189 protein-coding genes, 3 other RNA genes and 1 riboswitch (1 of these 193 running past the window's edge) are annotated in these 230,686 nt (G+C 66.0%); of the genes, 117 read left to right on the top strand and 75 right to left on the bottom strand.

Going from position 1 to position 230,686, the window contains the following annotated elements; all coding sequences use genetic code 11:
- The 4 genes from H7A87_RS16970 to H7A87_RS16955 all read right to left on the bottom strand — a co-directional run.
- Positions 1-523 carry the 5' portion of an alpha/beta fold hydrolase gene (locus tag H7A87_RS16970; protein WP_119128283.1) on the bottom strand. It extends 299 nt beyond the left edge of the window, so 523 of the gene's 822 nt are visible here — the first part of the coding sequence; its start codon is at positions 521-523; the stop codon falls past the left edge of the window.
- Positions 510-2,249 carry an ATP-binding protein gene (locus H7A87_RS16965; protein ID WP_119128284.1) on the bottom strand — a complete coding sequence of 580 codons (1,740 nt, stop codon included), beginning with the start codon at positions 2,247-2,249 and terminating at the stop codon, positions 510-512. Before H7A87_RS16965 ends, H7A87_RS16970 begins: the two co-directional genes overlap by 14 nt.
- Complete coding sequence (locus H7A87_RS16960; RefSeq protein WP_119128285.1) at positions 2,242-2,706, bottom strand: hypothetical protein; 465 nt, start codon at positions 2,704-2,706, stop codon at positions 2,242-2,244. Before H7A87_RS16960 ends, H7A87_RS16965 begins: the two co-directional genes overlap by 8 nt.
- Before the next feature lie 133 nt (positions 2,707-2,839).
- Positions 2,840-3,325 (bottom strand): YajQ family cyclic di-GMP-binding protein, encoded by a 486-nt coding sequence (locus H7A87_RS16955; protein WP_016903460.1) that lies wholly within the window; start codon positions 3,323-3,325, stop codon positions 2,840-2,842.
- Positions 3,326-3,431: 106 nt separating this feature from the next.
- On the opposite strand from H7A87_RS16955, the gene H7A87_RS16950 reads away from it, so the two are divergent.
- From H7A87_RS16950 to H7A87_RS16925, 6 genes are all read left to right on the top strand, one after another.
- Positions 3,432-4,328: a DMT family transporter gene (locus tag H7A87_RS16950; protein ID WP_104583234.1), complete on the top strand. Its 897-nt coding sequence runs from the start codon at positions 3,432-3,434 to the stop codon at positions 4,326-4,328.
- 176 nt (positions 4,329-4,504) lie between these two features.
- Positions 4,505-5,512 (top strand): methionine ABC transporter ATP-binding protein, encoded by a 1,008-nt coding sequence (locus H7A87_RS16945; protein WP_119128286.1) that lies wholly within the window; start codon positions 4,505-4,507, stop codon positions 5,510-5,512.
- Positions 5,509-6,204, top strand: a complete 696-nt coding sequence (locus H7A87_RS16940) for a methionine ABC transporter permease (protein ID WP_104583236.1) — start codon at positions 5,509-5,511, stop codon at positions 6,202-6,204. Before H7A87_RS16945 ends, H7A87_RS16940 begins: the two co-directional genes overlap by 4 nt.
- A 136-nt stretch (positions 6,205-6,340) precedes the next feature.
- Complete coding sequence (locus H7A87_RS16935; protein ID WP_024940265.1) at positions 6,341-7,144, top strand: MetQ/NlpA family ABC transporter substrate-binding protein; 804 nt, start codon at positions 6,341-6,343, stop codon at positions 7,142-7,144.
- Between the two features lie 62 nt (positions 7,145-7,206).
- Positions 7,207-7,283: non-coding RNA, sX9 sRNA (locus H7A87_RS16930), on the top strand.
- Between the two features lie 25 nt (positions 7,284-7,308).
- Entirely contained in the window at positions 7,309-7,866 is a 558-nt protein-coding gene (locus H7A87_RS16925) for a DUF1453 family protein (RefSeq protein ID WP_119128287.1), read from the top strand.
- A 261-nt stretch (positions 7,867-8,127) separates the two neighbouring features.
- Here the strand turns inward: H7A87_RS16925 and H7A87_RS16920 are convergent, their stop codons facing one another.
- Positions 8,128-8,799 carry an OmpW family outer membrane protein gene (locus H7A87_RS16920; protein WP_016901022.1) on the bottom strand — a complete coding sequence of 224 codons (672 nt, stop codon included), beginning with the start codon at positions 8,797-8,799 and terminating at the stop codon, positions 8,128-8,130.
- A gap of 184 nt (positions 8,800-8,983) precedes the next feature.
- Between H7A87_RS16920 and H7A87_RS16915 the strand changes: the two genes are divergently transcribed.
- The 6 genes from H7A87_RS16915 to H7A87_RS16890 all read left to right on the top strand — a co-directional run bounded on the left by H7A87_RS16915 (position 8,984) and on the right by H7A87_RS16890 (position 15,277).
- Complete coding sequence (locus tag H7A87_RS16915; RefSeq protein ID WP_104649349.1) at positions 8,984-9,502, top strand: DNA-deoxyinosine glycosylase; 519 nt, start codon at positions 8,984-8,986, stop codon at positions 9,500-9,502.
- Between the two features lie 233 nt (positions 9,503-9,735).
- Positions 9,736-10,530, top strand: coding sequence for a DUF2884 family protein (locus H7A87_RS16910; RefSeq protein WP_119128288.1), 795 nt, complete (start codon positions 9,736-9,738; stop codon positions 10,528-10,530).
- Positions 10,531-10,658: 128 nt separating this feature from the next.
- A complete protein-coding gene (locus tag H7A87_RS16905) occupies positions 10,659-12,431 on the top strand; it encodes a dihydrolipoyllysine-residue acetyltransferase (RefSeq protein ID WP_119128289.1) in 1,773 nt (590 codons plus the stop codon).
- A complete protein-coding gene (locus H7A87_RS16900; RefSeq protein WP_119128290.1) occupies positions 12,428-13,075 on the top strand; it encodes a hypothetical protein in 648 nt (215 codons plus the stop codon). The genes H7A87_RS16905 and H7A87_RS16900 overlap by 4 nt, the downstream gene beginning before the upstream one ends.
- Positions 13,076-13,091: 16 nt before the next feature.
- Positions 13,092-14,927 carry a dihydrolipoyl dehydrogenase gene (gene lpdA, locus H7A87_RS16895; protein WP_119128291.1) on the top strand — a complete coding sequence of 612 codons (1,836 nt, stop codon included), beginning with the start codon at positions 13,092-13,094 and terminating at the stop codon, positions 14,925-14,927.
- A 62-nt stretch (positions 14,928-14,989) separates the two neighbouring features.
- Positions 14,990-15,277 (top strand): hypothetical protein, encoded by a 288-nt coding sequence (locus tag H7A87_RS16890; RefSeq protein ID WP_104649435.1) that lies wholly within the window; start codon positions 14,990-14,992, stop codon positions 15,275-15,277.
- Positions 15,278-15,414: 137 nt separating this feature from the next.
- On the opposite strand, the gene H7A87_RS16885 is transcribed toward H7A87_RS16890, so the two are convergent.
- Positions 15,415-16,227 (bottom strand): hypothetical protein, encoded by an 813-nt coding sequence (locus tag H7A87_RS16885; protein ID WP_042594608.1) that lies wholly within the window; start codon positions 16,225-16,227, stop codon positions 15,415-15,417.
- 530 nt (positions 16,228-16,757) lie between these two features.
- Between H7A87_RS16885 and H7A87_RS16880 the strand changes: the two genes are divergently transcribed.
- From H7A87_RS16880 to H7A87_RS16835, 10 genes are all read left to right on the top strand, one after another.
- On the top strand, positions 16,758-17,123 hold the full coding sequence (locus H7A87_RS16880; RefSeq protein WP_016901016.1) for a hypothetical protein: 366 nt from the start codon (positions 16,758-16,760) through the stop codon (positions 17,121-17,123).
- 25 nt (positions 17,124-17,148) lie between these two features.
- Entirely contained in the window at positions 17,149-17,949 is an 801-nt protein-coding gene (gene atpB, locus H7A87_RS16875; RefSeq protein ID WP_039421795.1) for a F0F1 ATP synthase subunit A, read from the top strand.
- A 72-nt stretch (positions 17,950-18,021) separates the two neighbouring features.
- Positions 18,022-18,324 (top strand): F0F1 ATP synthase subunit C, encoded by a 303-nt coding sequence (gene atpE, locus H7A87_RS16870; RefSeq protein WP_002814105.1) that lies wholly within the window; start codon positions 18,022-18,024, stop codon positions 18,322-18,324.
- 113 nt (positions 18,325-18,437) lie between these two features.
- Positions 18,438-18,908 carry a F0F1 ATP synthase subunit B gene (locus tag H7A87_RS16865; RefSeq protein ID WP_016901014.1) on the top strand — a complete coding sequence of 157 codons (471 nt, stop codon included), beginning with the start codon at positions 18,438-18,440 and terminating at the stop codon, positions 18,906-18,908.
- A 3-nt stretch (positions 18,909-18,911) separates the two neighbouring features.
- Positions 18,912-19,439: a F0F1 ATP synthase subunit delta gene (locus H7A87_RS16860; RefSeq protein WP_119128292.1), complete on the top strand. Its 528-nt coding sequence runs from the start codon at positions 18,912-18,914 to the stop codon at positions 19,437-19,439.
- Positions 19,440-19,486: 47 nt separating this feature from the next.
- Positions 19,487-21,034, top strand: a complete 1,548-nt coding sequence (gene atpA / locus H7A87_RS16855; protein ID WP_104535126.1) for a F0F1 ATP synthase subunit alpha — start codon at positions 19,487-19,489, stop codon at positions 21,032-21,034.
- 112 nt (positions 21,035-21,146) lie between these two features.
- The gene (gene atpG / locus H7A87_RS16850; RefSeq protein WP_065032896.1) at positions 21,147-22,010 is read left to right on the top strand and encodes a F0F1 ATP synthase subunit gamma; all 864 of its coding nucleotides are present in this window, start codon (positions 21,147-21,149) and stop codon (positions 22,008-22,010) included.
- A gap of 125 nt (positions 22,011-22,135) precedes the next feature.
- Complete coding sequence (gene atpD, locus H7A87_RS16845; RefSeq protein ID WP_104649355.1) at positions 22,136-23,542, top strand: F0F1 ATP synthase subunit beta; 1,407 nt, start codon at positions 22,136-22,138, stop codon at positions 23,540-23,542.
- A 167-nt stretch (positions 23,543-23,709) separates the two neighbouring features.
- Complete coding sequence (locus tag H7A87_RS16840; protein ID WP_104583248.1) at positions 23,710-24,132, top strand: F0F1 ATP synthase subunit epsilon; 423 nt, start codon at positions 23,710-23,712, stop codon at positions 24,130-24,132.
- Between the two features lie 222 nt (positions 24,133-24,354).
- Positions 24,355-24,924 (top strand): chorismate mutase, encoded by a 570-nt coding sequence (locus H7A87_RS16835; protein ID WP_119128293.1) that lies wholly within the window; start codon positions 24,355-24,357, stop codon positions 24,922-24,924.
- A gap of 132 nt (positions 24,925-25,056) precedes the next feature.
- Here H7A87_RS16835 and H7A87_RS16830 read toward each other — a convergent pair whose 3' ends face one another.
- Positions 25,057-25,440, bottom strand: a complete 384-nt coding sequence (locus H7A87_RS16830; RefSeq protein WP_104583250.1) for a GtrA family protein — start codon at positions 25,438-25,440, stop codon at positions 25,057-25,059.
- Between the two features lie 145 nt (positions 25,441-25,585).
- On the opposite strand from H7A87_RS16830, the gene glmU reads away from it, so the two are divergent.
- Positions 25,586-26,950: a bifunctional UDP-N-acetylglucosamine diphosphorylase/glucosamine-1-phosphate N-acetyltransferase GlmU gene (glmU, locus tag H7A87_RS16825; protein ID WP_104583251.1), complete on the top strand. Its 1,365-nt coding sequence runs from the start codon at positions 25,586-25,588 to the stop codon at positions 26,948-26,950.
- A gap of 112 nt (positions 26,951-27,062) precedes the next feature.
- On the top strand, positions 27,063-28,034 hold the full coding sequence (locus H7A87_RS16820) for a NosD domain-containing protein (RefSeq protein WP_119128294.1): 972 nt from the start codon (positions 27,063-27,065) through the stop codon (positions 28,032-28,034).
- A 23-nt stretch (positions 28,035-28,057) separates the two neighbouring features.
- Here the strand turns inward: H7A87_RS16820 and H7A87_RS16815 are convergent, their stop codons facing one another.
- From H7A87_RS16815 to H7A87_RS16780, 8 genes are all read right to left on the bottom strand, one after another.
- Positions 28,058-29,413 (bottom strand): HAMP domain-containing sensor histidine kinase, encoded by a 1,356-nt coding sequence (locus H7A87_RS16815; protein ID WP_104649359.1) that lies wholly within the window; start codon positions 29,411-29,413, stop codon positions 28,058-28,060.
- A gap of 8 nt (positions 29,414-29,421) precedes the next feature.
- Complete coding sequence (locus H7A87_RS16810) at positions 29,422-30,765, bottom strand: sigma-54 dependent transcriptional regulator (RefSeq protein ID WP_119128295.1); 1,344 nt, start codon at positions 30,763-30,765, stop codon at positions 29,422-29,424.
- Positions 30,766-30,873: 108 nt separating this feature from the next.
- Complete coding sequence (locus H7A87_RS16805; protein ID WP_119128296.1) at positions 30,874-32,109, bottom strand: FtsX-like permease family protein; 1,236 nt, start codon at positions 32,107-32,109, stop codon at positions 30,874-30,876.
- 1 nt (position 32,110) lies between these two features.
- Positions 32,111-33,439, bottom strand: a complete 1,329-nt coding sequence (locus tag H7A87_RS16800; protein WP_119128297.1) for an ABC transporter permease — start codon at positions 33,437-33,439, stop codon at positions 32,111-32,113.
- Positions 33,440-33,481: 42 nt separating this feature from the next.
- Positions 33,482-34,714: an FtsX-like permease family protein gene (locus tag H7A87_RS16795; RefSeq protein WP_119128298.1), complete on the bottom strand. Its 1,233-nt coding sequence runs from the start codon at positions 34,712-34,714 to the stop codon at positions 33,482-33,484.
- Positions 34,715-34,769: 55 nt separating this feature from the next.
- Positions 34,770-36,071, bottom strand: coding sequence for an ABC transporter permease (locus tag H7A87_RS16790; protein WP_119128299.1), 1,302 nt, complete (start codon positions 36,069-36,071; stop codon positions 34,770-34,772).
- Between the two features lie 12 nt (positions 36,072-36,083).
- Positions 36,084-36,803, bottom strand: coding sequence for an ABC transporter ATP-binding protein (locus H7A87_RS16785; protein ID WP_104583259.1), 720 nt, complete (start codon positions 36,801-36,803; stop codon positions 36,084-36,086).
- Positions 36,804-36,909: 106 nt separating this feature from the next.
- Entirely contained in the window at positions 36,910-38,181 is a 1,272-nt protein-coding gene (locus H7A87_RS16780; protein ID WP_119128300.1) for an efflux RND transporter periplasmic adaptor subunit, read from the bottom strand.
- A 204-nt stretch (positions 38,182-38,385) separates the two neighbouring features.
- Here H7A87_RS16780 and glmS point away from each other — a divergent pair, with 204 nt between their 5' ends.
- The 3 genes from glmS to H7A87_RS20875 all read left to right on the top strand — a co-directional run bounded on the left by glmS (position 38,386) and on the right by H7A87_RS20875 (position 41,458).
- The gene (glmS, locus tag H7A87_RS16775) at positions 38,386-40,215 is read left to right on the top strand and encodes a glutamine--fructose-6-phosphate transaminase (isomerizing) (RefSeq protein WP_104583261.1); all 1,830 of its coding nucleotides are present in this window, start codon (positions 38,386-38,388) and stop codon (positions 40,213-40,215) included.
- Between the two features lie 344 nt (positions 40,216-40,559).
- Positions 40,560-41,033: a hypothetical protein gene (locus tag H7A87_RS16770; RefSeq protein WP_104583262.1), complete on the top strand. Its 474-nt coding sequence runs from the start codon at positions 40,560-40,562 to the stop codon at positions 41,031-41,033.
- Positions 41,034-41,263: 230 nt separating this feature from the next.
- Positions 41,264-41,458, top strand: a complete 195-nt coding sequence (locus tag H7A87_RS20875; RefSeq protein WP_119128301.1) for a hypothetical protein — start codon at positions 41,264-41,266, stop codon at positions 41,456-41,458.
- A 57-nt stretch (positions 41,459-41,515) separates the two neighbouring features.
- Here the strand turns inward: H7A87_RS20875 and gloA are convergent, their stop codons facing one another.
- The 4 genes from gloA to H7A87_RS16750 form a co-directional block, all read right to left on the bottom strand.
- Positions 41,516-42,040, bottom strand: coding sequence for a lactoylglutathione lyase (gloA, locus tag H7A87_RS16765; RefSeq protein ID WP_119128302.1), 525 nt, complete (start codon positions 42,038-42,040; stop codon positions 41,516-41,518).
- A 217-nt stretch (positions 42,041-42,257) separates the two neighbouring features.
- The gene (locus H7A87_RS16760; RefSeq protein ID WP_232087870.1) at positions 42,258-43,589 is read right to left on the bottom strand and encodes a copper resistance protein B; all 1,332 of its coding nucleotides are present in this window, start codon (positions 43,587-43,589) and stop codon (positions 42,258-42,260) included.
- Complete coding sequence (locus tag H7A87_RS16755; protein WP_180497043.1) at positions 43,586-45,418, bottom strand: copper resistance system multicopper oxidase; 1,833 nt, start codon at positions 45,416-45,418, stop codon at positions 43,586-43,588. Before H7A87_RS16755 ends, H7A87_RS16760 begins: the two co-directional genes overlap by 4 nt.
- Positions 45,419-45,498: 80 nt before the next feature.
- A complete protein-coding gene (locus tag H7A87_RS16750; RefSeq protein ID WP_104649370.1) occupies positions 45,499-45,900 on the bottom strand; it encodes a CopL family metal-binding regulatory protein in 402 nt (133 codons plus the stop codon).
- Positions 45,901-46,032: 132 nt separating this feature from the next.
- On the opposite strand from H7A87_RS16750, the gene H7A87_RS16745 reads away from it, so the two are divergent.
- Complete coding sequence (locus tag H7A87_RS16745) at positions 46,033-47,136, top strand: PLP-dependent cysteine synthase family protein (RefSeq protein WP_119128304.1); 1,104 nt, start codon at positions 46,033-46,035, stop codon at positions 47,134-47,136.
- Between the two features lie 99 nt (positions 47,137-47,235).
- Complete coding sequence (locus H7A87_RS16740) at positions 47,236-49,260, top strand: M3 family metallopeptidase (RefSeq protein ID WP_119128305.1); 2,025 nt, start codon at positions 47,236-47,238, stop codon at positions 49,258-49,260.
- A 96-nt stretch (positions 49,261-49,356) separates the two neighbouring features.
- Here H7A87_RS16740 and fabB read toward each other — a convergent pair whose 3' ends face one another.
- Entirely contained in the window at positions 49,357-50,565 is a 1,209-nt protein-coding gene (gene fabB / locus H7A87_RS16735; protein WP_119128306.1) for a beta-ketoacyl-ACP synthase I, read from the bottom strand.
- Positions 50,565-51,080 carry a 3-hydroxyacyl-[acyl-carrier-protein] dehydratase FabA gene (fabA, locus tag H7A87_RS16730; protein WP_119128358.1) on the bottom strand — a complete coding sequence of 172 codons (516 nt, stop codon included), beginning with the start codon at positions 51,078-51,080 and terminating at the stop codon, positions 50,565-50,567. Before fabA ends, fabB begins: the two co-directional genes overlap by 1 nt.
- A gap of 337 nt (positions 51,081-51,417) precedes the next feature.
- On the opposite strand from fabA, the gene dinB reads away from it, so the two are divergent.
- The 4 genes from dinB to H7A87_RS16710 all read left to right on the top strand — a co-directional run bounded on the left by dinB (position 51,418) and on the right by H7A87_RS16710 (position 56,979).
- Positions 51,418-52,497 carry a DNA polymerase IV gene (gene dinB / locus H7A87_RS16725; RefSeq protein ID WP_104583272.1) on the top strand — a complete coding sequence of 360 codons (1,080 nt, stop codon included), beginning with the start codon at positions 51,418-51,420 and terminating at the stop codon, positions 52,495-52,497.
- Positions 52,498-52,679: 182 nt separating this feature from the next.
- Positions 52,680-53,360, top strand: a complete 681-nt coding sequence (locus H7A87_RS16720; RefSeq protein WP_119128359.1) for a phosphoglycolate phosphatase — start codon at positions 52,680-52,682, stop codon at positions 53,358-53,360.
- A 369-nt stretch (positions 53,361-53,729) separates the two neighbouring features.
- Entirely contained in the window at positions 53,730-55,973 is a 2,244-nt protein-coding gene (locus tag H7A87_RS16715; protein ID WP_119128308.1) for a TonB-dependent siderophore receptor, read from the top strand.
- Between the two features lie 97 nt (positions 55,974-56,070).
- Positions 56,071-56,979 (top strand): alpha/beta hydrolase-fold protein, encoded by a 909-nt coding sequence (locus H7A87_RS16710; RefSeq protein WP_119128360.1) that lies wholly within the window; start codon positions 56,071-56,073, stop codon positions 56,977-56,979.
- A gap of 118 nt (positions 56,980-57,097) precedes the next feature.
- Here the strand turns inward: H7A87_RS16710 and H7A87_RS16705 are convergent, their stop codons facing one another.
- Positions 57,098-57,490, bottom strand: a complete 393-nt coding sequence (locus H7A87_RS16705; RefSeq protein ID WP_119128309.1) for a TfoX/Sxy family protein — start codon at positions 57,488-57,490, stop codon at positions 57,098-57,100.
- Positions 57,487-57,969 (bottom strand): GAF domain-containing protein, encoded by a 483-nt coding sequence (locus H7A87_RS16700; RefSeq protein ID WP_055824820.1) that lies wholly within the window; start codon positions 57,967-57,969, stop codon positions 57,487-57,489. Before H7A87_RS16700 ends, H7A87_RS16705 begins: the two co-directional genes overlap by 4 nt.
- A 117-nt stretch (positions 57,970-58,086) precedes the next feature.
- Between H7A87_RS16700 and bioD the strand changes: the two genes are divergently transcribed.
- Positions 58,087-58,761, top strand: coding sequence for a dethiobiotin synthase (gene bioD / locus H7A87_RS16695; RefSeq protein ID WP_119128310.1), 675 nt, complete (start codon positions 58,087-58,089; stop codon positions 58,759-58,761).
- A 312-nt stretch (positions 58,762-59,073) separates the two neighbouring features.
- Here bioD and H7A87_RS16690 read toward each other — a convergent pair whose 3' ends face one another.
- Together H7A87_RS16690 and queD are read right to left on the bottom strand one after the other, a co-directional pair.
- Positions 59,074-59,409: a phasin family protein gene (locus H7A87_RS16690; RefSeq protein ID WP_119128311.1), complete on the bottom strand. Its 336-nt coding sequence runs from the start codon at positions 59,407-59,409 to the stop codon at positions 59,074-59,076.
- A gap of 192 nt (positions 59,410-59,601) precedes the next feature.
- Complete coding sequence (queD, locus tag H7A87_RS16685; RefSeq protein ID WP_039529685.1) at positions 59,602-59,955, bottom strand: 6-carboxytetrahydropterin synthase QueD; 354 nt, start codon at positions 59,953-59,955, stop codon at positions 59,602-59,604.
- A 282-nt stretch (positions 59,956-60,237) separates the two neighbouring features.
- Here queD and H7A87_RS16680 point away from each other — a divergent pair, with 282 nt between their 5' ends.
- Together H7A87_RS16680 and H7A87_RS16675 are read left to right on the top strand one after the other, a co-directional pair.
- On the top strand, positions 60,238-62,859 hold the full coding sequence (locus H7A87_RS16680; protein ID WP_119128312.1) for a TonB-dependent receptor: 2,622 nt from the start codon (positions 60,238-60,240) through the stop codon (positions 62,857-62,859).
- A gap of 108 nt (positions 62,860-62,967) precedes the next feature.
- A complete protein-coding gene (locus tag H7A87_RS16675) occupies positions 62,968-65,253 on the top strand; it encodes a transferrin receptor-like dimerization domain-containing protein (protein ID WP_119128313.1) in 2,286 nt (761 codons plus the stop codon).
- A gap of 147 nt (positions 65,254-65,400) precedes the next feature.
- Here H7A87_RS16675 and H7A87_RS16670 read toward each other — a convergent pair whose 3' ends face one another.
- Positions 65,401-66,789 (bottom strand): DEAD/DEAH box helicase, encoded by a 1,389-nt coding sequence (locus H7A87_RS16670; protein ID WP_104649381.1) that lies wholly within the window; start codon positions 66,787-66,789, stop codon positions 65,401-65,403.
- A 308-nt stretch (positions 66,790-67,097) separates the two neighbouring features.
- Between H7A87_RS16670 and H7A87_RS16665 the strand changes: the two genes are divergently transcribed.
- Positions 67,098-68,156 carry a fumarylacetoacetate hydrolase family protein gene (locus H7A87_RS16665; RefSeq protein ID WP_180497042.1) on the top strand — a complete coding sequence of 353 codons (1,059 nt, stop codon included), beginning with the start codon at positions 67,098-67,100 and terminating at the stop codon, positions 68,154-68,156.
- Positions 68,157-68,199: 43 nt separating this feature from the next.
- Positions 68,200-68,862: a maleylacetoacetate isomerase gene (gene maiA, locus H7A87_RS16660; protein WP_119128314.1), complete on the top strand. Its 663-nt coding sequence runs from the start codon at positions 68,200-68,202 to the stop codon at positions 68,860-68,862.
- A 961-nt stretch (positions 68,863-69,823) separates the two neighbouring features.
- On the opposite strand, the gene H7A87_RS16655 is transcribed toward maiA, so the two are convergent.
- Complete coding sequence (locus H7A87_RS16655; protein ID WP_119128315.1) at positions 69,824-70,957, bottom strand: PilT/PilU family type 4a pilus ATPase; 1,134 nt, start codon at positions 70,955-70,957, stop codon at positions 69,824-69,826.
- A 98-nt stretch (positions 70,958-71,055) separates the two neighbouring features.
- Here H7A87_RS16655 and H7A87_RS16650 point away from each other — a divergent pair, with 98 nt between their 5' ends.
- From H7A87_RS16650 to H7A87_RS16585, 14 genes are all read left to right on the top strand, one after another.
- The gene (locus tag H7A87_RS16650; protein ID WP_039525328.1) at positions 71,056-71,439 is read left to right on the top strand and encodes a DUF4398 domain-containing protein; all 384 of its coding nucleotides are present in this window, start codon (positions 71,056-71,058) and stop codon (positions 71,437-71,439) included.
- Complete coding sequence (locus tag H7A87_RS16645; RefSeq protein WP_115677892.1) at positions 71,436-72,326, top strand: hypothetical protein; 891 nt, start codon at positions 71,436-71,438, stop codon at positions 72,324-72,326. The genes H7A87_RS16650 and H7A87_RS16645 overlap by 4 nt, the downstream gene beginning before the upstream one ends.
- Before the next feature lie 345 nt (positions 72,327-72,671).
- Positions 72,672-72,890, top strand: a complete 219-nt coding sequence (locus tag H7A87_RS16640) for a YdcH family protein (RefSeq protein WP_002814034.1) — start codon at positions 72,672-72,674, stop codon at positions 72,888-72,890.
- Between the two features lie 280 nt (positions 72,891-73,170).
- Positions 73,171-74,541: a pyridoxal-phosphate dependent enzyme gene (locus H7A87_RS16635; protein WP_104583283.1), complete on the top strand. Its 1,371-nt coding sequence runs from the start codon at positions 73,171-73,173 to the stop codon at positions 74,539-74,541.
- 101 nt (positions 74,542-74,642) lie between these two features.
- Positions 74,643-75,842, top strand: a complete 1,200-nt coding sequence (locus H7A87_RS16630) for a cystathionine gamma-synthase (protein WP_119128316.1) — start codon at positions 74,643-74,645, stop codon at positions 75,840-75,842.
- A complete protein-coding gene (locus H7A87_RS16625; RefSeq protein WP_119128317.1) occupies positions 75,839-77,218 on the top strand; it encodes a glycosyltransferase family 4 protein in 1,380 nt (459 codons plus the stop codon). The genes H7A87_RS16630 and H7A87_RS16625 overlap by 4 nt, the downstream gene beginning before the upstream one ends.
- Before the next feature lie 92 nt (positions 77,219-77,310).
- The gene (locus tag H7A87_RS16620; protein ID WP_180496778.1) at positions 77,311-78,096 is read left to right on the top strand and encodes an ABC transporter permease; all 786 of its coding nucleotides are present in this window, start codon (positions 77,311-77,313) and stop codon (positions 78,094-78,096) included.
- Positions 78,093-79,379, top strand: coding sequence for an ABC transporter ATP-binding protein (locus H7A87_RS16615; RefSeq protein WP_102580569.1), 1,287 nt, complete (start codon positions 78,093-78,095; stop codon positions 79,377-79,379). Before H7A87_RS16620 ends, H7A87_RS16615 begins: the two co-directional genes overlap by 4 nt.
- A 39-nt stretch (positions 79,380-79,418) precedes the next feature.
- The gene (locus tag H7A87_RS16610; protein WP_232087869.1) at positions 79,419-81,707 is read left to right on the top strand and encodes a methyltransferase domain-containing protein; all 2,289 of its coding nucleotides are present in this window, start codon (positions 79,419-79,421) and stop codon (positions 81,705-81,707) included.
- A gap of 49 nt (positions 81,708-81,756) precedes the next feature.
- Positions 81,757-82,818 (top strand): glycosyltransferase family 4 protein, encoded by a 1,062-nt coding sequence (locus tag H7A87_RS16605; protein ID WP_102580568.1) that lies wholly within the window; start codon positions 81,757-81,759, stop codon positions 82,816-82,818.
- A gap of 20 nt (positions 82,819-82,838) precedes the next feature.
- Positions 82,839-84,587, top strand: a complete 1,749-nt coding sequence (locus H7A87_RS16600) for a glycosyltransferase (RefSeq protein ID WP_119128319.1) — start codon at positions 82,839-82,841, stop codon at positions 84,585-84,587.
- A 35-nt stretch (positions 84,588-84,622) separates the two neighbouring features.
- Positions 84,623-85,222, top strand: coding sequence for a glycosyltransferase (locus tag H7A87_RS16595; RefSeq protein WP_180496777.1), 600 nt, complete (start codon positions 84,623-84,625; stop codon positions 85,220-85,222).
- Between the two features lie 77 nt (positions 85,223-85,299).
- Positions 85,300-86,334 carry a GDP-mannose 4,6-dehydratase gene (gmd, locus tag H7A87_RS16590; protein WP_012439287.1) on the top strand — a complete coding sequence of 345 codons (1,035 nt, stop codon included), beginning with the start codon at positions 85,300-85,302 and terminating at the stop codon, positions 86,332-86,334.
- Positions 86,318-87,259 (top strand): NAD-dependent epimerase/dehydratase family protein, encoded by a 942-nt coding sequence (locus H7A87_RS16585; protein WP_119128320.1) that lies wholly within the window; start codon positions 86,318-86,320, stop codon positions 87,257-87,259. Before gmd ends, H7A87_RS16585 begins: the two co-directional genes overlap by 17 nt.
- 898 nt (positions 87,260-88,157) lie before the next feature.
- Here H7A87_RS16585 and H7A87_RS16580 read toward each other — a convergent pair.
- The 6 genes from H7A87_RS16580 to H7A87_RS16555 form a co-directional block, all read right to left on the bottom strand.
- Positions 88,158-90,338 (bottom strand): hypothetical protein, encoded by a 2,181-nt coding sequence (locus H7A87_RS16580; protein WP_147421081.1) that lies wholly within the window; start codon positions 90,336-90,338, stop codon positions 88,158-88,160.
- Positions 90,339-90,378: 40 nt separating this feature from the next.
- Positions 90,379-90,699 carry a GtrA family protein gene (locus H7A87_RS16575; protein ID WP_232087983.1) on the bottom strand — a complete coding sequence of 107 codons (321 nt, stop codon included), beginning with the start codon at positions 90,697-90,699 and terminating at the stop codon, positions 90,379-90,381.
- 92 nt (positions 90,700-90,791) lie between these two features.
- On the bottom strand, positions 90,792-91,742 hold the full coding sequence (locus H7A87_RS16570) for a glycosyltransferase family 2 protein (RefSeq protein ID WP_102580563.1): 951 nt from the start codon (positions 91,740-91,742) through the stop codon (positions 90,792-90,794).
- Positions 91,732-92,430 carry an NAD-dependent epimerase/dehydratase family protein gene (locus H7A87_RS16565; protein ID WP_104561987.1) on the bottom strand — a complete coding sequence of 233 codons (699 nt, stop codon included), beginning with the start codon at positions 92,428-92,430 and terminating at the stop codon, positions 91,732-91,734. The genes H7A87_RS16570 and H7A87_RS16565 overlap by 11 nt, the downstream gene beginning before the upstream one ends.
- 210 nt (positions 92,431-92,640) lie before the next feature.
- Positions 92,641-93,585 (bottom strand): electron transfer flavoprotein subunit alpha/FixB family protein, encoded by a 945-nt coding sequence (locus H7A87_RS16560; protein ID WP_119128322.1) that lies wholly within the window; start codon positions 93,583-93,585, stop codon positions 92,641-92,643.
- The gene (locus H7A87_RS16555) at positions 93,585-94,331 is read right to left on the bottom strand and encodes an electron transfer flavoprotein subunit beta/FixA family protein (RefSeq protein ID WP_119128323.1); all 747 of its coding nucleotides are present in this window, start codon (positions 94,329-94,331) and stop codon (positions 93,585-93,587) included. The genes H7A87_RS16560 and H7A87_RS16555 overlap by 1 nt, the downstream gene beginning before the upstream one ends.
- A 230-nt stretch (positions 94,332-94,561) precedes the next feature.
- Between H7A87_RS16555 and rfbB the strand changes: the two genes are divergently transcribed.
- The 4 genes from rfbB (at position 94,562) to rfbD (ending at position 98,025) form a co-directional block, all read left to right on the top strand.
- The gene (gene rfbB / locus H7A87_RS16550; protein ID WP_104583291.1) at positions 94,562-95,617 is read left to right on the top strand and encodes a dTDP-glucose 4,6-dehydratase; all 1,056 of its coding nucleotides are present in this window, start codon (positions 94,562-94,564) and stop codon (positions 95,615-95,617) included.
- A gap of 61 nt (positions 95,618-95,678) precedes the next feature.
- Entirely contained in the window at positions 95,679-96,566 is an 888-nt protein-coding gene (gene rfbA, locus H7A87_RS16545) for a glucose-1-phosphate thymidylyltransferase RfbA (protein WP_119128324.1), read from the top strand.
- Complete coding sequence (gene rfbC, locus H7A87_RS16540; RefSeq protein WP_104583293.1) at positions 96,563-97,120, top strand: dTDP-4-dehydrorhamnose 3,5-epimerase; 558 nt, start codon at positions 96,563-96,565, stop codon at positions 97,118-97,120. The genes rfbA and rfbC overlap by 4 nt, the downstream gene beginning before the upstream one ends.
- A complete protein-coding gene (gene rfbD / locus H7A87_RS16535; RefSeq protein WP_119128325.1) occupies positions 97,117-98,025 on the top strand; it encodes a dTDP-4-dehydrorhamnose reductase in 909 nt (302 codons plus the stop codon). The genes rfbC and rfbD overlap by 4 nt, the downstream gene beginning before the upstream one ends.
- 115 nt (positions 98,026-98,140) lie before the next feature.
- Here the strand turns inward: rfbD and H7A87_RS16530 are convergent, their stop codons facing one another.
- Both H7A87_RS16530 and H7A87_RS16525 read right to left on the bottom strand, forming a co-directional pair.
- Positions 98,141-99,544, bottom strand: coding sequence for a mannose-1-phosphate guanylyltransferase/mannose-6-phosphate isomerase (locus tag H7A87_RS16530; protein WP_119128326.1), 1,404 nt, complete (start codon positions 99,542-99,544; stop codon positions 98,141-98,143).
- 45 nt (positions 99,545-99,589) lie between these two features.
- Complete coding sequence (locus H7A87_RS16525; protein ID WP_119128327.1) at positions 99,590-100,936, bottom strand: phosphomannomutase; 1,347 nt, start codon at positions 100,934-100,936, stop codon at positions 99,590-99,592.
- 135 nt (positions 100,937-101,071) lie between these two features.
- On the opposite strand from H7A87_RS16525, the gene H7A87_RS16520 reads away from it, so the two are divergent.
- Both H7A87_RS16520 and H7A87_RS16515 read left to right on the top strand, forming a co-directional pair.
- A complete protein-coding gene (locus H7A87_RS16520) occupies positions 101,072-101,803 on the top strand; it encodes a CoA transferase subunit A (protein WP_119128328.1) in 732 nt (243 codons plus the stop codon).
- Positions 101,803-102,441: a CoA transferase subunit B gene (locus H7A87_RS16515; protein ID WP_115677903.1), complete on the top strand. Its 639-nt coding sequence runs from the start codon at positions 101,803-101,805 to the stop codon at positions 102,439-102,441. The genes H7A87_RS16520 and H7A87_RS16515 overlap by 1 nt, the downstream gene beginning before the upstream one ends.
- Before the next feature lie 23 nt (positions 102,442-102,464).
- Here the strand turns inward: H7A87_RS16515 and H7A87_RS16510 are convergent, their stop codons facing one another.
- Both H7A87_RS16510 and H7A87_RS16505 read right to left on the bottom strand, forming a co-directional pair.
- Entirely contained in the window at positions 102,465-105,200 is a 2,736-nt protein-coding gene (locus H7A87_RS16510) for a rhamnan synthesis F family protein (RefSeq protein WP_119128364.1), read from the bottom strand.
- 109 nt (positions 105,201-105,309) lie between these two features.
- On the bottom strand, positions 105,310-106,959 hold the full coding sequence (locus H7A87_RS16505; protein ID WP_119128329.1) for an electron transfer flavoprotein-ubiquinone oxidoreductase: 1,650 nt from the start codon (positions 106,957-106,959) through the stop codon (positions 105,310-105,312).
- A 127-nt stretch (positions 106,960-107,086) separates the two neighbouring features.
- Between H7A87_RS16505 and H7A87_RS16500 the strand changes: the two genes are divergently transcribed.
- Entirely contained in the window at positions 107,087-107,686 is a 600-nt protein-coding gene (locus tag H7A87_RS16500) for an alpha-ketoglutarate-dependent dioxygenase AlkB (RefSeq protein ID WP_119128330.1), read from the top strand.
- On the opposite strand, the gene H7A87_RS16495 is transcribed toward H7A87_RS16500, so the two are convergent.
- The 4 genes from H7A87_RS16495 to H7A87_RS16480 form a co-directional block, all read right to left on the bottom strand.
- The gene (locus H7A87_RS16495; RefSeq protein ID WP_104583300.1) at positions 107,683-108,345 is read right to left on the bottom strand and encodes an ABC-type transport auxiliary lipoprotein family protein; all 663 of its coding nucleotides are present in this window, start codon (positions 108,343-108,345) and stop codon (positions 107,683-107,685) included. The genes H7A87_RS16500 and H7A87_RS16495 overlap by 4 nt on opposite strands.
- Complete coding sequence (locus H7A87_RS16490) at positions 108,342-109,268, bottom strand: MlaD family protein (RefSeq protein ID WP_011035876.1); 927 nt, start codon at positions 109,266-109,268, stop codon at positions 108,342-108,344. The genes H7A87_RS16495 and H7A87_RS16490 overlap by 4 nt, the downstream gene beginning before the upstream one ends.
- Before the next feature lie 2 nt (positions 109,269-109,270).
- Positions 109,271-110,113 (bottom strand): ABC transporter ATP-binding protein, encoded by an 843-nt coding sequence (locus H7A87_RS16485; RefSeq protein ID WP_119128331.1) that lies wholly within the window; start codon positions 110,111-110,113, stop codon positions 109,271-109,273.
- Between the two features lie 85 nt (positions 110,114-110,198).
- Complete coding sequence (locus tag H7A87_RS16480; RefSeq protein WP_180496775.1) at positions 110,199-111,428, bottom strand: ABC transporter permease; 1,230 nt, start codon at positions 111,426-111,428, stop codon at positions 110,199-110,201.
- Between the two features lie 49 nt (positions 111,429-111,477).
- On the opposite strand from H7A87_RS16480, the gene H7A87_RS16475 reads away from it, so the two are divergent.
- Positions 111,478-112,737, top strand: coding sequence for a threonine/serine exporter family protein (locus tag H7A87_RS16475; protein ID WP_104583303.1), 1,260 nt, complete (start codon positions 111,478-111,480; stop codon positions 112,735-112,737).
- Positions 112,738-112,793: 56 nt separating this feature from the next.
- Here H7A87_RS16475 and H7A87_RS16470 read toward each other — a convergent pair whose 3' ends face one another.
- The 3 genes from H7A87_RS16470 to H7A87_RS16460 form a co-directional block, all read right to left on the bottom strand.
- A complete protein-coding gene (locus H7A87_RS16470; protein WP_104583304.1) occupies positions 112,794-113,246 on the bottom strand; it encodes an H-NS family nucleoid-associated regulatory protein in 453 nt (150 codons plus the stop codon).
- 144 nt (positions 113,247-113,390) lie between these two features.
- Positions 113,391-115,085 (bottom strand): proline--tRNA ligase, encoded by a 1,695-nt coding sequence (locus H7A87_RS16465; protein WP_104649399.1) that lies wholly within the window; start codon positions 115,083-115,085, stop codon positions 113,391-113,393.
- A gap of 114 nt (positions 115,086-115,199) precedes the next feature.
- The gene (locus tag H7A87_RS16460; RefSeq protein WP_180496773.1) at positions 115,200-115,601 is read right to left on the bottom strand and encodes a DUF4124 domain-containing protein; all 402 of its coding nucleotides are present in this window, start codon (positions 115,599-115,601) and stop codon (positions 115,200-115,202) included.
- Positions 115,602-115,720: 119 nt separating this feature from the next.
- Here H7A87_RS16460 and pssA point away from each other — a divergent pair, with 119 nt between their 5' ends.
- The 4 genes from pssA (at position 115,721) to H7A87_RS16440 (ending at position 119,384) form a co-directional block, all read left to right on the top strand.
- The gene (gene pssA / locus H7A87_RS16455) at positions 115,721-116,494 is read left to right on the top strand and encodes a CDP-diacylglycerol--serine O-phosphatidyltransferase (protein ID WP_104583307.1); all 774 of its coding nucleotides are present in this window, start codon (positions 115,721-115,723) and stop codon (positions 116,492-116,494) included.
- A 10-nt stretch (positions 116,495-116,504) separates the two neighbouring features.
- Complete coding sequence (locus tag H7A87_RS16450; protein WP_104649400.1) at positions 116,505-116,972, top strand: alanine acetyltransferase; 468 nt, start codon at positions 116,505-116,507, stop codon at positions 116,970-116,972.
- The gene (gene rimI / locus H7A87_RS16445; protein ID WP_180496771.1) at positions 116,969-117,451 is read left to right on the top strand and encodes a ribosomal protein S18-alanine N-acetyltransferase; all 483 of its coding nucleotides are present in this window, start codon (positions 116,969-116,971) and stop codon (positions 117,449-117,451) included. The genes H7A87_RS16450 and rimI overlap by 4 nt, the downstream gene beginning before the upstream one ends.
- A gap of 799 nt (positions 117,452-118,250) precedes the next feature.
- A complete protein-coding gene (locus tag H7A87_RS16440; protein ID WP_104649401.1) occupies positions 118,251-119,384 on the top strand; it encodes a pectate lyase in 1,134 nt (377 codons plus the stop codon).
- 1,508 nt (positions 119,385-120,892) lie between these two features.
- On the opposite strand, the gene H7A87_RS16435 is transcribed toward H7A87_RS16440, so the two are convergent.
- The 3 genes from H7A87_RS16435 to H7A87_RS16425 form a co-directional block, all read right to left on the bottom strand.
- On the bottom strand, positions 120,893-123,727 hold the full coding sequence (locus H7A87_RS16435; RefSeq protein WP_119127311.1) for a valine--tRNA ligase: 2,835 nt from the start codon (positions 123,725-123,727) through the stop codon (positions 120,893-120,895).
- A gap of 207 nt (positions 123,728-123,934) precedes the next feature.
- Positions 123,935-124,360 carry a DNA polymerase III subunit chi gene (locus H7A87_RS16430; RefSeq protein ID WP_104535058.1) on the bottom strand — a complete coding sequence of 142 codons (426 nt, stop codon included), beginning with the start codon at positions 124,358-124,360 and terminating at the stop codon, positions 123,935-123,937.
- Between the two features lie 114 nt (positions 124,361-124,474).
- Positions 124,475-125,956, bottom strand: coding sequence for a leucyl aminopeptidase (locus H7A87_RS16425; RefSeq protein WP_104649404.1), 1,482 nt, complete (start codon positions 125,954-125,956; stop codon positions 124,475-124,477).
- Positions 125,957-126,063: 107 nt separating this feature from the next.
- Between H7A87_RS16425 and lptF the strand changes: the two genes are divergently transcribed.
- Both lptF and lptG read left to right on the top strand, forming a co-directional pair.
- Positions 126,064-127,146: an LPS export ABC transporter permease LptF gene (lptF, locus tag H7A87_RS16420; protein ID WP_104585974.1), complete on the top strand. Its 1,083-nt coding sequence runs from the start codon at positions 126,064-126,066 to the stop codon at positions 127,144-127,146.
- A complete protein-coding gene (gene lptG, locus H7A87_RS16415; RefSeq protein ID WP_104585972.1) occupies positions 127,143-128,249 on the top strand; it encodes an LPS export ABC transporter permease LptG in 1,107 nt (368 codons plus the stop codon). Before lptF ends, lptG begins: the two co-directional genes overlap by 4 nt.
- Before the next feature lie 152 nt (positions 128,250-128,401).
- Here the strand turns inward: lptG and H7A87_RS16410 are convergent, their stop codons facing one another.
- On the bottom strand, positions 128,402-128,863 hold the full coding sequence (locus tag H7A87_RS16410) for an RDD family protein (protein WP_119127313.1): 462 nt from the start codon (positions 128,861-128,863) through the stop codon (positions 128,402-128,404).
- A 188-nt stretch (positions 128,864-129,051) separates the two neighbouring features.
- Here H7A87_RS16410 and xerD point away from each other — a divergent pair, with 188 nt between their 5' ends.
- From xerD to xpsN, 17 genes are all read left to right on the top strand, one after another.
- Positions 129,052-130,023, top strand: coding sequence for a site-specific tyrosine recombinase XerD (gene xerD, locus H7A87_RS16405; RefSeq protein WP_104585982.1), 972 nt, complete (start codon positions 129,052-129,054; stop codon positions 130,021-130,023).
- A gap of 118 nt (positions 130,024-130,141) precedes the next feature.
- Positions 130,142-130,945, top strand: a complete 804-nt coding sequence (locus H7A87_RS16400) for a DsbC family protein (protein ID WP_104585968.1) — start codon at positions 130,142-130,144, stop codon at positions 130,943-130,945.
- Between the two features lie 423 nt (positions 130,946-131,368).
- A complete protein-coding gene (purL, locus tag H7A87_RS16395) occupies positions 131,369-135,415 on the top strand; it encodes a phosphoribosylformylglycinamidine synthase (protein WP_119127315.1) in 4,047 nt (1,348 codons plus the stop codon).
- Positions 135,416-135,846: 431 nt separating this feature from the next.
- On the top strand, positions 135,847-139,812 hold the full coding sequence (locus tag H7A87_RS16390) for a YadA-like family protein (RefSeq protein ID WP_119127317.1): 3,966 nt from the start codon (positions 135,847-135,849) through the stop codon (positions 139,810-139,812).
- 87 nt (positions 139,813-139,899) lie between these two features.
- Positions 139,900-141,783: a S8 family peptidase gene (locus tag H7A87_RS16385; RefSeq protein ID WP_119127963.1), complete on the top strand. Its 1,884-nt coding sequence runs from the start codon at positions 139,900-139,902 to the stop codon at positions 141,781-141,783.
- Positions 141,784-142,325: 542 nt separating this feature from the next.
- Positions 142,326-148,886, top strand: a complete 6,561-nt coding sequence (locus H7A87_RS16380) for an ESPR-type extended signal peptide-containing protein (protein ID WP_119127319.1) — start codon at positions 142,326-142,328, stop codon at positions 148,884-148,886.
- A gap of 223 nt (positions 148,887-149,109) precedes the next feature.
- On the top strand, positions 149,110-150,993 hold the full coding sequence (locus H7A87_RS16375) for a diffusible signal factor-reguated S8 family serine peptidase (RefSeq protein ID WP_119127965.1): 1,884 nt from the start codon (positions 149,110-149,112) through the stop codon (positions 150,991-150,993).
- 129 nt (positions 150,994-151,122) lie between these two features.
- Positions 151,123-152,850, top strand: coding sequence for a type II secretion system ATPase GspE (gene gspE / locus H7A87_RS16370; protein ID WP_164741093.1), 1,728 nt, complete (start codon positions 151,123-151,125; stop codon positions 152,848-152,850).
- A gap of 175 nt (positions 152,851-153,025) precedes the next feature.
- On the top strand, positions 153,026-154,243 hold the full coding sequence (locus tag H7A87_RS16365) for a type II secretion system F family protein (protein ID WP_104585582.1): 1,218 nt from the start codon (positions 153,026-153,028) through the stop codon (positions 154,241-154,243).
- A 123-nt stretch (positions 154,244-154,366) separates the two neighbouring features.
- Entirely contained in the window at positions 154,367-154,798 is a 432-nt protein-coding gene (gene gspG, locus H7A87_RS16360; RefSeq protein WP_024939118.1) for a type II secretion system major pseudopilin GspG, read from the top strand.
- A gap of 10 nt (positions 154,799-154,808) precedes the next feature.
- The gene (locus H7A87_RS16355) at positions 154,809-155,318 is read left to right on the top strand and encodes a GspH/FimT family pseudopilin (protein WP_104649412.1); all 510 of its coding nucleotides are present in this window, start codon (positions 154,809-154,811) and stop codon (positions 155,316-155,318) included.
- The gene (locus H7A87_RS16350) at positions 155,315-155,731 is read left to right on the top strand and encodes a prepilin-type N-terminal cleavage/methylation domain-containing protein (protein WP_115050127.1); all 417 of its coding nucleotides are present in this window, start codon (positions 155,315-155,317) and stop codon (positions 155,729-155,731) included. Before H7A87_RS16355 ends, H7A87_RS16350 begins: the two co-directional genes overlap by 4 nt.
- A complete protein-coding gene (locus tag H7A87_RS16345; RefSeq protein ID WP_104585580.1) occupies positions 155,728-156,363 on the top strand; it encodes a type II secretion system protein J in 636 nt (211 codons plus the stop codon). Before H7A87_RS16350 ends, H7A87_RS16345 begins: the two co-directional genes overlap by 4 nt.
- Positions 156,360-157,211: a type II secretion system protein GspK gene (locus H7A87_RS16340; protein WP_104649414.1), complete on the top strand. Its 852-nt coding sequence runs from the start codon at positions 156,360-156,362 to the stop codon at positions 157,209-157,211. Before H7A87_RS16345 ends, H7A87_RS16340 begins: the two co-directional genes overlap by 4 nt.
- A complete protein-coding gene (locus H7A87_RS16335) occupies positions 157,208-158,329 on the top strand; it encodes a PilN domain-containing protein (protein ID WP_119127322.1) in 1,122 nt (373 codons plus the stop codon). The genes H7A87_RS16340 and H7A87_RS16335 overlap by 4 nt, the downstream gene beginning before the upstream one ends.
- Positions 158,313-158,966, top strand: coding sequence for a type II secretion system protein GspM (gene gspM / locus H7A87_RS16330; protein WP_104649416.1), 654 nt, complete (start codon positions 158,313-158,315; stop codon positions 158,964-158,966). Before H7A87_RS16335 ends, gspM begins: the two co-directional genes overlap by 17 nt.
- Positions 158,956-159,747 (top strand): type II secretion system protein XpsN, encoded by a 792-nt coding sequence (xpsN, locus tag H7A87_RS16325; RefSeq protein ID WP_119127324.1) that lies wholly within the window; start codon positions 158,956-158,958, stop codon positions 159,745-159,747. The genes gspM and xpsN overlap by 11 nt, the downstream gene beginning before the upstream one ends.
- Here the strand turns inward: xpsN and H7A87_RS20870 are convergent.
- Positions 159,725-160,066, bottom strand: coding sequence for a hypothetical protein (locus tag H7A87_RS20870; RefSeq protein ID WP_232087868.1), 342 nt, complete (start codon positions 160,064-160,066; stop codon positions 159,725-159,727). The two genes, xpsN and H7A87_RS20870, sit on opposite strands and share 23 nt — an antisense overlap.
- Here H7A87_RS20870 and gspD point away from each other — a divergent pair.
- Complete coding sequence (gene gspD, locus H7A87_RS16320; RefSeq protein WP_232087867.1) at positions 160,059-162,065, top strand: type II secretion system secretin GspD; 2,007 nt, start codon at positions 160,059-160,061, stop codon at positions 162,063-162,065. The genes H7A87_RS20870 and gspD overlap by 8 nt on opposite strands.
- A complete protein-coding gene (locus tag H7A87_RS16315; RefSeq protein WP_119127328.1) occupies positions 162,062-162,901 on the top strand; it encodes a glycosyltransferase in 840 nt (279 codons plus the stop codon). The genes gspD and H7A87_RS16315 overlap by 4 nt, the downstream gene beginning before the upstream one ends.
- 512 nt (positions 162,902-163,413) lie before the next feature.
- Here the strand turns inward: H7A87_RS16315 and H7A87_RS16310 are convergent.
- The 4 genes from H7A87_RS16310 to H7A87_RS16295 form a co-directional block, all read right to left on the bottom strand.
- Positions 163,414-164,142, bottom strand: coding sequence for a UTRA domain-containing protein (locus tag H7A87_RS16310; protein WP_104649420.1), 729 nt, complete (start codon positions 164,140-164,142; stop codon positions 163,414-163,416).
- A 105-nt stretch (positions 164,143-164,247) separates the two neighbouring features.
- The gene (gene pnuC / locus H7A87_RS16305) at positions 164,248-164,823 is read right to left on the bottom strand and encodes a nicotinamide riboside transporter PnuC (RefSeq protein WP_104598297.1); all 576 of its coding nucleotides are present in this window, start codon (positions 164,821-164,823) and stop codon (positions 164,248-164,250) included.
- 267 nt (positions 164,824-165,090) lie between these two features.
- Positions 165,091-167,256, bottom strand: a complete 2,166-nt coding sequence (locus tag H7A87_RS16300; RefSeq protein WP_119127330.1) for a TonB-dependent receptor — start codon at positions 167,254-167,256, stop codon at positions 165,091-165,093.
- 32 nt (positions 167,257-167,288) lie between these two features.
- Positions 167,289-168,449 (bottom strand): phosphotransferase, encoded by a 1,161-nt coding sequence (locus tag H7A87_RS16295; RefSeq protein ID WP_119127332.1) that lies wholly within the window; start codon positions 168,447-168,449, stop codon positions 167,289-167,291.
- Between the two features lie 353 nt (positions 168,450-168,802).
- Here H7A87_RS16295 and H7A87_RS16290 point away from each other — a divergent pair, with 353 nt between their 5' ends.
- The 6 genes from H7A87_RS16290 (at position 168,803) to pncB (ending at position 176,379) form a co-directional block, all read left to right on the top strand.
- Complete coding sequence (locus H7A87_RS16290; RefSeq protein ID WP_104649423.1) at positions 168,803-169,642, top strand: glycosyltransferase family 2 protein; 840 nt, start codon at positions 168,803-168,805, stop codon at positions 169,640-169,642.
- A 130-nt stretch (positions 169,643-169,772) separates the two neighbouring features.
- Positions 169,773-170,804: a hypothetical protein gene (locus H7A87_RS16285; RefSeq protein ID WP_180496769.1), complete on the top strand. Its 1,032-nt coding sequence runs from the start codon at positions 169,773-169,775 to the stop codon at positions 170,802-170,804.
- 13 nt (positions 170,805-170,817) lie between these two features.
- Positions 170,818-172,725, top strand: a complete 1,908-nt coding sequence (locus H7A87_RS16280) for a glycosyltransferase family 2 protein (protein ID WP_119127336.1) — start codon at positions 170,818-170,820, stop codon at positions 172,723-172,725.
- A 49-nt stretch (positions 172,726-172,774) separates the two neighbouring features.
- Positions 172,775-174,070 carry a hypothetical protein gene (locus H7A87_RS16275; protein WP_164739837.1) on the top strand — a complete coding sequence of 432 codons (1,296 nt, stop codon included), beginning with the start codon at positions 172,775-172,777 and terminating at the stop codon, positions 174,068-174,070.
- Positions 174,052-175,020: a glycosidase-like protein gene (locus H7A87_RS16270; protein ID WP_119127340.1), complete on the top strand. Its 969-nt coding sequence runs from the start codon at positions 174,052-174,054 to the stop codon at positions 175,018-175,020. Before H7A87_RS16275 ends, H7A87_RS16270 begins: the two co-directional genes overlap by 19 nt.
- Positions 175,021-175,182: 162 nt before the next feature.
- Positions 175,183-176,379, top strand: coding sequence for a nicotinate phosphoribosyltransferase (gene pncB / locus H7A87_RS16265; protein WP_115677932.1), 1,197 nt, complete (start codon positions 175,183-175,185; stop codon positions 176,377-176,379).
- Positions 176,380-176,617: 238 nt separating this feature from the next.
- Here pncB and H7A87_RS16260 read toward each other — a convergent pair whose 3' ends face one another.
- Together H7A87_RS16260 and H7A87_RS16255 are read right to left on the bottom strand one after the other, a co-directional pair.
- Positions 176,618-178,276: a PA domain-containing protein gene (locus H7A87_RS16260; protein WP_104649427.1), complete on the bottom strand. Its 1,659-nt coding sequence runs from the start codon at positions 178,274-178,276 to the stop codon at positions 176,618-176,620.
- Positions 178,269-178,682, bottom strand: a complete 414-nt coding sequence (locus H7A87_RS16255; protein ID WP_104585548.1) for a hypothetical protein — start codon at positions 178,680-178,682, stop codon at positions 178,269-178,271. The genes H7A87_RS16260 and H7A87_RS16255 overlap by 8 nt, the downstream gene beginning before the upstream one ends.
- 650 nt (positions 178,683-179,332) lie before the next feature.
- Here H7A87_RS16255 and arsC point away from each other — a divergent pair.
- Positions 179,333-179,755 (top strand): arsenate reductase (glutaredoxin), encoded by a 423-nt coding sequence (arsC, locus tag H7A87_RS16250; RefSeq protein ID WP_104585587.1) that lies wholly within the window; start codon positions 179,333-179,335, stop codon positions 179,753-179,755.
- Positions 179,756-179,972: 217 nt separating this feature from the next.
- Complete coding sequence (gene def, locus H7A87_RS16245) at positions 179,973-180,488, top strand: peptide deformylase (RefSeq protein ID WP_119127343.1); 516 nt, start codon at positions 179,973-179,975, stop codon at positions 180,486-180,488.
- 86 nt (positions 180,489-180,574) lie between these two features.
- Here def and ettA read toward each other — a convergent pair whose 3' ends face one another.
- Complete coding sequence (ettA, locus tag H7A87_RS16240; protein WP_016904669.1) at positions 180,575-182,236, bottom strand: energy-dependent translational throttle protein EttA; 1,662 nt, start codon at positions 182,234-182,236, stop codon at positions 180,575-180,577.
- 226 nt (positions 182,237-182,462) lie between these two features.
- On the opposite strand from ettA, the gene H7A87_RS16235 reads away from it, so the two are divergent.
- The 5 genes from H7A87_RS16235 (at position 182,463) to ribD (ending at position 186,633) form a co-directional block, all read left to right on the top strand.
- A complete protein-coding gene (locus tag H7A87_RS16235; RefSeq protein ID WP_104585544.1) occupies positions 182,463-182,987 on the top strand; it encodes an RcnB family protein in 525 nt (174 codons plus the stop codon).
- Between the two features lie 199 nt (positions 182,988-183,186).
- Positions 183,187-184,440: a serine hydroxymethyltransferase gene (glyA, locus tag H7A87_RS16230; protein ID WP_104649428.1), complete on the top strand. Its 1,254-nt coding sequence runs from the start codon at positions 183,187-183,189 to the stop codon at positions 184,438-184,440.
- Between the two features lie 101 nt (positions 184,441-184,541).
- Positions 184,542-185,066, top strand: a complete 525-nt coding sequence (gene nrdR, locus H7A87_RS16225) for a transcriptional regulator NrdR (protein ID WP_006453216.1) — start codon at positions 184,542-184,544, stop codon at positions 185,064-185,066.
- Positions 185,063-185,548, top strand: a complete 486-nt coding sequence (locus H7A87_RS16220; protein WP_164739254.1) for a GNAT family N-acetyltransferase — start codon at positions 185,063-185,065, stop codon at positions 185,546-185,548. Before nrdR ends, H7A87_RS16220 begins: the two co-directional genes overlap by 4 nt.
- A 20-nt stretch (positions 185,549-185,568) precedes the next feature.
- Positions 185,569-186,633, top strand: coding sequence for a bifunctional diaminohydroxyphosphoribosylaminopyrimidine deaminase/5-amino-6-(5-phosphoribosylamino)uracil reductase RibD (gene ribD / locus H7A87_RS16215; RefSeq protein ID WP_166767547.1), 1,065 nt, complete (start codon positions 185,569-185,571; stop codon positions 186,631-186,633).
- Positions 186,634-186,729: 96 nt separating this feature from the next.
- Here the strand turns inward: ribD and H7A87_RS16210 are convergent, their stop codons facing one another.
- Positions 186,730-187,353, bottom strand: coding sequence for a hypothetical protein (locus tag H7A87_RS16210; protein WP_104649430.1), 624 nt, complete (start codon positions 187,351-187,353; stop codon positions 186,730-186,732).
- Positions 187,354-187,571: 218 nt separating this feature from the next.
- A riboswitch (FMN riboswitch) is annotated at positions 187,572-187,748 on the top strand.
- A 162-nt stretch (positions 187,749-187,910) separates the two neighbouring features.
- Here H7A87_RS16210 and H7A87_RS16205 point away from each other — a divergent pair.
- The 6 genes from H7A87_RS16205 (at position 187,911) to H7A87_RS16180 (ending at position 193,929) form a co-directional block, all read left to right on the top strand.
- Positions 187,911-188,513, top strand: coding sequence for a riboflavin synthase (locus tag H7A87_RS16205; protein WP_119127967.1), 603 nt, complete (start codon positions 187,911-187,913; stop codon positions 188,511-188,513).
- Positions 188,510-189,649: a 3,4-dihydroxy-2-butanone-4-phosphate synthase gene (ribB, locus tag H7A87_RS16200; RefSeq protein WP_104585536.1), complete on the top strand. Its 1,140-nt coding sequence runs from the start codon at positions 188,510-188,512 to the stop codon at positions 189,647-189,649. Before H7A87_RS16205 ends, ribB begins: the two co-directional genes overlap by 4 nt.
- A 255-nt stretch (positions 189,650-189,904) precedes the next feature.
- Entirely contained in the window at positions 189,905-190,369 is a 465-nt protein-coding gene (ribH, locus tag H7A87_RS16195; RefSeq protein ID WP_039423375.1) for a 6,7-dimethyl-8-ribityllumazine synthase, read from the top strand.
- Positions 190,366-190,845 carry a transcription antitermination factor NusB gene (gene nusB / locus H7A87_RS16190; protein WP_104585534.1) on the top strand — a complete coding sequence of 160 codons (480 nt, stop codon included), beginning with the start codon at positions 190,366-190,368 and terminating at the stop codon, positions 190,843-190,845. The genes ribH and nusB overlap by 4 nt, the downstream gene beginning before the upstream one ends.
- A gap of 110 nt (positions 190,846-190,955) precedes the next feature.
- Positions 190,956-191,930 carry a thiamine-phosphate kinase gene (thiL, locus tag H7A87_RS16185; RefSeq protein ID WP_119127346.1) on the top strand — a complete coding sequence of 325 codons (975 nt, stop codon included), beginning with the start codon at positions 190,956-190,958 and terminating at the stop codon, positions 191,928-191,930.
- 418 nt (positions 191,931-192,348) lie between these two features.
- Positions 192,349-193,929 carry a CocE/NonD family hydrolase gene (locus H7A87_RS16180; RefSeq protein ID WP_119127347.1) on the top strand — a complete coding sequence of 527 codons (1,581 nt, stop codon included), beginning with the start codon at positions 192,349-192,351 and terminating at the stop codon, positions 193,927-193,929.
- 1,121 nt (positions 193,930-195,050) lie between these two features.
- On the opposite strand, the gene H7A87_RS16175 is transcribed toward H7A87_RS16180, so the two are convergent.
- Positions 195,051-195,995 (bottom strand): DegV family protein, encoded by a 945-nt coding sequence (locus H7A87_RS16175; protein ID WP_119127349.1) that lies wholly within the window; start codon positions 195,993-195,995, stop codon positions 195,051-195,053.
- A gap of 469 nt (positions 195,996-196,464) precedes the next feature.
- Here H7A87_RS16175 and H7A87_RS16170 point away from each other — a divergent pair, with 469 nt between their 5' ends.
- On the top strand, positions 196,465-197,280 hold the full coding sequence (locus tag H7A87_RS16170; RefSeq protein WP_115677940.1) for a cellulase: 816 nt from the start codon (positions 196,465-196,467) through the stop codon (positions 197,278-197,280).
- Positions 197,281-197,801: 521 nt separating this feature from the next.
- On the opposite strand, the gene H7A87_RS16165 is transcribed toward H7A87_RS16170, so the two are convergent.
- The 5 genes from H7A87_RS16165 to H7A87_RS16145 all read right to left on the bottom strand — a co-directional run bounded on the left by H7A87_RS16165 (position 197,802) and on the right by H7A87_RS16145 (position 201,771).
- Complete coding sequence (locus H7A87_RS16165; protein ID WP_180497041.1) at positions 197,802-198,128, bottom strand: hypothetical protein; 327 nt, start codon at positions 198,126-198,128, stop codon at positions 197,802-197,804.
- A 144-nt stretch (positions 198,129-198,272) separates the two neighbouring features.
- Positions 198,273-198,689 carry a DUF2809 domain-containing protein gene (locus H7A87_RS16160; RefSeq protein WP_104583985.1) on the bottom strand — a complete coding sequence of 139 codons (417 nt, stop codon included), beginning with the start codon at positions 198,687-198,689 and terminating at the stop codon, positions 198,273-198,275.
- The gene (locus H7A87_RS16155) at positions 198,686-198,823 is read right to left on the bottom strand and encodes a hypothetical protein (protein WP_180496767.1); all 138 of its coding nucleotides are present in this window, start codon (positions 198,821-198,823) and stop codon (positions 198,686-198,688) included. The genes H7A87_RS16160 and H7A87_RS16155 overlap by 4 nt, the downstream gene beginning before the upstream one ends.
- A 270-nt stretch (positions 198,824-199,093) precedes the next feature.
- Positions 199,094-200,374, bottom strand: a complete 1,281-nt coding sequence (locus H7A87_RS16150) for an amidohydrolase family protein (protein WP_119127350.1) — start codon at positions 200,372-200,374, stop codon at positions 199,094-199,096.
- Entirely contained in the window at positions 200,371-201,771 is a 1,401-nt protein-coding gene (locus H7A87_RS16145) for an amidohydrolase (protein ID WP_104583988.1), read from the bottom strand. The genes H7A87_RS16150 and H7A87_RS16145 overlap by 4 nt, the downstream gene beginning before the upstream one ends.
- A gap of 140 nt (positions 201,772-201,911) precedes the next feature.
- Between H7A87_RS16145 and H7A87_RS16140 the strand changes: the two genes are divergently transcribed.
- Complete coding sequence (locus tag H7A87_RS16140; RefSeq protein WP_024938947.1) at positions 201,912-202,472, top strand: DUF924 family protein; 561 nt, start codon at positions 201,912-201,914, stop codon at positions 202,470-202,472.
- A 288-nt stretch (positions 202,473-202,760) separates the two neighbouring features.
- Here the strand turns inward: H7A87_RS16140 and H7A87_RS16135 are convergent, their stop codons facing one another.
- Positions 202,761-203,630 (bottom strand): hypothetical protein, encoded by an 870-nt coding sequence (locus H7A87_RS16135; protein WP_119127352.1) that lies wholly within the window; start codon positions 203,628-203,630, stop codon positions 202,761-202,763.
- Between the two features lie 165 nt (positions 203,631-203,795).
- Positions 203,796-204,722, bottom strand: a complete 927-nt coding sequence (grxD, locus tag H7A87_RS16130) for a Grx4 family monothiol glutaredoxin (RefSeq protein ID WP_115677945.1) — start codon at positions 204,720-204,722, stop codon at positions 203,796-203,798.
- A gap of 45 nt (positions 204,723-204,767) precedes the next feature.
- On the opposite strand from grxD, the gene H7A87_RS16125 reads away from it, so the two are divergent.
- The 3 genes from H7A87_RS16125 to H7A87_RS16115 all read left to right on the top strand — a co-directional run bounded on the left by H7A87_RS16125 (position 204,768) and on the right by H7A87_RS16115 (position 208,598).
- On the top strand, positions 204,768-205,559 hold the full coding sequence (locus tag H7A87_RS16125) for a polysaccharide deacetylase family protein (protein ID WP_180496765.1): 792 nt from the start codon (positions 204,768-204,770) through the stop codon (positions 205,557-205,559).
- A 287-nt stretch (positions 205,560-205,846) separates the two neighbouring features.
- Positions 205,847-208,036, top strand: a complete 2,190-nt coding sequence (locus H7A87_RS16120) for a TonB-dependent siderophore receptor (RefSeq protein WP_119127354.1) — start codon at positions 205,847-205,849, stop codon at positions 208,034-208,036.
- 486 nt (positions 208,037-208,522) lie between these two features.
- Positions 208,523-208,598: non-coding RNA, sX9 sRNA (locus H7A87_RS16115), on the top strand.
- Between the two features lie 34 nt (positions 208,599-208,632).
- Here H7A87_RS16115 and H7A87_RS16110 read toward each other — a convergent pair.
- The 3 genes from H7A87_RS16110 to H7A87_RS16100 are packed head-to-tail and all read right to left on the bottom strand — an operon-like array spanning position 208,633 to position 211,256.
- Positions 208,633-209,304, bottom strand: coding sequence for a methyltransferase (locus H7A87_RS16110; RefSeq protein ID WP_104648793.1), 672 nt, complete (start codon positions 209,302-209,304; stop codon positions 208,633-208,635).
- Between the two features lie 57 nt (positions 209,305-209,361).
- Entirely contained in the window at positions 209,362-209,985 is a 624-nt protein-coding gene (locus H7A87_RS16105) for an SGNH/GDSL hydrolase family protein (protein WP_119127356.1), read from the bottom strand.
- Positions 209,985-211,256 (bottom strand): pyridoxal phosphate-dependent aminotransferase, encoded by a 1,272-nt coding sequence (locus H7A87_RS16100; protein WP_119127357.1) that lies wholly within the window; start codon positions 211,254-211,256, stop codon positions 209,985-209,987. Before H7A87_RS16100 ends, H7A87_RS16105 begins: the two co-directional genes overlap by 1 nt.
- A 152-nt stretch (positions 211,257-211,408) precedes the next feature.
- Here H7A87_RS16100 and rsgA point away from each other — a divergent pair, with 152 nt between their 5' ends.
- The 3 genes from rsgA (at position 211,409) to H7A87_RS16085 (ending at position 214,685) form a co-directional block, all read left to right on the top strand.
- Positions 211,409-212,500 (top strand): ribosome small subunit-dependent GTPase A, encoded by a 1,092-nt coding sequence (gene rsgA / locus H7A87_RS16095; RefSeq protein WP_119127358.1) that lies wholly within the window; start codon positions 211,409-211,411, stop codon positions 212,498-212,500.
- 2 nt (positions 212,501-212,502) lie between these two features.
- Positions 212,503-213,765, top strand: coding sequence for a flavohemoglobin expression-modulating QEGLA motif protein (locus tag H7A87_RS16090; protein ID WP_119127360.1), 1,263 nt, complete (start codon positions 212,503-212,505; stop codon positions 213,763-213,765).
- Between the two features lie 239 nt (positions 213,766-214,004).
- Positions 214,005-214,685, top strand: a complete 681-nt coding sequence (locus H7A87_RS16085; RefSeq protein ID WP_119127361.1) for a type 1 glutamine amidotransferase domain-containing protein — start codon at positions 214,005-214,007, stop codon at positions 214,683-214,685.
- 68 nt (positions 214,686-214,753) lie between these two features.
- Here the strand turns inward: H7A87_RS16085 and H7A87_RS16080 are convergent.
- The 3 genes from H7A87_RS16080 to H7A87_RS16070 form a co-directional block, all read right to left on the bottom strand.
- Positions 214,754-214,828, bottom strand: a non-coding RNA gene (locus H7A87_RS16080) — sX9 sRNA.
- A gap of 341 nt (positions 214,829-215,169) precedes the next feature.
- A complete protein-coding gene (locus H7A87_RS16075) occupies positions 215,170-217,089 on the bottom strand; it encodes an alpha-amylase family protein (RefSeq protein WP_119127362.1) in 1,920 nt (639 codons plus the stop codon).
- 34 nt (positions 217,090-217,123) lie between these two features.
- A complete protein-coding gene (locus H7A87_RS16070) occupies positions 217,124-219,580 on the bottom strand; it encodes a TonB-dependent receptor (protein WP_180496763.1) in 2,457 nt (818 codons plus the stop codon).
- 267 nt (positions 219,581-219,847) lie between these two features.
- Between H7A87_RS16070 and H7A87_RS16065 the strand changes: the two genes are divergently transcribed.
- Positions 219,848-221,167 carry an MFS transporter gene (locus tag H7A87_RS16065; RefSeq protein ID WP_119127365.1) on the top strand — a complete coding sequence of 440 codons (1,320 nt, stop codon included), beginning with the start codon at positions 219,848-219,850 and terminating at the stop codon, positions 221,165-221,167.
- Positions 221,168-221,304: 137 nt separating this feature from the next.
- Here H7A87_RS16065 and H7A87_RS16060 read toward each other — a convergent pair whose 3' ends face one another.
- From H7A87_RS16060 to H7A87_RS16045, 4 genes are all read right to left on the bottom strand, one after another.
- Entirely contained in the window at positions 221,305-222,336 is a 1,032-nt protein-coding gene (locus H7A87_RS16060; protein WP_104648800.1) for a LacI family DNA-binding transcriptional regulator, read from the bottom strand.
- Between the two features lie 367 nt (positions 222,337-222,703).
- On the bottom strand, positions 222,704-223,444 hold the full coding sequence (gene phbB, locus H7A87_RS16055) for an acetoacetyl-CoA reductase (protein ID WP_016904744.1): 741 nt from the start codon (positions 223,442-223,444) through the stop codon (positions 222,704-222,706).
- Positions 223,445-223,614: 170 nt separating this feature from the next.
- Entirely contained in the window at positions 223,615-224,943 is a 1,329-nt protein-coding gene (locus H7A87_RS16050) for a CitMHS family transporter (protein WP_104584005.1), read from the bottom strand.
- Positions 224,944-225,181: 238 nt separating this feature from the next.
- Positions 225,182-226,375: an OprO/OprP family phosphate-selective porin gene (locus H7A87_RS16045; RefSeq protein ID WP_104584006.1), complete on the bottom strand. Its 1,194-nt coding sequence runs from the start codon at positions 226,373-226,375 to the stop codon at positions 225,182-225,184.
- Between the two features lie 244 nt (positions 226,376-226,619).
- Here H7A87_RS16045 and H7A87_RS16040 point away from each other — a divergent pair, with 244 nt between their 5' ends.
- The 4 genes from H7A87_RS16040 to H7A87_RS16025 all read left to right on the top strand — a co-directional run bounded on the left by H7A87_RS16040 (position 226,620) and on the right by H7A87_RS16025 (position 230,580).
- Complete coding sequence (locus H7A87_RS16040; protein ID WP_119127367.1) at positions 226,620-227,321, top strand: response regulator; 702 nt, start codon at positions 226,620-226,622, stop codon at positions 227,319-227,321.
- On the top strand, positions 227,314-228,699 hold the full coding sequence (locus H7A87_RS16035; protein WP_119127369.1) for a sensor histidine kinase: 1,386 nt from the start codon (positions 227,314-227,316) through the stop codon (positions 228,697-228,699). The genes H7A87_RS16040 and H7A87_RS16035 overlap by 8 nt, the downstream gene beginning before the upstream one ends.
- On the top strand, positions 228,699-229,760 hold the full coding sequence (locus H7A87_RS16030; protein WP_119127371.1) for an ABC transporter substrate-binding protein: 1,062 nt from the start codon (positions 228,699-228,701) through the stop codon (positions 229,758-229,760). The genes H7A87_RS16035 and H7A87_RS16030 overlap by 1 nt, the downstream gene beginning before the upstream one ends.
- Before the next feature lie 181 nt (positions 229,761-229,941).
- On the top strand, positions 229,942-230,580 hold the full coding sequence (locus H7A87_RS16025) for a response regulator transcription factor (RefSeq protein ID WP_024938967.1): 639 nt from the start codon (positions 229,942-229,944) through the stop codon (positions 230,578-230,580).
- Positions 230,581-230,686 lie beyond the last annotated feature (106 nt).

The raw sequence follows: 230,686 nt of genomic DNA, 5'->3' as shown, positions 1-230,686 counted from the left end.
GCGCGCGGAAGCCGTCCGGGTGGATGGTGCTCGACCAGAACGCCAGGGATGCGGCGGTGCGCGGGCGTGGGTCGGTCAATGGCGTTTGCGCGGCGCAGACCTGATCCAGCAGCGCCGGGTCGGCCGGCCGGATGCCCGGTGACCAGGCAATCACCGCAGCCACCGCATCGGGCCGTTGCGCCGCCAGCCACAAGCCCAGCGTGGCGCCCATGGACGAGCCGACGATCGCCACGCGCGCGCCCATGCGCTGCGCCTGCGCCAGCGCATCCAGTGCCGAGGCCTGCAACACCGCCGGCGTCAGCCCCTGCATCGCGTCGGCCGCGCTGCGGCCATGCCCTGGCCACCGGTGCACGTACAGGTTGGCAGCCAGCGCATCGGCGATCTGCTCGGGCAGGTCGCCGGCTTCTCCCGGGCTGGCGGTGAACCCGTGCAGGTACAGCAGTGCCAGCGGTGTGCGCGTCTGCGCGCCGGCATGCCAGTGCTGGCGCGCCGCGTTGCCCGGTTTCAGGTCAGCCGGTTGCATGGGGGGCCTGCGCGCCCAGGATGGCCAGCAACTCGTGCGCGTTGATCGGCTTGGACAGATAGCCGGCAACGCCGGCAGCGGTGGCCTCGTGCATCGAATCGGTGCGGGTGTCGGCGGTCAGCACGATGATTGGCGGCAGGGCGGCGATCGCCTCGCGCGCCTCCCGCAGCGCGTCCCAGCCCGAGGTGCCGGGCATGTGCAGGTCGAGGAACACCAGATCCGGCGCCGCTTCGCGGATGCGCTGCACCGCGTTGCTGCCATCGCTGTGAAAGCTCACCCGATGCCCGGCGCGGGTGAGCAGGTTGCCGATCACCAGCCGATTGGTGTCCAAGTCCTCGAACACCAGGCAATGCAGCGGCGGCACCGTCGCGGCATGCTGCTGCAGGGCCTCGCGCAGCGCCGGCGGTCGGCTGCGGTGCGCCGCGGCGGCAGCCAGCTCGAAGGTCCAGCGAAACACGCTGCCGCCGCCGGGATTGTCGCGCACGCTCAGGCTGCCGCCCATCGCGTCGGACACCGACAGCGCAATGTACAAACCCAGGCCGACCCCGCCCTCGGTGCGGTTGAAGCCGGTGCTGAGCTGGGTGAAGGGGGTGAAGATGTAGGCCTTCTGGTCGTCGGCAATGCCGATGCCGGTGTCGGTCACGGTCACCGAAATCGCCCAGCGCTGCTGCACCTGCGTGGCGGCGAGCAGCACGTCCACCGACCCACCGGCCGGGGTGAACTTGATCGCATTGATGACCAGGTTGGTGATGACCTGTTCGATACGCCCCTCGTCGCCGATGAGGTCAGGCGTCTGCGCCGCATCGCTGCGCAGTTCCAGCGCCACGCCCTTGGTGGACGCGGCACTCGCGCACACCGCTTTGACCGTGGCCAGCACATCGAGCAGGCTCAGCGGCTTGCTGTGCAGCTGCAGCCGGCCACCGTCGATGCTGGCCACGTCGATCACTTCGTTCACGCGGTGGCGCAGCGCGATCGCATTGACCGTCATCGCCTGCATCAGTTCGCGTTGTTGTGCCGACAAGGTGTCGCCATCGATCAGCTGCGCGCAGTTGATGACCGCGTTCAACGGTGTGCGCAGTTCGTGATTCATGGTGCTGATGAAGCGGCTCTGCGCATCGCGCGAGGCCAGCGCCTGCAGGGCGATCTCCTGCATCGCGCTGACGATGCGCGCCACCAGCAGCGGCAGTACCACGCTCAGCGCCACCGCATACACGAAGTAGGCAGGGCGCGAGAGCCAGTAGCCGGCCGGCGCGGTCAACAGCATCAGCACGAAGGTGCTGAGCAGCACCGGCAGCGTCGCCTTCTGCCCGTAGCGCGCCACCGCGGCGATGGTGATGAAGGGCAGGAAGGCATTCAGCGACATCAGCAGGATGAAGGCCAGATAGGTCTGGATGCCGATGAACAGCAGGTTCATCGCAAACCCGACCGCATCCAGCCACTCGCCGGGCGGGATGAGCCTGCGTCGCACCAGCACCATCCAGACCACCGCCAGCCCCCACAGCATCGCCGCGGTGGGGAACACCGCCTGCGCATCCCTGACCAGCACCGGCTGCGGCCCGTACAGCCAGCCGAAGCACCACAGGGCCACGATGGTCTGCACGATCACCCGGCCGACGCAGGCGCGGTATTCCAGGAACGATTCGAACAGTCGCACGAGCCGGTCGTTGCGCAGCTGCCGGGCGGCCAGAATCAGGCCGGGCGCTGCACGGTTGGATCCACTACGCATCGGGGCCGGTGTCGTCGTTGGGGAGGGTGCGTCGGTAATTCTTGACCAACAGGCCGGCCGCGGTCGCAATGGCGGTGTAGCGCTGCGCAAGCGCGCACCCGAGTTCGCCGCCGTCGACATCGCCGCGCAACTGGTCGCAGGCGTTCATCAGTTCGGCAGAGCCGGTCAGCGAGAGCGTGTTCTTGAGCGAATGGATCTGCTCCAGCGCCTGCGCCTGGGTGGTGCCGGCCTGGCCGAGCGTGCAGCTGGCGATGGCGCGCTGCACTTCCGTCGCATAGGCATCGGCAAACGCTGCAGCCGCGAGCGGGTCCAGCCCGGCCAGCGTGTGCAGCGTCGAGCCGGCTTCGATGCGTGGCTGTGCGTGCGTCATGGCGCACGCCGTCCCGGCAGCGGGCGGCGCCTGCGGCACCGTGGCCAGGTGCGCGCGTTGCAACAGGCTGGAGAGCAGGCCACGCATGCTTGCATCAGCTCCGTAACGCGCCGGCGCGCGCGTGGCCGATGCCTGGGTAACGGGCGGCCGACACACCGCGCTGCGCGGCCCGCCTGCACAGCGCGGCACAACAAGGCGCCGTGTCAGCCACAACGCGTGCTCAGTCGCGGAAGTTGTCGAACTGCAACGGCAGCTCGAAATCGGCCTTCTTCAGCAGCGCCATCGCATCCTGCAGGTCGTCGCGCTTCTTGCCGCTCACGCGCAGCTTGTCGCCATTGATCTGCGCCTCGACCTTGAGCTTGGCCTCCTTGAGCTTGGCGACCAGCTGCTTGGCCTGTTTCTGCTCGATGCCCTGCTTGACGGTGACCTTCTGGCGCGCACCGGCCAGGTTGGTCTCCATGTCGCCGAACTCCAGGCAGCGCACGTCGATGCCGCGTGCCAGCAGGCGCGCGCGCAGGATGTCGGTCATCTGCTTGACCTGGAAGTCGCTGGGCGCGGACTGGTTGATCGCCTTGCCGTCCTCCAGCTCGAACCTGGCTTCCACGCCCTTGAAATCGAAGCGTGTATCCAGCTCGCGATTGGCCTGGTCCACCGCATTGGTCAGTTCGTGCTTGTCGACTTCGGACACCACGTCGAAGGAAGGCATGCAAAGCTCCTGCTCTCTATAAACAGCCGCCATTCTAGGGCATCGCGTCGTCGCCCCGGTCCACACTCGGTTGGCAGTCTGCGCGCAAGCGCAGCGATAATGGCCCATGCCCACCACCCGCTCTCCGCTTCCCGCCATCACCTGGATGGTGGCCGCCGTGGCCTGCTTCTCGCTGATGGACGCGGGAATGAAGCTGCTGTCGGCGCATTACCCGCCGCTGCAGGTCACCTTGCTGCGTGGCGCCGCCTCGCTGCCGTTCGTGCTGGTGTGGGTATTTGCCACCGCCGGCCCGCGCTCGATCGTGCCGGTGCGCTGGGGCCTGCACCTGCTGCGCGGGGTACTGGGCATGGTGATGATCGGCTGCTTCGTCTACGGCCTGAAGCGCATGCCGCTGTCCACCGCCTACACGCTGTATTTCGTCGCCCCGTTGCTGGTGGCGGCGCTGTCGGTGCCGTTGCTGGGCGAGCGGGTCGGGCCACGGCGCTGGACGGCGATCGGGATTGGCCTGGTCGGGGTGATCGTGGTGTTGCGCCCGGGCGTGGACGGGCTGATCTCGCTGCCCGGGCTGATGGTGCTGCTGGCGGCCACCGCCTATGCCATCGCCGCCATCAGCGTGAGTCTGCTGACCCGCACCGACACCCCGCAGGCGATGGTGGTGTCGTTCCTGCTGTTCATGGCGGTCGGCGCCGGCCTGCTGGCCATTCCCGACTGGGTGCCGTTGCGGGGCGAGCACGCCTGGCTGATCGCCGGCATGGGCCTGGCTGGCGCACTGGGGCAGATTGCGCTGACCCAGGCCTTCCTGCGCGGCGAGGCCTCGATGATCGCGCCGCTGGAATACACCGGCCTGGTCTGGGTGATCGGCTTGGACTGGCTGCTGTGGCAGACCCTGCCCGATGGCTGGACCTGGACCGGCGCCGGCATCATCGTCGCAAGCGGGCTGTATTTGCTGCGGCGGGAGCGGATACGGCAGGCGGATCGCCCGGCGGCGTTGGATAGGCCGTGATTCTGAAGTCGGGATTGGGGATTCGGGATTCGGGATTCGCAAAAGTCAGGGCGCCTTGCCGTTGCTCTAACGAATCCCCAATCCCGACTCCCGAATCCCCACGGTTAGAACCTAATGGAATATCGTCCGCAAACATTGACTGGTAGGCTTCACGGCCCCCCAATCGGCCACGCGCGGTGATCCAGTTTCAGCGCCTGCACAAGTCTTATTCCGTTGACGGTCGCCAGGTCGTGGCGCTGCATCCCCTCGACCTGCGGATCGGCCCCGGCGAGGTGTTCGGCATCATCGGCCACTCCGGTGCCGGCAAATCGACGCTGATCCGGCTGATCAACCGGCTGGAAGAACCCAGCGGCGGGCGGCTGCTGATCGGCGAGGAGGACGTCACCGCGCTGGACAGCCAGGGCCTGCGCGCGCTGCGCCGGCGTGTCGGGATGATCTTCCAGCACTTCAACCTGCTGTCCTCGCGCACCGTGGCCGGCAATGTGGCGTTTCCGCTGGAACTGGCCGGTACCCCGCGCGCCGAGGTCGATGCGCGCGTGGCCGAGCTGCTGGCGCGGGTCGGGCTGGAGCAGCACGCCGGCAAGTATCCGGCGCAGTTGTCCGGCGGGCAGAAGCAGCGCGTGGGCATTGCGCGCGCGCTGGCCACCCGGCCGCAGATCCTGCTGTGCGACGAGGCCACCAGCGCGCTGGACCCGCAGACCACCGCCTCGGTGCTGCAACTGCTGGCCCAGATCAACCGCGAGCTGGGCCTGACCATCGTGCTGATCACCCACGAGATGGACGTGATCCGCCGGGTCTGCGACCGCGTCGCGGTGCTCGATGCCGGCAGGCTGGTGGAAACCGGCCCGGTGACCGAGGTGTTCCTGCATCCGCAGCACCCCACCACCCGGCGCTTCGTGTCCGAGGCCGAACACGTGGACGAGGCCGAGCTGCATCGCGACTTCGCTGCGGTGGGCGGAAGCATCGTGCGGCTGACCTTCCTGGGCAACGGCACCTATGAACCGGTGCTCGGCCGCATCGCCCGCGAGACCGGGGTGGACTACAACATCCTGTCCGGGCGCGTGGACCGCATCAAGGACACCCCGTATGGGCAGCTCATCGTCGCCCTGACCGGCGGCGACCATAACGCGGCACGCGCCGGCTTCGTCGCCGCCGGCGTGCATGTGGAGGATTTGCGCGCATGACCCTGTCGATCGCGACCACCAGCGGGTTTTTCCGCAATCTCGACGCCGGCAAGTGGGGCGACATCGGCCAGGCCACCCTGGACACCCTGCTGATGCTCGCCGGCGCGCTGCCGCTGACGCTGTTGATCGGGCTGCCGCTGGGGGTGGCGCTGTTCCTGTGCGGCGCCCCGCAGCTGCGCCGCCGCCCGGTGCTGTACGGCGTGCTCGCGGCAGTGATCAACCTGCTGCGCTCGGTGCCCTTCATCATCCTGATGATCGCGATGATTCCGCTCACGCTAACGCTGATGGGCACCTCGCTGGGCGTGCGCGGCGCGATCCTGCCGCTGGTGGTCGGTGCCGCGCCGTTCTATGCGCGGCTGGTGGAGACCGCCTTGCGCGAAGTGGACCGCGGGATCATCGAGGCCAGCCAGGCGATGGGCGCCACCACCCGCCAGCTGGTGCTGCGCGTGCTGCTGCCCGAAGCCCGGCCGGGCCTGATCGCCGGTGCCACCGTGACCACCATCGCGCTGATCGGTTTCACCGCGATGGGCGGTGCGATCGGCTCCGGCGGGCTGGGCGATGTCGCGTACCGCGAGGGTTATCTGCGCTCGCATTCGGATGTCGCGCTGATCACCGTGATCGCCCTGCTGGTGCTGGTGCAGCTGCTGCAGATGCTGGGCGACTGGCTGGTGGCGCGCTACAGCCGGCGCTGAGGTCTGCCGCGACCGGGTGCCGCGTGGCGCGGAGGGCCGCGCATGCGGCATGCGCTTGCGAATCGCCGCTGCACCCGCGGTCTGCTAGGTTTACCTCTTGCGGCAGTGCCGCATTCCTCCTCCCACGGACCCCTACATGAGCACATTCGCGTTTCGTTCCCTCCTGGCTGCGGCCACGCTGGCCCTGGCTTCCTGTGGCGGTAGCGGCGGCAGTAGCGGCGGCGACACGCTGACGGTGGCCGCCACCGCGGTGCCACACGCCGAGATCCTGGAGGTGGTCGAACCGCTGCTGGCCAAGCAGGGCGTCAAGCTGGACGTGCGCGTGTTCAACGACTACGTGCAGCCCAACGACCAGGTCGTGCAGAAGCAGATCGACGTCAATTATTTCCAGACCGAGCCATATCTGGATGCCTACAACCGCGACCGCAAGAGCCAGCTGGTGACCGTGGTCGGCGTGCATATCGAACCGTTCGGCGCGTATTCGCGCCGGTTCAAGGCATTGGCCGAACTGCCCAACGGTGCCGACGTGGTGATTCCCAACGACCCGAGCAACAACAGCCGCGCGCTGATCCTGCTGGACAAGGCGGGCGTGATCAAACTCAAGGACCCGAGCAACGCCCTGTCCAGCCAGCGCGACATCGTCGAGAACCCCAAGCAGCTGAAGTTCCGCGAACTCGACTCGGCGATGCTGCCGCGCGTGCTCGACCAGGTCGACCTGGCGCTGATCAACACCAACTACGCGCTCGACGCCGGCCTCAACCCGACCCGCGACGCGCTGGCGATCGAAAGCAAGGACTCGCCGTACGTGAACTTCCTGGTCTCGCGCCCGGACAACAAGGACGATCCGCGCGTGCAGAAGCTGGCCAAGGCCTTGACCAGCCCGGAAGTAAAGGCGTTCATCGAGCAGAAGTACAAAGGCGCGGTGTTGCCGGCGTTCTGAGAGCGGCTAATAAACCGACTGCGCTCACCGCCAGGCGGGCGCGGTCGCTGCTCGGCGTCGGCATGCACCACGCGGACACGTCGGTTCCGAGCGCGCCGTCCACGTCCACCTGACGGCCGCGCGCTACGTCGTGCTGGTCACTCCTTGCCGCCACCGAGCATCCGATGCCACTTCTCCTCGCCATTCCGCTGGCCGTGATCATCGCCCTGGCGGTACTCGCGGTGCTGCTGCCGTTGTCGCTGGTGCAGCGCTTCCGTGTCGGTACCGCGCGGCGGCAGGCGCGTGGCTGGCTGTTGATGATCAATCTGGTCTCGGCCGGCCTGTCCACCGTGTTGTTCGTGATCTTCGTACTGATCGCCGCCGCGTTCTGGCCGGGCGCGATCAGCCACGCCGCCTTTGGCTGGGCCTGCGGGTTGGCTCTAGGGCTGCTGGCGTTGCGCCTGACCCGCTTCGAGCGCACCCAGCAGGGCCTGTTCTACCGGCCCAACCTGTGGCTGGTGCTGGCCCTGACCGCGCTGGTGGTGGTGCGCGTGATCGCGGGCATGGTGCAGGGGTGGCGCAGCACCTGGCAGGGAGCGGCCTGGCCCACGGAAGGGTGGCTCAGCCACTCCAGCCTGTTGGGCGCGGCCGGCGTCTTGCTCGGCTACGCGCTGGCCTATGCCACCTTGCTGTGGTGGCGCTGGCGCAGTGCGCGCCTGCGCGGCAGCGTCTACTGGCGGTGAGCTGGCGCGCGTACGTAGCGAATGGCGGTGCTTCACTGGCACTGGCACCACCGGTATCACCCGCACCGGCAATCGCAATCGCACTGGTATGGAAGGGCACGGACGCGGGCGGGCTATCCCTCGCACGCAGCGTTCCCACGCAGATCGCGTGCGAGATTCAGCGCTTCGCAATCGATGCAGCACCGCGCTTTCCTCACGCATAAAAAAACGGGCCTTGCGGCCCGTTTTTGTTCGACTGAAACGTCGCTTGCCTGCGCGTGCTTAGAAGCGCGCGCCGACGCCGAAGCCGACGGTCCACGGATCCAGTTCCAGCTCGCTGCCGGTGCCCTGGCCGCCCACGCGCAGTTCCGGACGCGAACGCATGTAGCGGGCGTCGGCACGTGCGAACCAGGTGGAGTTGATGTTCATGTCCACGCCGACGGTGCCGATGACACCCTTGGCGGTGTCCAGGCCCACGTGCTGGCCGGTGGCCGACGCCGCGTCGATCTTCTCGTTGCTGAAGTTCGACTCGTAGTAGCCCACGCCCACGAACGGACGGAACACGTTATCGGCCTGGCCGAAGTGGTACTGGCCGCTGATGGCGATCGGCTGCTGCTCGACGGTACCGATCTTGCCCACGCCATCGGCGTTGACACGGTGGTTGAACTTGTCGGCGGCGCCCCACAGCTCAACGGCCCAGTTGTCGTTGATGTAGTAGCTGGCGCTCAGCGTCGGCGCCGGGCCGCCATCGACGTCCAGGCCCGGGGCCGGATCGTTCTTCGGCTTGATCAGCGCAACACCGCCGACCACTGCCCAATGCTTTCCGGAGGCGCTGTCGGCGCTGGTGGAAGCCGAGGAGGTATCGCCGGTGTAGGTGGTGTCTTGTGCAAATGCAGACGGGGCAAACGCAAGTGCGGATACGGCAGCCAGGCTCAGGATGGAAATGGCACGCATTGGGGGTCTCCTCAGTATTCTTGTTGGGCCCGTGGAGTGGGCCGCGCCAAAGCTATTCCTGAAAATCTGAATCCACGCCCACCCGTGGCTCGCTAAAATTTCGTTTGTTCAGCAAGTTTCCGGAGAAGGCCGTGGCTGCAATGGGCAAGCTGAAAAAGGCATTCACGCAGATGCGACCGTTGTGATGAAAACCGACATCTTGCAGGGCCTTCCAGCGCACATTCCTAACGATTGCCGTGTCCTGGTGCTCGGCTCGATGCCTGGCAACGCCTCGTTGCAGGCATCGATGTACTACGCCCATCCGCGCAACCGTTTCTGGCCGCTGATGCAGGCATTGCTGGGCATCGATGCCGGGTTGGCGTATCCGGCCCGGCTGCAGGCGCTGGCCGGCTGCGGGATCGGCCTGTGGGATGTGATCGGCCAATGCGCGCGGCGCGGCAGCCTGGACACGGCCATCGTTGCCAGCAGCATCGTGGTCAACCCGCTGGCGGCGCGGCTGGCCACGCTGCCGCAGCTGCGCGCAGTGGCCTGCAATGGCGCGGCCGCCGCGCAGGCATGGCGCCGGCATGTGTGGCCGCTGCTGCCGGGTGCGCTGCATGCAGTGCCGGTGTGGGCGTTGCCATCCACCAGCCCGGCCAATGCGGCATGGTCGCTGCCACGGCTGTGCGACGCCTGGCAGCCGCTGCGCGACGCGCTGGATTAACGAGGTTGGATCGCCACCCAGCCACTCCACGATCAAGGCATCCGTGGGGCGAAGGGCGCCGTTGGCGCCAGCTGCCCGCATGCGGCCGGTCCAGCCAGCACGTGTGAGCACCGCAGTGCCGGCCGTGCTGGCGACGGCGCAGCCAGCGGCCGGAAGTCATGCCAGCCTCCGGCACGGGCAAGTGCGCCTCCTGCGCAGGCATGCTGCCCTCAACGCATAACGGAAACGACCAGATGGCGATCAAGCACGCACGACCGAGGGCAGCGGGCCTGCTGCTGGGCCTGCTGGTCGCCGGACAGGCCGCCAGCGCCGACGATCTGCACTGCAACGTCAGCAGCGACTACGACCTCACGCTCAACCCGCGCAGCGTGATCCTGATCCGCACCCCGGGTACCTCGGGCACGTCGGACACGTCGGACACGTCGGGCGCGCCGCAGCGGCTGGTGCTGCGTCAGGGCGCGTTGTTCGTCGACGACCACTGGGTCGCATTGAGCGCGGACGACCGCGCCCGGTTGATCCAGTTCGAGCGGCAGACCCGCGAGGTAGTGCCGCTGGCGCAGGAGGTCGGGCGCGAAGCGGCCGATATCGCCGTCACCGCGCTGGGCGAGGTGGCGGCCGGCTTCAGCCGCAGCCCCGAGGCCACGCGCGTGCAACTGGCGGCCGTGCGCGAAAAGATCGACACGCGCCTGAAGCAGAGCTTCGGGAAAAGCCAGCTGACCTCGATCGATATCGATGACGACATCGGCGCGATGGTGGCCGAGCTGCTGCCGCAGCTGATCGGCGATGTCGTCGCCGGCGCGGTGCAGTCGGCACTGACCGGAAACGATCTGCAGCTGCGGTCGCTGGAGGGGGTGGAAACGCGCATCGAGCGCCTGATCGAGCCGCAGGCGCGTGCACTGCGACCACGCGCGCAACGACTGTGCGCACGGGTCGAAGCGCTCGACGGCCTGGACAATGCGCTGGCGTATCGTTTGCCCTCGGGCGAGCCATTGCAACTGTTGCGGGTCGATCGCCACGCGTCGAAATGATCCGGCGCCTGCGCCTGCGAACGCTGCGTCCCGCCCGATGCGCGACTTTTTCCACGGCAATGGTTGGCGCTGCGGGCCGCAGCCGGCCACAATAGGGGTTTCCCCATTCTGTTGCCGGAGTTCCCCGTATGGCCGAAATCAAGGAAGCACTTGTCCCCGATATCGGTGACTACAGCGATGTCCCGGTAATCGAGGTGCTGGTGTCGGTCGGCGATACGGTCAGCAAGGACCAGAGCCTGGTCACGCTGGAATCGGACAAGGCCACGATGGAAGTGCCCTCGTCGGTGGCCGGCGTGGTCAAGGAGATCAAGGTCAAGGTCGGCGATTCGCTGTCGCAGGGCGCGCTGGTCGCGCTGATCGAAGTGGCCGACGCCGGCGCCGAAGCCGCCGCGGCACCTGCACCGGCCGCCGCTCCCGCCGCCCCGGCCAAGGCCGCTGCCGCGCCGGCGCCTGCCGCCAAGGCCGAGCCGGCCGCGCCCGCCGCGCCTTCGGAAGGCGGCCTGGTCGAGGCCCGCGTGCCCGATATCGGCGACTACACCGACATCCCGGTGATCGAGGTGCTGGTCGCCGTCGGCGATACCGTCGCCAAGGACCAGAGCCTGGTCACGCTGGAATCGGACAAGGCCACGATGGAAGTGCCGTCCTCGGCCGCCGGCGTGGTCAAGGAACTCAAGGTCAAGGTCGGCGACACGCTCTCGCAGGGCAACGTGGTGGCGATCATCGCTGCCAGCGATGGCGGCGCCGGTGCGGCGCAGTCTCCGGCCAAGCCCAGCACCGACACCGCCGAAACCGCCGGCAAGGTCGAGCCGGTCGCGGTGTCCGCGGTGCCGGACAAGCTGGCCCAGCGCGAGATCGCACAGGTGCAGGGCGCTCGCTCCAGCGGGGCCGCGCAGCCTGCGCAGGGCGGCCAGCCGTCCGCCGGCAGCCCGTCCAGCCCGCCGGTGACCTTCGATGCCGACAGCGTGCTGCCGTCCAAGGTGGCCTACGCCAGCCCGGTGGTGCGCGTGTTCGCCCGCGAGCTCGGCGTGGACCTGAACCAGCTCAAGGGCAGCGAAAAGGGCGGCCGCATCACCCGTGAGGACGTGCAGCGCTTCGTCAAGGCCGCTCTCAGCGGCGGCGCGCCTGCCGCCGCCGGTGCTGCGCCGGCCGGTGGCGGCACGGGGCTGAACCTGCTGGCCTGGCCGAAGGTGGACTTCAGCAAGTTCGGCGAGACCGAGACCCAGCCGCTGTCGCGCATCAAGAAGATTTCCGGTGCCAACCTGGCGCGTAACTGGGCGATGATTCCGCACGTCACCCAGTTCGAATCGGCCGACATCACCGACCTGGAAGCCCTGCGCGTGGCGCTGAACAAGGAAAACGAGAAGGCCGGCATCAAGCTGACCATGCTCGCCTTCCTGGTCAAGGCCAGTGCCGCGGCGTTGAAGAAGTTCCCCGAGTTCAATGCCTCGCTGGATGCGGCCGGCGAAAACCTGACGTTGAAGAAGTACATCAACATCGGCTTCGCCGCCGATACGCCGAACGGCCTGGTCGTGCCGGTGATCCGCGACGTCGACAAGAAGGGCGTGCTGCAGATCGCGCAGGAAAGCGGCGAGCTGGCCAAGAAGGCGCGCGACGGCAAGCTCGGCCCGGCCGACATGAGCGGCGGCTGCTTCTCGATCAGCTCGCTCGGCGGCATCGGTGGTACCGCATTCACGCCGATCATCAATGCGCCGGAAGTGGCGATCCTGGGCGTGTCCAAGTCGGCGATGCAGCCGGTGTGGAACGGCAAGGAGTTCGCACCCAAGCTGATGCTGCCGTTGTCGCTGAGCTACGACCACCGCGTCATCGACGGCGCGCTGGCCGCACGCTTCACCACCTACCTCAGCCAGGTGCTGGCCGACATGCGCCGCGTCCTGCTGTGAGAGCAGCGCTGCTGACGCTTGCCCTGCTGGGCGTGCTGCCGTGGACATCGGCGGCGGCACGCCAGTGCGAGAGCACGCTCGGGCGCGGCTGGCCGCCGGCGGTGGGCAACTACGGCACCGCGGTGACCACGCTGCTCGACGCCGGTACCAGGCCGAGCCTGGCGTTGCTGACGCTGCCTACCCGCGGCGTGGAAAGCGGGATGTCGCTGGTGCCGGGCAAGGATGGTGCCGACTGGACCCTGCGGCATAGCCGCGCCGATGAGCGCGTCTACAGCTGGGTCAGCCAGAGCGACCGCGGCAGCGTGCAGTTCCGCACCGAGCAGACCCCGGAAACGGTGGAGATCCCGATCCCGGCGGCGTTGGCAAGGCGCCTGGTCAGCCACTGGAGCGGCGCACTGACGCAACTGGCGCCAGCCGGCCGCAGCGCGCCGGTGAGCGAGGGCGAGGTGCTGTCGTTCCAGGTCGATGGCGTGCGTTACAGCGGCACCCGCCCGAGCTGCGGCGCTGGCGAGCTGCTGCTGCAGCAGGCCGCGTTGCTGATCGAAGCCAGCGAAACCAAGCAAAACAAGCGCGACAAGCGCTGGACCCAAATCGAATCGTCGCTGGATGAACTCCAGCAGACGCTTGCCGGCACGGCCGGTTGAGCCACAGGAGAAGCAAATGGCGGTCATTGAAATCAAGGTTCCCGACATCGGCGATTACAGCGATGTCCCCGTCATCGAAGTGCTGGTCGCCGTCGGCGACAGCGTGGTCAAGGACCAGGGCCTGGTGACGCTGGAGTCGGACAAGGCCACGCTGGAAGTGCCGTCCTCGGCCGCCGGCGTGGTCAAGGAGCTCAAGGTCAAGATTGGCGACACCCTGTCCGAAGGCGCAGTGGTCTTGCTGCTGGAAACCGAAGGCGAGGCCGCTGCCGCACCCGCCGCGCCGAAGGCCGAGACCAAGGCCGCTGCGCCTGCTGCGGCCCCCGCAGCTGCCGCGCCCGGCAGCAAGCCGCCGGTGACGCCGTCGCATCGCGCCCCGGCCGAACCGGCGCCGTCCAAGCCGGCACTGGCCAGCGGCAAGCCGGCCGATATCGAATGCAAGATGGTGGTGCTCGGCGCCGGCCCCGGCGGCTACACCGCCGCGTTCCGTGCCGCCGACCTGGGCCTGGACACGGTGCTGATCGAGCGCTACGCCAGCCTGGGCGGGGTCTGCCTCAACGTCGGCTGCATCCCGTCCAAGGCGCTGCTGCATGCCGCCGCGGTGATCGACGAAGTGGCGCACGCCGGCGATTTCGGCGTGGACTTCGGCCAGCCCCGGATCACCCTGGACAAGCTGCGCGAGTACAAGGAAAAGGTGGTCGGCAAGCTCACCGGCGGCCTGGCCAGCATGGCCAAGCAGCGCAAGGTGCGTACCGTCACCGGCGTGGCGTCGTTCGTGTCGCCCAACGAGCTGGAGATCGTCGGCGACGACGGCAAGACCCAGCTGCTGCGCTTCGAGCACTGCATCATCGCCGCCGGTTCGCAGGCGGTGAAGCTGCCCAACTTCCCGTGGGACGACAAGCGCGTGATGGATTCCACCGACGCGCTGGAACTGCACGACATCCCCAAGACCCTGCTGGTGGTCGGCGGCGGCATCATCGGCCTGGAAATGGCCACGGTGTACAGCGCGCTCGGCAGCAAGGTCACCGTGGTCGAGTTCATGGACCAGCTGATGCCGGGCGCCGACAAGGACCTGGTCAAGCCGCTGGCCGATCGGCTGAAGAAGCAGGGCGTGGAGGTCCATCTCAAGACCAAGGCCACCGACGTCAAGGCCGACGCCAGCGGCATCACGGTGTCGTTCGAAGCGGCCAGCGAAGGCGACAAGCCCGGCCTGCAGGCCACCGCGTTCGACCGCGTACTGGTGGCCGTGGGCCGCTCGCCCAATGGCAAGAAGATCGGCGCGGAAAAGGCCGGCGTTACCGTCACCGATCGCGGCTTCATTCCGGTCGATCGGCAGATGCGCACCAACGTGCCGCACATCTTCGCCATCGGCGACATCGTCGGTAACCCGATGCTGGCGCACAAGGCCACCCACGAGGGCAAGCTGGCCGCCGAAGTGGCTGCCGGCGAGAAGAAGGAGTGGGTGGCGCGGGTGATCCCGTCGGTGGCCTACACCAACCCGGAAATCGCCTGGGTCGGCGTCACCGAGACCGAGGCCAAGGCCAAGGGCCTGAAGGTCGGCGTGGCCAAGTTCCCATGGGCCGCCAGCGGCCGTGCGATCGGCATCGGCCGCACAGAGGGCTTCACCAAGCTGATCTTCGACGAAGACACCCATCGCATCATCGGTGGTGCCATCGTCGGCGTGCATGCCGGCGACCTGCTGGCCGAGATCGGGTTGGCGATCGAGATGGGCGCCGAAGCCGAAGACATCGGCCACACCATCCATGCGCATCCGACCCTGAGCGAGTCGGTCGGCATGGCCGCCGAGGTCTACGACGGCACCATCACCGACCTGTACATCCCGAAGAAGAAGTAGGCGCCGTTCCGCACGGCCTTGCCGCCGCGTGTGGTGCGGTCGCCGCGGTGGTGAGTCGACGCATGGAGGTCGTGATGGGGCAGGGCGATCTGTGTCCTGAACTGCAGGCGCTGCTGCAGCGCGAACTGGCCAGCGGCAACCGGATCGCCGAGCCGCCGCGGCGGACCGACTGGCCACATCCGGGCTCGGTGTTCGTCTCGCTGAAGCGCGACTTGCGCAGCGACGTGGCGTCGCTGCCGGCAACGGTGCAGCATGCGATCTGCACCGATCCGCACTACGGTTGGCACGACGAGTGCTACTGCACCACGCACCAGCATCTGTTGGTAGCGGGTGCGACCAGGCCGCCCTGAGCGTATGTCCGCTGCTGCCCTCGGTTGCAGCCGCGTCGGTTACTTGCCACGCATCCGTTAAACGACAGAACCCCGCATCGCTGCGGGGTTCTGCATGAAGCTGCTTTTTCGGGTCCCGGGTCCCGGGGCCGAAAGAATCAGAACGCGAACGTCACGCCGGCCACCGGGCCCTTGAACTCCTGCTTCAGGCCGATCAGGCCGTCGCTGCCGCGCTGGTCGACGTCGAGCTTGAACCAGTCGTAGCCGGCGAAGATGCCGAAGTTCTTGGTGAAGCGGTATTCGGCCATCGCATTGGCGCGGCTCAGGTCGCCCGAATAGTCGCCGAAGTCGCCCCAGCTGGTGTTGAGGTACTGGCCCTGCACGTTGAACAGCCAATGCTCGCTCGGACGTGCGGTGAAGCGGATACCGACCACCGGCGCCACGCCGTCTTCGCTTTCGTCCAGCACGTCGCCGGTGAACACGTCGCCCAGGTCGGCGTATGCGTTCGCCTCGACCTTGGCGTATTCGGCACCGATCTGCAGGCCCAGGCTGAATTCCGGGGTGTCGACCACGGAGTAGTCGTACACCAGGCTCGCCACCTGATACTTGAGCTCGCCCTTGATGAAGCTGCCGCTCGGCACGGTGAAGCCACCGGCGCTGACGTCTTCACCCAGGGTCTCGCGGCGATCCTTGTCGTACTTGAAGTAGTCGAAGATCAAGCGCTGACGGGTGCTCATGCGGAACACACCATCAATGCGCGGCTCCCACTCCTTGCCACCGAAATCGAAATCCTGGTCCAGCGCGATTTCGTTGCCGGCCACCACGGTGTTGCCACGCAAGGTGTTGTCGTTGTCGATGTTCATCGCGCCCAGACGGATCTGGAAGCGGTCATCGGTATCTTCGGCGTGCGCCGGCGCGGCATAGGCGGCAGCCAATACGCACGGGATGGCCAGTGCGAGGAGGTGTTTCATGGGGAGCTCCGATTCTTGGAATGGTCAGGCGGTTGGGCCTGTGCCGCGCATCTTCGATAAGACGGCGTCTTCCATAAGTGAAGGAGCTGTCGCATACGCGTGAAGGGCAAGATAGCAATCGGACAAAACGGTCCGCTGCCGCAGGCGCTCGGACATTGGTCGTACGCTGCGCAGTGGGGCGCCAACGGCGAAGCGATACCATTCGGCGTCGCGCGGCGTCTGCGCTGATTGGACCGCCGATGGGAAGGTTGCAGGGTGCGACAAAATGCGTAAAAAAGCAGGAGCCCCGGTGGCCCGGGGCTCCCATACGCGACCTGCGGCGGAACCTTTCGACGAGGATGTGCAGGCCTCGGCGGTTATGACCGCCAGTTTGTGGCAAAGTTCCCACCCGCTGTGGCGCCCCCTGTCTGGTGCGCCGCAGCAACCGATGACCTCTGCCGGTTGTCTCGCAATTTGTCCCATTGCTATACTTTCGCGGCTCGACGAGGCGCATCTGCGCTTCCCACTCATTCACACGTAAGGTAACCGTAGTGCTGAACTCCGTTGACGCGGGTCGGCGGTTGATGCTGCGCGCTGCGGTATATCCGCTTGCCGCCGTAGCTATAACCAGTCTGGGGTTGCTGTTGGTCGGTCCCCGTTACTCTGCCGGTCTGGCATTGACCGGGTTTGCGACGGTGCTGGGCGGTTGGGTGGCAGCACGTACCGCGCTAGGTGGCGGTATTCAGGCAGCCGGCATTGCCATGGTCCGGCTGATTCTGGCGATGGTGTTGAAGTGGGTGTTGGTTTTCGTGGCGCTGGCGCTCGGCTTCGGCCTGTGGCGGCTGCCTCCTCTGGCCTTGTTGGCGGGTATCGCCATCGGGCTGATTTTTCAGGTTCTGGCTCTGGCCAGGCGTTGATTCGAACTTAAAGGGCTCCGGACACATGGCGGGCGAGGCAGCAACACCTACCTCCTATATCCAGCATCACTTGCAGAACCTGATCTATCCGGTTCGCGAGGGTGGCGGCACGTTTTGGACCATCCACGTCGACACCCTGGTCATGGCGGTGTTGATGGGCCTGGTCATGGTCCTGGCGTTCTGGACGGCGACCCGTAATGCCACCGCCGGCGTGCCGGGCAAGTGGCAGGCGTTTGTCGAGATCTGCCTGGAGTTCGTCGACCGCCAGGCCAAGGACACCTATCACGGCAGCAGCAAGCTGGTGACGCCGATCGCGATCACCATCTTCTTCTGGATCCTGTTGATGAACCTCATCAAGATGATCCCGGCCGATTTCATCGCCATTCCGCTGGGCTGGGCCGGTATCCACGCCTGGAAGCCGGTGCCGACCGCCGACGTCAATGCCACCCTGGGCATGTCGATCAGCGTGTTCTTCCTGATGATCGTGTTCTCGCTGCGCTCCAAGGGCGTGGGCGGCATGACGAAGGAATTCCTCACGGCGCCGTTCGGCAAGTGGATGATGCCGTTCAACCTGCTCTTGAACATCGTCGAGTGGCTGAGCAAGCCGATTTCGCTGGCGATGCGACTGTTCGGCAACATGTTCGGCGGCGAGATCGTCTTCCTGCTGATCTGGGTGCTGGGCGGTGCGGGCATCGCCGGCATGGTCGCTGGCGGCGTATTCGGCCTCGGCTGGATGCTGTTCCACCTGTTGGTGATTCCGCTGCAGGCCTTCATTTTCATGATGCTGTCGATCGTGTATCTGAGCCTTGCCGAAGACAGTCACTGAGTTTGCTGCACCCTTCATCTGCTTCATCCCGATTCATCCATCACCCTTAGAAACTTTCGTTCGGAGATCACCATGTACCTCGCCGTCCTGACCAACCTCGCTCAAGTCCAGAGCTCCACCGTCCTCGCCGTCGGCATCATGATCGGCCTGGCCGCGCTGGGTGCCGGCCTCGGTCTGGCCATCATGGCTGGCAAGTTCCTGGAATCTGCCGCGCGCCAGCCGGAACTGATTCCGGTGCTGCAGGTCCGCATGTTCATCACCGCCGGCCTGATCGACGCCGCGTTCATCATCAGCGTCGCTGTCGGCCTGCTGTTCGCCTTCGCCAACCCGCTGGCCCAGGTGTTCATCGAACGTCTGTCGCAGGCTGCCGGCTGATCCAGCGGTAGCAGGATGTGGAGGCAACCGCGTGCGGTTGCCCCCGCGGATGAAGGTCGGAAAGCGTCGCCCCGCGGTGGCGCTTTCACCCCTAAACAGCGATTGAGCGACCCATGGATATCACCCTTACCATCTTTGCCCAGGCGCTGGCCTTCGCCGGTCTGATCTGGATCGTCGCGACCAAGATCTGGCCGCCGCTGCTGCAGGCGATCGAAGAGCGTCAGCAAAAGATCGCTGAAGGTCTGGCTGCGGCCGATCGCAGTCAGAAGGATCTGGCGCAGGCGCAGGAAAAGGTCAACGAAGCACTGAAGGACGCACGCACCAAGGCCAACGAGATCATCGACCAGGCCCATGCGCGCGCCAACCAGATCATCGAAGCGGCCAAGCACGAGGCAATTGCCGAAGCCAACCGCCAGAAGGATCTGGCACAGACCGAGATCGACGCGTCCGCCACGCGTGCCCGCGAGGAACTGCGCAAGCAGGTGTCCGTGCTGGCCGTCAGCGGTGCCGAGAAGCTGCTCAAGCGCGAAATCGATGCCAACGCCCACAAGGCGCTGCTCGACGAGCTGGCGGCGGAGATTTAATCGATGAGTCAGGCCCTCACACTTGCCCGTCCGTACGGCCGCGCCGCGTTTGCGATCGCGCGTGAGGGCGGCAACTTCGCGCCCTGGTCCGATGCGCTGGCGTTTTCGGCGCAGGTGGCCGGCGACCCGCGCGTGGCCGCGCTGCTGCTCAACCCGGCGCTGGGCCAGGATCAGGCAGTGACGTTGCTGGCACCGCCGCAGGCGAGCGAAGACTATCTGCGTTTCCTCGGCCTGCTGGCCGACGCGCAGCGGCTGTCGCTGCTGCCGGAAGTGGCAGGACTGTACGAACAGCTGCGGGCCGACGCCGAACACGTCGTCAAGGCGACGGTGACCTCGGCGGCTGCAATGAGCCAGGCGGAACTGGACACGATCGCTGCTGCGCTGAAGAAGCGTTTCGGCCGCGAGGTGGACATCACCACCGCGGTGGACGCCTCGTTGATCGGCGGCGCGGTGATCGACACCGGCGACGTGGTCATCGACGGCTCGCTGAAGGGCAAGCTTGCGCGTCTGCAAAGCTCGCTCGCCCACTGAATTCACATAAACGCATGGCCCTCGCGGCCGGCACCTAGGACTGAACGATGGCAACCACGCTCAACCCCTCCGAAATCAGCGACCTGATCAAGACCCGCATCGAGGCGGTCAAGCTGTCCGCAGAGTCGCGCAACGAAGGCTCCGTGACCAGCGTGTCCGACGGCATCGTGCGCATCTTCGGCCTGGCCGACGTGATGCAGGGCGAAATGATCGAACTGCCGAACAACACCTTCGCGCTCGCACTGAACCTGGAGCGCGATTCGGTCGGCGCCGTGGTGCTGGGCGATTACGAAAACCTGCGCGAAGGCGACGTGGCCAAGACCACCGGCCGCATCCTGGAAGTGCCGGTCGGTCCGGAGCTGCTCGGTCGCGTGGTCAACGCGCTGGGCGAGCCGATCGACGGCAAGGGCCCGCTGGGCGCCACCCAGACCGCACCGGTGGAGCGCGTGGCGCCCGGCGTGATCTGGCGCAAGTCGGTCGACCAGCCGGTGCAGACCGGCTACAAGTCGGTCGATGCGATGATCCCGATCGGCCGCGGCCAGCGCGAGCTGGTCATCGGTGACCGTCAGACCGGCAAGACCGCGCTGGCGATCGATGCGGTGATCAACCAGAAGGGCACCGGCATCAAGTGCGTGTACGTGGCGATCGGCCAGAAGGCCTCGACCGTTGCCAACATCGTGCGCAAGCTCGAAGAGAACGGCGCGCTGGCGCATACCGTGGTGGTGGCTGCGACCGCGTCCGAGTCGGCCGCGATGCAGTACATCAGCCCGTATGCCGGCTGCACCATGGGCGAGTACTTCATGGACCGCGGTGAAGACGCGCTGATCGTGTACGACGACCTGTCCAAGCAGGCCGTGGCCTACCGCCAGATCTCGCTGCTGCTCAAGCGCCCGCCGGGCCGCGAAGCCTATCCGGGCGACGTGTTCTACCTTCACTCCCGCCTGCTCGAGCGCGCTGCGCGCGTGTCCGAGGAATACGTGGAGAAGTTCACCAACGGTGCGGTGACCGGCAAGACCGGTTCGCTGACCGCGCTGCCGATCATTGAAACGCAGGCCGGCGACGTGTCCGCATTCGTGCCGACCAACGTGATCTCGATCACCGACGGCCAGATCTTCCTGGAAACCGACCTGTTCAACGCCGGCATCCGCCCGGCCGTGAACGCCGGTATCTCGGTGTCGCGCGTCGGTGGTGCGGCCCAGACCAAGATCATCAAGAAGCTGTCCGGCGGCATCCGTATCTCGCTGGCGCAGTACCGCGAGCTGGCGGCGTTCGCGCAGTTCGCCTCGGACCTGGACGAAGCCACCCGCAAGCAGCTCGAGCGCGGTCAGCGCGTCACCGAGCTGATGAAGCAGAAGCAGTACGCGCCGATGTCCATCGCCAACCAGGCGCTGTCGATCTACGCCGTCAACGAGGGTTACCTCGATGAAGTGCCGGTCAACAAGCTGCTGGCGTTCGAAGAAGGCCTGCACGCGCACTTCGCCAACACCCAGGGCGAGCTGATCTCCAAGATCAACGCCACCGGCGGCTGGGACAACGACATCGAAGCTGCCTTCAAGAAGGGCATCGAAGAGTTCAAGACCACGGGCAGCTGGTAAATCCAGCTGCGGGAATCGGGAATCGAGAATAGGGAATCGTCAAAGCGGGTTGGCTGTGCCAATTCCCGATTCACGATTCCCCATTCCCACTAAGCGAGCGAAGCGAGCGAGTATGGCAGGCGGACGCGAAATCAAAACCAAGATCAAGAGCGTGCAGAACACCCGCAAGGTGACGCGCGCGCTCGAAATGGTCTCGGCCTCCAAGATCCGCAAGGCGCAGGACCGCATGAAGACCTCGCGTCCGTACGCGCAGGCGATGAAGCAGGTGATCGGGCATCTGGCGCAGGCCAGCACCGACTACCAGCATCCGTTCCTGGTCGAGCGTGAGCAGGTCAAGCGGGTCGGCTACATCGTGATCTCTTCGGACCGCGGGCTGGCCGGCGGCCTGAACAACAACCTGTTCCGCAAGATGCTGGGCGAAGTGCGCCCGTGGCAGGACAAAGGTGCCGAGATCGACGTGGTGACCATCGGGCAGAAGGCCTCGGCGTTCTTCCGTCGCATCAAGGTCAACATGGTCGGCAGCGTCACCCATCTGGGTGACAGCCCGCAGATCGAGCAGTTGATCGGCGTGATCAAGGTGATGCTGGATGCCTTCGTCGAGGGCAAGGTGGACCGCGTGTATCTGGTCTACAACCGCTTCGTGAACACGATGACGCAGAAGGCCAGCTTCGATCAGCTGCTGCCGCTGCCGGCCGCCGAGCACAAGGTGGCCCACCACGATTGGGATTACCTGTACGAACCCGATGCCGCGACCGTGCTGGAGCACGTGATGACGCGTTACATCGAGTCGCTGGTGTACCAGGCCGTGCTGGAAAACGTGGCCTCCGAACATGCCGCGCGCATGGTGGCGATGAAGGCCGCCAGCGACAACGCCAACAAGATGATCGGCACCTTGCAACTGGTCTACAACAAGGCGCGCCAGGCGGCGATCACCCAGGAAATTTCGGAAATCGTCAGCGGCGCGGCCGCTGTCTAGCCGGGAATGGAGAATCGGAAAACGGGAATAGGCAAGGCCGTCGGTGCTCTTGATCTTCCCATTCCCCATTCTCGATTCCCCACTCCCGACACAAGAATCGAACAGACATTAGTGGAGTTATCCAAATGAGTCAGGGCAAGATCGTTCAGATCATCGGCGCGGTCGTCGACGTCGAATTCCAGCGCAATGAAGTGCCGAAGGTCTATCACGCGTTGAAGGTCGATGGCACCGAAATCACCCTGGAAGTGCAGCAGCAGCTCGGCGACGGCGTCGTGCGCACCATTGCGCTCGGCTCCACCGACGGCCTGAAGCGCAACCTGCTGGCCACCAACACCGAGCGCGCGATTTCGGTGCCGGTCGGTGCCGGGACGCTGGGCCGCATCATGGACGTGCTGGGTCGTCCGATCGACGAAGCTGGCGAGGTGCAGGCATCGGACCATTGGGAAATCCATCGCGCTGCGCCGTCGTACGAAGACCAGTCCTCCAGCACCGAGCTGCTGGAAACCGGCATCAAGGTCATCGACCTGATGTGCCCGTTCGCCAAGGGCGGCAAGGTCGGCCTGTTCGGCGGCGCCGGCGTCGGCAAGACCGTCAACATGATGGAACTGATCAACAACATCGCCAAGGCGCACTCGGGTCTGTCCGTGTTCGCCGGCGTGGGCGAGCGTACCCGCGAGGGCAACGACTTCTACCACGAGATGAAAGACTCCAACGTGCTGGACAAGGTCGCGATGGTGTACGGCCAGATGAACGAGCCGCCGGGCAACCGTCTGCGCGTTGCGCTGACCGGCCTGACCATGGCCGAGTACTTCCGCGACGAGAAGGACGCCAGCGGCAAGGGCAAGGACGTGCTGCTGTTCGTCGACAACATCTACCGCTACACGCTGGCCGGTACCGAAGTGTCCGCGCTGCTCGGCCGCATGCCGTCGGCAGTGGGTTACCAGCCGACCCTGGCCGAGGAAATGGGCGTGTTGCAGGAGCGCATCACCTCGACCAAGAGCGGTTCGATCACCTCGATCCAGGCCGTGTACGTGCCCGCGGACGACCTGACCGACCCGTCGCCGGCGACCACCTTCGCCCACCTGGATTCCACCGTCACGCTGAGCCGTAACATTGCCTCGCTGGGTATCTACCCGGCGGTGGATCCGCTGGATTCCACCAGCCGCCAGATGGACCCGCTGGTGATCGGCCACGAGCATTACGACACCGCCCAGCGCGTCCAGCAGACCTTGCAGAAGTACAAGGAACTGAAGGACATCATCGCGATCCTGGGCATGGACGAGCTGAGCGAAGAAGACAAGCAGTCGGTGTCGCGCGCACGCAAGATCGAGCGCTTCTTCAGCCAGCCCTTCCACGTGGCCGAAGTGTTCACCGGCTCGCCGGGCAAGTACGTCTCGCTGAAGGACACCATCCGCGGCTTCAAGGCGATCTGCGACGGCGAGTACGACCACCTGCCGGAGCAGGCGTTCTACATGGTCGGCAGCATCGAAGAAGCCGTCGAGAAAGCCAACAAGATGAGCGCCAAGGCCTGATGGATCCCAGCCGCTATGCGGCTGGAATCGGGAATCGGGAATCGGGAATCGTAAAGGCGGGTCATCGGTAGGTCGGAATCGACAGGAAGAGGGAAAGCGTGCAGCCAGCCGCTCTTCCCAATCCCGATTCCCGATTCCCGATTCCCGCCTCACTACAGTGAGGCACCATGAGCACTATCCGTTGCGACATCGTCAGCGCCGAGAAGGAAATCTTCCACGGTGAGGCGACGCTGGTCGTGGCCACCGGCGAGCTGGGTGAGCTGGGCATCGCGCCCAAGCACGCGCCGCTGATCACGCGCCTGAAGCCGGGCAAGGTGGTGGTCACCACCGCCAATGGCGAACACCTGGACTTCGCCATTTCCGGCGGCATCCTGGAAGTGCAGCCGCAGGTGGTGACCGTGCTGGTCGACACCGCGGTGCGTGCCCAGGACATCGACGAAGCCGCCGTGCGCAAGGTCAAGGAAGAGGCCGAGCGTCTGCTGGCCAACCGTGGCGACACCGTGGACGTGGCCGATGCACAGCGTCGGCTGGCCGAAGCGACCGTGCAGCTGCAGGCACTGGAACGGCTGCGTCGCACCCTCAAGCACTAAGCACGCGGGCTCGCGCCCGTTTGCGCGTTACGCGATACCTGCTGCACCGCCACACCCAGGTGTGGAGTGAAAACGCCGACCCTCGTGTCGGCGTTTTCGTTTCTGGCGCTGCGCATGCGTGGGGCGGCTTGCAGGTTCGGGGACTGCAGGCACACTGCGTGGCTTGTGCTGTGCTGTGCTGCCGGCGGCGCGGCATCTCACCTGCATATCGAGGAACACCCGATGACCCGGACGATCGATGACTTTCGTGGCTACGCGCTGAGCGGCCTGCTGGCCGTGGCGTTGCTGGGGTGTGCGCTGCCGGTACGCAGCCAGCCGCCGCTGGATCCGTTGCTGGACCGCATCGTGCAACGCAACGCCATCGGCGATGCGGTGGCGCTGAGCAAATGGGACAGCGGCAAGCCGGTGCTGGACCAGACCCGCGAGGCGGCGGTGCTGCAGAGCGTGCGCGAGCAGGCGCCTGCGCAAGGGCTGGATGCCGACGATGCGGCGCGCTTCTTCGCTGCGCAGATCGAGGCCAACAAGTCGGTGCAGTACGCACTGCTGAACCACTGGCGCGAACGTGGGCGCGCGCCGGACACGGCGCGGCCGGATCTGGCGGGCCTGCGCACGCGTCTGGATCAGCTGCAAGGCGAACTGCTCGACGCACTGGCCGATGTCGCGCCGGCGCGTGCAGCGCCGCAATGCCCGGCCAATACCGCGCATGCCGCCGCCCGGTATGCGGCGCAATGGCAGCTGGACGCGCTGCATCGCGCGGCGCTGGTCCGCAGCCTGGGCGATTTCTGCCACTGATACGCGTGGTGTCCAGGGCGGGCCATGCACGGCGCAGACCTCGGCGGTGTGGGTGACGGCAACGCCGATCGTGTTTTCTGGCAGTCCAACCCAGCACCGTTGTCGGCGACTGCGCTGACGTCAGCGCGCTCGCTAGCGATACACCACGTGCCGGCCCAGGAAAAACGACACGATCGCCAGGCCACCTTCCACCAGCGGTTTGGCCAGCCAGGCCTGACGCAGGCCGACCAGGTCCACTGTCGCCGACAACAGCCAGGTGCTGATGAGGGTCAGTGCCAGCCACATCAGCGCAAAGCGACGGAAACGCGGCCAGCCCAGGCGTGCACCGCCGTCCTGGGCGAAGGTGTAGCGGCCGTTGAGCCAGAAGCCCAGCACCGCGCCACTGATCCGCCCGAGCAGATTGGCCGGCACGGCAGGCATGCCGGCCGCGGTGGCGGCGATGAAGATGCCGCAATCCACCGCCAGCTGCAGGGCGCCAATGATCATGAATTGGCTGCCTTGGCGGAACAGACTCATGCAGGCCGGGTCATCGTGGAGGGGCGCTCATGCTAACGGCAGCGGCGCTTGAAAAGTGTCATCGTCGCGCGTGCTGCAGGCGGAACACGACGCATTGCCGGGACAGCGACTAGAATTTAGCGCTCCCACGTTCTGGAACGCTTCGATGACTCTGCCCTTGCACGTCGTGATCCTGGCCGCGGGCGAGGGCAAGCGCATGCGCTCGTCCCTGCCCAAGGTGCTGCAGCCGCTGGCGGGCCAGCCGATGCTGGCACATGTGATCGCCACCGCGCGGCAGTTGCAGCCGGCAGCGATCCATGTGGTGCACGGGCATGGCGGCGAGCAGGTGCAGGCGGCGTTCGCCGCGCAGGACGACCTGCACTGGGCCGAGCAGCGTCAGCAACTGGGCACCGGGCATGCGGTGCAACAGGCGATGGATGCGATTCCGGATGCGGCGACGGTGCTGGTGCTGTACGGCGATGTGCCGCTGATCCAGTGCCAGGACCTGCTGCAGTTGCTGCATGCACCCGGGCGCATGGCGGTGCTGGTGGCCGATGTGCCCAATCCCACCGGGTACGGCCGCATCCTGCGCGATGCCGAAGGCAAGGTCGCCGCGATCGTCGAGCAGAAGGACGCCAATGACGAGCAGCGCCGCATCCGCACCATCAACACCGGCATCCTCACTGCCGAGTCCACGGCGCTGCGCCGCTGGCTGGGCGGTCTGTCCAACGAGAATGCACAGGGCGAGTTCTATCTCACCGACGTGTTCGCCAGCGCCGCTGCCGATTTCACTCCGGCCGACATGGTGCACGTGGCCGATGCGCAGGACGTGGAAGGCGCCAACGACCCCTGGCAGCTGGCGCAGCTGGAGCGCGCCTGGCAGCTGCGTGCGGCGCGTGCGCTCTGCCTGCAGGGCGTACGCATGGCCGACCCGGCGCGCGTGGAGCAGCGCGGCTCGGTGACGGTAGGCAGCGACGTGCAGCTGGACATCGATGTGGTCCTTGAAGGCGATGTGACACTGGGCGATGGCGTGGTGATCGGCCCCTTCGTGCGCTTGCGCGATGTGACGCTGGGCGCCGGCACGCAGGTCCGCGCGCACTGCGACCTGGAAGGCGTGGTGACCGAAGGAGCGGTGCAGATTGGCCCGTTCGCGCGGCTGCGTCCTGGCACCGTGCTGGCCGATGGCGTGCATATCGGCAACTTCGTCGAGACCAAGAAGGTCACGATGGGCGTGGGCAGCAAGGCCAACCATCTGACCTACCTGGGCGATGCGGTGATCGGCAGCAAGGTCAACATCGGCGCCGGCACCATCACCTGCAATTACGATGGGGTGAACAAGTCGCAGACCACCATCGGCGATGGCGCCTTCGTCGGCTCCAACAGCGCGTTGGTGGCACCGATCGAGATCGGCGCAATGGCCACCATCGGTGCGGGCTCGGTGATCACGCGCGATGCGCCGGCCGGCCAGCTCAGCGTGGCGCGCCCGCGGCAGACGGTGATCGAAGGTTGGGAACGCCCGACCAAGAAATAGCGTGTTTTCCAGGCGTGTGGCGTGGCTGCACGTCGCTGCAAGGGGCGGGCCGCCGCTGTGCAGCGGTGCCGTGCACAGGCCACGCCCGCCACGACCGATCACGAGGTGCACGATGCAAACGTCACGTTGCGCGTTGTGGGTGACATTACTGCTGACATTGGCGGCACTGCTGCCCATGTCAGCCCATGCGCAGACCTACCGGCTGTATCTGGCGCCGGACGGCAACGATGCGGCCGCGGGCACCAGCGCAACGACCGCGTTGCGGAGCCTGGCGGCTGCCCAGCAACGGCTGCTGGAGCAGCGGCCGGGCGGTGCGGTGGACGTGGTGATTGCCGCAGGCACGTATCTGCGGCAGTCGGTGCAATGGACCTTCACCAACGGGGCGCCCATTCGCTTCATCGCTGCGCCGGATGCGGCCGCGCCACCGTGGTTCGACGGACGCGGCGGTGCGACCTGGTTCACGCTGAAGGGCGGTGGTGATGCCGCCACCCGGCTGACCTTCGCCGGGTTGAAGGTCAGCAATTACTGGATGGCGATGGACCTGGGCAGCAGCAAGCGCAGCGCCGACGGCAACAGCGGCAACGTCATCCGCAACATGACCTTCGAGCGGATCGGTGGCATCCATGGCAGCAGCAGCGAGGCCGCCTATTCGTTCGCAGCGATCCGCCTGCAGAACTCGCGCGACAACCGCATCGAACGCAATCGTTTCGTGTCCATCGAAAACGACACCCGGACCTCGGGTTTCGTGCACGCGATCTACCTGGCGCGCCACTCCTCCGGCAACCGCATCGAAGGCAATACCTTCACCGAGGTCAACGGCGATGCCGTGCGTACCCGCGATGCCTCCGACAATACCTACGTGGCGACCAATCGTTTTGTCCGGGCCGGCAAGTACGCGGCGTTTTCGGACTGGATCAAGCCCGATGGCGAATGTCCGTCGCAAGGCGGGCAGTTCGTCGACAACACCGTGGGAGCCGGCTATTACGGCGCCATCGCCGCCACCCGCACCAGCGGTGCCGACGATGCCTGTGGTGCGTTGAAACAGCCACGGATCCAGGAGCGCGGGACGCTGCGCGGCGATTGAACGCTGCGATCGCTTGCAACGCGCTAGCCGGCCGCCGCCGCCGGCAGCAGCAAGGTGACGCACAAGCCGCCGTGTTCGCGGTTATGCAGCGAGATGCGCCCGCCGTGCGCTTCGGCGATCTCGCGGGTGAGCGCAAGCCCGAGCCCGGTGCCATTGCGCTTGGTCGAGTAGAACGGCATCAGTGCGTTATGCAGCACGGCCTCGTTCATGCCGTTGCCGCGGTCCAGCACTTCGATCCGCAGCCATTGCGGCACGCGCGTGACGCGGACGGCGACATCGCTGTTGGGCGGCTGCGCTTCGCTGCAGGCCTCGTGCGCGTTCTTGAGCAGGTTGAGCAGCGCCTGCTCGATCTGCGCGGCATCGATGCGGCTGGAGACATCGCTCAGTGCGCCTTGCAGCTGGAACGGAATCTGCTGCCGCAAACGTTCCAGGAACGGCGCCCATTCGATGGTCTGCAATTGCGGCTGCGGCAGCTTGGCAAACCGCGCGTAGCCGCGGATGAAACCTTCCAGATGACGGGCGCGTTCTTCGATGGTTTCGAACACCGTGCCGAGCCGGTCGGTGCGTTCGCGGCGCAGCAACTCGGCGCCGGAATGCGCCAGCGAGGCGATCGGTGCGAGCGAGTTGTTCAATTCATGGCTGATCACGCGGATGACCTTTTTCCAGGTCTGCACTTCCTGGCGCCGCAATTCGGTGGTCAAGGTGCGGATCAGCAACAGCTCGTGGCCGCGTCCATTGAGATGGAAACTGCGGCGTGACAGGTGATAGATCTGCTCGTCGTCTTCGTCATCGCCGTCCTCGCGCACCGCGAACAGGCAATCGCCGCCGCGTGCCAGCGCATCGCGCAGTTCGCCGGGCATGCGCGCGAGCACGTCGTCCAGGTGCTGGCCTTCGAGCTTGCGGCCGTCGTGCAACAGCTTGCGTGCGGCATTGTTGGAGAAACCGATGCGGCGCACGCCATCGCCCCCGGCCACGACCAACAGCATCGCCACCGGGGTGTTCTGCAACATGGTGTCGAGCATCAGTTCGCGTTGCACCAGATTGCGCCGCTGCGCGCGCAGCACCTCGCCCAGTTCCGCATGCGCCTGCACCAGTTGCGCCAGTTCGTCGCTGCCGCGCCAGTACACGCCGAAGTTGTATTCGCCATCGCGGTAGCTGCTGGTGGTGCCGGCCAGGGCGCGGAACAGCGAGCGCATCGGTGCAGTGGCGCGTTGCAGGCTCCACCACATCGTCGCCAGCAGCACGATGGCGGAGATCACCGCCACTTCCCAGCCGCGATCCAGCCAGTACGCGGTGAACCAGGGCAGGGCGGCGGCCAGCACCAGCACCGGCAGCAGGCGCAGGAACAGCGAGAAGGTGAAGGAACGTGGCTGCCACATGCTCAGGCTTACTCCTGGCTGATGCCGTAGCGGTCCATGCGCCGGTACAGCGCCTGCCGGCTCAGCCCCAGCTCGGCGGCGGCCTGGGCGATGACGCCCTGCGCGCGCGCCAGCGCCTGCTCGATCCGGGCGCGATCCGGCTCGCCGGCGGTCGGCGCGGCCGGGCGCGCTGCGGCCGCGCGCGGCAGGTTCAGATCGCCGGCTTCGATGCGCGCACCTTGCGCGAGCAGGGACGCACGTTGCAGCACGTTGCGCAGCTCGCGCACGTTGCCGGGCCAGGCGTGCCGTTGCAAGGCATCGCGTGCCTGCGTGGACAAGGGTTTTTCGCCGGCCAGGAAGTGCTCGGCCAACGGGCCGATATCGCCAGGGCGCTCGGCCAGGGCCGGCAACGCGATTTCCACCGTGTTGAGGCGGTAGTACAGATCTTCGCGGAAGCTGCCATCGCGAATCATCGCCGGCAGATCGGCGTTGGTGGCGCTGATCACCCGCACCTTGGCATGACGTTCGCGGTTGGAGCCCAGGCGCTCGTAACGGCCGGTCTCCAGCACGCGCAGCAGCTTCATCTGCCCGGCCAGCGGCAGGTTGCCGATTTCGTCCAGAAACAGCGTGCCGCCATCGGCGGCTTCGAACTTGCCCTCGCGCGCCTTGTTGGCGCCGGTGTATGCGCCGGCCTCGGCGCCGAACAGCTCCGCTTCGATCAGTTCGCCAGGCAACGCGCCGCAATTGAGCGCAATGAAGGGGCCATGCTTGGCAGGCGAGTTTGCCTGGATGATCTCGGCGATCTTCTCCTTGCCGCTGCCGTTGGGGCCGGTGATCAGCACCGGCAGGTCCGAGCGTGCGACCTGGCAGGCGAGCGCGATTGCGCGTTCGCTGGCCGGGTCGGCGAACACCGCCCCGCGCAGATCGTAACGCTGGGTCAGCTGCTCACGGCCCCGCCGCTCGCGCGCGCGCCGACGTTCCAGCTCGCGGCGCGCTTCGGACAGCTCCAGCAGGTTGTTGACCGTGGTCAGCAGCTTGGTGTCGTCCCAGGGCTTGGCGATGTAGTCGGCTGCCCCGGCCTTGACCAGGCCCACCGCGCTGCCCAGGTGGGTCCAGGCGGTGAGCAGGATCACCGGCAGGTCCGGGTGGCGCTGACGGATCTGGGTGAACAGCGCTTCGCCTTCCTCGCCGGAGGTGGTGTCGGCGGTGAAGTTCATGTCCTGGATCACCAGGTCGAACACCTGCTCGTCCAGCAGCGCCAACCCGGCCTGCGGCGAATGCGCGTGCCGCGCCTCGATGTCGTGCAAGGAAAACAGCACCTCCAGCGCGGTGGCGACGGCGGTGTTGTCGTCGATGATCAGGATCTGCGGCATCGGGAACCTTGTTGGAGTGCGAGGGCGAACGGACGGACGAGGTAGACAGATCGCATCATCGCAGCAGCAGGCAGGATTGTCGTGCCGGCATCCGGCAGGCCGGGCGCCTCATGCACTGCGTGTCGCAATCGCCGGGGCCACTGCCGCAGCGCGTCGTGCAGGCCACAGCACCGCAAGCTGGCCGAGCAGCAGCACGGTCACCGCACCGGCGGGTAAGTAAAGTGGCGGCAGGGGCACCGCGTCGTAGCGGAGCATCAGCCATTGGTTGAGCAGCACTGCCAGCAGCATGCCCAGGGCGCTGCCGCTGCCGACGATCAGCAGGTTTTCCGCCTGGAAGTAACGCAGGATATCGCCACGGGTTGCACCAATGGCGCGACGGATGCCGATCTGTCGCGTCCGCTGCTGGACCCAGAAACTGGCCAGTCCTCCGATGCCCAGGGCGGTGACAAACAGCAGGCCCGTGGTCGCCGCGAGCAACAGGCCGATCATCGTCGTATCGCGTTGGAAATAGCGTGCGCGTATCTGTGCAAAACTGCGTTGCTTGTCGCCCGGGATCATCCGCAACGGGCCGGATCCGGCCAGCACGTCGGCCACCTGCGCCAGCACGCGACCGCGGTCCTCCGGCGCGCTGCGCAATAGATAGTGCGTCTGATTGCCGGTGGGGAGTTGCGGCGACAAGGCCACCAGATGATCAAGCTCGGGCTTGCGCAGCCTTGGCCGCAGCAGGTCCTCCACCACGCCGACGACGGTGCTTTGGCTGTCCCATCCGTACAGCGTTTTGCCAACGGCCAGCTGATCTGGCCAGAGTTGCTGCGCCAGCGAGCGGGTGACGATGATCACGCCCGGCGTGGCGCCGGAATACTCATCCGGTCGAAAATCGCGGCCGGCGATCAGGCGTGCGCCCATGGCCTGCACGAAGCCGGGCGAGCCGGTGTAGTAGCTGGCGTCGACGCAGCCGGCAGCGCCGCTGGATCGCAGTGCGATTGCGCGCTCCAGTGCGCGTTGATCGGCACAGATGCCGCTGTCGTCGGCGCCACCCGACAACGGCAGCGTCGCTCCGATTGCGGTGGCTGCCGTGACCCCGGAAATGCCGCGCAGCGCGATCAGGTCCGCCTGCCATTGCGCTGGCGCATCGGCCTTGGCGTGCAGGCCGCGAACGGTGACCAGCGATACTTCGTCTTCGGGCAAGCCGGTCGCCGTGCGCAGTCTGCCGATCCGGTCGCCGATCAGGAATACCGCATTGGTGACGAATGCACAGGTCAGCGCCACCTGCAGGGCCAACAGCCCGGCGGTGAGGCGGTGGTGCCGCAAGCTGGAAAGAATCGGGCGAAGTGGCAGGCGCATCTCAGAGGTCCTTGACCTCCAGGGCCGGGTTGATGCGGCTGGCCCGCCAGGCCGGCAGCAGTCCTGCAAGCAGTGCGGCGACGATGGCAAGCGCCACGGTGGTCAGCAGCATTGGCGCATCCAGGTGCGCCAACGCGGCATAGTCGTCGGGCCGCTGGCGCACGCTCCAGAGCCCCACTTCGGCGATCGCGGTTCCCAGCAGGCCGCCCACGACGCCGATCAGCGCCGCTTCGGTGCCAAACTGCAGCATCACGTGGCCGCGGCGCGCGCCAAGTGCGCGGCGCACGCCAATCTCGCCACGGCGGCGCAGGAATTTCGCCAGCAACAGCGCAATCACGTTGATCAGGCAGATCCACAGAAACCCCAAGGCCAGCAGCGTCTGCAGGCGTAGGTCATTGGGCACCATCTGCAGGTGTTTCAGCCAGTCCATCAGCGAATACAGTCGGGCCGTCTGCGGTGGCCGCTGAAAGCGCCCGCTGGCGTGTTGGGTCGCAGCATAGTCGTAGAGAAAACGCTCGTATGCGGCCACCTGTTGCGGGGTATCCAGTTGCACCCAGAACTGCAGCCAGCTGGTGGATGGATTCTGGAGTTGTTTGACGCCGCTGTCGCTGCGCGTTTCCCAACTGCTGATGCTGGTGCCGGCGTCCAGTTCAAGCTCCACCGCGGTCGAGAGCGGCAGAAAGAAATCGTCCTGGTCGCCAAAGGCGCCTTTGCGGCTTGGGTCGGCATAAAAGAGCGGTTGCGGATTCCATTTGGCAACGACGCCAATAACGCGAAGACCGATGCGCTGCTCGCCGACGGCGACGGTCTGGCCGATTGGATCGCGTGAACCGAACAAGGTGTTTGCAAGCTGCTGGCTCAACACGATCACGCGCGCGTGGTTCTGGTCGTCCTGCCCGCTCCAGCCGCGCCCACGTTGCAGCGGGATGCCGAACAGCGCAAAGAACCCTGCAGTGGCGTAGCGGCCGTTGAGGTCGAGTGGGGCTGTGGCGGCCTGCACCGGCCAGATCAGCGTTTGCCCGCTCGCCATTGCCGCTTGATGGACGGCCGGCCCTGCACGTAGCAGGGCCATCGCATCTGGCCAGGTCAGATTGTCCGACGGGTCGCCCCATTCCCGCGTGCGTGGAAGGTCCAGGGGCAGCGGATCCAGATGTGGGGTGTAGAGCAGCTGACTTCTGCCTGGCAACGGATCGCGCGACATGACATGCAGGACCGTCAGCATGGTCATGCTCGCACCGATGCCCAGACCGATTGCCAGTACCACCAGGGTGCTGGCGATCGGGGTGCGCAACAGGCTGCGCCAGGCCAGTTGCAGGCAGTAACGCAACATCACCGGACGTCTTTGCGGGGTTCGATCGGCATCTGTGTCACCTCACGCGCTGCGCGTTGCCACTGCCGGCGGCACCAGCGCGGCGCGCCGGGCTGGCCAGAACACGGCGATCTGGCCCAGCGCCCAGAGCAATAGCGCGCCGATCGGCAGATACAGCACCGGCAGGCGTGGCAGCTCGTAGCGGTCCATCAGCCAGATATTGATGGAGTACGCCAGCAACATGCCGAGCACGATGCCGACCGAGGCCAGCAGGAAGTTTTCGATCTGGAAATAGCGCAGGATCTGCCCGCGTGTAGCGCCCAGTGCGCGACGGATGCCGATCTGCTTGGTGCGTTGCTGCACCCAGAAGCTGGCCAGGCCGACGATGCCCAGTGCGGTGACGATCAGTAGCGCGATGCAGACCGCGCCAAGTAGCCACACCATTGCGCGATCATTCTCGAAATATTCCGTCCGAATGTCGCTGTACGTCTCTTGTTTCAGGACCAGCCGGCTATTGTCTAATTTCATCAGCGCAGCGACGGCAGATTGCAGCACTTCTGCCCGCCGCGTTGGGTCGGTGACACGAATAATGTACTGGCCTGCGGTGTAGTCGATGCGCAGTGGCAGCAACATCGAGTAATTGCTTTGATCAACACCGCCGGCGCTGTTGTTGGTGGGGCGTGCCAGTGTCTGCACGATGCCGATGATGTGGAGTGCGGTATCGCCTGCATAGACTGTCTTTCCCAATGCATTTTGCGAGGGGAATAGCTTGTCGGCCATGCGCTGGGTGATGATCACTGACAGGCCTTTTTGGTCGATGGACCTGTCGTTATTGGCCTGTGCCATATCGATGAATTCGCTTGCGGTGAAATCACGCCCCGCCACCAGTTGCAGGCCAAGCGTGCCGAGGGTGCCTTCGCTGGCCATGTATTGCGCAGCGCTAAGTGTCTGGCGCTCTTGTTCACGCGTCAGAGAGATGCTGCTGTTCCATGAGTAATGCACAAAGGGAATCTGGTTGATGACGATCGCGCTGCGGACACCTGGCAGGCTGCGCAGTGCAGCCAGGTCTTCGCGTGTGCGCGCTTCTGCATTGACCTGGGTGCCGATGCCTCCCAATTGGATGCTGACCAGTTCCGATTCGGCGATGCCGCTGGGTTGCTGCAGCGTCTCGATGCGGTTGCCGATCAAGAACATGGCATTGCAGATGATGGCGCAGGCGAGTGCGATCTCGAGCACGATCAATGCTGCTGCGGTCTTGTGACGGCGCAGGGTGGAAATGATGGGGCGGATGTCCATGGGCGGTACCTTCGGATAAGAGGCCGTGCCCGCCGCCGGGCGGCGGGCCTGGAGGTCAGGACGCTTTGAGCTGTAGCGCGGGCGCAACCTGGATGGCACGCCAGGAGGGCAGCAAGCCGGCCAGCAGGCTGGCAACGAGCGCCAATGCGAAGGTGAGCAACAACATCTTCGGATCCAGGTGCGCAAGCTTGGCGTAGTCGACAGGTTGTTGGCGCACGACCCACAACCCCAACCATGCCAGCCCAAGCCCTGCCATGCCGCCTGCAAGTCCGATGGTTCCGGCTTCGACCAGGCATTGCGCAAAGATGGCACCGCGTGAGGCACCCAGGGCGCGACGCACGCCGATCTCTCCACTGCGGCGCAGGAACTTGGCGAGTAGCAACCCTACGGTATTGAGCAGGCACACCAGCAGGAAGCCCATCGCCAGCCACAGCTGCAGTCGGACGTCGCTCGGGACCACTTCCTTGTAGTCCAGCCACTCCATCACGTTGCGCAGGCGGGTATTGTTCGGACGTTCAAAGCGCCCTGCAGCGCGCTGCTGATCGGAGTAGTTATCCAGGTAGGCTTTGTAGTCGCTGGCCTGCGCTGGGCTGTCAAGCTCCACCCAGTACTGCATCCATGTGCAGGACGCGTTGAGCGCTGTCTGATCGCTGTTGTCGTTTTTACCGTAGCAATTCATACCGCCGTAATGGTCCATCTTCAGATCCATTGCGACGGAGAATGGCAGATACACTTGCTCGCTCGAGCCGTAGCTGTTGGTGACATCATAGAAACGTGGGTTGACTTTCCAGTCATTGAGAACACCGACGATACGAAAGGTGTTCTTGTCCATGCGCAGGTCGCGGCCGATACTATTGCTGCCGTCGAACAGTTTGTCGTTGAGTTCCTTGGTGATCACCGCAACGCGTTCGTGGCCCGCGTCGCTACCGGCCGACCAGCCTTGGCCATACAGGAAAGGTGTTTCGAACATCGGGAAGAAATCTGCCGACGTAAAGCGCACTTCCGATTTGAAGGCAGTCATACCGTTCTTGTCGGGCTCGATCGCCACTCTTCCACCGGTCATCAGCGCTTGCCGTTTTGCACGTTTTTCGCGCAGCAGCGTTTCGGCATCGAAGCGAGTGACCTGGTCGCCAGGCTCTTCTCCCGGCTGGTAGCCTGCCTTGGGGTATGGATCCACCAAGGCGCTGAACAACCGATCGCTCTTTTGCGGAATCGGATCGCCCGACAGCACATAGAACACCGTCAAGGTGGTCATGCTGGCGCCGATGCCCAGCGCGATCGCAAGCACCATCAGTGCGGTCAGTATCTTGTTGCGGCGGAAGCTGCGTAACGCCAGATTGAAGTAGTAGCCGAACATGGGATGTGCCTCTTATTCGGCCAGGGTGGGGGCGCTGTGGCGCGCGCGCATCAGGGCGGGGTTGCGTTCCAGATCGGTGGCCTGGCCGTCGACGATGTGCACGTTGCGCTGCGCGCGTGCGGCCAGTTCCGGGTCGTGGGTGACCATTACGATGGTGGTGCCCTGGCTGTTGATCTCTTCCAGCAATTCCATCACCCCGCGTGCCATCTGCGAGTCGAGGTTGCCGGTGGGCTCGTCGGCCAGCAGCAGGCGCGGGCTGCCGGCCAATGCGCGGGCGATGGCGGCACGTTGCTGCTGGCCGCCCGACAGTTCGGTGGGGTAGTGCTTCAGGCGCGAGCCCAGGCCGACCTTGGTCAAGGCCTCTTCGATGCGCTGCTTGCGCTCGGCCGCAGCCATGCCGCGATAACGCAGCGGCACATCGACGTTGTCGAACAGGTTGAGGTCGGGAATCAGGTTGAAGCCCTGGAAGATGAAACCGATCTTGCGGTTGCGCAGGCGCGAACGCGCATCGTCGGACAGATGGCTGACGTCCTCGCCGTCGAGCAGGTACTGCCCGCTGGTGAAGGTCTCCAGCAGCCCGGCCAGGTTGAGGAAGGTGGTCTTGCCCGAGCCCGAAGGGCCGGTGACGGCGACGAATTCGCCTTCGCGCACATGCAGGTCCAGCGAACGCAGTGCATGCGTTTCCACCTGTTCGGTGCGGAAGACCTTGGAGACCGATTGCATCTTGAGCATTGCCGATTCCTTTGCAAGAGAGGTAGGTGCGAACGAGATTTAGAGTGGTGATCGCAACGTGGCGCGCGGTCGTCAGGCGTGTGTAAGGCTGCGTAGTGGCCGCTTTCTAGTGGACGGTGACGCGTGGCGCATCGCCGAAGTTGTCTGCACCGGAGACCACCACGCGGTCGCCGACCTGCAGCCCGGACAGCACCTGCACCTCGCCCAGGCTGCTGACACCCATGCGCACCGGTCGGCGCAACGCGGTGTTGCCATCCATCACGTAGGCGTAGCTGCCGCCGGATTGTTCGACGAACGGGCCGCGCTCGACCTTGAGCACGTTGCGGCGCGTGTCCATCACCACCCGTGCGCTCATGCGCTGGCTCTGGCGCAGGCCCGGCGGCTGCTTGTCGGCAAAGCGGATGCGCGCGGTGACTTCGCCGTTGACCACTTCCGGCGACACCGCCGAGATGGCGCCGGGGAACGGTTCGCCGCTGCCGCTGGTGAGCTGCGCCGGCATGCCGATGGCCAGGTCGCGCGCAAAACTTTCCGGCACCTTGATCTCGACTTCGAACTTGGACAGATCCACCACGCCCAGGATCGGCGCGTTCGCCGCGACCTGGGTGTGCTGCACCGCCTGCACCTGGCCGACCTGGCCATCGAACGGCGACAGCAGCGTGAGCGCATCGACCTGGCGCTGCACCTCGGCCACCACCGCGCGCTGGCGGTCGGCGAGCAGGCGCTTGTTGCGCGAATCCAGGTCTGCCCCCTGGCTCTTCAGCGACGCATCCCGCTCGGCGTGCTGCAGGTCGATGTCGGTCTTCTTCAAGGTGTCCTGCGCCTTGGCCAGTTCCACCTGCGGCACCGCGCCGCCATCGTAGCCGCGTTGATAGCGCTCCAGGTCGCGTGCGGCAGCCTGCTTGTCGATCTTGGCCTGGTCGGTGAGCTTGCTGGCGTTGGCGCGGGCCAGCGTGGCGTCCAGCCCGGCGCGGCTGGATTCGGCTTCCAGGCCTGCCAGCGTGGCCTGCTCCTGGGCCAGCTTGCTGCGCAGTTCCGGGCTGTCGATGCGCGCCAGCTCCTGGCCCTGCTTGACCACGTCGCCGGCCACCACGCTCAGCGTCACCGTGCCGGCCGAGATGGCGTACAGCACCGGGCTGTTGGCGGCGATGACGCGGCCATCGGCAGCGATGTCGCGCACCAGGTCACCCTGGCTGACGGTGGCGATCCGCACCCGGCTGGCATCGAACGAACGGCTGCCGGCGCTCCACGCGGTGACCGCCCAGCCAATGCCGGTCAGTACCGCGACCACGGCGACGCCGGGCCATAGCCAACGGCGCCAGGGCGCGTGCCGGGCGGGTGTACGGAGAACCTGGTCCTGGGCGGAGGTATCGCGAATCATGGTCGGCTGGCTCGGTGGCGTCACTGCGATAAAGCAGGACGTGTGCCAATCTTCAAGTGATTGAAAGCAATCATCTTTATGGGCTGGCGAGCGGTGTCCGCAGTGTCCGCGGACACCGCTGCGGACAGGTTGTCCGGGCATGGTCATGCAGCGGACAAGAGCGGACACGCTAAAATGCGCGGCTTCGTCCTCAAGGGTTGTCCTATGTGCGGCATTGTCGGAGCGATCGCCGGGCGCGACGTGGTCCCGGTCCTGATCGAGGGACTCAAGCGTCTGGAGTACCGCGGCTACGATTCCTCCGGCATCGCCGTGCTCGATGGCGACCAGGTGCGCCGCGTACGCCGCACCGGGCGCGTGGCGGAGATGGCGCAGGCGGCGCAGGCCGAGCAGTTCGGCGCGACGCTGGGCATCGGCCACACCCGCTGGGCCACCCATGGCGGCGTCACCGAGGCCAACGCGCACCCGCACATCAGTGCGGGCGTGGCACTGGTGCACAACGGCATCATCGAAAACCACGAGCAGCAGCGCGAGAAGCTGCGCGCGCTCGGCTACACCTTCGAGTCGCAGACCGATACCGAGGTCATCGCGCATCTGATCCATCACCATCTGGGCAGTGCAGGCAACCTGTTGACCGCGCTGCAACGCACCGTCAAGGAACTCACCGGTGCCTATGCGCTGGCGGTGATGAGCCAGGCCGAGCCGGAGCGCTTCGTCTGCGCGCGCATGGGTTGCCCGTTGCTGATCGGGGTGGGCGAGGGCGAGAACTTCGTCGCCTCCGATGTCTCGGCCATCGTGCAGGCCACCCGCCAGGTGATCTTCCTGGAAGAGGGCGACACCGCCGAGTTGCGCCGCGATGGCGTGCGCATTTTCGATGGCAACGACGCGCCGGTCGAGCGCCCGCTGCATCTGTCGGATGTGTCGCTGGCATCGCTGGAACTGGGCCCGTTCCGCCATTTCATGCAGAAGGAAATCCACGAGCAACCGCGTGCGCTGGCCGATACCATCGAAGCGGCGATCGATGCCAAGGGCTTCCCTGCGTCCCTGTTCGGCCCGACTGCCGAAGCGGTGTTGCGCGACATCGAAGGCGTGCAGATCCTGGCCTGCGGCACCAGCTATTACGCCGGCATGACCGCGCGCTACTGGATCGAGGCGATCGCCGGGCTGCCGTGCAGCGTGGAGATCGCCAGCGAGTACCGCTATCGCGCCGCCTACGCCAACCCGAAACATCTGATCGTCACCATCTCACAATCCGGCGAAACGCTGGACACGATGGAGGCGCTGAAATACGCCAAATCGCTGGGGCATCTGCACACGCTGTCGATCTGCAACGTGCCCGAAAGCGCCATCCCGCGCGCCAGCGAGCTGGTCTGCTACACGCGTGCCGGTGCCGAGATCGGCGTCGCCTCGACCAAGGCATTCACCACCCAGCTGGCGGTGCTGTTCCAGCTGACCATGGTGCTGGGCAAATTGCAGGGGCGCATCGGCGAAGCCGAAGAGGCGGACTATCTGGAGCAGCTGCGCTTTCTGCCCGGCAGCGTGCAGCACGCGCTGAATCTGGAGCCGCAGATCATGGCCTGGGCCGAGCGTTTCTCGGTCAAGGAAAACGCACTGTTTCTCGGCCGCGGCCTGCATTACCCGATCGCGCTGGAAGGCGCGCTCAAGCTCAAGGAAATCTCCTATATCCACGCCGAAGCGTATCCGGCCGGCGAGTTGAAGCACGGCCCGCTGGCGCTGGTGGACGCGGCGATGCCGGTGGTGGTGATCGCGCCCAACGATCGCCTGCTGGAGAAGGTCAAATCCAACATGCAGGAGGTGCGTGCACGCGGCGGCGAGCTGTTCGTGTTCGCCGACCAGGACAGCCACTTCAGCGAATCCGAAGGCGTGCACGTGATCCGCACCCCGCGCCATGCCGGCGTGCTGTCGCCGGTGATCCACACCATCCCGGTGCAGCTGCTGGCGTATCATACCGCACTGGCGCGCGGCACCGATGTGGACAAGCCGCGCAACCTGGCCAAGTCGGTGACGGTGGAGTAGGTAGGCGCAGCTGATCGAAGAGCTGCGCTCGGTGCAACGCGAGCGCAGTCGCCGCCAGCTATGGCAACTACCCGCGTACATGGCGGTTCTCCACCGCACCTGCAGACGACTGCCCGCCGCGTCTGGCCAGCCTCCCCTTGGTTGCGCCCTGGCATCGGGTGACGGTGCGGCGGCATGCGTCGCCATGACCCACAGGTTGAGGGGTCATCGGGTCGTGCCACCGGGTTCAGGGCGCGATCGATGCGGAAGTGATGAAGATTGGCAGACGACCGGTCCGGCTGCCAACGCGATGGCCCAGGTTATGCATACGCTTGTTGCGAGGGTCCCATCACGCAGGAGGACGTATGCACGAGTCTTTCAAACAGGGCGCGCCGGCGGAGTTGTGGCAGGCGTTGGTACGTGAGGCCGGGCAGCGGATCGCACACCCGCTGGACGAATCGCGCGAGCACTATCTGGTGTTCGTGCTGCTGCGCCTGCAGCGCGATGCGCAGCTGGTCTCGCGCACCCAGGCGCTGGCCTGGCTACACGCGCAGGACCAGATCGGCAGTCTGCGGGCGGATGCATTGCGCGACATCGGAGATCAATGCCTGCTGATTGCAGGCCTGTTTCCCGGGATCGCGCAGCGCCGCCGGCTCAGCGTCGACTACTTCATCGAACTGGGCCGCGGCGCATATTTCGAAGTGGCCGACACCCGCTACAGCGATGCAGGCCTGTTTGCACAGTTGGCCGGGACCTACCGCGAACTGGTCCGCACGCTTGCCGCACTGCGCCCGCCGCGCCAGTGGCAGCGCAGTCACGGCGGACTGCTGCATGCGTAGCTAAGCGCCACTTCCGGGGCGGTCCCGACAGATGTGGGGACCGCCCCGACTGCCAAGTGCGCACGATGCGCTCACACTCAGCCCGCAACTGAGCGTTCTAGCCGACTGCGGACCGTTGTCTGATGGACCGAAGCACTGTGCGGTTGATCGCTGTCCGCGCGATCTGACAGTGCCATGTCGCATTGCGTGGGGGACACGCAATGCGACGCTGTTTCCAGGGGAAGGAATCCATGAAAGCGTTTATTGCGGTGGCGGCCTCGGTGCTGAGCGCCGCCGCAATGGCTGGCGATGTCCCGCCCGGCGTCGTGGCGCACGATGGCACCCGCATCTGGGTGCATGGCGCGCGGACACAATGCGTAGGCGGTGGTTTCCGCTGGCGCAGCCTGTTCGCGCGCGGCGTTTGGTGGCAAGTGCCGGTAGCGTAATGCTTGAAATCGTCGGTGCCCGGGAACTCCGGGCACCTTGCCATGCGGTGTTATGCGTTACGCCAGCGGCGCATTGGAAATGATCTCCACCCAGTAGCCGTCCGGGTCCTTGATGAAGGCCAGGTGCTTCATGCGGCCGTCCTCCAGGCGTTTCTGGTACGGCACGTTGAGGCTGTCGAAACGCACGCAGGCGGCGTGGATGTCCGGTACCGAGATGCAGATATGGCCGAAGCCGCGTGGGTCGCTGTTGCCGTCGTGGTAGACCGGGCCGTCCTGGGTTTCGGTGCCGTGGTTGTGGGTGAGTTCGAGCACGCCGGGGATGCCGGCCATCCACAGCCGACGCGCGGCATCGTCGTCGGGGATCGCGGTGCCGTCGGGCAGCAGGGCCAGGAAGTACAGGCTGAACTGCGCATCGGCAAAATGGCGCGCATCCAGCAGGCGGAAGCCCAGCACGCGCGTGTAGAAATCCAGCGAACGCTGCGCATCCTTGATGCGCAGCATGGTGTGGTTGAACACGAAACCGGCGGTGTCGGCAGGTGCGGCGCTGGCGCCGGGGACGTGTTGCAGGTCGGTCAAGGGCATTGTGGTCTCCTCGGTGGAATGTGGTGGCAGGTCGGGCTGCGCTGGGTACCGATGGTAGCGGGGCAGGGGTTGTCGGTATGTCTGCAGGGTGCGCATCGGTGATCTGGCGTCGCGCTCTGATCGATCGCGCGCGACAGCACGACTTGCGCTGGTCAAGCGCGTGGCATGGGCCTGCATTGGAATCCCAATGGCCAGGCCCATGCGCACACCGGCTGTCTCAGAACCAGATGCGCACGCCGGCGACGAACCGGCTGTCGCGTGCAGGCTCATCGTCGATCGCAGCGCGGCGGGCGGTGTCGCCGAAGCTGCGGCTGTGCACCCAGCCGATATAGGGCGCGAAGCAGCGGGTGATTTCGTAGCGCAGCCGCAGGCCGACCTCGACCTGCTCCAGGCCGCTGTCGACGCCGCGCCGGTCATCATCGGTGAGGGCGATGCTGGCTTCCACACGCGGTTGCAGGATCAGCCGGTTGGTGAGCAGCACCTCGTACTCGCCCTCCAGCCGCAAGGCGGCGCGGCTGCCACTGCCGACGTAGAGCGTGGCTTCGGTCTCGAACTTGTAGGGTGCCAGTCCCTGCACGCCGAAGGCGGCCCAGCTGCGATGCTCGCCCGCCCCGAGGTCCTGGCGTGCACCGACCAGCAGATCCCACCATGGCGAGATGGCGTGGCCATAGAACGCCTCCACCGATGCGGCCTGCGTGCGCCCGTCCTGCCGCTCGCCTTCGCTGCGCAACCAGAGCCGGTCGATATCGCCACCGATCCAGGCGCGTGCTTCCCAGTCCTGGCCACTGCCGCGCGTGGTGTCGAAGGCTTCCAGCCGATCGAGCAGTACGTAGTGATTGATGCCTGGCGCGTGCATCGCATGGTGCTGCAGGGGTGCGAATGCCGCAGCGATTTCCTCGGCCGTGGGCTCGGGGATCGGCATGCGTGGCACTGCGCTGGCGGTGGGTGATGCCGGTGTTTGCGTGGTTGCTTCGGGATGCGGCGCGTGTTCCATCGCGGTGTGATCCATCGCCCCGTGCTGCGCCTGTCCGTGTTGCATCGACGCATGCTCCATGGAAGCGTGATCCATCGACGCGTGCTCCATCGCGTCGTGGTCGCTGTCTACCTGTGATTGCAGGGTGGGGTCCGGGTGTGGATTGGCAGAGGGCTGGTGTGCGGCATGCTGGACATCGGCGTGCTGCATGCCGGCGTGGTGCGTCGATGTCGGCGCTGCCGAAACGTCGGCGTGTACCGCGCGTTGCGCAGGCGTGCCGTCAGCAGCGTTTGTCGATGCCGATGCCGATGTGGTGCTGGAGTGCTGCGCGTGGTGCAGATGCGCATGATCCATCTGCATCGCATCTGCGCTCACCTGCGCGGATGACGGCGATGTCGCTGTTGCGATGGACGTCTGCGGCTGGGACGCCGTCGCCTGCTCAGCCATCTGCATTGCATGCGCGTCATCGGCATGCGCGGATGACGCCATCGCTGCATGCTGATGCTCCTGTGCAGCAGCCGATGCGCTCAGCAGTAGCGCGAGCAGCGCCACGTGTTGCGTATGCAGTGCGCTCATGCCTCCACCCGCACTTCGCGCATCATGCCCGCTTCCATGTGGTACAGCAGATGGCAATGGTAGGCCCAGCGGCCCAGCGCATCGGCGCGCACGCGATAGCTGCGGCGCGTGCCGGGCGGCATGTCGATGGTGTGCTTGCGCACCTGGAAGTTGCCGTCGGCGTCTTCCAGATCGCTCCACATGCCGTGCAGGTGGATGGGGTGCTGCATCATGGTGTCGTTGACCAGCACGATGCGCAGCCGCTCGCCGTACTGCAGCCGCAAGGGCTCTGCCGAGGCGAAGGCGATGCCGTCGAACGACCAGGCGAATTTCTCCATATGCCCGGTCAGATGCAGTTCGATCTCGCGCCCGGGCTCGCGTCCGTCCGGATCCTCGAACAGGCTGTGCAGGTCGGCGTAGCACAGCACCCGGCGGCCGTTGTCGCGCAGGCCAACGCCAGGGTCGTCCAGGCGCGGTACGGTGGCATTGCTGCGCATGTCGATCAAGGGATTGCCATCTTCGCTGGCAGGGTGGTGCGGTGTCTTGCTTTGCGCATCGCCGCTTGCATGCCCGTGCATCTGCGCGGTCGGCATCGGCATCGCCATCGCGTGCGCTGCATGCGGGTCGCTGTGCGTCGTGTCGGCATCGTGCATGGCGTGACCTGCATGCGCCATGCCATCGCCGTGCCCCATGTCCTGCATGGTGAGGATCGCGCGCGGATCCAGCGCCGGTATCGGCGCCTGCAATCCCTGCCGCACCGCCAGCGTGCCGCAGGCGAAACCGGTGCGGCCCATGTCCTGCGCGAACAAGGTAAACGCATCCTGGCCGATGGGTTCGACCAGCACGTCGAAGGTTTCGGCGGCGGCGATGCGCAGCTCGTCAACGCTGACCGGATGCACGTACTGGCCGTCGGCGGCCACCACGGTCATGCGCAGGCCGGGGATGCGGATGTCGAAGTAGGTCATCGACGAGCCGTTGATGAAACGCAGCAGCACCTTCTCGCCGGGGGTGAACAGTCCGGTCCAGTTGCCTGCCGGGGCGACGCCATTGAGCAGGTAGGTATAGGTGTTGGCGTTGACGTCGGACAGGTCGGTCGGGGTCATGCGCATGCGCCCCCACATGCCGCGATCGGCCAGTGTCGCGCGCAGGCCTTCTTCGCGCGCATCGCGCAGGAAATCGCCCACCGTGCGCAGCGCGAAGTTATCGTGGCTGGGCATCTGCTTGAGCCGCCGGAACAGCGCGGCCGGGTCCAGGTCGGTCCAGTCCGAGAGCAGCACCACATGCTCGCGGTCGTGCCGATACGGCGGCGGCGCCAGCGGGTCGATGACGATGGCGCCATACAAGCCAGCCTGCTCCTGGAACATCGAATGGCTGTGATACCAGTAAGTGCCGGACTGGCGCAGCGCGAAGCGGTAGTGATACTCCTGGCCCGGCGCGATGCCGTCGAAACTCATCCCCGGCACGCCATCCATGTTGGCCGGCAGCAACAGGCCGTGCCAGTGCACCGAGGCGGGTTGGTCGGCCAGCGCATTGCGCACGCGCACGCTGACCGTGTCGCCCTCGCGCCAGCGCAGCGTGGGCGCCGGCAGGCTCTGGTTGACGGTGATGGCGCTGCGCGTGCGCCCGGTGAGGTTGACCGGCATGCGGCCGATCTGCAGCGATTGGTTGCTGCCACGCAACTCGGGCGTCGCCGGGGGGGCGGCACGTGCAGCGCCGCGCCACAGCCCGCCGGTGGCGGCGATGCCGCCCAGGGCAAGGCCTTGCACGAAGCGGCGTCGGCTCAGGCCCCCATTGGAGGGTGGATCGAAAGAAGTTGGATCGAACGACATGACATCTCCACTGCGGCCCACCCACGAAGGCGGGCGCATGCATCGCTGGGAAACCCGCGCAACACGCGGGCGGGACCGAGGACGGCCAAGGCCGTCAGCGCTCAGGCGATGGGAGGTCGAACCGGTTGCTCGGGCACCGGGCTGCCGCGTCCTTCGGCCAGGGTGGCAGGCAGGGTGGGGCGGCCAGGCAGGCCGGCGGGCACCGCAGGCAGGGTCAGCAGGGCGAGGCTGCAGTGCTGCAGGCAATCGCAGCTGCCCAGCTTGCAGCAATCGGCCGCGTGCGCGTGCCTGGCCTGGTCCGGGGTATGCGCCGCAACGGGTGGCTGCGTGTCCTCATGGCACGGCAACGCGGCCGGCATCGCCGCGTGCGCCATCGCTGCGGCCGACGCCGTCCCGGCCGAGGCCATGGCCGGCAGCGCCATGCCCACCGACGCCCAGGCGCCGGTGGCCGTATTGGCAACCAGGCACAGGCACAGCAGCAGGCGGAGCAGGCAACGCAGCACGGGCAGTCAGGGCGGCGGACAGATGCGGCCAGCATAGCACCGGCGCCCAGCTGTCCGCCCGATGACCCGCCCGCCGTGGCCACGCGCCAGGCAGCGGTAGAATTGGCGCTTCCTTCGCCGCACAGTCCTGCCATGTCGCAGCGCCAGTGGGTGGCCGCCGCCATCCAGAAGATCGAGGCCGATTTCAACCGTTCGGCCGACACCCACCTGATTCCGATGGACCTGCCGGGCTTTCCGGGCATCGACCTGTATTTCAAGGACGAGTCCAGCCACCCGACCGGCAGCCTCAAGCACCGGCTGGCGCGCTCGCTGTTTTTGTATGCGCTGACCAACGGCTGGCTGCGTGCGGGACGGCCGGTGATCGAGGCGTCCAGCGGCTCGACCGCCATTTCCGAGGCCTATTTCGCGCGGCTGCTGGGTGTGCCCTTCATCGCGGTGATGCCGGCGTCGACCTCGCCGGAAAAGATCGCCGCGATCCAGTTCCAGGGCGGCCGCTGCCACCTGGTCGAGCGTGCCTGCGATCTGGACAGTGCCTCGCACCAGCTCGCACGCGAGACCGGCGGCCATTTCATGGACCAGTTCACCTACGCCGAGCGCGCCACCGACTGGCGCGCCAACAACAACATCGCCGAATCGATCTTCAAGCAGCTGGCCGAGGAGCCGCATCCGATTCCCGACTGGATCGTCTGCAGCCCCGGCACCGGCGGCACCAGCGCCACGCTGGGCCGCTATGTGCGCTATCGGCGCCATGCCACCCGCATCCTGTGCGCCGACCCGGAAGTGTCGGTGTTCTTCGACGGTTATTGCCGCGCGGTGGACGGGCAGTGCCCCAAGGAGCTGGCCATCACCGGCGGCTCGCGCATCGAAGGCATCGGCCGCCCGCGGGTGGAGTCCAGCTTCATCGCCAGCTGCGTGGACATGATGATCAAGGTGCCCGACGCCCTGAGCCTGGCGGCGATGCGCCATGTCAGCGCCACGCTCGGCCGCCGCGTCGGTGGTTCCACCGGCACCAACTTCGTCGGCGTGCTGCAGGCCGCCCAGTGCATGCGCCAGGCCGGCCGCAGCGGCTCCATCGTCACCATCCTGTGCGATGCCGGCGAGCGCTATGCGCACAGCTATTACGACCCGGCCTGGTACGCGGCGCGCGACATCGACGTCACCGACAGCGATGCGGCCATTGCCATCGCCGTCAATGGCGGCGACTTGCCGGCGCTGCCTTGTGCAGCGCTGGAATGACCGCCATATCCTGCACGCCGCTGGCAAAACCGTTGCGTATCGCAACCTCTGCCAGCACCTCATCCTGATTCCTGATCCAGTCCACTGCCGGAGCGCCCCATGACCAACCCGCTGCTCGACCTGTCCGGACTGCCGTCCTTCGATGCGATCCGCCCCGAGCACGTGGGCCCGGCGATCGATCAACTGCTGGCCGACGCCGAGGCCGCAGTGAAAGCGGCCGAGCAGGTCAGCCCGGTCAGCTGGGACAGCTTCGTGGTGCCGCTGGACGATGCCACCGAGCGGCTGTGGCGCGCCTGGGGCCAGGTCGGCCATCTGCAGGCGGTGGTCAACACGCCGGAGCTGCGCGAGGCCTACAACAGCAACCTGCCCAAGCTCAGCCGCTTCGGCAGTGCGCTGGCGCAGAACCTGGCGCTGTACGCGCAGTACAAGGCGCTGGCCGACGCGCCGGAAGCGGCGCACTACGACGCCGCACGGCGCAAGGTGCTGGAAAACGCGCTGCGCGATTTCCGCCTCGGCGGTGCCGAGCTGGATGACGCGTCCAAGGCCCGGTTTGCGCAGGTCCAGGAAGAACTGTCCGCGCTGGCCGCCAAGTTTTCGCAGAACGTGCTCGATGCCACCGATGCATGGTCGTACGTGAGCGAAGACGAAAGCGAGCTGTCCGGCCTGCCCGCCGAAGTGATCGCCGCGGCACGCGCCGCTGCCGAAAAGGACGGCGTGCCGGGCTGGAAGCTCACCTTGCAGATGCCGTGCTACCTGCCGGTGCAGACCGATGCGGACAATCGCGAACTGCGCGCGCGGCTGTATCGCGCCAACGCCGAGCGCGCCTCCGAGTTCGGCGATGCGGCGCTGGACAACAGCGCCACTATCGATCGTATTCTGGCCCTGCGCGCCGAGCTGGCGCAGCTGCTCGGGTTTGCCAGTTACGCGGAGTATTCGGTCGCCACCAAGATGGCGCAAAGCCCGGACGAAGTGATGGGCTTCCTGCGCGATCTGGCGGTGCGCGCCAAGCCGTATGCGCAACGCGATCGCGCCGAACTCGAAGCCTTCGCACGCGATGCGCTGGGCCTGGACGAACTGCAGGCCTGGGATCTGGCCTACGCCAGCGAAAAACTCAAGCAGGCGCGCTACAGCTTCTCCGAGCAGGAGGTGAAGCAGTACTTCACCGAGCCGAAGGTGCTGGCCGGCCTGTTCGATGTGATCCACAGCCTGTATGGCCTGACCGTCAAGCTCGATCGTGCGCCGGTCTGGCATGAGGACGTGCGCTTCTATCGCCTGGAAGATGCGCAGGGCGCGCTGGTCGGCCAGTTCTATCTGGACCTGCACGCGCGCGAAGGCAAGCGGGGCGGCGCGTGGATGGACGATTGCCGCAACCGCCGCGACACCGCCAATGGCGTGCAGACGCCGCTGGTGTATCTGGTGTGCAACTTCGGCCGCGGCAGTGGCGATGCCCCGGCCACGTTCCGGCATGGCGAAGTCACCACGCTCTTCCATGAAATGGGCCACGGCCTGCATCAGTTGCTCACGCGCATCGGCGAACTGGGCGTGGCCGGCATCAACGGCGTGGAATGGGACGCGGTGGAACTGCCCAGCCAGTTCATGGAGAACTTCTGCTGGGAATGGGAGCGCGTGCAGGCGATGACCGCGCACGTGCAGACCGGCGAGCCGCTGCCGCGCAACCTGTTCGATCGGCTGCTGGCCGCGCGTAATTTCCAGAGCGGCATGTTCACCGTGCGCCAGTTGGAGTTCGCGTTGTTCGACATGCAGCTGCACAGCAGCTTCGACCCGACCCAGGACAACGTGCTGCAGCTGATCGAGCGCGTGCGCGACGAGGTGGCGGTCAACCGCCCGCCGGCATGGAATCGCTTCCCGCACCAGTTCAGCCACATCTTCGCTGGCGGATACGCGGCCGGTTACTACAGCTACAAGTGGGCCGAAGTGCTCAGCGCCGATGCCTACGCCGCCTTCGAGGAAGCGCCCGAGCAAGTGGCCGACACCGGCGCGCGTTTTCGCCATGAAGTGTTGTCGCGTGGCGGCAGCCGCAGCGCGGCCGACAACTTCCGCGCCTTCCGTGGGCGCGCGCCGAGCATCGATGCGCTGTTGCGGCATAACGGCATGGCCGGCTGAGCCGGGATTGGGGGATCGGGAGCGGGGAGTGCCAAGAGCGCGCGCTCGGCACACCGCCCCCAATTCCCGGTTCCGCGCGGCGCCTTGCGCCGTGCCTCACACCCGGCCGAACACCAGCGCCGCGTTGGTGCCGCCGAAGCCGAAGCTGTTGGACATCACCGTATTCAACGTGGCGTCCCGGGTCTGCCGCAGGATCGGGAAGCCTTCGGCGCGCGGGTCAAGTTCGTCGATATGCGCCGAGCCGGCCATGAAGCCGTCACGCAGCATCAGCAGGCTGTAGATCGCCTCGTGCACGCTGGCCGCGCCCAGCGAGTGGCCGGACAGTGCCTTGGTCGAGGACAGCGGCGGCACGTTGTCGCCGAACACCTCGCGCACCGCGCCCAGTTCGGTGACATCGCCCAGTGGCGTGGAGGTGCCGTGGGTGTTGAGGTAGTCGATCGGCTGCGTCAGGCCGTGCATGGCCATGTGCATGCAGCGCACCGCACCTTCGCCGCTGGGCGCGACCATGTCGGCGCCATCGGAGGTCACGCCATAACCGAGCAATTCGGCATGGATGTGCGCGCCGCGCGCGATGGCGTGGTCGTAGTCCTCCAGCACCAGCATGCCACCGCCGCTGCCGATGACGAAGCCATCGCGCTGCGCATCGTAGGGGCGCGAGGCCACCGCCGGGCGGTCGTTGAAGCCGGTGGACAACGCGCCCATCGCATCGAACATCACGCTCATGGTCCAGTGCAGTTCTTCGCCGCCGCCGGCGAACATCACATCCTGCGCGCCATGCCGGATCAGATCGGCCGCCGCACCAATGCAATGCGCCGAGGTCGCGCAGGCGGCCGACAGCGAATAGCTCAGGCCGCGGATCTTGAACGCGGTTGCCAACGAGGCGGAGACCGACGAGCACATCGTGCGCGGCACCATGTACGGGCCGACCTTGCGCACCCCACGGTTGCGCAGCAGATCGGCGGTTTCCACCTGCCACTGGCTGGACCCGCCGCCGGAGCCGGCAATCAGGCCGGTGCGCAGGGCGCTGACCTGCTCGGCATCCAGTCCGGCATCGGCGATCGCATCGCGCATGGCTAGATAGGCGTAGGCCGAGGCATCGCCCATGAAGCGTTTGAGCTTGCGGTCGATCAGGCTGTCCAGGTCCAGCGCCACCGCGCCGCCCACCTGGCTGCGCAGGCCGGCCTCGGCATGATCGGGCAATGCGGTGATGCCCGAGCGGCTCTCGCGCAAGGCGCTGGAGACGGTGTCCAGATCATTGCCCAGACAGGACGTGATGCCCATTCCGGTGACGACGACACGACGCATCAGAAATTCTCCGTTGAGGTGAACATGCCCACGCGCAGATCGTTGGCCGTGTAGATTTCGCGCCCGTCCACCAGCATGCGTGCATCGCTCTGCGCCATCACCAGCTTGCGGTTGATCACGCGGCTGACATCGATTTCGTAACTGACCAGTTTGGCGCTGGGCAACACCTGGCCGGTGAACTTGACCTCGCCGCAGCCCAGCGCGCGGCCGCGGCCTGCGGCGCCGATCCAGGTGAGGAAGAAGCCGGTCAGCTGCCACATCGCGTCCAGGCCCAGGCAGCCGGGCATCACCGGGTCGTCGATGAAATGGCAGCCGAAGAACCACAGGTCCGGGCGCACGTCGAGTTCGGCGCGGATCACGCCCTTGCCGTGCGTGCCGCCGCTGTCGCTGATCTCGGTGATGCGGTCGAACATCAGCATCGGATCGTTGGGCAGGCGGGCACTGTCGGGCCCGAACAATTCCCCGCGCGCGCTGGCCAGCAGCTGGTCGCGCGAGTACGCACTTTGACGAGTCATGACGAACGTTTCCTGCAAGAAGCGAAAGGCGAGGCGGGCAAGGGTGCATGAGGGCGCGCGGTTCAATCAAACGTTTTATCCGTACGCATGCGTGCTGTTTTCAGCCGCGCGCGCAGTGCGGCAACTGCGTTGTGCCGACACTAGCGAGCGCAGGCGACGGCCTTCGGCCAAGCGCGGTCAGGCGTGCGTACTCGGGGCAGGATGCTGGGAAAAAGACGCAGCGGCGCGTCCTGCCGACGCTTGCGTCCGTTCGCGCCCGGGCTGCCTGACCCGGCGCAAGGCGTGAGACGCGGCTGATTTATCATTGCCGGTACGCTTTCGGAGAGATGCCAGCTTGATGCGCAAGATCGTGCACGTGGACATGGATGCGTTCTACGCGTCCGTGGAGCAACGTGACGACCCATCGCTGCGCGGCAAGCCGGTGGTGGTGGCCTGGCGCGGTGCGCGCTCGGTGGTGTGCGCGGCCTCGTACGAAGCGCGCACCTATGGCATTCGTTCGGCCATGCCGGCGCTGCGTGCCGAACGCCTGTGTCCGGATGCGGTGTTCGTGCCGCCGGATTTCGCGCGCTACAAGGCGGTGTCGCGGCAGGTGCGCGAGATCTTTCATCGCCACACCGATCTGGTCGAGCCACTGTCCCTGGACGAGGCCTATCTGGACGTCACGCAGGCCAAGACCGGCATGCAGCTGGCCACCGAAATCGCGCAGCTGATCCGCACCCAGATCCGCGAGGAAACCCGGCTTACCGCATCGGCCGGCATCGCACCGAACAAGTTCCTGGCCAAGATCGCCTCGGACTGGCGCAAGCCCGATGGGCAGTTCGTCATCGCGCCCAGTCGCGTGGATGCGTTCCTGCTGCCGCTGCCGGTCAACCGCATTCCCGGCGTGGGCAAGGTGATGGATGGCAAGCTGGCGGCGTTGGGCATCGTCACCGTGGCCGATCTGCGGCTGCGCCCCCTGGAAGAACTGCAGGCCCATTTCGGCAGCTTCGGGCAGAGCCTGTACCGGCGCGCGCGCGGCATCGACGAACGCCCGGTCGAGCCGGATCAGGAGGTGCAGTCGGTGTCTTCGGAAGATACCTTCAGCGAGGACATCGCGCTGGAGGCACTGGATCCGCACATCCTGCGCCTGGCCGAGAAGACCTGGCTGGCCACGCGCCGCACCGAGCGTATCGGGCGCACCGTGGTGCTCAAGTTGAAGACCTCCAACTTTCGCATCCTGACCCGCTCGTACACGCCAGATCAGCCACCGGCCTCGCTGGAGGCATTGGCGGAGATCGCGCTGGCGCTGACCCGGCGCGTGGAGTTGCCCGACGACACACGCTATCGCCTGGTCGGTGTGGGCTTGAGTGGTTTCAGCGACGCAGAAGCGGGCGCGGTACAAGGCGAGTTGTTCGGCGAGATGCCGCAGGCACAGTGAGTGCGCGTGCCGTACCCGCGTTGCTGCGGGCGTGGCGTGCAGCGTGCAGCGATGACGGCAACCACGCGCGCCTGCGCACCTGCATCGGCGCCTGCATCGAACATCTGAGGCGCGCCACGGTGACGCGCCCTGAATCCCGTCGCTCGTACACTGCAGGCCGCTCCCCCAACGAGACTGTGCGCATGTTTCCGTATCCGCTGGTGATCTTCGACCTGGATGGCACGCTGGTGGACAGCGCACCCAATATCGCCGAAGCGCTCAATGCCACCTTGCAGGAACTCGGGCTGCAGCAGTTCAGCGAGGCGACGATCCGCAGCTGGATCGGTGAAGGAGTGCACGTGCTGCTCGCCACCGCCTTGCGCGAAGCCGGCGGCACGCACGATGCCGATACCGAGATGCCGGTGATGATGCGTCACTACCAGGCCAGCCTGCTGCACAACCCGCAGCTGTATCCCGGTGTTGCCGAGGCATTGGTTGGCCTGCGCCAGGCCGGTGCCACGCTGGCGTTATGCACCAACAAGCCCGCGCGCTTCATCGCGCCGCTGCTGGAGCATCTTGGCATCGCTGCGCATTTCAGCAGCGTGCTCGGTGGCGATTCGCTGCCGCAGCGCAAACCCGATGCGGCGCCGCTGCTGCACCTGGCCAGCCAGTTCCGGCTCACCCCGCAGCAGTGCCTGATGGTCGGCGATTCGGCCACCGATGCGGCGGCGGCAAACGCCGCGGCGATGCCGCTGGCGATGGTGCGTTACGGCTATCTGCGCGGCTTCGATGTGCACAGCGCCGGGGCGGTGGCGATCATGGATGACATGCGCGAGCTGCTTGCCTTGAAGCAGAACGCGCAAGGGGATCGGCACCGGGTGTAGACAGCGTCCAGCATGGCTTGCAGCAGCAATGCCGCGCTCGGCTTGCCGCCCTGGATCAACGTCGCAGGCCTGAGACCGGCAGCGTAAGCCAGCCGGCATGCGCACCTGTCTGCAATGGTGCGCGACGCCTTGCGACAAAGCGCTGCTCTGGTTCCGCCAGTGCCGCATGCCGCTCCGCTAGCGCGTTCGTTCCATTTGAGAATGAATCGCATCCGTGTAGAATGTGCGGACAATTTTGACTGCGTCCAGCGCCTGGCAAGCACATCATGCGCCTGCTGCACGCAGCCCCCCACGTATCACCTCAAGCCGTCGCCAGAGGTCCATCGCCTGTCGAGAGGTTTGAGAATGTCCGCATCACGCCGGTCATGGATGTCTGCGTCTGCACGTCGTCCCGTGTTGTCCCACCGTCAGCTGGTGCTGGCCATTGCGCTTGGCTGTGGCAGCGGCATCTGCAGCGCATCGGCCGAAGACGCCGCGGCCGAGCCGCAGTCGCTGGACACCGTGCACGTCACCGCCGCGCAGATCGCCCGCCAGGCCCTGGGGTCATCGGTCATCACCGCCGAGGACATCGAACGGCGTCCGCCGGTCAACGATCTGTCGCAGTTGCTGCGCACCATGCCGGGCGTCAACCTCACCGGCAACAGTGCCTCCGGCCAGTACGGCAACAATCGCCAGATCGATCTACGCGGCATGGGCCCGGAAAACACGCTGATTCTGGTCGATGGCAAACCGGTGGGGTCGCGCGATGCGGTGCGCATGGGCCGCAGCGGCGAGCGCAATACGCGCGGCGAAACCAACTGGGTACCGGCCGAAGCGGTGGAGCGTATCGAAGTGCTGCGCGGCCCGGCGGCGGCACGTTATGGCTCCGGTGCCTCCGGCGGCGTGGTCAACATCATCACCAAGAAGCCCACCGGCGATCTGACCGGCTCGATGAGCATGTTCGGCCTGGTGCCGCAGCACAGTGCCGAAGGCGGCGGCCAGCGTGCCGGCTTCCAGCTCAGCGGACCGCTGAGCGATACGTTCTCCTTCCGCCTGTATGGAAACCTCAACAAGACCGATCCGGATTCGCTGGAGCTCAATCGCCGCTTTGCCAGCAGTGCCGCCGCGGTGCCGCCGGCCGGGCGCGAGGGCGTGCGCAACAAGGACATCAACGGCCTGCTGCGCTGGGATCCGATGGAAGGCCAGGTGATCGAACTCGATGCCGGCTTCAGCCGCCAGGGCAATCTGTACGCCGGTGATCGTGCGGTCAGCGCCGATGGCCTGGCTGGTGCCGATCTGGGCGCACTGTTCGGCAGCGAAACCAACACCATGATCCGCCGCACCGCCTCGCTGACCCATCGCGGCACCTGGGCGCTCGGTACCTCGCGCCTCACCGCCGCCTATGAAGGCACCGACAATACCCGCCTCAACGAAGGCCTGGCCGGCGGGCCGGAAGGCTCCATTGCCGCCAGCCTGCTCAACTCCACCGCCACCCTCGACAATCTCAACATCGACGGCGAGTTCAACATGCCGCTGCAGGCCTGGGCCGAGCAGGTGCTGACGCTGGGTTTCGAGCGCCGCCAGAGCCGCCTCAGCGATGCGTATTCGATGTCGCAGATGGTGAGTGCCGGTGGTGGTTTCCCCGGCCTTCCCGACGGGACGCGCAGCCCGCGCAGCGAGGCCACGCTCAGCGCGGTGTATCTGGAAGACAACATCTACGCCAGCGAGCGGCTGACGCTGACGCCGGGTGTGCGGCTGGATCACCACAGCCAGTTCGGCAACAACCTCAGCCCCAGCCTCAACGTGCAGTACAAGCTCAGCGAAGACTGGTTGCTCAAGGGCGGCATCGCGCGCGCCTTCAAGGCGCCCAACCTGTACCAGTCCAACGCCAATTATCTGTATTACACGCGCGGCAATGGCTGCCCGGTGCTGTTCCCCAATCTCGGCTCGGGCTGTTATATCCAGGGCAACGATGATCTCGATCCGGAGACCAGCATCAACAAGGAAATCGGCGTCGAGTGGGCGCCGCAGACCGGTCACCATGCCTCGCTGACGTACTTCCACAATGCCTACGACGACAAGATCGTCGCCGGGATGGTGCCGGTCGGGGTCACGGTCGACCGGCGCGGGCAGGTGTTCCAGTGGACCAATGCGTCGGAAGCGATCGTGCAGGGGGTGGAAGGCAATCTCACCCTGCCGCTGCTGGGCGAGCAGGGCCGCGTGTTGAAGTGGAATACCAATGTCACCTACATGATCGAGAACAAGAACACCGCCACCGATCAGCCGCTGTCGGTGATCCCGGAATACACGGTCAACACCACGCTGGATTGGCAACCGACCCAGGCCTTGTCGCTGCTGCTCACAGGGACCTTCTACGGCAAGCAGGAGTCGGCCACGCAATCGAGCACCAGCGGCGGTGCCATCGCCCCCGACTCGCGCGACCCCTACGACCTGTGGGGCGTCAGCGCGCGTTACCGGATCACCCGCAAGGTCAGCGTGGGCGTCGGTGTGGACAACCTGTTCGACACCCGTCTGTTCCGCGAAGGCACCAACAACACCGGCGGCGCGGCGGGGGCGGCCACCTACAACGAGCCCGGTCGCGCGTATTGGGCGAGCCTGAGTTTTGGTTTCTGACAGCAATACGGCAGCGCGCGCGAACGTGGGCGCACGACGAGGAGAACATGCAGTGACGCGACATGATTCCTGGTGGTTTGCCTGTGCCGGCTTGCTGATGTGGATCGTCGGCACGGTGCCGGCTTTCGCACAGCCGGACCTGAGCCGCACGATCGGCAGCACTGTCGCCGATCGCCCCAGTGCCTCGTATGTCTTCAGCGCAGTGCGCCTGGATTCGGCCGATGGCCAACGCCATTACCGCGTGCGCATTGCCACCCCCAAAGCGGCGCCGCCGGCGGCGGGATATCCGGTGGTGTATCTGCTGGATGGCAATGCGGCATTGATGGAACTGGATGAGCGCCTGCTCGACAGCCTGTCCACCCACGGCGATGCGCCGGTGCTGGTGTTCATCGCCGACGACAGCGCGTTGCGCATCGATGCGGTGGGGCGCAGCCTGGACTACACGCCTGCGCGCTACGACGACGGGCGGGTGGAAACCGATCCGCTGAATCCACAGCGCAGGACCGGCGGTGCGGCGGCATTCACGCAGCTGATCGCCACACGTATTCGCCCGCAGGTGGAAGCGCGCGTGGCGGTGGATCGTCAGCGGCAGACGCTCTGGGGCCATTCGTATGGCGGGCTGTTCGTGCTGCAGGTAGTGCTGACGCAGCCGCAGCTGTTCCAGCACTACGTCGCGGTCGATCCGTCGCTGTGGTGGGACGATGGGTTTGTCGTGCAGCAGGCCCAGCGTGTGGTCCAGCAAGCCCGGGACGCCTCGGCAGACACACAGCAAGCCACGCGTCGTCTGACGCTGCTGGCAGGCGAGGGCGGAGCACCGGCGAACCCTGCAAGACCGGATCGTCCGGGGCGGCCGCGTGCAGATCCGCAGGCCGCACAGCATCTCGTAGCGCTGCTGTCGGCGTTACCGGGCCTCACCGCCGAGTACCGACCGCTGCCCGGCCTCAGCCATGGCCAGACGCTGGGCGCATCGCTGGCACCGACGTTGCGCGAGGCAGCGGCGCGTTGACGACACTCCATCAAGCAGGCGATCAAAGCGACGCCGTGCTGGGCATCAACAGGTGCGCTCTCGCCGATCGCAGCGCTGGCACCGCACGCATGTGGCGGCGGCCACCCGGCACAGGCGCTCAGTCCTCGTGCGTCTGGCCCAGGTCCGCAGTGTCGTCGTCTGCTTCGCCCATCTCACCATGTGTGTCGTCGTTGTCGGCACGTGCGTAGTGCACGGTTTCCACCGGCCCGGCGACCGCGCGGCCGCGCACCGGCAACAGCGCGCTCGCCGCTTCGTATTCGGCCAGCAAGGCATGCCGGCGCGCTTCCGGCACGTCCTGCCAATGGCAGTCGGTCAACGCGCCTTCCAGCGAATACAGCAGGTTGAGGCTGGGCTTGAAGCCGGCGCGGCGTACCTTGACGAATGCGCCCACCGCGCCTACCGCCTGCAGATCCTGCTGCGTGCGCAGGCCGACCTGGCGCAGCCACGCTGCACTTTTCGGGCCGATGTTGCGCAGCCGTTCGGTGGTCACGTCAGCGCGCCGACAAAGACCTGCGCGATGGCTTCCAGGCCGCGCTGATCGTCGGCGTCGAAGCGATCCAGCTCCGGGCTGTCCAGATCCAGCACGCCGATCAGCGCATCGCCCTTGACCAGCGGGATCACCAGCTCCGAGCGCGAGGCCGAATCGCAGGCGATATGCCCGGGGAAGGCATCCACGTCGGCAATACGTTGACTCTGCCGGGTGCTGGCGGCCGCGCCGCACACGCCCTTGTCCAGCGGAATGCGCACGCAGGCCGGCAAGCCCTGGAACGGCCCCACCACCAGCTCGCGGCCGTCGTAGAAATAGAAGCCGGCCCAGTTGAGCGACGGCAGCGAATTGAAGATCAGCGCAGCCAGATTGGCGGCATTGGCGATCCGATCCGGCTCGCCGTGCACCAGTGCCTGGGCCTGGGCGGTGAGCTGGGCGTATTGTTCCGGCTTGCTGCCGGTCAGCGAAGAGGTGGCGAACATGGCCGAAGTTTAGCAGCGGCCGTCCGCAGCGGCATTGCGACTCAGCCGCGCGTTCGGATCCGCACGCTATGCTGCGCGCCCCCACGGCAACCGCGGCGCGGCCGCAGGAACACACGCATGCAGCTTCCGGCGTTGTATGTCACCGGCACCGACACCGGCATCGGCAAGACCATGGCCAGCACCGCGCTGCTGCACGCACTGCGTAGGCAGGGCCGCACGGCGGTGGGCATGAAGCCGGTGGCCAGCGGTTGCGAGAACACGCCGCAGGGCTGGCGCAACGAGGACGCGCTGGCGCTGCAGGCCGCCAGCGCCCCGCAACCCGACTACGCCACCCTCAATCCCTATGCCTTGCCGGCACCGCTGGCACCGGAACTCGCTGCCGCCGATGTCGGTGTGACCCTTGCGCTGGAGCCGATCGCCCAGGCCTTCGCGCAACTGCGCGCGCAGGCCGAGGTGGTGGTGGTGGAAGGTGTCGGCGGCTGGGCCGCGCCCTTGAGTGCCGACCTGGACCAGGCCGACCTGGTGCGCGCGCTCACGCTGCCCGTGGTGCTGGTGGTCGGCATCCGGCTGGGCTGCATCAATCACGCACGCCTGACCGCTGCGGCGATCGCCGCCGACGGGCTGGACTGCATCGGCTGGATCGCCAACGAGATCGACCCGCAGATGGAGCGCATCGAGGAGAACATCGGCATGCTGCACCAGCGCCTGGCGATGCCGTGCTGGGGCCGGATCCGCTGGGCACCCGGTGCCGTCGCCGCCCGCCAGGCGCAAGGGCTGCAGCTGCCAGCCTAGTTAGAGCCGGTCATTGCATGTTCTGCTGCTGCGGACAGGCTCTTCATCGGCCCGGGCTGCGGCCCGTGCGCGCGGCCGTAGAGATCACGGCCGTGCTTCACCTCGCCGCGCCTGCACTTCCGGCAAATGGGCGGTGCGCCGTCGTTCCCGTGCACCCGGCTCCGTACGCTCACTGCGGCGGCCCGCATGCCTGCGCTGGATCGAAGACGCCCGCACAGAAAGCAATAAAAAAGCCCGACAGAGGGAGGGATCTGTCGGGCCGGATTGCATGGGGGGAGGGACCCATGCAAAGACGCTGAATGTTGGCGGCCGTTACCTGCGCCGGTTCTTGCCTGTTGCGCCGGCCTGTTCGCTGCCGGTGTCGAACTGCTGCTTTGTAAACTGTCCAAGCTCGCTGGACATCTTCAATCCCATCCCGACCACTTCCTGATTGGCCGAAGCCAGGCGTTCCAGGTTGTCGCGGGCCAGTTGCAGGCCTTTTGGCCAGAGCGTCTGGTAGGCACCCAGGTCGCGTGCCTGCGCAAACTCACCGAAAAACGTGGTGGTTGCGTTGACGTTCTGCTCCAGCGTGTCCAATGCCAACTGGTTGGCACGTGCTGCGACAGAGGCGAACTGACTGGTGAAGCTGTTTTCGAACTGCGCCGACATTGCGAACCCCTCGGGGAAAGCCGTGACCGTTTGTTGCGTTGCAGCATACGCGGATATTGTTGCGATGCAACACGTTTGCTGAAAATTTCCGAAATCGCCTGGAAAATGGCGTGGAATCAATTAATTATCCGTGCCGCAGAAATGGCAAGGCCGCCCGGGAGGCGGCCTTGGGTCACAGACTGCGCTACGTGATCAGCCGCGATAGCGGCAGCCGGAGGTGCAGGTTTCGTGCACCACGATCTCGCTCAACTGCGGCAGCGCCGGCTTGAGCTGGTTCCAGATCCAGATCGCCAGCCGCTCGCTGGTCGGGTTTTCCAGCCCCTCGATGTCGTTGAGGTAATGGTGGTCCAGGCGGTCGTAGATCGGTTGGAAGGCGGCCTTGATGTCGCCGAAATCCATGATCCAGCCGGTCTCGGCACCGGGTTCGCCGCTGACATGCAGCTCGACCCGGAACGAATGCCCGTGCAAACGGGCGCACTTGTGGCCAGGCGGCACATTGGGAAGCCGATGCGCGGCTTCGAGCGTAAAGACTTTGAAGATATCCATGCGCGCCATTGTAAGTGCGCTGGTGCCTACCGGGCTGCCCCGAGCGCGGCGACACAACGGACTGGCGCGCCCGCGTGGCATCCACAACATGGGTTGGCCGCACCGCGCTGGAGCGCCACACCCGATCGGCCGCACAAGTCCGACGCGCGCTCTGCCGCGTCCGGCCAGCGGCGTGTGTCACCGCGCGTCATATCTCTATGCAGATCTGTAATTTTTGTTAATCGATTGCGCGTGGCCCACTGCAACACCCCCCATTCATGGAGGCCGTGCGTGAAGCGCCCGATGCCTTATCTGCTGTCCGCTGCCGTTCTGTCCGCGCTGATTCCCCTCGCCCATGCCGATGACGCGACACCCGGCGCGGGCAAGACCCTGGCCACCGTCAGCGTCACCGGCTCCAACATCAAGCGCACCGATAGCGAAGGCCCGAACCCGGTGCAGGTGATCGACCGCCAGCAGCTGGAGCAGTCCGGCAAGGTCACCGTGGCCGACGCGCTGCGCGCGATCTCGGCCAACACCGGCAACGCCACCAACGAAACCACCAACAACGGGTGGGCCTCCGGCTCGGCGGGCATCGGCCTGCGCGGGCTGTCGCAGAAGAACACGCTGGTGCTGCTCAACGGACGCCGCCTGGCCAACTACGGCTTTCCTGCCAATGGCCTGGGCGACACCTTCGTCAACCTCAATGCGCTGCCGCTGGTGGCGGTGGAACGCATCGAGGTGCTCAAGGACGGCGCCTCCGCCGTATACGGCTCCGATGCGGTGGCCGGCGTGGTCAACATCATCACCCGGCAGGATTTCCGGGGTGCCGAGCTGGGCTTGAGCGGCGGTGCCTCCGATCAGGGCGGCATGGACACCCAGCGTGCCAAGTTCATCGGCGGCATCGGCGACCTGGATAGCGACGGCTACAACATCCTTTTCAGTTTCGACGCCTACAACCGCGACCGGCTGGATCAGGACCAGCGCGCGCTGACCCGCTCGGGCATCTACACCGACCTGCCCGGCGGGCGCTGGAACGGCTGGTCGGCCAAGGGCGCCCGTTACCTGGTCGGTGGCCGCTCGGTGCCGATGCTGGATGCCCAAGGCAACTGCCCCGCCGGGACGGTGCTCACCGCCAGCGCACCGATCGACGGCCTGGCCGGCGACACCTGCGGCTTCAACCAGGCCGCGTTCACCACGCTGATCCCCTCGACCAAGCGCTACCAGGCCTACACCAACGCCACCTTCCGGCTCAGCGACACCGTCGAAGCCTTCGGCGAGGCGCTCTACAGCGAGGTCAAGGGCGTGTCGATCTTCGGCTCCAGCCCGTACTTCACCCTGGAGGGCGGCCGCTTTGCGTTGAACGCCACCAGCGGGCTGGCCGAGCCGGTCTCTAATCTGCTGCCGGCCTCCAGCCCTTACAACCCGTACGGCAGCGCGGTGCCGATCGAATACACCTTCTTCGACCTGGGCCAGACGGTCAAAACCAATCGCTCGCAGTCCTACCGCTTTCTCGGCGGCGTGCGCGGCAAAACCGAGCGCTGGGATTGGGAAGCGGCAGCATTCGCCGCGCGCAGCACCGAGCATGAGACCGTCTCCGGCGGTTTCGCCAATCGCTTCACCCTGGCGCAGGCGCTGGCCGACGGCAGCTACAACCTGCTCGACCCGTCGGCCACGCCGCACTCGGTGATCGACGGCATCAACCTCAGCACCTTGCGCCCGGCGCAATCGACGCTGCGCGGCGTCGATGCCAAGGTGTCCGGCAACCTGTTCGAGCTGCCGGCCGGCAGCGTCGGGTTCGCCGCCGGCGCCGAGTGGCGGCAGGAGGAGCTGGTCTCGCGTAATCCCTGGCAGATCGACCAAGGCCTGCAGATCCGTCCCGCAATCGCCGCGGTGGATGGCGAGCGCAGGGTGTCGGCGCTGTATGCCGAGGTCAACCTGCCGCTGCTGCAGTCGCTGGAACTGCAGCTTGCCGGGCGCGGCGATCATTACAGCGATTTTGGCGAGGCGTTTTCGCCCAAGGCCAGCCTGCGCTGGCAACCGCTGGACGCCGTGCTGGTGCGCGCGGCCGCCTCGCGCGGCTTTCGCGCACCTTCGCTGTCGGAGAATGCGGCCAGCACCAATATTTCCTACGGCTCGGTGGTCGACCCGTTCGATCCGGACGTGCCGGGCTCGCGCCAGAATCCGACCTTCTTCACCGTCGGCAACACCGCGCTCGAACCCGAGCGCACGCGCAGCTACAACCTTGGCGTGGTGCTGTCGCCGTGGGCCGACACCAGCCTGAGCGTGGACTGGTACAAGATCGAGCTGGAGAATCTGGTCGGCACCGGCAACAACGCCACCATCGTGCAGAACAACGACCCGGCCGACGTCATCCGCGACGCGCGCGGCACGCTGGTGGCGGTGTACAACCGCTACCAGAACCTCAGCGAACTGACGACCTCGGGGATCGATGTGGAACTGCGCCAGCGCTGGCGCACCGAAGCAGCTGGCAACTTCGGCCTCAATACCGCCTATACCCACGTGCGCGATTACCGTCGCCCCACCGTGGTCGGTGGCCCGTTGCAGGATTACGCCGGCAGCAATCTCGGCCCGTCGCTGCCACGCAACAAGGCCACCACCACGCTGGACTGGAACCTGGGCACCGTCAGCGCCGCACTGACCTGGTACTACACCGGCGGCTACGACCAGAAGGCCAGCGCCGCGGCCACTGCGGTGCAGTCGCGCGTGGGCGACTACAACCAGTTCGACCTGTATCTGGGGTACACCGGGATCGACAAGCTCACCCTGTATGCCAAGGTCGAGAACCTGGCCGACAAGCAGCCGCCGGTGGATGCCTCGTTCCCGGGCATTCGCGCCCCTTACGACTTCACCCAGTACGACCTGCGTGGGCGCTACTTCACCGTGGGCCTGGACTATCGATTCTGATCGGCACACGCACGGCCCATGCACGCCCGTGCGATGGTGCGTGCGTGCGCCAGCGTGCTGTCTTAACCCAATCGCCGTTCGCCCCCGGACACTCTTCAAGGAACTCCGATGACGTCTTCGCAGCATGCCTGGCTGCTCGCCCTGGCCTTTGTCGCACCTTCCCTCGCCGCCCAACCTGCGGCCCAACCCGTTGCGCTGCCGGGTTACGACGCCGCTGCCGCACAGGCGCAGCGCGCGCTGGAAGCGCGTTTCGATAGCGGCCTGAAGGACGCCGATTATCGTGGCTGGTTGAAGCAATGGGCGTCGGCGCCCAATCACGTTGGCGCGCCGCACAACCTGGAGAACGCCCGCGATCTGCAAAACCGCTTGCGCGGCTACGGGTGGGACGCGCGCATCGAAACCTTCCAGGTGCTGTGGCCCTCGCCCAGGAGCTCGCAGCTGGAACTGCTCGGTCCCAAACCGTATGTCGCGCGTCTGAAGGAGCCGCCGCTGCCAGGCGACAGCACCTCCACTCAAACCGAGAACGTCTTGCCGCCCTACGTCATCTACGGCGGCAATGGCGATGTCACCGGCGACCTGGTCTACGTCAATTACGGCATCGCCGAAGACTACGAAGCGCTGGCGCGCAACGGCGTGGACGTGCGCGGCAAGATCGTCATTGCCCGCTACGGCAAGGGCTGGCGCGGGCTCAAGCCGCGGCTGGCGCAGGAGCATGGCGCGATCGGCGCGATCATCTATTCCGATCCGCGCGACGACGGGTATTTCCAGGATCGGGCCTATCCGGATGGCCCGGCGCGCAATCAGTGGAGCGTGCAACGCGGCTCGGTCGCCAATTTCGCCATCTATCCCGGCGATCCGCTCACTCCGGGCGTCGGCGCCAGCAAGGGCGCCAAACGCCTGAGGGTCGACCAGGCCGGCAGCGTGTTGAAGATTCCGACCCTGCCGATCAGCTGGGGCGACGCGCAGCCCTTGCTGGCCGCGCTGGGCGGGCCGGTGGCGCCGGAGGACTGGCGCGGCGCGCTGCCGATCACCTACCGCATCGGCGGCGACGACACCGCGCGCGTGCATCTCAAGGTGGATGCGGACTGGGGCAGCAAAACCATCTACAACGTCATCGCCACCCTGCGTGGCAGCGAGTATCCGGACCAGTGGGTGGTGCGCGGCAATCACCGCGACGGCTGGGTGTTCGGTGCGGCCGATCCGCTCTCGGGCACCACCGCCTTGCTGGCCGAAGCCAAGGCGATCGGCGAGCTGGCCAGGCAGGGGCAGCGCCCCAAGCGCACGCTCGTCTATGCCAGTTGGGATGGCGAGGAGGCCGGCCTGCTCGGCTCCACCGAATGGGCCGAGCAGCACGCCGACGAACTGCGCCGCAAGGCGGTGCTGTACGTCAACACCGACGGCAACGGGCGCGGCTTTCTCAATGCCGGTGGCAGCCATGCGCTGCAGCGCCTGGTCAACGGCGTGGCGGCGGACCTGCGCGATCCCGACAGCGGCGTGAGCGTGCTCGAACGGCAACGCGCCCGCGCCCGTATCGATACGCTGGCGGCCACTGCCAAGCCGGCGCAGAAGGACATCGCCAGGCAGGTCGCGGCCGGCGGCGACGTGCCGCTCAAGGCGCTGGGCTCGGGCAGCGACTACAGCCCGTTCCTGCAGCATCTGGGGCTGACCACGCTGGATCTGGGCTATGGCGGGCAGGGTGGCGGCAGCGGTGTCTATCACTCGCTGTACGACTCCTACGATTACTTCGCGCGCTACATCGATCCGGATTTCAGCTATCTGCCGCTGTTGTCGCAGACGGTCGGCCGCACGGTGCTGCGCGTGGCCAACGCGCCGGTGTTGCCGCAGCGCTTCGGCGACTTCGCCGATGCGGTGGCCGGCTATGCGCAGGAACTCAAGCAGCAGGCCGACAGCGACCGCACTGCCGCACGCACCCAGGCCGAGTTGTTGCAGGCCGGCGCCTATGCGGCTGTCGACAACCCGAACCGGCCGCAACGCGCACCGGAGCCGAAAGCCGCGGTGCCGCAGATCGACTTCGCCGCACTTGATCAGGCCATTGCCCGCCTGCAGGCCAGCGCCAAGCGCTATGACGATGCACTGGCATCGCGCGGCAGCGCCTTGGATGCACGCGCGCGCGGCAAGCTCAATGCCTCGCTGCAGCGCATCGACCAGACCCTGCTGGCCCAAGGCGGTCTGCCGGGCCGGCCGTGGTACCGCAACCTGATCTACGCCCCCGGCCTGGCCACCGGTTACGAGGTCAAGACCCTGCCCGGCATCCGCGAAGCGCTGGAAGACCGGCGCTGGGAGGATCTGAGCGCCTACATCGTGCAGACCGCCGTGGTGCTGGATCGGTATCGCGAGGCGATCGATCGCAATACGGCGTTGATCGAGGGTTAGGGACGTGACGGACTGCGTCGGGTGTTTACGCGCAGTCCTGTTCGCACCGCATCGCCTGCGCCGTGCCCACAAAAAAAGCCGCCCCGAGGGGCGGCTTTTTCAGTGCAACGCAGACCTGGGCGCCGGTCGTGCCGGCGCACGGGATTTTCAGCGCGTGCCGCCCGGACGCTGACCGCCACGGCCGCCATCGCGACGGCCTGCGCCGGCACCGGCAGCAACACCGGCCTGACGCGGGCCGCTGCTGCGCTGGCCACCGGGCTTCTTCGGGCCGGCATGCGCATGCGCCTGACGCGGTGCATCGCCATGCGGACGACGCGCGTGGCTCTTGCGCGGCGCGCGATCGCCACCCGGCTGCTCGGCACGACCCGGCGCGCTATTGCCCCAACGGATCGGGGTCTGCGGCTCGTAGCCCGGCACGTCGCGGATTTCCACATCGCGGCCCAGCATGCGCACGATCTGGCGCAGCAGCTTGGCTTCGTCCTGCGCCACCAGCGAGATCGCCTCGCCGGTGGATCCGTTACGGCCGGTGCGGCCGATGCGGTGCACATAATCCTCGGCCACCATCGGCAGGTCGTAGTTGATGACCTTGGGCAGCTGGTCGATGTCGATGCCGCGCGCGGCGATATCGGTGGCCACCAGCACGGTCACGCGGCCGGCCTTGAAGTCGCTCAGCGCACGCATGCGCTGGCCCTGGCTCTTGTTGCCGTGGATCGCCGCGGTCTTGATGCCGGACTTCTCCAGGAACAGCGCCAGCTTGTCGCTGCCATGCTTGGTGCGGGCGAACACCAGGGTCTGCTCGCGGCTGTCCTGCGCCAGCAGGTGCAGCAGCAGGTCGCGCTTGCGCGCCCCATCGACCGGGTGCACGCGGTGGGTGATGCTCTCGGCCACGGTGTTGCTCGGGGTGACCTGGATCTGCATCGGGTTGCGCATGAACTCCAGCGCCAGCTGCTTGATGTTCTCTTCGAAGGTGGCCGAGAACAGCAGGGTCTGGCGGTCCTGGCGCGGCAGCTTGGTCAGGATGCGCTTGATCGAGGGCAAAAAGCCCATGTCGAGCATGCGATCGGCTTCGTCCAGGATCAGCACTTCGATGCCGGACAGGTCCACGCTGCGCCGCTCGATATGGTCGATCAGCCGGCCCGGGCAGGCGATCAGCAGGTCCACACCACGACGCAGCGTGTCCAGCTGGTTGCCCATGCCCACGCCGCCGTAGATCACCGCGCTCGGGATGCGCAGGTACTTGCTGTAGCCGCGCAGGCTGTCGTGCACCTGGGTGGCCAGCTCGCGGGTGGGGGTCAGGATCAGCGCGCGCGGCTTGCGCGGGCCGTTGACCGGCTGTGGCGAGGTGCCCAGGTGCTGCAGCAACGGCAGGCCGAACGCGGCGGTCTTGCCGGTACCGGTCTGTGCGCCGGCCAGCAGGTCATGGCCTGCCAGCACCAGCGGGATCGCCTGCTGCTGGATCGCAGTGGGGGTTTCGTAGCCCTGCTCGGCCAACGCGCGCAGCAGGAAGGGCGCCAGGCCCAGGGATTCAAAAGACATCAGGAAGCTCCAAGTAAAGCGTCGCCACCAGGACAGGCCCGGAGCGCAAACGCATTGCAGATGCAAAAAGGTGAGGCTCGGAGCGTTCCCGTGAACCGCGCTGCGAGATGGTGGAACAACCCAATCAAGGAACGATGGGTTTGTCGGCACCACGAAAGGCGTCGGGTGGGGCGGGCGAGCGGATCGATCGATCCTGGCCTCGCCGGCTGTCCCTAAGGGAAACGGACGGCCGCATGCAGACCGGGCCAGTGTACGCGCGTTTGGCGCGCTGCACAAAAGGTCAGTTCCCCGGTTGGGCTATGGGTCAGTTGTTTCAGGTGCAACCACCCTTGTGGCAGGCCGTACAATCGACCGATCAGCCACAGCATTGGACGGTCATGAAGCTAGGTTCCCTGAAGGAAGGCGGCCGCGATGGCAGCCTGATCGTGGTCGCGCGCGACCTGCGCACCGCGGTTCGCGCCACCGGCATCGCGCCCACGCTGCAACGCGCGCTGGAGGACTGGAGCAATGTCGCGCCGCGCCTGAATGCCTTGTCGGCCTCGCTCAACGAGGGCAGCGCCGATGGCGTGTTCGACCTGGATCTGCAGGCGCTGGCCGCACCGTTGCCGCGCGCCTACGAATTCGTCGATGGCAGCGCCTACCTGCCGCACGTGGAGCGCGTGCGCCGCGCGCGCAACGCCGAGGTGCCGGAGAGCTTCTACACCGACCCGCTGATGTACCAGGCCACCAGCGCCGGGTTCTACGGCCCGCGCGATGCGATCAAGGTGATCAGCGAAGACCACGGCATCGACCTGGAGGCCGAAATCGTGGTGATCACCGATGATGTGCCAATGGGCGCCTCGCCCGAGCAGGCCGCCGCGCATATCCAGCTGGTCGGCCTGGTCAACGACGTGTCGCTGCGCAACCTGATTCCGGCCGAGCTCGCCAAGGGCTTTGGCTTTCTGCAATCCAAGCCGCGCTCGGCGCTGTCGCCGGTGTTCGTCACCGTCGATGAGCTGGACGAGGCCTGGCGCGGCAACAAGGTGCACCTGCCGCTGGTCACCCACGTCAATGGCGCCTGGTTCGGCGCGCCGGAGGCCGGCAACGACATGCAGTTCGACTTCGCCCAGCTGATCGCCCACGCCGCCGGGACCCGGCCGCTGTCGGCCGGCACCATCGTCGGCTCCGGCACCATCGCCAACCAGGACACCACGCTGGGCGCCTCGTGCTTTGCCGAACAGCGCGTGGTGGAAACCCTGCGCGACGGCGCGCCGCGCACGCCGTTCCTGTCCTTCGGCGACGTGGTGCGGATCGAGATGGTCGCCGCCGATGGCGTCAGCATCTTCGGTGCGATCGAACAACGCGTCGAACGTCAGCCGCTGCCATGACATCGGCGCGTGTGCACGCACAACAGCGCATGCGGGGCCGGGCATGAGTGCGCCACTGGAATTGTTCTCGTACTGGCGCTCCAGCGCCGCGTACCGCGTGCGCATCGGCCTGCACCTGAAGGCGCTGGCCTACCTCGCGCATCCGGTGCATCTGGTCCGCGATGGTGGCGAGCAACACGCCCCGGCGTATGCGCAGCTCAACCCGCAGGAACTGGTGCCGACGCTGCGGCACGGTGCGGTGGTGGTTCCGCAGTCGCTGGCGATCCTGGAATATCTGGAAGAGGCGTTCGCGGACACCACGGCCCTGCTGCCGGCTGCGCCGGCCGAGCGCGCCCGCGTGCGCGCCCTGGCGCAGCTCATCGCCTGCGATGTGCATCCGCTCAACAATCTGCGTGTCACCCAGCTGCTGGAGCGCGCGTTCGCGCTGGACGTCGCGCAACGTCAGCACTGGACCCGGCACTGGATGCAGCGCGGGTTCGCCGCGCTGGAAACGCAACTGGCGCGCGATGCGCACACCGGGCGCTTCTGCCATGGCGATACGCCAGGCCTGGCCGATTGCGCGTTGATTCCGCAGCTGTACAACGCGCATCGCTTCGAGGTCGATCTGGCGCCGTATCCGACCTTGCAACGCATCGAGCAGGCCTGCCTGGCGCTGCCGGCCTTCGATGCGGCACGGCCGGAAATGCAGGTGGATGCGGTGGCGTGAGGGCAGGGTATCAAGCCCTCATCCGCCCTGCGGGCACCTTCTCCCGCCGCGCGGGAGAAGGGCATGTCGGGAAACCGACGCGCTAGTTTCCGGCCAGCTACTCCCGGGAACTGGCTCGCCGCTGGCGCATCAAGGCCCTCATCCGCCCTGCGGGCACCTTCTCCCGCCGCGCGGGAGAAGGGTCTGCCGGGACACCGACACGCTAGCAGCCGGCCAGGTACTCCCGGGAACTGGCTCGCCGCTGGTGCATCAGGGCCCTCATCCGCGCTGCGAGCACCTTCTCCCGCCGTGCGGGAGAAGGGTATGCAGGGGAGCCGACGCGTCAGCTTCCGGCCAGGCATTCCGGGCGAATGGCTCGCCGCTTTGCACGACCGCTGATCCTGGTGTCGCCATCAATGAGAGGAGAGGCTCGCAACGCCGGTCGAGGTGCTTCGGAGAGCGCCGTAGTGTGAGGGCCTTGGAGAAACGCAGGATGCGCTCTGGAGAAGGCAGACGATGTGCTTCGGAGCAGGTGAGGCGCTCTGGAGAAGCGGATGACGTGCTTCGGAGCAGGTGAGGCGCTCTGGAGAAGCGGATGACGTGCTTCGGAGCAGGTGAGGCACTTTGGACAAGCCGGATGATGTGCCTCGGAGCAGGTGAGGCGCCCTGGAGAAGCTGGATGATGCGCTTTGGAACAGGTGACGCTCTAGAGAAGGCAGGTGATGTGCTTTTTCGAGCGGGTGATGTGCCTGGAGAAGGCAGCAGCGCTGGAAAAGGTGCCGCCGACCGCAACGACGCCCGCCCTGAGCCCTTGGGTGACGTTCCGTGTTACCGACGTGTTTCTCCTCCTCCCGCGGGCGGGAGAAGGTGGCGCGCAGCGCCGGATGAGGGTGCCTGCGGCAGCGCCAGCACGCCGGAAACCCAGCGCCGGCAGCCGTGATCCATCAGTGCTGCCGCATGCCGCGTCTCGCTACCGAATCCATCAGATAAAGCCGTGGCTGATCTTCGGTGTCGCTGCCGTTTCGTAGTCCGCATACGGGTCGTGCTCGCCGGAGCCGCCCTCGGACAGGCGGAACTTCAGCGCCAGCCCGTCGCGCGAGTCGGCCGCGCGCAGCGCTTCCTCCTGCTCGATTTCGCCGGACTTGACCATGCGGAACAGGCACTGGTCGAAGGTCTGCATGCCTTCTTCCAGCGATTCTTCCATCGCCTGCTTAACCTCGTGCACCTGGCCGCGGCGCAGCAGATCGCGGATCATCGGCGTGTTGAGCAGTACCTCGGTCGCCGGCCGGCGGCGTCCGTCCACGCCCTTGACCAGGCGCAGCGACACCACGGCGCGCAGATTCAGCGCCAGGTTCATCAGCACGTTCTTGTGCGCGCTCTCGGGAAAGAAATTGAGGATGCGCTCGATGGTCTGGTCGGCATTGTTGGAGTGCAGCGTCGCCAGGCACAGGTGGCCGGTCTCGGCGAAGGCGATCGCCGCCTCCATGGTCTCGGCGTCCAGGATCTCGCCGATCAGGATCACGTCCGGCGCCTCGCGCATCGCGTTCTTCAACGCGCTCTGGAAGGCATGCGTGTCCAGGCCCACCTCGCGCTGGTTCACGATCGACATCTTGTGCTTGTGCAGATACTCGATCGGGTCCTCGATGGTGAGGATGTGCCCGGTGGTGGTGCTGTTGCGGTGGTCGATCATCGAGGCCAGCGAGGTCGACTTGCCCGAGCCGGTCGAGCCGACCACCAGCACCAGCCCGCGCGGGGTCATGATGACGTCCTTGAGCACCTGCGGCAGGTTCAGCTCTTCGATGCTGGGAATCCGGCTGCGGATGGCGCGGATCACCATGCCCACCTCGCCACGCTGCTTGAACACGTTCACGCGGAAGCGGCCGGCGTCCTGCAGGGCGATGGCCATGTTGAGTTCCAGCTCGCGCTCGAACTGCGGCACCTGGCCTTCGTCCATCAGCGAGTAGGCGATTTTCTTGACCATTCCCGGCGGCAACCCCGTATTGCCGAGCGGGTAGAGCTTGCCTTCGATCTTGATGTACACCGGCGCGCCGGTGGTCAAGAACATGTCCGAGGCATTCTTCTCGGTCATCAGCTTCAGGAAGTAGCCGATATCCATGCGCAATGGTTCCCCAACAAACAGCAGCGTCTCGTTGCAAGTACGCCGCAGGCTTCCGACAATGGCCGTGCTCGAGACTTCTCGCTACGGCTCCCCTAATGACGGCTAGCTTCGCATACTTGCGGCGATCCCTGTATGGCATCGCCTGTTTCATGGTTCTTTCCTCTCCCGCTGCTGCCCAGGTGGCACCGGAGCTCACCGCCGCCGAACAGGCCGTGCAACGCGCCACCCAGGCCGATGCCGACCAATACGCCCCCGACCTAGTCAACCTGGCCCGCCAGGAACTGATGCAGGCCCAGCAGGCGCAACTGGACAAACGCCAGCGCAAGCAGGTGCCGCAGATCGCCTTGCGCGCAGCGGCCGACGCCGACCTGGCCAAGGCGCGCAGCGAAGAGGCGGTGGTCACCGCCCAGCTGGAACAACGCCGCAAGGAAGTGGCGCAGCTGCAGAACAGCCTCAACACCGGGGAGGCCGGCCGATGAAACTGCGTCCGCTCCTCTATCTTGGTGTGCTGAGCCTGGCCACGCTGCCGCCGCTGGCGATGGCCGCCAAGGACGACCCGCAGGCCGATGCGCTCAACCGGCGCCTGGCCGCGCTGCAGAACGACCCGCAGACCAACGACCTGGCCCGCTACGAGCGGCTGCAGGCGCAGCAGAGCGTGGCGGCGCTGGCCGAGGCCAAGCGCCGCGACCGCGACGAACTGGTGTTCCTGGCCGATCGCCGGGTCGAAATCGCCGAACTCACCGCCCGCACCGCGCTGGCGCGGCGCGAACTGGATCGGCTGGAGGGCACCCGCAACGACCTGCTGATCGAAGCCAGCCGCCGTGACGCCTCGCGTGCGCGCCAGGAGGCCGAGCGTCTGCGCGTGCAGGCGCAGATCCAGGCCGAGGAGGCCGAGCGCATGCGGCAGGCGGCCGAGCAGGAGACCCTGGCCCGCCAGGACGCCGAGCTGGCGCTGACCAGCGTGGCCGGCAAGCAGACCGCCAAGCTCAATGCGGCCCAGCAAAAGGCCGTGCAACTGGCGCATGAAGAAGCCGAGCTGGTGGCCGGGGCCAAGTTGCCATCCGCCAGGTTCGACAGCCGCGGCGAAGTGTTTTCGCTGGGCAGTGGCGCGTTTGGTGGCAAGGCGGCGCTGTCCGGCGATGCCGCAGGGCAGGCCAAGGCGCTGGCCGAATACCTGAACATCGGCAAGAAGGGCCGGGTCAGCATCGTCGGCTACGACAGCGATGCGGCCACGGCCAAGAAGCGGGCCGAAGCGCTGCGCGACGCGTTGGTGGCTGCCGGCGTTGCCAGTGCGCGTCTGCAGGTCAATGGCACCAAGGCCGCCGCCAGCAAGACGCGCGCTGCCGAGGTCGTTGTCTCGCCGTGATGCAAGTGGTTGGAAGTTAAGGTCTTTTAACCCGGGCATGACGCCCGGTTGAACCGCGGTCACTGATTGGCACAGGGAACGGCAAAAGCGGCCGTTCCGGCCTTGAACCCCCTCCGCGACCGGCGTAGGGTCGTACTCCCGGGCAGCACTCCGCTGCCTGGACGTACGGAGGGCCGGGCCAGTGACGCAAGGGCACGCATCAACGCAATTCGGCGGACAGCGTGTGGGTTCCGCCAGTGCGCCTGCCATTGTGATCCGTGAGTCTTCCATCCCCAAGCAGCGCCCCGTGCCGCCCGCGGCCGGGGCGTTCTTGTTTTAAGTGTTTCAAGTGAAGGAGGTAACGCCATGTTCGAAGGGCAACCGCAGACCGAAATCGACGCATTGGTCAAGTCCGATCCCGAGTTCAAGCAGCTGTACCAACGCCACAAGCTCTTGAACAAGAAATGCATGGATGCCGAACTCGGGGTGCTCCCCATCGACGACGTGACCTTGGGCCAGATGAAGCGCGAGAAGTTGCAGGCGAAAGAGAAGCTCACCCGGATGTACGACCAGCTCACCCACTGATCCTTCCCCACCGTTAGAACAAGTTCACCGTCGCGGGCGGTGGCGGCCTCCTCGTCGGCTTGCCACCGTCCGCGTCTTTCTATGCGCAATCCGTGGGTCACGCGGCGGGCAAGATGGCGCCAACGCCCGCCCCGCGGCCGGACAGTCAGGTCATGGCAGCGCGCGTTGGGCCCGCCCGTTCACCGGCCGGCGCGATCGGTTCCAGTCTGAATGAGCATTCCCCAGCTGTTCGTCGGATAATGGGCGGCCAAGCCCCGCGCGACGCAGTGACGATATTCCGATGGCGATCCATTCCTCCGTACTCGAACTGATCGGCAACACGCCGATCGTCAAGGCACAGCACCTGGACACCGGCGTCTGCGAGCTGTTCCTCAAGCTGGAGGCGGCCAACCCCGGTGGATCGATCAAGGACCGCATCGGCCTGTCGATGATCGAAGCGGCCGAGCAGCGCGGTGACCTCAGCCCTGGTGCGACCCTGGTCGAAGGCACTGCCGGCAACACCGGCCTGGGTCTGGCACTGGTCGCCCAGCAGAAGGGCTACACGCTGATCCTGGTGGTGCCGGACAAGATGAGCCGCGAGAAGATCTTCAACCTCAAGGCCATGGGCGCCCAGGTGGTGCTGACCCGGTCGGACGTGGCCAAGGGCCACCCGGAGTACTACCAGGACCTGGCCGCCAAGATCGCCGCCGAGACCCCGGGCGCCTACTTCATCAACCAGTTCGGCAACCCGGACAACCCGGCCGCGCACGAATTCGGCACCGGCCCGGAAATCCTGGCGCAGATGGACGGCAAGCTGGACGCGATCGTGTTCGGCTGCGGCAGTTCCGGCACCATGACCGGCCTGTCGCGCGCGTTCGCCACCGCATCGCCGCAGACCGAGCTGGTACTGGCCGACCCGGTCGGCTCCATCCTGACCCAGTACATCGAAGAGGGCACGGTCAGCGAGAAATCCGGCAGCTGGCTGGTCGAAGGCATCGGCGAGGACTTCCTGCCGGATATCTCCGACTTCTCGCGGGTCAAGAAGGCCTATTCGATCACCGACGCGGAAAGCTTCCACACCGCGCGCGAGCTGCTGGCCAAGGAGGGCATCCTGGGCGGCTCGTCCACCGGCACCCTGCTGGCCGCCGCGCTGAAGTACTGCCGCGAGCAGACCACGCCCAAGCGCGTGCTGGTGTTCGTCTGCGATACCGGCAACAAGTACCTGTCCAAGATGTACAACGACTACTGGATGCTGGACAACGGCTTCCTGGAGCGTCCGCAGCACGGCGACCTGCGCGACCTGATCCTGCGCCCGTACAACAAGCGCGACACCGTGGTGGTCGGGCCGAAGGACCTGTTGACCACCGCCTACCAGCGCATGAAGCTGTACGACGTCTCGCAGCTGCCGGTCATCGATGACGGTGAGCTGGTCGGCATCGTCGACGAGAGCGACGTGCTGCTGCATGTGTACGGTGACGAGGCGCGCTTCCGCGACCCGATCTCCACCGCCATGGTCAGCAAGCTCGATCGCCTGGATGTCGCCTCGCCGATCGAAGCGCTGCTGCCGGTGTTCGACCGCGGCCAGGTGGCCATCGTCATGGACGGCAACCAATTCCTCGGCCTGATCACCCGTATCGACCTGCTGAACTACCTGCGCCGCCGCGTGCAGTGATCGCAGGCAGTGTCGGGTAGCGCCGCGCGCCCGGATGAGACGCGCGGCACCGGCCATTCAGACCTGCTTGCTACAATCCGCCACTTTTTCCGGGAACCTCCATGTCCAATCGCACCCCACCCAGCCACGATGGCGAGCGCGCACTGTCGCTGGCGACGCTGGCGATCCATGGAGGGCAGTCGCCGGATCCCAGCACTGGGGCGGTGATGCCGCCGATCTACGCGACGTCCACCTATGCGCAGTCCAGCCCGGGCGAGCATCAGGGCTTCGAATATTCGCGCACCCACAACCCCACGCGCTTTGCCTATGAGCGCTGCGTCGCGGCGCTGGAAGGCGGCATGCGCGCGTTCGCGTTCGCCTCCGGCATGGCCGCGACTTCCACGGTGATGGAGCTGCTGGATGCCGGCAGCCACGTGGTGGCGATGGACGACCTGTACGGCGGCACCTTCCGCCTGTTCGAGCGCGTGCGTCGCCGCACCGCCGGCCTGGATTTCAGCTTCGTCGACATGACCGATGCGGCCGCCTTCGAAGCCGCGATCCGCCCCGAGACCAGGATGGTGTGGATCGAGACCCCGACCAACCCGATGCTCAAGCTGGTCGACATCGCCGCCATTGCCGCGATCGCGCGCAAGCACGGCCTGCTGATCGTGGTCGACAACACCTTCGCCTCGCCGATGCTGCAACGCCCGCTCAGCCTGGGCGCCGACATCGTCGTGCACTCGGCCACCAAGTACCTCAATGGCCACTCGGACATGGTCGGCGGCATCGCGGTGGTTGGCGACAATGCCGAGCTGGCCGAGCAACTGGCCTTCCTGCAGAACTCCATCGGCGGCGTGCAGGGGCCCTTCGACAGTTTCCTCGCCCTGCGCGGCCTCAAGACCCTGCCGCTGCGCATGCGCGCGCATTGCGACAACGCGCTGGCGCTGGCGCAGTGGCTGGACACCCACCCCGCGATCGAAAAGGTGATCTACCCCGGCCTGGCCTCGCACCCGCAGCACGCCCTGGCCCAGCGCCAGATGTCCGGCTTCGGCGGCATCGTCTCGATCGTCCTCAAGGGCGGCTTCGACGCGGCCAAGCGTTTCTGCGAGAAGACAGAGCTGTTCACCCTGGCCGAATCCCTGGGCGGTGTGGAAAGCCTGGTGAACCATCCCGCCGTCATGACCCATGCTTCCATCCCGGTGGCCCGCCGCGACCAGCTCGGCATCAGCGATGCGCTGGTGCGGCTGAGCGTGGGGGTTGAGGATGTGGGGGATTTGCGCGGGGATCTGGAACGTGCCCTTGAGGCGTCTCGTTCTTCATGACTGCGTCGCCGCAACGACAGGACGTGTTCGCGTATTGGCGGAGCGGGCTGGCCGGCCTTCGCCTGCAGTCGTGGGTACGCCAACAGTCCTGGTTGCAGCGTATCTATCGCGTTTTCCCGCAGCGTTGGCGCGACCGCGTTTCTTCCACGCTGTCCGCCCGCTCTTTGGTTCAAACGCGATTTCAGCGCACCGCCGCCTGGGAGCTGTGCGCGAAAGGCGCTGAGGCTTCCTTGCCGATGGACGCTGATATCTCCGTCACCCGGATTCCATCGGTGGGGATCAACATTGTCGGCTATCTCCGTGGCGAATTCGGGCTGGCGGAGAGCGCAAGGATGTATGCGCGTGCGCTGATCAGCGCGCGCGTTCCCGTGTCGTTGTATGACCTGGACATGGGACTTGCGCACTCCTGGGACGACCGGAGCCTGGATGGCCTCATCGACCAGCGCATGCCGCACCAGGTCACCGTCGTCTTCGTCAACCCCGACTACCTCCAAGCCGCGTTCGAGAAGATCGGCCGGGCCCGCATGGACGGGCATTACGTCATTGCGTGCTGGTTCTGGGAACTTGAAGTGATTCCGCCAAGTTGGCTGAGTGCCATTGCGCTGGTGGACGAGATCATGGTGGCCTCACGATTCATCGAGGATGCGTTCCGCAGCGTGACCGACAAACCGATCATGCGACTTCCGCTGCCGCTCTCTGACCAGCCTGATAGCGGTTTGCAGAGGCAGGACTTCGGGCTGGACCCGGAAACCTTCGTCTTTCTTTTCACTTTTGATTTCCACTCCTTCGTGGCCAGGAAAAATCCCCAGGCCGTGGTCAATGCATTCAGGCATGCGTTTCCCGTCGATCGCAACGATGTGCGTCTGGTCGTGAAGTCAAGCAATGGGCATATGTACCCCGAACAGATGGCGGAACTCCTGAGCCTGGTCGCAGCTGACAAGCGGATCCTGCTGCGGGACGAGGTGATCGACAGGATGCATGTGCGCGCGCTGCAGCGATGCTGTGACGTGTATGTATCGCTGCATCGGGCCGAAGGCTTCGGGTTGGGGCTTGCCGAGTGCATGTCACTCGGTAAGCCGGTCATTGCAACGGGCTGGTCGGGCAACATGGAGTTCATGACGGACAGCAACTCCTGCCTCGTAGACTACGACCTGGTGCCGGTTGCGGGCCGATATCCGGAGTCGGATGGCGCGCGCTGGGCAGAGCCGCGCATCGCATCTGCCGCAGCTGCGATGCGTCGGCTTGCGGACGACCCGTCACAGGCGCGGCGGCTGGGCGAAGCAGCCAGGGCCGATATCTGCGCAAGGCTTGCTCCCCGAAGCGTAGCGGAGCACCTGCTGGCAAGGGCTGCGAAGGTGGTCGCGTCAACGCACTGACGGTGACTGGTTTTGTCGACCCTGTGATGTAGCGATCTGGTTACCCCGCTTCACCAAAGTAGTGAACACTTTCAGAGGTAGCAACGTTGGACATGATCCGGTCCGTATGGGCCTTCCGATACTTCATCCTGTCGTCGATCAGGAATGACCTGCGTCTGCGCTTCCTGCGCAGCAAACTCGGCGCATTGTGGATGATCATTCACCCGCTCATGCAGGTGCTGATCTTTGCGACGATTCTTTCCGAGGTGCTGGCCGCGAAGCTGCCAGGCGTCAATAACAAGTTTGCTTACGCCCTGTATCTGATGGCCGGAACGCTTTGCTGGACCCTGTTTGCCGAATGCATTGGCAAGTGTGTTTCATTGTTCGTGGATAACGGCAATCTGATGAAGAAGCAGGCCTTCCCGCGGATATGTCTCCCACTCATTGCCGGCGGCACCGTCATGGTGAACAACCTGCTGCTGTTCCTGGCAATCATCATCGTGTTCGCGATTCTGGGGCACACCTTGGGGCCGCAGGCAGCCTGGCTGCCGCTGCTGATGCTGCTGACATTGGCTTTCGCGATGTCGATCGGATTGCTGCTCGGCGTCTTCAACGTCTTCGTGCGTGACATCGGGCAGGTCGTGCCGGTCGTTCTGCAGGCAATGTTCTGGGTGACGCCTATCGTTTACACCATCGATATCCTTCCCGCGCAGACCCAGGAACTCTTCAAGCTCAATCCGCTGTTCCCGCTTGTCAGCGCTTATCAGGGAGTACTTCTTTACGGGCGTTCCCCAGCGTGGATCGAGCTTGTCCCGCTCATGCTGGCGACCCTCGTCCTGTGTGTTGTGTCAATGATTGTCTTCCGCCGAGCGAGCGCTGAAATGGTGGATGCCCTATGAGCCCTGTGTTGATGGTTGAGGGGCTGGGGAAGTCCTACCGTGTCTGGGGTAGCGAGTGGCTACGCGCCGCCAGCTGGTTCGGGTTGAAGGTCAAGCCGCGAGAGGAGCACTGGGTTCTGCGGAATGTCGGGTTTTCGGTCGCTCCGGGTGAGTCGATCGGGATCATGGGGCGCAATGGCGCCGGAAAGAGCACATTGCTCAAGCTGATCACCGGTACCTCGCAACCTACCGAAGGACGCATCATCCGGCATGGCCGTATCGCCGCGATTCTCGAGCTCGGCATGGGTTTCAATCCGGACCTGAGCGGCAGGGAGAATGCCAGACATTCTGCCGGGCTGATGGGTTACACATTGGAGCAAATCGACAAGGTGTTGCCCGAGATACAGGAGTTTGCCGAGATCGGAGAGTACTTCGATGAGCCGGTACGCACCTACTCAAGCGGTATGCAGGTACGCGTCGCGTTTGCGGTGGCCACCGCATTTCGGCCCGATGTACTCATCGTCGACGAAGCATTGTCGGTGGGCGATGCGTATTTTCAGGCGAAGTGCTTCAAGCGCATCCAGTCTTACAAGGACGAGGGCATGACGCTCATCCTCGTCAGTCACGCGGTCGGAGATGTTGTCAAACACTGCGACCGTGCCATTTTGATCAAGGACGGTAGCGTGCATGCCGATGGGCCCTCGCGTGAGGTCTCCAACCTTTATCTGGACGAGTTGTTCGGCAAGAAGCCTGCATCGCTTCAGGCACAGGCCGATGATGCGCCAGGCCAGATGCACGCTGGCGATGAGGATATCTTTCATACGCGCCCTTACTACAATGCCGGTGAACATCGCTGGGGGCAGGGCGGTGCGCGAATACTCGATTATGTCGTTGTCAGCGGCGGGGAAGAGTTTCCTGCTCGCGTAGAGAGCGGTACCAGGACGGTATTTTACGTCAAGATCGCCTTCGATCAGGATTTTGACAGTGTAGTGCCCGGGTTTTTGATTAAAACCCTCGAGGGTCTATTCCTCTACGGCACCAACTCCTTCCTTTCCAGTGAGGGGCGGTCCGGGATTTCGGTAAAAGCGGGACAGGTCATCGTCTGCAAGTTCAGCATGCCTCTCGACCTCAATGAAGCGAACTATCTGGTCTCGCTCGGCATTTCCAGTGGTGACCCGCTTGTGGAATTGACGCCGCTGGATCGTCGTTACGACGCCATCGTGCTGAACGTCGCAAGAGGGATGCAATTCTGGGGGATGATGGACCTCAAGGCCGATTTCGAAATCGTAGAAGCGTTGTCATGACGGCGTCAGGATCTACCATCACATCAGAGAACATCAGTCATGACTGAAACAATGCATATTGGCGCGCGCGTGGCCGCTCTGCCTGAGAAATATCAGCCGATTTTCGGACACCCCGAGCTTTCGGAAGGAAGTTCGCGCGGCTGCGAAGACAGGTTTGTGCTGATTCGCGAATGTGCGCAAAGGCTCCAGGGAGAGCTTGGTCGCCCACTGCGGGTGCTGGATCTCGGCTGCGCCCAGGGATTTTTTTCATTGAGCCTGGCGGCCGAGGGGCATCAAGTCCACGGTGTGGATTTTCTGGATCTCAATGTCGATGTGTGCCAGGCGTTGGCCCAGGAGCACCCGACGTTCGCTGCGTCATTCGAGCACGGGACCGTGGAAGACGTCATCGCGCGGCTTGATCCAGACCAGTACGACCTTGTCCTGGGGCTGAGTGTCTTCCATCATCTGGTGCATTCCCAGGGAATTGCGCGCGTGGCGGGATTATGCCGCAAGCTCTCCGAGGTCACCGACGCCGGGATCTTCGAGCTGGCATTGCGTGAGGAGCCGCTGTACTGGGGGCCTTCTCTGCCGCACGACCCTGCGGAGTTGTTGACCGATTATGCCTTCACCAGATTGTTGTCGAGGCAGGCAACCCATCTGTCTTCGATTTCCAGGCCGCTGTACTTTGCCAGCAGCAAGTTCTGGTACGTGGGCGAGGCTGTCGGCAGGTTCAGTTCCTGGTCGGGCGAGGCGCACGCCTATGGGCGCGGAACGCATCAGTACAGCAGGCGCTATTATTTCGGCGACAAGGTGTTCGTCAAGAAGATGACGATGGGCATCGGTGGGCGCGCCGAAATCAATTGGCAGGAATTCAATAACGAGGTCGAGTTTCTCAGAAATCCTCCTGCATCGTATCCCGTACCACGGCTGATTGCGGCCTTGGACGATGCATCGGATTTGTTCCTCGTCAGGGAGATGTCCGGCGGACGCCTGCTTTCGGAGTTGATCGACGACGGCTCGCCCTACGATCCGGATAAAGTAGTCTCCGAATTGCTTGAGCAATTGGTAATGCTCGAGCGCGTGGGTCTCTATCACAATGATGTGCGTTGCTGGAATGTTCTGATGTCGCAGGAAGGCAAGGCCATTCTGATCGACTACGGCGCCATTTCTGCCGAAGCCACCGATTGCTCCTGGCTGGGCGACTTGTTGCTGTCCTTCCTGATTACGGTCAAGGAGATCCTGCAACGTCGCATTGTTCCGGCCAGTCCCGGTCGGGAACCGGCTTTGGACTTCATGACGCTTCCTCCTCGTTATCGCAATGCCTTCATCCAGGCATTTGGGGGAGACCAGGCACGCTGGACGTTTGCAGAGCTGCAAGAGTGCCTGGCGCGCTCTGAACCGGTCGCATTGCATGCGCCCGAATGGACATCGCTTTACAGCCACATGCAACAGGCGTTGCTGAGCTACAACACGCGCCTTGGCGCCCTCTATACCCAGAACGAGCATGACCGTGTTGAGCTCGCGGCACGCGCATCCTTGATTGAGCGCCTGCAGGTAGGTGCTCAGCAGGCCCAGGACAAGCTTGCAACCCTTCAGCTGGAAGCAGAGACGGCCGATAACCGCTACCGCGATCTGGAAAAGGTGAGTAGCGAACTGCAGGAATGGGCAAAAGATCTGGAAAGGCGCACTGCCGAAGCCGAGGACAGGGAGAAACAGCTCAACAGGGGCCTGGCGGATCGGGAGGCCGAGAATGCAAGGCTCGTCTCGCAGATTTCGGTGCTCGAGTCCGAGCTGGAAGAGCGTCAACGCGTTCGTGAACTGTCGGAACTGCTTGCCGCTGACCTCAGTCGACTGGTCGAAGAGCGCGATGGCATGCAGGTCAGCATGTCGGAGATGGAGCGCGTCAACACGCAGCAGCAGTCAACCATCGATGAACTGCAGGCGAAAATTGTTTCGCTGGTTCAGCGCGTCAATAGGTCGGAGACTGCCGGCGCCGCGGACGCACGCAGGGTGAAGGAGCTGCAGCTGGATCTGTCCCATCGCTTGCAGGCCCTCGAGGACGCACGTAGCCGCATTCGTGAACTTGAATTGGCAGTGGATATGCTGGAGGGCCAGATCGGAGAGCTTCATACGAGCCGCTCATGGCGTGTGACAGCACCTTTGAGATGGGTCACCATGAAGGTGACCAAGCGTGGCGGACCTCTCGTGGTTCATGCGCCGCAGCGGCTGGAGCGCACAGAGCCTGTGCTTGCGGAGGACGAGGTGGCAACGCCCGCCGATGTGGCCATCGACAAGCAGCTGGCAGCGCTGGATCAGTTGGGTAGCCGGATCAGGAAATCGAAGAAATAAGGACAGGGATTGCCATGTACCGGCAAGGACATCATGAAGGGGAATGTAGGTGAAAAGAGTTATTGTGCTTGGCGCGCAAGTGCCGTTTGTCAGAGGCGGCGCGGAGCTGCTTAACGAAGAGCTTGTCAAGCAAATCAATCTGTGGGGCAAGCAACGCCAGGTCGTCGCAGAGCTGGTGCAGTTGCCCTATAAGTGGTATCCAGAAACAGAAATTCTGTCTTCCATGCTCGCATGGAGGTTGTTGAATTTGAACGAAAGTAATGGTCAGAAAATCGACCTGTGCATTTGCACCAAGTATCCGACCTATGCCGCCTCGCATGCCAATAAGGCGCTTTGGCTCGTGCATCAGCATCGAGTGCTTTATGACCTGGAACGTACGCGCTTCGATCAGCCCCACCTGACCGCGAAGGATTCGGCGGTGCGTGATGCCCTGCGAGCGTCCGACCGGGAGTTGCTGGCGGAGATCGAGCCTCGATATACCATTTCTCAGACGGTTACCGACCGTCTGCAGCAGTACAGCGGTCTGGGCTCTGAGGTTCTCTATCCGCCGTCGAAGCTGGCGCCATTCATCACCTCGGGAGACTATGGCGACTACGTGCTGTGTATCGGTCGTCTTGAGGTGATGAAGCGTCCCGACCTGCTGATCCGGGCCGCGAAGCATGTCCCCCATGCCAAGGTGGTCATCGCCGGAACCGGTGCCAGCGAGTATGCCCACTCCCTGGCACCGCTGATCCGCGAGCTGGGCCTGACGGATCGCGTCGAGCTTGCAGGTTTCGTGGAAGACGAGAAACTGCTCGAGCTGATTGCCAACTGCCGTGCGGTCTTCTACTCGCCGGTGGATGAGGACTATGGTTTTGCGACGCTGGAAAGCTTCGCCGCCTACAAGCCGGTCATTACGGTTGACGATAGCGGTGAGGTGGGCAGGATCGTCGAGTCCACCGGCAGCGGTTGGGTCACAAGTCCTACACCAGAGGCGATCGCTGAGAGCCTGCTCGATTGTTATGCGAAAGGACCGGCGCAACTTCGTGCATTGGCTGAGGCTGGTCAGCACATGAGTACCTCCATTACCTGGGATCGCGTGATAAGCAATCTGGTGGAGAGCCGGCTTTGAGTACGCCGTTTCGCATCGCGATGGTCGGGCCGCATCCTCCGGAGCGCTCAGGCATTGCAGAGTACACGGCAGGTCTGTCGAACCTGCTGCGAGATCAAGGGCTGCAGGTCGATGCGATTGCACATGCCGATCTTGTTCGCCTCGGGATGAACAACACCGTCCACAGACTGCTTGGAGCGGATGCGATCGTTTACCAGATGGGTAACCATCCAGCGTTCCATGGATGGATGCTTCCGTTGATGGCAGCAGCGCCGGGAATCGTGCATCTGCATGACCTTGTATTGCATCATATGGCCGCTGGCGTTCTGAATGAAGAAGGCCGCCTTCTCAACGGCGACTATTTCAATCTTCTGGAAAAGTGGTATTCCAGCACCGATGTAAGGAGCGCCAAACTGGCGCTTCGTAGCGGATCGCCCGTCTGGAATCGGGAAGATGTGGTGCGTTTTCCGCTGCATCAAGTGGCCACCAAACTGGCCACTGAGGTAGTGGTGCACTCACGCTATGCAGCCGATCAGATCGGCAAGGACTTTCCCTGGCTCCCCGTGACGGTGGTGCCGCAGTTGTACCCGACGGTCGCTCAGCATCGCATTCGTGACAATCTGCGCACCATCGCGTTGCTGGGCGGTGGGCATACGAATCGTCGCTTCGATTGGATTGTGCAGGCGCTGTCGGCGATCGACTCCGAACTGAATGGGCCGATCACGTTGGAAATCGCTGGTCAGGTAGAAGCAGCCGTACTCGATCAGCTGGAGAGTATTGCAGACCTGCGTAACGTGCAGCTGATCAATCATGGCCATCTAGACGACGATCAGTTCAGTAAGGTATTTGAGCGTGCGGATCTGATGATTGCCCTGCGCCAGCCAACGATGGGCGAGGCGTCGGCTGTCGTATGCAAAGCGATGCAGGCGGGTCTCCCCGTCATCGTATCGGATCACGGTTGGTATGCAGAGCTGCCCGCTTCGGTAAAAAAAGTCGCGCCGGATGCAGAATGCCCGGACGCTCTGGCAGCGTTGCTGCGTCAATTGACGCGCGACCCTGCAACCTACGCCGCTTGGGCCGAAGAGTGTTCCGATGCATCAAGACGGCTGGCGCTTGATCCTTATGCAGCCGCGGAAGGATATGCGCGGCTGCTGAGACGCCATCGGGTTGTTTCCGATTTCAAGGACTGTGTGGCTGATGCGGTCGCAAGCCTGAAGGTCGACATCGATTCTCCGCTTGCCGAGGAGCTGCATCGAATCGACGTGCTGAGCAGCCTGCGCGGGGATCGCTGGGTTAATCCGGCCCTGGCAGCATTGAAGGATCAGGAGCTGGATTCGCATGCGCGTGTGGTTGGGGCAACAGTGGGACCCTATCCCTACAGTGAGCCGTTGCCGGAAGAGGCCTTTCAGGGGCAGGCTGCCGTTGCTGAGCAGGAGGTGCTGGTTGCCGAGCCGTCCAGCATAATCTCGTTGCGTGTCGAATTGACCAACAACAGCGAGTACTCCTGGTTCAGTCCGCTCGGTCACGCATTGCGGCCGTTCGGCATTTATCTCGGACACTTCTGGATTCATGCCGAAACACCGACGGCGGTAGCCGAACAACCTCGCCATTTTATTCACGATGCGGTCGCGCCGATGTCTTCTGCAGTTCACGATCTCACAGTCCGCGCTCCGGCAGTCGCAGGTGACTACTACCTGGAGATTGATCTAGTCCAGGAGTCGGTCTGCTGGTTCAAAAGCCGTGGCTTTTCACCGGCCCGACTTCTCATTCGAGTAGAAGCCGCTCAATAATGAGCGGCGTGCTCATCCACCACAGGTCCTTATCCATGAAAAATCGTATGAAATCTCCTGTTTCCTTCGGCTCCGTCGCCGTCCTGGCGACGGTGATTGCGTTCACCGGCTGCTCGAAGGCCCCGGAGGCAGAACAGCCAGCGAAGGCCGAACCCCAGCAGGCCGCCCAGACCACCGAAGCAGGCGGCATGTCGACTCCGTTGACGCAAGAGCAGGTTGGCGCACGCTACGCCATTGCCTCGGAGCCGGTACTGGTCAACAACGGCGAGCTGGTACGGGTTGCAGTGTCTGTCACCAATTCGGGCAAGGCCGCCATCAACTCAAAGGGCACACTGCCGGTCAATCTCGCCATCTCCCTGGTGGATGATTCCGGCAATGTCTCGAACCGGGACTTCCTGCGCGCTCCGCTTCCTGCCGAGGGCATTCCGGCGGGTGGCTCCGCTGAAGTGGTCGCAGATGTGCCCAGCCAGGCGGTGATCGGGAAAACGCTGCGATTCGGCCTCGTCCAGGAATCGGTGGCGTGGTACAGCGACTTCAAGGTGGATTCGCTCGATTATGGCCCCCTGACTTCGTGCCAGGACCAGGGCAAGGAAACGGTTTGTGGTGCGGGCGGAAAGCCTTTGGCCACGCGCTGAGACTCAATGATCATCGGAACGAGCCGCGTTCAATCCCGGCTCGATTCCGTAACTTATAAGTAACCAAGAGAGGGATGATGAAAACTGCGTTGATTACCGGCATTTCCGGCCAAGACGGTGCCTACCTGGCCCAGCTGTTGTTGGATAAGGGCTACCGCGTGTTCGGCACATACCGCCGTACCAGTTCGGTCAATTTCTGGCGGATCGAAGAGGTGGGAATTGCAAATCACCCTAATTTGCACCTGATCGAGTACGACCTGACCGACCTTGGTTCGAGTATCCGCATGCTCGAGAGCACGGGCGCCACCGAGGTTTACAATCTGGCGGCTCAAAGTTTCGTGGGTGTATCGTTCGACCAGCCGACGACGACCGCGCACATCACCGGCATCGGCCCGGTCCACCTGCTGGAAGCCATTCGGCAGGTGAACAAGGACATCCGGTTTTACCAGGCCTCGACATCGGAAATGTTCGGCAAGGTGCAGGCGGTCCCGCAGATCGAAAGCACGCCGTTCTATCCTCGCAGCCCTTATGGCGTTGCCAAGCTGTACGCGCATTGGATGACGGTCAATTACCGTGAGAGCTATGGCATCTTCGGCTCCAGCGGAATTCTGTTCAATCATGAAAGCCCGCTGCGCGGCCGCGAATTTGTGACGCGCAAGATCACTGACTCGGTGGCCAAGATCAAACTTGGACGCTTGGAATGCCTGGAGCTGGGCAATCTGGATGCCAAGCGCGATTGGGGTTTTGCGCGCGAGTACGTGGAAGGGATGTGGCGCATGCTTCAGGCCGATGAGCCGGATACCTTTGTTCTGGCGACAAATCGCACTGAAACCGTCCGTGATTTTGTCAGCATGGCCTTCAAGGGGGCCGGAATCGACGTCGAATTCCGCGGCAAGGATGCAGATGAAACTGCAGTGGATGTCGCTACCGGCAAGGTGGTGATGCGCATCAATGCGAAATTCCACCGTCCTGCAGAAGTGGATCTGTTGATCGGCGATCCCGAGAAGGCAACGCGCGTCCTCGGCTGGAAGCCTGAAACCACGCTGGAGCAGCTCTGCCAGATGATGGTCGAGGCCGATCTCAAGAGGAACGCGCATGGCTTCTCGTTCTGATCTGAACGGTAAGCGGGTTCTAGTCACTGGCGCGTCCGGTTTCACCGGCCGCTATGTGTCTGATGAACTGAAAAATCTAGGCTGCGAGGTGCTGGGGCTTGGCGGCTCCGATCACTCCGCACCGGACTGGGCTAGCGGCCTGGCCTCTGTCGACCGTCATTATCAAGTCAACCTGCTCGATCAGGATGCCTTGCGTGAGGTGCTGAAGACTACCCGTCCGGACATTATCATTCACTTGGCTGCGCTTGCGTTTGTCGGTCACGGGAGTGCAGATGATTTCTACAACGTAAATTTGATTGGCACGCGTCATTTGCTGCAGGCAGTGGAAGAGGCTGAAATTTCTCTCGAGCGGCTCCTCATCGCCAGCAGTGCCAATGTTTATGGCAACTCCTCGGAAGGGCGTTTGGATGAGTCGGTTGCTCCGGCACCAACAAACGATTACGCCATCAGCAAGCTGAGCATGGAGTACGTGGTTCGGCTTTGGCAGGGTCGGCTGCCTGTCACCGTAGTCCGACCATTCAACTACACGGGTAGGGGGCAGTCGGAAAACTTCCTCATTCCCAAGATTGTCTCGCACTTTGTCCGGCGAGAGCCACGGATCGAGTTGGGAAATCTGGATGTGTCGCGTGACTTCGGTGACGTCAGGGCAGTGGCATCGGCCTATGGCAAGCTGTTGCAATCAGCCGACGCCATCGGTCGTACAGTCAATGTGTGCTCCGGAACGGCTTATTCCCTTCGGGAAGTGATCGATCTGTGCACACAGATCACTGGCCATTCGTTGGAAGTCTCTGTGAACCCGAAGTTTGTGCGTAGCAATGAAGTCAAGATGCTATGCGGCGATAATCGATTGCTGCAGGAGCTCACCGGGAGCTGGACGTCTCCGCCGTTGCGGAAAACCCTGGAATGGATGCTCGAAGAAGGCTGAGTGAAGCTCGGCCTCGCGAAATGCTGGCAGCTGGCTGGCTTCGTGATCCATCTACGCGTATGCGCACGCAGAAGTCTGAGGTGCGGTGACTGATGTGGCCAGACAACCTACGTCACGTTCGGTATGACGTGACGTAGGTTGCTTGGTAGACATGCGATCAATGGTCGATCTGAGATACATGATTCCGCGGCGCGTGCTGTCAACCACGTGCAAGGGCGCGCACCTGATACGGGTCAGGTAACGCCAGGCCTGATTGCATTTGCTGGCTTGCCCGCCCACGGCCAGCGACTGCTAGGGCGTGCGGCCCAACAGCTGCATAGACCTGAGTGAAATGCCCAGAGCGCGCGCGTCCGAAGATATTCCAAGCTCGACTGGTGAGGCTGGACGATCGAAGTGCAGTTCGACCCTGACTTCATCGCCAGCCGCCAATTTTGGCAGGGCAATAGTGATCAGTTGCGGCTCTGGGGCCGATGCTGTGAGGGTTTGGTGCTGCCAGTTGCCACCATTCACACGAATACCAACATCCATGGATTGGCGTCGTGGGGCCCAAAGGCCACCAGCCTGCATGACCAGTCGAGCGCCTGCGTCTGCCGACGTTTCCATCCGCATTAAAAGGCCTGCATCCTCGCCGACGGACCATACTCCGAAGGGTTCATCTGTTGACCAGCCATTTGTCAGAAATGGCCTCAGGTCAGCAGGACCTATCCTATCACCTGCCGAAATAACCGCGGACCTGGTTGAAGCAGCATCCAGGGAGGACTCGGTCTCTCTTGCCGTACAGCCTGGAAGTAACAGGCATAAGACGGAAGCTAGAAGTGCAGCCTTAATGTCGCGATTGATGGCAATCATTTTGAATTCCGTATGCCAGTTGTGCTGAGGCGACGCATATTTCGTTCGGTCAGTCAGTCGACTCGATCGGAGCGAATTTGATCCAATCGAATGCCATGCCGAATCCAGAAGAGTGATTGTCGACCGGAAGCAGGAAGGTGGCCCTGTTGTTGCCATCTTTCAGGAAGGACGAGGGCAATTCTCCATAAAACTCATTGGAAGTGATCCAGCGGACCGGGACCACATGGCCGTTCACTGAAATCGCGAGCTTCTCAGGGTGTATGCCGGGGGCGATGGACATGACCTTTCCCCGAACTCGATAAACCCGGCCAGTTGGTTTTAGCTGGAATTGAAGCCATGGATTCTCAACGACGGTCCACGAGAATGAAGCATGTTCCATACGTCCTTCATGTTGCCACTGGGCATCCTGCCATCCGCGTCCCGGCGCAGGCACGTCCAAATTCCACCAGCGGCCGAAATCCCACCTAAAGCCTGCCTCCCGTTCCCTGTGGCGGAACTGATCGAAAGCCAGAGGCCAGGGAGACGGCGCGAGCATGGCGCGATAGCGCCGCGAAACGGCGTCGTTGCGCAACGAAAGCTCGTCTTTACGCGCACCACTTAGCGGTACAACGCCCTCTTCGGGAATGCGCACGATCTGCGTCCTGCTCTTGTCTGCGCGATACAGAACGCTTTGCGGCGGCGACTTATAGTCTGGTCCATCAATGGCTGGGCCTGAACTGAACTCCCAGTGGTCAGGGTATTCTGCGCATCGGCCGGTGCGGCCTCTTTCATCTGCGTGTTGCCAGTCGTTCTCAGGTTGATTGCAGATCTGTACCACGTCGATCGGCTTGCCGTACAAATAGGTTAGCGCGTTCATCATGTTTTCCCGGAGCATCCACACGCTGTTGATGAGGTGGGAGCCGTCGAGAATGAGAAGATCGCGGTCGTTGGCGATATCCGGCAGGCTTACAGCCACGTCCTGGAGGACTTTGCGTTCTGTATCAGAAATCTGTGAGTAGTGATGGAACTGGAACATTTGTGCCGCCATGCCCAGTACGATCAATACGGTGCCGAACACCATTGCCAGGGTTCGACGGGCTCCAGAAAACAGCATGACCAGAGCCACCGTGGCCAATGCTCCGCCTGGAGTCGCGAAGAGGAAGGTGCGTTGACTGATGCTGGTATGCGCGGGTGATGCAAGAAAGGGGAGATAGCCGACGGCGGCAAATGCCACGCCGGTAACGAGCACCCGTAGCGACCAACGCACGCCGATTTGCTTTTCCGGGGTTGGTGCGGAAAAGGGTTCGCGTATGTAGCGGAGCAGAGCCAACGCCATCAACGCAATGGCCGACAGGTACCAGAAGCTGCGGTACTCGACGAAGAGAATCCTTCCGGCGTCGATCCAACCGCCCACTACGCTTCGGCCGATGCCCGTGTAAAACATCACCAGGGCGCGCTCTTTAAGCAGGGCAATGCCACCGGCCTGGCTCTCTAACAGATGCCCTTGGTAGGTCGAGCCAGTCTTGGCAACGTAGTAGATATAGGCTAAGCAAGCCAATATGCCTATGCACCAGACCAGCGAAACATACCAGCGACGGAGGGGAAGTCTGACCGTCTCCACCAATCCGAATCGGCACCAGAGCAACAGCAGAGGCAAGATGGCGTATGCCAATGCCACTTCATAGATCAGCGTGGCAACAACCAACATTGCGGTAGACACAAGCGATACCAGGATCGCCCTGCTCTTGCCCATCAATTGACTTCCATATGCATGCACTATCCCTGTCACGCCGGCAAATGCCAGCAAGACAGACCAGTTGATATGGAAGGAGCGGAACGACAGCTGCATCGTATCTGCGGGATAAATGACCACCAGCAGCGCCAGCAACACGGCATAGAGCCGCGAGCGCAGCAGCCACCACCCCAGGATTCCGCCGCAAACACCCTTCAACACCAAGGCCAGCATCTGCAACAGATGCATGGCGAAAAAGGAGTTTGGCGATAGTTGGTACGCGATCGCATTCGGCAACAGCATGAGGGGCCGCATGCGGTGGCTGGGAAGCGGCCCACCCTCACCAACCACGTAGAACACGCCGTGGCGAGTGAACAGGTTCAGAAGATCCCATTCCTCGATATGTCCCATCATGTTGAAGCCGAAGGGAAGCCAAAGCAGCATGACGATCGCTGTGGAGCAAGCGATGAACAACATGGTGCGCTGGGAAGCGTCGTTGCGGATTAGGGGATTGGACATTCGATGGCTTGTTTGGTTGCAGTTGCGGCGTAGGTTGGATTTAGACGTGATCGCGACGTCGGTCCCGGTTGAACACCCAGAAATTCATCACGAGAAACACCACGACAGGCACGACGACGGCCGAGAACGCAATGCCCCACGCGTAATGCAAGTGCAGACTGTTCACAGCCACGCCCATCCCGATGATGGACAAGGCGAGGTTGAAGCTGTGCAGCAAAATGAAGCGCAAGCCTTCCGAACTCAGATGACCAGAGGACACGAACGTGAAACTGCGGTGCGCGACGAAATTGATTGGCACCAACACCAGGTAGCAGAGCGCCGTGGCCATGGTTGGCTGCATGCCAAGCTTTGATACAGCCACCCAGGTAAGCACACTGAAGGCGACGGTACTGGCGCCACCAACGATGCAAAAGCGCAGAAAGCGTGCGGCCAGGGCGCGATGGCGCTGTGATATCACTTCACGGTCTCTTGCTCTTGGCCTACGTTGAGCTGTTGGCCCTTTATGTATTGGGGACGATTGCTGACGTTGAGCAGCACGCGCCCTACGTACTCGCCCACCACGCCCAGCGCGAGTAGCTGGATGCCGCCCATGATCAATACCGCAACGATCAATGACGTCCAGCCGATGACGGTGTGCGGCCAAAGCAGCTTCTGCAGGATCAGCACGATGGCGCACAGAAAGCCGAGGCCGGAAGAGACGATTCCTGTCAGCGACGCTACCCGTAATGGTGTGATCGAGAAGCTTGTCGCCATCTGCATCCACAGTGAGATCGACTTGCGCAGGCTGTATCCAGACTTGCCGTCGCTTCGGGCGTGGTGCTCCGCTTCAATGGTGGTGATATTGCTGGTGCTCTGAACGATAAGGCCATCGACATAGACGAAGGGGCCGCCGTAGCGCAATATCTCGTCACGAACTTCGCTGATCAAGCCGCGGAATGGCGAAAGATACAGCCCGCGAGGTTTGGCGAGCAGCCACGACGCCATGCGGTCATTGAACTGGCTGCCGAGGCGCTTCCAGAGAGCGTGCCGCCGGCTTTTGAACTGCACGTAGCAAACATCGGCTCCACTTCGCAGCTCGGCCACGACGCGCCCGATGTCGGACGGCGAGTGCTGCAGATCGTCATCCATGGTGACGATGTAGCGGCCGCGTGCCACACCGAATCCAGCCATCAATGCATTGTGCTGCCCCGCGTTCTTGCGCAGGCGGACTCCCTTCAACCAGGGCCGGGAGGTGCACAGCCCTGTTATGACCTGCCAGGAGTTATCCGGGCTGCAGTCGTACACCAGTACGACTTCGAACTTGTCGGTGAGCGCAGTCAGCGACTCCTCGAGTTTCTCGACAAGCGTGGGCAGGATGGTCGCGCTGCCATAGACCGGGATGACGACGGAAATATCAGGTTGCATCGCTCGTTCCGTAGTATTTGCGAATCAGCCTGGCGATGTATCCGGGAGAGGAATCAATGCCGATGGCGGTTGCATAACGAACAAATGGCGCCGGATCAGGCATGGCACCGCCGCCACGGTCCACAAAGTCAATGCTTGCCTTCTTGCCCAGCGTGGCCTCCAGCATCGAGACCAGCTCGAGCAGGGTGACATTTTCTGGCGGAGCCAGATCCAGCACGGCATTGGTTTCGAGGCGGCGCTCCACCAGATGAAGGGTCACTCGGGCAACATCTTCTACGTCGATCAGGCAGCGCACTGCCTTGACCCAGATGCGTAGCGGCTCCGCATTGCGAATACCACTGGCAAGGTAATTGGACAGGGTGTGTGGATTGTCAGTGCGTCCCACGACTTGAGGCAGGCGCAGGATCAGATACTCGTCGCGTTCCGCAATCAGCCGTTCCATTCTCAGCTTGTGGCGGACGTAATGGGTTTCCGCGCGGTCGGGGTCTGTCACGCTGCACGTGCTGAAGTACACGAACCGGCCTCGCGCCTCGTCCAGAGCCTTGACCAGCAGACGGGCTTCCCTTTCAAATGCCGCCGGATCGGTCTCGGATGAATTGGACACCCCGGAGGCGAATACCGTGGCGTTGAGCTCAGCGAGCCTATCTGCTGCGAAGGATCTGGCCAGCAGGCCATTACCGATGATCACTTAATTACCAATTCCCATTTATCGACGTTGTCCTTATGCAGCGCTGGACAACTACAAGGCCGCCGACGCCATACGATCGTCCCGGGCCAACACTTGCTTCGGCCGCGGCGTGTCCCCATCAGGCATGCAAGCGGCGAAGAGTGGCGCCGCCACGCTGACGGCGCAGTATACCGTCAGCCGTGGCGGCCATCGTAATCTTGAGAGTAGCCGTTAGCCCAAGGCCTGTTCCAGCTCCGGCAACAGCGTGAACAAATCCCCCACCAACCCGATATCGGCAATCTCGAAGATCGGCGACTCCGGGTCCTTGTTGATCGCCACGATCGTGCCGGCGTCCTTGATGCCGGTCAGATGCTGGATCGCGCCGCTGATGCCGATCGCGACGTACAGCTCGGGGGCGATGATCTTGCCGGTCTGGCCGACCTGCAGTTCGTTGGGCACGTAGCCGGCGTCCACGGCGGCGCGCGAGGCGCCCACGGCGGCGCCGAGCTTGTCGGCCAGGCTGTAGATGTGCTGGAAGTTCTCGGCCGAGCCGACGCCGCGGCCGCCGGAGACCACGCGCTTGGCGCTCTGCAGGTCGGGGCGGTCGGAGCTGCCTGCGGCCAGCCCGATGAAGCGGGTGTGGGTCGGCAGCGCGGCATCTACGGCGACGGACTCGATCGTTGCGCTGCCACCGGCTGCCGCTTCCGGCCAGGAGGCGCTGCGCACGGTTGCGACCACGACCTGGTCGGCCGGTGCCTTCACCGTGATGATCGCATTGCCGGCGTAGATCGGGCGCTTGAAGGTATAGGCATCTTCGACCGCCATCAGGTCCGAGACCTGGTTGACGCCCAGCAGCGCGGCCACCACCGGCATCAGGTCCTTGCCGAAGGTGGTCGAGGGGCCGAACACATGGGTGTAGCCCTGGCCGGCGAGCTGGGCAATCTGCGGCCCCAGGACCTGCGCGATGGCATGTTCGTTGGCGGCGTTTGCCACCGTCAGTACGCGGGCAACACCCGCCAGCTGCGCGGCCTGGGTCGCAACCGCGGCTGGGTCGGCCGCCAGCACGACGACGTCGATGGCCTCGGCCGACACGGCCAGCGCGGCGCTCAGGGTCTTGGCGGTGGCCGCGTTGAGCTGGCCGTTGAGATGTTCGGCAACGATGAGAACCTTGGCCATTACAGCAACCCCTTCTGCTTGAGTGCGGCCACCAGTTCGGCGGCATCCTTGACCATCACCCCGCGGCTACGCTTGGACGGCGGCGCATAGTGGGTGGTGCTGAGGCTGTCGTGCGCAGCGATGCCAAGATCGGCAAATGCCAGCGTTTCCAGCGGCTTGCTCTTGGCTTTCATGATGTCCGGCAGCTTGATGAAGCGCGGCTCGTTCAGGCGCAGATCGGTGGTGATCACCGCCGGCAGGTCCACTTCCAGCGTTTCCAGGCCTGCGTCCACCTCGCGGGTCACCGTGGCCTTGCCATCGGCGACCACCAGCTTGCCGGCGAAGGTCGCCTGTGGGCGCCCCCACAACGTAGCGAGCATCTGACCGGTCTGGTTGGCGTCGTCGTCGATCGCCTGCTTGCCCAGGATGACCAGGTCCGGCTGTTCCTTTTCGACCAGCTTGAGCAGGGCGCGCGCGGCGGTCAGCGGCTGGATCGCCGCGTCGGTGACCACGTGGATGGCGCGGTTGGCGCCCATGGCAAGCCCGTTGCGCAGATGCGCGGCCGCATCGGCCGGCGCCAGGGTGGCGACCACCACCTCGGTGGCAATGCCGGCGTCGCGCAGGCGCAGCGCCTCTTCCAAGGCGATTTCGTCAAACGGGTTCGGCGAGAGCTTGACGCCGTCGGTGACCACACCGGAGCCATCGGGCTTGACCTGAATGCGGACGTTGTAGTCCACCACGCGCTTGTAGGCGACGAGGATTTTCATCGTGTACGAGATCCTTCAGCTGTTGCGGGAAGGCCCGGCCGCGGCGGCAGGCTCGGGAGTGGGGCCATTCTAACCGGGCAAGCAGTACCATGCGATGGCGTATGGATGCTGCGGCGCAACAGCTTCGCGCAGTTGTTCGGGCAATGCTTAGGCCCGGTATTGCCCGGACCGTATATCCTGTGTGGTTTGAAAATGCGGCGCCGCGCGCGCGCGACCAGGAGGGGTAGACAGTGGCGACTTGGCTAGTAACCGGCGGGGCCGGCTTTATCGGCGGAAATTTTGTTCTTGAGGCAGTCGCGCGCGGGGTCCGCGTGATCAATCTCGACGCGCTCACCTATGCGGGGAACCTGAACACGCTGGCGTCGCTGGAGGGCAATGCCGACCATGTCTTCGTCAAGGGCGACATCGGCGACGGCGCGCTGGTGACCCGGCTGCTGCAGGAACATCAACCGGATGCGGTGCTGAACTTCGCTGCCGAAAGCCATGTGGATCGCTCGATCGAAGGCCCCGGCGCGTTCATCCAGACCAACGTGGTCGGCACCCTGGCCTTGCTCGAGGCCGTGCGCGATTACTGGAAAGCGCTGCCGGACGCGCGCCGCGAGGCCTTTCGGTTCCTGCATGTGTCCACCGACGAGGTCTATGGCACGCTGGGCGAGACCGGCAAGTTCACCGAAACCACGCCGTATGCACCCAATTCCCCGTATTCGGCATCCAAGGCGGCCTCCGATCACCTGGTGCGCGCATTCCACCACACCTACGGGCTGCCGGTGCTGACCACCAACTGCTCGAACAACTACGGCCCCTACCATTTCCCGGAAAAGCTCATTCCGCTGGTGATCGCCAAGGCGCTGGCCGGCGAGCCGTTGCCGGTGTACGGCGATGGCAAGCAGGTGCGCGACTGGTTGTTCGTCAGCGACCACTGCGAGGCGATCCGTACCGTGCTGGCCAAGGGCAAGGTCGGCGAGACCTACAACGTGGGCGGCAACTCCGAGCGCCAGAACATCGAGGTCGTGCAGGCGATCTGTGCGCTGCTGGATCAGCATCGCCCGCGTGCGGACGGCAAGCCACGCGCAAGCCAGATCACCCATGTCACCGATCGCCCCGGGCACGACCGTCGCTACGCGATCGATGCCTCCAAGCTGAAGAACGAGCTGGGCTGGGAGCCGGCATATACCTTCGAGCAGGGCATCGCGCAGACGGTGGCGTGGTACCTGACCAACCAGGCCTGGGTCCAGGGCGTGCTGGATGGCAGCTACCGGCTCGAACGGATCGGCGCCGCGGCCTGACGCGACCCCCTAGCAAGCGCCCGCGCATGTCTGCGTGTGCGGGCCTCAACAGGACACCCTGATGACACAACGTAAAGGCATCATTCTGGCGGGCGGCTCCGGCACGCGCCTGTACCCGATCACCAAGGGCGTCAGCAAGCAGCTGTTGCCGGTGTACGACAAGCCGATGATCTACTACCCGCTGAGCGTGCTGATGCTCGCGGGCATCCGCGACATCCTGATCATCAACACCCCGCACGAGCAGGCGCTGTTCCAGTCGCTGCTGGGCGACGGTTCCCAGTGGGGCGTCAATCTCCAGTATGCCGTGCAACCCAGCCCTGACGGCCTGGCGCAGGCCTATCTGATCGGTCGCGAGTTCATCGACGGCAAGCCGAGCTGCCTGGTGCTGGGCGACAATATCTTCCATGGGCACGGCCTGACCGACACCTTGCGCCGCGCCGATGCGCGCGAGCAGGGAGCGACCGTCTTCGGTTACTGGGTCAACGATCCGGAGCGCTACGGCGTTGCCGAATTCGATCAGCAAGGCAAGGTCATCGACATCGCCGAAAAGCCGGCAGAGCCCCGTTCCAACTACGCGGTCACCGGCTTGTATTTCTATGACGGCCAGGCCAGCGACTACGCGGCTGCATTGAAGCCCTCGCCGCGCGGCGAGCTGGAGATCACCGATCTCAATCGCTGCTATCTCGAAGCCGGCAACCTGCACCTGGAGCCACTGGGGCGCGGGTATGCATGGCTGGATACCGGGACGCACCAGTCATTGCACGAAGCGGCCAATTTCATCGAGACCATCCAGATGCGCCAGGGTCTGCAGGTGTGCTGCCCGGAGGAAATCGCATTTGGCCAGGGCTGGATCGATGCCGAGCAGCTGGAGCGCCTGGCGGCGCCGTTGTTGAAGAATGACTACGGCAAGTATCTGACTGCATTAGCCAAGCGTGGGGTCGTCCATTGAACGTGATCGAAACGACATTGCCCGGCTGCGTCGTCATCGAGCCTGCGGTCTTCGGCGATGAGCGCGGTCAGTTCTTCGAAACATGGAATGCAGAGCGCTTCGGGCAGCATGGGCTGCCGACGAGTTTTGTGCAAAGTAACGTCTCCACGTCCACCAGGGGCGTGCTGCGCGGTCTGCATTACCAGTGGCCTCGGCCACAGGGCAAGCTGGTGAGCGTGCTTGAAGGTGAGGTCTACGACGTTGCGGTGGATATCCGCGCCGGTTCTCCCCACTTCGGGCGTTGGACCGCCGTTTTACTGAGCGCAGAAAACCGACGCCAGGTCTGGATACCTGAAGGCTTTGCACATGGCTTTGCAGTGCTTTCAGAGAAAGCGTTGTTCAGTTATCTGTGCACCGACGTGTACGTCAAGGAAGCAGATGCAGGCGTGCGTTGGAACGATGCGGCGATCGGTATCGATTGGCCGATCAGCGATCCATTGCTGTCGGCCAAGGACGCCAAGGCGCCGTTCCTGGATGAGGTGCCAGCCGACCGACTGCCGGTGTATATGCCGTGACCACGTTGGTGTTTGGTGCGAACGGGCAGGTGGGTGCGGAACTGTTGCGCGCATTGGCCGCCGATGGCTCGGTGCAGGCAACGACACGCAGTGGTCAGCTGCCTGACGGCAGCGCCTGCGAGACGGCGGACTTGGACGCACCGCAAACGCTAACTGCCTTGCTGGACCGGGTTTCCCCGTCGCATGTGGTCAATGCCGCCGCCTATACCGCGGTGGATCGCGCCGAGCAGGATCGCGCCAGCGCATTGCGTGTCAATGCAACCTCGCCTGGCGTCATCGCCGCCTGGTGCGCATCCCGTGACGTACCGCTGGTGCACTACTCGACCGACTACGTCTTCGACGGTCGGGGTACCGCACCGTATCCCGAAGACGCGCCGACCTCGCCGCTGGGCGTGTATGGCGAGACCAAGCTTGCGGGTGAGCAGGCCATCCGTGCTTCCGGCGCGCAGCATCTGATCCTGCGCACCGCATGGGTGTATGCCTCGCATGGCGCGAATTTCCTGCGCACCATGTTGCGTGTCGGTGCCGAGCGCGATGAGCTGCGGGTGGTGGCCGACCAAGTCGGAACACCCACGCCCGCGGCCCTGATCGCCGATGTCACCGCGCAGTTGCTGCGCCAACGCAGACCAGGCACCTCGGGGACATGGCACCTCACGGCAGCAGGGCAAACCAGCTGGCATGGCTTTGCCGAGGCGATCTTCCAGGAGGCGGTCAGCGCAGGCCTGTTGTTGCGCGCGCCGCGTGTGGTACCCATCACGACCGCCGACTACCCGACGCCCGCACAGCGGCCGGCATATTCGCGGCTGTCGATCGACAAACTGCAGCGCGATTTCGACATCGTGTTGCCGGACTGGCGAGTCGGCCTGCAGCGCGTGATTGCCGAAATCGCCGCTGCCAGGCACTAGATACGCGACTCTGGCCGGTGGCGATATTTCCGCCGACGCATTCAAGCCGCAAACGCAAACAGCCGGGAATCCCCGGCTGTTTGCTTATGTACTGCAGAATCCCGAAAGCGACCGATCAGGTACGCCCGTAGGTATCTTCGAAACGCACGATGTCGTCTTCGCCCAGGTAGCTGCCGGACTGCACTTCGATCAGTTCCAGCGGCAATTTGCCCGGATTGCGCAGGCGATGGGTCACGCCAAGCGGAATATAGGTACTCTGGTTCTCGGTGAGCAACAGCACCTCTTCGCCACGCGTGACTTCTGCGGTGCCGCTGACGACGATCCAGTGTTCGGCGCGGTGGTGATGCATCTGCAGGCTGAGCACGGCACCGGGCTTGACGGTGATGCGCTTGACCTGGTGACGGTGACCCATGTCGATCGAATCGTAAGCACCCCACGGGCGATAGACCTTGCGATGCCAGGTGGCCTCGGAACGGCCAGCCGTCTTGATCTGGCCCACCACGTCCTTGACCTCCTGGATGCGATCGCGGTGACCGACCAGCACGGCATCCGGCGTCTCGACGACGACCACGTCTTCCAGGCCGACCATGGCGATCAGGCGCGAGCCATACGCGTAGGTGTTCTTGCAGTCCAGCTGGATGACATCGCCGTGGTGTGCATTGCCCTGGCCGTCCTGTTCGGAGACGTCCAGCAGCGACGACCACGAACCGACATCGTTCCAGCCGGCATCCAGCGGCACCACCACTGCATCGGCGGTCTTTTCCATCACCGCATAGTCGATGGAATCCGATGGGCTGGAGGCGAACGCGTCCTTGTCCAGACGGGTGAAGTCGGCATCGCGCTTGCCGCCTTCCCACGCCTTCTGGCAGGCATCGGCAATGGCCGGCTGGAACTTGCGCAGTTCTTCCAGGTAGCGCGAGGCACGAAACAGGAACATGCCGCTGTTCCAGTAATACTCGCCGCTGGCCAGATACCCCTGCGCGGTGGCCAGGTCGGGCTTTTCGACGAAGCGCTCGACCGCAGTGGCGCCGGTGCCGGCACCGGCCTTGATGTAGCCATAGCCGGTTTCAGGCGCGGTCGGCTTGATGCCGAAGGTGACCAGCTTGCCCTGCTCTGCGGCGGCGGCTGCGACGGTGACTGCCGCCTGGAAAGCAGCCTCGTCACGAATGACATGGTCCGAAGGAAGCACCAGCAGCAGCGGATCACCACCGTTACGGGTGGCTTCGAGCGCAGCGACGGCAATTGCCGGGGCAGTATTGCGGCCCTTGGGCTCGAGCAGGATGGCCGACGGCTTCACGCCCAGCTGCTGCAACTGCTCGGCGGCCATGAAGCGATGCTCCTCGTTGGCCACCACGATGGGGGCATGCGCCGCCACCGGAGCAGAACGCAACCAGGTAGCCTGCAGCATGCTGTGCTCGCCGACCAGCGGCAGGAACTGCTTGGGATAGGATTCGCGCGACAACGGCCAAAGGCGCGTGCCGGAACCGCCGGACAGGATAATCGGAAGGACATCGCTCATGAGCGGGGGAAACTCCAATGCGTCAAAGTGGGGGACGATGTTAAATCAGCCGCGCAGCAGGTTGGAAATTTCCTGCGTACGCGTTTCCAGCAGTGCGGCGTCGCCGCGCGTTTCCACGTTCAGACGCAGCAGCGGCTCAGTATTGGAGCTGCGCAGGTTGAAGCGCCATTGGCCGAAATCGGCACTGATGCCGTCGGTGTAGTCCAGTTCCGGCGACTGGTCGCCGTAGTGCTCCATCACGCGGGCGACCGCCGCCTTGGCATCGTCCACCTTGAAGTTGATCTCGCCGCTGCAGGGGAATTTCTGCATGCGCGCTTCGACCAGATCCGCCAGCGAACGACCCGACTGCGACACCAGCTCGGCGATCAACAGCCACGGAATCATGCCGGAGTCGGCATAGGCGAACTCACGGAAATAATGGTGCGCGCTCATCTCGCCGCCATAGACGGCATTTTCGCTGCGCATCTTTTCCTTGATGAAGGCATGGCCGCTCTTGCACAGCACCGGAATGCCGCCGGCGTCCTCGACCATCTCGACGGTGTTCCAGGTCAGGCGCGGGTCGTGTACGACCTTGCCGCCGGGCTGCTTGGCCAGGATCGCCTGCGCCAGCAGGCCGACCAGGTAATAGCCTTCGATGAAGCGGCCGGTGTGATCGAAGAAGAAGCAGCGATCGAAGTCACCATCCCAGGCAATACCGAAATCGGCGCCGTGTTCCTTGACCGCCCTGGCCGTGGCGTCGCGGTTTTCCGGCAACAACGGGTTGGGAATGCCATTGGGGAAGTTGCCATCGGGTTCATGGAAGACGCGGACGAACTCGAACGGCAGCTGCGGTGCAAGCAGGTCGACGATCAGGCCGGCGCCGCCGTTGCCGGCGTTGACCACCAACTTGAGCGGCTTGAGCGTGCTGCGGTCCACGTAGCTGAGCAGGTGCTCCAGATATGCGGTCTTGTCGGTGCGGCTGTGCTCGCTTGCCGTGGGCTCGCCGGGGGCGGCGGTGTCGGCAGCGACGGTGTCGCGAATCGCGAACAGGCCGGTGTCGGAACTGATCGGCCGCGCCTGCTCGCGCACCAGCTTCATGCCGTTGTAGTCCATCGGGTTATGGCTGGCCGTGACCATCACGCCGCCGGCCGCCTTGAGGTGATCGGTCTGGAAATAGACCTCCTCGGTGCCGCACAGGCCGATGTCGATCACTTCGCGGCCGCTGGCGCGCAGGCCGGCCGAGAGCGCTTCCTGCAGGCTGGGGCTGGCCAGGCGCACGTCGTGGCCCAGGACCACCGGCCCTTGCTCCAGCTGCGCCGCCAATGCCACGCCGATGCGGCGCGCCAAGTCCTCGTTGAGTTCATCCGGCACGCGGCCGCGAATGTCGTAGGCCTTGAAGGCGGGTAGCGTCATGGGCAATTCCTGGGGTGGGGGAAATCCCGAGTTTAGCGGCTGCGCCGTGTCTTGGGTGTGGCGGAATTGCGATCGGGGACAGGGAACAGTCAGCGGCTAGAATGGCCGCTTCACATCAGCGAGGCGAGGGCGGTGATGAGCAATGGTGGGCGTGGTGCGGCAGGCGGCAAACGCTATGCCGATGCCGGGGCGGCGCTGGATGGGGTGCTGGCCGATGGCCAGACCCTGGCGGTCGGCGGCTTTGGCTTGTGCGGAATTCCGGAGGCGCTGATTGCGGCGGTGCGCGAGAGCGGGGTCGGCGGATTGACCGTGATTTCCAACAACGCCGGCGTCGATGGATTCGGGCTGGGTCAATTATTGGCCACCCGACAGATCCGCAAGATGATTTCGTCCTACGTGGGCGAAAACAAGGAATTCGAGCGGCAGTATCTGGCCGGCGAACTCGAGCTGGAGTTCAACCCGCAAGGCACGCTGGCCGAGCGTCTGCGCGCGGGCGGTGCGGGAATCCCCGCGTTCTACACCGCAACCGGCTACGGCACCATCGTGGCCCAGGGCAAGGAAGCCCGCGAATTCGACGGCAAACAGTACGTGATGGAAACCGCGCTGCAGGCCGATGTCGCGCTGGTCAAGGCCTGGCGTGCGGACACGGCCGGCAATCTGGTGTTCCGCAAGACCGCGCGCAACTTCAACCCGGCCTGTGCCATGGCCGGTCGCGTCTGCGTTGCCGAGGTCGAGGAGATCGTCGAAGTGGGCGCGATCGATCCGGACCAGGTGCATCTGCCCGGCATCTATGTCGACCGGCTGGTGCTCAACGCCACGCCGGAAAAACGCATCGAACAGCGCACCGTGCGCGAAGGACAGCACTGATGGCCTGGACCAGGGACCAGATGGCCGCACGTGCGGCGCGCGAATTGACTGTTGGCGCCTACGTCAACCTGGGCATCGGCCTGCCGACGCTGGTGGCCAATCACATTCCCGATGGCATGGACGTCTGGCTGCAATCGGAAAACGGCCTGCTCGGCATCGGCCCGTTTCCCACCGAGGACGAGGTGGATGCGGACCTGATCAATGCCGGCAAGCAGACGGTGACTGCGCGTGCCGGTGCCAGTTATTTCGGCAGCCACGACTCGTTTGCGATGATCCGCGGCGGGCACATCGATCTGGCGATTCTCGGTGCGATGCAGGTCACCGACCGCGGCGACCTGGCCAACTGGATGGTGCCCGGCAAGATGGTCAAGGGCATGGGTGGCGCAATGGACCTGGTGGCTGGCGTCAAGCGCGTGGTGGTGCTGATGGAACACGTCGCCAAGGACGGCAGCCACAAGATCCTGCCCGAATGCGATCTGCCATTGACCGGCGTCGGCGTGGTGGATCGCATCATCACCGACCTGGCGGTATTGGATGTTACCGATGGCGGGCTGGTGCTGGTGGAGGCGGCCGATGGGGTAGAACTGGAGGAGTTGCGCCAGAAGACCGGCGTGGCACTTCTGACGCCTCAACCGTGAGGCCAGGCCGGATGGCCGTCAGGTCATCCGGCCCGAACCGATCCGCGTCCGGTGAAACGGTCGTCGAGTTGCAGATCCGCCAGCCACGGCGCCTGCCAGCGTCCGGAGCCGACGCACTGCAACGGGATCTGGACCGCGGCTCGATCGAAGTCCAGCAGGTAGCTTTCGTCCTGCGCAACCTTGCAAACGTCTGCAATGAACGCCAATGCACCTTCGTGCACCTGGGCGATCGTCGCCCATTGCGCTGGCGACAGCTCCGCACTGGCGTAGACCGCAGTCGGAACGTTGGTGGCGTCTGCAAAATAGGAAAACTGCGGCGAAGGAGCGGTGAGAAGTGTCTCCAGAAGCAGGTCATGGCGCAGGATCGTCGACTGCTCCGGAGCACCTTCGGTACGGCCATCAAAATAGCGGGCGGCGGCCCAACTCTGGGCAGCGATCTTCGTGGCGCGCCCGTTCAGTGCAAAATACGCGCCACCCAGCGGCTGCCCGGTCAATCGCGCGAGGTTGGCCTGGATGGTGCCGGAGTACCCTATGTCGGCCACCATGGCGGCACCGTCGCCTGCGGTCGCCGTCCAGTAACGCAGGTAGGCCGTCCTTTCAGTCTCGGCCAGCGCCAGCAGGTCATTGATCGCTGGGGCAATGAGTTGCAGCAGCTCGGCATGCATCTCCGGCAGGTAGACATCGCGTTGCATGACCGGGCGCCCCAGGCGACGTTCCAGAATAGCTGCGGCAGCATCTCCCAGGCGCGCCTGTATCAGGCCGCTCAACGTGCCGGTGTAGGTGCTGTCCAGCAGCAATGCAAGATCATCCGGCGCATGCAGCGAGGGTGTTCCGGTTCCACGCCGAGATGCCAGCAGATACTTGCCCTGAAGCTGCTGCAGCAAAGGCGAGGTTTGCCTTACTAGCCGAAAACCCTGCTCCAGCAGGTGGCCTTCTCGGCTCAAAAACAGGATTGTTTCGATATTGGCTTGCTTCGCCATGCGGATCAGCCAGGCGAGATAATCGAAGATCAGCGGGCCGATGACCACGTAGCCGAGAGATGCCGGTGAAAGAATCGGCAGCGGCATCAAGGTTTCCGGGTGCCGGTCGGCAAGATCGGCGAATCGATTGGCCAATAGGCCAAGCCACAACTGGTCCTGCCACCGCGTTGCGTCACCCGACGGCGGTCTGAGCGGGCGCAAGGCGGGGACCACCTCAAACAGCGCGGATGGGCGAAGCACATGCACCGGCGTCAACAGCTTGTGCATCTGTGGACGCTGGACATCTGCATGTTCGTTGTCGCCCACATGCAGCCAGTGCGATGTCTCGATGTTTTCGATGCCTGGCAGCTCCTTCCAGGCGCTGTCAGCATCCTTGCGCCAGCCCGTCTCGCACGACACATACCAGGCAGCTGGCAACGCACTGACGTCGGCCGGCAGGACCTGCTGCAGCAACGTGCTATCCAGATACATGTCCGAAAGCGCAACCAGGCGGATGCCACGTTGTTGCAGGTGCGCCGCCGCTGCGATCACGCCTCGCCGTGGTTGCAGCAATCTGGCTTCCAGCGCCACTTCCAGTGCCTGCAAGGCACCGATGGGAAGTCCCCCCGCACCGGGCAGGCCAGACAGCGTGGTGTAGATGGTTGATAGATCGACATCGGCGCCACGTTGATGGCGTGCCTTCGCCTCGGCAAGCTCGCGGAGTTCGAGAAAATTCCCGACCCCGAATCGGTCCGCGACCAGATGGGCAAGATAGGCGCGCGCACCCGCCGGAAACAGGAACGGCCTCACTACCAAGGTATCGAAGATATCCAGCGACACCAGCCGAGCTTGAAGAGAGGACAGGGTCAACCGCGTGGCGATCGGTGTTTCGAACGCCGCCTGCCAGTTGCGTCCACCTTCGCCGCTGAGTGCCAGCGTGCCATCTTGCGGCAATATGCCAATCCGATACTGCTGGTGGCGCACAACAGCGACGAAGATGCGCTCCACTGCGTGGTGCAGGGTGCCATCGATCTGACCGTGTTCTTCCGGAAAATCCTTGAGTTCCAGATCCAGCGCGTACAACGGCCGCAGTGCATCCACCTTTGCCCAGAACATCGATCCGGCAGGAAAATCGATGTACTCCGAGGGACTGATGTCGAATCCAAGTCGCTGGGCAAGCGCGCGACAGACGCTGAAATTGCTGAGCCAGGTATGCGCCCACAGCAGCACCCGCTCGTAACTCTCGGGATAGAGCATGCCAAGCCGCGGCTCGGCCTGAAACATTCCCAGGTGCCAGGCGATGCGCTCCGGGCTCCCCATCAGGGATGACACCAGGTAGCGGCGCCATTGGCCTTGCTCGCTGCCTGTATACAGCGACTTTTTCGTGTGCAGATGGCCAACGACATCCAATGCCAGGACCTGTTCGCGAAATGTCACCAATAGCGGCGCGATGTCACGGCCACGGTTGGGCACGATGCGGATATCGAGCTTGTCCACCCGCGGCAACTTTGAAAAACGGTCTCGCACCTGGACGGCGGCGGCTTCATCCATCACCGATACCAGCAGGTCGTAGCCCACCGGCATGTGCTGGAGTGACTGTGCGAATTCGTTGATCAGGTCGGGATAGAAGACGTGCAGCATCACGCCAGTCTTGAGCCGCAGCTGCGACAGCGGCGCAGGCGCGACGAAAGGTTCCTGGTCAGACAGGTGATGGACCGCCGGCTGCGTACGCCCGGCCAGTTGCAGCCGCCCCAGCAGGCCGCGTATGCCCAGGGCGCGGATGACCTTGAAGGCCCGTATTGCGACCGCGGCTACGCCGGTGAAACCGCCGCCATGGAGCTCTACCGAGCGACGTGCCGCGGCCAGGAGTTTGGAGAGACTGCCGCTCACGCGGTATGCCGACCGTTGCTCACAGATTCTGGTAGTTCGGGCCCGAACCACCCTCCGGCGTGACCCAGGTGATGATCTCGTACGGGTCCTTGATGTCGCAGGTCTTGCAGTGCACGCAGTTGGCGGCGTTGATCTGCAGGCGCTTGCCGGACGGGCTGCCGTCGTCTGCGACCATTTCGTAGACGTTGGCCGGGCAGAAGCGGGTGCAGGGATTGTCGTATTCCTGCACGCAGCGGGTGGCGCACACGTCGGTATCGAGTACCTTCAGATGCACGGGCTGGTCTTCGTCGTGCTCGGTGGCAGCGAAGTACACCGCCTGCAGCCGGTCGCGCGGAGCGAGCTCGCGCGTGCCGTAGTGGCGCGTGGGCTGCTCGTACTCGCCGATCTTGTGCAATGCCGACCAGTCGGGCTTGTTCTTCAGTGTCCATGGTGAGGCGCCCTTGAGCGCAGTCTCCCAGGCGGCGTTGAGCAGGCCGAACCACAGGCCCTTCTTGAAGCCTGGCTTGATATTGCGCACCTGCTTGAGCTCGGCCATCGCATCGGAGGCGCGCAACTTGGCGTCGAAGCCTTGTGGCGCCAGCTGCGATTGCACCAGATGCTCGGCTGCCAGCATGCCGCTGCGGATCGCCTGGTGGGTGCCCTTGATCTTGGGCACGTTGAGCAGGCCGGCAGTGTCGCCGATCAACAGGGCGCCGGGCATTTCCACCTTCGGCAGCGACTGCCAGCCGCCGGTGACGATGGCGCGCGCGCCGGCCGAGAGGATGCTGCCGCCTTCCAGCAACGGCTTGATCAGCGCGTGGTTCTTCCATTGCTGGAAGGCTTCCCATGGCTGGTATTGCGGGTCGCTGTAGTCCAGCCCGCTCACATAACCGAGCGCGATCTGGTTGTTGTCCAGGTGATACAGGAAGCTGCCGCCGTAGGTGCGGTTGTCGGCCGGCCAGCCCAGCGTATGCACGATCTTGCCGGGGCTGACGCGCCCCTCCGGTACCTGCCACAGTTCCTTGATGCCGATCGAATAGCCCTGCGGGTCGGCGTCGGCGGTGAGGTCGAAGCGCTTGAGCAGGCGCTTGGTCAGGTGCCCGCGTGCGCCTTCGGCCAGCACGGTGACCTTGGCACGGATGTCGATGCCGGCGGTGTAACCGGGCTTGTGCGATCCATCCTTGGCCACGCCCATGTCGCCGATACGTACGCCGATGACCTGGTCGTTGGCGTCGTGCAGCGTTTCGGCAGCGGCAAAGCCCGGGTAAATCTCCACGCCCAATGCTTCGGCCTGCGGCGCCAGCCAGGCGCACATTGCGCCCAGGCTGACGATGAAGTTGCCGTGGTTGCGCATGCCCGGCGGCACCACCGGGAACTTGCGCGCGCTGTCCTTGCCGAGGAACCAGAACTCGTCGTCGGTGGCGGCCACGCAGATCGGCGGCGGGTTGTCGCGCCAGCCCGGCAGCAAGGCATCCAGCGGGCCCGGCTCGATCACCGCGCCGGACAGGATATGCGCACCGATGGTGCTGGATTTTTCGATCACGCAGACGCTGATGGCCGGATCCAGCTGCTTGAGCCGGATCGCAAAAGCCAGCCCGGCCGGGCCGGCGCCGACGGTGACGACGTCGTACTCCATCACGTCGCGCTCGACCGTCTCTGGCGCACTTGCGCCGACTCCTGCTTCCGACATTGCTCCGCTCCCGTTGGCTCGATGGCTACCGCGCATTTTCCGGGATTCGATGTGACGGCGGCAAATCGGATCGATTCATCCGTACCGCCCAGCCTCCACGCAGCCGGAGCGTGCTAGCGTTTGAAACATGAAGATTCGGGTTGCCTTGCCGCATGCGGAGATCGCCTGGTGCCGCGGCTGGTTGCCGCGCGCGCAGGCCGATGCGCTGCTGCAGGTGCTGCTGACGCAGGTGCAGTGGGAGGTGCATCGCATCCGCATGTTCGGGCGGGCGGTGGATTCGCCGCGTCTGAGCAGTTGGATCGGCGATGCGGACGCCAGCTACCGCTACTCGGGCACGCAGTTCGCGCCGCGGCCGTGGCTGGAGGTATTGCAGCCTCTACGCGCGCGCCTGCAGGCCGAGACCGGGGCGCCATTCAACAGCGTGCTGGCCAACCGTTACCGCAGCGGCAACGATGCGATGGGCTGGCACAGCGACGACGAGCCGGAGTTGGGCGCGCAGCCGTTGATCGCTTCGGTGAGCCTGGGTGCGACGCGGCGCTTTGCCTTCAGGCATCGCGAGGATGCGGCGTTGAAGCAGGCGCTGGAACTGGGGCACGGCGATTTGCTGCTGATGGGAGGCGATACCCAGCGCCACTACAAGCATGCGTTGCCGCGCACCGCAAAACCGGTCGGCGAGCGCATCAATCTGACGTTTCGCCAGATTGATGCGCGGGGCCCCAAGCGCTAGTCCGGCTGTCGCGGTGACAGCGGACGCGGCAAGCGCTGGCTATCCTGCTGGCCATTGAGCAGGGTCCAGCCGACCAGTTCGGTGGTGACCTGCGTCATCGCCTGTTCGAATGCCGCTGCCACTGCCGCCGTGTCGGTGCCGCTGGACGGGCGTGCCACCAGGAAGGTGCGCGAGGCCACCACGCGCTGGTCGGCGGCGTGCAGCAGCTTGGCATTGAGTTCGATGGTGGCCGAGGGCAGCGCCTGGCCGGCGTAATCGGACTCGAAGCGGCGCAGGTCGATCGCCAGCTTGTAGTCGGAGCGGATGCCGGTGCCGATGCGGGCGACCGCGGCGATCTTGCCGGAGTCCTCGAATGCGCGCACCACGCTGTCTTCGAGCATATCGGTGGCCGGCTGCGCCCAGCCTGCGCCGTGGTAGACCTGCAATTCGCTCGGGGTCGGGCGCACGTTGATGCGCGGGCTGTCGATGATGCGCGCCGCGCTCGGCTTGGCCACCGCCAGTTGCCAGGTCACCTGCGGCCAGGACGGATTGGGCGTCACCCGCACGGTCGGCGCGTAGATGGTGGCCGGCTTCTGGTCGCCGCCGGTCAGCAGCGAGCAGCCGCCCAGCGCCAGCAGGGAGACGCACAACACGGGACGCAACAGGCGCATGGCAGTCATTTCGGTTCGAACTCCTTGGGTGCGTCGCGGCCGAGCAGGTAGCGCGCAGGGTTGTTGTCCAGTTTGTCGCTGACCCGGCGCAGGTCGCGGATCAGGCCGCGCAATTCGGTCAGCGTGGGCCCGAGCTGGCCCAGCCCGTCGTTGGCAAAGCTGTTGATGGCCGCGCGGTTCTCGCCAAGGATGTTGTCGGCGTTGCCGGCAGCCGAATCCAGCTTGACCAGGGTGGCATCGAGCTTCTCCAGGATGCCCGGCAGCTGCTGCACCAGGTTCTGGTCCAGCCGCTTGATGGTGCCGTTGGTGGTGGTCAGGGTGGTGTCCAGATTGCGTGCGGCATCGCGCGCGCTGACGATCAGCGCCTGCATGCCTTCGTCACGATCGGCGATGCCGCCGCTGATCTTTTCCAGGTTCTGCAAGGTGGCGGTGATGCTGGCCACGTTCTTGTCCGAGAGCATCTGGTCCATGCGCTCGACGATGCGGTTGGCGGTATCGGTGATGTTCTGCAGCGCCGACGGCGTGGTCTGGATGATCGGCGCGTCGCTCTTGTCGATGGTGGTCAGCGATGGTGCCTCGGGCGTGCCGCCGGAGAGCTGGATGATCGACGGGCCGGTCAGGCTGGTGATGGCCAGCTTGGCGCGGGTATCGCTCTTGATCGGCGTGGTGGAGTTCACCCGCACGTGCGCGACCACCTGGCGCGGGTCGTTCGGTGCCAGCGTCAGCTCGGTGATCGAGCCGACCGCGATGCCGTTGTACTGCACCGGGCTGCCGACCGACAGGCCGGTCACCGCCTCGCGGAACACCACCCGGTACTGCTGCCAGGTGCGGTCGGAGGAATACTTTGCGGCCCACAGCCCGAACAGCAGCAGGGCCAGGCCTGCCACGATGGTGAAGGCGCCGATCAGGACGTAATTGGCTTTGGTTTCCATGCTCAGGCGGTCTCGGTGGAGTCGGTCTTGGCCGCGCGCGCGGCGCGGGCGCGCGGACCGTGGAAGTATTCCTGGATCCAGGGGTGGTCGACCTGTTCGATCTCGGCCAGCGGCGCGTTGGCAATCACCTTGTGATCGGCCAGCACCGCGATGCGGTCGCAGATGGCGTACAGCGTATCCAGGTCATGGGTAATCAGGAACACGGTCAGGCCCAATGCCTGCTGCAAGGTGCGGATCAGGCGGTCGAAGGCAGCTGCGCCGATCGGGTCCAGCCCGGCAGTGGGCTCGTCCAGGAACAGCAGCGGCGGATCCAGCGCCAGCGCCCGCGCCAGGCCGGCGCGCTTGCGCATGCCGCCGGACAGCTGCGAGGGCAGTTTGTCCAGCGCATCGGCCGGCAGGCCGGCCAGCTTGATCTTCAGCAGCGCCAGCTCGAAATACCAGCGCTCCGGAAACTCGCCGTGATGCTCCTTCAGCGGCACCTGCACGTTTTCGCCGACGGTCATCGACGAGAACAGCGCGCCGTCCTGGAACAGCACGCCGGTATTGCGGGTGATGTGCTGGCGGTCGGCGAAGCGGCCCGAGCGCGCATCCGCTCCCAGGACCTGGATGCTGCCGGCATCCGGCTCGCGCAGGCCCAGGATGCTGCGCATCAGCACCGACTTGCCGGTGCCCGAGCCGCCGACCACGCCAAGGATCTCGCCGCGCCGCACGTCCAGATCCAGGTCCTCGTGCACGACCTGGCTGCCGAAACGGTTGGTCAGCCCGCGCACGGAAATCGCCAGCTGGTCGTCGTCGGCCTCGGCCTCTGGGCCGGGATTGGGGAGTGGGGATTCGGGATGGGTCACAGCACAGCTCTCCCGAGTGTCAGGGCGCCAGCTGCGCTTCTGCCTTGCACGAATCCCAAATCCCGAATGTCCAATTCCGGCTCCATCACCACCCCATCTTCATGAACCACAGCGCGGCGACCGCGTCGAGGATGATGACCAAGGAAATCGTCTGCACCACCGAGGAGGTGGTGCGCTCGCCCACCGATTGCGCGGTGCCGCTGACCTTCAGGCCTTCCAGGCAGCCGATCAGGCCGATCACCAGCGCAAACAGCGGCGCCTTGGACAGCCCGACCAGGAAATGCCGCAACTGGATGGTGTCGTGCATGCGCGCCAGATACATCTGCGGCGGAATGTCCAGGTCGAACGCGCCCACGGTGACGCCGCCGGCCAGACCGGCGATCATCGCGATGAAGGTCAGCAGCGGCAGGGTAAAGATCAGCGCGAGCAGGCGTGGGATCACCAGCAGGTCGATCGGGTCCAGGCCCAGGGTGCGGATCGCGTCCACTTCCTCGCGTGATTTCATCGCACCGATCTGCGCGGTGAAGGCGCTGGCAGTGCGCCCGGCCAGCACGATGGCGGTCAGCAGCACCGCGAACTCGCGCAGGAAGGCGATGGACACCAGCTCCACCACATAAATTTCCGCACCGAAGTCGCGCAGGATGGTCGAGCCCAGGAACGCGATCACCGCGCCAACCAGATACGACAGCAGCACCACCAGCGGCACCGCATCCAGGCCGACCTGCTCCATGTGGTGCACGGTGGCGGTCAGGCGGAAGCGGCGCGGCTCGTGGATCAGCCGCCCGATCTTGACCAGGTTCTCGCCCAGAAAACTGTTCAGTTCCAGGATGCCCTGGCCGACGCCATGGGTGGTGCGGCCCAGACGGTCCAGCGCGGCGACAAAGCCGTAGTCGCGTTTGGGCTTGGGGCGTTCGTCGTTGAGTTCCTCGATGGTGCAGACCAGGGCCTGGTGCTCATCGCGGAAATCGATCGCATCTTCCTTCAGGCCCATGCGGCCGGCAAAGCGCAGCAACTGCAGCACGCCGGCCGAATCCAGTTGGCCGATGCCGCGCGCGTCGATGCGGCGCACCCCGTCGGGCACAGCCTGCAGCTGTTCTGCCTGGGACAGGGCGGTTGCCAGCACCCAACTGCCGGCGAGGCGGAGCTGGGTCTGATCCTGCGAGTCTTGGTCGATGCGGGGAGGTTGCGGTTTGATCATGGGTGGCCTGTCCGTGGCGCCAGCATACCGCGCCCGGCGTGAGCGAATGATGGGGACGCTTCGCACTTGCGGTCCCGGCACAGACGATCGGCACGCCGGCCAGGGGCGCTGCGGCATACACTGGCGGCCTCGCCAGACGGCGTTTCTCCGATCCGACCCGCCACGCATGTCCGCTGCCACCGTCGTCCAACCGTCCGCCAGCGCCACCTATGCCCAGCGCGTCGCCTTTGTTTCGGAAATCGCCGGACGCCTGCATTCCTACGGCACCACCGCGCAGCGTCTGGAGGCCGCCGTGGTCGGACTGTCGCAGAAGCTGGGCCTGGACTGCGAGCCCTGGTCCAATCCCACCGGGATCATCTTGAGCTTCAGCGATCCGACCAAGGCCATCGGCTCCAGCGACATCACCCGGGTGATCCGGCTGGCCCCGGGCGAGAATGACCTGTACAAGCTCAGCGTGGCCGATTACGTGGCCGACAGCGTGGCCAACGGGCGCATGAGCATCGCGCAGGGCCACACCGCGCTGCGGCGGCTGGATCGCGAGGTCGATCGGCGCGGCAAGACCATGCAGGTGCTGGCATTCGGGCTGGCCGCCGCCGGCGTGGCAGGGCTGTGGAAACTGCCCTGGCTGGACATCGCCACCGCCGGTGCGATCGGCATGTCGATCGGCCTGCTGACCCAGTACACCGACAAGCGGCCGGCGACCAAGGAGGCCGGCGAGGCGCTGGCCGGGCTGTTGGCCGGGGTCGTGGCCGCGGTGGTGGCGTCGCTGCTCGGGCCGCTGAACCTCAATACGGTGATCATCGCCTCGCTGGTGGTGCTGCTGCCCGGCATGTCGTTGACCAATGCCTTCAACGAGCTGGCCAGCCAGCACTGGGTCTCGGGCACGGCGCGGCTGGCCGGTGCGGTGACCACGGTGCTCAAGCTCACCGTCGGTGCGGTGATCGCGGTGACGCTGACCCAGGTGGTCGGCCTGCATCCGCAGGTGGCCGCATTGCGCCCGCAGGCCAGCTGGGTGGAATGGGCCTCGCTGCTGGTGGCCGCTTATGCATTTGCGGTGTTGTTCAAGGCCAATCGGCGCGATTATTTATGGATCATGGCAGCGGCCATGTCCGGGTATGTCATTGCGCGTTATGCCGGGCACGCCTGGGGTGGTCCGGCCGGTGTCTTTGCATCGGCGATGGCATTGACCGCCGCCGGTAATCTGTTCGGGCGGGTGGTGCAAAAACCCGGTGCATTGATCCGTTTGCCCGGCATCATCATGCTGGTTCCGGGCAGTGTCAGCTTGCGTGGCTTTCTGACCCTGGTACAGCAACAGGATGTCAGTGTCGGGCAGGCCGCACTATTGGCGGTGACCAATATCGTGATGGCCTTGATGGCCGGATTGCTGTTCGGCAATCTGTTGATTCCGGCCCGCAAGAATTTATGACAGATAAAAACGCGCAATAAAAACCCCGGCAATGCCGGGGGTTTTATTGCTGTGAATCAGGCGGCCTTGGACTTCTTGGGCGCGCGCTTGGTGGCGGCCTTGCGCGGGGCGGCCTTCTTGGCCGGAGTCTTCTTGGTGCTGACCTTGCTGATCAGAAAGTCTTCGACTTTCTTGCCGGCGGCGGTCAGTTCGGCCAGCCAGCGCGGCTGCTTGCCGCGGCCGGTCCAGGCTTCCTGGGGATTGGCGGGGTTGCGATACTTGGGCGGAACCTTGCCCAGCTTGCGGCCGGCGCGCGGACCCGGCTTGGCAGCGGCAGCAGGACGACCCGGGCCGGCGCTGGTGCCGAACAATTCTTCGATGGAATAACCCTGGGCTTTTGCCGCGCGGGTCAGTTGCGTGCGGACCTTGGCAATCGGAGCACGCTTGGCAACCACGGTCTGCTGCTTCTTCGCGTTTTTGATCAGGGCACCCAACTGCTTGGCCGACAGGCCGCTAAGATCGATCGACATCACTACTCCGGAGGATGAGAGAGAAAAGAATGCCGGTCCGTGGCAGCGCTGGCCATCATAATGTCAGAAAACCCGGGTGACAAATGCGCCGAAATAATTCGGCGCCTTGTGTTCATCCAATCCAAGTAGTTTCGGCTGATTTGATCAACAACCCAGGCGGGAGAATAACCCGGCCTTATCCAGGTTTTCTGCTGCCTCTGCAGTGCGGGCGCGATATTCAAATGTGCCGGCGGCCAATCCGCGTTCGGAGACCACCACCCGATGCGGAATGCCCAGCAGTTCCATATCGGCAAACATGGCGCCCGGGCGCAGGCCGCGATCGTCCAGCACCGCGTCGATCCCCGCGGCGATCAATTCGTCCAGCAATGCCTGGGCGGCGGCAACCACCTGTGCATCCTGCTTGGGGTTGATGATGCAGATCGCCACCTGCCACGGTGCCATCGGTGCGGGCCAGACGATGCCGGCATCGTCATGGTTCTGCTCGATCGCCGCAGCCACGATGCGCGAAATGCCGATGCCGTAGCAGCCCATCTTCATCACCGCGGGCTTGCCGTTCTCGTCGATCACGGTGGCCTGCAGTGCCTGCGCATACTGGTCGCCGAGCTGGAACACATGGCCCACCTCGATTCCGCGCGCCAGACGCAGTTCGCCGCCATCGGCCGCGCGTTCGCCGTCGATGACGTTGCGCACATCGGCAACGGTGTCAGGTTCGGGCAGGTCGCGGCCCCAGTTGACCCCTGCCAGGTGTTCGCCGGGCACGTTGGCACCGACCACGAAATCGGCCATCGCCGCGACATCGCGGTCGGCCACCACGCGCACCGGGCGGGCGGTGTTCACCGGGCCCAGGAAGCCCGGCTCGCAGCCGAGGTGGTCGCGGATCTCGGTCTCGTTGGCCAGGCGGTAGCCGGCCAGGCCGGCGACCTTGCCGAGCTTGATCTCGTTGACGGCGTGATCGCCGCGCACCAGCACCAGCACGAAGCCGGCCTCGGTCATCACCGCCACCGACTTGACCGTGCGCTGCAGCGTGATGCCCAGCAACCCGGCGACGTCTTCGCAGGTCTTCTGGGTGGGCGTTGCGACCTGGCGCATCGCCTCGCCAGCCTCGGCGCGCGGGGCGGGCAGGGCGGCGCTGGCGGTTTCCACGTTGGCGGCGTAATCGGAGCCGGTGGAGAATGCCAGCGAGTCTTCGCCGGAAGCGGCAATGACGTGGAATTCCTGCGAGGCATCGCCGCCGATCGCGCCGGAGTCGGCCTGCACGGCGCGGAATTCCAGCCCCAGCCGGGTGAAGATGCGGGTGTAGGCCGCGCGCATGTTGTCGTATTCGCGCGCCATGTCGGCATCGGTGAGATGGAAGGAGTAGGCGTCCTTCATCAGGAATTCGCGCGCGCGCATCACGCCGAAGCGTGGACGGATCTCATCGCGGAACTTGGTCTGGATCTGGAAGAAGTTCAGCGGCAACTGCTTGTAGCTGTTGATTTCCTGGCGCGCGAATTCGGCCGCGGCCTCTTCGGCGGTCGGGCTGTAGCAGAACTCCTGCTCCTTGCGATCCTTGATCTTGAGCAACTGCCCGCCGAACTTTTCCCAACGACCGGTGGCATCCCACAGTTCGCGCGGCTGGATGGTGGGGAACAGCACTTCCACCGCCCCGGCGCGGTTCATTTCCTCGCGCACGATGGCCTCGACCTTGCGCAGCACGCGCAGACCCAGTGGCGACCAGGTGTACAGCCCGGAGGCCAGCTTGCGGATCATGCCCGCGCGCAGCATCAGACGGTGGCTGACCAACTCGGCGTCGGCCGGGGTTTCCTTGGTGGTGTGCAGGTGGAACTGGGAAAGACGCATCGGGCTTCGCTTGGGCGGAAAGCCCATAGTTTGCCAGTCTCGCGCCCTGCCGGTCAGTGGCGCCGGCCGATCGGCCGGACGCATGGGCCGGTAGGTGGCCGCTCCCGGGCCGGCTCAGGAGGCCGGAGTGCCGCTCGCTGCCGGCTTGCAATAGGCCTTGGCGGCCGCTTCGGCGAGGTTGCGTTGCGCCACGCGGGCATCCGGGTCCAGCGGGGTGCCGGGCTTGCCATCGGTGCCGGCGCCCATGGTGACCTCGCCCTTGCCGCTGAGCAGCTCCAGGTTGCGGCGTGCGGTCAGGCAGTCGGCCGATTCGGGCGTGGTGGTGTCCGGCGCGGCGATGGCGGCGGTGCCGCTGCGTGCATCGATCCGGCGCGCTTCGTAGCGCTGGCCGGACGGTGGCGGGGTTTCGGTGTAGTGGGTGACGCCCTTGGCGTCCTTCCATTTGTACAGATCGGTCGCGCCGGCGGCGGCGCTGACCAGCATCAACAGGGCGCAAAGCCCGGACGACAGGTGCATGTGGCTTCCCCTGGATGATTCCCGCGGCGATTGCAGCATCCGCGGCCGGCGCTGGCAAGTGAGGCTGCACGCCGCCGGCGCGCTACCGCCGGATGGACCTCAGGCCCTACACTTGCCGGATGGATGAGATGAGACCGCCCCCGCGCTCGCGCACGATCTACCTGCTGCCGAACCTGTTCACCACCGCCGGGCTGTTTTCCGGTTTCTACGCCATCATCGCCGCCGCCAACGGGCAATTCGTCCAGGCCGCCATGGCGGTGTTCGTGGCCGCGGTGATGGACGGGCTGGACGGCCGGGTCGCGCGCCTGACCAATACCAGCAGCGAGTTCGGCGTGCAGTACGACTCGCTGGCCGATCTGGTCAGCTTCGGCATGGCCCCGGCGCTGGTGATGTATCACTGGTCGCTGTCGGCGCTGAAGTACGACAGCAACGTGATGGGCCGGGTCGGCTGGTCGGCCGCGTTTCTGTATGCGGCCTGCGCGGCGCTGCGCCTGGCGCGCTTCAACACGCAAGTGGGGGTTGTCGACAAGCGCTGGTTCATCGGCCTGGCCAGCCCGGCGGCCGCCGGCTTGATGATGTCCTTCGTCTGGGCGTTTGCCGACGACAGCCTGGGCTTCGATGGCGAGCAGCTGCGTTACCTGGCGCTGGCGGTCACGGTGGTATCGGCCTTGCTGATGGTCAGCCGGATCCGGTTCTGGAGTTTCAAGGGCGGCGCGCGTGGTCCGCGTGCCGACCGTGTGCCGTTCCTGGCGCTGGCGATTGCCACGGTGGTGATCGCGCTGCTGGTGATCGATCTGGCCCGTTCGCTGCTGGTGATCGGCGTGCTGTATGCACTGTCCGGGCCGGTGATGTGGCTGTGGCGGCGCTGGCGGCGTACGCCCGAGCTGCCATGAGCCAGGTGCCATGAGTCAATTGGCCTCCGAGCCGATGTGGTCCGATCTGCAGGTGTCGTATCTGCAGGCGTTGGGACACACCGTGTATCTGGATCGCGACACCGTGGACGCGGCGGCGGTGCCTGAGGAGACGATGGAGCGCGCGCCGGCGGCCGCACCGCCGCGCGTGGAGCGCACGCCACCAATGCCGGCGCCAGCGGTAGCGCCGGCGGTCCGCCGCAGCGCACCGGTGGCGCCGGCCCACGCGCCGGATGCAGTCACGACTGCGCCGGCAGCGCCGCCGCGGCGCAGCCGGGTCGGCATGCCCGATCGCCTGCAGATGGCGTTGCTGCGCGCCTCCGGCTGCAACCCCGGCGATCCGAATACGCAAGCCTTGATGGCGTCCTGGCCGCTGGCCGAGCTGCGCGGCAACCCGGCCGCCAAGCGCGCGCTGTGGCCGCAACTGCGCGCGCTGCGGCGGCGTCGGAACCCGGCATGAGCGCCTTGAACGCGCCGCTGCCCACCTCGCTGCGCGCCATGCGCGAGAGCGATCTGGATGTGGTGATGGACATCGAACATCGGGCCTATCCGTTCCCGTGGACGCGCAGCATCTTTCGCGACTGCCTGCAGGCCGGCTATCAGGGCTGGGTGATGGAGCAGGGCGGGCAGGTCATTGGCTACGGAGTGATCAGTATCGCTGCCGACGAGGCGCACGTGCTCAATGTCTGCATCGCACCGGAGGCGCAATCCCGAGGGCATGGCCGCGTGCTGTTGCGCGCGCTGATCAAGGGTGCCTGCGATCGCGGCGCGCGGCGCGCGTTTCTGGAAGTACGCCCGTCCAATCCGTCGGCGATTGCGCTGTATCACTCCGAAGGCTTCAATGAGATCGGGCGGCGCCCACGCTACTACCCCTCCAATACCGGCCGCGAAGATGCGCTGGTGATGGCGATCGAGTTGTCCTTCGAAGGGTTCTCCTGAGCCTCATCGGCCGAGGCTGATGGAAGCGTTCTCCCGCGTCCGGCGGGTTCTGCCCCGACGCACCTGATACGCGTCGCGCGGTTGCATCGGTGAGGCATGCGTCACGACCAGAGACACCACCCCGGCTCCTGCATAGCCGCCAGGCGACCGTGCTGGCGCCTTGCTGTTTCGCCCCGAAGCGGCGTTGTGGTGATGCACCACGATCAGGTCATCAGGCAATGCACCCGCTGTGCGCCGAGCTGTTGCGCATCGCTGCAATCGATCGCAACAGGGTGAATGTTTTTCCCGTTTGCATCGCCCGAGGTGTCGTCTGCGCGGCGCCATCCGGCAGGGCGCACCTGCAACCGCGACGGTGATCATGCCGCCACGTGCCACCCGTGGTTTCCAGCAGCGCCAATCGACTGTGTCCATGTGCCAGGCGCACTGCGATAGCGATGCATTGCAGTGCAATTGCCGTGCGCGCCGAAAAAAAAACACGCATGCATGTGATGGCGGCGGCACACCGTGCTGGAGCTGTGTCGGTCTGCGTTGAGATGCAGAGCATGCTGCGCTGCAGTGTCCTCATGCCTGTCTCCGCGTGTCTTGATTACAGCGTTTTGTCTTCTCCTGGATGTCCCGCAACCGTTTGCGTGACTGCGCGTGCACATCGATACATCGGCTAGATACAAGCCATTGCGATGCTCCTAGTATCGGCGTCGCGGAACTGAACATTACAGAGATGAAAAGTATGTTCCGCGCCTGCTAGACGAGGGGTGTGCCGCCGCGCGGCGCATCGAACCTATCCGAGGGAGAGATCAAGATGAAGCCGAAATTTTCAACGGCGGCCGCCGCGTCGCTGTTTGTCGGGTCGTTGCTGGTTGTTGGCGTTGCCTGCGCCGATCCTGCACTGGAAGTTGCAACCACTGGTTGGGCAACACAGAACGGAGGGACCAAGGGCGGTTCCAAAGCGGCCGCAGCCAACATCTACACGGTCAAGACTGCCGCCGAGCTGAAGAGCGCGCTGAAAGCCAGCGTGGGCAGCAACGGGCGCATCATCAAGATCAGCGGCATCATCGACATCAGCGAAGGCAAGCCGTACACCACGACCTCGGACATGAAGAGCCGCGCGCGGTTGGACATCCCCACCAAGACCACGCTGATCGGCATCACCAGCAATGCGGAGATCCGCGAAGGCTATTTCTACGTCAAGGCCAACGACGTCATCATCCGCAATCTCACCATCGAAAATCCGTGGGATCCGCAGCCGGTCTGGGACCCGGATGACGGCAGCGCCGGCAACTGGAATGCCGAGTACGACGGCCTGACGGTCGAGGGCGCAACCAATGTGTGGGTGGACCATGTCACCTTCACCGACGGTCGTCGTACCGACGATCAGAACGGCACCGCCAACGGCCGTCCCAAGCAGCATCACGATGGTGCGATGGACGTTAAGAAGGGCGCCAACTTCGTCACCATTTCCTATTCGGCGTTCAAGTCGCACGAGAAGAACGACCTGATCGGTTCCAGCGACAGCGCCTCCAGCACCGACAGCGGCAAGCTCAAGGTGACCATCCATAACACCTTGTTCGAGAACATCTCTGCACGCGCACCGCGGGTGCGCTTCGGGCAGGTGCATCTGTACAACAACTACCACGTCGGCAGCACCACCCATCCGGTCTACAAGTTCTCGCACGCCCATGGCGTGGGCAAGGAGTCGAAGATCTTCTCCGAGCGCAACGTGTTCGACATCAGTGGAGTGAGCAGCTGCGACAAGATTGCGGCCGACTACGGCGGCAGCGTCTATCGCGATCAAGGCTCACTGCTCAACGGCAAGGCGCTGACGTGCTCGTGGAACAGCAACATCGGCTGGACCCCGCCGTACACCTATAGCCTGCTGTCGGCCGACAAGGTTGCTGCGGACGTCAAGGCGAAGGCCGGGGCGGGCAAGCTGTAAGGCCCCTGCGGTACGCAACGCCGCGATGCGAGCAGCGTTGCACGTCTTTCCACAACGCCCGCAGCACTGCGGGCGTTGTGCGTTTGCGTAATGTCCTTATCGATGTCTCATTGTCCGGCGACATACGCTGTTTCGACGCCGTGGCGCGTGCGCGCAGCATCACGCGTCTTCAGTTCTCTGCGCAGCCGGGCGCAGGATCCATGCAGGGCCCTTGCCCGTCCACCATTCGCGGCATTGATGCCGCATAAGGTCCCGCGACGGTGGGCGGGCAAGGACCAGTCGAGATGATCGGTGTGCATGGTTTTCAGTAAAGCAGCCGACCAACTGTCTGGCGCGGTGTCCTTGCCGGTTGCGGGACCGTGTGGCGGCATGGATGCCGCCACCGAGCTCCCAGGGGCGGGTTCACGGCGTGTCCCGCAAGCGGTGAGGGCACCGCGCACTCGACGCTGCGCGCTGGCTGCAGGGCCCTTGCCGGCCCACCATCGCAGGACACGCCGCAAGTACGTCCATGTAGGCTCTGGCGCGGCATCCATGCCGCTCAAGGTCCCGCGACGGTGAGCGGGCAAGGACCAAGCGAGATGGTCGGTGTGCATGGTAAGAGCGGTGCTGGATGCGCCTTGTTCGATCGTGAAGCATCGCCTCCACGTCTGATGCGCACCGCGCGACAGACAGCTCTTCAAACGAGCGCCGACCAACTGTCTGGTGCGGTGTCCTCGCCGGTTGCGGGACCGTGTGGCGGCATGGATGCCGCCACCGAGCCCCCAGGGATGGGTTCACGGCGTGTCCCGCAAGCGGTGAGGGCGCCGCGCACTCGACGCTGCGAGTTTGCTGCGCGGCCCTTGCCCGCCCACCATCGCAGGACACGCCGCAAGTACGTCTATGTAGGCTCCGGCGCGGCATCCATGCCGCTCAGGGTCCCGCGACGGTGGGCCGGCAAGGACCAGTCGAGATGGTCGGTACGTAACGTAGAGCAGTGCTGGGTGCGCCTTGTTCGATCGTGAAGCATCGCCTCCACGTCTGATGCGCACCGCGCGACAGACAGCTTTCAGATGAGCGCCGACCAACTGTCTGGTGAGGGCACAGCGCACTCGACGCTGCGCCTTGGCTGCAGGGCCCTTGCCCGCCCACCATCGCAGGACACGCCGCAAGTACGTCCATGTAGGCTCTGGCGCGGCATCCATGCCGCTCAAGGTCCCGCAACGGTGAGCGGGCAAGGACCAAGCGAGATGGTCGGTGTGCATGGTAAGAGCGGTGCTGGATGCGCCTTGTTCGATCGTGAAGCATCGCCTCCACGTCTGATGCGCACCGCGCGACAGACAGCTTTCAGATGAGCGCCGACCAACTCTTTGGTGCGGTGTCCTTGCCGGTTGCGGGACTGTGTGGCGGCATGGATGCCGCCACCGAACCCCCAGGGATGGGTTCACGGCGTGTCGCGCACGCGGTGAGGGCACCGCGCCCTCGACTAACCAGGCTGTTGACCCCGTCTCGGCCAACAGTGATTGGCGGTCCTAGAGCTTGGCGCGTTGCTCGCGCAGGCCGGTCAGCTGCGTGGTCCAGTCGTTCAGGCGCGCGCGTTCCTGCTCGACCACCACGGCCGGTGCGTTCTGCACGAAGGTGGCGTTGCCCAGCTTGCCATTGCACTTGCCGATCTCGGCTTCCACGCGCTTGATTTCCTTGTCCAGGCGCGTGCGTTCGGCATCCATGTCGACCAGGCCTTCCAGCGGCACCAGCAGGGTGAGCTCGCCGACGATGGCCGTGGCCGACGGCGGTGTGTCCTGGCCGGCGTCGAGCCAGTCGATCGCTTCGAGCTTGAGCAGGAACGACAGCTGCGAGGCGAAGCGGCCGACACGGGCGCGATCGTCGGCAGTGCCGGCCTGCAGTAGCAGACGTACCTGCTTGGACGGCGGTACGTTCAACTCGCTGCGCACACGACGCAGTGCCGACACCATCGACTTCAGCCATTCGACATCCGCCTCTGCGCTGGTGTAGCCCGCAGTGTCGACATCGCCGGCCTGCGGGAATGCCTGCAACGAGATCGTGGCGGCGCTGATGCCCAGGCGCGGTGCAACCTGCTGCCACAGTTCCTCGGTGACGAACGGGGTAAGTGGGTGCAGCAGGCGCAGCAGCGCTTCGAGCACGTACAGCAGTGTGTGGCGCGTGCTGGCGGCTGCCTCGCTGTCCTGGCCGTTGAGCGCGGGCTTGGCCAGTTCGACGAACCAGTCGCAGAACGCATTCCAGGCGAACTCGTACAGCGATTGCGTCAGCAGATCGAAGCGGTAGCTGGCGTAGTGTGCGTGGGTTTCTGCAGTCACCTTGTCCAGGCGCGCCAGAATCCATTGCTCGGCTTCGGTACGCGGCTGCGGCACGCCGGCAAAGCGCGCGCCTTCGGTGTTCATCAGCACAAAGCGCGTGGCGTTCCACAGCTTGTTGCAGAAGTTCTTGTAGCCTTCGGCGCGGCCCAGATCGAACTTGATGTCGCGGCCATGCGTGGCGAGTGCGGCGATGGTGAAGCGCAACGCGTCGGCACCATGGGCGATGATGCCGTCCGGAAACTCCTTGCGCGTGGCTTTTTCGATCTTCTCGGCCATGCGTGGCTGCATCAGCCCGGTGGTGCGCTTGGCAACCAGGTCTTCGATGCTGATGCCGTCGATGATGTCCAGCGGGTCGAGCACGTTGCCCTTGGACTTGGACATCTTCTGGCCCTGCGCATCGCGGATCAGGCCGGTGATATAGACATCGCGGAACGGCACCTGGCAGGTGAAGCTGTCGGTGGCCATGATCATGCGCGCCACCCAGAAGAAGATGATGTCGAAGCCGGTGACCAGCACCGACGACGGCAGATAGCGCGCGAAACCGCGCTCGGCCATCGCGTTCGCGTCCGGCCAGCCCAGCGTGGAGAACGGCCACAGTTGCGAGGAGAACCAGGTTTCCAGCACGTCGCTGTCCTGGTGCAGCGCGACGTCGGCACCCAGGCCGTGCTTCGCGCGCACCTCGGCTTCGTCATGGCCGACGTAGCACTTGCCTGCCTCGTCGAACCACGCCGGAATGCGATGCCCCCACCACAGCTGACGGCTGATGCACCAATCCTGGATGTTCTCCATCCAGTGGCGATAGGTGTTGATCCAGTTCGGCGGGACGAACTTGACCTGGCCGCTTTCGACCAGCTCCAGGCCGCGCTTGGCCAGCGCGTCCATCCTCACGAACCACTGGTCGGTGAGATACGGCTCGATCACCTGGCCGGTACGGTCGCCGCGCGGCACCTGCAGCTTGTGCGGCTTGGTTTCGACCAAGACGCCCAGGTCTTCCAGTTCGGACAGCACCAGCTTGCGTGCGTCGTAACGATCCAGGCCGCGGTACCGCTCCGGCGCATTCTCGTTGATGGTGGCGGTGACGGTGAACAGGTTGATCAGCGGCAACTCGTGCCGCACACCCACCTGGTAATCGTTGAAGTCATGCGCAGGCGTGACCTTGACCACGCCGGTGCCGAATGCGCGGTCGACATAGTCATCGGTGATCACCGGCACTTGCCGGCCGGTCAGCGGCAGCACGATGCGGGCGCCGTGCAGCGTGGCATAGCGTGGGTCTTCCGGATGCACCATCACTGCGGTATCGCCCAGCATGGTCTCCGGGCGCGTGGTGGCGACCACCAGGTAATCGCGGGTCTCGCGCAGCGTCTCGACGCCGTCGGCATCGTGCTCGACGTGCTCGTAGGTCACGCCATCGGCCAGCGGATAGCGGATCGACCACAGGAAGCCGTCTTCCTCGACGTTTTCCACTTCCAGGTCGGAGATCGCGGTCTTCAGCACCGGGTCCCAGTTGACCAGGCGCTGGCCGCGATAGATCAGGCCCTGCTCGTACCAGCGCACGAACGCTTCGTTGACCGCGGCCGACGGCTGCGGGTCCATGGTGAAGGTGCTGCGCGACCAGTCACTGGAGGTGCCCAGGCGGCGCATCTGGCGCTCGATGGTGTCGCCGGATTCGGCCTTCCACTCCCACACCTTGGCGATGAAGCCCTCGCGCCCCAGCGAGTCGCGCGTTTCGCCCTTGCCTTCCAGCGCCAGGTTGCGCGACACCACCATCTCGGTGGCGATGCCGGCATGGTCGGTGCCCACCTGCCACAGCGTGTCGAAGCCGCGCATGCGGTGATAGCGCACCAACGCATCCATCAGCGTCTGCTGGAACGCGTGGCCCATGTGCAGCGTACCGGTCACATTCGGCGGCGGCAGCAGCACCGTATACGGCTCACCCTGGCCGGACGGCACGAAATACCCGGCAGCCTCCCACTGCGCGTACAGGCGCGATTCGAAGGAAGAGGGGTCGTAGCTGGAGGCGAGGGTGGTCATAGTGGGGCGGGGATTCGTTGTTCGGGATTCGGGATTGGTTGCGTCATGGGGCCGGCGAGAAGCACTGGCAATCCACTCATCAACGTCAGCAGTGGTGGTGTGGAGCGAAGATCGGCTATTTGGAATGCGTGGCTGGATGCAGCCTAGGGACGCGCAAAAAATCTGCTTTTACGAATCCCCAATCCCAACCCCCAATCCCCGCCCCTCTCACATGTCGTACTTGGTCAGTTCCAGGCCCAGGGCCTTGTACTGCTTCCAGCGTTCGCGCAGCGGTTCGCGGGCCGCCGGGTCGGCGGGGACGACTTCCAGCACGCGGTCGCAGGCGCCCAGGTAGGGATCGTCGCGCAGGTTGATCACCAGCGGGCGCGAGGGAGCATCGAACTCCGGCGAGGCGATCAGTACCGGCGCCAGCTCGTCTTCCTCGTCGGTGCCGGCAATCTGGTGCGGGATGTAGGCCTCGTCGTCGAATGCCCACAGCAGGTCGTCCAATGCCTCGGCCTGCGCGGCGTCGCGCGCCAGGATCAGCGTAGGCAGGTTGGCGTCGTTGGCCTTGCGCGCCAGCTCGCAGACCAGCCGCAGCGGTTCGTTGAGGAAGCGCGGTTTGGCGATCAGGTAGAAGTCGGCACGGGGCATCAGGGCAGGGATTCGGGAGAGGGGAATCGGGAATGGTCACGGCATCGCCGCGACCTCGAAGGTCGCGGCGGTGACTGAGAGGAAAGGGATTTCACGATTCCCTATTCCCGATTCTCAATTCCCACCTGCGGCGCGGTCCAGCAACCACTGCGTCAACAGCCCCACCGGGCGTCCGGTGGCCATGCCGCGCTTGCCTTCGTCGCTGGCGACGCCGGCGATGTCCAGATGCGCCCAGCGCTGGTTCTCGGTGAAGCGCGACAGGAAGCAGCCGGCGGTGATCGCGCCGCCCCAGCGGCCGCCGATGTTGTAGACGTCGGCGAAGGTGGAATCCAGCAGGCCCTGGTACTCGTCCCACAGCGGCAGGCGCCAGGCGCGGTCGAACACGTGCTCGCCGGCGGCCAGCAGTTCGTTGGCCAGGTCGTCGTGCTTGCTCATCAGGCCGGCGGTCTGGTGACCCAGCGCCACCATGCAGGCGCCGGTCAGCGTGGCCACGTCCACCAGGGCTTCGGGGTTGAAGCGCTCGGCGTAGGTCAGCGCATCGCACAGGATCAGGCGGCCTTCGGCGTCGGTGTTGCCGACCTCGATGGTCTTGCCGGACATGCTGGTGATCACGTCGGAGGGGCGGTAGGCATTGCCGTCAATGGCGTTCTCCACCGCCGGCACCACCACCACCAGGTTGATCGGCAGCTCGGCCTTGACCGTGGCCACGAAGGTGCCGATGACGTTGGCGCCCCCGCACATGTCGTACTTCATTTCCTCGATGCCGCCCTGCGTCTTGAGGTTGACGCCGCCGGTGTCGAAGGTGATGCCCTTGCCGACCAGCACGTAGGGGCGCGCGTCGCCGCCGCCGTTCCACTTCAGCACGATCAGCCGCGGGCGGTTGGCCGAGCCACGCGCCACCGACAGCAGCGAGCCCATGCCCAGCGACTCCATCTGCGTCTCGTCCAGGATCTCGGCCTCGGCGCCGGGGAACTTGCCGGCGAAGGCGGCTGCGGTCTCGGCCAGGTAGGCCGGGGTGCAATAGTTCGGCGGCAGGTTGCCCAGCTCGCGGGCGAATTCCACGCCCTCGGCGGTGGCCACGCCCACGGCCAGGGCACGGGCGTCGTCGCCGGCGATCGCCAGCGTGGTCAGGCCGGTCTCGTCGACCTTCTTCTTGCCCAGCGTGGCGGTGTAGCGGTAGGCGGCATGGTCGCTGACGATGATCGCCTGGCGGATGTTCCAGGCGCTGTCGCGCGCCTTGACCGGCAATTCGGTCAGGGTGAGCAGGGCGGTGCCGACCGGGCCGGTCTTGAGCGCGCGGGTCGCATCGCCCACCGCCTTGAGGTACGGCGCCACGCCGAACTTGCCGGCCTCGCCCAGGCCCACCACCAGCACGCGCGGGGCGGCAACGCCCGGCAGGTCGTGCAGCAGGCTGGTGCTGCCGGTCTTGGCAGCCACGTCGCCACGTGCCACCAGGGCCGTCAGACGGCCCTGGCTGGCACTGTCCAGCGCCTGGGCGGCGGGCGACAGGGTCTTGTCGGCGAACACGCCAACCACGATGCAGTCGACGGCGGCGCTTGCCGGCGCGTCTTGGTTCAGGGTGAATTGCAGGGCCATTGATCAGATTCCGTAGGCAAATCCGTACAATCGCGGGCTGTTTACGCCAACCGGACTAGGCTGGCGCCGCCGCGAACGAATCCGAGAGTTTAAAACAAGCCCACCCCATGCCGAAGCTCGATCGATACCTGCTTAGCGATTTCACCCAGAGCTTCCTGGCCACCTTGATCGTGCTGCTGGTCGTTAGCGTGGGCGGTGTGCTGGTGGATATCCTCGGCAATATCGCCGATGGCCGCATCCCTGCTCGCTTGCTGCTGTCCCAGGTGGGCCTGCAATTTGTGGCGTACCTGCCGATCATCCTGCCGCTGGCGCTGATGCTGGGGCTGTTATTGGCACTGGCGCGGCTGTACCGCGATTCAGAAATGGCGGTCATCACCGCCATCGGCGTGGGCCCGCGGCGCATGTTGCGGCCGATGTTGATGCTGGTGGTGCCGGTCGTGGTGGTGATCGGGTTGTGCTCGCTGTGGCTGGGCCCCTGGGCCAGCCGCACCGCCGAGACCATGCTGGAGGACGCCAACCGCAGCATCGTGATGGCCGGCCTGGAATCGGGCAAGTTCACGCCGCTGTCCGGCGGCGGGGTGGTCTACCTGACCACGATCTCGGCCGACGGCAAGGGCCTGGGCAAGGTGTTCCTGCAGCGCCAGAAGGACGACCGCATCGACGTGGTCACCGCCGACCGCGGCGCGATGTTCTTCGAAGGCAAGGCCGACCGTTACCTGCGCCTGGAGGACGGCTACCGCATCGAAGGCCCGGCCGCCGGCAACACCCTGGACTACCGTTTGATGAAGTTCGCCAGCAACGACGTGGCCTTGCCCGACCGGGCCCAGGTGCACGATGCCAACGATCCGGAAGTGATGTGGACCACGCAGCTGCTCTCGGACCAGCGCCCGGCGGCGCGCGCGCAGCTGCATGAGCGCCTGGCGCCGCCGTTGCTGGCGCTGGCCTTCGCGCTGCTGACCCTGCCGCTGTCGCGCAGCGCGCCGCGGCAACAGCGTTACGGCCGGATCATGCTGGCCTTCCTGGCCTACATGGTGGGTACCAATCTGATGATCGTCGGCACCCAGTGGATCGCCAATGGCAAGACCCCGGCTGCGCTCGGTCTGTGGTGGCTGACCTTGCCGCTGCTGGCGGTGGCGATCTGGGCGTATGCGCGCGATGGCCGCGTGCGCCGGCCGAGGGTGCGCGCATGAGGCTGATGCCGCGGGTGCATGACTGGTACGTCGGGCGTGCGGTGCTGTTCACCGTGCTGCTCACCTGGGCGGTGCTGCTGGGCCTGGACCTGGTCAATGCCTTTGCCAGCGAGGCCAAGAACATCGGCCAGGGTGCCTACACCTTTGGACACGCGATCGCGTATGTGGCCTACACGGTGCCGCGCCGGGCCTACACCTTGTTTCCGACCGCTGCGGTGATCGGCGCCTTGATGGGCCTGGGCCAGCTGGCGGCGACGTCCGAACTCACCGCGCTGCGCGCACTCGGCGTGTCGCGCAAGCGCATGTCGGCTTCGGTGGTGGCGGCCATGGCGCTGCTGACCGCCACCATGGTGATCAGCGGCGAGACCGTGGGGCCGTGGGCACAGAACCAGGCCGATACCCTGAAAACCAGCGCCCGCTACAACAGCGACATGGCAATGGCGCGCTATTCCGGCCTGTGGGCGCGCGAGGGCGACACCTTCCTCAATGCGCTGAGCGGCGAAGAGAAGCTGCTCGATGGCGGCGGCACCGCATTGGACCTGCACGATGTGCGGCTGTATCACCTCGATGCCGGCGGCCGTCTGGCGCAGCTGACCTACGCGGCGCTGGCCGAGAACCGCAACGGGACCTGGACGCTGCGCCAGGTGCGCCGCGATACCTTCCAGGAACGCTCGGTGCAGCGCGAAACCTTCCCCGAGCTGGCATGGCAGTCGCAGCTCAGCCCGGCAGCGCTGGCGGCCGGGCTGGCCAAGCCGCGCAACCTGTCTGCGCGCGATCTGCAGCAGAGCATCGAATACCGCCGCCGCAACGGCCTGGATGCGCGCGACTACGAAGATCAGTACTGGAGCCGCTGGTTCTACCCGCTCAACGTGCTGGCGCTGTGCATGGCGGCGATCCCGTTCTCGTTCGGTTCGCTGCGCAGCGGCGGGCTGGGCAAGCGCCTGTTCCTGGGCATCCTGTTCGCGCTGGGGTTCTGGCTGCTGCAGCTGTTCTTCGGCCGCATGGCCGGTGCCCTCAAGCTGGACTACCGCATCGCCTATGCGCTGCCACCGATGGTGATGCTGGGCGTGTCGGTGTGGTTGTTCCGACGGCGCAGTAGCTGACGCGGCTGCGCCGGTTCAGCGTCTTCGGAACCGTGCGCTGCCTGCGCTAAACGGTGGTACCGGTTTGCGCGTGTGGCTGCCAGGGCTTTGCACGGCGGCCGCATTCCAGCACTGCCTGCCGGGGAGGTCGGCAAGCTGCCGGCCCAGGCGTTTCAGCGCTTGGGCGTGCGCTGCAGCCGGGTGCCGCTGGCACGGTCGTGCCAGGCCAGCCGATCGCGGTCCAGCCAGGCCCACCAGAATCCCGCGCCAGCCAGGGCCAGCGACAGCGTGCCGACGGCATAGCGGATCCACAGTACGCGCCACGAGGCTTGCGGCCCGACCAGCGACAAGCGCCACGGGCGCATGCCCAGGGTCTGGCCACCCCGCCGCCAGCTGACGGTGGCGTAGACCCCGGCCGCGATCCAGCAGCACAGCCACAACAGCCATTGCCAGCCGCTGAAGGGGGCAATGTTTTCGCGGGCCGGATGCCCGGCAAGCGTAAATCCCAACGTGAACGCGGCGGAGATCAGCATCCACAGCGCGAGCACCGGCCAGGCGTCGTAGCACATGGCCAGCAGTCGCCAGACCACCAGGGCAGGTGCGCGCGCGATGAGCGGTGCGGGGGGCGAAGTCATGCCGCGAGCATAGCCGGCGCAGGCGAGCGAGCAACGTCGCGCTGCGGCAATCCCGTGCCAGGCGGGGCCTGGGTGTCGCGCTGAGAGCCACGTGGCGTGTGGCCGATCGAGGCAGTCTGCGTTGCCAAATCCCGCTCCTGGCTGACATGGCGCGCCGCAAAACGCATGCCACGCTCTATGCTGTTGCGATGTCAGCCAGCAGTCCTGCCGAACGCCGCCAACTGGCGCAACACCTGCCGCCGGTGCAGGCCGCCGATGCCGCCGCCATCGAACGCTTTCTGGACCGGTTGTGGGCCGAGCAGGGCGTGGCGCGGCAGACTCTGGACAGTTACCGGCGCGACCTGGAAGGGCTGGCGCGTTGGCGCGACGGTGCCGGCGGCGGCTTGCTGGGTGTCGATCGGGCGGTGTTGTTCGACTATCTGCGCTGGCGCACCGAGGCGCGCTATTCGCCGCGCAGCAATGCCCGGCTGCTGTCGACCCTGCGTGCGTTCTACGGCCTGTGTCTGCGCGACGGCGTGCGCGGCGACGACCCTACCGCATTGCTGGACCCGCCACGCCTGCCGCGCTCGCTGCCCAAGGCGCTGACCGAGACGCAGATCGAGGCGCTGCTGGCCGCGCCCGATATCGCCACGCCGCTGGGCCTGCGCGACCGCGCGATGCTCGAGCTGATGTATGCGGCCGGCCTGCGCGTCAGCGAACTGGTCAACCTGCCGGCGGTGGGGGTCAACCTGCGCCAGGGCGTGCTGCGGGTCACCGGCAAGGGCAGCAAGGAGCGCCTGGTGCCGTTGGGCGAGGAATCCCAGCACTGGCTGGAGCGCTATCTGAGCCAGGCGCGCCCGCTGCTGGCCAGCCACAAGGCGGTGGCAGCGGTGGACGGGCAGGTGCCGTTGTTCATCGATGCGGCGCGGCAGCCACCCAGCCGCCAGCAGTTCTGGGCGCTGGTCAAACGCTATGCGGCGGTGGCCGGGATCGACCCCGCCACGGTCAGCCCGCACGGGCTGCGGCACAGCTTTGCCACCCATCTGCTCAACCACGGCGCGGACCTGCGCGCGCTGCAGATGCTGCTCGGGCACAGTTCGCTGTCCACCACCCAGATCTATACGCTGGTCGCGCGTCAGCACCTGCAGAAGCTGCATGCCGCCCATCACCCGCGCGGGTGATGGCGGGTGCGCCGCAGGCGAGGCAACGGTCCAGAGAAAGAAGAAAGCGTTTCAGCCGCTGTCTGGCTTCATCTGCGCTGTGCGAGAATCCAGGCACCCCATTCCACTGGATGCGTGAATGTATCGTCTTGCCATCGCCGCGCTGCTGGGCGCACTCAGCCTTACCGCCTGCGCGCAATCCTCGCAGCCTGCGGCAAGCAACGCCGGCGCCAAGCCAGCCGCTGCTGCCGCCCCCGCCGCCGCGGGCAACGTGGACCAGCGTGTGAGCGTTGCGCTCAAGGCGCTGGATCCGGATTTCAAGCCGGACTACATCGGCGCAGCGCCGTTCCCCGGTTTCCGCGAAGTGGTGGTCGGCGGGCAGGTGCTGTACGTCAGCGACGACGGCCGTTACCTGATCCAGGCGCAGCCGTTCGACATCCAGAACAAGCAGTTCGCTGCCAGCCCGGGCCTGCTGGCCTACCGCCGCAAGCAGCTGGAGACCGTGCCCAAGGCCGACCGCATCGTGTTTGCGCCGGCAAACCCCAAATACACCGTGACGGTGTTCACCGACGTGGAATGCGGCTACTGCCGCAAGCTGCACAGCGAGATCGGCGAGCTCAACAAGCAGGGGATCGCGGTGGAATACCTGGCGTTTCCACGCATGGGCCTGGGCAGCCAGGACCACAAGGAAATGATCGCGGTGTGGTGCGCCGCCGACCGCAAGCAGGCGCTGACCGCGGCCAAGTCCGGGCAGCCGGTCAATGCCAAGGACTGCAAGAACCCGGTGTCGATGGAATACACGCTGGGCCAGCGTCTGGGCGTCAACGGCACTCCGGCGATCTTCGCCCCGGACGGCACCCAGCTCGGTGGCTACCTGCCGCCGGCGCAGCTGCGTGAAGCGCTGGAAAAGCGCGCGGTCACCACCGCCGGTGGCAGCCGCTGACCTCGCCGCCGGCAGCGCCGTGATGCTGCGCTGACGCTGGCCGCCGCGACGGTCGGCGTGATCGATCAACAGGCCGGGATGCGCATGCATTCCGGCCTGCTGCGTTTCAGGACCGGCTGGCAGCGGGGTTTGGGCTGGCAGCACGGTTTGTCGGGTGAGAGCGGCGATGGACCGGCGTGGCGGCCAGCGCTGCGGACGTCGCCCCCGCGCGCAGATCCGGCCCAAGGCAGGTGTGCGTGCGAATCCGGGTCGGCATCGCCATCCGCCGCTGCCGCTGCCGCATCTGGCCGGAACGTGCCGAATCCGCGCCGGGCGGTGCGAATCACCACCGCACGGATCGCTGGCCGCCACATCCCGGGTCCGGCGCCGACGCATCAGCTCCGTTACAATCTGCAGCCCCGTTTCTGACACGGTTCCCCGGACATGATGGTCCTCGAGGGCGCTTCCGCCCTTTCGCCGTTCCGCCGCGCTCGGCTCGAAACCCGCCTGCAAACCCTCGTTCCCGCGCTGCGCATTACCGGCGCCTGGCACGTCTATTTCATCCGCGCCGAGGCCGGGCAAGCGCCCGACCAGGCCACCTTGCAGCGGATCCTGCAGGCCGAAGCCGCCCCCGCGCCGCGGGCCGAGGAGGCTTCCTCGCGTTACGTGGTGCCGCGCCTGGGCACGCTGTCGCCATGGTCGAGCAAGGCCACCGAACTGGTGCGCGGGGCCGGGCAGCCGATCCAGCGCGTGGAGCGCGGCACCCGCATCGATCTGGCCGGCTGGCCGGCCGACGACGCGATGCAGGCCGCCGTGGCCAAGCTGCTGCACGACCCGATGACGCAGTCGCTGCTTGGCTCGGCCGCGGCCGCCGAGGCGCTGTTCAACGTGCCCGATCGCGGGCAGTTGCAGCGCGTGCCGCTGGCGGCGCTGGAGCAGGCCAACCGCGACCTGGGCCTGGCCCTGGCGCAGGACGAGATCGACTACCTGCGCGAACGCTTCGCCGAGCTGGGCCGCGACCCGGCCGATGTCGAGCTGATGATGTTTGCCCAGGCCAACTCCGAGCACTGCCGGCACAAGATCTTCAACGCCAGCTGGACCATCGACGGCAAGCCGCAGGAACGTTCGCTGTTCCGCATGATCAAGCACACCCACCAGCAGACCCCGCAGCACACCCTGTCGGCCTACAGCGACAACGCAGCGGTGGTGGAAGGCGTGCCGGCCGCGCGCTATCGGCCGGATCCGGCCAGCGGCGAGTACCGCGCCGAGGCGGTGCTGCCGTCGGCGTTTGCGATCAAGGTGGAAACGCATAACCACCCGACCGCGATCGCGCCATTCCCCGGCGCCGCCACCGGTGCCGGCGGCGAGATCCGCGACGAAGGCGCCACCGGCCGCGGCGGCAAGCCCAAGGCCGGCCTGACCGGGTTCACGGTCTCGCACCTGCGCATCCCGACCCTGCCGCAGCCCTGGGAGGCGCCGCGCGCGCTGAACCCGCGCATGGCCCCGGCGCTGGACATCATGCTCGACGGCCCGCTCGGCGGCGCCGCGTTCAACAACGAATTCGGCCGGCCGAACCTGCTGGGCTATTTCCGCAGCTTCGAGCTTGCCGAAGGGCAGGGCCTGACCCGTGCCTACGACAAGCCGATCATGCTGGCCGGTGGCCTGGGCGCGATCGATCGCAACCAGGTCGAGAAGCTGCGCCTGCAGCCCGGCGATGCGGTGATCGTGCTGGGCGGCCCGGCGATGCTGATCGGCCTGGGCGGCGGTGCGGCCAGTTCGGTGGCCGCCGGCGACAGCGCCGAGGCACTGGATTTCGCCAGCGTGCAGCGCGAGAACCCGGAGATGGAGCGCCGCTGCCAGGAGGTCATCGACCGCTGCGTGGCGCTGGGCACCGACAACCCGATCCGCTGGTTCCATGACGTGGGCGCGGGCGGCCTGTCCAACGCCATTCCCGAGTTGCTGCACGATTCGGGCGTGGGCGGCATCATCGACCTGGGCCGCGTGCTCACCGACGACCCCTCGCTGTCGCCGCTGGAACTGTGGTGCAACGAATCGCAAGAGCGCTACGTGCTGGGCGTACCGCAGGCGCGCCTGGACGAATTCGCCGCGATCTGCGCGCGCGAGCGCTGCCCGTTTGCCGCCGTCGGCGTGGCCACGGCCGAGGAGCGGCTGGTGGTCGGCTACGGCGTCTTCGACGCCGGGAATGGGGAGTTGGGAATCGGGAATGGTAACGGCGCACTGCCGGTTGCCGATGCCGCTTCTCACCATTCCCCATTCCCCACTCCCGATTCCCAGCTGCCGATTGATTTGCCGATGGACGTGCTCTTCGGCAAGGCGCCGAAGATGCATCGCGATGCGGTGCATCCGCCGGCGCCGCAATGGCCGGTGCTGCAGACCGCCGCGCTGGATCTGCAGCAGGCTGGCCTGCGCGTGCTGGCGCATCCCACGGTGGCGTCCAAGAGCTTTCTGGTCACCATCGGCGACCGCAGCGTGGGTGGCCTGACCGCGCGCGAGCAGATGATCGGCCCGTGGCAGCTGCCGCTGGCCGATTGTGCGATCACCCTGGCTGGCTTCGATACCTTCGCCGGCGAAGCGATGTCGATCGGCGAGCGCACCCCGCTGGCGTTGTTGAACGCCGCCGCGTCGGCGCGCATGGCGGTGGGCGAGGCGATCACCAACCTGTGCGCCGCCCCGGTGCAGACGCTGGACAGCATCAAGCTCTCGGCCAACTGGATGGCCGCGGCCGGTCATGCCGGCGAAGACGCCTTGCTGTACGACGCGGTGCGCGCGATCGGCATGGAGCTGTGCCCGGCGCTCGAGCTGAGCGTACCGGTGGGCAAGGACTCGCTGTCGATGCAGGCGCAGTGGGTTGTCGGGAATGGGGAATCGGGAATCGGGAATGACGAAACGTCGCAGCCCGCAGCTTCCACCATTCCCGATTCCCCACTCCCCATTCCCGGTGGAACGCGCAAGAGCGTTTCACCGGTCTCGCTGATCATCAGTGCGTTCGCACCTGTCGCCGATGTCCGCACGCAGTTGACGCCGCTGTTGCGTAGCGACGAAGAGAGCGAGCTGTGGTTGATCGGGTTGGGCGGCGGCAAGCAGCGTCTGGGTGGCTCGGTGCTGGCGCAGGTGTATGCCGACGATGCCGCGCTACCGGCATTCGGCGGCGAGGTGCCGGATCTGGACGATGCGCAGCGGCTGCGCAGTTTCTTTGAACTGATCCGCGCCGCGCGCGAGAGTGGCCTGTTGCTGGCGTATCACGACCGCAGCGATGGCGGTGCGTTTGCGGCACTGTGCGAAATGGCGTTCGCCTCGCGCCAGGGCCTGGATATCACGCTCGATGCCTGGGGCGACGACGCGTTTCGCAGCCTGTTCAACGAAGAACTGGGCGCGGTGGTGCAGATCGCCAACGAGGATCGCGCCGCGTTCGCCGATCTGGTCGAGCGGCATGCCTTGACCGAATGCGCGCAGCGCATCGCACGTCCCACCGGCGCGCCGCGCATCCGCGTGAGCGGGCAGGGCCGCGTGCTGGCCGAGTGGCGTTGGGAAGCCTTGTTCGATGCCTGGTGGTCGGTGAGCCACGCCATGCAGAAGTTGCGCGACAACCCGGAAACGGCCGACGAGGAGCGCGCGCAGGCGCGCGACTTCCAGGCGCCGGGATTGCGTCCGAAGCTGGTGTTCGATCCGTCCGAAGACGTGGCCGCGCCCTTCGTGGCGACCGGTGCGCGGCCCAAGGTGGCGATCCTGCGCGAGCAGGGCGTCAACGGGCAGATCGAGATGGCCTACAACTTCGAGCGCGCCGGTTTCCGTGCATTCGACGTGCACATGAGCGACCTGATCGAAGGCCGGGTGGATCTGGCGCAGTTCTCCGGGTTTGCCGCCTGCGGCGGCTTCAGCTACGGCGACGTGCTGGGTGCCGGCCGCGGTTGGGCCACCTCGATCCTGGAACGGTCGGCCTTGCGCGATGCGTTCGCCGCGTTCTTCGCGCGCAGCGACACCTTCGCGCTGGGCGTGTGCAACGGCTGCCAGATGCTCAGCCAGCTCAAGGACATCATTCCCGGTGCCGAGCATTGGCCGCGGTTCCTGCGCAATCGCAGCGAGCAGTTCGAAGCGCGCACCGCCTTGCTGGAAGTGGTGGAGTCGCCGTCGATCTTCCTGCGCGGCATGGCCGGCTCGCGGATTCCGGTGGCGGTGGCGCATGGCGAAGGCCGCGCCGAGTTCGACACCGTGGTGGATCAGGCCGCTGCACGTGTGGCCCTGCGCTTCATTGATGGCGATGGCGCGGTGGCCTCGCAGTACCCGCTCAATCCGAACGGCTCGCCGGACGGCATCACCGGGCTGACCAGCACCGACGGTCGCGCCACCATTCTGATGCCGCATCCGGAGCGCACCCCGCGCACGGCAAACCTGAGCTGGCACCCGGCCGACTGGGGTGAGGACTCGCCGTGGCTGCGCATGTTCCGCAATGCGCGGGTCTGGTGCGGTTGATGATGTGGCGCGGTACGGCATGAGCTGAAGCGCCGTACCAACGGTGCCATTGGACGGCCGTGTGCAGCGATGCACACGGCCGTTGTCGTTTCTGGTCCTGCAAGAAAGTAAGTAATCAACGCCGGGACATGGTTTGCTTTACGTCACTATAAAAACTACTAGTTATTTACTCGCGGTATATGGTGATGCTGCTTGTGTGATGTCAATCCCAATTGAATCTTTGGTTTTTCAATAGATTCAGACCACGTTTTGAATCATTGATTCATGGCGTTTCTGCAGCACTTTATGTCGCGATTCGTGGGTTCTTTTGCGCGGGTAATCTCCGGCGCAGACGCAGTGCGAGTGCATTTTATATAAACCTCAGGGGGACCGTGCGATGCAATCGCGCGGTGGTCGGTTTTTACACCAGACCAATGGGGAGTAAGTCGTCGATGAAACCAATGTACTTGGATGCCGGCGGTGGGCAGCATGCCCATTGCCGAACGGGCAGGCTTGCCTGCGATGTGGGGAATCAGCGGTTGAATCGATCGCCGGTGCACGCGCGCGGCAGGCTGGCGGCAGCGATGCTGCTGGCACTTGCCGGCGTGGCCGCAGCTGCCCAGGCCACCACGCATGCCGATGCGCTTGCGCATTGCACGGTGGTCGAGGGCCGGCAACGTTGCGACACCGATGCGGCGACCCGCAACGACGTAGTGCCTGCAACCGCGAGCGCGCAGGTGACCGCAACGCCTGCGGCCGATACCGATGCACCGGGGTTTGCGGATGGGCAGGATGCGTTGGCACTGGGCAATGCAAGCAATGCGCTGGGCGATGGCACCAGTGCGTTCGGTGGCGGAAGCCTGGCGCTGGAGCGCGACGCCACCGCGATCGGGCACAACGTGTCGGCCGCCGGGGAATCGGCAACCGCCATTGGCGGCGTGGCAACGGTCTACGACTACGACGCATTCGGTTTTGTCATCGGGCAACGCGAACAGGCCACGCAAGCGTCCGGGGTGGGGGCGACGGCCATCGGCGGTGGTGCACTGGCCGGCGATCCGTTTTCCAGCGCCCTGGGCAGCGGCGCCAGCGCCATCGGCGTGCAGGGCACGGCGGTGGGGTATCGCGCGCAGACCGGCAACGACGGCGCCACCGCGGTGGGCGGTCTGTCCACGGCCAGTGGTTTTCTGTCCACCGCCGGCGGCTACAGTTCGCGTGCCAGCGGAGATACGTCCACCGCCTTCGGTTACCGGGCGCGCAGCGAAGGCAGTAGCAGTATTGCAGTGGGCGATACCGCACTGGCCAGCGGGGTGCAAAGTGTGGTGGTGGGTGGCATCAGCAACTTCGGCTCGATCACCGCCGCCACCGGAACAGGCGGCATCGCGCTCGGCGCAGGTGCGCAGAGCCAGTCCGACTATGCGATTGCCATTGGCTACGATTCCAACATCTTTCCGAATCGGCCTGGCAATACCGATTCCGTGGCGATCGGCCACAGCGCCGGTTCGTTCGCGCCACGCACGGTATCGCTGGGTGGTTTTGCATTGACCATGGGCGATGGCGGCATCGCGATCGGTCACGACAGCACGGCCTACCTGGAAAACAGTATCGCCTTGGGCGCGCGCGCGGCCACCTCGTGGTTCAACGGCAACAACACCGCGATCGGTGCAGATTCCCAGACCAATGGCATCGATGCGCTGGCGATCGGCTATGGCGCGCGCGTGGGCGATTTTGTCGACGATGCCTGGAACCGTTCGGCATCCAGTGCCGTCGCACTGGGCGCACATTCCTACGCGTACCGCAGCAACACGGTGTCGGTGGGCGATGTGCAGGCGGGTTTGGTGCGGCAGATCACCAGCGTGGCGGCCGGCACCGAAGCCAACGATGCGGTCAATTTGGCCCAACTCGACAGCGTGCGTGCGATCACCAATCGGCTCGACAGCACGCTGGCCATTGGCAAGACCGATACGGACGAAGCCGCTGCCCATGTCGACGGACTCAATGCGCTGGCCTTGGGGAGCGCCAGCAACGCGATCGGCGACGGCGCCAATGCGCTGGGCTCGGGCAGCCTGGCGCTGGGGCGCGATACCGTGGCTGTCGGCCGCAACGCCAGCGCGGCCGATGCCTCGGCCGTTGCAGTGGGCGGCGTGGCGTCCGTGCCGGTGTTCGATGCGGCGGGCTCGATCGTCGGCGCGCAGGAACAGGGTGCCTCGGCCCAGGCGCGCGGCGCGGTGGCGCTGGGCAGCGCGGCCATTGCCCAGCGCAGCTTCGCCACTGCGGTCGGCACGGGGGCCGCGGCCAGTGGCGAGCAATCGATGGCGGCCGGATTCAGCGCCCGTGCGCAGGATGATGTGGCCACTGCGGTGGGCGCCTTTTCGAGCGCCCGCAGTGCGGCGGCGTCGGCCTTCGGCTTCGGTGCGCTGGCCAACGCGAGCATGACCACGGCGGTGGGCTTCAACGCCTCCAGTCTTGGCGAGGGCAGTGTGGCCGTGGGCAGTCTGGCGGTTGCCGCTGGCGAGCGCAGCGTGACGCTTGGCGGAATGTCACTGATCAGCTCCACACTCAGGTCGGCAGGTGCCTTCCGGGTCGGTGGCGTTGCCATCGGCGCCGGCGCGCGAAGCGACGGCGATTACGCCGTTGCGCTGGGCTACAACGCCAATGTGTTCTCCAACGACACCAACGCCGATGCGGTGGCGATCGGCCATAGTGCAGCGTCGTTCGCGCCGCGCACGGTGGCGCTGGGGGCGCTGGCATCTGCCGAGGGCGTTGAGGGGATCAGCATCGGCTACGACGCGCGCGCCACCTCCAGCAGGAGCATTGCGATCGGCAGCGGCGCCAATACGTCGATCCTCCATGGCGACAATATCGCCCTGGGAACCAACGCCAGGGCGGATGCGCCCGACGCGATCGCGATCGGGCGCAATGCCAGCGTCGGCGTGTTCGTCGGTGAGGCGGGCAGCGCGGCGATGGCACTGGGCGTGCAATCCAATGCGCTGGGCAACAACAGTCTGGCGATGGGCTACAACGCCTTTACTCGGCAAGGGGGCAGTAACGCTGTCGCACTCGGTGCCGATGCCGGTGCCAGTGGTGCCGATTCGGTGGCACTGGGCGCGGGCTCGCGCAGCTACGAGGCCAACGTGGTGTCGGTGGGCAACGGCAATGGCCGCGGCGGCCCGGCCACGCGTCGCATCGTCAATGTCGGCAGCGGCGCGATTGCCAGTGCCAGTACCGATGCGATCAACGGCGGCCAGTTGTTCCAGTCGTTGAGCAACGCTGCCAGCTTCCTCGGCGGTGGCGCGGCGATCGGTGCGCAAGGGGTGTTCGTGGCACCGACCTACGTGATCCAGGGCAGCAGTTACCGCAATGTGGGCGAGGCGCTGACTGCGCTGGACAGCAAGGTCAGCGAGCTGGATGCGCGAGGTGGAGCGGCCACCTCCGGCACTGCCGCACGTTCAAGCGCTGCGCGTGTGGCAGCGGCGCCTTCACCAGTTGCGGACGCCTCGACTGTCGCCACCACGGCGGATGCGACAGACGATGGCCTGCAGGCAACAGCGCTGGCCACCGACGGCATGCCAGAAAGTTCGGCGTCGTCGGTTGCTGCAACGGCCAGCGCGCTGGATGCAGGCAACGCGGTGCAGGGCACGCCGACCGCAGCGGTGGTCGGCAGCATCACCCCGGCCGCAACGTCCACCGCCGTCGGCACGGCGGCAGTGGCCAACCACGTGACCGGCACGGCGATCGGCGGCAGCGCCTATGCGCATGGCCCCAACGACACTGCGATTGGCAGCAACGCACGCGTCAATGCCGATGGCAGCACCGCGGTCGGCGCCAATACGCAGATTGCCGCGGTGGCGACCAATGCGGTGGCCATGGGCGAAGGCGCGCAGGTCAGCGCGGCCTCCGGCACGGCGATCGGCCAGGGCGCACGGGCAAGCGCACAAGGTGCGGTGGCCCTGGGTCAGGGGTCGGTTGCCGATCGCGCCAACACGGTGTCGGTGGGCAGCGTCGGCGGCGAGCGTCAGGTGGCCAATGTGGCCGCCGGCACGCGTGCCACCGATGCGGTCAACAAGGGCCAGCTGGACAACGGCGTCGCCGCGGCCAACAGCTATACCGACAGCCGCTACAGCGCGATGGCCGACAGCTTCGAAACCTACCAGGGCGACATCGAGGACCGTCTGCGTCGGCAGAACCGTCGCCTGGATCGGCAGGGTGCGATGAGCTCGGCGATGTTGAACATGGCCACCAGCGTCGGTGGCATCGCCACGCAGAACCGCGTCGGTGCCGGCGTCGGTTTCCAGAACGGCGAATCGGCGTTGTCGGTGGGCTACCAGCGTGCGATCAGCCCGCGCGCCACGCTGACGGTGGGCGGCGCGCTCAGTGGTGACGACAGGTCGATCGGCCTGGGCGCCGGCTTCGGCTGGTAACGCAGGCCTTGCCGTTGCAGCGGCGCGCGTATGGCCGCTGCGTGCTCACTCATTTGCTTTGCATTTCATCTTGAAGAGGACGTCATCGTGATTCAGACCCATCGTTCCCGAACGCTCGCCATCGCCTGCAGTGCCGTCCTGTCGCTCGCCAGCGGCATCGCCACTGCGGCCACGCCGGATTTCGGCGTGCGCACTGCGCAACGTCAGCAGGCCATGCGCGACGCCCCGGTCGACAGCATCATCGTCAACTATCGCAGTGGCCGGGTGAGCGCGCGCAGTGTCGGCACTGCGTCGGTGGCCACGATCGCCGCGGCGGCATCGCGCGCGGCAGTGCGCCTGGTGCCGGCCGCGCGCAGCGGCACGCAAACCGCGCCGACGCATGTGCGTACGCTGGCGGTGGGCAGTGAGTTGATCAGGTTGCCCGCACAGCTCAGCCGCAGTGACGCCGACCGCCTGGTGCGCGAACTGCAGGCGGATCCTGCAGTGGAGTACGCGCAGATCGACACGCGCATGTATCCGTTGCAGAACAGCGGTGGCAGCCTGCCCGACGACCCGCTGCTGGCGGACAATCAATGGCATCTCACCGATCCGGTTGGCGGCATCGATGCGCCGGCGGCCTGGGCCACCGCCCAGGGCGAAGGCGTGGTCGTGGCGGTGATCGATACCGGCATCTTGCCGGGGCACCCGGATCTGGCCGGCAACCTGCTGCAGGGCTACGACTTCATCACCAACGCCGACAGGTCGCGACGCGCCACCGACGCGCGTGCGCCGGGCGCGCTGGATTACGGGGATTGGGAAGCAACGGACGGCGAATGCGGCATTTTTTCAGCGGCCCGCGACAGTTCCTGGCACGGCACGCATGTGGCCGGCACGATTGCCGAAGCCACCGGCAACGGCATTGGCGGTGCCGGTGTGGCCTACAAGGCCAAGGTGCTGCCGTTACGCGTGCTGGGTCATTGCGGCGGTTCGTCCTCGGACATCACCGATGCCATCGTGTGGGCGTCGGGCGGCCATGTGGATGGCGTGCCGGACAATCGCAACCCGGCGGAAATCATCAACATGAGCCTGGGCGGCGTTGGCCCCTGCGATTCGGTCACGCAGGCGGCGATCAACGCTGCGGTGTCGCGTGGCACCACCGTGGTGGTGGCGGCCGGCAATGATGGCGCGGACGTGTCCAGTGCCGTGCCGGCCAACTGCGCCAACGTGGTGTCGGTGGCGGCCACCCGCCTGACCGGCGGGTTGGCGTACTACAGCAATTTCGGCAGCTTGATCGATCTGGCTGCGCCCGGCGGCGGCGCGCGCGATCTGGAAACCGACACCTTGTACGACGGCCCGATCGGCAGCTGGATCTGGCAGACCGGTTACACCGGCAAGACCACGCCCACGTCCGGCCAATTCGCCTATCTCGGGCCTGGCTTTGCCGGAACCTCGATGGCCGCGCCGCATGTGGCGGGGACGGCCGCGCTGGTGCAGAGCGCCCTGATCGCCGACGGCAAGCCGCCGCTGACACCCGCGGCACTGGAACGCCTGCTCAAGCGCAGTGCGCGCGCGTTCCCCGTGCAGTTGCCGTTGAGCACGCCGGCCGGTAGCGGCATCGTGGATGCCGGCGCGGCCATCGATCGGGCACTGCGCCGTTGCGCCAGCGGCGACCTGGGCTGCCAGCTGGACGCGCAGACGCTGCGCAACAGCGTGCCCGAGCGCGGTCTGTCCAATGTGGCCGGCGATGCCGGCGTCTTCGCCTTCGAAGCGAATGCGGGTGCGGTGCTGAGCTTCGTCAGCTTCGGCGGCAGCGGGCAGGCGGCGCTGTATGTCGCCATGGGCCGCGCGCCGACCGCAACCGACAACGACGGCATGTCCAGCCGCAGCGGGACCAGCCAGACGGTGCGCTTCACCGCACCGCGTGCCGGAACCTATTTCATCCGGCTCGATGGCAGCAGCTTCGATGGGGTGAGCCTGTTGGCGCGCCAGTGATCCGACACGCGGTGGCGCCAGAGGGCGCTGCCGCCGGTTTCTTGGCGCGATGATGCGGATGAGAGCGGCCGCATTGCGAGGCGTCGTGGCCTGAAGCGTCGGCGCGGGACGCGCTGGCGCGGTTCCTGACCTGTTTCGCGCGCGGTTTTGCGCAACCAAGCCTGCTGGCGTCCTGCCAGCGGGCTTTTTTGTCTGCTGCAGACATCCGTATTCAGCTTTCAAATGTCTCGCGGGACATGATCTAGATCGCTGTTTTCCAAAGAATTATCAAAAAACTAATAAACGCAAGCCGAAGTGTGATGAAAAGCACGCTCAGCTTCGCTTTCTGTCAAAAACTTGACGCCCGATTTGACCGCTGTTAACACTTCGCCCAGTTCTATGGTTGGGTAGCGTTCACTTTTTGACTATCCAGGGTGCCGCTTTCCGCGCACCGCCAGTTGGCCCATGGCGCCAATCACCACGGGGATCGCAGTGGCTGACGGCCTCGCGACGGTGGGTGTTTGTCAAAAAAACCAGTCCCAACATTCAGGAGCAGGGCGTCGATGAATCGGATTTATCGCAAGGTCTGGAACAAATCGTTAGGCGTGTGGGCCGTGGCATCGGAGTTGGCCAGCGGCGACAGCCCGGGCGCAGTGAGCACCGCCGCATTCATCGACCGCCGCCAGAGCCGTTGCCTGGTTGCCGCGATCGCCCTGGCGCTGGGTAGCGCCGGCATCGCCATCCCCCTTTCCGCAGTGGCGCAATCGGTCGAAGTCGGTCGCGGTGCGTCGGCACCTGCCGCCAACGCCACCGCCATCGGTGCCGGGAGTCGCGCCAGCGCGACCGGCGCGCTCGCCACCGGTGCCGACAGCAGCGCCAGCGGCGTCAACAGCAGCGCGATCGGCCGCCAGACCAATGCGATCGGCGAGAACGCGGTGGCCATCGGCTACAACAGCTTCGTGCGCCAGAGCGGCGAAAACGGCGTGGCGCTGGGCGCCAACGCCGGCGTGACCGGTGCCAACTCGGTGGCGCTGGGCGCAGGCTCGCGCACCCACGAGGACGATGTGGTGTCGGTCGGCAGCGGCAATGGCCGCGGTGGCCCGGCCACGCGCCGCATCACCAACGTCAGCGCCGGCGTCAACGCCACCGACGCGGTCAACGTGGCGCAGTTGCGCGACGTAGCCGACGTGGCCGAAGACACCGCCACGTTCTTCAAGGCGACCCCGGGCGAAGACAGCGTCGGCGCCTATGTCGACGGCGACAGCGCGCTGGCTGCCGGCGATGCCGCCAATGCCACGGGCACGGCGACCACTGCGCTGGGAACCGGTGCCAATGCGGTGGCCGACAATGCCACCGCGGTCGGTGCCAATGCGCTCGCCTCCGGGCAGAACAGCGCGGCATTCGGCCACAACGCGCAGGCCAACGGCCCCGGCAGCGTGGCCGTCGGCGGCGCTGCGGTGGACGAAGACGGCGAGCCGTTGGTCACCAACGGCGGCGTGCCGGTCACCACCGGTGCCACCAGTGCCGGCGTCGGCGGAACCGCGGTCGGTGCCAGCGCCAATGCCGATGGCTTCGCGGCCTCGTCGTTCGGCGTCGGCGCGTATGCGGCCGGTGCGCAGTCGTCCGCGTTCGGTGCGGTTGCCAATGCGGCAGGCGATTACGCCACCGCCGTGGGCACGCAGACCAGCGCCAGCGGCACCAGCAGCACCGCAGTCGGTGGTCCGGTCGATTACGTCCCGGGTCTGGGTTTCTTCGTGCAGACCCAGGCCAGCGGCGAAGCGTCCACTGCGCTCGGCGCCGGGGCGATCGCATCGGGCACCTACACCACCGCCGTCGGCGTGCTCAGTGAAGCCTCCGGCACCGAAGCCACCGCGGTGGGTTACTTCGCCTATGCACCCGGCGAAGGTGCCACGGCAGTCGGCCCGGAATCCTGGGCCAGCGGCGAGCTGAGCACGGCGCTGGGTTACTACAGCACCGCACGCGGCGCCAACTCGGTTGCGTTGGGCGCCAATTCGATTGCCACGCGCGCCAACACCGTGTCCGTTGGCGCGGCCGGCGATGAGCGCCAGATCACCAATGTCGCCGCCGGTACCGAGGGCAGCGATGCGGTCAATCTCGACCAGCTCACCGCCGTGTCCGACGTTGCTTCCACCACCGCGCGCACGTTCGTGGCCACCGGCGATGGCACCGCGATTGTTGAAGGCATCGACAGTGTTGCGGGCGGTTCCAATGCATCGGCAACGGGTGACTACAGCGCTGCATTCGGTTCGACCAGCCAGGCATCCGCGCAGGGCAGCACCGCGCTCGGCAGCGGCGCCATCGCGACCGGCGAGAATGCAAGCGCGCTCGGTTTCAACAGCAATGCAGTCGCCGACAACGCCACTGCGCTTGGTGCCACCAGCAGCGCGTCGGGCGAGTCCAGCACCGCAGTGGGCGGCGCAAGCCAGGCCACCGCCAGCGGCGCGACCGCACTGGGTTACGAGAGCATTGCCAACGCCGCCGACTCCACTGCGCTGGGGGCGGGCAGCGTGGCCTTCGGCGACACCAGTACGGCCGTGGGCGGTGCAAGCGTCGCGTTCGGCGATGACAGCGCCGCTTTCGGCGCCAATGCCGCCGCCGGCGGTAGCGCATCCACTGCGATCGGCGCAAACAGCAGTGCCTTCGGCGAGCGCACCGTTGCGCTGGGTGGCGCCAGTAACGCGTCGGGCGACGACAGCATTGCGCTCGGTGCGAGCAGCCAGGCCTCCGCGCTGGGCACGACGGCGGTCGGCAGCAATGCCAACGCCAGCATCGCCAATGCCACGGCGGTGGGCTTCAACAGCAGCGCCGGTGACGACTACGCCACCGCGCTCGGCGGCGACAGCAATGCATCGGGATATTTCAGCACCGCCGTCGGCGGCAACAGCATCTCCAACGGACGCTACTCGACAGCGATCGGCTATGAAAGCATCGCCAACGGCGGCTCGGCCACTGCGCTGGGCATGGCCAGCGTCGCCTGGGGCGATGGCAGCACCGCGATCGGCATCGAGAGTTCGGCCTATGGCTACGACAGCACCGCAGTGGGCCCCAATGCCTTCGCCGCCGACACCGCCTCGGTGGCGATGGGTGCGTTCGCCAACGGGTGGGGCGCGCGTGCCATTGCACTTGGCAGCGAATCTGCCGCGGTAGGCGATGAAAGCGCTGCGCTGGGCTGGGAAGCGCAGGCCGATGGCGCGCAGAGCGTGGCCATTGGTAGCAACGCGCTTGCGTCCGCGCAAAACAGCGTAGCTCTGGGCGCCGGCGCAGTTGCCGATCGCGCCAATACGGTGTCGGTGGGCAGCGTCGGTGGCGAGCGCCAGGTCACCAATGTCGCCGCCGGTACCGAAGGCACCGACGCGGTGAACCTGGACCAGCTCAACGCGGTCGGCGAGACCGCCCAAACCACTGCGCGCCTGTTTACCGGTACCGGCACCGGCACTGCCGATGCGCAGGGCGAGGACGCCATCGCGGCCGGGTCCAACGCCACCGCCGATGGCGATTACAGCAGCGCGTTCGGCTCCAGCAGCCAGGCCACCGCGATCGGCGCGGTCGCCATCGGCAGCGGTGCCAGCGCCACCGCGCAGTACGCCGATGCGGCCGGCTACAACGCCGCCGCCAGCGGCTACGGCAGTGTGGCCAGCGGCGCCTTCAGCCAGGCCAGCGGTGATTACGCCGTGGCCGTGGGTGGCGAAAGCGAAGCCGCCGGCGCGCAGAGCACCGCGCTGGGTGCGGCGGCAGGCGCCTATGGCGATGGGTCGCTGGCGGCCGGCACGCTGAGCGTGGCCGATGGCAGCGAAACCACCGCAGTGGGCTATTTCGCCAGCGCCAGTGGCGATTCGGCCACCGCGGTCGGCGCAGAAAGCGTGGCCGATGGCACCAGCGCGGCGGCGTTCGGCTTCGGCGCCGAGGCCACCTCCAACTACTCCACCGCCCTGGGCGGCTATTCCAGCGCGACCGGGTTCAACAGCACCGCGCTGGGCAATTTCAGCACCGCCAGCGGCTCCAGTACCGTGGCCGTGGGTGGCGATGCCACCGCAACCGGCGACTACAGCGTTGCGGCCGGCCAGGGCAGCGTGGCCAGCGGCTACAACAGCGTGTCGGTCGGTGGCGCCTTGCTCGGCCTGCTGCCGACCGAAGCCTCCGGCGACTTCTCCACCGCGCTCGGCGGCGCTGCATGGGCGCCTGGCCTCAACAGCACCGCACTCGGCAATTTCGCCGAATCCACCGGCGAAAGCAGCGTGGCGCTGGGCGCCGATTCGGTGGCCGATCGCGATTTTGCGGTCTCGGTGGGCAGCGCCGGTAACGAGCGTCAGATCACCAACGTGGCCGCCGGTACGCAGGGCACCGATGCGGTGAATCTGGACCAGCTCAACGCCGTGGCCGAAACCGCGCAATCCACCAGCAAGTACTTCCAGGCCAGCGGCAGCGCCGACAGCGATGCCGGCGCCTATGTGGATGGCGACAACGCGCTGGCTGCAGGCGAGGGCGCCAATGCCACCGGCACCGGCACCACGGCGTTGGGCGCAGGCGCGCAGGCGGTGGTCGATAACGCAACGGCGGTCGGCGTGAGCGCACTGGCCAGCGGCATCGGCGCGGCGGCGGTGGGCAACAATGCCCAGGCCACCGGCGAAAACAGCAGCGCGGTCGGCAGCAATGCCCTGGCCAGCGATGTCGGCGCCACCGCAAACGGTGCCGGCGCGCAAGCGGTTTCGACCTATACCACCGCGCTCGGCAGCGAGGCAGTGGCATCGGACAACCAGGCCACGGCGGCCGGTTTCCGCAGCACCGCCTCCAATGTCGGCAGCGCCGCCTTCGGTGGCTACAGCGAATCCAGCGGCCGGCTGTCGTCGGCGCTGGGTTACGGCGCGGTGGCCTCGAGCGACTACAGCACCGCGGTCGGTGCCGCATCGCTGGCCTCCGGTGCAAGCGCGGTCGCCGTGGGCGAGTTCAGCGAAGCCACCGGCGACGAAAGCGTGGCGGTGGGCGGCAGCACGTTCTTCGGCTTCATCCCGGCGCGTGCCACCGGCACCGGCGCTGCTGCATTGGGTGCAGGTGCCTGGGCCACGGCCGACTACACCACCGCGATCGGCTGGAATTCCTATGCCGACGGCGTCAATGCCACCGCGCTGGGTCAGAGCGCGGCGGCACTTGCCGACAACACGCTGGCCCTGGGTGGCGGCAGCCGCGCCGATGCAGTCGGTGCCAGCGTGGTCGGCGTGGACGCATCGGCGACCGGCATCAACAGCACCGGCGTCGGCCGACAGGTCAACGTGATTGGCGAGAACGCGGTGTCGGTGGGCTACAACTCGTTCGTGCGCCAGAGCGCGGTCAACGGTGTGGCCCTGGGTGCCAATGCCGGTGCGACCGGTGCCGATTCGGTGGCGCTGGGCTCGGGCTCGCGCAGCGACGAAGCCGACACGGTGTCGATCGGCAGCGGCAATGGCCGCGGCGGCCCGGCCACCCGTCGTATCGTCAATGTCAGCGACGGCCAGGCGGCGACCGATGCGGTCAACAAGGGCCAGCTGGATGCGCTGGCGGCCGATGTGCAGACCACCACCGGCATGGTGCAGACCACCGGCGAAGGGGTGGCCACCGCGACCGGTGATCGCGCCACCGCCGCAGGTGCCGGCGCAACCGCCAGTGGCGCACGCAGCGTGGCGATCGCCTCCGGCAGCCGCGCCTCGGCCACCGGCGCCAGCGCCATGGGCGTGGACAGCAGCGCCAGCGGCGTGAACAGCACTGCGATGGGCCGGCAGACCAATTCCATCGGCGAAAACGGCGTGGCACTGGGCTACAACTCCTTCGTGCGCCAGAGCGGTGCCAATGCGGTGGCGCTGGGTGCCAATGCCGGTGCCAGCGGTGCAGACTCGGTGGCGCTGGGCTCGGGCTCGCGCACCTATGACGCCAACGTGGTGTCGGTCGGTAGCGGCGATGGCCGCGGCGGCCCGGCCACGCGTCGCATCGTCAATGTCGGCAGCGGCGCGATTGCCAGTGCCAGCACCGATGCAGTCAACGGCGGCCAGTTGTTCCAGTCGTTGAGCAACGCTGCCAGCTTCCTCGGCGGTGGTGCGGCGATCGGTGCGCAAGGCGTGTTCGTCGCGCCGACCTACGTGATCCAGGGTGCCAGCTACAACAACGTCGGTGCGGCATTGACCGCGTTGGACAGCAAGGTCACCGAGCTGGACGCACGTGGCGGTACTGCAACGGCCAGCACTGCGGCACGCACGCTGTCGCTGCGCACCGCAGCGGTGCCGGCTGTTGCCACCAGTGCAGTGACTGCATCGAGCAACGCTGTCGCCGATACCGGCGCCAGCGTGCAGGGCACGCCGACCGCAGCGGTAGTCGGCAGCATCACCCCGGCCGCAGCGTCCACCGCCGTCGGCACGGCGGCAGTGGCTAACCACGTGACCGGCACGGCGATCGGCGGCAGCGCGTATGCGCATGGCCCCAACGACACTGCGATCGGCAGCAATGCACGCGTCAATGCCGATGGCAGCACCGCGGTCGGCGCCAATACGCAGATCGCTGCGGTGGCGACCAATGCGGTGGCGATGGGCGAAGGCGCGCAGGTCAGTGCGGCGTCCGGCACGGCGATCGGCCAGGGCGCACGGGCAAGCGCACAAGGTGCGGTGGCCCTGGGTCAGGGGTCGGTTGCCGATCGCGCCAACACGGTGTCGGTGGGCAGCGTCGGCGGCGAGCGTCAGGTGGCCAATGTGGCCGCCGGCACGCGTGCCACCGATGCGGTCAACAAGGGCCAGCTGGACAACGGCGTCGCCGCGGCCAACAGCTATACCGACAGCCGCTACAGCGCGATGGCCGACAGCTTCGAGACCTACCAGGGCGATATCGAAGACCGTCTGCGCCGGCAGAACCGTCGCCTGGATCGGCAGGGTGCGATGAGCTCGGCGATGTTGAACATGGCCGCCAGCGTCGGTGGCATCGCCACGCAGAACCGCGTCGGTGCCGGCGTCGGTTTCCAGAACGGCGAATCGGCGTTGTCGGTGGGCTATCAGCGTGCGATCAGCCCGCGCGCCACGCTGACGGTGGGCGGCGCACTCAGTGGTGACGACAGTTCCATCGGTGTGGGCGCCGGCTTCGGCTGGTAACCCGCTGGGTGCATGACACGCGGCGGCGCCGGTGTGCGCCGCCGTGCCAGAGCAAGGCCCGAGGGGGCGGGCAAGGACCGTGGCTGGGCCGGCCAACGGATTCGATGGAGTGATGGCCTTACCAGGAGTGGCTGATCAAATGCAGCGAGCTGCACCGCAGTTGCGCAGCAGTTTCGAAAGCCGCTCCCAGCTGATCGACGAAAAACACGAAGAGGACTTCACCGTGATCGACAAGAATTTCCGTCTCTCCCCGCTGACCGGCGCCATCTTGATGATGGCGCTCGGTGCATCGGGCACGCTCGCTGCTGCCCCGAAACTGCTGGTCAAGGAACCGACCCAGGCAGCATCGGCCGGCGCTGCGTTCAGTAGCCGCCTGATCGTGCGCTACAAGGACAACACCGCTGCCGCGACCGATCGCGCCAGCAAGCTGAGCGCGGTGCAGGCCGCCGTCGGCCGTGTCGGTGCGAGCACTGGCGCACGCAGCAGCGCAGCCGCCGCCAAGGCGACGTATGTGCGCAAGCTCGGCATCGGCTCGGACCTGATCAAGCTGTCCAGCACGCTGACCACCGCACAGGTGGACAAGGTCGTGGTCGAGCTCAAGAACGACCCGTCCGTGGCCGACGTGCAGATCGATCGCATGCTGCGCCCGGTCGAGATCAAGAAGAGCGTCGCCACCACCGACGTGACCCCGCAGCTGGTGCCCAATGACCCGCTGTACGCGCAGTACCAGTGGCATCTGAGCAACCCCAACGGCGGCATCAATGCGCCGGCCGCATGGGATCTGTCGCAGGGCGCTGGCGTGGTGGTGGCGGTGCTGGATACCGGCATCCTGCCCGGCCATCCGGATTTTGCCGGCAACCTGCTACAGGGTTACGACTTCATTACCGATGCCGAAGTCTCGCGTCGTCCCACCGACGCCCGCGTACCGGGCGCGCTGGATTACGGCGACTGGGAAGAGGCCGACAACGTCTGCTATGACGGCTCGGTGGCACAGGAAAGCTCCTGGCACGGCACCCATGTCTCGGGCACCGTGGCCGAAGCGACCAATAACGGCGTCGGCATGGCTGGCGTGGCACCGAAGGCGACCATCCTGCCGGTGCGCGTGCTCGGCCGCTGCGGTGGCTACACCTCCGACATCGCCGATGCGATCGTCTGGGCCTCCGGTGGTACGGTTGCTGGCGTGCCCGCCAACACCAACCCGGCCGAGGTCATCAACATGAGCCTGGGCGGCGGCGAGCCGTGCGATTCGGCCACCCAGCTGGCGATCAACGGCGCCGTCTCGCGCGGCACCACCGTGGTGGTGGCGGCCGGCAACAGCGGCGAAGACGCGGCCAACCATTCGCCGGCCAGCTGCAACAACACCATCACCGTGGGTGCCACGCGCATCACCGGCGGCATCACCTACTACTCCAACTACGGCAGCAAGGTAGACCTGTCCGGTCCGGGCGGCGGTGGCAGCGTGGACGGCAATCCGGGCGGCTACATCTGGCAGGCCGGTTATACCGGTGCGACCACGCCGACCTCGGGCACCTATACCTATATGGGACTAGGTGGCACCTCGATGGCATCGCCGCACGTGGCCGGTGTCGTCGCCCTGGTGCAGAGCGCGGCGATCGGTCTGGGCGATGGCCCGCTGACTCCGGCCGCAGTGGAAGCCCTGCTCAAGCAGACCAGCCGCCGCTTCCCGGTGACGCCGCCGGCCAGCACCCCGATCGGCAGCGGCATCGTCGATGCCAAGGCCGCGCTGGAAGCGGTGCTGGTGGAGCCCTGCGATCCGGCCACCGAAAGCTGCGCGCCGACCGCCATTGCCTTGACCAACAAGGCCCCGCTGACCGGCCTGAGTGGTACCGCGGGCAGCGCCACGCTGTACAGCTTCGAAGCCAAGGCCGGGGCCGTGCTCAGCTTCATGACCTACGGTGGCACCGGCGATGTGTCGGTGTACGTCAGCCATGAAGCCGAACCCAGCGCGACCAGTTACGACGCCAAGTCGACCCGCCCGGGCAACAGCGAAACCGTGCGTTTCACTGCTCCCAAGGCAGGCACCTACTACATCAAGCTGGTGGGCGCTGGCGACTACGCGAAGCTGACGCTCGTTGCACGACAGTAAGTAGCTAAATAGTGTGACCGATGCCCCCGGCCAATCACCGGGGGCATCGTTTTTCAGGGCGATTCAGATGCGTGCGGTTGATCGTCGCGGCAAACTGCTACAGTCGGCGCCGGACCAGTGGAGACGAGTGTGAACGCGGTTGCCGTCGATCCAATTGAGCATCGCAGTGCGGAGACGCGCATCGTCGAGGCGCTGCTTGAACGCCGTCGCCTGAAAGACACCGATCTGCTGCGCGCGCGCCAGTTGCAGACCGAGTCCGGCATGGGCCTGCTGGCCTTGCTCGGCCGTCTGGGCCTGGTATCCGAACGCGATCATGCCGAGACCTGCGCCGATGTGCTGGGTCTGCCGCTGGTGGATGCCCGCCAGCTCGGCGATACCCCGCCGGAGATGCTGCCGGAAGTGCAGGGGCTGTCGCTGCGCTTCCTCAAGCAATTCCATCTGTGCCCGGTCGGCGAACGCGATGGCCGGCTGGAGCTGTGGATCGCCGATCCCTACGACGATTACGCGATCGACGCGGTGCGGCTTGCCACCGGCTGTGCGCTGTTCCTGCAGGTTGGCCTGCGCTCGGAAATCGACGATCTGATCGAGCGCTGGTACGGCCAGGGCCGCAGCGCGATGGGCACCATCGTGGAAACCGCCGATGGCGATGCCAACAGTAGCGACGATATCGAAGCGCTGCGCGACCTGGCGTCCGAGGCGCCGGTGATTCGCCTGGTGAACCTGGTGATCCAGCACGCGGTGGAGCTGCGCGCCTCGGACATCCATATCGAACCGTTCGAAAGCCGGCTCAAGGTGCGTTACCGCGTGGACGGCGTGCTGGTGGAAGGCGAAAGCCCGCCGGCCAAGCTCACCGCCGCGGTCATCAGCCGCATCAAGATCATGGCCAAGCTCAACATCGCCGAACGCCGGCTGCCACAGGACGGCCGCATCATGCTGCGCGTGCAGGGCAAGGAGCTGGACCTGCGCGTCAGCACCGTGCCCACCGCGCACGGCGAGAGCGTGGTGATGCGTCTGCTCGATCGCGAGACGGTGGTGTTCGATTTCTACAAGCTCGGCTTCACCGAAGAGTTTCTGCCGCAGTTCCGCAAGGTGCTGGAGCAACCGCACGGCATCATGCTGGTGACCGGCCCGACCGGCTCGGGCAAGACCACCACGCTGTACACCGCATTGAGCCAGCTCAATACCTCCGACGTGAAGATCATCACCGTCGAAGACCCGGTGGAATACCAGATCGAAGGCATCAACCAGATCCAGGCCAAACCGCAGATCGGGCTGGATTTCGCCAACGCGCTGCGCAGCATCGTGCGCCAGGATCCGGACATCATCATGATCGGCGAAATGCGCGATCTGGAAACCGCACGCATCGCGATCCAGTCCGCGCTCACCGGCCATCTGGTGCTGTCCACGCTGCACACCAACAATGCGGCCGGCGGCATCACCCGCCTGCTCGACATGGGCGTGGAGGATTATCTGCTCACCTCCACCATCAACGGCATCCTGGCGCAGCGGCTGGTGCGCAAGCTCGACCTGGCCAACGCCGAGCGCTATCCGGCATCGCCGGAAGAAATCGAACGCTTCAACCTGCGCCGGCTGCAGCCGGACGGGGAGATCTACCTGTATCGCCCGCGCGCCTCTGCCGCCGCGCCGACCGGTTACCTCGGCCGCACCACCATCGTCGAATTCCTGGTCATGAACGACGAGTTGCGGCGTGCGGTGATGCGTCGCGCCGGCATGGGCGAGATCGAGCAACTGGCCCGCAAGGCCGGCATGCGCACCATGTACGAAGACGGCCTGTCCAAGGCCTTGCGCGGCGAAACCACCATCGAAGAAGTGCTGCGCGTGACGGAGGATGCGTGAAAGTCAACGGAGCCACAACGAGCATCGGATGCTCAGGATCGGAAGATAACCAAAGCAGCGTCCTGGCACTGCGGTGCGCGCACGCGCAGATGCGCGCAGTCGCGCCAACACAGCGCAGCACCGTGCTTTGCCCGATTCCCGATTCCCGATTCCCCACTCCCGGCCTTCCAGCCTGATGCCCCTGTACCGCTACAAGGCGCTCGACGCCCACGGCGAAATGCTCGATGGCCAGATGGAAGCGGCCAGCGACGCCGACGTGGCCCTGCGCCTGCAGGAGCAGGGCCACCTGCCGGTGGAAACACGCCTGGCCACCGGCGAAAACGACTCGCCGTCGCTGCGCATGCTGTTGCGCAAGAAGCCGTTCGACAACGCCGCGCTGGTGCAGTTCACCCAGCAGTTGTCCACGCTGATCGGTGCCGGCCAGCCGCTGGATCGCGCGTTGTCGATCCTGATGGATCTGCCCGAAGACGACAAAAGCCGGCGCGTGATCGGCGATGTGCGCGACACCGTGCGTGGCGGCGCGCCGTTGTCCTCGGCACTGGAACGCCAGCACGGGCTGTTTTCCAAGCTCTACATCAACATGGTGCGTGCGGGCGAAGCCGGCGGCAGCATGCAGGACACGCTGCAGCGCCTGGCCGATTACCTGGAGCGCAGCCGTGCGCTGCGCGGCAAGGTGATCAACGCGTTGATCTATCCGGCGATCCTGCTGGCAGTGGTCGGCTGCGCGCTGCTGTTCCTGCTCGGCTATGTGGTGCCGCAGTTCGCGCAGATGTACGAAAGCCTGGATGTGGCCTTGCCGTGGTTCACCCAAGCGGTGTTGAGCGTAGGCCTGCTGGTGCGCGACTGGTGGGTGGTGTTGATCGTGGTGCCGGGCGTGCTTGGGCTGTGGCTGGATCGCAAACGCCGCAATGCCGCCTTCCGTGCCGCACTGGACGAATGGTTGCTGCGGCAGAAAGTGGTCGGCAGCCTGATCGCGCGCCTGGAAACCGCACGGCTGACGCGTACCCTGGGCACCTTGTTGCGCAACGGCGTGCCGCTGCTGGCGGCAATCGGCATTGCGCGCAACGTGATGTCCAATCTGGCATTGGTCGAGGATGTCGATGCCGCCGCCGACGACGTCAAGAACGGCCATGGCCTGGCGATGGCGCTGGCACGCGGCAAGCGCTTCCCGCGCCTGGCCCTGCAGATGATCCAGGTCGGCGAAGAATCGGGCGCGCTGGATACGATGCTGCTCAAGACCGCCGACACCTTCGAGCTGGAAACCGCGCAGGCCATCGACCGCGCGCTGGCCGCGCTGGTGCCGCTGATCACGCTGGTGCTGGCCTCGGTGGTGGGGCTTGTCATCATCTCGGTGCTGGTACCGCTGTATGACCTGACCAATGCCATCGGATAACGTGGCGGTGGATTCACAACAACGTTCCGGTGACCGCGCGACACCCATGCGGGAACCATTGCAATGGCCGCTGTGTCATCTTCTGGCGGCAGCATCTTTCATCGACGTGCAAGGAAATCGTTCATGATCAAGCGCTCCATCACCCGTAGCCCATCGCGTGCAGGCCAGGCCGGCATGAGCCTGCTGGAAATCATCATCGTCATCGTCCTGATCGGCGCGGTGCTGACCCTGGTCGGCAGCCGTGTGCTCGGTGGTGCCGATCGCGGCAAGGCCAATCTGGCCAAGTCGCAGATCCAGACCCTGGCCGGCAAGATCGAGAATTTCCAGCTGGACACCGGCAAGTTGCCGAGCAAGCTCGATGACCTGGTGACCCAGCCCGGCGGCAGCAGCGGCTGGCTGGGCCCGTACGCCAAGCCGGCTGAACTCAACGACCCGTGGGGCCACACCATCGAATACCGCGCGCCCGGCGATGGCCAGCCGTTCGATCTGATCAGCCTGGGCAAGGACGGCCGCCCCGGTGGCAGCAGTTACGACGCGGACATCAAGTACCAATAAGCCGCTCGCCATGCGCGTTGCGTGTCAGCCGTTGCGTCATCCGCATGGAGTGGTCGGCCCTGGTCGTCCCCGCACGCGTGGCAGTTCGTTGCTGGAGATGCTGCTGGTCATCGCCCTGATCGCGATGGCCGGCGTGCTGGCCGCCGCAGCGCTCAACGGCGGGATCGACGGCATGCGCCTGCGCACCGCCGGCAAGGCGATCGCCTCGCAGCTGCGTTATACGCGCACGCAGGCGATCGCCACCGGCACGCCGCAGCGCTTTCTGATCGACCCGCAGCAGCGCCGCTGGGAAGCACCCGGCGGCCATCACGGCGATCTGCCGGCGTCGCTGGAGGTGCGTTTCACCGGCGCACGGCAGGTGCAGTCGCGGCAGGATCAGGGCGCCATCCAGTTCTTCCCCGATGGCGCCTCCACCGGCGGGCGCATCGATCTGCGCGTCAAGGACGCCACCTGGCGCGTGGACGTGGGCTGGATCACCGGCGAAGTGCGTTCCGGGCAGTTGCGGACGCCAGCGCCATGAAGCGCCAGCGCGGTTACACGCTGATCGAGGTGATCGTCGCCTTTGCGTTGCTGGCGCTGGCATTGAGCCTGTTGCTGGGATCGCTGTCCGGTGCCGCGCGTCAGGTGCGCGCGGCCGACGACAGCACGCGCGCCACCTTGCATGCGCAATCCTTGCTGGCGGCGCAGGGCATGGACAAACCGCTGGTGCCCGAGCAGCAGCAAGGCACGTTCGAGGACGGGCATTTCCGCTGGTCGATGGATGTGCGCCCGTACGACGAGCCGCGGCGCAATCCGCAGGCGCCGGTGTCCCCCGGCGCACACACGCTGCTGCAGCTGACCCTGGTGGTGCGCTGGGGCGAGCAACCCAACCAGGTGTTGCAGTGGCGCACCTTGCGGCTGGTCGCGGCGGCGCAACCGGGCAGCGCGCCATGAGTCGGCCGCGTAGTGCCGGCTTCACCTTGATCGAAGTGTTGCTGGCGACGATGTTGCTGGTGGGCGGGCTGGCATTGGCGTTTGCCACCTTGCGCTCGGCCAGCGCGGTGAGCCAGCGCGGCGAGGCGATCGCCCAGCGCAGCGAGCGCGTGCGTGCGGTGGAGGAATTCCTGCGCCGGCGATTGGCGGCGGCACTGCCGATCGCGATGGGCATCGACCCGCAGAGTCAGCAGCCGATGCTGTTCATCGGCGAGGCGCAGCGCATGCGGTTTGCCGCCGATGTGCCGGATTACCTGGGCCGCGGCGGGCCGTACCTGCACGATCTGTCGGTGGCCGGCGATGGCGAGCAGCGCACCCTGCGGATCGCATTGACCATGCTGCAATCGGGCAAGCCGATCGAGGAGGGCACCACGCTGCCGCCGGAAACACTTGCCGACGACGTGCAGCAGGTGAGCTTCCGGTATCGCGGCATGGATCCGCAGAGCGGACGCCTCAGCGCGTGGTTGCCGCAGTGGGAATGGCACGACCGTCTGCCGTTGCTGGTGCGCATCGAGATCCGTAGTGGCGGTGCCGCCTGGCCGCCGCTGGTGGTGGCCCTGCCGCAATCCAGCAACCCGGGAGCGGGGCAATGAGCGCGATGCGCGGCGCCGCCTTGGTGCTGGTGTTGTGGCTGATTGCGCTGCTCACCGCGATGATCGGTGCATTCGCGCTGACCGCGCGGGTGGAAGCGCTGCAGGGCAGCATGCTGCGCAACGGCGCGCAGGCGCAGGAATACGCGCGCTCCGGACTGGAATACGCATTGTCCCGCCTGCAGAGCACCGACACCCAGGCACGCTGGCTTGCAGACGGCCGGCGCTATCGTTGGCAGATGGACGATGCCACGGTGGAGATCCGCATCACCGACGAAAGCGGCAAGGTGGACTTGAACATGGCCGAGCCCGCGCTGCTGGCCGGCCTGGTGCGCGCGGTCGGTGCCGAACAGGGCCGCGATACGCGCATTGCCGGCGCCATCGTCGACTGGCGCGACGGCGACTCGCTGAGCCAGCCCGGGGGTGGCGCAGAAGATCGCGATTACGCCGATGCCGGATTGCCGTACGGTGCCAAGGATGGCCCGTTCGAAACGCTGGGCGAGTTGCGCCTGGTGCTGGGCATGGATGGCGAGCTGTATCGCAAGCTGTTGCCCAACCTCACCCTGTACAGCGGTCGCTCGCGTCCCGAGGCGCGCTTTGCGCCCGGGCCGGTGCTGACCGCGATGGGCCTGGATGCGCGGCAACTGCTGGCCCAGCGTGACGCGCCGCCGGGTTTGCCGGGCAGCGAGGCGACGGTCGGTGGGTCGGACACTTATAGTATCGAGAGCCGGGCGCGACTGAGTCAGGGACGCGAGGCCGTGTTGCGGGCAGTCGTCTCCACCAGTGCGTCCGCATTACCTGGGTCGGCGTATACCGTGTTGCGTTGGGAAGAGGGAGCAGCAGTGCAATGACCGCATGGCGGGATACCTTGGGTCGTATCGGCGTACGCGCCATGCCGGGCGCCGGAGGCTTCTGGCGTTGGTGGCAGCAATCGCTGCTGGCCTGGCTGCCGCAGCGCTGGCAATGGCAGTTGGGCCTGTCGCCGTCGCGGCTGTTGTTGCAGCCCGATGGGCAGGCGTTGCAGTTGCTGCGTCAGCGCGACCACAGCAGCGAGGCCATCGCCAGCCTGCCATGGCCGGTGCAGCCGCAGGAGGTCCATGCCTTGCTGCCCACCGCGCTGGAGGGCCTGCCGCGGCATTGGCTGCTGCCGGCCGCGCATGCCTTGCGTCGCCCGTTGCGCCTGCCTGCTGCGGCAGCGGCGCGCTTGCAGGACGTGGCGCGCTTCGAGATCGACCGGCAAACCCCGTTCACCGCCGACCAGGTGTACTTCGATGCGCGCGTGCTGGACGTACGCGAAGACGGCCAGCTCGATGCCGAACTGGTGGTGGTGCCGCGACGCATGATCGATGGCCCCGACGGCGTGCCCGACGCATGGACCAGCGCCTTGTCCGGCATCGATGTTGCCGACGCGCAGGGCCTGCCATTGGGTGTGAACCTGCTGCCACCGGCGCGCCGGCTGCGGCGCAGCGACCCGATGCAGCGCTGGAACCTGTTGCTCGCGGCCGCCGCACTGGTGTTGCTGGCCGTGGCCGGCTGGCTGCTGCTGGACAACCGCCGCCAGGCCGCCGACGACCTGCGTGCCAAGGTGCAGGCCAACGCCGCGCGTGCGCGCCAGGTTGCCGCCGAACGCCAGCAATTGCTGGATCTGGTCGAAGGTGCAAATTTCTTCCAGCAGCAGCGCGCCACCCGCCCGACCTCGGTGGAAATCTGGGACGAGCTGAGCCGGCGCCTGCCCGGCGGCACCTATCTGGAAAAATTCTCGGTGGAAGGCGGGCAATTGCAGTTGATCGGTCTGAGCAACGAAGCCTCTTCGCTGGTGCGGCGTCTGGAAGGCTCGCCGCTGTGGCGCACGCCCTCGCTGACCGGCGTGCTGCAGAGCGATGCCGGTCGCAACGTCGACCGCTTCACCATCACCGCCGAACTGGCCGGCCCCGATGCCAAGGAGGCGGCCGATGCCACGCAGCGTTAAGCGCGATCGCTGGATCGCTTTGGGCCTGCTGCTGCTGGTGATCGGCGTGGCCTATCTGGTGCTGGTGCACCCCTGGTTCACCCAGCCGATGATCGCCGTGCAGGACGAGCTGCAGGCGCTGCGCGAACGCGAGCTGCGCGTGCGCGTGCAGCTGCAGCAGGCGCCGGAAGTCAGCAAACGGCTACGCCAGGCGCGCCAAACCCTGGAAAGCCGCCCGGGCTTTTTGCCGGAAACCTCGGCCGAACTGGCATCGGCCGGCCTGGTGCAGCGGCTGGAACGCGCCGTGGTGGAAGCCAGCCCCGGCAACCGCAGCTGCGCGATCAGCAACCGCTCGCCGCTACAGCCGGAAAGCAAGGACCGCTTCACCCGCGTTGCGGTGCAGGTGCGCCTGCGCTGTGGCACGCCGGAGCTGGCCTCGGTGCTGTACAGCCTGGAAAACGGCACCCCGCGCCTGTTCGTGGACAATCTCAACGTGATGGCGCAGCGCTATCAACTTTCGCCCAACGAAAGCGGCAACGGCCTGGATATCGCCTTCGAACTGGCCGGCTATCTGCGCCCGGGCGCCAGCGCCGCGCCGTTGAACACCGACGCGGCGCCCGCCGCCCCCGACGCTGCGGAGGCCGGCAATGCGCCTTGACATGATCGGCCTGCGCACCTGGCTGCTGACCACCGTGGTCGGCTGGGCGCTGCTGGTATGCGTGCTGGCCGTGGCCGGGCTGGGCAAGCGCGTGGAGTTGCTGCCGGACGACCCGGCCCTGGTGCAGCGCCTGCCCACGCTGCCGGCACCGGCCCCGGAACGGCTGGGCGCATTCGAAAAATATTCGGAGATCGCCGCGCATCCGGCCTTCGCCGAAGACCGCCTGCCGCATCCGTTCTTCCTGTCCGGCAACGACGGCAGCGGTGCTGCCTCGACAGTGCGCCTGACCGGTGTGCTGCTGACGGACAACTTCAAGATGGCCACGCTGACGCTGGACCCGCAGGATTCGGTGCGTGTGCAACTGGGCGGCGAGACGGTCAAGGGCTGGCGCCTGCTCGCCCTGCAGCCGCGCAGCGCAACCATCGAGGGCCCCGGCGGCACTCAGACACTGGAGTTGCATGTGTTCAACGGCCTGGGCGGGCAGCCACCCACCGCCAATGCGGGCGCGCGCGCCGCTGCCGGCGCCATCCCGCCGTTACCCTCGCCCGATGCCGCCGCCGTTGCGCCGACGCAACCGCCGCAGACCCAGCCCGCCGCGCAGCCACAGCAGCCCGGCGGGCAGACACCGCCGACGGTGCCGCCGCAGCGCAGCGATGGCGCTCAGGAAGCCCCACGCCCCTCCGACGATCAGATGCGCGCCATCCGCGAACGTATCGAAGCCCGACGCCGCCAGCTGCAACAGCAGCGCCAGAGCGGCTCTACCCCCGGTCAGACCCAATGAGTGAACGCATGACGCAGCGCCTGTTTTCCGTGTCCCTGCTGATCGGCCTGCTGGCCGGTTGCGCCTCCACGCCGCCGCCGGAGGTGCGCCGCGACGCGCGCCTGGACCCGCAAGTCGGCGCTGCCGGCGCTACCCAGACCAGTGCCGAGCAACGCGCCGAGGGCAATGCCAGCGCCAAGCCCACCCCGGTGATCCGGCGTGGCAGCGGCACCATGATCAACCAGAGCGCCGCCGCCGCGCCGTCGCCCTCGCTGGGCATGGCCAGCAGCGGCAGCGCCACCTTCAATTTCGAAGGCGAATCGGTGCAGGCGGTGGTCAAGGCGATCCTGGGCGACATGCTCGGGCAGAACTACGTCATCGCCCCCGGCGTGCAGGGCACCGTGACCCTGGCCACGCCCAATCCGGTCTCGCCGGCGCAGGCCTTGAACCTGCTGGAAATGGTGCTGGGCTGGAACAACGCGCGCATGGTGTTCAGCGGTGGCCGTTACAACATCGTGCCGGCCGACCAGGCGTTGGCCGGCACCGTCGCGCCCAGCACCGCATCGCCGTCTGCCGCGCGCGGTTTCGAAGTGCGCGTGGTGCCGTTGAAGTTCATCTCCGCCAGCGAAATGAAGAAGGTGCTGGAGCCGTACGCGCGCCCGAACGCCATCGTCGGCACCGATCCCTCGCGCAACGTGATCACGCTGGGGGGCACCCGCGCCGAGCTGGAAAACTACCTGCGCACCGTGCAGATCTTCGACGTGGACTGGCTGTCGGGCATGTCGGTGGGCGTGTTCCCGATCCAGTCCGGCAAGGCCGAAAAGGTTTCTGCAGATCTGGAAAAGGTCTTCGGCGAACAGAGCAAGACGCCCAGCGCCGGCATGTTCCGCTTCATGCCGCTGGAGAACGCCAACGCGGTGCTGGTGATCACCCCGCAACCGCGCTACCTGGACCAGATCCAGCAGTGGCTGGACCGCATCGACAGCGCCGGCGGCGGTGTGCGGCTGTTCTCGTATGAGTTGAAGTACATCAAGGCCAAGGACTTGGCCGACCGCCTGTCGGAGGTGTTCGGCGGCCGCGGCAACAACGGCGACTCCAATGCTTCGCTGGCGCCGGGCGCGGAAACCAGCGTGCTGGGTGGGCAGCTGGGCAATCGCGACAGCAGCATGGGCGGCAGCTCGGGCATGACCGGCGGCAGCGTTGGCGAGAGTAGCGATGGCAGCTCCTCCGGCAGCAGCTTCGGCGGCAGCAGCGGCAGTGGCAGTAGTAGCGGTGGGCTGGGCAACGGCAGCCTGCAGCTGTCGCCGCGCAGCAACGGCAATGGCGCGGTGACGCTGGAGGTGGAAGGCGACAAGGTCGGCGTGTCGGCGGTGGCCGAAACCAATACCTTGCTGGTGCGTTCCACCCCGCAGGCATGGACCTCCATCCGCGACGTCATCGAAAAGCTCGACGTGATGCCGATGCAGGTGCATATCGAGGCGCAGGTGGCTGAGGTGAATTTGACGGGCGACCTCAGCTACGGCGTCAATTGGTACTTCGAAAACGCGGTGAATGCTTCGAGAGATCCAGCGACTGCATTAACGAACGCCACTGGTATTGGTGTTGGCGCTGGCCTTACCAACGCTGCGGGTCGGAACATCTGGGGGGATATTGCCGGAAGCGTGACTAGTAACGGTTTGGGATGGACATTTCTTGGAAAGAATGCGGCTGCCATCATCACTGCGTTAGATCGGGTGACAAATGTCCGATTGCTCCAAACGCCTTCGGTGTTTGTGCGAAATAATGCAGAAGCGACGCTCAACGTCGGTTCGCGAATTGCGATCAACTCAACTTCGATCAATACGGGTCTTGGTAGCGACAGTAGTTTCTCTTCTGTGCAATACATTGATACGGGCGTGATTTTGAAGGTGCGTCCGCGTGTGACCAAGGACGGGATGGTGTTTCTGGATATCGTCCAAGAAGTAAGTAGCCCCGGTGATCGGCCTGCCGCGTGTACTTCGGCGACCGCAACGGTAAACGCAGCAGCCTGTAACGTCGACATCAACACCCGCCGTGTCAAAACAGAAGCTGCTGTGCAAAGCGGCGACACGATCATGCTGGCCGGTCTGATTGATGACACAACCACGGATACGAGCGATGGCGTGCCCTTCCTGAGCAAGCTTCCTGTAGTCGGTGCGTTGTTCGGAACCAAGGGAAAGAGCAATACCCGCCGCGAAGTCATCGTGCTGATCACCCCGTCGATCGTGCGCAACCCGCAGGAAGCGCGCAATCTCACCGACGAGTACGGCCAGAAGTTCAAGGCCATGGAGCCGCTGAAGCCCAGCCAGAAGCCGCAATGAGTGCGGCACTGCCCGTCGTGCTGGTGCCGGTCGGCACCGACGACGAGGCCCTGGATGCGTGCCTGGGCGCACTGGATGCCGCCACGCCCGCTGGCACGCGGGTGTGGCTGGCCGACGACGCGCAGGCCGGCCCGCGTGGCCGCGCGGTGATCGAGCACTGGCTGGCGCGCACGCGGCTGCAGGCGCATCACACACGGCGCCAGCGCATGCTCGGCGAGGTCGCGCATCTGGACGAAATGCTCAGCGCCTGCGGCGATGCCGACGTGGTGGTGCTGGGTGTGGATGCCTGCCCGCTGCCGGGTTGGTTGAATCAACTCGATGCCTGTTTTGCGCGCGATGCGGCGATTGCCACCGCCACCCCGTGGAGCAATGTAGGCGAAGCCTGTGCCTGGCCACGCCTGGGCGAACTTAATCCACTGCCGGCCGCGCCGGAGCGACTCGCCGCTGCGTGTGCGGCGATGCCGCCGCTGCATCCGGAACTGCCATCGGCGATCGGCCACGCGGTGCTGCTGCGCGGCAGCGCACGGCGCAAGGCCGGCGGCCTGGATGCCAGCAGCTATGGCTCCTGGTATGCGGCACTGGTGGACCTGAGTCTGCGCATGGCGGGGCTGGGATGGCGCAACGTGCTGTGCGATACCGCCTTTGTCGCCTCGCCGCACGAAGGCCGCCCGGCCGATGGCGACATGGATGCCCTGGCCACGCGCTGGCCGGCCTGGCACGCACGCCTGGCCAACTTCCTGATGCACGACCCGCTACGTGCACAGCGCGATCAACTCGCGCAGCTGCTCGCCGACCTGCCGCCGCCGGATCCACAACGCAGGCTATTTGACGCGTAGAACAGCTGCCAAAGCGGCATGCTCACCGTCAGGCGGGCGCAGCCGGTGTTCGGTGGACTTGTGCAGTGCAGTTCTTGAGCGCTGTCCTATGCAACCTGACGACTGCTTGCCGTGCGGTGAGTGCAGTGGCTTTTCGGCCGTATGCTGGTAGATGCTATCGGGAGTCCAGGTCAAACGCCGAGGGGGGCGAGGGCGCGGTGCCCTCACCGCTCGCGGGACACGCCGTGAACCCGTCCCTGGGGGCTCGGTGGCGGCATCCATGCTGCCACACGGTCCCGCAATCGGCGAGGACACCGCACCGGAGAGTGAGTCGGTTGCTTTGTTGAAAACATGCACACCGACCATCTCGACTGGTCCTTGCCCGCCCACCGTCGCGGGACCTTACGCGGCATGGATGCCGCGTAAGAGCCTCCATGGACGGATTCACGGCGTGTCCCGCGATGGTGGGCGGGCAAGGGCCCTGCAGCCAGGCCGCAGTGCAATGACTGACGTGACGTCGTCTTGTTAGCCGCTCAAGAAGCCGACCGCATCGGCGCCTCGGTCCGCACCACCACTTCCAGCGCGTCGTGGCGCCAGGATTCGATATCCAGCTCCACCGCGCGGCCGTCTTCGGCGTAGCTGATCCGCTGCAGCCGGAAGCAGGGCGTGCCGGTGGTGGACTGCAGCAACAGGGCTTGCGCGGCGTCCAGCCCGGCCGGATGCATCGACACCTGCGCGCGGCTCAGGAACAGCCCGAGTTTCCGGTTGAACACGCTTGACAGCGAACCGGCCAGGTCGTGTTCCAGCAGGCCCGGCGCCCAGGCAGCCAGCACAACGTTGGTTTCCAGCAGCACCGCGCGGCGGTCGATCCAGCGCCGGCGCTGCAGCACGAAGACCTCTTCGTAGGGCGTCTGCAGCCGTAGCGCCGCCGCGTAGGCAGCGCCCGCCGCCTGGCGGGTGGCACTCAACAGTTCGGTGCGCGGTTTACGCCCCTGCGCCGCCACGTACTGCATGAAACCGGCGATGCTGGTGGGGTCGTAACGCACGCGCGGTGCGCTGACGAACCAGCCGCGCCGGTTCTCGCGGTAGATGCGTCCCTGCGCTTCCAGTTGCTGCAAGGCCTCACGCAAGGTGATGCGGGTGCAGCCGAAGCGTTCGGCAAGCTCGCGCTCGACCGGCAGGCGCTGGTCAGGACCCCATTCGCCGGCGGCGATCTGCGCGGAGACGATTTCGGTGATGGCGTGCTGGCGCGGTGCGCTCATGCGGCGATCCGCCGGTGGTGGCCGCAGCGCCTGTGCAAGACAGTTGGGTGAGAGAGGTACATGCGGCGATGGTAAAGAAGAACGCGCCCGCAAACCGCAGGTGGCTCAGGCAACGCCTGCCGGGTTCTGCTGCTGTTGGGCTTTCCAGCTACGCCATCCATACACCGCAAGCCCCACGAAACCGGCGTAGAGCAGGGCGGTGGGGTATAGCCCTTTGCTCAGGAACACGCCTACGTAAATGCAATCGAGCACGATCCAGAGCACCCAGTTGGCGATGCGTTTGCGCGCGGCCCACACGCTGGCGACCAGGCTGAAACTGGCCAGCGCCGCATCCAGCCACGGCAGCGTGGCATCGGTACGGTGATGCATGTAGGCACCGAGCGCCGCAGCGAACGCCGCGCCGATGCATAGCGATAGCCACAGTTCCGCAGCCGGCATCGGCAGCGGGCGAATCCGCGTTTCTGCAGCGGCACCGCGTTGCCAGTGCCACCATCCGTACAGCTGGGTCAGCACATAGACCCCTTGCAGCAGCATGTCCGAATACAGTTTCCACTGATAGAACAGCCAGGCATACAGCGCCACCGCCACGATGCCGACCGGCCAGCACCAGCGAATGCGCCGCGCGGTGAGCCACACGCCCAGCAGGTTGATCACGACGGCGGTGGATTCGAGCAACGACATGCAATGCCTGATGGAAAGTGGACAGCGGTGGGAGAGGTGCAAGCCGTACAAAACAGCGGTGCGGTCGGACGTGGATGCTGCGCGGTGCCCCGAATCTGCATGCGATGGAAACGCGATAGCGCTCTCACCGCTGAGTCCCTGCCTTCAACTGGTGCCTGCTGTTTTCAGCCATTGCCTCAAACACGCACAAACACGGCTGACTCGCTTCGACGTCCTTCTCCCGCCTGCGGTGGAAGGTGCCCGAAGGGCGGATGGGGGCAGCAGACCTCAAAAATCCACCTGCACCGTCAGGCGCGCCGTACGCGGCGCACCCGGGAACAGATACGCATCGCCCTGGTATTCGCCCGTATCGCGCCAGTAGCGCTTGTCGAACACGTTGTCCACGTTCAGGCGCCAGGTGGTGGCGACCCCGCCCAGTGCAGTGGCATAGCGCGCGCCCAGGTTGGCCACGGTGTAGGCCGGCACGCTGGCGTTGCCGAGCCGGTCGGCGAACTTGCGACCGCTGTATTGCAGGCCTGCCAGCAGCGCCAGGCCGTCGATGCCGGGCACGCTGTAGTCGGCCTGCAGGCTGGCACGCAGCTTGGGTACGTTGATGGCCTGATGGCCTTCGTAGTCGGCAATCCCGGTGTCTTCGGCGCGCGCGCGGATCGCCGCGATGCTGGCGAACAGGCGCAGCTGTTCGGTTGCCGCCCCGTCGGCCGATAGTTCCAGCCCACGGTTGTGCAGGCGGCCCTGTTGCACATAGCGCAAGCCTCCATCGGCCTGCGGCTGGGTGAACTGGTAGGCCTGCCGGATATCGAACAGCGCCGCGCCCAGGCGCAGGCCGTCGAAATCGAATTTTGCACCGGTTTCCAGCTGGTAGGCATTGGTCGGCGGCAGGATCTCATCGGCGTTGTCGGCAAACCACGGCGCGGTGCCGCCGGCGGCCAGGCTCTTGGCGTAGCTGGCATACAGCGACACGTTCTGTTGCGGCTTGAACAGCAGTGCGGCCTGCGGCAGCAGCGTGTCCTTGCGTGTGCGGCGCTCCAGGACGCCATCGCGATCGAAGCTGCGCTCGTCCAGGCGCACATAGCGCGCGCCCAGCGACAGCTCCCACCGCGGCCCCAGTCCGATCCGGTCGGCGACCACCAGGGCGCGTTGACGGCTGTCCAGGCGGCGCTGTTTCGGGTCCAGGGCTACGTCGGTTTGTGCAAACACCTCCGGGTCGCGGTCGATGCTGCCGCTGCCGACGAATTCGTTGACCGAGCCGAAACGATCGATGGTGCGGCGCAGCCAGTCGCCGCCGATGCTCAGGTGATGATCCAGTGCGCCGGTGAGCACGCGGCCTTCCAGCGTGGCGCGCAGTTGATCGTGCACGCGGGTGTCGTCGGGGTTGCGGTAGTCGTAGACGTCGTACTCGCCTTGCGCGCTGAAAAAGTTCGGTGTGGTGATATCGGCGCAACTGGCCGCGCCGTAACAGCCCCAGGCGAACGCGGAGAAATCGTTGATCACCGAGCGGCTGCGCGCCGCTTCGGCAGTGGCGCGCCAGTCGTCGTTGAACTGGTAGGCGTAACGCAGTTGCGCATTGAGCGCATCCATCTCCACCGGCCGCGACCACGGCTGGTAGCCGAGCAGGCGATGCACATCGATGGCGCGCGGCACCTGGGTGCCGCCCAGCAGTTGATAACCCGGCACCGAGCGTTGCTGGCGATGCTGGTATTCCACGTCCAGCTGCAGCAGCGATTGCGGGGTGATCTTCCAGTCGCCGGCCAGCGAGAGGAAATTGCGGTAGCCGTCGGCGTGGTCGACATAGCTGTCGATGTCTTCGCGTGCGGCATTGACGCGCAGGCCCAGGCTGCGTTCAGCGCCGAACCAGTCGCCCAGGTCGGCGGCGACATAGCGCGAACCTTGTTCGTCGGTCCCCAGGGTCACGCTACGCACGTGCTCGGGCCGCTTGGTGCGGTAGTCGATCAACCCGGCCGGTTCGTTGACACCCGATTGCAGCCCGGCCAGACCCTTGAGGAGTTGCACCTGCTGCTTGTTTTCCAGCGCGATGGATTGCTCGCCTACTGCGCTCAGGCCGTTGATGCGGTAGCTGTTGGCGGCGTTGAGCGAATAGCCGCGCACGACGAAATTTTCGTAGTAGCCGATCGGTGCATAGGCCTCGCCCGTGGAGGCATCGGCACGCAATACCTCGCTGAGCACGCGTGCCTGACGGTCGAGCACTTGCTGGCGATCGATCACCGCGATTGAGGCCGGGGCATCCAGCAGCCGCGTGGCGCCGAAGCCGGTCAACGCGGTGCTGGCCTCGGCGCGTTCGCCACGCACGTTGACCGCATCCAGTTCCACCGCCTCGGCGCCGGGGTCTTGCTGCGCGAGTGCAGGCGTGGCCACGCACAGCGCGAGTGCAAGCGCGAGCGGGCGGCGGTGGGGCAGGGAGACGGGCAGGTACATGCGCAGGACTCGAAAAGGAGAATAAAGAGCGCTCATGGCAACCGGCGCGCGCGCGCGTGCAGGTGGTCGAGCAGACGCTGGCCATCGGCACTGGCAAACCAGTCCGCATGGCCGAGCAGGTAGCGGTGATAGGCGATGTCGGCGTTGTCGGCCGAGCGGGTGATGCCTGCGAAGTAGTCGATCTCGCTCAGGGCGAAGTCGGCATGCACGATCGGCAGCAAGGCGACCAGCTGCCGCAGCTGCGCCGCGCCCAGCGTGCAGTGCCGGCTGTAGCCGTCCAGCAAGGCGTCGAGTTGCTCCAGCTGTGGCTGCGCACGTTGCCCTGCGTCCAGGTTCAACCATGGGATCAGGTTGCGTTCGATCGCCGTGGCCAGGTCGAACATCGCAAAGTTGCGGTCGCACAGGCCGAAGTCGAACACCGCGCCGACCTCGGTGTCGCCATCGTCGTGCGTGCGCCACAGCAGGTTGGAGGCATGCCAGTCGCCGTGCGTCCACAGCGGCGGCAATGCGCCGGGCACCGACAATACCGGCCATGCCCGGGCGTGCCAGGGCAGCAGATGGTCGGCCAGGTCGCGGCGCCAGGGCCGGCCCTGGAAATCGGCGGCCAGGCCGGGGCGCGACAGCAATGCCTGTTCCACCGCCCGCAGCGGGTCGGCCTGCGCGAACAGCGCCAGGTTGGCGACCAGGACGCTGCTTCGACGTGGCGGCGCATCGAATCCCTGCGCTGCCAGATGCAGGCGTGCCAGCGCGGCGCCTGCGGCCAACGCATGCGCCGTGCTGGTAAAGGGCGTCCACGACAAGGCGTCCCGATACAGGTCATGGCCGAGGCCTGCGCGCTGTACTTCATAGACCCAGTGCGCATCGGCCAGGGCGGTGTGGCCCGCGGCATCGTGCAGCACCTCGACCACCGGCGCGCCGGCCCAGCGCAGGTGCGCCATGAAGCCATGTTCTTGGCGCAAGTCGGCGATGCTGCGCACGCTGCGGTGATGCCGCTTGACGATGAGTGTGCCGGTGGCGGTGTCCACGCAGGCGGCAGCGGAAAACGGGCGTGCGCTATGCCAGCGAATCCGTGCGCCATCGCCGGCAGCGCAAACGTGCTGCAGCACGCGATGGATTTCCTCGGCGGTCAACACCGGCCAGTCCGGCAGTGCCAACTCCAGGCTCATGCCGTGCACCTGATGCGAGGTGCTCATGCGCGCAGCTCCGGTGCGGCGCACGCCAGTGGTATAGACCAGCCGATTGATGCCGTTGTAGCGGACCCGGCGCGCGCACCGGCGATAACACGGACGGCGCTGCCGGGCCGTCGTTGCAGTGCGCGCGCCATCAGGCGGTTGCGCTGCAGGGAATGAAAAGGCAGCGCAACACCGAAAGGTCGCTGGCCGTCATCTCGACACTGAAGAATGTGGGGTGCGCCGTGGGCGGCGCCTGCAGAAGACCGCCGGGCGGCTCCGGGCGCGCAGTATGCCTGCTGGCGCTGCCAGCCGTCATGTGCGGGCCGGCATCGGCGTGATGGCGTTGCGCGGCCCCGGCACCGGATAATGGACCGATGACTCCTGTCCAGATCGCCGCCGTCGTCGTCACCTACCAGAGCAGCAGCACCATCGATGCGTGCTTGTCGCGGCTGCGCGTGGCCGAGGGCATCAGCGAGATCCGGGTGGTCGACAACGCTTCCAGCGACGACACCCTGGAAGTCGTGCAGCGGCATGCCTTGGCCGATGCGCGCCTGCACTTCATCGCCAACCCGGACAACCCCGGCTTTGCGACGGCCTGCAACCAGGGCGCGCGCGACTCGCAGGCGCCGTGGCTGGTGTTCATCAATCCGGACCTGATGGTCGAGCGCGACACATTGGCGCAGCTGTGCGCACGCGCGGCGGGGCATGCGGCAGTGTTGTTGGGCGTGGAGCAGGTGGACGAGCAGGGGCAGCCGGATGCGGCAGTGCGCCGCCGCGATCCGGATTTTGCCGCGATGCTGCGTGCACCGCGCGCTGCCGCGCAGCTGGCGGTGCCGGCCGATCCTTCTGCGACGTTGCAGGTGGTGGACGCCATCTCCGGCGCCTTGATGCTGATGCAGCGCAGCCTGTTCGACCGGCTCGACGGCTGGGACGGTGCCTACCGCCTGCATGCCGAAGACCTGGACCTGTGCCGGCGGGCGCGTCAGGCCGGCGCGCTGGTGGCGGTGGCCAACGATCTGCAGGTCGTGCACGTGCGTGGCGTGTCCAGCCGGTCGCGGCCGTTCTTCGTGGAGTGGCACAAACACCGCGGGCTGTGGCGCTATTTCCGCAAGTTCGAGGCGGGCCGGCGCGGGCCGGTCACCCGGCTTGGCGTATGGCTGGCGATCTGGACCCATGCCGCTGCCCAGGTGCCGAAATTGTTGCGAAAGAGATGAGTTCGCTAGCGTTAAATTTGTGATAAATCAGTGATGGGTGGCGGGGCGTAACTGTGATACGTTTCGCTTCGAAGTGTGATCAATCACTAGCTTCCTGTCCCTTCCGGGTCCCCCATCAGGAATCGTGCAAATGTCCTTACAGAACGACCCGCAATTGCGGGTACGTCAGCCGTGCGCCGCTGCGCTGCAGTCCCGTCCGGTTGTCTCGCCTCCTTCTCTTGCATCCAGCACCCGCCGCGTGCCGGCAGCCGCGCTATCGGCGCTTGCGCTGAGCTGTGTGATGGCCGCCTTGCCAGGCACCGCCGTGGCCGGTGCCTGGACCCAGCCGCAGGGCGACACCCTGGTGATCGTCAAGGCGCTGCATAGCGATGGCCGCGGCTGGTTCGACGACAGCCATCACCGCACGACGTTTGGCGACGGCCAACAATTCGACGGAAACGGGCGTAGCCGCCAGGACCAGTTGAATGTCTACGTCGAGCATGGGCTGACCGACAAGCTGAGCTTCATCGGCAATTTCTATTTCACCGAAGTGGGTTTCAGCAATTACGGCGGTGATGGCCGGACCCGCACCAGCACGACCGGTCTTGCCGATCAGGAAGTTGGCTTGCGCTATGCGCTGCCAAGCGCGCAAGAGGACGTCTGGCGCAGCTCGGTGCAGGCATTGGTCAGCATTCCGGCTTATGGCCGCAGCAAGACCTACCATCCGAACAATCCCAGTGCGAATACCGATCCTGCGCTGGGCCTGGGCGACTATGGCCTAGAGCTGCGTTACAGCCGTGGGCGTGGTTACACGCTGGGCGGGCGCAACGGCTACGTTGATCTGGGGGGTGCAGTACGCTTGCGCGGCAGTGCGGCCTCCGACGAACTGCGCGTGGACGCCTCCAGCGGCCTGAGCCTGACCCCGAGCTGGTTGCTGCTTGGCGAAGTCAACGTGATCCAGGGTCTGGGCAACGGGCGCAACAATTTTGACGTCCCAGGCTCTGCTGGGGGCGTCGGCTTCGTTGCCACCGGCACCAACTACGACCTCACGAAGTTGCAGTTGTCCACGCTGTACACCGCGCCGGGCGGCAGCCAGTGGCAGGTGGGGTATCAGCAGCCAGTGATGGGCCGCAACACCGCTGCTGCAGGTGGGCCATTCGTGGCTGCCTGGTGGCGGTTCTAAGGACGCCACGACAATGACGGTCACCTGCGAAATGGACGCGCTGGGACGGGCACCGGACATCGGCCGCGAACGCGGTCTGTTGGGCCGCGCGCTGGTCACGGCAGGCGTCATCACCGACGAACAACTGCGCTCGGCGCTGGCATTGCAGCAACGCTGGAACTCGCGCCTGGGCGATGTGATCCTGGCCCAGCGCGGCGTGCCGGCGCAGCGGTTCTACGCCATCGTCGCCGCGCACTTCGGCCTGGAGTTCGTCGACCTGGTGCAGCAGCCGCCGGATCCGGAACTGCTCACCCCCGGCGATCTGGAAAGTTATGCGCAGCGTCTGCTGCTGCCGTGGCGCCGCGAAGACGGCGTGCTGGTGCTGGCCGTGGCCGACCCCGACCCGGCGGTGTTCGCCTGGGCGCGTGCGCACTATGGCGAAGACGTGCGGTTTGTCGGCACCGCCAAGTTCGACATCATCTGGAGCCTGCAGCGCTACGCCGACGAACAGCTCACCGACAACGCGCTGAACCTGCTCGCATCGCATGCGCCGACCTACTCGGCGCGCCAGGTGGTGACACGCGGGCAGAAGCTCACGCTGTGGGCAATTGCCGCGGTGCTGGTGATCGCGATGGTGCTGTTCCCGGTGCCGGCCCTGATCACCGTCAACGTGCTGGTGGCGCTGGGCTTTCTGGCGACCTTCGGCCTGAAGCTGTTGCTGGTGTGGTTCGGCTCGCGCCACCGCATCGACATCAAGGTCACCGAGGACGAAGTGGCCGCACTGCGCGATGACGACCTGCCGGTCTATACCGTGCTGGTGCCGATGTACAAGGAGCCGGAAGTCCTGCCGATCCTGGCCAATGCGCTACGCAAGCTGGATTACCCGATCAGCAAGCTCGACGTGAAGCTGGTACTGGAAGCGGACGATTTCGACACCATCGAGGCCGCCAAGAAACTCGGCCTGGAAGCGTTCTTCGAAATCATCCGGGTGCCGCCGTCGCAGCCCAAGACCAAGCCCAAGGCCTGCAACTACGCGCTGCATTTTGCGCGCGGCGAACTGCTCACCATCTACGACGCCGAAGACAAGCCCGAGCCGGATCAGCTCAAGCGCGTGGTGGCGGCATTCCGCAAGGCGGACAAGGATGTGGTGTGCATCCAGGCGCGCCTGAACTACTACAACGCCGACGAAAACTGGCTGACGCGGATGTTCACGCTGGAGTACACGCTCTGGTTCGATTTCTACCTGCCGGCGCTGGAATACCTGCGCATCCCGATTCCGTTGGGCGGCACCTCCAACCATTTCCGTCTGGATGTGTTGCGCCAGGTGCGCGCGTGGGACCCGTACAACGTCACCGAAGACGCCGATCTGGGCGTGCGGCTGATCCAGAACGGCTACCGCGTCAACGTGGTCAATTCCACCACGTTCGAAGAAGCCAACGTCAGCATTCCCAACTGGATCCGGCAGCGTTCGCGCTGGCTCAAGGGCTATATGCAGACCTGGCTGGTGCACATGCGCGACCCGATGCATCTGTATCGCAGCACCGGGTTCAAGGGCTTCTGGGGCTTTCAGTTCTTCATCGGCGGCGGCTTCTTCACCGCGTTGGGCGTGCCGGTGCTGTGGGCGCTGTACGTGGTCTGGGCAGTCACCGGGACAAGCGCGTTCGAACGGTTCTTCCCGCCGTGGCTGGCCACCATTTCGCTGGTCAATCTGTTGTTGGCCAATGCGTTCTTCATCTACATCACGCTGGTGGCCGCGTTCAAACGCGACTACTTCAAGCTGGCGCCCTATGCGCTGACCGTGCCGTTGTACTGGGCGCTGCAGTCGATCGCCGCCTACAAGGGCCTCTGGCAGCTGATCCACAATCCGTTCTATTGGGAGAAGACCACTCATGGCATCAGCAAGCATTCGGAAAACGAGCGCCGCGCCGCACTCGAAGAGTGAGTCGGCAGTTCCGCGCCGGCACAGCGGGCTGCCGGCGTTTCTGGTCGCCGTGGTGGCGCTGTCGCTGCTGAGTCAGCCGTTGCTGCTGCAGTCGGCCGGCTCCGCCGCACCGGCCATCGCACCAGCAGCCGGCTTGCCGGCAACCGGCGTGTTGGCGTGGGCGATCAATCTGGGGCTGGACAGCTGGAATCTGCCGTTCCAGGTCTGGCCGTTCCTGGCGGTCGCCGCCAACGCGCTGTTCCTGTCGCTGCTGTGGCGCGATCTGGCCGGCGTGTTCGGACGTGGCTGGGCCAGTGGGCTGACGGTGCTGGTGGGCTGCAATCCGCTGTTCCTGCTGCCGATCGCCGCAGGCGGAAGCCAGGCGCTGGGCCTGCTGGCGTTCTACGGCCTGTGCCGCACCTTGCGCCGCCTGCAGACACCGGTGGAGGCCTTCACCTATCTGCGTATCGCCGGCTGGTTGTGCATCCTGCTGTGCCTGGATCTGCAGACCCTGGCGCTGTCGACGATGGTGGCGCCGTGGCTGCTGCTGGTGATGCCGCCGCAGATGCTGCGCAAGGCGCCGGGCTCGTTCTACCTGGTGTGCTACCTGCCGTTCGCGTTTCTGGTCGGCATGTGGGCCTACGTCAACCTGACCGTGTTCAACGCACCATGGCCGACGCTGTCCAGCATCGGGCAGGGCGCGCATCCGCTGCCGCTGCCGTTGGCCGAGCATGCGCAAGACTGGTTGCCGGCGGTGCGCTGGGGCGTGGCGGCGGTAGTCTGCTTCCCGGTCCTGGCCTTGCTGGCCCGCAGCCGCAGCAGCGCGCTCACGCGCGGCGTGGTGGCCAGTGCCGGCACCGTCCTCTGTGCGGCGGCGTTGTCGTTCGCCTTCGGCTGGGCCGGGTTCGACGCCTTGCTGCTACTGTGGGTGCCGGCCGCGTTGCTGCTGCGCGCACTGCATGCCGATCAGCGCACCCAGGCCGCCGGCCTGCTGTTGCTGGGCCTGATCGGGGCGGCCTGGGTACAGCCGCAGGGCTGGGGCAGCTGGATGCGTGCGGCGCCTGCCGATGCGCAATCCCTGCTGCAGGGCGAGGCGGTGGTGATGACCGCGCCGGTGTCGTTGCCGACCAGTGGCCCGGCGACGCCGGCAGCGGACGCGGCGCAGTTGCCGCCCACCGCGGCGACCGCCGTGGGCGATGCCGTGGCCACGCAGGGTGCTGCCGGCGCCAGTGCGCCCGCTGCGGCTGCCACTGCGGCGATGGTGCAGCCGGGCAAGAACACCGCGGCCATTGGTGCAATGGACTGTGCGCGGAGCACCGCAGCGTCCACCACCGAGGCATCTGCCACATGTTCAAACGCGTTCTGAGCACCGCGTTGCTGGTCGGGGCGTGCATGCTGGCCAACGGCTGCAATGCGGATGCATCGACGTGGATGGGCGCCAACGTCAAGGTCTCGGCCAATGCGCCGTGGCAAAGCGAGGCTGCGGGGCAGTCGCTGGATGCGCTGGCCAAGACCGGCGCCAGCAAGGCGCTGCTGGTGGCGTTTGTGTGGCAGGCCAGCCCGCAGTCGAACGACCCGGTATTGGGCAGCGACAGCAGCGTGGAGGACATGCGCGCCGCGTTGCGGCAGAGCCACCACGCCGGTCTGCAGGCCACGCTCAAGGTGCACGTGTGGATTCCCGGGCATTGGGCCGGCGACACCGCGCCCACCGATCAGGCAGCCTGGTTTGCCGCGTATCAGAACGCGTTGCTGCCATTGGCCAGGCTGGCCGAAGACGAGCACGCCGAAGCACTGGTGATCGGCACCGAACTGCGCAAGCTGCAGGACGCGCCGCAGTGGCCGGGCCTGGTGGCGGAGGTGCGCAAGGTCTACCGCGGCAAGCTGCTGTACGTGGCCGACGGCATGGAGCATGCCGAAAGCTTCCGCTACTGGTCGTTGTTCGATGCGGTGGGCACCAGCCTGTATCCGCGCCTGTCCGAAGCGGCCGCCGCCCGCACGGCCGAGATGAACGCCGCTGCGCAGCGCCTGCAGCAACTGGGCCAACGTGTGGGCAAGCCGGTGTGGGTGGCGGAGCTGGGCCTGCGGTCTGCACGCGGCAGCCTGGCCGCACCCTGGGAAAGCCCGGAACAACGCGCTGCCGCCGTCGATACCCGCCTGCAACTGCAGGTGTTGCAGCAGTGGCGCAAGGTGTTGCAGGCGCACGGCGTGGAAGGCATCGCGCTGTGGTGCTGGTACACCGATCCCAAGGCCGGCGGGCCGGGCGACAGCGACTTCACCGTGCAGGGCAAACCGGCGCAGCAGGTGCTGGCGCGCTGAGCGATGGCGCTGGGCGTCGTCCAGCGCCATCGCCCAGCGCCATTGCCGGGGTATCGCCAAGGTAATGGTCCGGCGCACCGCCACCAGCTCGCGCGCCGCCGTCCCCGCGCATCGACCGGCTTGCACGCAGCACGCCCGCCGCTGCGGGCATAATCCGGCGGCATGATCATCCATTCGCTGCTCGACACCGACCTGTACAAATTCACCATGATGCAGGCGGTGCTGCATCAGCATCCGGCCGCGCAGGTCGAGTACCGCTTCAAATGCCGCACGCCCGGCGTGGATCTGGCGCAGTTCATCGACGAGATCTCGGGTGAGATCGACGCGCTGTGCCGGCTGCGGTTGCACGAGGACGAGGTGGCCTATCTGCGCGGCCTGCGCTTCATCAAGCCGGATTTCGCCGACTTCCTGGCGCTGTTCCATCTGGACCGCAAATACCTGCAGCTGTCGGCATCGACCACCCATCCGGGCGAGATCGAGCTGACCCTCCGTGGCCCGTGGCTGCACACCATCCTGTTCGAAGTGCCGTTGCTGGCGATCATCAACGAGGTGTGGTTCCGCAATACCTCCGAGCCGGATTTCGAGGAAGGCCGCAGCCGCCTGCGCGAGAAGGTGAGCAGCCTGCGCAGCATGCCGGCCGGCTGCAAGATTGCCGATTACGGCACCCGGCGGCGCTATTCGCGGCATTGGCACGGCGAGTTGCTGCCGTTGCTGCGCGATGGCCTGGGCGCGCAGTTCGTCGGCACCAGCAATGTGTATTTCGCCAAGCATTACGGCCTGACCCCGCTGGGCACGATGGCGCACGAATATCTGCAGGCATTCCAGGCACTGGGGCCGCGGTTGCGCGACTCGCAGGTGGCCGCGCTGGAATCGTGGGCGCGCGAGTACCGCGGCGACCTGGGCATCGCCCTGTCCGATGTGGTGGGGCTGGACGCGTTCCTGCGCGACTTCGACCTGTATTTCTGCAAGCTGTTCGACGGCATGCGCCATGATTCGGGCGACCCGTTCGAATGGGGCGAGCGTGTCATCGCCCACCTGCAGGCACACCGCATCGACCCCGCGACCAAGGTGCTGGTGTTCAGCGATGGCCTCAACATCGACAAGGTGATGCGGCTGTACGCGCACTTCCACACGCGCTGCCGGCTGGCGTTCGGCGTAGGCACCAGCCTGACCAACGACCTGGGGCCGACGCCGCTGCAGATCGTGATCAAGATGGTCCGCTGCAACGGGCAGCCGGTGGCCAAGCTCAGCGACTCGCCGGGCAAGAGCATGTGCGAGGACGCCGGTTACCTGCGCTATCTGCGCGATGTGTTCGGCCTGCCGCCGGTACCGGACGCCGGTGACCACGCGCGGCAGTGACTGACGTGCAGCGGCGCATCGAGAACCGTTGCCGCTCATAGCAGGCAGCAGCAACCTTGCGGCGCATCGCTCGATCGCAGCGGGGAGCGAGCTCCGTGCGGGAATGGCAGACGCTGAAGCGAAATCGCGACGCCTGCGTTGGCAGGCAGCCGATCCGCTTGCGTTGAATAGGGTGATTGCAGATAAACGAACGGCGCCTGACGGCGCCGTTCGCATTACACGCAGTGAATCTTGCGGATTACGGGCGCACCTTGGTGGCACAGACAAACACCGCTGCCTGTTGAATGCGGCTGATTGCCCCCTGGTTCTGCAACTCGCGCGCGTGCTCGTCCATGCAGGTCAGGTAACCCAGGCGGTTGCCGGCGTTCTGCGCCTTGCACAGGCTGTTTTCGGCCGAGATGTTCGCGCCGGGAATCAGCCCGCCGGTCTCCAGCGTCGGCACCAGCGTATTGCAGCTGCCCAGCTTGGCCAGCCCGCGATTGAGCGTCCAGCCGATATCGGCAAACAGCGCCGGGGTCAGGTCGATGTTCAGATGCGCCTGTACTTCCGGCGTATCGAACGGTTCCATCAACGCGTTGGGCTGCAGGTCGGTATCGAAGTGCGAGAACGTCGAACCACCGGCCACCACGCTGGGTGCGTACAGCCGCGTGCGGCCTGCGCTGTCGGTGCCCTGCAGCAGTTCGGGGTCTTCGTACAACGCCGCCACCACTCCGGCGCTGCCCTTCAGCCGCGCGCCATCGGCCTGCGAGACCATGATGGCCGGGATGGTGATGTCGGTGATCGGCGGTGCGGCATTGCCCATCGTCTGCACGCCGGACGCGTTATTGGCCACGATCACGCCCACCGCACCGTTGAGCTGTGCGTTCTTGACCTTGATCGCGAACGCGCAGGTGCCGCGGTCGATCAGCGCCACCTTGCCGGCCACCTCGGCCGCATTGACGAACGGCGTTTCGCAGCCATCGCTGGCCGACGCGGCAGCCACCCCGTCATTGACCGTCACCACTGCGCGTGCCGGGAAATTGGCCGCCGTGGCCAGCGGCCCGAAGCTGGCAAAGCCCACCTCGAACTTGCCGGCCGCGCTGGCCGGTGCGCTCACCTGCAACAGGGTGCGCGGATCCAGGATCAGCGCCGCCTCGCGGTTGACGCGCGTGCCGGCCCAGACCGTACGGCCGGGCGTGCGCATCGCTTCGGCACGCAGCGCGTTGGTCATGGCCGGATCGTCGAAGCGCTTGTTCTGCACATTGTCGAAGGCCTGCGCGGTGTAGACGTCGGTCAGGCCGCTGCCCGAGCCGAGCACGCCGGTGGTCTTGTTGAGGAAGCCGGCCGCACCCAGGCCGTGGCCGATCTCATGCATCACCACGTTGAGGAAGTTGATCTGGCCTTCGGGCGTCTTGCCGTCCAGGCCCAGGTACCAGCCCGAGCCAGCCAGGCAGTCGTCCTTGCCCAGGTCGCCGTTGAATTGCGAAAACACGTCGGCCGGATCGCTGGGATCGGGGACCAGGTCCTGCCCGGCGATCGCATCGCCCAGCGCGGACGGATACAGCGTATTGGGCTTGGAACCGGGGAAGTCGTTGACGATCCAGTTCGGGCCGGCCTGGCCCAGCGTGCCGCCGGTGGCGGTGCAGGTCAGCCGTGCGAACGAGGCATACACCTTGATCTCGACATTGCTCTGCAGCACTGCGCCCCACAGGTCCATCGCGTATTGGTAGGCGATGCGACGCTGCTCGCCAACCGAGCGCCCCGGGTTGCCGCCCAGGGGCGCAGCGCTGGTGGGGTCGTTCAAGCCGACGCTGGTGCCGGCGTCGCCATTGATCAGCGTGACGTTGGCGGCGCTGGCGTGCAGCGGCGCGATGGCGGCAGCCACGGCCAGGGACAGCAGCAACAAGGGCTTATTCATGCGGCAGCGCTCCGTGCTCGGCGTGGGCGGGTTGGGTGGCGGCGTCTTCGCCGTGCTCGATGACGATGCGGCCATCGGCCTGGCGCGTCGCCATCAGTGAGCTCATCTGCGTGGCCGGCAACTTGCGCGCCACGGTGCCGTTGGGCAGGCGTCGCTCGGTCGCGCGTGCGGCAGATTCGGTCTGCGGCACCGCAGTGCGGGCAGCGCTGCTGCGGGCGGCCGAGGCGGCCTGCTGGTCCAGCGCCGCGCTCTCGGCGTCGGTCAGCGGGCGCAGCTTGCCGGTGGCGGGGTCGATGCCGACCTTGGAACTGCTGGTTGCTGCCTCCTGCGCGACGGCCATGGCCGGCAGACAAACGACGCACAACACACCGGACAGCATCCATCCGGGCTTACGAAAGCTCATCATCGTTGGGGTTTCCTTGGGTCCAGCAGGGAAAAGGGACGCCGTGCAGACACCAGCGTCGGGGGAATCCTTCCGTTTCAGTCTGTTCATGACTGAATCATGAATCCGTGATGTGTGTCAATCTTTTGACATGTAGGGCGCTGAATGCGAAACGAGCGCCTGAAACAGTTACTTGCGCACTTGCGCCGAGGGGGATTTCCGGATCGCGCAACGGCAATTGGCAAGCGGACCGGCCAGCGTTTGACGCGAACCGGCCGTGTCGAATGCCTTGCTGGTCCGCCAGTAGCCGGATCACGTCTCCCTTCTCCCCCTTGGGAGAAGGTGCCCCGAAGGGGCGGATGAGGGCACGCGCGGAGCCCGGCGGAGCTTGAGTACAGCGTCGGGTCTATCTGCGCTTCGGCCCGTACCCTCACCCCAACCCCTCTCCCGAGGGGAGAGGGGCCGTATCCGCCCAGGCCGGCGGCAGGGCCTGTGCAGGCAGCGCGGATGCACCAACGTGCGCAAGCCGTGCACTGGCGCCTGCTGGCGAGATGCTGATGCCCGGCATCGGCATCGGCATCGGCATCGGCGCGCTGCGCGTACGCTGCGCTGGTTGCGCATGCCATTCCATCGCAGCGATTTATAGTGTCAGCAACCCCGCGCACCAGGCTTCCATGCACGCCGTCATCTATCACAACCCCGACTGCGGAACCTCCCGCAACACCCTTGCCCTGATCCGTCATACCGGCATCGAGCCGCAGATCGTCGACTATCTGCAACACCCGCCCACACGCGAAACACTGCAATCCCTGATCGCTGCCGCCGGCATCCCGGTCCGCGAGGCCATGCGTCAGAAAGGCACCCCGTATCTGGAACTCGGGCTCGACGATCCCGCGCTGGACGACGCAGCGCTGCTGAGCGCCATGCTCATGCATCCGATCCTGATCAACCGCCCCTTCGTGCAAACCGCGCTGGGGACGCGCTTGTGCCGCCCGTCCGAACGGGTGCTGGACCTGCTGCCGCCGGCGACGCACGGCTTCGTCAAGGAAGACGGCGAACGCGTGCTGGACGATGCCGGGCAACGCGTAACGGGCTGATAGACAGATACCCGGAACACGCAGTCATCCCACATCAAGCGCAGCCGCCGCAGCTCAGATCCGAAACGCCAGGCAGCGCCACCTGACGCCCCAGCTACCAATCCCTGATTCCCATTCCCGATCCCCAATCCCCAATCCCCAATCCCCAATCCCCAACCTCACCTGCCCCTACCGCACAGGTCCTAGAATCGCCACAACGTTTCCCCGGAGCAGCCAGATGATTCGCGAGATTATCCGCATGGGCGACAAACGCCTGCTGCGCGTGGCGCCACCGGTGACCAACCTGGGCAGCGCCGAGCTGCGCACGCTGGTGGCCGACATGTTCGAGACCATGGACGATGCGCGCGGCGTCGGCCTGGCCGCACCGCAGATCGCAGTGGATCTGCAGCTGATGGTGTTCGGCTTCGAAGCCAACGATCGCTATCCTGAGGCGCCGGCGGTGCCGCGCACCGCATTGGCCAATGCACAGATCGAACCGCTGTCGGAGGAGATGGAAAACGGCTGGGAGGGATGCCTGTCCATTCCCGGCCTGCGTGCCGTCATTCCGCGCTATCGCGTCATTCGCTACCGCGGCTTCGCGCCGGACGGCAGCCCGATCGAACGCGAGGCCGAAGGCTTCCACGCCCGCGTTGTGCAGCACGAATACGACCATCTGGTCGGCCGCCTGTACCCCTCGCGGATCGAGAACTTCGCCACCTTCGGTTTCGAGGACGTGCTGTCCTACGACCTGTGATCGCACCGCGGCATCGCATGTGACAAGGGCGCCTTGCGGCGCCCTTGTCGTGCTTACTTGAGCGCCTTGCGGCGCCCTTGTCGTGCTTACTTGAGCGCCTTGAAGCGCAGACGCTTGGGACCGGCGTCATCGCCCATGCGGCGGCGCTTGTCTTCTTCGTACTCGCGGTAGTTGCCCTGGAAGAACTCCACGTGCGACTCGCCTTCGAACGACAGGATGTGCGTGGCGATGCGATCCAGGAACCAGCGATCATGCGAGATCACGAAGGTATTGCCCGGGAACTCCAGCAATGCATCTTCCAGCGCACGCAGCGTTTCGATGTCCAGGTCGTTGGACGGTTCGTCGAGCAGCAGCACGTTGCCGCCCTGCAGCAGTGTCTTGGCCATGTGCAGACGACCGCGCTCACCACCGGAGAGCGAGCCGACCATCTTCTGCTGGTCCTGGCCCTTGAAGTTGAAGCGGCCGATGTAGGCGCGCGACTGGATCTCCACGCCGTTGATGTTGAGGATGTCCAGGCCGCCTGCGATTTCCTGGAACACGTTGTGGTTGCCCTCCAGCGCATCGCGGCTCTGGTCCACGTACGACAGCTGCACGGTCGGGCCCATCACGATCTCGCCGGAATCGGGTTTTTCCTGGCCGGTGATCATCTTGAACAGGGTCGACTTACCGGCACCGTTGGGGCCGATGATGCCGACGATGGCGCCGGGCGGCACGATCATCGACAGGTTGTCGATCAGCAGGCGGTCGCCGAACTTCTTGGACACGTTCTTGAACTCCATCACCGAGTTGCCCAGGCGCTCGCCCGGCGGGATGAAGATTTCATTGGTTTCGTTGCGGCGCTGGTAATCCACCGACTGCAGCTCTTCCAGGCGGGCCAGACGCGCCTTGCCCTTGGTGCGCCCGCCCTTGGCATTCTGGCGCGACCATTCCAGTTCCTTCTGGATCGCCTTCTGGCGTGACTTTTCCTGGTTGTCTTCCTGCTTGAGGCGCTCGTCCTTCTGGGTCAGCCAGTCGGTGTAGTTGCCCTTCCATGGAATGCCGCGGCCGCGGTCCAGCTCCAGGATCCACTCGGCGGCGTTGTCGAGGAAGTAGCGATCATGCGTGACCGCCACCACGGTGCCGGTGTAGCGCGCCAGGAACTGTTCCAGCCACTCCACCGACTCGGCGTCCAGGTGGTTGGTCGGTTCGTCCAGCAGCAGCATGTCCGGCTTCTGCAGCAGCAGGCGGCACAGCGCCACGCGGCGCTTTTCGCCACCGGACAGCTTGCCGACGATGGCGTCCCACGGCGGCAGGCGCAGCGCATCGGCGGCCACGTCCAGCTGGTTCTCCAGGGTGTGCGCGTCACCGGCGGCCAGGATCGCCTCCAGGCGTTCCTGTTCCTTGGCCAGCGCGTCGAAATCGGCGCCTTCTTCGGCATAGGCCAGGTACACCGCATCCAGCGCGGCCTGTGCCTGCAGCACGTCGCCCACGCCTTCCTCGACCGCTTCGCGCACGGTGTGCTCGGGGTTGAGCTGCGGCTCCTGCGCCAGGTAGCCGACCTTGATGCCGGCCTGCGGACGGGCTTCGCCCTCGAAATCGGTATCCACGCCGGCCATGATCTTCAGCACCGTGGACTTGCCGGCGCCGTTCAGGCCCAGCAGGCCGATCTTGGCGCCCGGGAAAAAGCTCAGCGAGATGTCCTTGATGATCTGCCGCTTGGGCGGGACCACCTTGCTGACGCGGTTCATGGTGTAGATGTATTGCGACATGGGTGCTCCGTGGACGCAGGCAGCCCACCGGCCGGGGCCGGAGGCAGCGGAAAAGGGATTGCGCCGATTATACGGGCAAGCGGCCTGGCTCGCGGCGGCGATGCGGCAGCTAAACGGCAGCTTACCTGTCACCTGAATGGGCGTTTTCGTAATCGATTCCAGCAAGAATGCGTTAAGGCGGTTGGCGCCTTAATGAAATTGCGACATCGCAGACAGGAGCAATCCCATGAACCGCAAACGCATCGTGACTGTTGTGCTTTCCTCCATCTTGGCGCTGGGCTTCGCCGCACCGGCCGCATTTGCCGGGGATTGGGACCGCGACGACCGCCGTGGGCATGACCACGGCCACCGCGATCATCGCGGCGACTGGCGCAATGACCGCCGGGATGACCGCCGCGAATGGCGTGATGACCGTCGCGCAGACCGCCGCGAGTGGCGCCAGGACCGCCGTTACTACAGCAACGGCTACCGCGAGGGCTATCGCGACGCGCGCTATCAGGACCGTCGCTACGACCGCAATCGGGTCTATGTCTACGATCGCCCCAACTACTACCGCGCCGGTCCGCCGCCGCGCCCGTACTGGGCCCGCGGTCAGCGCTACCACGGCCCGGTCTACGTGATCAACGACTACGACCGCTATAACCTGCGCCGCCCGCCGTATGGCTACCGTTGGCAGCGCGACAACACCGGCAATCTGCTGCTTGTGGCCATTGCAACCGGTGTGATTGCCGACCTGGTGCTCAACAACTAAGTTCAGCAATGGCTTGGCCGGCCTGACCCGGCAAGCGGGTAGGGCCTAATAAAAGGGCGCACTCCGGTGCGCCCTTGTCGTTCAAGGGCCGGGCGCGCCAAGGCCCGCGTGGCCCACGCCGGCGCCGCAATTGGTCACCTGTCCACGCGGGGGCTTACAATCGGCGCCCCTACTGGCAACAGCTGCCCCGGAGCTCTGCATGTTCTCGCGCGACGTCCGACTGGAAACCTACGACCCCGAACTGGCCCAGGCCATCGCTGCCGAAGCCGGCCGCCAGGAGGATCACGTCGAGCTGATCGCCAGCGAAAACTACTGTAGCCCGCTGGTGATGGAAGCCCAGGGCAGCCAGTTGACCAACAAGTACGCCGAAGGCTATCCGGGCAAGCGCTACTACGGCGGTTGCGAGTTCGTCGACATTGCCGAGCAGCTGGCGATCGAGCGCATCAAGCAGGTGTTCGGCGCCGACTATGCGAACGTGCAGCCGCATAGCGGCTCGCAGGCCAACCAGGCGGTGTATCTGGCGTTGCTGCAGCCGGGCGACACCATCCTGGGCATGAGCCTGGCCCACGGCGGTCACCTGACCCACGGCGCCAAGGTCAACGTCTCCGGCAAGCTGTTCAACGCGGTGCAGTACGGTGTCAACGAGCAGGGCCTGATCGATTACGACGAGGTCCAGCGCCTGGCCACCGAGCACACGCCGAAGATGGTCGTGGCCGGCTTCTCGGCGTATTCGCAGAAGATCGACTGGGCGCGCTTCCGCGCCATCGCCGACAGCGTCGGTGCGTATCTGTTCGTGGACATGGCGCACGTGGCCGGCCTGGTCGCCGCCGGTGTGTATCCGAGCCCGCTGGAGCATGCGCACGTGGTCACCTCGACCACCCACAAGACCCTGCGCGGCCCGCGTGGCGGCATCATCGTGGCCAAGGGCGCGAGCGAAGAGTTGCAGAAGAAGCTGCAGTCGATCGTGTTCCCCGGCATCCAGGGCGGCCCGCTGATGCACGTGATCGCGGCCAAGGCGGTGGCGTTCAAGGAGGCGCTGGAGCCGGACTTCAAGACCTACCAGCAGCAGGTGGTCAAGAACGCGCAGGCGATGGCCAACACGCTGATCGCGCGCGGCTACAAGATCGTGTCCGGCGGCACCGAGAATCACCTGATGCTGGTGGACATGATCGGCCGCGACGTTTCCGGCAAGGACGCCGAAGCCGCGCTCGGCAAGGCGCACATCACCGTCAACAAGAACTCGGTGCCCAACGACCCGCGCTCGCCGTTCGTCACCTCCGGCCTGCGCCTGGGCACCCCGGCGATCACCACCCGCGGCTACAAGGAGCAGGACAGCATCGACCTGGCCAACTGGATCGCCGACGTGCTCGACGCCCCCAGCGACGAAGCGGTGCTGGCCAAGGTCCGCGACGCGGTGACGGCGCAGTGCAAGAAGTATCCGGTGTATGGCTGAGATGGGAATGGGGAATAGGGAGACGAGAATGGTAAAAGCAACGCTGCGATAGCTGTGCCGTTCCGATTCCCTATTCCCCTCTCCCTATTCCCGGACGCCTGATGCACTGCCCCTTTTGCCAGCACAACGACACCCGCGTGATCGATTCGCGCGTGTCCGAAGACGGCACGACGATTCGTCGGCGCCGTGAGTGCGAGGCGTGCGGCGAGCGTTTCAGCACCCTGGAAACGATCGAACTCAAGCTGCCGACCGTGGTCAAGAGTGATGGCGGGCGCGAGGCGTTCGATGCGCGCAAGCTGCGCACCAGTTTCGACCGCGCGCTGCAAAAGCGCCCGGTGTCCGAAGAACAGATCGAAGCGGCGGTGCGCGCGGTGGTGCATCAGTTGCGCATGTCCGGCGAGCGCGAGGTCGGCTCGCTGCGGGTGGGCGAGTACGTGATGGTCGAGCTGCGCAAGCTCGATCATGTGGGCTATGTACGCTTTGCCTCGGTGTACCGCAGCTTTCAGGACGTGGCCGATTTCCGCGAGGAAATCGAAAAGCTCGAGCGCGAGCTGCCGGTCGGCATCGAGCAACTGCCGCTGCTGGAAGCGGCGCTGGAACGCGCCGGCAAGCCCGGCAAGCGGTGAGCGCAATGCGCATCGCCTGCGTGGCCGACACGCCGGAGCTGTTGCCCGCCCTCGCGCAGGCGCATCTGCAGGCCTTCGGCAGCCTGTTGCCGGACTGGAATTTCGATGAGGCCTTGCGCGAGTTGCGCAGCCACAGCCGCGACGGCGTGATCCCGACCACCTGGGTTGCGCTCGATCAGGCACAGTGGCTCGGGTCGGTCAGCCTGCTGGAAAACGACGATGCGCGTATTCGCCAGTGGTCGCCCTGGCTGGCGTCGCTGTACGTGCAGCCGCAGGCGCGTGGGCAGGGCATCGGCGAGGCGCTGGTGACGCACTGCGTGCAGGCCGCCGCGCGCATGGGCGTGCCGGCCTTGTATCTGTATTGCCAGCCAGCACTGGCGCCGTACTACCAGCGGCTGGGCTGGCATACGCATGCAGAATTGCTGCTGGGGCCGATGCAGATCGTGGTGATGCAGATCGCGCCGGTGCTGCAGTGCGCGTGACGGCCGACGATCACCGCTGGATGGCCCAGGCATTGCGTCTGGCCGAGCGCGGTGCCTACACCACGCGCCCCAATCCGATGGTTGGCTGCGTGATCGTGCGCGATGGCGTGTGCGTGGGCGAAGGTTTTCATCAACGTGCCGGCGGCCCGCATGCGGAAGTGTTCGCGCTGCGCGCAGCCGGCGCGCTGGCGCGGGGCGCCACCGCCTACGTCACGCTGGAGCCATGCGCGCACTACGGACGCACGCCGCCCTGTGCCCTGGCCTTGATCGATGCCGGAGTGGCGCGTGTGGTCGCGGCGATGGCCGACCCGTTTCCGCAGGTCAACGGTGGCGGGTTCGCGCTGCTGCGCGAGGCCGGGATCGAGGTGCTCAGCGGGGTCCTGCAGGCACAGGCGCGCGCGCTCAACCGGGGCTTCCTGTCACGGGTGGAGCGGGGCAGGCCGTGGCTGCGGGTCAAGCTCGGCGCCAGCCTGGATGGACGGACTGCGCTGGCCAGCGGTGAATCCAAGTGGATCACCGGCGCCGATGCGCGCGCGGATGTGCAGCGCTGGCGTGCGCGTGCCGGCGCGATCCTCACTGGCGCCGGTACGGTGCTGGCCGACGACCCATCGATGACGGTGCGGCTGGGGGATGACACGCCGTTCGTGCCGCCGCTGCGCGTGGTGCTCGACGCCGGGTTGCGGACGTTGGCATGCAATACCATTCGCCAGGGCGATGCGCCCACGTTGTATCTGCATGGCGAGGATGTGGCCGCGCCGTCGCTGGACGATGCGCAGTTCATTGCGATGCCGTTGCATGCCGGCCGTTTCGAGCTGGGTGCCGTGTTGGCCCTGCTTGCCGAGCGCGGCATCAACGAGGTGCATGTGGAAGCCGGTGCAACAGTGAGCGGTGCGCTGCTGCAAGCCGGGCTGGTCGACGAATTGCTGGTCTACGTGGCGCCGGTACTGCTGGGCGATACCGCCAGGCCGCTGCTGGCCGGGCTAGACATCGAGACGATGGCACAGCGCGCTGCGTTGCAGCTGCTGGATGTGCGCCAGCTGGGGCAGGATCTGCGTCTGCGTTATGCGCCGGTTGTTGCCGGGTAAGCGCTGCACGGTCTTGCCCGATGCCGCGCGGGCGTGTGGTTGCGCGCATGAAAAAGGCCCCGCATGCGGGGCCTTCGTGCATCTGCGCCGCGCCGATCAGAAGCTTGCGCGCACGCCCACCTTGTACTGGTTGGCGTTGTCGACGAACTGCGCTTCGGCAACCAGGCCCCAGGTGCGGGTGAAGTTGACCTGGCCACCCAGGGTGCCGACGAACTCGCCTTCGTCCACGTCGCTGCCGTCGATGTAGCCGGCCTTGATCCAGGCTTCGGTGCGCGGCGAGGGCTTGCCGCGCAGGCCCAGGTTGGCAAAGCCCAGGGTGGTCGAGTCGGACGCGTTGTCGATCGAGCGACCGCGCAGGCGCAGGTCGGATTCGACCTTGGTGCGCAGCACGCTGATGTCGGCGGTGAACTCGACGCGCTCGGTCATTTCCTGGCGGTAGCCGATACCCAGCGTGGCCTGCTGCAGGGTGCCGTCGATCACGAAGCCGCTGCCGAGGTTGTAATCCTTGGTGGCACGTTCGTAGCTGGCCAGCAGGTAGGCCGGCTGGGCAATCTGCCAGGAACCGCGGATGTAGCCACCGTCGATATCGTCGGACGCGTCGTTGACGTTGATTTCGGTCCGGTTCCAGCCGCCTTCGACGTAGGAATAGCTCAGGCCTTCGGCCGATGCGGCAAACGGTGCGGCGGCCAGCACGGCAGCCAGGATCAGGGTGTTACGCATTGGATGTCTCTCTCCGAATTGATGTCCGTGTCTCCGTCCCGTTGCGGGAGGGAAAAAGCGACGTCTCCCGTCGCGGTGGGTAAATTAACAGATCCTTCACAATCCTGGCTATGGGGGATTTCCTCACATGACGCAGTGTCCTGCCAGCCGTCGCTGACGCTCAGCCATCGCGCCGATAGGCCCTGTTAGACTTTGCGCACCGGTTCGCCGGTACTCACGAACGTCTTCAGGGCGGGGTGCGATTCCCCACCGGCGGTAGGCATGCGCAAGCATGCGAGCCCGCGAGCGCTTGCGCATCGGAGTTGAGCGGATCCACGCGAAACCCGCTGCGCAAGGTCAGCAGATCCGGTGCGATGCCGGGGCCGACGGTATAGTCCGGATGAAAGAAGACGGCCAACGCGCAGCCTTGCGGCTGTGCGCGCGCCTGTTTGCCTTGTGGCGTTTTTCGCTCAACTCCTGCGAGAAACGACTATGTCCCTGCCTCACCCGTCGCGCTGCGTCGCGATCTTCCACCGCACTGCGTGCGCTCCGTTGTCGTCAATGACGGGGGCATGCTGATGTTTACCGGAATCATTGAAGGCGTCGGCCATCTGGCAGCGCGCCAGCCGCAAGGCGGCGATGTGCGTTTCACCTTCGCCACCGGCAACCTGCCATTCGACGCGGTGCAACTGGGCGAGAGCATCGCGGTCAACGGCGTGTGCCTGACCGTGATTGCGTTCGATGCCGGCAGCTTCCAGGCCGACGCCTCTACCGAAACCCTGTCGCTGACCACGTTGGGCAGCTTGCCGGAAGGCGCGCTGCTGAATCTGGAGCGTGCGATGCGCCCGACCGACCGCCTCGGCGGGCATCTGGTCAGCGGCCATGTCGATGGCCTGGGCCAGGTGCAGTCGGTGCATGACGATGCACGGGCGCAGCGCTGGCGGTTTGCCGCCCCGTCGTCGGTATTGCGCTATGTCGCCAAGAAGGGCTCGATCTGCGTGGACGGAGTCAGCCTGACCGTCAACGAAGTGGACGAGGACGGCTTCGAAGTGGCGTTGATTCCGCACACGGTGGCCAACACCGCGTTTGCGCGGACGGCGGTCGGCGCGGCAGTGAATCTGGAGATCGATCTGGTGGCGCGCTACGTCGAACGCCTGCTCGGCACGCGGGGTGCGGCATGAATTTCGCACCCGTTCCGGAACTGATCGAGGAACTGCGCGCAGGCCGCATGGTGGTGATCGTCGATGACGAAGACCGCGAGAACGAAGGCGACCTGATCATGGCCGCCGAGCTGGTCAAGCCGTCGGACATCAACTTCATGGTGACCCACGCGCGCGGGCTGGTGTGCCTGTCGCTGACCCGCGAGCGCTGCGCGCAGCTGGGCCTGGCGCCGATGGTGCGCAACAACACCGCGCAGTTCCAGACCAACTTCACCGTCAGCATCGAGGCGGCCGAGGGCGTGACCACCGGCATCTCCGCCTACGACCGTGCGCACACGGTACGCACCGCGGTGCGGCCGGATGCCAGGCCGCAGGACCTGAGCCAGCCGGGGCATATCTTCCCGCTGATCTCCCAGCCCGGTGGCGTGCTGACCCGCGCCGGCCACACCGAAGCGGCCAGCGACCTGCCGATGCTGGCCGGGCTGGAACCGGCCGGCGTGCTGGTGGAAGTGCTCAACCCGGACGGCAGCATGGCGCGGCGCCCGCAGCTGGAAGTGTTCGCGCGCGAGCACGGGCTGAAGATGGGTTCGATCGCCGACCTGATCGCCTATCGCCTGGCCAACGAGCACACCGTCGAGCGTGTGGACGCGCGCGAGATCAGCACCGAATTCGGCCCGTTCACGCTGGTGACCTACCGCGACCGCATCGCGCACGACCTGCATTTTGCGCTGGTGCGCGGCACGCCCGATCCGGCCACCCCGACGCTGGTGCGCGTGCAGGTGGAAAACCCGCTGGCCGATCTGCTGCACTGGCAGCGCGATGACTTCGGCGTGGCGGCCACCGATGCGCTGCGTGCGATCGCCGCCGAAGGGCAGGGCGTGATGGTGGTGCTGTCGGCGCCGCGCGACAGCGAATCCCTGCTGGCGCGGCTGCGCCAGCAACCGGAAGCGGCCACCAACGCCAAGGACGTCAGCCAGTGGCGGCGTAATGGCGCCGGCGCGCAGATCCTGGCCGAGCTGGGCCTGGGCAAGCTGCGCGTGCTGGGCACGCCACGCCGTCAGGTGGGCCTGGCCGGGTTCGGGCTGGAGGTGGTGGAGTACTTGGAATGCCATCCCGGCGAAGGCGTGCGTGCGGTGCCGGTCGCCGCGCTGCCCTGACGCAGGGCCGGCGGCCTGGAGTCGGCGCTCCGGTCGTTGCCACACGCGCCGCTGGAACCGTGTCGGTCGAGCGGTTCCTGCGGTGGTTGCGCAACGACCACGCCGGCCTGCGGTTGCGCCAGCCGGTGCTGCGCGCCCGCACACCGCCTGCTGCAGACATGGCCGGGCCTGCTTCGGCGCCCCGGCCGGCACCCATCGGCCGGGCCGGGCCCCGGCAGCTGTTAAACTTGCCGCCCCCTCGAGTTGCCGACCCGCATGACCCACTACGAAGGCGATCTCCGCCCCACTACCGCGCGCTTTGCGATCATCGCCAGCCGCTGGAATGCCCGCATCACCGACGCGCTGGTCACCGGTGCGCGCCAGAGCCTGGCCGGCAACGGCATCGGCGAGGACGCCATCGACGTGGTCCGCGTGCCGGGCGCCTGGGAAATTCCGATCGCGGCCAACCGCCTGGGACAATCCGGCCAGCATGCGGCGATCATCGCGCTGGGCTGCGTGATCCGCGGCGACACCCGCCACTACGAACACGTCGCCGACCTGTGCGCCGAAGGCCTGATGAGCGTGCAGTTGCAGACCGGCGTGCCGGTGCTCAACGGCGTGCTGGCGGTCGAGCGCGTGGAAGATGCCGAGGCGCGTGCCGGCGGCAGCCATGGCAACAAGGGCGAGGAATGCGCGCTTGCGGCATTGGAACTGGTCAATTTGATGGAGTTGTTGCCATGAGCAAGTCCGGTGGACATGCCCGCCACGTCCGTCGCGACGGCATCGATCCGGTGCTGCGTTCGCGCGCGCGCCGGCGCGCCTTGCAGGCGGTGTATGCCTGGCAGATTTCCGGCGGGTTCGCCAAGCAGGTGATCTCCCAATTTGCGCACGAGCAGGCGCACGAAGTGGCCGATCTGGCCTATTTCGAAAACCTGGTCGAAGGCGTGCTGACCAACCGCGCCGAGCTGGATACCGCGCTGACCCCGTATCTGGATCGCGGCGTGGAAGAGGTCGACGCGATCGAACGCGCGGTGCTGCGCCTGGCGGCCTATGAACTGCTGTATCGCCAGGACGTGCCGTACCGCGTGGTCATCAACGAAGCGATCGAAACCGCCAAGCGCTTCGGCTCCGAGCACGGCCACACCTACGTCAACGGCGTGCTGGATCGCGCCTCGGTGGAGTGGCGCAAGGTGGAGTCGGGCACCGGCGGCGCCTGAGGCGCCGCGGGATTGGGGAGTCGGGAATGGGGAATCGTAAGAGCACCGTTTCCGATATCTCCTGACGCGCTTTTGCGATTCCCGATTCCCTTCTCCCGATTCCCGTCCCCATGCCCGAATTCGATCTAATTGCCCGCTTGCGCGCGCGCATTGCGGCGCGTGCGGATGTGCCGTTGGGCATTGGCGACGATGCGGCGCTGCTGCAGCCGCCGCCGGGCGAGCAGCTGGCGATCACCGCCGATACGCTCAATGCGGGCGTGCATTTTCCGCACGAGACGCGCGCCGAGGATCTGGGCTGGAAGACGCTGGCGGTCAATCTGTCCGATCTGGCCGCGATGGGTGCGCAGCCGCGCTGGTGCACCTTGTCGCTGTCGTTGCCGCACGACAATGCCGACTGGGTTGATGCGTTCGCCGATGGCTTCCTTGCACTGGCCGACGCGCACGACATCGCACTGGTCGGTGGGGACACCACACGCGGGCCGTTGTCGTGCGCGGTGACCGCGATCGGCAGCCTGCCGCCGGGTGCGGCGTTGCGTCGCGATGGGGCGCGTGTGGGCGACGATGTGTGGGTGACCGGTGCGCCGGGCGAGGCGGCCGCGGCCTTGGCGCTGTGGCAGGCTGGCCAGCTGGACGTGACCTGCGCGGCGGCCGATCCGGTGCACGAGCAGTGGCGCGGCCGCCTGCTGCGCCCGCAGCCGCGCGTGCAGGCCGGGCTGCGCCTGCGTGGGCTTGCGCATGCCTGTGTGGATGTCTCCGATGGGTTGCTGGCCGATCTGGGGCATCTGTGCGAACGCAGCGGCGTGGGCGCGCAGCTGGCGCTGACGGCGTTGCCGGCGATGCCGCGCAGCGCCGGGATCAGCGCGCTGCAGTGCATCGGCTGGCAACTCGGCGGCGGCGACGACTACGAGCTGTGCTTCACCGCCGCCGTGCAACACCGCGAGGCGGTGGTACAGGCGATGGACTTCGCCGCAGTCGCGGTGACACGCATCGGCCGGATCGTCGCCACGCCGGGCGTGGTGGTCCACGACGCCGACGGCAAGCCATGGCAGCCGCCGCAGCGCGGGTATCAGCACTTCGTGGGCTGAGCGGTTCGCGCGGGAGGCGTTGCGCGGGCCTGCTGCATTGCAGCCAACCTCTGCGGGTCGGGATCGGCATACGATGGCGCCGGCCGGCTTGCACTTCATCACGTGTCACGATTGCGGCGCCTACGCTTCGCCTCCCGCCTCCCGCCTCCCGCCTCCCGCCTCCCGCCTCCCGAATCCCGCCTCCCGAATCCCGAATCCCGAATCCCGAATCCCGAATCCCGAATCCCGAATCCCGAATCCCGAATCCCGATTCCCGATTCCCGATTCCCGATTCCCGATTCCCGATTCCCGATTCCCGATTCCCGGCCCTTGAGCCATACCGTACCGTCTGGTACGTTCGCGACGTTCTCCCCCGAACCACGGATGCATGGCAGCTGCCGCTGGGCCATCCCGGCCCGGCCTTGCGTGGGAGAGAACCATGAACAAGCCTTGGATCGGAGGCATCGCCGCACTGGCGTTGCTGGTGGCATCGGCGTCGGCAATGGCGGGCGCTTTCAGCAAGACCTATGAACGCATTCCCGGCTGGGATGGCGCGCCGATGGGCGCGCTGGTCCTGGTGCCGCAAGGGCAGGGCAGCGGGCCGTTTCCGCTGGTCGTGATGCCGGCCAGCTGGTCGTTGCCGAACCTGGAATACCTCGGCCGTGCCACCCAACTGGCCAGCGATGGCTACGTGGTCGTCAGCTATACCTCGCGCGGGTTCTGGGATTCGGCCGGGCAGATCGACATCGCCGGCGCCGACACGGTGGAAGACGTCAGCGCGGTGATCGACTGGGCGCTGGCGCATACACCGGCCAACCCGAACGCGATCGGTGCATCGGGCATCTCGTACGGGGCGGGCATCAGCCTGTTGGCGGCCGGGCGCGATCCGCGCATCAAGGCCGTGGCTGCGCTCAGCGGCTGGGCGGATCTGGAAGCGTCGCTGTATTCCAATCGCACCGTCAGCCAGCAAGGCGTTGGACTCCTGGTCGGTGCCGGCGCGCTGACCGGACGGCCCGGTCCGGATCTGGCGCAGATCAGCACACGGGTTGCCGTTGGCGATTACGACGGCGCAGTGCAGGGCTTCCTGCCGCAGGCCGCGTCGCGCAGCCCGGCGAGCGAGGTGGCTGCGCTCAATGCGCGGGGCACCGCCGTGCTGCTGGGCAACGCCTTCAACGATGGCCTGTTTCCGCCGAATCAGACCATTGCGTTCTTCAACCAGCTGCGCGGGCCCAAGCAATTGCTGCTCAGCCAGGGCGATCACGCCACGGCGGAACTGCCGGGCGCGCTGGGCCTGCCCAACGAGGTCTACACGGCGGCCACGCGCTGGTTCGATCGCCATCTCAAGCAGGTGCGTAACGGGGTGGATGCGGAAGCGCCGGTGCGGCTGTCGCCGCGCGCAGGACAATGGCTGGAGTACCCGGATTGGGCATCGGTGCAGCAGGGCACCACGCGCCTGGGGCTATCCGCACCGGCCGGGTTGCTCAGCCCCACCGGCGGCTTGATCGGAGGTACCGCCAGCGGATGGCAATCGCGCATCGCCACCGATGTGCCGACGTTGGCCGACTCGGGCGTGGTGCTGGTCAGCGGTCTGTTGCAAGGCATCGGCGTGCCGGTCACCACGTCGATTCCGTTGGTCAATCGCATCGGCGCGGCAGTGTGGGTGGGTGCGCCGTCAAGCACGGTACGCCGGCTGGCCGGCAGTCCCTCGCTGCGCGTGACCGTGGTGCCCAGTCAGTCGAAGGTGAGCCTGTTCGCGTATCTGTACCGCATGGATGCAGTGGGCGTGGCGCAATTGGTCACGCATGCGCCGTATTCGCTACGCGGGGCCACGCCGGGCCGCGCAGTGACGCTGGATTGGCCGCTTCAAGCGGCTGCTGCGGAGATTCCGGCAGGGCAGCGCCTGGTGCTGGTGATCGACACGCACGACGCGCGTTATACCGATGCCAGCGATGGTGGCGGCACAGTGACGTTTACCTCGCCGGTGGCAACGCCTTCGGTATTGAATGTGCCGCTGCGGTAACGCTGCGCCGAGCTAATGGCGCGGTGAGTTGTCGGCCGCATACACCCGATCAGGTGTACGCGTGGATCAATCGCCCTTTATTGAATGCGTAACGGCAACCCACCCGGACACGACCGATCTGATCGGCGGGATGTCCTTTCCGGCGCCGGCAGTGTTGCAGAGCGTCAGGGCGGTTGCCTGGCTGCAGGGATCAGCGGTAGAGCAGTCGATCTGGCGCTTGGCTGCAGGGCCCTTGCCCGCCCACCATCGCAGGACACGCCGCAAGTACGTCCTTGTAGGCTCTTACGCGGCATCCATGCCGCGTAAGGTCCCGGGACGGTGGGTGGGCAAGGACCAGGCGGGATGGTCGGTACGCAAAGTTAAGAGCAGTGCCGGATGCGCCTTGTTCGATCGTGAAGCATCTGCACACCGCCGCATTACAGGCAGCTTTCAGATGAGCGCCGACCCACTGTCTGGTGCGGTGTCCTTGCCGGTTGCGGGCTCGGTGGCGGCATGGATGCCGCCACCGAGCCCCCATGGACGGGTTTACGGCGTGTCCCGCAAGCGGTGAGGGCGCCGCGCCCCTCGACGCACCAAACTGTTGATTCGAGTATCCGATCGCGACTAAACAACCACACCGGTACAGGTCTCGGTTGTTTTGTACGTTGTGTATCGAGGGCTTGGAAGGGACGGATGGATCAGTGGTAGAGCAGTCGATCTGGCGCTTGGCTGCAGTGCCCTTGCCCGCCCACCATCGCAGGACACGCCGCAAGTACGTCCATGTAGGCTCTTACGCGGCATCCATGCCGCGTAAGGTCCCGCGACGGTGGGCGGGCAAGGGCCAGTCGAGATGGTCGGTGTGCATGGTAAGAGCGGTGCTGGATGCGCCTGGTTCGATCATCGAAGCATCGGCTCCAGGTCTGATGCACTCGTGCTACAGACGGCTCTTCAAGTAAACGCCGACCAACTGTCTGGTACGGCGAGGGCTCCGCACACTCGACGCACCAAGTCTTTTGATTGCATCTAAGAAGTGATGCCGCGACTCAGGCTGTCGGTTGCGTTTGTGTCTGTCCACGGCGTATCCCGCGGGCAGTGAGGACGCCACCGTCGACCATGTTCTTCATGGCCAAGAATGCATGCGGTCAAGCCGAGAATGTATGCGCTTCGGCCGCAAATGCCACTGCCAGTGCGCCCTTGCCGACATTGACCATGCCGGTCAGGCTCATCACGCTTTCGAATAGTTCCACGTTGTGTGTCTGGCAGGCGTTCTGCAAGGCTGCGTAACCGGGAAGCGCGTGCAACTCGGCCAGTTCGCCGCCGTAGCCCACGCACACGGTCGGCGTCATCAAGCCCGCGCGGATCCTGCGCACGGCAAAGCCGAACAGCTTCTCTGCCGACGGCTCGAAGCCCTTCAGCTTGGCCACCGGCTCGGTGATGCCGCGGTAGGCGCGCAGCACCGGCTTGATATCCAGCGCGCTGCCGAGCGCTACGCCGATCAGGCCAACGCTGCGGTCGCCCTTGCTGCGCGCACGCGCGCGCAGGTAGTAGAGATCGCGCGGAATCATGTAGCCATAGGTGTGCTCGGCCAGTTGTTCGAGCCGGCTGCGGATTGCCGCCACGCCCTGACCCTGTTCGCGCAGGCGCACCGCTTCCACTGCCGTGATGCCCTGGCCGGCGAACAGGTTGAGGGTATCGATCACGCGTAGCGCGAATGGCGAGGTGTGGCCGGCGGCCTGCCGGATCGGCTTGTAATCGTTGAGGATCGCGAAGCTTGCCTGCATCGCGTTGTCGAAGATCTGGCTGCGCAGCTTGGAGATGGTCAGGCAGAACACATGGTCGTAGTCGATGACCAGCCGTTGCAGGAACAGGTCGCGAATCTGATTGACCGAAAATGGCGTGGTTTCCGCCTCGTGTCCGCGCTCGGCCACATGCGCCTGCAGAAAGCTCAGCGTCGCTTCCTCATCGCGGTGGTCGGCCAGCACCGCTTCGCCGATGCGTACGCTGATCGGCAACACGATGACGCTGTTGCGTTGAATAAAGTCCTGCGGCAAATCGCAGGCACTGTCCACCACGATTCCGATGCGCATCGTCGCCCCCTCCGGCTGTTGCGTTATCTGTGCTTGCGAACGCTATCGCAAAACAGGAGAGGCGAGTAGGGCTGACAGCTCGGTGCCGGTACGCCGAGGGCCGCGTGGTGGAAGCCTGACTGCCGACAGGCAAGCTCGACGCGTACGACGGGCCTGGAGCAAGCAGCCGCGGGGCGACCAGAAGACGGACCACGCCTCATGTGGCTCTGCACCATTCGCCTGCACTGCGCCGTCATGCAGATGACCGATACATGCGGTGACGCTGCCATTTGCACTGCGAACTGCGGATCGGCGCACGCTTCGGCTGTCAGCTAGCGCCCGCTATCGCAGATGACGAGCGAGGCCTGCCGCAATTGCTATAGCTCCCGTCACAACCCCGCTGCTAGGGTCCAACGCGACCGCTGCAAGGCGGCTTCTCGACGCTGCCGCACCGGCATCGCCGCGCTGAACCTACACGGAGAGAGTCGACATGCAAAACAGCCAATCCAGCATCCCTACGCAGACCGTCACACAGGCGCCGACCACACGGCGGCGCGCATCGCGCTGGTGGAAGGCTGCGCTCGCCGTAGGTCTGGTGGCCCTGGCGCCAGCGGCGCTGGCCGGTCCCTACAAGATCTTTGGCAACCACTACGCGTGGGTCAACAATTTCAATGATCCCAACAACATCATCCAGGGCACGTTCGGCACCGGCAGTACGCCGGAGCTGACCGTCACCTTCAACTTCGCCGACTACAACCTCTACGGCTACCCGGCGATCGTGCGTGGTTGGCATTACGACTGGAACCCGACCAGCGACACGCTGTTTCCGCGGCAGATTTCCTCATTGAGCAAGATCCCGCTCAAGTTCACCTACAGCGCGGGCGGCACCAATCTCGCGGGCGACTTTGCCTACGACATCTTCTTCCGCTGGGATACCGCCAAGGGCAACCCGCAACTGGAAGTGATGATCTGGGGCGACCACAACTCCTGGCCGATCGGCACCCTGACTGCCAGCAATGTGATCACCGCAGGCGGGCGTACGTTCGACCTGTGGGAGGGCTTCAACTCCGGTGCCGGCTATTACGTCTACACCTTCATCCCGACCGGCACCGCCGGGCAGGCCACGCTCAAGACCAGTGGCAGTCTCAATGTGGACGCCAAGCCCTTCCTCAACTGGTTGCAGACCAACCGGTCCAAGGATGGGCGCTACAACAACAGCATGTACCTGCACGCAGTCGAAGCCGGTTTCGAAGTGGTGCGCGGCAACGGCTGGGCCAAGGTCAGCGCGACGCTGGATGCACAGTAAGCATGGCCCACTTCAGCGGCATGGCTGAGGAGGGTGCGCAGCTGGTTTGATCACGGCGTGCAGCACACCACGCGCCGGTTCCCGCATCGCGTGCGCCGGCTTGGCATTCATCGAAGAGTGCCGGCCGCGTGAGAACCAACCAGGTGGCAAGGTGCGCGGCGCATGCAGTGCATGCGTCGCGCTCCGGGTGAGGCCGTGGTGACCGGGTCGCATGATTTCGCCTGCGCTCTGTTGTTCTGCAACGACATCGGCAAGGGCAATCCGCAGCTGGACGCGATGCGCCGGGGTGCCGGCAATGCGTCTGCGCCGGGCGCTCAATGGCCGCCACGGCACTGCGCTGTATCTGCGGCTGGCCAATGCCACGCCGTGACATCCACCGCTTGCAGCATGTGTCGCTGCAACGCTGTGCGATCACCTTCGTCTGCGATGCGGATGCACGCGGGAAGATGCTGGGGCATTGCGATGCGGCAGCCGGGCACTGCACTCCTGTGGTTCAGCGCACTGCCGTTGTCGGCGCAGCGTCAGCGCAGGGCGTCGCGCGCCGAGGCGATGGCCGCCATCCACTGCTCGCGTTTGCCGAGCACGAAACGGTGCTCGCCGCCCTCATGCAACTGCAGCGCCAGCGATGTCGGTGCCACCGGCAGCAGGCCGAACAGGCGCGTCCAGCGTGGTTGCATTGTTGCGATCTGGGTCAGGTGCACGGTCAGCGACCGGGTCTGTATGTTGTAGGAGTGCGGCTGGAAATGCAGCGCATCGGCGGTCAGGATCAGTCGCCCGCCGACCGCTTCCAGGCCGCGTTGCAGATTGGCCGGCGCCTGGCGCAACACGACGCGGTCGATCGAGCGCAAGCCGCCGCCTTGAAACAGCGAGCTCACTGTGACGCAGCGGCGGCGCAGCGACGCCGTTGCTGCCGCTGCACAGACAGGACGCCGGTGCTGTCGATCAGTGCCGATGAGGAGAAGACAAACATGCGCTAGGCCCGAAGGAGTGCATCAATGCGGCATTTGCCGCCGGGAAGACGCGGCGACACGGCATGACGCCACATCGCCAATGTATGCCACGCCGCCGCCGACCAGATACATCAGCAGATCGTGCACGGTGGCGGTGTTGCCGAGCGCGATGTAGGCCGCGCTGCCCGGGCGCAGCCCGAGCCGGTCGGCCAGGTGCATCGCCTGCAGCCCTTCGATCAGGCACCCGATCGCGACCGCCAGCACGCTCGCCCAGCGGGGCGATAACGCAAGCACGCCGCGCAACCCGCAATACACCAGGATCACCGCCAGCACATCGCCCAGGCTGCCGCGCACCCAGGGCCCGCCAAGTGTGCCCGCGCCGATCGCCACTTCGATGACAAACACGGCGAGTGCGATCAGCAGGTAGACCCAGCGCACGCCCGGTGCCATGCGTGTCATTGTGCGAACAGCGCATTGCCGGGGCCGACATGATCGACCGCCGTGATCTGCACCACGCGGTCGCCGGGCGGATTGCGGTGTTGCTCCCGGTCCGCATCGGAGGTCACCGCGAGGCTGGCGCTCGAGTCCTGCACGGTGCTGCACGGTGCTGCGGCTGGGCGAGGCGTGAACCGACGGGCCTTGCCGGTCGACCCGGCCCGACTGGGCGAGGGCAGCAAATGGCCGCAGCGTCAGCGATGACATCAGGATGCAGCACACACGCATGGGCAATCCTTATGCGGACGATGCCGCCGGCACGCTGCCGGCGGAGAGGGCATGCAGTGTGCCAGCCCGCGCGGCAACGGCGGCTGTCGCAATGTGGCGGTATCGCCCCGGCGGCGCGCGCAAACGCGCGCCGCCGGGGCTCACTTCAGATAGGCGCGCGGCAACGCGCCGGCCGGTTGCATGTAACGGTCGCGCAGCTCGGTCTGGCGTGAACGCATCGGCATGTCGCGACCGCCCAGCCAGACCTGCTCGGCATAGTGGGCGACATCCAGCGGGTCGCCTTCCCACAGCACCAGGTCGGCCTGCTTGCCGACCGCGATGCTGCCGATGCGATCGGCCACGCCGAAGATCTCTGCCGGCACCCGGGTCAGGCCGGCCAGGCCCGCTTCCCACGGCAAGCCGTTGGCCACCGCATTACCGGCCAGCTGGCGCTGTTTGCGTGCGTTGTGCGAGGCATCGCCGCTCTGGGCAAAGCTGACCTCCACGCCGGCCGCGCGCAGACGTGCGGCGTTTTCCAGCGTCGCGCCGATCTGGTCGAAGGTGGACGGCAGGTCCGCCAGCGCGTCCACCAGCACCGGGACGTTGGCCTGCGCCAGCTGCGGTGCGAGCTTCCAGGCCTCGGTGCCGCCGGCAATGGCGATGCGTACCTTTTCGCGCTGCGCCCAACGCAGCAGCTGGCGGATGTCGGCGGCGCGCTCCACCTGCACCACGATGCGGCCCTGCCCGGCCAGGTATTTGGCCAGCACGCTGCGGCCGACCGGGGTCAGCAGCGCGTGCGGCGAATCGGCCGGCACGCGTCCGCGCGCTTCGGCCACCAGTTGGTCGAGCAGCATCCATTGCGCGGCACGCGAGCTGCCGGTCAGATCGGATGCCGCCGCACCGATGCGGATGAACAAGGCATGCGGGCCAGCCGGGTCCGGGCTGCCGTCCAGCCGCACCACGCCGCCTTGCCCGGCGATGAAGGCACCGCTGGTGGTCGCGCCCAATGCAGTGAAGCCGATGCCTTCCACGCGCGCCACCGGCACCAGTACCGAGTCGGGGTTGTAGGCCAGGGTGACGTCGAATTCCGGGCGCATCGGCTGGTCGCTGAGTTTGACGCCGCTGTCCACGGTGCTGTCTTCGCCGGAGACTTCCTCGACGCCGATCTCGGTGATGCCGCCGAACAAGGCCGGCGTCAGCGGGCGGCCCCTGGCCTCGACCACGCGGCCATCGGTGGGCACGGCCAGGTTGCGGCCGATCGCGCGGATCACCCCGCCCTGCACCAGCACATCGGTATCGCGCAGCGTGCCTTGTGCGGTGGCGGTATGCACGGTGGCGCCACGGATCAGCACCTGCTGGCCGAATGCGGGCAGTGCCAGCACTGCCAGGACCATTGCGGAGATCGCGCGCAGACGCGGGCGAACGAAGGTTGCGCGGCTCATCGTGCCACCTCCTGGCCGAGCATGAAGTCCGAGACCGGCTGCAGTGCGCGGTTGCGGCGGTCGTAGACCTGCGCGCCGTCGATGTAGACCTGTTCGGCCAGTGCGTAGGAGCTAAAGGGATTGCCGTTCCACACCACCACATCGCCCATCTTGCCCGGCTCCAGTGCGCCGGTCTGCTGCTCGATGCCCAGCGCCTTGGCGGCGTTGCTGGTGAGCCAGCGGATCGCACGTTCGGGCGGGATCTCCATGCCGCTGCGGCGCGCGTTGGCGAGCACCTTGGCCGCTTCCTGGTTCAGGCGCTGGATGCCTTCTTCCGAATCCGAATGCACGATGGCGCAGCTGTTGGCCGGGCGGTCGACCAGCGCGATGTTTTCCTGGATGCCGTCGAAGGCTTCCATCTTGAAGCCCCACCAGTCGGCCCACAGCGCGCCGCAGACGTTGTCCTGCGCCAGCCGGTCGGCCAGCTTGTAGGCTTCCACGCCGTGGTGGAAGGCGGCGATGTGGAAGCCGAATTCCTTGGACAGGTCCAGCATGGTCGCCATCTCGTCGGCGCGGTAGCAGTGGATATGCACGCGGATGTCGCCGTTGATCGCGCCGGCCAGCGTATCGAGCTTGAGATCGCGCTTGCCGCCGGCATCGCCGCTGCTGTCGTTGTCGCCGCCGCGGCTCCACCAGTGGCGCTTCTTTTCGGCCTTCTTCTTCGGTGCGTTCTTCTGCAGGTACTCGGCCGCATCGATGAAGGCGGCGCGGTAGCCGGCCACGTTGCCCATGCGGGTGGCGGGGCCGCCCTTCTCGCCGTACACGCGCTTGGGGTTCTCGCCGCAGGCCATCTTCAGGCCCCAGGGCGCACCGGGAAACTTCATGCCCTGGTAGGTCGTGGAGGCCACGTTCTTGAGGGTGACGCCGCGCCCGCCGATCAGGTTGGCCGAGCCCGGCAGGACCTGCAGCGAGGTGACGCCGCCGGCCAGGGCGGTGCCGAAGCCGGGATCCTGCGGCCAGATCGAATGCTCGGCCCACACGTTCGGGGTGACCGGTGCGGTCATCTCGTTGCCATCGCTATGCGCGCTGACGCCGGGGCTGGGATACACGCCCAGATGCGAGTGCACGTCGATGATGCCGGGGGTGACCCACTTGCCGGTGCCGTCGATGCGGCGCACATCGGCCGGCGCCTCCAGCCCGCGCCCGACCGCAGCCACCTTGCCGTCGCGCAGCAGTACGTCGGCGTCGTCCAGCCGCTGGCCGGTGCCGGTGAGCACCGTGGCGTGCTGGATCAGCACCGGACCGGACGCGAGCGCGTGGTAGGTGCTGGGATAGGGGTCTTGCACGAAACGCGATGCCGCAGACGCAGGCCCGCACAGCAGCGCCGCGCCAAGGGCGGCGAACAGGATGGAACGCATGGATTTCCCCGGTGTAACGAAAACGTCAGCCGCAAACCTAGCGGCCGGCGGCGTGCTTGCCAAGTGCTGCACCGCCGACGGCGGCGGGCTCATCACATGCGCCAGTGCATGCTATGCCGTATTCGTCAGGGAATACGTCGATGATCGTCAAGTCAGAGCGCAACAAACAGGCCGATGTGGTGCTGGCTTTCTGGGAACTGGCCGGCTCGGCCCGCTGGTTCACGCACAACGATGCGTTTGATGCCAACTTCCGCCAGCATTTCAGCGAGCAGCACTTTGCAGCGGCGCGTGGCGAGTATGCGCACTGGATGGAACGTGCCGAAGATGCGCTGGCCTTGCTGATCCTGCTCGACCAGTTTCCGCGCAACGCGTTCCGCGGCAGCGCGCATGCCTACGCCACCGATGGCCTGGCGCTGTCCTGCGCCAGGCAGGCAATCGCCAGCGGCTTCGATCAACAGGTGTCTGCGCAGTTGCGGCTGTTTTTCTATCTGCCGTTCGAGCATGCCGAAGATCTGCAGGAGCAGGCGCGTTCGGTGCAGCTGATCACCGCGCTGGACGATGCAGAAACCACGCGCTGGGCAGTGGAGCATCAGCAGATCATCCAGCGCTTCGGACGCTTCCCGCATCGCAATGCAGTACTGGGTCGCGAGACCACCGCCGAAGAGCAGCAGTTTCTCGATGACGGCGGATTTGCCGGCTGAGGAACGGCGGTTGTGGCCTGCCGCGATGGGACGCCACTGCGGCTTTCCCGCACTGCGCACTTGCGTATGGGCATGCGGAGCGAGTGAGCGATCGATGCGATCGGCTGATGGCGCACATACGCGCGCTGTCGCGCGTTGATCGACATTGTGCAGCGGTGCAATCACACCAATAGCCTCGCACCGGCGGTGCAAATGACTTGAGCGGCGACGAGCCGCGCTTGCGGATCCTGTGCGTGATGCAACGCGACGCCGATACGCTGCGGGCATCGGCCATCGCGCGGCAATCGCTCAACAGCCGCCCATCAAGCCTTCCGAACGCCAGTGCGTGCCTTCGCCGAGCAGCAGGTAGAAACCGTAGCTCTCGTAGCCGCTTTCCAACAGCACGAAGTCGAGCGTGCCGTTGCCGTCAATATCGCCGAACTGCAGTAGATGCGTGCGCAGTGGCAGGTCTTCGCAATCATCGCAGCCGCTGGCCGCGCTGCCCTTGCGGAACTGCCAGCGGCTGCCGTCATGCTCGAAGATTGCAAGCACGGCCAGAACACCGGTCGGGTTGTCCGGGTTGCCGGTCCTGGTCGGGTGATGGGAGGTCAGCACGGCCACGCGTCGCTGCGGCTGCCGGGTGTCGGTCACGATCTGCAGCGCCGCCAGATCCTGCGCGTGATCGGCAGGGAATGCCGTCAATGCCTGGGCCAGCGCCGCCGGCTTGACGCTGTTGCGCAGCTGCGTGGTCGCGCCGGCCTGACGCAACAGCTCGGCCTGTTCGGCAGCGGTGGCGTTGCGGCTGGCAAAGCGCTTGCCGGGATTGAGATCCACCGTCGATAACAGCGGCGAATCGGACAGCGTGCTGGTGCCCTTCAAGCGCAGTTTTGCCGTGCCGCCGCACATGCTGTTGTCGTCGATGCTCAGCGACGCAAGCCGCACGGTGCCGGTGGAAACGCCCGCATCGAAGACCTGCAGCGGCTGGCTCAGCAGCGACCTGGGCATGCTGGACTCCTTCGCTACGCCGCTGCCCAGCCACACCGGAATGTATTCCAGCGGGTCTTCGCCCGGCTGGCTGTCGTAGGTCTGTACCAGCACGACCGCGCGTGCGGGTTCGGCGGCCCGTGCGGCCAGCGGCACCAGCGCGGCCAGTGCAAGAGAGAGCAGGCGGGTGTGCATTGCAGCGACGTCCTTGTGCATATCGATCCATGAAAAAACGGACGCTCGGTGGAGCGCCCGTTCGGGGTGTGCACTGTAGCAAACGCGGCTAAAAACCTGGCCGGCGATTGCGGCAGGCCATCGCCGGATGCGGATTCCCGCCACCGGCTGTGCCGTCTGGCTTGCTCAGTACTTGGCCACACCGTTGTCCACTTCGTCCGACCATGCGTCGATGCCGCCGGTGACGTTGTAGACGTTGCTGAAGCCCAGGCCGCGGAAGTGCTCGGCCGCCTGCAGGCTGCGCCCGCCGCGGTGGCACAGAAACGCCAGCGGGGTGTCCTTGGGCAACTGCTCGATGGCGGCGCGCTCGTGCGCATCCAGCGTGCGGAACGGCGCGGCAACCGTGGCCAGGGCGCGTTCGTCGGCCGGGCGCACGTCCACCAGGGTCAGCGTACCGGCCTTCAGGCGGTCGTCGGCATCGCGCACCGACAGCTCCTGCACCGGCTTTGGCGCATTGGGATTGTCGATGGCCAGGCCACGACCACGGATGTCGTCCACCCAGTCGATGGTGATGCCGTCGGCGCGGCGCGCGCTGGCCAGGTCGAACTGCACGCGCAGGCCGTTGGACTCGGCAGCGATGGCGTTCGGGTTGGTCGGCGCCAGCTGGAAGTTGGGCTGGAAGTTGGCATCGATGGCCAGCGTCAGCGAGGCATCCGGCGCATCGGCCAGCGCGCCCTTGAGCATCTCGACCGCGGCCGGGGTGATGGTGATCCTGGGCGGAGTCCGGTCTGGCGCCTGCAGGCCGAGCATGCTGCTCAACTCGCCGCTGTCGGCCATCTGCAGGATGATGTCGCTGCCGCCGATCAACTCGCCGTCCACATACAGCTGCGGAATGGTCGGCCAGTCGCCATAGGCCTTGATGCCTTCGCGGATCTCCTGGTCGGCCAGCACGTTGACGTGGGCATAGTCGATGCCCAGGCCGTCCAGCACGCCGACCGCCTTGGCCGAAAAACCGCACTGCGGCATGCCGGGCTGGCCTTTCATGAAGAGCACCACGCGGCTGGATTGCAGCAGCGTATCGATGCGGGAACGCAGGGCGGGATCGAGGGACATGGCAGCACTTCGGTCAGATCGTGGAGTCCGGGCATTCTACGCCGCATGGCATCATGCGGCATGACCACGCTTCAAACGCTGTATCGCATCCCCTCGCACCCTTACCGCTGGGTCGGCCTGCTGGCCCTCTCGCAGGCAGCGGTGGCGCTGCTGTGGTGGCATCTGGGCTGGGTCTGGGGCGTGCCGGCGTTGCTGCTGTCGCATGCGGCGTTCGTGGTGCCGGTGTTCCTGCCGCGCGCGCGTCTGTACGCGCCGGTGCTGGCGCGCCTGCCGGGCCGCGCCCCGCAGGTATGGCTGACCATCGACGACGGCCCCTCCGACGACACCCCGGCGATGCTGGAGCTGCTGGACGCCTTCGATGCCAAGGCCACCTTCTTCGTGGTCGGCGCCCGCGCCGAGCAGCGGCCTGAACTGGTGCGCGAGATCGTGCGTCGCGGGCACGGCATCGGCAACCACAGCCATACCCATCCGCAGGCCTGGTTCTGGGCGCTGGGACCGCATCGCATGGCGCAGGAAATCGGCCAGGCGCAGCGCGTGCTGGCCACCATCACCGGGCAGGCGCCACGGCTGTACCGCTCGGTGGTGGGCATGACCAATCCCTTCGTCGCCTCGCCGCTGCGGGCGCATGGGCTGACCCGCGTGGCCTGGAGCGCGCGCGGCTTCGACGGGGTGCGTTGCGAGCCGGAGACCACCGTGGCCCGCATCGTGCGCGACCTGCGCCCCGGCGCCATCGTGCTGCTGCACGAGGGCGCCGCGCACGGACACAACCTCACCATCCTGCGCGGCGTACTGGAGGCGATGCGCGCGCGCGGCCTGGCCGGGCGGCGTCCGGACTGAGGTCCTGCGGACCGCGTCGCGATGAGATGACGCGGGCCCACGCAGGGATGATCCATCGTCCGTGTCTGCCGGACCTGCTCCGGTATGGCGCATCGTCTGTAGTGGCGGAGCCGCCCGGAGCCAGCGGCGTCGAAGCCCGGCGCTGATCCACGCACGTATTGACAGCGATTTAACGTGGATCGACCATGCGCCCCCCAGCCAGCAAACGGTGCGCGCCTTTCGAGGGCGCTGCCGGCGCCAGCCTCAAGCCGTCATCGACGGCCATATCCGCTCTTGAGGCTGACCCCATGTCCCATCGCATCGTCTCTGCGCGCGCGCCCATGCGTGCGGATCTCCGTTCGCCGCAGCTCCCGCTGGCGTCCTCCCTGCTGGCGCTGGCCTGCGCATGGCCATTGGCGGCTGCGGCGCAATCGAGCACGCGCGACCCGGTCGATCTGGACCGCCTGCAGATCCAGGCCCATCGCGGTGCCGCGACCGAAGGCACCGATTCCTACACTGCCGATGTCGCGCGTAGTTCGACCCGGCTGGAGCTGTCGCTGCGCGAGACGCCGCAGTCGGTGGTGGTGGTGACCCGCCAGCAGATCCTCGACCGCAACCTGCAATCGCTGCAGGACGTCACCGACACCGTCGCCGGCTTCAACTCGCCAACCTGGGACACCGAGCGCACCTACATCAACGCGCGCGGCTTCGAAGTGGACTACTACCGCATCGACGGCATTCCCACCGACTACACCGGCGATGTGCAGCAGAACATGGCGATCTACGACCGGGTGGAAATCGTCCGCGGCGCCAACGGCCTGACCTCCGGTGCGGGCAACCCGGCGGCATCGATCGACCTGGTGCGCAAGCATGCCGACAGCGATGTGTTGACCGGTCGCGTCGATCTGTCGGCAGGGCGCTGGGACCGCTATCGCGGCACGCTCGACCTGCAATCGCCCTTGAACGCCGCCGGCAACGTGCGTGGACGGGTGGTGGCCAGCTATGAAGACAAGCAGTCGTTCCGCGATTACTACAGCAAGCAATCGTCGCTGTTCTACGGCATCGTCGATGCCGATTTCAGCGACGCCACCCGCGGCTATGCCGGCGTCAACAAGCAGCGCAACGACGGTCGCGGGACCACCTGGGGCGGCGTGCCGGCGTACTTCAGCGACGGCAGCCGCACCGACTTTGCACGCTCGGATTCGTTCACGCCGCGCTGGGCGCGCGGCGTGGCCGACACCACCAATGCCTTCGCCGGCCTGAGCCATCGCTTCGACAACGGTGCGCAGCTGCACGTGGAGTACTCGCATCAGCGTTTCGAAGCCGATTGGAAGTCGGTGCTGTTCGGCTACTTCGATTACCCGGACCGCGCTACCGGCCTGGGCCTTGCCACCAACTTTGGCGGGCGCTATCCCACACTCACTGCGCAGAACAGCCTGGATGCCTACCTCAGCGTGCCGCTGACCTGGTGGGGCCGCAACCACGAGCTGATCGCCGGTGCCACCTGGATGAACCGCAACGTGCGCAGCTGGTCCAACGGGCCCGAGCCGTCACAGTCACTGACGGCCGAAAGCGTCTACGCCTGGACCGGCAGCATGGCGCAGCCGCAATGGACGCCGCTGGTGAAGGGCGAAGAACGCGATGTGCGCCAGGTGGCCGCCTACGCCGCCGGCCGTTTCAGCCTGACCGACGCGCTCACCGCCATCGTCGGCGCGCGCGTCACCGACTGGAAGAACATCGACCAACTGGTGCCGGCCAACACCTACGAGCGCCGTGGCCGCACCACTCCGTACGCCGGCCTGATCCTGGATGTGGACGACCACCATTCGCTCTATGCCAGCTATACCGGCATCTTCAAGCCGCAAAACAACCGCGATCGCGGCGGGCGCTATCTCGCCCCGCTGGAAGGCAACAGCTACGAGGTTGGTGCCAAGGGCGAATACCTCGGCGGCCAGCTCAATGCGGCACTGGCGTTGTTCCGGATCGAGCAGGACAACCTGGCGGTGAACGATCCCGGGCAACTGGTGCCGGGCACCACCACTCAGGCCTTCCTCGCGGCGAAGGGCACGGTCAGCCAGGGCGTGGAGTTCCAGCTCGATGGGCAGCTGTCCGAGCAATGGCGGATTGCATTCGGCTTTGCCCAGTTCGATGCCAATGATGCCAGCGGCGTCGATGTCAATCCGACCAGCCCGCGTCGCGAGGCCACCCTGTTCACCAGCTGGCAGACCGGCCCGTGGCGCGTGGGCGGTGGCCTGAGCTGGCAGTCGGCCATCCACGACTTGATGTCCGCGCCACAGGGCGGCACGCAGCGGCTGACCCAGGGCAGCGTGGTGCTGGCCAACGCAATGGCGCGCTACGACATCAATCAGGCATGGTCGGCGCAGCTCAACGTGCGCAACCTGTTCGACCGCACCTACTACGCCAACATCGTCTACCAGAGCCAGTTGATCTACGGCGACCCGCGCGATGTGGAGCTGACGCTCTCCTGGAAGTTCTGACCTTGCTCCAGACGACAGGCTTTGACGGTATCCATGCCGCTACCGAGCCTCCACGGACGGGTTCACGGCGTGTCCCGTGAGCGATGAGGGCACCGCGCACTCGGCGAACCAGGCATTTGCCTGCGTCTAAACGGCGCGGCGACTCGATGACCTGGTTGTCCCGAAGTGATTGGTCGGCGCGGACAGATCAGGTGTGGAGCGGCTGCTCTGCGACTTCGCTGCAGGGTCCTTGCCCGCCCACCCTCGCGGGACACGCCGCAAGTACGTCCTTGTAGGCTCTTACGCGGCATCCATGCCGCGTAAGGTCCCGCGACGGTGGGCGGGCAAGGACCCGTCGAGATGGTCGGTGTGCATGGCTTTCAACAAGGCAACCAGCGGATTCTCTGGGGCGGTGGTGCACCGCCCTCGAACAACGTGGCCCAGGATCATCCGCATGACGTCAACAGCGGCTGTCAAAACGGCTGCGCGGCCGGTGCCCGTTGCGGCATGTGCTACGCGTACACCCCGGTTTCTGCGTGCCGTCCACATCCGTCCGGCGAACGTGCGTTACGTTTCATCAGCCGCTCTGAATCGAGCCAGGCACGTTGTGCACGGCCTCAGCGCGGCTCGGCCACGATCAGCCAGTTGTTGAACGGGGTGTTGCCGTACAACGGCGCAAAGGTGGCACGCAGACCGGCGGCATCCAGCTGCGCCTGCAGGCTGTCGCGGGTGGGATAGCTGCGCGGCATGCGCTGCATCCAGCCGCTCAGATGCGCCAGCACGTCGGTCACGCGGCTGGTGCGGCCACGGCTGCTGGCATCGCCCAATGCGCTGCGGATCACCAGCTTCGCGCCCGGCGTCAGCATCTGCGCCACGCTGCGCAGCAGGCTGGCTTGCATGTCGGCCTGCAGATACTGCAGCACATCCAGAATGGTCACGCTGCCGCGGTGTTGCGGCCAGGCCACGCTCAGGTCGACCACGGCGAACTGCGTAGTGCCCAGTGCCGAGCGCTGCGCGATGTGCTGCGCGCGGCGGATCTTGGACGCGTCCACATCCACTCCGTGATACGCCAGTGCCTGGCCGTCGGCGCGCAATGCGTGCGCGAGCAGGCCCAGCCCGCAGCCCAGATCCAGCACCGGCGCGGTGGTGCTGCGCAACTCGGCCAGCACGCCCGGATACAGCGGATCGGTGCGCAGCTTGGCCTGGGTGTAGTAGTAGTCGTAGCGATTGCCCAGCGGATGTGGCGGCAGAAATGCGCGCGCGATCGCCAGCGCCTGCGTGCGGCTCATGGGTTGGGTGGCGGTGCTGTGCAATGTCGTTCCTTGGCAGTGAGGCGTGTTGCGCGGCTAGCTTAGGGCATCGCGCGCTGCAGGCAGTGCCAATACGGTCCAGCGCGCATACATGGCGCCGGAGGGATGCAGGCCATCGTCGACCAGCATGTCGGCAGCAGCGCCGTCATCGCGGCTGGTGGCGGTGATGTCGACAAAGCGTACCGAGCGTGCGGCGCAGCGTTCGGCGGCCACGCTGTTGAAGGCATCGATCTGGGCACCGATCAGCGCCGCATCGCCGCCGTGTGCATGCGCAAACGGGGTCAGCCCCCAGTCCGGAATCGACAGCACGAACACGCGCGGCGCAATACCGCCGGCCAACTCGATTGCACGCAGCAACAACGCATCGAACTGGCTGCGGTACTCGTCCAGCGAGCGCCCGCGGTACTGGTTGTTGACGCCGATCAGCAGGCTCACCAGATCGAACGGCCCCTGCGGCGCAGCGGCATCCAGACCGGCCTGCAACTCGTCGGTGGTCCAGCCGGTGGTGGCGATGATCTGCGGCGGCGCCACATTCCAGCCGTAGGCACGCAAACCGTCCACCAGTTGCGCCGGCCAACGCTGACCGGGGGCAACCCCTTCGCCGATGGTGTAGGAATCGCCGAGCGCCAGATAGCGCAGCGGCGTGCCGGCCACCGCCATCACGCCACGCTGCGCGACTTGAGCGGCACCACCTTGGTCACCGCCTCGGCGCGACGTGCCAGGGCACGGTCGATGCGTGCGAACACATCGCGCATCACCGCCGCCTCCGGCATCAATGTGACGCGGAAGTGGTGGCGGTAGGGCACGTTGAAGCTGGAACCCGGCACCACCAGCACGCCTTCCTCGTTCATCAGGTCGAGCGCGAACTCGTGGTCGTCGAAGTTGCGCGCGGCCGGCCCGACCACTGCCGGGAACGCATACAGCGCACCGGCCGGCGCCACCAGCGACAGGTGCTCGCTGGCCGCGCAGGCCTCGATCACCGCACGGCGGGTTTCGTACAGGCGGCCGCCTGGCGCGCACAGCGCCGAGATGGTGTCCGGCCCGTTGACTGCCGCATCGATGGCGTACTGGCCCGGCACGTTGGCGCACAGCCGCAGCGCGCCGAGCAGGTCCATCGCGTTGCGCAGGTCGTTGATGCGCGACTGCTCGCCCGACAGCAGCGCCCAGCCCACGCGCCAGCCGCAGGCGCGGTGCACCTTGCTCAGGCCGCCGAAGGTGATGCACGGGTGCGCACCGGCCAATGGCGCCACCGGCACGAAGGCGGCGTTGTCGTAGAGCACCTGGTCGTAGATCTCATCGACCATCAGCAGCAGGTTGTGCTTGCTGGCGATGGCCACGATGCGCTCCAGCAACTCACGCGAATAACTGGCGCCGCTGGGATTGTTCGGATTGATCAGCACGATGGCGCGGGTGCGCGAGGACACCAGCGTCTCGATCTCCACCGGGTCCGGCTGGAAGCCGTTTTCCGGCGCGCAACGGTAGTACACCGGGCGGCCATCGTTGAGGATGGTGGCGGCCGACCACAGCGGATAGTCGGGCGAGGGCACCAGCACTTCGTCGCCGGGATTGAGCAGCGCACGCAGCGACAGGTCGATCAGCTCGCTGACGCCATTGCCGACGAAGATGCGGTCCGGATGCGCATCCGGATGCTGGCGCCGCGCATACGCAGTGGCGATCGCCTCGCGCGCCTCCGGCAGGCCTTGCTGATGGGTGTACGGATCGGTGCGGCCCATGTCGTCGGCGATCGCGCGCTGCAGATGCTCCGGCGCACGGAACCCGAAGGCACCCGGGTTACCGATATTGAGCTTGATCAGCTTGCGGCCCTGCGCCTCCAGCTCCCGCGCTCGTCGCGCCAGCTCGCCCCGGATTTCGTAGCGGACTTCGGACAGACGCTCGCGGATGGCGAGCGGCTTTTGCGGGGCAGTGGACATGCGACGGGCCGGTTGTAGGCGTGAGGCTTGGCATGGTAGCGGAAATAGGACAGGCGGACATGCTTGCATCGGCAACGATGTCAAGGGGCGCTTCAGGGCCGGCGCAGGGCCGATTGCACAAGCCGCTGCGGCCAGCCAGCTAGAATCGCCCCATGAGCAACGCACCCCCCGATTACCCCACCCTCCAATCCATCGGCTGGCCCTGGCCTGGCCCTGCCGAAGACCCGGCCTGGCAGGCACTGTTCGCCACGCATCCGCAGGCGCTGCCGGCGCGGGTGGTGGAACAGCACCGCACCGGCTATGTGGTGGCCGATACGCCGGAGGCCAGCCTCAAGGCCGAGTCGTTGCCGGAGTGGCAGCGGCCGCGGTTTCCCAGCCATGAGCGGGCGTCGGTGGGCGATTGGGTGCTGATGGAGGGCAAGCGCATCGTGGCCTTGCTGCCGCGGCGCACCTCGATCAAGCGTGGCGCGGCCGGCGAGCATTACCACCAGCAGGTGATCGCGGCCAATATCGATACAGTGTTCATCGTGTGCGGGCTGGATGCGGACTTCAATCCGCGCCGCATCGAACGCTATCTGCTGCTGGTCGGCGGCGGCGGTGCCGAGCCGGTGGTGGTGCTGACCAAGGCCGACCAGACCGAGTACGCCGAGGATGCATTGGCGGTGCTGGAAGAGCTGGAGGCGCAGAACATCCCGTTGCGCGCGGTCAATGCCAAGGATCCCGAGAGCGTGGCGGCACTGCGGCCGTGGCTGGGCGATGGCCGCACCGCGGTGCTGGTGGGCTCGTCGGGCGCCGGCAAGTCGACTCTGACCAACACCTTGCTCGGCACACAGAAGATGAAGACCAATGCGGTGCGCGAGAACGATTCGCGCGGCCGGCATACCACCACCCATCGTGCGCTGATTCCGCTGCCGTCCGGTGCCTGCCTGATCGACACGCCCGGCATGCGCGAGCTCAAGCCCACCGGCGAAGAGGATCTGGCCGAGGGTGGCTTCTCCGATGTGGAGGCGCTGGCGGCGCAATGCCGTTTCAACGATTGCGCGCATATCGCCGAGCCCGGTTGTGCGGTGCGTGCGGCGATCGAGGCCGATACGCTGGATCCGGAACGGGTGGCCAACTACATGAAGCTGCGCGTGGAAGTGGCCGCGGCGGCCGAAAAGCTCGCCACGCGCCTGGCGCAGAACAACCGGGGCAAGGGATCGGGCCGGCGGCCCGCCAGCGTCGATCGCACCGGGCGACGCTGAGCATGCCATCGCGCAAGGGCCCGCCGGACATCGTCCACCACGCGGCGCTGGATGCGCGCCTGGTCAAGGCCGTGCGTGGCGTGCGCCTGCTCGCCCTGGCGAGCTGGCCGCGCTCGCTGCAGGAGCCGTTCCTGCAGAGCGTGGCGCGCGGGCAACCGGAGCTGCCGCAGGTGGAGTACCCGGCGCTGGACTTTGGCGACACCCGGCGCGAACTGTCCGCGATCGCCAGGGCGGCCGACCCGCACCATCCGATCGGCGCCTACCTGATCGATTCGACCCATAGCTGGGATCTGGCCGCCTGCCTGCTGGAGTCGCTGGGCACTTCCGCAGTCAGCGATTACTCGGCGCAGCTGTTCGGGGTGCCCGACGACCCAATGCCGGGCAACGGCCCGAGCACGCGCGAGGCGGCGCGGCATTTCATCCAGATCGCGCAGGAGCTGGACCGCGAGCTGCTGGCGCCCGAAGAGCAGGTGCCGGTGTCGGCCACCGCCTTGCGCATGCAACTGCAGAACGATCTGGACGCGTTCTTCGAAGGGCGCGTCATCACCGTCACGCTGGATCCTGATCTGCTGGCCAAGGCGGCCGCAGGTGCACACCGCATCCGCCTGCGCACGGGCGCCACCTTCAGCGATTACGACCGCGCGCAGTTGTTCCATCACGAGGCCCTGGTGCATTCGCTCACCGCGCTCAACGGGCGCGCGCAGCTGCACCTGCCCAGCCTGGGTATTTCCTCGCCGCGCACCACCGCCACGCAGGAAGGCCTGGCGACCTTTGCCGAGCAGATCACCGGCAGCATCGACATCGAACGCATGAAGCGCATCAGCCTGCGCATCGAGGCGATTGCGATGGCGCGCTCGGGCGCGGATTTCATCGAGGTGTTCCGTTACTTCACTGCCGGCGGGCAGAGCGCGGCGGAGAGCTTTTCCTCGGCGCAGCGGGTATTCCGCGGCGTGCCGACCTCCGGCGGCGGCGCCTTCACCAAGGACACGGTGTACCTGCGCGGGCTGGTCGCGGTGCACACGTTCTTCCGGCATGCCTTGCAGCGCGACCAGCTGCAGCTATGCCGCTACCTGTTCGCCGGCAAGATGGCGCTGGGCGATGTGGCGCGCCTTGCGCCCTTGTTCGACAGCGGCGTGCTGGTCGCACCGCGCTGGTTGCCGCCGTGGGTGAGCCGGGTCAGCGGGCTGGCCGGCATGCTGGCGTTTTCGTTGTTCGCCAACCGCATCCGCATGGATCAGCTGCAGCCGCCGGCGATGAATGTCTGAGCGTCGTTACGCCAGCTTGCGAACAGGCGCCGGGCAGGGTGCAGGCGTGCAGCGCGCTGCCGCTAGTCGCACCTCACTCGTGGATGCTGGGCGGCGCAGCCGCCCGTCTTGATTGCATCGCCGCCCCAAGCGGTGCTGAACCGCATGCGTGGCGGAGACGCGTTCTACACGATGTTGCAACGGGCTGATCCGGACACTGGTTGTCTCGCCCGAGACGGGCCCTGATACGAGGCAATGCGATGAAGATCCTGATGGTGCTCACGTCCCACGACCAGCTCGGCGATACCGGCAAGAAGACCGGCTTCTGGCTGGAAGAGTTCGCCGCGCCGTACTACGTGTTCAAGGATGCCGGCGCCGACATCACCCTGGTCTCGCCCAAGGGCGGCCAACCGCCGCTGGATCCCAAGAGCGACGAGCCCGACGCGCAGACCGAAGCGACCAAGCGCTTCAAGCAGGACGCCGACGCGCAAAAGGCCCTGGCAAGCACGCATCGCCTGGCGGACGTCAAGGCCGAGGACTTCGATGCGGTGTTCTACCCGGGCGGCCATGGTCCGTTGTGGGATCTGGCCGAAGACGGGGATTCGATCGCGCTGATCGAAGCGTTCGCCGTGGCCAACAAGCCGCATGGCCTGGTGTGCCATGCACCGGGCGCGCTGCGCCGGGTCAAGGGCAGCGATGGCAAGCCGCTGGTCAACGGCCGCCGCGTCACCGGCTTCACCAATGGCGAAGAAGAGGGCGTGGGCCTGACCAAGATCGTGCCGTTCCTGGTCGAAGACGTGCTGACCGAGCTCGGCGGCCGCTACGAGAAGGGCGCCGACTGGGGCGTGCACGTGGTCACCGACGGCATGCTGGTCACCGGCCAGAACCCGGCTTCGTCGGAGAAGGCTGCCGAGGCGTTGCTCGAGTTGTCGAAGCGCTGATTCTTCGGTTGTCCCATGGTGTCGCAAGGACGGCCACCGGAAAGACAGTGCGGCGTTTGATCTGGAGCGGCGAACAAAGCGTAGCGATCATTCGTCGGTGGGCGCGGAAGGTGCGGAGCAACCGGCGTGTACGCGTGGGATACACCGGTGCCGAGCTGCGGCCGCATCCTTCCAACGCTGAGCGCAGGAGTTCTTAGCGATTTTATCGTGCGCCTTCAAAACGCAGCGGCATCCGATAGCCCGACGCAATCCGGTGTTTGTAATCAAGCGCACCGACCATCCAGATTGGCTCTTGCCCGCCTACCGTCGCGGGCTCTCACGCGGCATGGATGCCGCGTAAGAGCCTACACGGACGTACTTGCGGCGTGTCCCGCGATGGTGGGCGGACAAGGGCCCTGCTGCCAAGCGACAGATCGTCCGTCCAAGCCGCAGATCGTCCGCCCTGCAAGCGCTCTAGGAACGCTAGGAACTTGCACCATCCCGTTCAAACAACACGCTCCAGCCAGCGCACCGCATACGCCGGCAGTACCAGCCGCATGTTATCGCTCAGCGACTCACCAGCCGTCTCGCCGCCATCTGCCACCACCTTCCATCGGCCATCTCCGAGCGCGGCAAGCTCCACCGTCAACGGTTGGTCGCCGAAGTTGTGCACGGCCAAAAAGCGATCGCCACGCGTCAATGCAAACAGGCGCGGATCGCCCAGCGCAAGGCTACCCAGCGCCTGATCGGCGGCCAGTGCGGGCAGCGCGGCACGTTGCCGGATCAATCCACGTAGCCGGCGATACACCGTGCCGCTCAGGCTGGCTGCATCTTCGCGCTGCGTTGCAAGCGGCCAATCCATCGCCGGGCGATGCAACCAGCGGCCTTCGTGCCGACGCTGCGGATCGTCGCGGTAGCTGCCGTCGTTGGGCAAGGCGAGTTCGTCGCCCATGTAGATCAACGGCACGCCCGGCATCGCCAGCGCGATGGCATAGAGCAACACCAGCCGATCCACCGCCATGCGCAACGCCGCCGCATCGCCCGATGCCTGTGCGGCCTGGATCCCGGCCAGCGCCGCGGCCATGCCGTTGGTGCCGTGCACGCCGTCGCCACTGCTCTGGAAGCTCTCGCCACGCGCGTAGCTGCCCGGCACCTCGTTGGCATAGAAGCGCGCGACATCGCGCAGCGCGAATGGCGGCTGCGCGGCGTTGCCGGCGGCTTCGTGTTGCAGCACGTTCCAGCCGATGTCGTCGTGGCAGCGCACATAGCTCAGCCAGGCGCAGTTGGCCGGCAAGGGCGGGCTATGCACGATGACGTTGTGCAGGATGTCGCCGCGTTGCAGCGCCAGCGCCGACCAGCCGGCCGCCATCAGCGTGCTGTGATAGGCCAGGTGGCATTCGTGGCCCTGGTCCGCACCGCTGCCGAAGTAGGGCGGCAATTGCGTCATCGGCACGATGGCTTCGGCCTTCATCACCACCGACGGCGCAACGATGTCGGTGACCGCGCGCAGCGCCACCAGCAGGGTATGCGCCTCGGGTTGGTTCATGCAGTCGGTGCCGGTGCGCTTCCACAGATACGCGGTGGAATCCAGGCGGAAGGCTTCCACACCCAGATTGGCCAGCTGCAGCATCGCCAGCGCCATCTCGCCGAACACCGCCGGGTTACTCCAGTTCAGATCCCACTGATAGGGATAGAACGTGGTCCACATCCACTGGCCGGTGGCGTCCACCCAGGTGAAGTTGCCGGGTGCGGTATGCGGGAAGACCTGCCCCAGCGTGGCTTCGTACTGGTCGGGCTGCGTGCGATCGGCGAAGTGATGGTAGTAGTTGAGATAGCGCGCATCGCCGGCCCGCGCCGCCTGCGCCCAGGCGTGATCGTCGGCGGTATGGTTGAGCACGAAATCTGCGCACAGGCTGATGCCGGCCTCGCGCAGGCGTGTGGTCAGCGCGACGAGATCGTCGTTGCTGCCCAGGCTTGGCTCCACCTGGCCATAATCGCTGACCGCAAAGCCACCATCGTTATCGCCGGCGCGTGCACGCAGGAACGGCAGCAGGTGCAGATAGCGCACACCCAGTTCCTGCAGATACGGCACGCGTTCGGCCACGCCCTGCAGCGTGCCGGCGAAGCGGTCCACGTAGGCGCTGTAGCCCAGCATGTGCTGCTCGCCGAACCAGCCGGGCTGGCGCGTGACGTCCAGCTGTTGCAGCGCCTGCGGGCGCTGCTGTGCGTGGCTGCCCAACGCTATCAGCCACTGCGTCAACCAGGATGCAGTGTCGGGGCGTGTGCCGTACAAGGCGTGCAGGGCATCCAGCAGACGCGGTGCATGCCGGTCGAAGCGCGGCAACAGCACGCTCGCACGCTGCGCATCCAGGGGCGCGGCAAAGGCCGCGCGCAATGCGGAGAAATCGGTGGGGGAGGTGCTCATTGGCAAGCGCCGGGACGAACCCGGCGAGGGGTCCTTAGAAGTCGTAACGCAGGCTGATGCTGGTGGTGCGGCCGGCAATCGAGCGCGCGCGGATGATGCCATTGGCCGGGATGCTGGCTTCCTCGGCCTCTGTCAGGCCGAAGGTGTTGAACAGGTTGTTGACGTTGAGCGCGACGGTGAGTGCGTCGGTCACGCGGTAGTCGCCGAACAGGTTCACCTGCGTATAGCCCGGCATCTTCAACTGGTTGGAGTCCTGAGTGTAGGCATCGGTGGTGCCGATCAGGTTGATGCCGAACTGGTAGCCGTCGCCGCGATAGCTGGGCGTCAACTGCCACACCACATCGGCCTGGCGACGCGGCACGTTGCCGGTGTTTTCCGGGGTGATCTGGTCCTTGGAAATCTCCGCATCGGTCCAGGTCAGGCCGCCGTTGACGGTGAAGCCTTCGTAGCGGTAGCTGGCTTCCAGCTCCACGCCGTGCGCCTCGTAGCTGCGGTTGAAGAAACGCTGGCTGGTGACTTCGAAGTTCTGTTCCTCGGTACGCGCCGAGAACGCGGTGGCGAACAGGCTCAGGCCATCGCGGCGCCACTTCAGGCCGGCTTCGGCCTGGCGGACCACGTTGACGCCTTCATCGGAGGAGACCGAGCCGTCGTCGCGGACCACGCCGAACAGCAGACGGTCGGCATTGGCGCGTGCGCCGCGGCTGATGCGTGCGAACGCGCCCAGGTCGTCGTTGATCAGGTAGTTGCTGCCCAGCGAATACGACAGGTAGTTCCAGTCGTAATCCACCGGCCGTGCGTTGGCGGTATCGACCGTGGCCACGCGCTGTTCCACCGGCTGGATCACGCCGTCGCCGTTGACGTCCAGGTTCTGTGCGATCGCGGTGCCGGCATAGTTGCCGCGTGCATCGCCCATGTCGTAACGCAGGCTGCCGTCGATGCTGAACTTGCCGCTGTCGAAGGTGAGCGCGAGATAGGGTGCGTTGACGTCGTAGCGCACGTCGTAGCTGCGCGTGTTGCAGCAATCGCCCCAGAACGGAGTGCCGTACGCGTACAAACCGTTTTGCGAGCGCGACACGCCACCGGCATCGACCACGTTGAGCAGGCGCGAATCGCGGCCCAGGCTCTGCACGTAGGAGTTCCAGGTCCAGTCCATGTCGATGGTCTGGCGCGAGCTGTAATAGCCCATGCGCAGGTTGAGCGTGCGGCCGTCGCTGCCGAACTCGCGTGAGACGCTGAGGTCGTTGGTGACGTTGCCCAGGTCGTTGATCGCCACGTTGAACAGATGCGTGCGGATCGCGTTGCCGGTGTAGGCCTGGCCGGCGTCCGGGCCGCTGGCCTGCACCAGTTGCGCGCCGGCGCCGCCGATGGATGCAGCGAGCGTGGCGGCATCGGTAACCTCGGCCGGGAACGGGCTGACGAAGCGGCCGCTGTTGTCGGCGATGCGGAACTTCTCGCTCAGGTTCCAGCCGTTGCCCAGGTCGAACCAGGCCTCGGCGCCGATGGTGCGCGAGATCGGATGCATGCCGTCGCCCAGGTCGGTGCGGCGCGGCCGGTTGTTGCCGTCCAGGCCGACATCGCTGCGGAAATTGCGGCTGTACAAGGTGTCGTTGCCCGGATCGAAACCGGCAAAACCACCCAGGTCCGGCGAACCGTCGCGGCCACGCACGGAGGTCGGCACCGGCAGATAACCGGCGGCGCGATCGTTGAGGTATTTGCCGTAGACACGCACGTAGCCGTTCTCGAACAGCCGGGTCAGGTTGGCCTTGAGCTGGCCGCCCTTGTCGGTGGTGTAGCCGGCATCGCGCACGCCATCGCCCTGGCGGAAGAAGCCGCCGATGTTGAACTGCCAGTGTTCGGCGAACGGCGCACCGTAGTCGAAGTCAACGCGGGTGTTGTCGTAGTCCAGGCCGCGGCTCACGCCGACGCTGCCACCTGCGGTGTCGCCGGTCTTGCTGATGAAGTTGATGATGCCGCCGGGCGCATTGCTGGTGAACGTCGATGCCGAGCCGCCGCGGATGGCTTCGATGCGGTCCAGGGTGAAATCCGAGCGCAGGAAGATGTCCGCGTTGCCGAAGGCGATATCGCCGAATTCCATCACCGGCAGGCCGTCTTCCTGCAGCTGCAGGAACTTGGCGCCGCCGGAGGCAACCGGCAGGCCACGCACGGCGATGTTGGCGTTGCCCTCACCACCGCTGGATTCGGAGCGGATGCCGGGAATGTTGCGGAAGATTTCGGCGGTGCTGCGTGGCGCCGATTGTTCGATCGCCTCGGCGCCGACGGTGCTGACCGACACGCTGGACTTCAACTTGGTGGTGGCGGTGGAGGTGCCGGTGACGAACACCGAATCCAGGTTGACCGCGGCGCTGTCGGCGGCCGGCGGCGTGACGGGTGTGGCGGTGGCGGCGTCCTGCGCCAGCGCGGCGGGCGCGCACAGGCAGGAAACGACCGCGCAGGCCAGGGCATGCAGGCGCAGGGTGTGCAAGGTGGGCATTGCGGTTCTCTCTTTCACGGATGGTGGTAGGCCGACGCCTGCATCGTCCCCTCCCAGGGAGTGGCCGTGTGGCCTGCAGTGCGAGCGCAGTAATACGCTGCAATACAATCGATTGCAATCTTGCGCTGCAGCATCGTTTAGGTGCCTGCGAGCCTGTGTGTTTGAAAGCGAAAGCGTGTTGCGGCGCAGCGTTACAATCGATTGCAGAGGCGGCAGGGTACAGTGCGCTGCGGCCACTGGGAGCCGCACCGATGCCCAGGGCCTTGCATGTCGTCGACCGCCACCCCGTTCTCCTTCGCGCGCATCCTGGCGCTCAACGCCGGCTTCTTCGGCGTGCAATACAGCTTCGGCCTGCAGCAGAGCAACATGAGCCCGATCTACAACTATCTGGGCGCCGATCACGCCAGCCTGCCGTACCTATGGCTGGCCGGGCCGATCACCGGGCTGGTGCTGCAACCGTTCGTCGGTGCGTGGAGCGACCGCTCGGTGACCCGCTGGGGCCGGCGCATGCCGTACATGGTGCTGGGGGCGCTGGTGTGCAGCCTGTGCCTGCTGGCGATGCCCTTCAGCACCGCGTTGTGGATGGCGGTATGCCTGCTGTGGATCCTGGATGCGGCCAACAACGTGGCAATGGAGCCATACCGCGCCTTGGTCAGCGATGTGCTGGCGCCACCGCAGCGGCCGCTGGGGTATCTGACCCAAAGCGCGTTCACCGGGCTTGCGCAGACGCTGGCCTATCTCACCCCGCCGTTGCTGGTGTGGATGGGCATGAACCAGGACGCCGCCAACGCGCACCATATTCCCTACGTCACCATCGCCGCGTTCGTGATCGGTGCGGGGTTCTCTGCGGCCTCGATCCTGCTCACCGCGCGCAGCGTGCGCGAGCCGGCGATCGCGCCGGCAGAGATCGCGCGGATGCGCCAGACCGGTGCCGGCCTGGGCGCCACCGTGCGCGAGATCTACGGCGCCCTGCGCGCGATGCCGCCGACCATGCGCCAGCTCGCGCCGGTGATGCTGTTCCAGTGGTATGCGATCTTCTGCTACTGGCAATACATCGTGCTGTCGCTGTCGACCAGCTTGTTCGGCACCACCGACGCCAACTCGCATGGCTTCCGCGAGGCCGGCCTGGTCAATGGGCAGATCGGCGGGTTCTACAACTTCATCGCGTTTCTGGCCGCGTTTGCGATGGTGCCGGTGGTGCGCCGCATCGGCCCCAAGTACACGCACGCGGCCTGCCTGGTCGCGGCCGGGGTCGGCATGTGGGTGTTGCCGGGCATCCAGGACCGCTGGCTGATGTTGCTGCCGATGATCGGCATCGGCCTGGCCTGGGCCAGCATGATGGGCAACCCGTACCTGATGCTGGCCGACAGCATTCCGCCCGAGCGCACCGGTGTGTACATGGGCCTGTTCAACCTGTTCATCGTGCTGCCGATGCTGATCCAGATCGTCACCCTGCCGCTGTACTACGCGTGGCTGTTGCATGGCGACCCGCGCAACGTGATCCGCCTGGCCGGCGCGCTGATGCTGGCAGCGGCGGTGGCGATGCTGTGCGTACGCGTCCGCAAGCCCAGGGCAGCAGTGGTGTAGCCGCGACGCGCTACGTCTGTGTCGCTGCGTACTGAAGCAACCGACAGCGATCACGCCGGCGGCAACGCGCAGTTGCGCACCGCACGCCAGCACGCCCGCTCTTACGATTCCCGATTCCCGATTCCCGATTCCCGGCCTCAAGCCGACTCACGCACCACCAGCTTCACCGGCATCTCCACCGACTCCACCGCTTCGCCGCCGATCAGCGCCAGCAGCCGGTCCACCAGCAGGCGCGCGGCCAGCCCCAGGTCCTGCCGCACCGTGGTCAACGGTGGCTGGCTGTAGGCGGCCAGCGGAATATCGTCGAAGCCCACCAGCGAGATGTCCTGCGGCACCCGGTGCCCGGCTTCGACCAGGGCGCGGATCGCACCGACCGCGATCACGTCGGAGGCGGCGAACAGGCCATCCGGCGGATCGGTCTTCTTGAGCATGGCGCGGGTGAGGCGGTAGGCGTCTTCGCTGAGGAAGTGGCTGCGCGCGTGCAGCCGCGTATCGAACTCCAGCCCATGCCGCTGCAGCGCATGGCGATAGCCGGCAAAGCGCGGCGCAACCTCGGGCAGTTGGTCATCGCCCAGGAAGGCAATGCGGCGACGGCCGCTGGCGATCAGATGGTCGGTGGCCAGCGCGCCGCCCTGGAAATTGTCGCTGCCCACGCTGATGTACGACTGCCCATCGATGCGGCTGCCCCACACCGCCATCGGCAGGCCATCGCGTGCGGCTTCGTCCAGCGCGGCATGTTCGGAGCTTTGTCCCAGCACGATCACGCCATCGGAGCGGCTGCCGCGTGCGAGTTGTTCCACCCACCCGTCCTGATGCCGGTCCAGCTTGGACAGCAGCATGCTGTAGCCGCGCCCGGTCAGTTCCTCGGCCAGCAGTGCCAGCATCGTCATCATGAAGGGGTCCGACAGCGGCTGGTCCAGCGCATGCATCATCGGCACTGCCACGCTCACCGTGTTGGAGCGTTTGGCACGCAGGCTGCGCGCGATCGGATCGACCTGGTAGCCGGCATCTGCGGCAATCTGCTTGATGTAGGCACGCGTCCGCTCGGCCACCACCGGGCTGCCGGCCAGGGCGCGCGACACGGTGGATTCGGACACCCCCGCCATGCGGGCGATGTCGGCCATCTGCGGGCGGGGCCCCGGCGTGGCGCGTTCTGAAGGTTTGGCCATGTCAGCGCAGTGCGGAAAAACCCGAGTGTAATCAGTTCGCACTGGAGGCGGGTTGATCGACGCAGTGGCGGTCGCTTGCGCGTGCGGGTCAGGCGCCATCACGCACCTGCATGCAAGCGCAGGGCAGGCGCGGCGTGCATCACAGCGGCCACGACGAGCGTGAGGCTGCTGGGTGGTGAGGCTGCAGATCAGTGATGCTTGGAGCGGCGATGCTTGGAGCGGTGCAGCTTCAGCGCGCCCATGACAATGACGGTGCGCCCCGCCTGGCGGCGGTCGGTGTTCGGAACCGGCATGTACCACTCACCGGCCGGTGCGTGCGCGCTGTCAGCACGCACCTGAAGACCGCTTGCCGTCTTCGTGGCGTCTCTCAGCCCATGTACAGGCCACCGTTGACCGCGTAATCGGCGCCGGTCACGTAAGCGGCTTCATCGGAGGCGAGCCAGGCGCACAGCCCGGCGACTTCGGCCGGCTTGCCGAGCCGGCGGATCGGCACCGAGGTGGCCAGGCGGTCGAGCACGTCGGGCGGGAAACTGCTGATCGAGGCGCTGGCGATATAGCCCGGCGAGATGGTGTTGACGGTGACCCCGCGCGAGGCGACTTCCTGCGCCAGGGCGCGGCTGAAACCATGCATCGCCGCCTTGGCGGTGGCGAAATTGATCTGCCCGATCTGGCCCTTGTGCGCGCTGACCGAGCCGATGTTGACAATGCGCCCCCAACCGCGCGCGGTCATGCCGTCGACCACCTGCTTGGTGATGTTGAACAGCGAATGCAGGTTGCTGGCGATCACCACGTTCCAGTCGTCGCGGCTCATCTGCCGGAACAAGGTGTCGCGGCTACCGCCGGCGTTGTTGACCAGTACATCGATTTCGCCGACCTCGGCCTTGACCTTGGCGAAGGCGGCCACAGTGGAATCCCAATCGGCGGCATTGCCCTCGGAGGCGACGAACTCGAAGCCCTGCTCGCGTTGCTCGCGCAACCAGGAGGTCTTGCGCGGCGAATTGGGCCCGCAACCGGCGACCACGGTATGCCCGCTGCGCGCCAGCTTCTGGCAGATCGCGGTACCCACGCTGCCCATGCCGCTGGTGACGTATGCGATGCGAAGTGTCATTGGTTTTAACTCCTTCGGAGTTTGGGAATAGGGAATCGGGAGTGGGGAATCGGTAGCGCAGGAGCCGCCTTTGCGGTCTCTGGGTTTCCATGTGGAAGTCAGTAATCGACACGACAGCACAGCGCCGCCCTTACGATTCCCCACTCCCGATTCCCCATTCCCGGCGGGCGTCAGCGCGCCAACGGAAACAGGCCAAACACCAGCCCGCCCGCCAGCATCAGCAGGGAAATCAGCACTGCCCACTTCAGCGTGAAGCGCTGATGGTCGGCGAAGTCGACCTTGGCCAGGCCGACCAGCAGGTAGGTCGATGGCACCAGCGGGCTGAGCAGATGCACCGGTTGCCCGGCCAGCGAGGCGCGGGCCATTTCCACCGGGGTGATGCCGTAGTGGCCGGCGGCCTCGGACAGGATCGGCAGCACGCCGAAGTAGAACGCGTCGTTGGACATGAAGAACGTGAACGGCATGCTGACGATCGCGGTGATCACCGCCAGATACGGGCCCCAGCTGTCCGGGATCACCGCCAGAAAGCTGCGCGACATCGCTTCGACCATGCCGGTGTTGGACAGGATGCCGGTGAAGATGCCGGCGGCGAAGATCAGCGACACCACCGACAGCACATTGCCGGCGTGATTGACCAGGCGGCGGCGCTGCTCGGCCAGGTTGGGGTAGTTGATCATCAGCGCCAGCGCAAAGCCGATCATGAACAGCACCGGCATCGGCAGCACGCCCACCACCAGCGCGGCCATCAGCGCCAGGGTCAGCAGCAGGTTCACCCACAGCAGCTTGGGCCGCTTCATGTCCTCGGTGTCTTCCACGCGCGGCAGTGCATCGCTTTCTTCCGGGATGCTGGTGTCCAGCCAGTTACCGTCGGCCGGCAGGCGCACCACGCCCAGGCGGCGCCGTTCGCGCATGCCCAGATACCAGGCCAGCGTGAGGATGCCGGCGATCGCCATCGCCATCGCCGGCACCAGCGGCACGAATACATCGGCCGGATCCACGTGCAGGGCGGTGGCGGCGCGCGCGGTGGGGCCGCCCCACGGGGTCAGGTTCATCACGCCGCTGGCGAGGATGGTCACGCAGGTGAGGTTGAGCGCGTTCATGCCCAAGCGCTGGTACAGCGGCAGCATCGCCGACACGGTGATCATGTAGGTGGTGGAGCCATCGCCATCGAGCGAGATCAGCATCGCCAGGATCGCCGTACCCATCACGATCTTCAGCGGATCGCCCTTGACCAGCCGCAGGATGCGGCCGACCAGCGGATCGAACAGGCCGGCGTCGATCATCACCCCGAAGTAGAGGATGGCGAACATCAGCATCACGCCGGTGGGCGCGATCTTCTTGATACCGTCGAGCATCATCTCGTTGATGCCGGTGCCGAAGCCGCCCAGCAGCGCGAACACGATCGGCACCGTGATCAGAGCCACTAGCGGCGACAGCCGCTTGCTCATGATCAGGTACATGAAGGTGATCACCATTCCGAAACCGAGCGCGGTCAGCATGCGGGCACATCCTTTGAGGCATACAACAGGGGGAGAGTGGAGCGCGCCGCTGCGCAGCGCATGCAGCGGCGATGCCGTGGATGCGGAGCATTAGCGCCGGCTGAGCGCATCGTCGTGTGTCGCACCGGCCACGGCTTTCGATGCGCCGGAGCAGCAGTGACGGCAACGGTGCGCTTGCGCGGCGCAACGCGCCCGGTGCTGCCAATCGCCGTGAATGCCGGTGCGCGCATGCACGTCATCAGAAGTCGTACTGGAACCGGCCGGTCACCGCCAGCGTGTGATCGACCACCGCATCGACCCTGCGGTCGCGGTTGCGGCTGTCGATCACATTGAGCATCACGCGCAGGTTCGGCTTGAAGTACCAGTTGCCGCCCAGCGTCCACGACTGCGTGCTGGCGTTGATGAAATCGGGCTGGCCATCCAGGTGCTGGTCGCCGCGCATGTAGTCGTAACGCAGGGCCAGCTCGAACGCGCCGGAGGGACGGTTGGGCGTGTTGATGCGGCTGAAACGGCCGGTCTTGCGGTCGTAGCCGCGCGACTCGCCGGTGACGAACCAGCTGACCAGGCCGTAGCTGGCCAACACCTTGGCATGTTGGGAACCGTCGTCGAGCAGGCCGCCGCTGAATTCGCTCTGCCACGACCATGGGCCCAGCACTTCGGCGTATTCCAGCGACCATTTGTCGAAATCGGTATCGCGGCCATCGGCAAAGCGCGCCAGGGTGATGCGGCTGTTGTTGGCCAGATCGTTTTCCGGGCGTGGGCGGATCAGCAGGGGCGCCGCACCGCCGCTGCCCGGATGCGAATAGCGCTCGTGCGCCAGCGACACGCCCAGGTGGCGCAGCCGCGCCTCGCCCATCTCCGGTGCGAAGGTCAGCCGGGTGCCGAGCGCGCCGCCCTTGGTGGAGGAGTTGTCGATGCTTTCCAGGCTGTAGGCCGCCGTGGACCAGGTTGCATCGGGACGATTGGCCTGCCAGGAGATCGCCTTGCGGTAGATCGGCGCCAGCGTGGTGGCCGCATATCCGCGTTCCAGGAACGGGCCGTAGTTGGAGCCGGTGCGGTCGTCCAGCGAGAAGTACTGCTTGAACTGGCCCACGGTCAGCGTACCGGCGGAAAATTTCTTGGCGACATACACATCGCGCGCCAGGATGCCGCGGCTGCCTGACTCGTATTGCAGGCCGGCAAATTCCGCTTCGGCCTTGTAGGTGAAGCCGTAGAACTTGCCCGCCACATCCAGCCACGCGCGGCGGAACTGGGTGTCGTTGCGCTCCGGGGTGCCGCGTTCGTCGTTGTCGAACATGGTGAAGTCCCAGTGCACGCGCCCACCCACCTCGGCGGTGACCGGACCGTCGCCCTCGGCCGCCTGCGCCGCCGGTGCCAGGCACAGCGCAGCACAGGCGGTGAAGACGCGCAGACGCAAGGTGTCGTTGCTCACAGACCCTCCCAGGTACATGTGTGAATCACGTTCAGCGATGCACCGCACAAGCACGCTGCGGCGCGTTGGCAGCAGCCTAGTCCGGCGAAGCTGTCATGGACCTGTCGTTGGGGGGCGGGGGAATCGGGAATCGAGAATGGGGAATCGCAAAAGCCCAAGAGCTTTTGTCCGCGAGGGCTGTTACCTTCCGGCCGCGGATAACTGCTGTTCCGATTCCCGATTCCCCATTCTCGATTCCCGCCCCATGCGCCTGCTGCTAGTCGAAGACAACGCCGATCTCGCCGATGCCATCGTGCGGCGCATGCGCCGTAGCGGGCATGCGGTGGATTGGCAGTCCGACGGCCTGGCGGCGGCGAGTGTGCTGCGCTATCAGAGCTTCGATCTGGTGGTGCTGGATATCGGCCTGCCCAAGCTGGATGGACTGCGTGTGCTGGCCGGGATGCGCGAGCGTGGCGATACCACGCCGGTGCTGATGCTGACCGCGCGCGACGGCATCGAGGACCGCGTGCAGGCGCTGGATGTCGGCGCCGACGACTACCTGGGCAAGCCGTTCGATTTCCGCGAGTTCGAGGCGCGTTGCCGGGTGCTGCTGCGGCGCAATCGCGGGCAGGCCAGCGAGGTGGTGCAGATCGGCGGGTTCGTGTTCGACAACGCCGCGCACACGCTAGCGCTGGACGGGGCGCCGATCGAGTTGCCCAACCGCGAGTACCGCCTGTTCGAGATCCTGATAGGGCGCCTGGGCCAGGTGGTGGGCAAGGACGAGATCGGCAACGGCTTGTTCGGCTTCGACGACGATGCCGGGCCCAATGCGATCGAGCTGTATGTCGGCCGCCTGCGTCGCAAGCTGGCGGGCGCGCCGTTGCGCATCGTCACCGTGCGCGGGGCCGGCTACAAACTCGAGGAAGCCGATCCGCATGCGCCGGTGGAGCCCGGCCTCGATGGCTGAGCCGCGGATGGTGGCACCGTCGATCCGGCGCACTCTGCTGCTGTACCTGGGCAGCCTGTCGTTGCTGGGCGCGGTGGTGCTGTTCTTTGCCGCCCGCGATTACGGCGAGCGCGCCGCCAACCGTTCCTACGATCATCTGCTGGTGTCCTCGGCGCTGTCGATCATCGACAGCGTGGCGCTGGTCGGCGGCGACTGGCAGGTGGATCTGCCGTACGCCTCGCTGGACCTGCTCGGCATGGCACCGGAAGACCGCGTGTTCTACCGCGTGTTCGATGCGCAAGGCCGCACCATCACCGGCGAGGACAGGCTGCCGTTGCCGGCGCGCGCGCCCGGCGACGAGCGCCCGGTGCTGTTCGATGCCGACTACAGCGGCGAGCCGGTGCGTTTTGCGGTGGTGATGCATCGGGTGGCATCGGCCTCCGGGCAGGGCGAGGTGCGCGTGCAGGTCGGTCAGACCCGGCGCGCGCGCGATGCGGTGGCACGCGATGTGGTGCTCAATGCGCTGGTGGCGATCGGCGTGCTGTCGCTGCTGGCCCTGGGCCTGGTGTGGCTGGGCGTGTATCGCGCCCTGCGCCCGTTGCAGCGCATCGAGCGCGATCTGTCGCGGCGCGAGCCTTCCGACCTGAAACCGCTGAGCGCGCCGGCACCGCAGGAGATGCAGTTGATGGTGACCGCGCTCAATCGCTTCATGGCGCGGCTGTCGTCCAGCAACGAAACCCTGCGCGCCTTCATGGCCGAAGCCGCGCACCAGATGCGCACGCCGCTGGCTGCCTTGCGCGCGCAGGCGCAACTGGCGATGGACGACGACGACCCGCGCGAGATGCAACGCAGCCTGGTGGCGATCGAGCGCAATGCCAGCCACATGAGCCGGCTGCTCAATCAATTGCTCAGCGACGCCAGCGTGATCCATCGCGCCAACCTGCAGCGCTTTGCCACCGTGAATCTGGCCGAGGTGCTGCATCAGGCCTTGCACGAGGCCTTGCCGCGTGGCGACGGCGCCCCGCGCGTGCACCTGGCGATCGACCCGCAGCCGGCGCTGCTGCGTGGCGATGCCTTGCTGCTGCGCGAGGCGCTGAAGAACCTGATCGACAACGCCTGCAAGTACGGCGCCGGGGCACCATTGCAGGTGGCGCTCACCAGCGACGGCAGCCATCACGTGCTGACCATCGCCGATCACGGCCCCGGCATTCCCGCCGCCGAGGCCGAGCGCGTGTTCGAGCGTTTCGTCCGCGGGCCGGAGGCACCGGCCGGCGGCGCGGGGCTGGGGCTGGCCATCGTCAAGCGCGTGGTCGAAGCGCACGGCGGGCGCATCGATCTGAGCAACCGCGTCGGCGGCGGGCTGATCGCCTCGTTGCATTTTCCTGGAGGGACGCGGTGATGCGCGTGCTGTTGCTGATGGTGGCGCTGCTGGCGCCGGTTGTGGCGCGCGCCGCACCCGGCGATGTACGGGTGTTTCCCGCGCATGGCCCGGTGCAGGCGCAATTGCGCGTGCAGGGCTCCACCGATCTGGAAGTGTTCGGCGCGGTCATCCAAGACTACCAGCGCCTGCATCCGGGCACCCAGGTGATCTACGAAGATGTGATCGCCTGGGACATCTATGACCGCTATCTGCATCCCGGCAAGGCCACGGCGGCCGCCGACATGCTGATCAGCGCCAGCATGGATCTGCAGACCAAGCTGGTCAACGATGGGCATGCATTGGCGCATCGCTCCGCGCAGACCGAAGCGTTGCCAGCGTGGGCGCAGTGGCGGCATGAGGTATTCGGCATCAGCTACGAGCCGGTGGCGATCGTCTACAACACGCGCAAGCTGGCGGCCTCACGCGTGCCGCGCACGCGCCGGCAACTGCTGGCCCTGTTGCGCGCACCCGACGCGCCGCTGCGTGGCCGGGTCGGCACCTATGATGTCGAGCGCAGCGGGGTGGGCTATCTGTTTGCCACCCAGGACGGGCAGGTCGGCAGCATCGCCGGTGCGCTGCTGGCCGCGTTGGGGGCCAACCAAGTCAGGCTGGAAGAACGTACCGGCACCTTGCTCGACCGCGTCAGCCGGGGCGAGCTGCTGCTGGCCTACAACGTGCTGGGCTCCTATGCGCAGACGCGGATCGACGCCGGCGCGCCGCTGGGCATCGTGCAGCCGCAGGACTACACGCTGGTGGCCTTGCGTACGGCGGTGATCCCCAGGACCGCGCCGCATGCGCCGGAGGCGCGCCGGTTCCTGGACTACCTGCTGTCGCCGCGCGGCCAGCAGGTGCTTTCGCGCGAGGCGCGCTTGATGCCGATCCTGCCGGCCGCCGGCGGGCGTGGCGGCTCGGCGCAGCCGCCGTTCCGCCCGATCCCGCTGGGCCCGGGCCTGCTGGTGTATCTGGACAAGCTCAAGCGCCGGCAGTTTCTGGACGCCTGGCGCGCCAGCACGCAGCCGCCGCGCCAGGGCGGGCGCTGACGACCCGCGAGCACGGCTGCGCGCCAGCGCGGCGCGCGCTACGTGCCTTGCGTCTGCGGGACGTGGCAGCGGCGCTCACAACGCACACGCTGGCTGCCGACAGGCCTGACGCCTGCGCAACGCAGTGGCGGTGGACGCCCGGGCGCGGGAAACCGACACGGCCATGTGCCAGACTTGGTGGATGGCCGATCTCACCATCCTCGTCGCCGACGACCACCCGCTGTTCCGTGCCGCCGTGATCCATGTGCTGCAGCAGACCCTGCCGCAGGCCGATGTGGTGGAGGCCTCCAGCGCCGCCACGCTGAGCGCGATGCTGCGCTCGCACCCACAGGCCGAGCTGGTGCTGCTGGACCTGGCGATGCCGGGCGCGCGCGGCTTCTCGGCGCTGTTGCATGTGCGGGGCGAGCATCCGGACATCCCGGTGGTGGTGATCTCCTCCAACGATCACCCACGCGTGATCCGGCGCGCGCAGCAGTTCGGCGCGGCCGGCTTCATTCCCAAATCCACTCCGGCCGAATCGATCGGCACTGCGGTGGCCAGCGTGCTGGAGGGCGGCACCTGGTTCCCGCCGATGACCGCCGAGCGCTCGGAGGCCGACGCGCAACTGGCCTCCAAGCTGGCCCAGCTCACCCCGCAACAATTCCGCGTGCTGCTGAGCCTGGCCGACGGCCTGCTCAACAAGCAGATCGCGCACGAACTGGGGCTGGCCGAGAACACCGTCAAGGTGCATGTCACCGCGATCCTGAAGAAGCTGGACTGCTACAGCCGCACGCAGGCGGCGGTGCTGGTCAAGGCGCTGGAGCCGGAAGGCGAGGGCTGATCGCTGCCGGACAGCGGCGCTGCGGGATCGCGGTCGGCGCGGGTTTGCAGCGACCAGGCGCATTGCAGCGACGACGGTGGTGACTGTGCCCCTGCGCCTGCCGTTT

The organism is Xanthomonas sp. CPBF 426 (assembly GCF_903989465.1).
Lineage (GTDB): Bacteria > Pseudomonadota > Gammaproteobacteria > Xanthomonadales > Xanthomonadaceae > Xanthomonas > Xanthomonas euroxanthea.
The sequence above is the reverse complement of the archived record's forward strand: the minus strand, read 5'-3'. Positions and strand labels throughout refer to the sequence as shown.

What these genes read in the sequence shown, in the direction of transcription:
- H7A87_RS16965 (WP_119128284.1), bottom strand. Translation starts at nt 2,249, where the DNA reads ATGCGTAGTGGATCCAACCGTGCAGCGCCCGGCCTGATTCTGGCCGCC.
- H7A87_RS16960 (WP_119128285.1), bottom strand. Translation starts at nt 2,706, where the DNA reads ATGCGTGGCCTGCTCTCCAGCCTGTTGCAACGCGCGCACCTGGCCACG.
- H7A87_RS16955 (WP_016903460.1), bottom strand. Translation starts at nt 3,325, where the DNA reads ATGCCTTCCTTCGACGTGGTGTCCGAAGTCGACAAGCACGAACTGACC.
- H7A87_RS16950 (WP_104583234.1), top strand. Translation starts at nt 3,432, where the DNA reads ATGCCCACCACCCGCTCTCCGCTTCCCGCCATCACCTGGATGGTGGCC.
- H7A87_RS16940 (WP_104583236.1), top strand. Translation starts at nt 5,509, where the DNA reads ATGACCCTGTCGATCGCGACCACCAGCGGGTTTTTCCGCAATCTCGAC.
- H7A87_RS16935 (WP_024940265.1), top strand. Translation starts at nt 6,341, where the DNA reads ATGAGCACATTCGCGTTTCGTTCCCTCCTGGCTGCGGCCACGCTGGCC.
- H7A87_RS16925 (WP_119128287.1), top strand. Translation starts at nt 7,309, where the DNA reads ATGCCACTTCTCCTCGCCATTCCGCTGGCCGTGATCATCGCCCTGGCG.
- H7A87_RS16920 (WP_016901022.1), bottom strand. Translation starts at nt 8,799, where the DNA reads ATGCGTGCCATTTCCATCCTGAGCCTGGCTGCCGTATCCGCACTTGCG.
- H7A87_RS16915 (WP_104649349.1), top strand. Translation starts at nt 8,984, where the DNA reads ATGAAAACCGACATCTTGCAGGGCCTTCCAGCGCACATTCCTAACGAT.
- H7A87_RS16910 (WP_119128288.1), top strand. Translation starts at nt 9,736, where the DNA reads ATGGCGATCAAGCACGCACGACCGAGGGCAGCGGGCCTGCTGCTGGGC.
- H7A87_RS16905 (WP_119128289.1), top strand. Translation starts at nt 10,659, where the DNA reads ATGGCCGAAATCAAGGAAGCACTTGTCCCCGATATCGGTGACTACAGC.
- lpdA (WP_119128291.1), top strand. Translation starts at nt 13,092, where the DNA reads ATGGCGGTCATTGAAATCAAGGTTCCCGACATCGGCGATTACAGCGAT.
- H7A87_RS16890 (WP_104649435.1), top strand. Translation starts at nt 14,990, where the DNA reads ATGGAGGTCGTGATGGGGCAGGGCGATCTGTGTCCTGAACTGCAGGCG.
- H7A87_RS16885 (WP_042594608.1), bottom strand. Translation starts at nt 16,227, where the DNA reads ATGAAACACCTCCTCGCACTGGCCATCCCGTGCGTATTGGCTGCCGCC.
- atpB (WP_039421795.1), top strand. Translation starts at nt 17,149, where the DNA reads ATGGCGGGCGAGGCAGCAACACCTACCTCCTATATCCAGCATCACTTG.
- atpE (WP_002814105.1), top strand. Translation starts at nt 18,022, where the DNA reads ATGTACCTCGCCGTCCTGACCAACCTCGCTCAAGTCCAGAGCTCCACC.
- H7A87_RS16865 (WP_016901014.1), top strand. Translation starts at nt 18,438, where the DNA reads ATGGATATCACCCTTACCATCTTTGCCCAGGCGCTGGCCTTCGCCGGT.
- H7A87_RS16860 (WP_119128292.1), top strand. Translation starts at nt 18,912, where the DNA reads ATGAGTCAGGCCCTCACACTTGCCCGTCCGTACGGCCGCGCCGCGTTT.
- atpA (WP_104535126.1), top strand. Translation starts at nt 19,487, where the DNA reads ATGGCAACCACGCTCAACCCCTCCGAAATCAGCGACCTGATCAAGACC.
- atpG (WP_065032896.1), top strand. Translation starts at nt 21,147, where the DNA reads ATGGCAGGCGGACGCGAAATCAAAACCAAGATCAAGAGCGTGCAGAAC.
- atpD (WP_104649355.1), top strand. Translation starts at nt 22,136, where the DNA reads ATGAGTCAGGGCAAGATCGTTCAGATCATCGGCGCGGTCGTCGACGTC.
- H7A87_RS16840 (WP_104583248.1), top strand. Translation starts at nt 23,710, where the DNA reads ATGAGCACTATCCGTTGCGACATCGTCAGCGCCGAGAAGGAAATCTTC.
- H7A87_RS16835 (WP_119128293.1), top strand. Translation starts at nt 24,355, where the DNA reads ATGACCCGGACGATCGATGACTTTCGTGGCTACGCGCTGAGCGGCCTG.
- H7A87_RS16830 (WP_104583250.1), bottom strand. Translation starts at nt 25,440, where the DNA reads ATGAGTCTGTTCCGCCAAGGCAGCCAATTCATGATCATTGGCGCCCTG.
- glmU (WP_104583251.1), top strand. Translation starts at nt 25,586, where the DNA reads ATGACTCTGCCCTTGCACGTCGTGATCCTGGCCGCGGGCGAGGGCAAG.
- H7A87_RS16820 (WP_119128294.1), top strand. Translation starts at nt 27,063, where the DNA reads ATGCAAACGTCACGTTGCGCGTTGTGGGTGACATTACTGCTGACATTG.
- H7A87_RS16815 (WP_104649359.1), bottom strand. Translation starts at nt 29,413, where the DNA reads ATGTGGCAGCCACGTTCCTTCACCTTCTCGCTGTTCCTGCGCCTGCTG.
- H7A87_RS16810 (WP_119128295.1), bottom strand. Translation starts at nt 30,765, where the DNA reads ATGCCGCAGATCCTGATCATCGACGACAACACCGCCGTCGCCACCGCG.
- H7A87_RS16805 (WP_119128296.1), bottom strand. Translation starts at nt 32,109, where the DNA reads ATGCGCCTGCCACTTCGCCCGATTCTTTCCAGCTTGCGGCACCACCGC.
- H7A87_RS16800 (WP_119128297.1), bottom strand. Translation starts at nt 33,439, where the DNA reads ATGTTGCGTTACTGCCTGCAACTGGCCTGGCGCAGCCTGTTGCGCACC.
- H7A87_RS16795 (WP_119128298.1), bottom strand. Translation starts at nt 34,714, where the DNA reads ATGGACATCCGCCCCATCATTTCCACCCTGCGCCGTCACAAGACCGCA.
- H7A87_RS16790 (WP_119128299.1), bottom strand. Translation starts at nt 36,071, where the DNA reads ATGTTCGGCTACTACTTCAATCTGGCGTTACGCAGCTTCCGCCGCAAC.
- H7A87_RS16785 (WP_104583259.1), bottom strand. Translation starts at nt 36,803, where the DNA reads ATGCTCAAGATGCAATCGGTCTCCAAGGTCTTCCGCACCGAACAGGTG.
- H7A87_RS16780 (WP_119128300.1), bottom strand. Translation starts at nt 38,181, where the DNA reads ATGATTCGCGATACCTCCGCCCAGGACCAGGTTCTCCGTACACCCGCC.
- glmS (WP_104583261.1), top strand. Translation starts at nt 38,386, where the DNA reads ATGTGCGGCATTGTCGGAGCGATCGCCGGGCGCGACGTGGTCCCGGTC.
- H7A87_RS16770 (WP_104583262.1), top strand. Translation starts at nt 40,560, where the DNA reads ATGCACGAGTCTTTCAAACAGGGCGCGCCGGCGGAGTTGTGGCAGGCG.
- H7A87_RS20875 (WP_119128301.1), top strand. Translation starts at nt 41,264, where the DNA reads ATGAAAGCGTTTATTGCGGTGGCGGCCTCGGTGCTGAGCGCCGCCGCA.
- gloA (WP_119128302.1), bottom strand. Translation starts at nt 42,040, where the DNA reads ATGCCCTTGACCGACCTGCAACACGTCCCCGGCGCCAGCGCCGCACCT.
- H7A87_RS16760 (WP_232087870.1), bottom strand. Translation starts at nt 43,589, where the DNA reads ATGAGCGCACTGCATACGCAACACGTGGCGCTGCTCGCGCTACTGCTG.
- H7A87_RS16745 (WP_119128304.1), top strand. Translation starts at nt 46,033, where the DNA reads ATGTCGCAGCGCCAGTGGGTGGCCGCCGCCATCCAGAAGATCGAGGCC.
- H7A87_RS16740 (WP_119128305.1), top strand. Translation starts at nt 47,236, where the DNA reads ATGACCAACCCGCTGCTCGACCTGTCCGGACTGCCGTCCTTCGATGCG.
- fabB (WP_119128306.1), bottom strand. Translation starts at nt 50,565, where the DNA reads ATGCGTCGTGTCGTCGTCACCGGAATGGGCATCACGTCCTGTCTGGGC.
- fabA (WP_119128358.1), bottom strand. Translation starts at nt 51,080, where the DNA reads ATGACTCGTCAAAGTGCGTACTCGCGCGACCAGCTGCTGGCCAGCGCG.
- dinB (WP_104583272.1), top strand. Translation starts at nt 51,418, where the DNA reads ATGCGCAAGATCGTGCACGTGGACATGGATGCGTTCTACGCGTCCGTG.
- H7A87_RS16720 (WP_119128359.1), top strand. Translation starts at nt 52,680, where the DNA reads ATGTTTCCGTATCCGCTGGTGATCTTCGACCTGGATGGCACGCTGGTG.
- H7A87_RS16715 (WP_119128308.1), top strand. Translation starts at nt 53,730, where the DNA reads ATGTCTGCGTCTGCACGTCGTCCCGTGTTGTCCCACCGTCAGCTGGTG.
- H7A87_RS16710 (WP_119128360.1), top strand. Translation starts at nt 56,071, where the DNA reads ATGTGGATCGTCGGCACGGTGCCGGCTTTCGCACAGCCGGACCTGAGC.
- H7A87_RS16700 (WP_055824820.1), bottom strand. Translation starts at nt 57,969, where the DNA reads ATGTTCGCCACCTCTTCGCTGACCGGCAGCAAGCCGGAACAATACGCC.
- bioD (WP_119128310.1), top strand. Translation starts at nt 58,087, where the DNA reads ATGCAGCTTCCGGCGTTGTATGTCACCGGCACCGACACCGGCATCGGC.
- H7A87_RS16690 (WP_119128311.1), bottom strand. Translation starts at nt 59,409, where the DNA reads ATGTCGGCGCAGTTCGAAAACAGCTTCACCAGTCAGTTCGCCTCTGTC.
- queD (WP_039529685.1), bottom strand. Translation starts at nt 59,955, where the DNA reads ATGGATATCTTCAAAGTCTTTACGCTCGAAGCCGCGCATCGGCTTCCC.
- H7A87_RS16680 (WP_119128312.1), top strand. Translation starts at nt 60,238, where the DNA reads ATGCCTTATCTGCTGTCCGCTGCCGTTCTGTCCGCGCTGATTCCCCTC.
- H7A87_RS16675 (WP_119128313.1), top strand. Translation starts at nt 62,968, where the DNA reads ATGACGTCTTCGCAGCATGCCTGGCTGCTCGCCCTGGCCTTTGTCGCA.
- H7A87_RS16670 (WP_104649381.1), bottom strand. Translation starts at nt 66,789, where the DNA reads ATGTCTTTTGAATCCCTGGGCCTGGCGCCCTTCCTGCTGCGCGCGTTG.
- maiA (WP_119128314.1), top strand. Translation starts at nt 68,200, where the DNA reads ATGAGTGCGCCACTGGAATTGTTCTCGTACTGGCGCTCCAGCGCCGCG.
- H7A87_RS16655 (WP_119128315.1), bottom strand. Translation starts at nt 70,957, where the DNA reads ATGGATATCGGCTACTTCCTGAAGCTGATGACCGAGAAGAATGCCTCG.
- H7A87_RS16650 (WP_039525328.1), top strand. Translation starts at nt 71,056, where the DNA reads ATGACGGCTAGCTTCGCATACTTGCGGCGATCCCTGTATGGCATCGCC.
- H7A87_RS16645 (WP_115677892.1), top strand. Translation starts at nt 71,436, where the DNA reads ATGAAACTGCGTCCGCTCCTCTATCTTGGTGTGCTGAGCCTGGCCACG.
- H7A87_RS16640 (WP_002814034.1), top strand. Translation starts at nt 72,672, where the DNA reads ATGTTCGAAGGGCAACCGCAGACCGAAATCGACGCATTGGTCAAGTCC.
- H7A87_RS16635 (WP_104583283.1), top strand. Translation starts at nt 73,171, where the DNA reads ATGGCGATCCATTCCTCCGTACTCGAACTGATCGGCAACACGCCGATC.
- H7A87_RS16630 (WP_119128316.1), top strand. Translation starts at nt 74,643, where the DNA reads ATGTCCAATCGCACCCCACCCAGCCACGATGGCGAGCGCGCACTGTCG.
- H7A87_RS16625 (WP_119128317.1), top strand. Translation starts at nt 75,839, where the DNA reads ATGACTGCGTCGCCGCAACGACAGGACGTGTTCGCGTATTGGCGGAGC.
- H7A87_RS16620 (WP_180496778.1), top strand. Translation starts at nt 77,311, where the DNA reads ATGATCCGGTCCGTATGGGCCTTCCGATACTTCATCCTGTCGTCGATC.
- H7A87_RS16615 (WP_102580569.1), top strand. Translation starts at nt 78,093, where the DNA reads ATGAGCCCTGTGTTGATGGTTGAGGGGCTGGGGAAGTCCTACCGTGTC.
- H7A87_RS16610 (WP_232087869.1), top strand. Translation starts at nt 79,419, where the DNA reads ATGACTGAAACAATGCATATTGGCGCGCGCGTGGCCGCTCTGCCTGAG.
- H7A87_RS16600 (WP_119128319.1), top strand. Translation starts at nt 82,839, where the DNA reads ATGGTCGGGCCGCATCCTCCGGAGCGCTCAGGCATTGCAGAGTACACG.
- H7A87_RS16595 (WP_180496777.1), top strand. Translation starts at nt 84,623, where the DNA reads ATGAAAAATCGTATGAAATCTCCTGTTTCCTTCGGCTCCGTCGCCGTC.
- gmd (WP_012439287.1), top strand. Translation starts at nt 85,300, where the DNA reads ATGAAAACTGCGTTGATTACCGGCATTTCCGGCCAAGACGGTGCCTAC.
- H7A87_RS16585 (WP_119128320.1), top strand. Translation starts at nt 86,318, where the DNA reads ATGGCTTCTCGTTCTGATCTGAACGGTAAGCGGGTTCTAGTCACTGGC.
- H7A87_RS16580 (WP_147421081.1), bottom strand. Translation starts at nt 90,338, where the DNA reads ATGTCCAATCCCCTAATCCGCAACGACGCTTCCCAGCGCACCATGTTG.
- H7A87_RS16570 (WP_102580563.1), bottom strand. Translation starts at nt 91,742, where the DNA reads ATGCAACCTGATATTTCCGTCGTCATCCCGGTCTATGGCAGCGCGACC.
- H7A87_RS16560 (WP_119128322.1), bottom strand. Translation starts at nt 93,585, where the DNA reads ATGGCCAAGGTTCTCATCGTTGCCGAACATCTCAACGGCCAGCTCAAC.
- H7A87_RS16555 (WP_119128323.1), bottom strand. Translation starts at nt 94,331, where the DNA reads ATGAAAATCCTCGTCGCCTACAAGCGCGTGGTGGACTACAACGTCCGC.
- rfbA (WP_119128324.1), top strand. Translation starts at nt 95,679, where the DNA reads ATGACACAACGTAAAGGCATCATTCTGGCGGGCGGCTCCGGCACGCGC.
- H7A87_RS16530 (WP_119128326.1), bottom strand. Translation starts at nt 99,544, where the DNA reads ATGAGCGATGTCCTTCCGATTATCCTGTCCGGCGGTTCCGGCACGCGC.
- H7A87_RS16525 (WP_119128327.1), bottom strand. Translation starts at nt 100,936, where the DNA reads ATGACGCTACCCGCCTTCAAGGCCTACGACATTCGCGGCCGCGTGCCG.
- H7A87_RS16520 (WP_119128328.1), top strand. Translation starts at nt 101,072, where the DNA reads ATGAGCAATGGTGGGCGTGGTGCGGCAGGCGGCAAACGCTATGCCGAT.
- H7A87_RS16515 (WP_115677903.1), top strand. Translation starts at nt 101,803, where the DNA reads ATGGCCTGGACCAGGGACCAGATGGCCGCACGTGCGGCGCGCGAATTG.
- H7A87_RS16505 (WP_119128329.1), bottom strand. Translation starts at nt 106,959, where the DNA reads ATGTCGGAAGCAGGAGTCGGCGCAAGTGCGCCAGAGACGGTCGAGCGC.
- H7A87_RS16500 (WP_119128330.1), top strand. Translation starts at nt 107,087, where the DNA reads ATGAAGATTCGGGTTGCCTTGCCGCATGCGGAGATCGCCTGGTGCCGC.
- H7A87_RS16495 (WP_104583300.1), bottom strand. Translation starts at nt 108,345, where the DNA reads ATGACTGCCATGCGCCTGTTGCGTCCCGTGTTGTGCGTCTCCCTGCTG.
- H7A87_RS16490 (WP_011035876.1), bottom strand. Translation starts at nt 109,268, where the DNA reads ATGGAAACCAAAGCCAATTACGTCCTGATCGGCGCCTTCACCATCGTG.
- H7A87_RS16480 (WP_180496775.1), bottom strand. Translation starts at nt 111,428, where the DNA reads ATGCCGCAGCGCCCCTGGCCGGCGTGCCGATCGTCTGTGCCGGGACCG.
- H7A87_RS16475 (WP_104583303.1), top strand. Translation starts at nt 111,478, where the DNA reads ATGTCCGCTGCCACCGTCGTCCAACCGTCCGCCAGCGCCACCTATGCC.
- H7A87_RS16470 (WP_104583304.1), bottom strand. Translation starts at nt 113,246, where the DNA reads ATGTCGATCGATCTTAGCGGCCTGTCGGCCAAGCAGTTGGGTGCCCTG.
- H7A87_RS16465 (WP_104649399.1), bottom strand. Translation starts at nt 115,085, where the DNA reads ATGCGTCTTTCCCAGTTCCACCTGCACACCACCAAGGAAACCCCGGCC.
- H7A87_RS16460 (WP_180496773.1), bottom strand. Translation starts at nt 115,601, where the DNA reads ATGCACCTGTCGTCCGGGCTTTGCGCCCTGTTGATGCTGGTCAGCGCC.
- pssA (WP_104583307.1), top strand. Translation starts at nt 115,721, where the DNA reads ATGGATGAGATGAGACCGCCCCCGCGCTCGCGCACGATCTACCTGCTG.
- H7A87_RS16450 (WP_104649400.1), top strand. Translation starts at nt 116,505, where the DNA reads ATGAGTCAATTGGCCTCCGAGCCGATGTGGTCCGATCTGCAGGTGTCG.
- rimI (WP_180496771.1), top strand. Translation starts at nt 116,969, where the DNA reads ATGAGCGCCTTGAACGCGCCGCTGCCCACCTCGCTGCGCGCCATGCGC.
- H7A87_RS16440 (WP_104649401.1), top strand. Translation starts at nt 118,251, where the DNA reads ATGAAGCCGAAATTTTCAACGGCGGCCGCCGCGTCGCTGTTTGTCGGG.
- H7A87_RS16435 (WP_119127311.1), bottom strand. Translation starts at nt 123,727, where the DNA reads ATGACCACCCTCGCCTCCAGCTACGACCCCTCTTCCTTCGAATCGCGC.
- H7A87_RS16430 (WP_104535058.1), bottom strand. Translation starts at nt 124,360, where the DNA reads ATGCCCCGTGCCGACTTCTACCTGATCGCCAAACCGCGCTTCCTCAAC.
- H7A87_RS16425 (WP_104649404.1), bottom strand. Translation starts at nt 125,956, where the DNA reads ATGGCCCTGCAATTCACCCTGAACCAAGACGCGCCGGCAAGCGCCGCC.
- lptF (WP_104585974.1), top strand. Translation starts at nt 126,064, where the DNA reads ATGCCGAAGCTCGATCGATACCTGCTTAGCGATTTCACCCAGAGCTTC.
- lptG (WP_104585972.1), top strand. Translation starts at nt 127,143, where the DNA reads ATGAGGCTGATGCCGCGGGTGCATGACTGGTACGTCGGGCGTGCGGTG.
- H7A87_RS16410 (WP_119127313.1), bottom strand. Translation starts at nt 128,863, where the DNA reads ATGACTTCGCCCCCCGCACCGCTCATCGCGCGCGCACCTGCCCTGGTG.
- xerD (WP_104585982.1), top strand. Translation starts at nt 129,052, where the DNA reads ATGTCAGCCAGCAGTCCTGCCGAACGCCGCCAACTGGCGCAACACCTG.
- H7A87_RS16400 (WP_104585968.1), top strand. Translation starts at nt 130,142, where the DNA reads ATGTATCGTCTTGCCATCGCCGCGCTGCTGGGCGCACTCAGCCTTACC.
- purL (WP_119127315.1), top strand. Translation starts at nt 131,369, where the DNA reads ATGATGGTCCTCGAGGGCGCTTCCGCCCTTTCGCCGTTCCGCCGCGCT.
- H7A87_RS16390 (WP_119127317.1), top strand. Translation starts at nt 135,847, where the DNA reads ATGAAACCAATGTACTTGGATGCCGGCGGTGGGCAGCATGCCCATTGC.
- H7A87_RS16380 (WP_119127319.1), top strand. Translation starts at nt 142,326, where the DNA reads ATGAATCGGATTTATCGCAAGGTCTGGAACAAATCGTTAGGCGTGTGG.
- H7A87_RS16365 (WP_104585582.1), top strand. Translation starts at nt 153,026, where the DNA reads ATGCCCCTGTACCGCTACAAGGCGCTCGACGCCCACGGCGAAATGCTC.
- gspG (WP_024939118.1), top strand. Translation starts at nt 154,367, where the DNA reads ATGATCAAGCGCTCCATCACCCGTAGCCCATCGCGTGCAGGCCAGGCC.
- H7A87_RS16355 (WP_104649412.1), top strand. Translation starts at nt 154,809, where the DNA reads ATGCGCGTTGCGTGTCAGCCGTTGCGTCATCCGCATGGAGTGGTCGGC.
- H7A87_RS16350 (WP_115050127.1), top strand. Translation starts at nt 155,315, where the DNA reads ATGAAGCGCCAGCGCGGTTACACGCTGATCGAGGTGATCGTCGCCTTT.
- H7A87_RS16345 (WP_104585580.1), top strand. Translation starts at nt 155,728, where the DNA reads ATGAGTCGGCCGCGTAGTGCCGGCTTCACCTTGATCGAAGTGTTGCTG.
- H7A87_RS16340 (WP_104649414.1), top strand. Translation starts at nt 156,360, where the DNA reads ATGAGCGCGATGCGCGGCGCCGCCTTGGTGCTGGTGTTGTGGCTGATT.
- H7A87_RS16335 (WP_119127322.1), top strand. Translation starts at nt 157,208, where the DNA reads ATGACCGCATGGCGGGATACCTTGGGTCGTATCGGCGTACGCGCCATG.
- gspM (WP_104649416.1), top strand. Translation starts at nt 158,313, where the DNA reads ATGCCACGCAGCGTTAAGCGCGATCGCTGGATCGCTTTGGGCCTGCTG.
- xpsN (WP_119127324.1), top strand. Translation starts at nt 158,956, where the DNA reads ATGCGCCTTGACATGATCGGCCTGCGCACCTGGCTGCTGACCACCGTG.
- H7A87_RS16315 (WP_119127328.1), top strand. Translation starts at nt 162,062, where the DNA reads ATGAGTGCGGCACTGCCCGTCGTGCTGGTGCCGGTCGGCACCGACGAC.
- H7A87_RS16310 (WP_104649420.1), bottom strand. Translation starts at nt 164,142, where the DNA reads ATGAGCGCACCGCGCCAGCACGCCATCACCGAAATCGTCTCCGCGCAG.
- pnuC (WP_104598297.1), bottom strand. Translation starts at nt 164,823, where the DNA reads ATGTCGTTGCTCGAATCCACCGCCGTCGTGATCAACCTGCTGGGCGTG.
- H7A87_RS16300 (WP_119127330.1), bottom strand. Translation starts at nt 167,256, where the DNA reads ATGTACCTGCCCGTCTCCCTGCCCCACCGCCGCCCGCTCGCGCTTGCA.
- H7A87_RS16295 (WP_119127332.1), bottom strand. Translation starts at nt 168,449, where the DNA reads ATGAGCACCTCGCATCAGGTGCACGGCATGAGCCTGGAGTTGGCACTG.
- H7A87_RS16290 (WP_104649423.1), top strand. Translation starts at nt 168,803, where the DNA reads ATGACTCCTGTCCAGATCGCCGCCGTCGTCGTCACCTACCAGAGCAGC.
- H7A87_RS16285 (WP_180496769.1), top strand. Translation starts at nt 169,773, where the DNA reads ATGTCCTTACAGAACGACCCGCAATTGCGGGTACGTCAGCCGTGCGCC.
- H7A87_RS16280 (WP_119127336.1), top strand. Translation starts at nt 170,818, where the DNA reads ATGACGGTCACCTGCGAAATGGACGCGCTGGGACGGGCACCGGACATC.
- H7A87_RS16270 (WP_119127340.1), top strand. Translation starts at nt 174,052, where the DNA reads ATGTTCAAACGCGTTCTGAGCACCGCGTTGCTGGTCGGGGCGTGCATG.
- pncB (WP_115677932.1), top strand. Translation starts at nt 175,183, where the DNA reads ATGATCATCCATTCGCTGCTCGACACCGACCTGTACAAATTCACCATG.
- H7A87_RS16260 (WP_104649427.1), bottom strand. Translation starts at nt 178,276, where the DNA reads ATGAATAAGCCCTTGTTGCTGCTGTCCCTGGCCGTGGCTGCCGCCATC.
- H7A87_RS16255 (WP_104585548.1), bottom strand. Translation starts at nt 178,682, where the DNA reads ATGATGAGCTTTCGTAAGCCCGGATGGATGCTGTCCGGTGTGTTGTGC.
- arsC (WP_104585587.1), top strand. Translation starts at nt 179,333, where the DNA reads ATGCACGCCGTCATCTATCACAACCCCGACTGCGGAACCTCCCGCAAC.
- def (WP_119127343.1), top strand. Translation starts at nt 179,973, where the DNA reads ATGATTCGCGAGATTATCCGCATGGGCGACAAACGCCTGCTGCGCGTG.
- ettA (WP_016904669.1), bottom strand. Translation starts at nt 182,236, where the DNA reads ATGTCGCAATACATCTACACCATGAACCGCGTCAGCAAGGTGGTCCCG.
- H7A87_RS16235 (WP_104585544.1), top strand. Translation starts at nt 182,463, where the DNA reads ATGAACCGCAAACGCATCGTGACTGTTGTGCTTTCCTCCATCTTGGCG.
- glyA (WP_104649428.1), top strand. Translation starts at nt 183,187, where the DNA reads ATGTTCTCGCGCGACGTCCGACTGGAAACCTACGACCCCGAACTGGCC.
- nrdR (WP_006453216.1), top strand. Translation starts at nt 184,542, where the DNA reads ATGCACTGCCCCTTTTGCCAGCACAACGACACCCGCGTGATCGATTCG.
- ribD (WP_166767547.1), top strand. Translation starts at nt 185,569, where the DNA reads ATGGCCCAGGCATTGCGTCTGGCCGAGCGCGGTGCCTACACCACGCGC.
- H7A87_RS16210 (WP_104649430.1), bottom strand. Translation starts at nt 187,353, where the DNA reads ATGCGTAACACCCTGATCCTGGCTGCCGTGCTGGCCGCCGCACCGTTT.
- H7A87_RS16205 (WP_119127967.1), top strand. Translation starts at nt 187,911, where the DNA reads ATGTTTACCGGAATCATTGAAGGCGTCGGCCATCTGGCAGCGCGCCAG.
- ribB (WP_104585536.1), top strand. Translation starts at nt 188,510, where the DNA reads ATGAATTTCGCACCCGTTCCGGAACTGATCGAGGAACTGCGCGCAGGC.
- ribH (WP_039423375.1), top strand. Translation starts at nt 189,905, where the DNA reads ATGACCCACTACGAAGGCGATCTCCGCCCCACTACCGCGCGCTTTGCG.
- nusB (WP_104585534.1), top strand. Translation starts at nt 190,366, where the DNA reads ATGAGCAAGTCCGGTGGACATGCCCGCCACGTCCGTCGCGACGGCATC.
- thiL (WP_119127346.1), top strand. Translation starts at nt 190,956, where the DNA reads ATGCCCGAATTCGATCTAATTGCCCGCTTGCGCGCGCGCATTGCGGCG.
- H7A87_RS16180 (WP_119127347.1), top strand. Translation starts at nt 192,349, where the DNA reads ATGAACAAGCCTTGGATCGGAGGCATCGCCGCACTGGCGTTGCTGGTG.
- H7A87_RS16175 (WP_119127349.1), bottom strand. Translation starts at nt 195,995, where the DNA reads ATGCGCATCGGAATCGTGGTGGACAGTGCCTGCGATTTGCCGCAGGAC.
- H7A87_RS16170 (WP_115677940.1), top strand. Translation starts at nt 196,465, where the DNA reads ATGCAAAACAGCCAATCCAGCATCCCTACGCAGACCGTCACACAGGCG.
- H7A87_RS16160 (WP_104583985.1), bottom strand. Translation starts at nt 198,689, where the DNA reads ATGACACGCATGGCACCGGGCGTGCGCTGGGTCTACCTGCTGATCGCA.
- H7A87_RS16150 (WP_119127350.1), bottom strand. Translation starts at nt 200,374, where the DNA reads ATGAGCCGCGCAACCTTCGTTCGCCCGCGTCTGCGCGCGATCTCCGCA.
- H7A87_RS16145 (WP_104583988.1), bottom strand. Translation starts at nt 201,771, where the DNA reads ATGCGTTCCATCCTGTTCGCCGCCCTTGGCGCGGCGCTGCTGTGCGGG.
- H7A87_RS16140 (WP_024938947.1), top strand. Translation starts at nt 201,912, where the DNA reads ATGATCGTCAAGTCAGAGCGCAACAAACAGGCCGATGTGGTGCTGGCT.
- H7A87_RS16135 (WP_119127352.1), bottom strand. Translation starts at nt 203,630, where the DNA reads ATGCACACCCGCCTGCTCTCTCTTGCACTGGCCGCGCTGGTGCCGCTG.
- grxD (WP_115677945.1), bottom strand. Translation starts at nt 204,722, where the DNA reads ATGTCCCTCGATCCCGCCCTGCGTTCCCGCATCGATACGCTGCTGCAA.
- H7A87_RS16125 (WP_180496765.1), top strand. Translation starts at nt 204,768, where the DNA reads ATGGCATCATGCGGCATGACCACGCTTCAAACGCTGTATCGCATCCCC.
- H7A87_RS16120 (WP_119127354.1), top strand. Translation starts at nt 205,847, where the DNA reads ATGTCCCATCGCATCGTCTCTGCGCGCGCGCCCATGCGTGCGGATCTC.
- H7A87_RS16110 (WP_104648793.1), bottom strand. Translation starts at nt 209,304, where the DNA reads ATGAGCCGCACGCAGGCGCTGGCGATCGCGCGCGCATTTCTGCCGCCA.
- H7A87_RS16105 (WP_119127356.1), bottom strand. Translation starts at nt 209,985, where the DNA reads ATGGCGGTGGCCGGCACGCCGCTGCGCTATCTGGCGCTCGGCGATTCC.
- H7A87_RS16100 (WP_119127357.1), bottom strand. Translation starts at nt 211,256, where the DNA reads ATGTCCACTGCCCCGCAAAAGCCGCTCGCCATCCGCGAGCGTCTGTCC.
- rsgA (WP_119127358.1), top strand. Translation starts at nt 211,409, where the DNA reads ATGAGCAACGCACCCCCCGATTACCCCACCCTCCAATCCATCGGCTGG.
- H7A87_RS16090 (WP_119127360.1), top strand. Translation starts at nt 212,503, where the DNA reads ATGCCATCGCGCAAGGGCCCGCCGGACATCGTCCACCACGCGGCGCTG.
- H7A87_RS16085 (WP_119127361.1), top strand. Translation starts at nt 214,005, where the DNA reads ATGAAGATCCTGATGGTGCTCACGTCCCACGACCAGCTCGGCGATACC.
- H7A87_RS16075 (WP_119127362.1), bottom strand. Translation starts at nt 217,089, where the DNA reads ATGAGCACCTCCCCCACCGATTTCTCCGCATTGCGCGCGGCCTTTGCC.
- H7A87_RS16070 (WP_180496763.1), bottom strand. Translation starts at nt 219,580, where the DNA reads ATGCCCACCTTGCACACCCTGCGCCTGCATGCCCTGGCCTGCGCGGTC.
- H7A87_RS16065 (WP_119127365.1), top strand. Translation starts at nt 219,848, where the DNA reads ATGTCGTCGACCGCCACCCCGTTCTCCTTCGCGCGCATCCTGGCGCTC.
- H7A87_RS16060 (WP_104648800.1), bottom strand. Translation starts at nt 222,336, where the DNA reads ATGGCCAAACCTTCAGAACGCGCCACGCCGGGGCCCCGCCCGCAGATG.
- phbB (WP_016904744.1), bottom strand. Translation starts at nt 223,444, where the DNA reads ATGACACTTCGCATCGCATACGTCACCAGCGGCATGGGCAGCGTGGGT.
- H7A87_RS16050 (WP_104584005.1), bottom strand. Translation starts at nt 224,943, where the DNA reads ATGCTGACCGCGCTCGGTTTCGGAATGGTGATCACCTTCATGTACCTG.
- H7A87_RS16040 (WP_119127367.1), top strand. Translation starts at nt 226,620, where the DNA reads ATGCGCCTGCTGCTAGTCGAAGACAACGCCGATCTCGCCGATGCCATC.
- H7A87_RS16035 (WP_119127369.1), top strand. Translation starts at nt 227,314, where the DNA reads ATGGCTGAGCCGCGGATGGTGGCACCGTCGATCCGGCGCACTCTGCTG.
- H7A87_RS16030 (WP_119127371.1), top strand. Translation starts at nt 228,699, where the DNA reads ATGCGCGTGCTGTTGCTGATGGTGGCGCTGCTGGCGCCGGTTGTGGCG.
- H7A87_RS16025 (WP_024938967.1), top strand. Translation starts at nt 229,942, where the DNA reads ATGGCCGATCTCACCATCCTCGTCGCCGACGACCACCCGCTGTTCCGT.